This window comes from Rathayibacter sp. AY2B5, from assembly GCF_002931645.1.
GTDB lineage: Bacteria > Actinomycetota > Actinomycetes > Actinomycetales > Microbacteriaceae > Rathayibacter.
Genome location: NZ_PSUE01000006.1, coordinates 1 through 193,429 on the forward strand (window position 1 = coordinate 1; position 193,429 = coordinate 193,429).

Here is a 193,429-nt window from a genome sequence, read left to right on the forward strand (position 1 = left end):
GGCCGCCACGGGCCGGGCGGCGGAGGAGGACGGGGAGTCGGCGCCGGGGAGGAGCGTCAGGACGCGTCCTTCACCATCCCGCGGACCGAGAGCTGGACGACCAGCGGCCGGTGGTCGCTCCCGGCGTCGTCGCGGTCGTCGACGACCTGGTAGCCCGAGACCTCCCAGCGTCCGGAGAAGAGGACGTGGTCGATCGGGGCGCCGAGCGCGGGCGGGACCGAGGACGGCCAGGTGCCCAGGGCGGCGCCGCCCGCGACGGTCCCCGCGTCGCGGCAGCCGCCCAGCGCGGCCGAGCCCGGCAGCCCGGTCCAGTGGTCGGCGGTGGAGTTCAGATCGCCGAGGACCACGACGTCCTCCTCCGCGGAGCAGAGCGCGGAGACCGAGAGCAGATCGCTCCGCCACTCCGCGAGGCGCGAGGGGATCGGCGCCATGGTGTGCACCGCGGCGAGGACGGGGCGCTCGGGGGTGTCGGGGCGCGCGACGAGGGACGGCGTCGATCCGGTGACGACCGCGGCGGTGTCGACGCTGTAGCCGCCGAGCGAGGGGGAGAGCAGCAGGGCCGCCCCGTCGTCGGCGCCCGACCCGGCGTAGTGGAGGGTCATCGACATCCCCTGGGCGCTGAGCGCGTTCACGACGTCCTGCGCGTGCGTCTGCGAGACCTCGAGGAGGGCGATGCCGTCGACCGCGCTCTCCCGGGCGAGCGAGGCGATCGTGTCGACGGGCACGCCGTCGTGCAGCACGTTCCAGGTCGCGAGGCGCACGTCGGCGAGGCGGTGGGCGCGCGGAGCGGCGGAGTCGTAGCCCCGCGCTCCCTGCACTCCCGCGAGCACGAGCGCGAAGACGACGCCGAGCGCCGCGAGGGCCAGCGCGAGGCGCCTGACCGGAGCGACGAGGACCGCGATCACGACCAGGACAGCGGCGAGCCCGACGGCCGCCGCGCCCGTCGCGAGCCGGAACGGCACCAGCTGGGCGAAGGGGGCCTCCCGGGCGATCCCGAAGAAGCCGGGCGCCGCGACCACCAGCAGAGCGATCGCCACGATCACCGCCACCGCGGTCTTCACCAGTCTCGTCCCCATCGCCGCCCAGGCTACTAGGGCATCGGAGGGCTCGCAGGCGGCGCGTCTACGATGAGCGCATGCATGTCGACGGGGGCCGTTACGACCTCCACACCCACTCCGTCGTCTCCGACGGTACCGAGGCTCCGGCCGTCCTGGTGCGGGCCGCGGCCGCGGCCGGGCTCGCCGGAGTGGCGCTCACCGACCACGACACGACCGGCGGCTGGGCCGAGGCGCTCGCCGCGGCCGAGGAGGCGGGCATCGACCTGCTGCCCGGCATGGAGCTCTCCTCCCGCGTCGGCTGGGCCAGCGTCCACGTCCTCGCGTACCTCGTCGATCCGGCGGATCCGGGGCTCGTGGCCGAGACCGCGCGCATCCGCTCGGCCCGCACGCACCGCGCGGAGGCGATCGTCACCGCGATCGCGGCCGACTACGACCTCACCTGGGACGACGTCCTCGCCCAGACCAGCCCGGGCACGACCATCGGGCGTCCGCACATCGCCGACGCGCTCGTCGCCCGCGGCCTGGCCACCGACCGCTCCGCGGCCTTCGCGGGGATCCTCGACTGGCGCGGCGGCTACTACCGCCCGCACTACGCGCCCGACCCGGTCGACGCCGTGCGCCTGGTCCGCGCGGCGGGCGGGGTCCCGGTCATCGCGCACCCGGCCGCGAGCGCCCGCGGGATCGCGGTCGAGTCGATCCTCCCGCAGCTCGTCGACGCCGGCCTGTTCGGCCTCGAGGTCGAGCACCGCGAGAACACGGCCGACGGCAAGCGCCGCCTGCGCGAGCTCGCCGAGCAGTACTCGCTCGTCACCACGGGCTCGAGCGACTACCACGGCACGGGCAAGCCCAACCGCCTGGGCGAGAACACGACCGCGCGCGCGACCGTCGACGCGATCCGCTCCTCCGCCCGCTGAGTCGCGGAGAGCCGCTGACAGGCGGAGAGCCGCCGGATCACCGTGACCGCTGAGGGGCGGAGAGCCGCTGAGTCGCGTGGGGACACCGCTGAGTCGCGGGAGAGCCGCTGAGACGCCGAGAGCCCGCCCTCCCGCGACGGATCGCGGGGGGACGGGCTCGGGGCGCGGAGGCTCAGGCCTGCGCGTCGGGGCGCGGCGAGCGGCGGCGCGACCGGGTGCGGCGGCGCGGCTCGCTGTTGCCGTCGTGGTGCTCCTTGCTCTCGCTCGAGGGAGCGGGGCCGGTCTGCTGCGGAGCGGTCGAGTCGGCGGAGTCGGAGCGGGTGCGGCGACGCGGCGGCCGGTCGCCCCGCTCGGAGCGCTCGCCGCGGTCGGAGCGCTCGCCCCGGTCCGGGCGCGCGTCGGCCTTCGCCTCGGCGGGGATCGGGGTCGGCTTCAGCCGTCCCTTGGTCCCCGCGGGGATGTCGAGGTCGGTGTAGAGGTGCGGCGACGACGAGTAGGTCTCGACCGGGTCGGGCTGGCCGAACTCCAGCGCCCGGTTGATGAGGGCCCACTTGTGCAGGTCCTCCCAGTCGACGAAGGTCACCGCGATGCCGGTCTTGCCCGCGCGCCCGGTGCGGCCGACGCGGTGCAGGTAGGTCTGGTCGTCGTCCGGGATCGTGTGGTTGATCACGTGGGTGACGTCGTTCACGTCGATGCCGCGCGCGGCGACGTCGGTGGCGATCAGGATGTCCTTCTTGCCGGCCTTGAACGCCGCCATCGCGCGCTCGCGCTGCTCCTGGTTGAGGTCTCCGTGCACGGCCGCCGCGTTGAAGCCGCGGTCGTTGAGCTCCTCGACGATGCGGGCCGCGGCGCGCTTCGTGCGGGTGAAGATGACGGTCTTGCCGCGGCCCTCGGACTGCAGGATGCGCGCGATGACCTCGTCCTTGTCGAGCGAGTGCGCCCGGTAGACGATGTGCTTGATGTTCGCCTGCGTGATGCCCTCGTCGGGGTCGGTCGCGCGGATGTGGATGGGCTTGTTCATGAAGCGGCGCGCGAGCGCGACGATCGCGCCCGGCATCGTCGCCGAGAAGAGCATGGTGTGGCGGGTGGGCGGCGTCTGCGCGAACAGCTTCTCGATGTCCGAGAGGAAGCCCAGGTCGAGCATCTTGTCGGCCTCGTCGAGGACCATCACCTGCACGTTGGCGAGCGAGAGCAGGCGCTGCCCGGCGAGGTCCAGGAGGCGGCCGGGGGTGCCGACGACGATCTGCGCGCCGGCCTTCAGCTGCTCGATCTGGCCCTCGTAGGCCTTGCCGCCGTAGATCGAGACGATCTTGGTCGGCCGGTTGGAGGCGGCCAGCTCGATGTCCTCGGTGACCTGCACGGCGAGCTCGCGGGTCGGGACGACGATGAGCGCCTTGACGCCCGGCTCCGGGTCGGTGCCGAGGGCCTGGATGAGGGGGAGGCCGAAGCCGAAGGTCTTGCCGGTGCCGGTCTTGGCCTGGCCGATGATGTCCTGCTTCTGCAGGGCCAGGGGGATCGTCTGCTCCTGGATGGGGAACGGCTCGAGGATGCCCTTGGCGGCGAGTGCGGCGACGATGTCGTCGTCGATGTTCAGATCGGAGAAAGTCACGGAGTGAAGCGCCTGTCGTGTCGAACGGTCTACGCCCCTGTACGACTCCGGGCGCAGGGTCACCGATCCAGCGCCGGTGACATCCCGGCGAGTCTACTGCTCCCGGCCCCGCCGGCCCCGGAACCCCGCTCCTCCGGCGCCCTATGCTGAGGAAATGGCTGCCTGGTTCCGACGTCGACGTCCCCTGCTCGAGGTGCCCCGCCTGACGCCCCGCGGGGAGTCGAGCCAGAAGCGCGACCGCGTCGACCTCGCCGACCTCACCCCCGAGGTGCTGCCCTACCTCGGCCAGGTCGCCTACCTCCAGCTCGCGGTGTTCGAGGTGCTGGCGCGCGCCGTCGCCGAGACCGACGACCTCGCGGACAAGGAGGCCATCTCCTCCGCCGCCGGCACGGCGCTCGCGAAGCACCACGCGGTCGTCGCCGAGCTGCGCCGCCGCGACGTGGAGCCCGGCGAGGCCATGACTCCGTTCCGCCCCGCGATCGACACCTTCGAGCGGCTCACCCGCGGTGCGGACCTCCACGAGACGCTGCTCTCGGCGTACATCACGGCGGGCCTGCTCGACGACTTCTTCATCCGCCTCACCGGCGGGCTGCCCACCGACGTGGGGCCGCGCATCGCGCAGACGCTCGGCGCGGACACGGGCGTCGACGGCGTGATCGCGATCCTCCGCCGCGAGATCGCCGCGGACGAGCGCCTGGGCTCGCGCCTGGCCGTCTGGGGCCGCCGCCTGGTGGGCGACACCCTCCTCGTGGCGCGCTCCGCACTGATGGGCTCGGGCAACCACGACTCCGACGAGTCGAGGATAGAGCCGGTGTTCACCGAGCTCATCGCCTCGCACACGCGCCGGATGGACGCGCTGGGGCTCACGGCCTGACGGTTCCCGGCGTCGCACTGCGCCGGAATCCGGAACGACGGAGGCGCGGAAGTCCGAGGACTCCCGCGCCTCAGGCTCGGATCAGGGGGCGACGCGTCCCGAGAGCATCGCCTGCAGGGAGGCCTCGTCGCGGCGGGCGCGGCTGCGCCCGAGCGAGAGGCCGACCGGGGCGACGACCACGGCGGTCGCGACGAGGGACAGGACCCAGATCAGGCCGCCGTCCCACGGCAGGCCCGCCCAGGTCAGCGCGACCCAGACGACTGCGGCGACGAGGCCGCCGATCGCCGGGACCAGCACGGAGCCGTGCAGGTGCCGGTGCGGCAGCCCGTAGCGCGCGGCGAGACCGATCAGGACCCCGAACAGGGTGATGAAGAGGAGCTCCACGACGTGTCCGCCCGGGACGCTCTAGGCGACGAAGCCGACGCGGCGCGACTCCTCGGAGCCGACCTCGACGAAGGCGATGGTGGCGGTCGGGACGATGTAGATCTTGCCCTTCTCGTCGCGGAGGCGGAGGACGGCGGTGCCGGCCTCGAGAGCGGTGGTCACCGTCTTCTCGACCTCGGTCACGGACATCGACGACTCGAAGTTGAGCTCGCGCGGGGTGTTGACCATTCCAATACGGATTTCCACCAGCAGTGCCTTTCGGGAGGGGACGAGGGTGTCAGGATACGGGACCGCGCTCGGACGACCGCGCCGGTTTCGCGGTGAGCGGAGCGGGCGGCCGGGGCTCCCGGCGGGGACGGGCGGGAGTGTCGGACCCGGTGGCTACCGTGGTCGTGTGACCGCTCCCGCGACCCCCGCTCCCTCCACCGCAGCCTCCGTCGGCGAGGCGCTCCCGGGCGAGCCCGCGGTCGTGCTGGACGACTCCCAGCGCGCGGTGCTCGCGCTGCCCGAGGGCCGCAGCGCCGCCGTGCTCGGGGCGCCGGGGACGGGCAAGACCACGACGGTCGTCGAGCTGGTCGCCGAGCGCGTCCTCGAGCGGGGGTACCCGCCCGAGTCGGTCGTGGTGCTCGCGGCCAGCCGCACCGCCGCCACCGCCCTGCGCGACGTGCTCGCCCTGCGGCTGGGAGTGCCGACCCGGGGCCCGCTCGCCCGGACCGCGACCTCGCTCGCGTTCGAGGCGGTCACCTCCTCCGCCAAGGAGCGCGGCCTCGAGCGGCCGACCCTCCTGACCGGCGGCGAGCAGGACGCCCTCCTCTCGGAGCTCGTCGAGGGCCACCTCGAGGAGGGGACCGGCCCGCGGTGGCCGGAGGAGTTCAGCCCCGAGGTGCTGCGGCTGCGGACCTTCCGGACCGAGCTCCGCGAGTTCGGGATGCGTGCGACCGAGCACGGGCTCGACTCGGACGCGATCCGCGCCCTCGGGGTCGACGCCGAGCGAGTGGAGTGGAGCGCGGCGGCCGACGTGCTCGACGAGCTGCGCGAGGTGGTCGAGTGGATGGCGCCCCAGGCGGGGACCCGCCTGGACGCGGCGGAGTTCGCGGCCTACGCGGCCGAGGCGATCCGCGCGGGCGAGGGCGGCGAGCGGATCGACGCGCTGCGTCTCGTCGTCGTCGACGACCTCCAGGAGGCGAGCGAGTCGACGCTCGTGCTGCTGCGGGCGCTGACGGAGCGCGGGGTGACCGTGATCGCGCTGGGCGACCCGGACGTGGCGACCAGCGCCTACCGCGGCGCGGCCTCCGACACGCTCGGCCGGTTCGCCGCGAGCATCGGCGCGTCCGACGTCGAGACTCTGGTGCTCGCGCGCGTGCACCGCCACTCGGCCGCGCTGCGGGCGGTCGTGTCGGCGGCCACCGAGCGGATCGGCACCGCGGCGGCCGGCCGGCAGCGGGCGGCGGTCGCGGCTCCGGCCCCCGAGGCGGGCCCGGCGCCCGTCCTGGTGCTGCACGCCCCGACGGCGGCGCGGGAGGCGGCGACGGTGGCGCGGCTGCTGCGCGAGCGGCGGCTGCGCGACGGAGTGCCGTGGCGGCGGATGGCGGTCGTCGTCCGCTCCGGAGCCGCGGTCCAGCCGCTGGTGAAGGCGCTCGCGGTGGCGGAGGTGCCGACCCGCTCCGTGCTCGCCGGACGGGCGCTGCGCGACGATCACGCGGCCCGGGCGCTGCTCGTGCTGGTCGGCGTCGCGATCGGCGAGCGGCCCCTCGATGCGGAACTCGCGGCGGAGCTGCTGCTCGGCCCTTTCGGCGGGGTCGACCGGCTGGGGCTGCGCAGGCTCCGGCTCGCGCTCCGGGCGGAGGAGCTGGCCGGCGGCGGCATCCGCGCGAGCGACCCGCTGCTGGTCGAGGCCCTCGCCGCGCCCGGCCGATTCGCGACCATCGACTCCGCTCCCGCCCGGCAGGCCGAGCGGCTGGCCGTGACGATCGACCGGGTCCGCCGCCTGCACGAGGAGGGGGGCTCGATCGAGGAGCTCCTGTGGTCGGCTTGGGAGTCCAGCCGCGTCGCGTCCTCCTGGCGCGAGCTCGCCCTCGGCACCGGCCTGACCGCCGCCGAGGCCAACCGCAACCTCGACGGCGTGGTCGCCCTCTTCAGCGCCGCGCGCCGGTTCGTGGAGCGGGCGACCGGGCACTCCGCGATCGGCTTCGTCACCGAGATCCTCGAGGCGGAGGTCCCCGAGGACACTCTCGCTCCGCGCTCCGTCGAGGACGCGGTCCTCATCGGCACGCCCTCCTCCGTCGTCGGCCTGGAGTTCGACGTCGTGGTGGTGGCGCGGCTGCAGGACGGCGTCTGGCCCAACCTCCGCCAGCGCGGCTCGCTGCTCGATCCGGACGGCCTGCTGCGGCACGCCCGCGGCGAGGGCGGACTGCCGCTCGACGCCCGCAAGGCCACTCTCGACGACGAGCTCCGGATGTTCGCCCTGGCCGCCTCCCGCGCCCGGCGGCAGCTCGTGCTCAGCGCCGTCGCGGGCGAGGACGAGACGCCCTCCCTCTTCTTCCGGCTCACCCCGCCGGACGCGCCGCGGCTCGATCCGGCCTCCGCGGTGCCGCTCACGCTGCGCGGGGCGGTGGCGGCGCTGCGCCGGACCGCCACCACACCGGACTCGACCGAGGCTCCCGCCGCCATCCGAGGGCTCAGCGCCCTGGCGCTCGCGGAGGTCCCCGGCGCCGACCCCTCCTCCTGGTCCGGGGTGCTCGAGCCCTCGACCACGGAGCCGCTCTTCGACGTCGGCGACCCCGAGCGTCCCGTCTCCGTCTCGCCGAGCCGCCTCGAGGCCTTCGAGCGGTCCCCTCTGGACTGGTTCGTCGACGCCGTCTCCGGCTCCACGACGAGCACGGCGATGGGGGTCGGCACCCTCGTGCACTGGGTCCTCGAGAACGCCGAGCGGCCCGATCCGCAGGAGCTGTGGGCGGCTCTCGAGTCGCGGTGGCCGGAGCTGGTCTTCGAGTCGCCCTGGCTGGGGGAGCGGCAGAAGCGCGTCACACGGCGGCTGATCGACGGCCTCGCGGGCTACCTCGCCGACTTCGAGCGCGGGGGAGGCGTGGTGCTCGGCCGCGAGCAGCAGTTCGAGCTCGACGTCCCGCCCGCCCGGGTGCGGGGCTCGATCGACCGCGTCGAGCGCGCGGCCGACGGCGCCGTCACGATCGTCGATCTCAAGACGGGCCGCAGCACCCCCCGCAAGGACGACATCGCCGAGCACGCGCAGCTGGGCAGCTATCAGCTCGCCGTCGCCGAAGGGGCGATCGAGGCGGCCGATCCGGCCGACGGGGGAGGCGCGAAGCTGCTCTTCGTGGCGACGGGCGTGCGCGGGAAGCCGTACCGCGAGGTGGTCCAGGAGCGCTTCGGCGAGGAGGAGCTGGAGCGGCTGCGCGATCGCGTCCGCGCCGCGGCCCTGGGCATGGCGGCGGCGGGCTTCTCGGGCCTGCTCGACGCGATCCCGTTCTCCCCCGGCGACGCCCTGCGGTACCGCATCCACGCGGTGCCCGAGGTCCCGGGGGACGGACTCCTGGCGATCGACGAGGTCGACGAGACAGAGGACCCGGAGGACTCCGAGGAGCCGGGTCCCGATGCGCCGGCCGATCCATCCGGCCCCGCCGACCCCGACCCCTCCGCCGTCCTCGAGGAGGAGCTGCCGTGATCGACGCCCTGACCATCGCCGAGCGCCTCGACCTGCGCCCGCCCACCGCCGAGCAGCGCGCCGTCATCGAGGCGCCGCTCGAGCCTGCCCTGGTGGTCGCCGGTGCCGGCAGCGGCAAGACCGAGACGATGGCGAACCGCGTCCTCTGGCTCCTCGCGAACGGCCACGCGGCGCCGTCGGAGGTGCTCGGCCTCACCTTCACCCGCAAGGCGGCGGCCGAGCTCGGCGAGCGCATCGGGCGGAGGATCGACCAGCTCGGCGCGGCGGGCCTGCTCCCGCTCGCGCCCGGGCAGTCGGCGCCCGACCCGTTCGAGGCCGCCACCGTCTCGACCTACAACGCCTTCGCGAACACGATCTTCCGCGACAACGCCGCCCTGATCGGCCGCGAGGGGGACGCGACCGTGCTCTCCGAGGCCTCCGCCTGGCATCTCGCGCGGGGAGTCGTGGCCGACACGGCCGATCCGCGCATCCTCGAGGTGGAGGCGGGGATCGACCGGCTGACCGACCTCGTCGTCTCGCTCGCGCACGACCTCGCCGACAACCTCGCCGATCCGGCCGCGGTCGCCGCGTTCGCCGAGGACTTCCTCCGCCTGGGCGAGCTGCCGCGCGGAGGCAGCGGCTCGGGGCTCTACCGCGAGCTCGAGAAGGCGCTGCAGGCCGTGGGCGCGCTGCCGGTGCTGACGGCGCTCGCCGAGCGGTTCCAGGAGGCGAAGGCCGAGCGCGGCTTCGTCGAGTTCTCGGACCAGGTGGCCCTCGCGCTGCGGATCGTCGACCGGGTGCCGCGGATCGTGGACGAGCACCGCGCAAGGTACCGGGTGGTGCTCCTCGACGAGTACCAGGACACCTCCGTGCTGCAGACCCGCCTCCTCTCGCGGCTCTTCGCCGGGCAGGGAGTGATGGCGGTGGGCGACCCGCACCAGTCGATCTACGGCTGGCGCGGTGCGAGCGCCGAGGGGCTCGGCCGCTTCGGCACCGATTTCGGGGGAGCGGGCCGCTTCTCCCTCAGCACGAGCTGGCGCAACGGCCGCCGTGTGCTGACCGCCGCGAACGCGATCGTGGAGCCGCTGTCGGCGGGGAGCGCGGTCGCAGTCGACACGCTGAGCGCGGGGCCTCAGGCCTCCGAGCACCCGGTCGAGCTCACCTTCCCCGAGACGATCGAGGAGGAGGCGGACGACGTCGCCGCCTGGTTCGCCGGGCAACTGCGCGAGAACGCCGAGCCGCCGTCGGCCGCGGTGCTCTTCCGGGTGCGCGCGCACATGGACCGCTTCGCCGCCGCGCTGGCGAAGCACGGCGTCCGGTACCACATCCTCGGCATCGGGGGCCTGCTGCGGCAGCCCGAGATCGCCGACCTCGTCGCCGCGCTCACCGTGGTCGAGGACCCGGCCGCCGGCAGCGAGCTCGTCCGCCTCCTGGCCGGCGCCCGCTGGCGTCTGGGCGTCCGCGACCTCAAGGCGCTGCGCGACCTCGCCTCGTGGCTCGCGGCGCGCGACCACGCCCACCGGCTGCTCCCGGAGGAGGTGCGCGAGCGGATGCGCGCGTCCGTCACCGAGGGCGAGGGCGGCTCGATCGTCGAGGCCCTCGACTTCATCGCGGCGCGCCGCCCCGGCGACGACGGGCGGATCGACCACTCCGCGCTCGGCGGATTCAGCGCCGAGGGCCTGCGGCGCCTGCACGAGGCGGGCGCCCTGTTCGCCCGGCTGCGCGCCCGGGCCGGGCTCGACCTCCTCGACTTCGTCACCCTGGTCGAGCAGGAGCTGGGCCTGGACATCGAGGTCGAGGCGAACGAGTCGCGCGGGGACGGCCGCGCCAACCTCGAGGCCTTCCGCGAGGCGGTGGCCGGGTACCTGCAGACGGACGACCGCGGCGCCGGCACCGGCTCCTCCCTCCGCGGATTCCTCCGCTGGCTCGTCCTCGCGGACAAGCGCGACGGCCTGGCCCCGCGACCGGAGGACCCGGAGCCGGGGACGGTGCAGCTGCTGACGATCCACGGCTCCAAGGGTCTGGAGTGGGACCTCGTCGCCGTCCCGCGGATGGTCGACGGCGAGCTCCCCGGCACGCCGGTCGAGGGCTTCCGCGGGTGGGTCAGACTGGGCGCGATGCCCTACGCGTTCCGCGGCGACGCCGCCGAGCTCCCCGATCTCGCCTGGCGCGGCTGCAGCACGCAGAAGGAGTTCGTCGACGCGATCGGAGCGTTCGGCGACACCCTCCGCGAGCGCAACGAGGCGGAGGAGCGGCGTCTCGCCTACGTGGCCGTCACGCGGGCGCGTCACCACCTCCTGCTCAGCGGCTCGTGGTGGGCCGGCCAGGCCAAGCCGCGCGGACCGGGCGTCTTCCTCCGCGACCTCGAGGAGGCCGGCACGATCCCGCCGCTGCCGACCGAGCCCGCGAACGAGGAGAACCCGCTCGAGCGGGCCCCGCGCACGTTCCGCTGGCCCCACGATCCGCTCGGCTCCCGCGGCGACCGGGTCCGCGCCGCCGCCGCCCGGGTCCGCAGCGCCGAGCCCGCTCTGCTCGGGGCGCGCGGCGACGACATCCGCCTGCTGCTCGCCGAGCGGGCGGTGCGGCTGGCCGGGGGCGAGCGCACGCCGCTGCCCACCCGCATCCCCGCCTCCCGGTTCAAGGACATCGTCAGCACGCCGGACGAGGTCGCGGCGCAGCTGCGCCGGCCGATGCCGGAGCGCCCCTACCGGCAGACCCGGCTCGGCACGACCTTCCACTCCTGGGTCGAGAACCGCTTCGGCGTCCAGGGCGGGGCGGAGGCGGTCGACACCTTCCCCGACGAGCTCGACGACGCCGGCCCCGCGAGCGTCGAGCAGGAGCGGCTCGACGCCCTGATCGCCACGTTCGAGCGCTCGGAGTGGGCCGACCGGCGCCCGGAGGCGGTCGAGATCGAGATCCACCTCCAGCTCGCCGGCCACGTCGTCGTCTGCAAGCTCGACGCGGTGTACCCGACGGAGGACGGCGTGCAGATCGTCGACTGGAAGACCGGGCGGGCGCCGAGGGACGCCGCCGACCTCGAGCTCAAGCAGTTCCAGCTCGCGCTGTACCGGCTCGCCTACTCGCGCTGGCGGGGGGTGCCGCTCGAGAGCGTCGACGCCGTGTTCTACTTCGTCGCCGACGACCTCGTGCTGCGGCCCGAGCGGTTCTACTCCGAGCGCGAGCTCGCGGAGTCGCTCTCCTCGGCGACGGGAGCGAGCCCGCGGCCGTGAGCGGAGGAGCCCGTGCGGGCTCCCGGCGTGCGGTTGAGCAGCTCCTCGACCTCCGAGACCTCCAGCACCGGGCCGGTGTCGGTCGAGAGGGGCGCGGAGAGGTCGCCCAGCACGCTGTCGACCAGCGTGTCGAGCATGGCGACCGCGTCGTCCACGATGGCGGAGTCGTCGGTCTCGGTGCCGTGCAGCAGCCAGCGGGCGAGCTCGAGCTCGGCGTAGAGCTGAGCGCGCTGGCGGATCGTGCGGTCCACTGCTCCCGCGCGCATCCGGGAGTAGGCGGAGAGCGCCGTCTCCGAGCCCGGGGCGCTCAGCAGCCAGTGCAGGTCGCGCGCCGGGTCGCCGACCCGCAGCGCCGCCCAGCCGAGCACGGCCGCGACGACGTCGCCCGAGCGGAGGAAGGAGTCGGCGGTCATCGAGCCGTTCACCACGGTCGGGTCGAACTGCCAGAGCGCCTCGTCGGAGGAGGCCGACTCCCAGCGCGCGACGAGCGCCGCCGGGACGTGGCCGGTGTCGGCCGCGCGCTCGATCACCGCGACCGTCTCGTTCACGCTGTCTCGCGCGGTCGCGATCGGCAGGCCCGCCTCCTGGACGAACGACACCGGGAGCGAGTGGATCGCCCCGACGGCCCGGCCGATCGAGTCCGCGAGCCCGCTCTGCGCGGCCACGTCGTCGATGAGGACGCGATCTCCCTCGAGGTACTCGTAGACGACCGCGCGGGTGCCGTCGAACGGCGTCTGCCCGACGCTCTCCTGCAGATCGAAGGGCAGGCGGCTGCGGATGCCGGCGGTCAGCGCCCGGAGCGCGACGAGGTCGCCGAGCTGCTCCTGCTCCGCGAGCGCGGACGTGGGCACGCGCACGACGAGGCGGGCGCCCTCGCGCGTCGTCAGCAGGGCGGAGTCGAAGTCGCCGTGCGTCGAGGACGTGAAGGGGCGCGCGGAGCGGACGTCGAGGCCCTCGACGGCCGAGGTGGCCAGCGCGGCTAGAGTGAGATGGGATCTGGCCATGGTTTCCAGGGTAGGCGGCTCGTGCCCGGCCGGCCCGCCGCCACGCGCTGTCCCGCCGATGCCGTCGAAGGCCCGCGACAGCGGTCCTCGCGGCCCCCGTCACGAAATGAGCCCCGGATGTCACTGCCCTTCGCCGATCGCCTCCCGCTCTCGCGACAGGCGGCCGACCGCGACGGCGTCGGACGCTCGCGGCCCGCGCTCTTCGACGAGCTGCTCGCCGATCCCGCCACCCGCGTGCTCGTCCTGCACCACGACCGGACCCTGGTCGAGGCCGACCGCCTCCTCCTGCGCCGCCCCGAGGACGTGACCGCCGGCACCCTCCGGATCTACCTCGGCCGCACGCTCGCCGAGGCCCCCGGCGAGCCGGTCGGAACCCCCGTCATCGCGACCGTCCTCACCGACGCGGCCGCCGCCGAGCTCGAGCCCGACGAGGAGCGGTGGAGCGGCCTGCGCCCGATCGCCGAGCGCCTGAGCGACCGCGACGCGGGCCTGTTCACCGAGGCTCTCGCCATCGCGAACTGGCACGCCTCGCACGGCTACTCGCCCCGCAACGGCGACCCGACCGTCGTCGAGCAGGGCGGCTGGGTCCGCCGCTCGCCCACCGACGGCAGCCAGGTCTTCCCGCGCACGGATCCGGCGATCATCGTCTGCGTCCTCGACGCGGACGACCGCCTCCTCCTCGGCTCGAACGCGATGTGGGGCACCGGCCGCTTCTCCCTGCTCGCCGGCTTCGTCGAGCCGGGCGAGTCGCTCGAGGCCGCCGTGATCCGCGAGATCGGCGAGGAGTCGGGCATGCGCGTCGTCGACCCGCAGTACCTCGGCTCGCAGCCCTGGCCCTTCCCCGCCTCCCTCATGGTCGGCTTCACCGCCCGCCTCGCCGAGGACCAGTCCCCGGAGGATCTGCTCCCGGACGGCGAGGAGATCGTCGAGCTGCGCTGGTTCACCCGGCAGCAGCTGCACGACTCGCTCGAGTCCGTGCTGCTGCCCGGCCGCTCGTCCATCGCCCGCGCGATGATCGAGGACTGGTACGGAGGCGAGCTGGAGAACGGCCCGATCGCGTGACCCTGCTCGACGGACTCGACGAGGGGCAGCGCGAGGCGGCGGAGGCGCTGCTGGGGCCGGTCTGCGTCCTCGCGGGAGCGGGCACGGGCAAGACCCGGACGATCACGCACCGCATCGCGCACGGAGTGGCGACCGGCGTCTACACGCCCGGTCGCGTCATGGCCCTGACCTTCACCAGCCGCGCCGCGGCCGAGCTGCGCTCGCGCCTGCGGGTGCTCGGCGCCGGCGGCGTCCAGGCCCGCACCTTCCACGCCGCCGCCCTCTCGCAGCTCGGCTACTTCTGGCCGCAGCTGGTGGGGGGCACGATGCCCCAGCTGCTCGACGGCAAGGCGCGCCTGCTCGGGCACGCGGCCGAGCGGCTCCGCCTGAAGCTCGACACGGCGACGCTCCGCGACCTCTCGGCCGAGATCGAGTGGCGGAAGGTGTCCGCCCTCTCGCTCGAGCAGTACGCCGTCGCCGCCCGCACGCGCCCCCTGCCCGGACGGCTCACCCTGGAGCAGACGGTCGCGCTCGTGGACGAGTACGAGGGGCTGAAGGACCAGCGCCGCCAGATCGACTTCGAGGACGTCCTGCTCGTGACCGCCGGGATGCTCGAGTCCGAGCCTGCGATGGCGATGCAGGTGCGCGAGCAGTACCGCTTCTTCGTCGTCGACGAGTACCAGGACGTCTCGCCGCTGCAGCAGCGGCTCCTGGAGCTCTGGCTCGGCGACCGGAGCGACCTCTGCGTCGTCGGCGACGCCAGCCAGACCATCTACTCCTTCGCGGGTGCGCGGGCCGACTACCTCCTCGACTTCCCGTCCCGCTGGCCGGCCGCCACAGTGGTGCGCCTGGAGGAGAACTACCGCTCGGCCGTGCCGATCGTGCAGACCGCGAACCGCCTCATGCGGGGCAGGCCCGGCGCCCTCTCGCTCCACGCCGTCGCCGCCGCCGAGGCGCCGGAGCCCGCGATCGACGCCTACCCGGACGACATCGCGGAGGCGCGCGGGATCGCGGCGCGGGTCGCGGCCGACATCGAGGCGGGGGTGCGCCCCTCCGACATCGCGGTCCTCTTCCGCACCAACAGCCAGTCGGCGGTCATCGAGCACGCCCTGCACGAGCGTGGAGTGAGCGCGCACATGCGCGGCGGCAAGCGCTTCTTCGACCTGCCCGAGGTGAAGCAGGCCGTGATGCAGCTGCGCGCGGCGTCCGTGTCGATCAGCGGCGAGCCGCTGTTCAAGTCGGTGAGCGACGTCCTCCGCTCGCTCGGCTGGAGCGCCGAGCCCCCGTCGGCGCCCGGTGCGGTGCGCGACCGGTGGGAGTCGCTGGACACGCTGGCCCGCCTCGTCGACGAGGCCCCTGCCGGATGGACGTTCCGCCAGTTCACCGACGACCTGATCGCACGCCAGCAGGTCCACCACGAGCCGGACCGCGGCGCGGTCACCCTCGCCACGCTGCACTCGGCGAAGGGCCTCGAGTGGGAGTCGGTGCACCTGATGGGGCTCGCCGAGGGCCTGCTGCCGATCTCGTACGCCGCCGGCCTCGAGGCGATCGACGAGGAGCGGCGCCTCCTCTACGTCGGCATCACCCGGGCCCGCCGGCGCCTGCGCCTCTCGTGGGCGCGCTCGACGGTCGGCCGCGTCACGCGGAGGGAGCCGTCGCGCTTCCTCGAAGAGCTCGGCACGCGCACTCGGGGTGCGGCTCCCGCTCCCGCACGGTGAACGCTCCGGAGGCGTCGCTGTAGACCCGCTCGGCCGCGCGGAGCCCTCGCCAGCCCGCGAGGAGCCGCCGCAGCACGGCGTCGGCGGCCGCCACGGCGATCGCCGCGCTCGCGAGCGGCGTGCGGGTGGGTGCTGAGCGGCCGAGCACCTGGATCACGAGGCGCGCGCGATCCGGGTCGAGGTCCATCCGGTCCCGCTCGGCGCAGTGCAGGCACGGTCCGGACCCCGGCTCCACCAGGGGTCCGAGGCGCACCGATTCGTCGCCGAACACCACCGCCAGGTGCGGCACGTCGGCCGCGAGCCAGTGCGCGGCGCGGGCGGGGGCGACCGCGAAGTCGGCGATCAGCACGGCGAGGTCCGGCGTCCCGTCGTCGGCGAGCAGCGAGCAGCCCTCGCTCCGGAGCAGCGTGCGCAGTGCGTCCGGTGCCGCGCCCGTGCCCTCGACGACGACCCGGGGTGCCGGGGGAGGGCCGGGCTCGACGCTGCGCAGCAGGACCGGCCGGAGCGCCTCGAGCACCTCGTCGACCCGCGCCTCGCTCGCTCCGGCGCGCGCCGCGATCAGGCGGACGGTGCCGGCACTGGTGCCCACGCGGAGGGCGTCGAGCAGCAGCTCCTCCGGGTAGCCGACGCCGTCCAGCACCGCGTGCGGCCGGTCGAGGCCGAGCTGCACCGCGGTCGCGGAGCGCCAGAGCAGGGGGAGTCGGGGATCGAGCCGGAGCACCATCCGGCGATCATGGCCGAGACCGGCCCGGCGCCGCGCGAGTTGTCCACAGGCGGGCGCCGGACGGGGGGTCAGACGGGGCGGTCGCCCGTGGGGGAGGAGCCGCGGTCGTCGTCGTCCGGCGAGCCGGCGTCGTCGGTCGTGTCCGGAGCGTCTCCGGAGGCGCCGTCGCCCTCGCGCGGCATCGTGCCGTTCAGCAGGTCCTCCAGCGCGCGGTCCATCTCGTCGGGCTCCGGGGTCTCGCCGCGGGCCTCGGCCGTGAGCCGGGCGACGAGCGCGCTCGGGTCGTCCAGGTCCTCCGAGCCGGGGAGCAGGTCGGGGTGCGACCAGAGGGAGTCGCGGGCCTCGGGCCCGACGGCGTCGGTCACGGCCTGCCACATCACGGCGGCCTCGCGGAGGCGGCGCGGGCGCAGCTCCAGGCCGACGAGGGTCGCGAAGGCGGACTCGGCCGGGCCGCCGGAGGCGCGGCGGCGGCGGACCGTCTCGGCGATCGCCCCGGCGCTGGGCAGGCGGGTGGTCGCCGCCGCGGTGACGACGTCGACCCACCCCTCGATGAGGGCGAGGACGGTCTCGAGGCGGCCGTGCGCGGCGAGCTGCTCCTCCGTCTTCGGCGGGATGAGCGCGCCGGAGGTCATCGCGTCGCGGAGCTCCTCGGGGTTCGACGGGTCGAAGCCCTCGGCCAGCTCCTCGAGGCGGGTGGTGTCGATGCTGATCCCGCGCGCGAAGTCGGTGATCTGCGAGATGAGAGCGAGACGGAGCCACTTGCCGTGCCGGAAGAGGCGGGCGTGCGCGAGCTCGCGGACCGCCAGGTACAGCTGCACCTGGTCCAGCGGGATGTCGAGGCCCTCGCCGAACGCGGCGACGTTCTGCGGCAGGATCGCCGCGTCGTTCTCCTCCAGCAGCGGGATGCCGATGTCGCCGCCCGAGACGACCTCGGCGGCGAGCTGCCCGACGACCTGGCCCAGCTGCAGGGCGAACAGGGTGCCGCCGATCCCGCGCATCATGCCCTCGGCACCGGCGATCATCGCCTGCATCTCCTCCGGGGCCTGCTCGCGGAGCACGCGGGTCAGCGCGTCCGAGATGCTCAGCGCCACCGGCTCGGCGAGCTGGGTCCAGACCGGCATCGTCAGGGAGATCCACTCGAGGCGGCTGATCGAGCGCGGCGTGCGGCTCAGCTCGGAGACGTACGCGACCTCGTCGAGCCAGAGCGCGGCGACGCCGAAGGCCGCGTCGATCGGAGTCCGCACGGAGTCGGACACCGGCGCGGACTCGGCGCGCGCGAGCTGCTTCGCCTGCTCGAGCGAGAGCGTCCAGTTGACGCCGCCGTCGCCGTTCTGCTGCATCGCGCTCTGCAGCTGCGAGAGCAGGTTCTGCAGGGCCACCGGGTCGTTCGGCAGTCCCGCCGCTCCGGCGAGCTGCGAGGGGTCGACCGGGCCGTTCCCCGAGAGGAACTGCCGCAGCATCTCCCGGAACTCGTCCTCGGAGCCGCCGCCCGCTCGGTCCGCACTGTCGCCATCGGCCATCGGGATCAGCCCTCCGTCGCTCACCTGAATCCGGTCGCCGCACCGCCTCCGCGGCCCTGCACAGGGCGCCGGTTCCGGCGCGACTCCCAGTCGTGCAAGCTACGTTAGCCCGAGCGCCCGGGGCCTCGGCGTGCAGAGCACCGCTCGGGCCCAGCCCGCTTCCGCCCGCCGCGAACATCCCGGCGGAGCCGCTCCACCCGTTGCCAGAAAGGCCCCCGTGTCGCTGTTCTCCGACGACCCGCGCCCCTCCTCCTCCTCGCGCCGCCCGTGGGTCGGACCGGTCGTCCTCCTCTCGGGTGTCGCCGTCGTGGTCGGTCTGGGCGTCGCGCCCGCCCCCTACGTGATCGAGCAGCCCGGCCCCGTGTTCGACACCCTGGGCAGCAGCAAGGACGTGCCCCTCATCTCGATCCCGGACCGCACCACCTACCCCACGGCCGGCACGCTCGACATGCTCACCGTGTCGGTCGTCGGCAACCCGCAGAGCCTGCCCACCTGGGTCGAGGTCGCGAGCGCCTGGTTCGACAGGACCAAGGCGGTCGTTCCGGTCGACGCGATCTTCCCTCCCTCCTCCACGGTCGAGGAGCGCGACGAGGCGAACCAGGCCGAGATGACCGACTCCCAGCAGGAGGCGATCGCCGCCGCGCTCACCGAGCTCGGCTACCCCGTCGAGCAGCGCGTCTCGGTCGTGCAGGTGCCCGAGGGCTCCCCGGCCGAGGGCGTCCTGGAGGCGGGGGACGAGATCCTCGCGGTCGCGGGCACCCCTGTCGCCGACGCGACCGCCCTGCGCGCGACCCTGCAGACCCTCGGCACCGGCTCCCCGGTGCAGGTCAGCATCGAGCGCGAGGGCGTCCGGCAGGAGGTGGAGGTCACGCCGCGCGACTCGAACGGCGCCGCCGTCATCGGCGTCCTCCCCGGAGCGGCCTTCGACTTCCCGTTCGAGGTCGACATCCAGCTGGACGACGTGGGCGGGCCGAGCGCGGGCATGATGTTCGCCCTCGGGATCATCGACAAGCTCACCGAGGGCGAGCTCAACGGCGGGCGGAGCGTCGCCGGGACCGGCACGATCGACGCGGCCGGCGAGGTCGGCGCCATCGGCGGGATCCGCCAGAAGCTCCACGGGGCGGAGGGCGCCGGAGCCGAGTACTTCCTCGCCCCCGCGACCAACTGCAACGAGGTCGTCGGCCACGTCCCCGACGGGCTCGACGTGCTCGCGGTCTCGACCCTCGACGACGCCCTCGCCGCACTGAAGGGCATCGCCGCGGGCGACACCTCCGGGCTGCCGGACTGCAGCACCGCCGCTCCCCTCGACTGATCCCGCCCGCCGACCCCGGGTCGACGCCCAGGTGAGCCGGACAGCCGTCGCATAGCATGGGTGGCCTCCCCTCACATCTCGACAGCAAGAGGCCCTCACGTGAGTTCCACAGCAACCGAAACCCCGCCGCGGAAGAGACGGAGCGTCCTCGCCGTCACTGTCGTGGTGGTGGCCGTCCTGGTGGTGGCGTTCTTCGTCTTCGCCGGTCTGTACACCGACATCCTCTGGTACGACCAGCTCGGCTTCCTCTCCGTGCTCACGACGCAGTGGGCGGCGGCGGGCGGTCTCTTCGTCATCGGCTTCGTCGCCATGGCGGTGCCGGTGTTCATCAGCCTGATGCTGGCTTACCGCCTCCGGCCGGTCTACGCGAAGCTCAACTCGCAGATCGACCGCTACCAGCAGGTCGTGGAGCCGTTGCGGCGCCTGGCCACCTTCGGGATCCCCGCGGTGCTCGGCCTCTTCGCCGGCGTCTCCTCCGCCACCCGCTGGCAGACGAGCCTCACCTTCTGGAACCGCACGCCCTCGGGCACCACGGATCCGCAGTTCGGCCTCGACACGTCGTTCTACCTCTTCGAGCTGCCCTTCTACCAGAGCATCGTCGGCTTCGCGTCGGCGGTCCTGCTGATCTCGGCGTTCGCGACCCTCGCCACCGGCTACCTCTACGGAGCGATCCGGGTGAACGGCCGCGAGATCCGCATCTCGAAGGCCTCGCGCATCCAGCTGGCGGTCATCGCCGCCCTCTACCTCGCCGTGCAGGCGGTCAGCCTCTGGCTCGACCAGTACGCGACGCTCGCGCAGCAGGGGCCCCGCATCACCGGCGCCACCTACTCCACCGTCAACGCGACGATCCCGGGCCTGCAGATCCTGGCCGGCATCGCGGCGCTGGTCGCGATCCTCTTCGTCGTCACCGCCTTCATCGGCCGCTGGCGCTTCCCGGTCATCGGCACCGCGCTGCTGATCGTGTCGAGCCTGCTCGTCGGCTCCCTCTACCCCTGGATCGTGCAGAAGTTCCAGGTCGAGCCCAACGAGCGCACGCTCGAGCAGCCCTTCATCCAGAACAACATCGACATGACCCGCCAGGCCTACGGCGTCAGCGACGTCGACGTCATCCCCTACGACGCGACCACGGACGCGGAGCCGGGCGCCCTGCGCTCGGACGCCGAGACCACCGCGAACATCCGCATCCTCGACCCCGCCGTCGTCACCGACGCGTTCTCGCAGCTGCAGCAGTTCCGCCAGTACTACAAGTTCGGCGACACGCAGAACGCGCTCGACGTCGACCGCTACTCCATCGACGGATCGACGCAGGACGCCGTGGTCGGCGTCCGCGAGCTGAACCTCAACGGCCTCGGCACCAACCAGACCTGGTACAACCAGACGCTGGTCTACACCCACGGCTACGGCCTGGTCGCCGCGTACGGCAACCAGCGCTCGGCCGACGGAGAGCCGGTGTTCATCGAGTCCGGCGTTCCGACGACGGGCGACCTCGGCGACTACGAGCCGCGGATCTACTTCGGCGAGAACTCCCCGCCGTACTCGATCGTGGGCGGCAACGACTCGCGCGACATCGAGCTCGACTACCCCTCGGGCACCGACGGCGCGCAGCAGACCTACACGACCTTCGACGGCGAGGGCGGCCCCGCTCTCGACAACGTCTTCAAGAAGCTCGTCTACGCGATCAAGTTCCAGTCCGAGCAGATCTTCCTCTCGGACGGCGTGAACGACGACTCGCAGATCCTCTACGACCGCGATCCCGTGCAGCGCGTCCAGAAGGTCGCGCCGTACCTCAAGCTCGACTCCGACGCCTACCCGACCGTCGTCGACGGCCGCGTGAAGTGGGTCGTCGACGGGTACACCACCTCGGCCGACTACCCGTACTCGGAGGTGCAGAGCCTCTCGCAGGCGATCGCCGACACGAACACGCAGCAGCAGTTCCCGACCGACGACGTCAACTACATCCGCAACTCGGTGAAGGCGACCGTCGACGCGTACGACGGCAGCGTCACGCTCTACGCGTGGGACACCGAGGACCCGATCCTGCAGACCTGGCAGAAGATCTTCCCGACCACGGTGAAGCCCGTGAGCGACATGTCGGGCGAGCTGCTCAGCCACGTCCGGTACCCGGAGGACCTCTTCAAGGTCCAGCGCGCGGTCCTCGGCACCTACCACGTCACCGACGCGGGCTCCTTCTACTCCCGCGAGGACGCCTGGGCGACGCCGAACGACCCGACGAGCGGAGCCGCGACCACGGCCGCCGCGACCGGCACCAGCCTGCAGCCTCCGTACTACCTGACGCTGCAGACGCCGGATCAGGACGTGCCGTCGTACTCGCTCTACTCGACGTACATCCCGGCGAGCGTCCAGGGCGCGCAGGCCAGCCGCAACGTGCTGACCGGCTACCTCGTGGCCGACTCCGACGCCGGCTCGACGGCGGGCTCCGTGGCCGACGGCTACGGCACGCTCCGCCTGCTCGAGCTGCCGAAGGACGACACGGTGCCCGGCCCCGGCCAGGTGCAGAACGCGTTCACCACCGACCCGACGGTCGCGAACGAGCTGAACATCCTCTCCCGCGGCGACACCACCGTCACGAGGGGCAACCTGCTCACGCTGCCGGTCGGCGGCGGCCTGCTCTACGTCCAGCCGATCTACGTGCGCTCCAACGGAGACACGAGCTTCCCGCTCCTGCAGAAGGTGCTGGTCGCGTTCGGTGACGACATCGCCTTCGAGGACACCCTCGACGCGGCCCTCGACAGCCTCTTCGGCGGCGACTCGGGAGCCGACGCGGGCGACACCGGCACGCCGACGACTCCGGACGCCGGCACCGGCACCTCGGGCGGCGACACCGGAGGCGACGCGGGCGGCACGACCGGCGGCACCGGCTCCACGCCGGCCACGGGCGACCAGACGGCGCTGCAGCAGGCGCTGAACGACGCGCGGGACGCCCTCACGGCTCGCGAGAACGCCCTCAAGGCGGGCGACCTCACCGCCTTCGCGGCGGCGGACGAGCAGCTGACCGAGGCGCTCTCGCGGGCGCTGCAGGCCGAGGGCGGCCAGTAGCCCGCATGGTGCAGGTCGACCGCGGCGAGCACCTCCGCTCGGGGGAGTGGCTCGAGCTGAACCGCACGTACTGGGAGGAGCGCACCGGCGAGGGTGCGCTCCACCCGGAGCTCGTCACCGCGGCGCTCCTCGACCCCGGGCCGAGGATCCTCCAGCTCGGCTCGGGCGACGGGCTCGACGCGCTCGAGCTCGCCGAGCGCGGCGCCCGCGTGGTGGGCGTCGACTTCTCGATGCCCGCCGTGCGCCGAGCACGCGCCGCCGCCGCGGACAGGGACCTCGCCGGCTCCGCCCGCTTCGTCTGCGCGAACCTCTACGAGCTGCGGCACATGCTGCCGGAGCCCGACTCGTTCGACGTCGTGCTCTGCAGCGCCGGCGTCGTCTCGTGGCTCCCCGACCTGGAGGAGTGGGCGCGGCTGGTGGAGTGGTTCGTCGCCCCCGGCGGAGCGGTGCTCGTCGCCCCGTCGTCGTCCGCTCCCGTCGGCGCCGACGTCCGCACCTGGTCGCGCACCTCGTCCGAGCTCGCAGCCGCCCTGACGGCGGTCGGGCTGAGCGTGGACGGGAGCGCCGTGCTGCGCGCCGCCAAGCCCGCCTGAGACCGGAGCCCGCTCCCACCGCCGCGTCGATTTGCACCGGCGCCGGAACGCGTGTAATGTCTCTTCTTGTGCCGCGGGGTGGAGCAGTTCGGTAGCTCGCTGGGCTCATAACCCAGAGGTCGTAGGTTCAAATCCTGCCCCCGCAACAAGAAAGCGAAAGCCGGTCCTGAGAGGGGCCGGCTTTCGTCGTTAACACGGGTCGCGGACGTGCTTCCCGCGGCTGACAGTGCGCGGGCCGAGACCTCAGTCGCCCTCGATCACGCTCAGCACGTTGCCCGCCGGATCGCGGAACCAGCAGATCGTCGGCCCGTGGCCGCGCATCACTCCGTCCGCATCGGTCGGCAGCGACGGGTCGTCGTAGATCGCCGTGGTGACGCCTGCCGCGTGCAGCTCGGCGACCGCCGCGTCGACGTCCTCCACCGAGAAGTTCAGGATCGTGAACGACGCCGGCTCGTGGTCCGGCTTCGGGTACGCGATCGCGCGGCCTCCGCCCGGCAGCCGGATGTCGAGGATCCCCATCGCGTTCAGCTCGACCTCGAGCCCGAGCACTCCGCCGTAGAAGGCCCGCGCCGCCTCCACGTCGTCCACGCTGAAGCCGCTGAAGGCCCTCTCGCTCCGGATCATCGCCGTCCTCCGTCCCGCGGCCGCACCGTCGCGCCCGCTCCGCTCCGGACGCTACTCCGGTCGCCCGTCCGCGTCACCGTCGGATCCGCCCGCGGCGCCGCCGACCGCGAGGCGGTCTCGCGCGACCCGCATCCGCGGACCGGCCTCCCGACGCTCCGCGCCGACGCGTGTGCCGGACCGGCCCGCACGTTAGGCTCGACCCCGATGCGAGGGGTGCTGCTGTGAGGGACGAACGCGGGGACGACGGCTCGGACGAGGGGCTCGGCGACCGCCCGACCCGGCGGAGCCCGCGGCAGGCGCCGCACGCGCTGCCCGCGGCACGCGTCGCCACTCCGGTCCTCACGCCCGTCCGCCCCGTGCGGCGCCGCCGGGGCCGTGTCTTCCGCGCGACCGTCAGCACGGTCGCCCTCGCCGCCATCGCGGGCCTCGTGGCGGTCTCCGCGCTCCCCGCCTACTCCTTCGACCCGGCACCCGATTCGCAGGCCGCCGTCGAGGCCGCCGCCCGCGTGCAGGCGCTCGGCAACCAGAAGCTCACCGTCGCGCCGACCGCGGTCCAGGAGCAGGTCATCCGCGACTCCTTCACCGCACCGACCCAGGCCCAGCTCGACGAGGCGGCCGCCCAGGCGCGCGCGCTCGCCGCCGCCGAGCAGGCCGCCCGCGACGCCGAGACCGCCCGCCTCGCCCAGGAGGCGCAGGCCGCGGCAGGCACGACCGGCGCGGACGGCGCCGCCGCGGGCAGCGGCGGCACCAGCACCTCGGTCACGCCCCGCGAGGAGGGCGACGACTACCCCTGGCGCGACCAGCTCACCGAAGACCAGGGCGGCGGCCTCTCGCCGCTGCGGTACTACTACCGCGAGTGCGTCGACTTCGTCGCGTGGCGGATCAACCGCGACCAGGGCTCGACGAGCGCACCCTTCAAGTGGACCTGGGGCAACATGACCCCGGGCGGAGGCAGCGCCTACGCGTGGGCCGGCCAGTGGGCCTCCCACGGCTGGGTGACCAGCAGCACGCCCGTCCCCGGCGCGGTCGCCTGGTTCACCGGCAACCACGTCGCCTACGTGCAGGCCGTCAACTCCGACGGCACGGTCTCGCTCGAGGAGTACAACTGGGGCAACGACCACGCGTACCACAAGCGCACCATCCCGGCCTCCCAGGTCGCCCTCTTCCTCTACCCGCCGAGCTGATGACCGGCGCCGTCGGCATGGCCGTGGCGCAGTTCGCCCCCTCGACGGACCGGGAGGCGAACATCGCGACGATCGGGCGCCTGGCCCGGATCGCCGCCGAGCGCGGCGCGAGCATGGTGGTGCTGCCGGAGTACAGCTCCGCCTTCACCGATCCGCTCGGGCCCGAGCTGGTCGCGGCGGGCGAGGCGCTCGACGGCCCGTTCGTCACGGCTCTCGCGGCGCTCGCGCGCGAGCTCCGGATCCACCTCGTGGCGGGCATGGTCGAGGCGGTGGACGGGCGCCGCATCGCGAACACGCTCGTCGCGCTCGACCCCGAGGGCGCGCTCGTGGCCCGCTACCGCAAGCTGCACCTGTACGACGCCTTCGGCCAGACCGAGTCGGAGTGGGTCGCCGCGGGGGAGATCGCCGCACCCGAGACGTTCGAGGTCGGCGGCCTCGTCGTCGGGCTGCAGACCTGCTACGACCTGCGCTTCCCGGAGGTCAGCCGCTGGCTGGTCGACGCCGGGGTCGACGTCATCGCGGCACCGGCCGAGTGGGTGCGCGGCCCGCTCAAGGAGGCGCACTGGCGGACGCTGGTCACCGCCCGCGCGCTCGAGAACACGGTGTACCTCGTCGCAGCCGACCAGACCCCGCCGATCGGGGTCGGCACGAGCATGATCGTCGATCCGATGGGCGTCGAGACCGTCACCCTCGGCGAGGTCGAGGATGTCGCCGTCGCCTGGGTCTCGCGCGAGCGGATCGACGCGGCGCGCGCGAAGAACCCCGCTCTGGCGCTGCGGCGCTTCCGGGTGCTGCCGCTCTGACCGCCGCCCCCGGCCCGACGGCGCCGGGCATCCGACCGAATCCGCTGAGGCCGGCTCCTCAGCGCGCCATGCGGGCGAGGCCCGCGACCGCGGTCTCCAGCACCTCGAACCGCTTGCAGAAGGCGAAGCGGACGAGCGAGCGGTAGGGAGCGGCGTCCTCGGGGCGGCAGAACGCCGACACGGGCACCGCCACCACTCCCGCGAGATCCGGGAGCGCCCGGCAGAGCTCGACCCCGTCGTCGTAGCCGAGCGGTGCCGCGTCCGCGACGACGAAGTAGCCGCCCGAGGAGGGCGCGACGCCGAAGCCCGCAGCAGCCAGGCCCGCCGACAGCAGGTCCTTCTTGGCCGCAAGAGTCTGCGCCGCGCCGGTGAAGAAGGCGTCCGGGAGCCCGAGCCCGAGGGCGACGGCCCCCTGGAACGGCGAGCCGCTGACGTAGGTGAGGAACTGCTTCACGGCGAGGACGGCCGTGATCAGCTCGCGCGGGCCCGTCACCCAGCCGATCTTCCAGCCCGTGGTGCTGAAGGTCTTGCCCGCCGAGGAGACGGACAGCGTCCGCTCGAAGGCTCCGGGAAGGGAGGCCAGCGGGACGTGCGGGGTGTCGAAGCGCAGGTGCTCGTAGACCTCGTCCGTCAGGATCACGGCGTCGTGCCGCTCGGCGAGCCGCACGATCAGCTCGCGGGTCTCGGCCGGGAGGACGGCACCGGTCGGGTTGTGCGGGTCGTTCACCAGGATGACGCGCGTGCGGTCGCTCACTGCGGCGGTCAGCTCGTCGTGGTCGACCGCGAAGGAGGGGCCGCGCAGGAGCACGGTGCGATGCACCCCTCCGGCGAGGGCGATCAGGGCTCCGTAGGCGTCGTAGTGGGGCGTGAAGGTGACGACCTCGTCGCCCGGCTCGAGGAGGGCCAGCAGAGCCGCGGCCAGGGCCTCGGTGGCGCCCGTGGTGACGAGGACCTCGCCGTCGGGGTCGAGGGAGATCCCGGAGAAGCGCAGCCGGTGCGCGGCGATCGCCTCGCGCAGGACGGGGAAGCCGGGACCCGGCGGGTACTGGTTGAGCCCGGACGCGATGGCGTCGCGCGCGGCGTCGAGGATCTCGCGCGGGCCGTCCTCGTCCGGGAAGCCCTGGCCGAGGTTCACCGCTCCGGTGCGCAGGGCGAGCGCGCTCATCTCGCTGAAGACGGTGGCGGCGACCTCGCCACCGGGGCCGAGGAGGCCGGCGCCCGCCGCGGCGCGCGACCAGGATCCGGGAATGCTCACGTGCCCAGTGTGCCCGCTCGAGCAGTCCGGCCGGTTTCATTTCCCGCTCGCAGGCCCGTCATAAGAAACCCCCAGGTACGATCGCCAAGCTATCCCCGCTTGGAAGGAGCAGCACCCATGACCGAGAGTCACGAGGGTCCTCGTCAGCCGGAGGAACCCACCACGCCGACGGAGTCCGGCGCCCGAGAGGCGACCGAGCGCACCCCCGGCGAGAGCTCCGGAGCGTCGTCCTCGACCACCGGGCCCACCGAGCCGATCCACCGGGGCGGAGCGCACCGCGAGAGCGAGAACCCGACCGTCCCCTACCCCTCCTCCTCGGCCCCCCAGCCGCCGTACACGCCGAACGCGACGGCCGGCAACGAGGCGCAGCCCGTCTCCCAGCCCGCCCGCTACGGGCAGTACGCGCCGCCCGCCGCGAACACCCTGCACGGCTCCGAGGAGCCGCCCTCCTCGAGCCCCTTCGGCCCGGGCGCCGAGTACACCCCCGCCCCCACCGCCACGAAGCGCCGAGCCGGAGTGGGCGTCGTCGCGGCGCTCGCCATCGGCGCGGTCGTGGGCGGAGTCGCGGGAGCCGGCGTGTTCGGCCTCTGGTCCGCCTCCAACGGCGGCGGGACCCGCGTGGTCTCCGCCGGCGGCTCGCAGACGATCACGGTCAACAACGCCGAGGACGCGACGACCGCCACCGCGGTCGCCGCCAAGGCCACTCCGAGCGTCGTCACCATCGCGGTGAGCGGCAGCTCGTCCGCCGGCACCGGCTCCGGCATCGTGCTCTCGAAGGACGGCTACGTCCTGACCAACACCCACGTGGTCACCCTCGACGGCGAGATCGCGAACGGCACCGTCTCGGTCACGACCAGCGACGGCCGGATCTTCGACGCGACCGTCATCGGCACCGACCCGACCCTCGACCTCGCCGTCATCAAGCTGACCGGCGCGACCGACCTCAGCCCGATGACGTTCGCGGACTCCACCAAGATCAACGTCGGCGACACGGCGGTCGCCATCGGCGCCCCGCTCGGCCTCTCCGGCACCGTGACCGACGGCATCGTCAGCGCGCTCAACCGCAGCATCCAGGTCGCCTCCTCGGCGGCTCCGGACGACTCGGGCGACAGCTCGAGCGGCGGCACCGAGAGCCCGTTCAACTTCGACATCCCGGGCCAGCAGGCGCCGACCCAGGCGAAGAGCACCATCTCGCTGCCCGTCATCCAGACCGACGCGGCGATCAACCCGGGCAACTCCGGCGGCGCGCTGCTCGACAGCGACGGCGAGCTGATCGGCGTGAACGTCGCGATCGCGAGCGCCGGCCAGTCCTCCTCGAGCGGCCAGTCCGGCAACATCGGAGTCGGATTCGCGATCCCCAGCGCGATCGCCGAGCGCATCGCGAAGGAGATCATCGCGAACGGCTCCGCCTCGCACGGCCTGCTCGGCGCGAGCGTCTCCGACTCGACCGCGGACGTCCTCGGCGCCCGCATCGAGGAGGTCTCCGGAGGCGGTGCCGCGCAGGCGGCCGGTCTCGCCAAGGGCGACATCATCACCGCGATCGACAGCACTCCGATCACGAGCGCGTCCGACCTCACCGCGCAGGTCCGCGCGCAGGCCGCGAACGCCGCGGTCGAGCTGACCTACGTCCGCAACGGCCAGAGCTACCAGGCGAAGGCGACGCTCGGCCAGATGGCCGCCGGCTGACCCTCCGCCGCCGCGCACAGCCCCTCGAGGATCCGTCCCCGGGGGGGCTGTGCTCCGCCACCGCGCACAGCCCCTCGAGGATCCGTCCCCGGGGGGCTGTTCCGCGTCCGGGCCCGGCCCGGGGCGCGGCGCTCCCCGCTGGTAGGGTGGTGGATCCCTGCGCCCGCGCTCCTCCCGCACGAACTGGACCCATGCAGCACGAGATCCCGGAAGACGACCTCTCCGACCTGCCCGGCGTCTCCTACGTCATGCCCGTCCTCAACGAGGTCGCCCACGTGCGCGCCGCGGTCGACTCGCTGCTGCACCAGGACTACACCGGCCCCTTCGACGTCGTCCTCGCCGTCGCCCCGAGCATCGACGGCACGGAGGAGCTCGTCGCCGAGCTGAGCGCGGCCGATCCGCGGATCCGGGTCGTGCCGAACGAGGTCGGCTCCACTCCTGCGGGCCTCAACGCCGCGATCCGCGCCTCGCGCCACCCGGTCGTCGTCCGGGTCGACGCGCACTCCGTCCTGCCGCCCGAGTACGCGCGCACGGCGGTCGAGGCGCTGCAGCGCTCCGGAGCGGCGAACGTCGGCGGAGTGATGGCGGCGGAGGGCCTCACCCCGTTCCAGCGCGCGGTCGCCCGGGCGTACGGCTCCCGCATCGGCCTGGGCGGCACGCCCCACCACGTGGGAGGCGAGGAGGGCCCGGCCGACACGGTGTACCTCGGCGTCTTCCGCCGCTCCGCCCTCGAGCGCGCCGGCCTGTTCGACGAGCGCTTCAAGCGCGGGCAGGACTGGGAGCTGAACCGGCGGCTGCGCGAGCGCGGCGAGGTCGTCTGGTTCACTCCGCGCCTCACCGTCACCTACCGGCCGCGGCCCTCGATGCGCGCGCTGCTCCGGCAGTTCCTCTCGACCGGGATGTGGCGCGGCGAGCTCACCCGGATGTTCCCGGCCTCGCGGTCGCTGCGCTACTTCGCTCCGCCCGTGCTCGTCGCCATGCTCGCCATCGGGCTGCTCGTCGGGCTGGCGGGAGTCGTCCAGGCGCTCGCCGGAGCCGCGCCCTGGCTCCTGCTCGGGTTCGCGGTGCCCGCCGCCTACCTCCTCCTGGTGGCGGCGGCCACTCTCGTGGTCGCGCGGCCGGACGGCGCGCGTGCGATGCTGTGGTTCGCCGTGGTCATCCCGGCGGTCCACGTGGCCTGGGGGACCGGCTTCGTGCTCGGCTTCGCCGGGCTGACCAGCAACATCTCCGCCCACCGCCACCAGCCGCGGTCCGACTCGCCGAGGGGCGCATGACCACGACGACGAGACCCCGCTCCATCGCCGAGCTGCGCGCCGTCGCGCAGCCCCCGGAGGTGCGCGGGCGCCGCAACGCCGAGCACTGGACGGCGTCGCTCTACCTGCGCCGCTTCTCGCCCTACCTGACCTGGCTGCTGCTGAAGACCTCGATCTCGGCGAACGGCGTCACCGGGCTGATGATCCTGGTCGGCTGGAGCGCGGCGGCAGCCCTCCTGATCCCGGGGATCGCCGGAGCGGCGCTGGCGCTGCTCCTCGGCCAGCTGCAGATGCTGGTGGACTGCTGCGACGGCGAGGTCGCGCGCTGGCGCCGCACGTCCTCGCCGGCGGGCGTGTTCCTCGACAAGGTCGGGCACTACACGACCGAGGCGCTGATCCCGATCGCGCTCGGGCTGCGGGCGGCGGGCGTCCCGTTCGAGGCGCCGGCGGACTTCCTCTGGACCACGATCGGCTTCGCCCTGGCCCTGGTGATCGTCCTCAACAAGGCGCTCAACGACATGGTGCACGTGGCGCGTGCGAACGCCGGTCTCACGAAGCTGGCGGACACGAAGGGTGAGGCTGCGCCGTCCTCGTCCGGGCTGGCGAGGCTTCGCCGCGCGGCCCGCTTCCTGCCCTTCCACCGCCTCTACCACTCCGTCGAGCTGACGATGCTGGCCTTCGCGACCGCCCTCGTGGGCCTCGTCGTCGGAGCGGGCACGGCCGACCGGGTCCTCGTCGGGGCGCTGCTGCCGCTCGCCCTCCTCGCCCTGGTCGGCCACTTCGTCGCGATCATGGCGTCCAAGCGTGTCCGCTCCTGAGCCGCGGGTCGGCGTCGTCGTCCTGACGCAGGGGACCCGGCCCGACGACCTCGCCGCGGGGCTGGCCGGCGTCCTCGCGCAGGAGGGCGTCGAGCTGGACGTCGTCTGCGTCGGCAACGGCTGGGAGCCCGACGGCCTGCCCGAGGGAGTGCGCGCCCTGGCGCTGCCCGAGAACCTCGGCATCCCCGCGGGCCGGAACGCCGGAGTCGACGCCGTCGCGGGGGAGTACCTCTTCTTCCTCGACGACGACGCCCGGATCCCGTCTCCCCGCTTCCTCGTCGACGCGATCGCGCTGCTCGCCTCGAACCGCCGCATCGGCCTGGTGCAGCCCCGCGTCGACAGCACGGACGGCACGCCGAGCCCAAGGCGCTGGATCCCGCGGATCCTCAAGGGCGACCCCCGCCGCTCCGGCCCCGTCTTCTCGGTCTGGGAGGGAGCGGTCGTGCTGCGGCGCGATGTGTTCGCCCGGACGGGCGGCTGGGCGGCTCCGTTCTTCTACGCCCACGAGGGCATCGAGCTGGCCTGGCGGGTCTGGGACACGGGTCGCACCGCCTGGTACGCGGGAGAGCTCGTCGCCCAGCACCCGGTCATCCAGCCGACCCGGCACGCCGACTACTACCGGCTGAACGCGCGCAACCGCGTCTGGCTCGCCCGCCGCAACCTCGCCGCACCTCTGGCGCTCGTCTACGTGGGGTCCTGGACCGCGATCCAGTGCCTCCGCTGGCGTCGCGACCCGGCCGCCCTGCGCGCCTGGTTCGCCGGCTGGCGGGAGGGATGGCGCTCGGATCCGGGCGGCCGGCGCGTCCTCTCGGCCCGCACGGTGCTCCGGATGGCGTTCGCCGGGCGTCCGCCGATCGTCTAGCATCGGGGAATCCGCCCCCGCCGGGGCCCCCGAAAGGACGACGGTGTTCGATTCGACCCAGCTCTCCCCGCCCGAGCGCGCCGAGGCGGAGGCGACCCCTGCCGGACCGGACCTCCTGACGGCGGTCCGCGAGCGCCTCGGCGCCGTCGACGACGAGTTCTCCGGCCGCCTCGACGAGCACCTCCCGCGCCTGGTCGATCTGCTCGCCACGGTGTACGCCGGCCGCGACGACCTCGAGGACCAGCTGGTCGCGATCGTCGAGCTCGCCGCCGCCTCCTGGGAGGAGCGGCCCGAGGAGCTCCGCGCGCTCGACCGCGCCCGCGAGCAGCACCCGACCTGGTTCCTCTCGAACAAGGCTCTGGGCGGGGTCTGCTACGTCGACCGCTACGCGGGCGACCTCGAGGGGCTGCGCGCCGAGATCCCGTACCTCCGCGAGATCGGCCTGAACTACCTGCACCTGATGCCGCTCTTCGATGCGCCCGAGGGCGAGTCGGACGGGGGCTACGCGGTCTCGAGCTACCGGCGCGTGCGGCCGGACCTCGGCGACATGGAGCAGCTCCGCGGGCTGGCCTCCGAGCTGCGCGAGCAGGGCATCGCACTCGTGGTCGACTTCGTCTTCAACCACACCTCGAACGAGCACGAGTGGGCGCAGCGCGCGCTCGCCGGCGAGCAGCGCTTCGAGGACTACTACTGGATCTACCCGGACCGGGAGCAGCCCGACGCCTTCGAGCGCACGACGCGCGAGATCTTCCCGGACGACCATCCCGGCTCCTTCGTGCAGCTGGAGGACGGGCGCTGGGTCTGGGCCACGTTCCACCGCTACCAGTGGGACCTCAACTACTCCAACCCCGAGGTGTTCCGGGCGATGGCGGGAGAGATGCTCTTCCTCGCCAACCAGGGGATCGACGCCCTGAGGATGGACGCGGTCGCGTTCATCTGGAAGGAGCTCGGCACCACCTGCGAGTCGCAGCCGCAGGCGCACCTGCTGCTGCGCGCGTTCAACGAGGTCTGCCGCCTGGCCGCTCCGGCGCTGCTGTTCAAGTCCGAGGCGATCGTGCACCCCGACGAGGTGATCGAGTACATCGACGTCGAGGAGTGCCAGCTCTCGTACAACCCGCTGCAGATGGCGCTCACCTGGGAGGCGCTCGCCACCCGCGACGTCCGTCTCCTCTCGCAGGCCCTCGAGCGCCGGCACGCCCTCCCCGAGGGCACGGCCTGGGTCAACTACGTGCGCGGGCACGACGACATCGGCTGGACCTTCGCCGACGAGGACGCCGCCGAGCTCGGGATCGACGCGGCCGGCCACCGCCGGTTCCTCAACGACTTCTACACGGACCGGTTCGACGGCACGTTCGCCCGCGGAGTGCCGTTCCAGGAGAATCCGCGCACCGGCGACCGCCGCGTCTCGGGCACCACCGCGTCCCTCGCCGGAGTGGAGGCGGGCGACGCCTACGGGATCGACCGCGTGCTGCTCGCGCACTCGATCGCCCTGAGCACCGGCGGGCTGCCGCTGCTCTACCTCGGCGACGAGGTCGGCCAGCTCAACGACCACGGCTACCTCGACGACCCGACGACGGCCGGCGACTCGCGCTGGGTGAACCGTCCCCGCCGCCCCGCGGAGCGCTACGACGAGCGCGAGGTCCCGGGGACGGCCGCGAGCGAGGTCTTCGGCGGGCTGCTGCACCTCATCGCCGTGCGCAAGGCCGTTCCGATGTTCGCGGGCACCGAGCTGAGCGTCTTCGACCCGGTCAACGACCACGTGCTCGGCTACCAGCGCCCCGGCGACGGGGAGTCGGTGCTCGTGCTCGCGAACGTGTCGGACGAGGTCCAGGAGGTCGCGGCCGAGCGGTTCGTCGGGTTCGCCGCGGAGGCGGTCGACCTGGTCACCGAGATCGCGGTCGACCTGCGCGAGGGCTTCCGTCTCGCTCCGCTGCAGTTCGTCTGGCTGAGGGTGACCCCGGCCTGATCGGACCGTGCGAGGCCCCCGGCGTGGGGGCCGTCGCCGGTACCCTGGGGCGGATGACTCCCGCTCCCCGTGCCCTGATCGCCCGCCTCCGCACCGACGCGCGACTCGCGCGCAAGGTGGGCGGCGAGCTGCTCGCGGCTCGCCGGGCCCGCCACGCGGTGACCCGGCTGCTCGCGGAGCGCGGGCCGCTGCCCGAGGGCCGGTTCGAGATCGGCGTCTACTTCGCCGACGGCGACATCAACCTGTACCAGCTGCGGCAGTGGTACCGGCCGCTGGCCGAGCTGGCGGAGACGCACCCGGTCGTGCTGCTCAGCCGCAACGCCGGCGCCGCGGAGGTGCTGCTGCGCGAGAGCCCGGTCCCGGTCGCCTACGTCCGCTCCGTCGCCGACCTCGAGAGCACCATCGCGAGCCAGCCGCTGCGGATCGTGCTCTACGTCAACCAGAACGCCCGCAACTTCCAGATGATGCGCTACGGGCGCCGCTGGCACGTCTTCGTCAACCACGGCGAGAGCGACAAGATGTACATGACGACGAACCAGTTCAAGGCGTACGACTACAGCATGATCGCCGGGGACGCCGCCCTCGCCCGGCTGCGCCGCGTGCTCTGGGACTACGACTTCGACAGGCGCGCCCTCGCCATCGGCCGTCCTCAGGCGGACCACTTCGCCGGCGCCGTGCCGTTCACGCCCGACGAGCGCCGCGTGGTGCTCTACGCGCCGACCTGGGAGGGCGACCGCCCCGCCGCGGGCTACGGCTCGATCCGGAGCCACGGCACGGCCCTCGTGCGCGGGCTCCTGGCCGACCCGCGGTTCCGGCTCGTCTACCGCCCGCATCCCCGCAGCGGCGCGGTCGACTCCGACTACGCCGCGGCCGACCGGGCGATCGTCGCGATGATCGCCGCCGCCAACGCGGCCGATCCGCGCGCCGGTCACGTGCACGACACCGGTGCCGAGCTCGGCTGGCAGCTCGCCGCCGCCGACCTCGCGATCCTCGACGTGTCGGCGATGGTCTACGACCGGCTGGCCACGGGGCGCCCGCTGCTGGTCACCCGGCCCGTCAGCGCCGAGGCCGAGGTCGACGAGAGCGGCTACCTCGGCGACGCGGAGTGGCTGCACGCCGAGGACGCCTCCGCGATCATCGCGCGGATCGACAGCGCCGAGCACGATCCGGAGTCGGTCGAGCGGCTGGAGCGCTGGGTGCACCGCTACTTCGGCGACACGTCGCCCGGAGCGGCCACGCGGCGCTTCCACGAGGCGATCGAGCACCTGCTCACCGAGTGGGAGCGGCACGCCGCTCTGCACCGGGGCGACGGCGCGGTCGACGACCACGATCCGGAGGGCTGAGCGGGCGGGAGCACCGCTCGAACGGCCGCGTCAAGGGTGGGCCGGTCGCCGGGCGGCCTCCCGGCGCCCCGCTACGCTCGTCCCATGATGACCCCGCGCGCCTTCGCCCGCTCCCGCCGGCGCCGGTCGGCACCCGCCCAGCCCGCGGTCGAGCCGGACATCGTGGTCTCCGCCGACCCGGAGAAGCCGGTCTTCACGATCCGCTCCTTCCGCATCGGCCTGTTCGGCGCGCTCGGCGTGCTGGTGGCGCTCGTCCTGGGCGGCCTCGTCGTGCAGCTGGGCACGGTGCTGACCTACATCTTCGTGGCGCTGTTCTTCGCGCTCGGCCTCGATCCGCTGGTCTCCTGGCTCGAGAGCAAGCGCCTGCCGAGGCCGCTCGCGATCACGGCGGTCTTCGCCGCGGTGGTGCTGATCTTCGCCGGCCTGCTGGTCTACATCATCCCGATCCTGGTCGAGCAGCTGACGATGTTCGTCACGAGCGCCCCGCAGATCGTCACCGACATCGCCTCGCAGCAGTGGGTGCTCGACCTCGAGCAGCAGCTGCGCGGCGTGATCGACATCGACGAGCTGATCGAGAGCGTCCAGAGCTTCATCGGCAACCCCAACAACCTGCTCTCGCTCGGCGGCGGACTGATCGCGGTCGGGACCGGGATCGCCAGCGGCGTGACCGGCGCCGTCATCGTGCTGATCCTGACGCTGTACTTCCTCGCGTCGCTGCGCTCGATGAAGGCCGTCGCCTACCGCTTCGCCCCCGCCTCGCACCGCGCGAAGGCGCACGAGGTCGGCGACGAGATCACCGGCGCCGTGGGCCGCTACGTGGTCGGCCAGGTCTCGCTCGCCGGCGTGAACGGCGTGCTCACGTTCATCCTGCTGCTCTCGATCGGCGCCCCGGTGCCGGCGCTGCTGGCCTGCGTCGCGTTCCTCGGCTCCCTGATCCCGCTGGTCGGCACGCTCTCGGGCGCCGTGATCATCTCGCTCGCCTGCCTCCTGGCTTCGCCGCTGACCGCGCTGGTCGCTGCGATCTACTACCTCGTCTACATGCAGGTCGAGGCGTACCTCCTCAGCCCCCGCATCATGAACAAGGCCGTCTCGGTCCCCGGTGCGGTCGTCGTGATCGCGGCGGTGGCGGGCGGCACCATCGCGGGCGTGCTCGGCGCCCTGGTCGCGATCCCGGTCGCGGCCTCGGTGATCATCGTCGTGCAGAAGGTCGTCTTCCCCCGTCAGGACGCCAAGTAGCGGACCGCACCGCGACGGCCGGTCCGCTCAGCGCCAGGGCAGCACCGCGCCGTCGACCGCAGCGCTGAAGCGGCGGACCGACTCCGGGACCGCGACGCCCTCCTCCGCCGGCACCGGCGCGAGCGTGCGGGTGACCAGCGGCACGACGCCCGCCCAGACCCCGGCCTCCGGCTCGTCGCCGGCTCCGTGCGCGCGCACCTTCAGGCTCGCCTCGGCCAGGGGGAGGCGCAGCACCAGCGTGGCCGCGATCTCGCGGGCGGAGCTCGCTCGCACCTCCTCGTCGCGCCCCGGGAGGAGACGTGCCACCAGCAGATCGAGGGCCCGCGCCTTCTCCTCGCCCTCCAGCGCCTCGGCCCGGCCGATCACCATCGCCGAGCGGTAGTTCATCGAGCTGTCGAAGGTGGAGCGGGCGACGACCAGTCCGTCGACCAGCGTGACCGAGGCGGTGAGGAGCGAGTGCCGCGCCGCCTCCCGCAGCAGTCCTCCGCCGCTCGACCCGTGCAGCAGGAGGGAGTCGCCGTCGCGGGCGAAGAGGATCGGCAGCACGATCGCGGCGCCGTCCCGCACGACGGCGACGTGGGCGACGAGCGCCTCGTCGAGCAGGGCGTGCAGCTCGGCGGGATCGGTGCGCTGGCGGTCGCGGAGACGGGAGAAGCGGGTGCGGTCGGTGACGGGGAGGCTGTCCATGTCGGAATCGTCCCGCGCCGACTGGATCTGCCAGGATGCCACTGGGCCGCGATCGGAGTGGTCCAGAGCGGAGCGGTCGATGGCGTCGGGCGATCTGGAGATCCCGCTCCTCCTCGGGCCGTCGCCGCGCGGCTCGGTCCGCGCCGGGCTCGCCGAGGCGCTGCGCCAGGCGGTGCTGGACGGGCGCTACCGGGCGGGCGATCCGATCCCGTCGAGCCGCGTGCTCGCCGAGCGGCTCGGCGTCTCGCGGGGCTCCGTCGTCGCCGCGGTGGATCAGCTGGTGGGGGAGGGCTACCTCGTCGCCCACCCGCGCGCAGCGGTGACGGTCGCCTCCGACGGACTGCTGGCGACGGCGCCGCAGGAGCCGCGGCCGGAGTCCCGGGAGACCGTCGTCCCGCCCGCCGCGGCGGACCTGAGGCCGGGCCGGCCGGACACCCGCGCCCTCGACACCCCGGAGTGGCGGGCCGCCTGGCGCCTGGCGCTCGCCTCGCCGCCCTCGGCGCCTCCTCGGGGTTCCGGGGACCCGGCCCTGCGGGAGCAGATCGCCGAGCAGCTGCGCCGGTCCCGCGGCGTCGACGTGCAGGCGTCGGACGTGGTGGTGACCAGCGGCACCGCGGGCGCCGTCGCGCTCCTGGCCCGCGCCGCCTCGGCCTCGCTCGGACGCGAGGTGCGCGTCGCCGTCGAGGACCCCGGCTACCCGGCCGTCCGGCGCCGCCTGCGCGCCGACGGGCACGAGGTCGTCGGCGTCCCGGTGCGCGGCGACGGCATCGACCTCGACGCTCTCGCGAGCTCCGGCGCGGACGTGGTCGTCGTGACTCCGTCGCACCAGTACCCGACCGGAGGCAGGCTCGCCCTCGCCGAGCGCCTGGAGCTGGTGCGCCGCGCGTCGGCCGGCCCCCTGCTCGTGGTGGAGGACGACTACGACAGCGAGTTCCGCTACGTCGGCGCCCCGCTGCCCGCGCTCGCCTCGCTCGACTCCGGCGGCGGAGTCGCCCATGTCGGGTCGTTCTCGAAGACCGTCTCGCCGTGGCTCCGCATCGCCTACCTGGCCGTTCCGCCGGCGTCCTGGCTCCGCGGGGCGCTGGCCGGCCTCGACGACGAGAAGGACGCCTCCGCCTCGGGTCCGACGCAGGCGGCGCTCGCGCAGTTCATGGCGAGCGGGGCGTTCCGGAGGCATCTCACGCGCTCGAGACGGCGCTACGCCCACCGCCGTGAGCTGGTCCACGCATTCGGGGAGTCGGTGCCGTGGGGGCGCGCAAGCGGACTCGACGGGGGTCTGCACGTCGTCCTCTCCCTGCCCGCGCCTCTGGACGCGCACGCCGTCGCGGCCGCGCTGCTCCGGGAGGGACTGATCGTCGCCACTCTGCACGAGTACGCCCTGTCGGGACGGGCCGCGACCGAGGCGCTGGTCCTCGGCTACGGCCATGTCGGCGACCTCGAGCTCGCTGCGGCGCTGGACCTCGTCGACCGGACCGTCCGCGCGCTCGCCGCCGGGGCCGTCCGTGGTATCCCTGGAGGATGACCCGCGACTCCGCCCTGCACATCACCGACGATCCCGACGCCGACGCGCTGCTCAGCCGCGACCCGCTGGCGCTGCTGATCGGGATGCTCCTCGACCAGCAGGTCGCGATGGAGACGGCCTTCTCCGGGCCCCGCAAGATCGAGGAGCGCCTCGAGGCGGAGGGGGCCTCCTTCGACGCCGCGTCGATCGCGGGCTTCGACGAGGACGCGTTCTCGGAGCTCTGCCGGACTCCGCCCGCGATCCACCGCTACCCGGCGAGCATGGCGGGGCGCGTGCAGGTCCTCTGCCGCGCTCTGGTCGACGACTGGGACGGCGACGCCGCGGCGGTCTGGACGCGCGACGAGCCCGACGGCCGCACGGTCCTCGCGCGTCTGAAGGCGCTGCCCGGCTTCGGCGAGCAGAAGGCGCGGATCTTCCTCGCCCTGCTCGGCAAGCAACGCGGATTCTCGGGGGAGGGCTGGCGCTCGGCCGCGGGCGCCTACGGAGAGGAGGGCGCCTTCCGCTCGGTCGCCGACATCGTCTCTCCGGAGTCGCTGACGAAGGTCCGCGCCACCAAGCAGGCCGCGAAGGCCGCCGCCAAGGCGGAGAAGTAGGGCCGGGGGCGGCGGCCGGATGGATCGAGCGCTCGACGACGGTCCCGGTCGCCGTCTCCGCAGTCGCAGGCCGAGCAGCCTGACCCGATGATCCCCGCCGCCACCGCCCGGCTGCGCTTCCGCGAGATGACCGCCGAGGACCTCCCCGACATGGCGGACCTGCTCGGCGACCCGGTCGTGATGCGGTACTACCCCGCGCCGAAGGACCGCGAGCAGGCAGCCGCCTGGATCGAGTGGAACCGGCGCAACTACCGCGAGCACGGCTTCGGGCTGTGGATCATCGAGACCCTCGACGGCGAGTTCGTCGGCGACTGCGGGTTGACCTGGCAGCGCGTCGACGGCGGGATCGAGCTCGAGGTCGGCTACCACGTGCGGGCCGGTCTGCACGGCCGCGGCTACGCCACCGAGGCGGCTGCGGCCTGCCGCGACCTCGCGCTCGCCCACCGCCTCGCGGGACGACTCGTGGCGCTCGTGCACCCGGACAACGCCGCCTCGAGGCGCGTCGCCGAGAAGACCGGCCTCCGCGTGATCGCCGAGGACCGCGACGGCGGCGGACTCGTCCGCACCGTGCTCGGGATGCCGCTCGTCGCGCCCGGGCGCCGGCCTCGGGAACGCTGACCGAACGCCTCCGACGGCTCCGGACCATCGCGCGCGGAGCAGGCCCTGAGCTGGAGCAGATCCTGAGCTAGATCCGGTCCTCCAGCGCCGCGATCAGCGCCGCGCGGTCCTCGCGGAGGATCGAGGCCCCGCCCCCCGGCACGGTCCGCACCTCGACGCCGCGGCCGGCGAGGACGCCGCCCAGCGAGCCGTGGCCCAGCGGGTCCTCCGGCATCACGGCGAGCGTCGCCACGGGGAACGTCTCGGGGGCCTCGGCCGCACCCCGTGCCGTCAGCCCGACGGCGGAGTCCTGCTCCCAGAGCGCGTGGGCCGACACGTCGAGCTCGATCTGCTCGTCCGTCCAGATCGGGTGGCGGTGGCGGAGGGAGTCGGCGTCGCCCTTCTCGACGTGCGCGACCGAGCCGCCGCGGTGGAGCGCGCCCGCCAGTCCCCGGGCGTCCGAGAACGCGGGGTCGAGCAGGACGAGCCGGTCGGCGCCGTACTCGCGGGCGAGCCGGGCGGCGACGACGGCGCCGAGGCCGTGGCCGATGACGAGGTCGGGGGTCTGCAGCACCGAGGCGCGGACGTCCGACGCCCAGCGCTCCGGCGAGTACACGGGCGATGCCGGCGAGCCGCCGTGACCGGCGAGATCGGGGGCCACCACGCGGTAGCCGTGCTCGTGCAGCGTCGGGACCAGGGCGTACCAGATCCGGGAGTCGGAGCCGAGGCCGTGGAGGAGGAGCGCCGTCCGCTCGCCCGTTCCGCCGTAGTCGCGGACGAACAGCGCCAGCGGCTCGGCCGGCGCGGCGGCCAGCGCCTTCCGCTCGGCGCGGGTCGGCTCGAGCACGAGGGTGTTGCCGAACGCCTGCGGTGCCGGCCCGAACGCATCGCGCGCGCTGTGGATCACCTTGCGGCCGAGCATCGCGTTGCCGACGCCGCCCAGTGCCGCTCCGATCCCGAACGGCATCGCCCGGCCGACCAGGCCCGCGCCCTGCTGGGCGAGGAAGTGCTTGGCGAAGGACTTCTTCGCGCGGTCCGCCAGCTCGCCCACGAGGAAGGACGGCAGGCCCTTCGTGACCACGGAGCCCCAGTACTGGTTGAGGCCGCTGCCCCCGCCGACGGCCTGCCCGGCCACCTGGCGCACCATCTCGCTGCCGGAGGAGCCCATCATCAGCGTGAGCACGAGGGCCCGCGCGCGGTCCGGGTCCTCGAGCGGGATCCCGTGCACCTCCGTCACCGACTGCGCGAAGAGCGCGCTCGCCTCCAGGAACCCTGCGGCTCCCGCGCCGGAGAGAGCCACCGAGGCGGCCGTGCCGATGCCGGGGACGACGGCGGTCGCCCCGATCGCCGCGCCTCCCGCGGCCACGCTCGAGAGGTACTGCCGCTCGAGCGACGTGATGATCTGCTCCGGAGTCGCCCCGGGACGCCGGCGCCGCAGCAGGCGGATGTTCGCCAGCACGGCCGGGCGCTGCACCGCGAGGAGCCGGTCGAGCAGCTTCGCCAGCTGAGCGTTCTCGGAGCCGTCGGCCTGCTCCACCTCGCCGGCCCTCTCCACGGCGCGCTCGCGCTTGCGGTCCTTCTGGGCCATGTCGTGCACTCCTGCGTCCTCGGGCGCCGCGTGCGGGAGGGGTCAGTCGTCGGAGACGGTGCCCTGGACGGGCGGGCCCTCGGCCGGCGCCGTGCTGCTCCGCGGTGTCGGCGCGTAGTCCTCAGCGTAACGCGCGAGCACCTCCTCGATCGGCGCGTCCAGCACCAGGCGGCCCTTGTCCAGGTAGAGGCCGCGCGTGCAGAAGCGGCGGAGGTCGCGCTCATTGTGCGAGACGAAGAAGAGGGTGCGGCCGGAGGCGAGCAGCTCCTCGATCCGCGCGTAGCACTTCTCGCGGAACGCCCTGTCGCCGACCGCGAGCACCTCGTCCACCAGGATGATCGGCTCCTCGAGCCGCGACACGACGGAGAAGGCGATGCGCACCTTCATCCCGCTCGAGAGGTGCTTGTAGGGGGTGTCGAGGAAGTCGCCGATCTCGGCGAACTCGATGATCGAGTCGAAGCGCGCGTCGACCTCGCGCTTGGACATCCCGTGGAGACCCGCGGTCAGGTAGACGTTCTCGCGGACGCTCAGGTCGGCCACGAAGCCGCCGGTGATCTCGATGAGCGGAGCGACGCCCCCGCGCACCTCCACCGCGCCCTCGTCCGGCAGCACCACGCCGGCGACGAGCTTGAGCAGCGTCGACTTGCCCTGACCGTTCCGGCCGACGACACCGATCGCCTCGCCCGCCCGCACCTGCACGTCGAGCCCGCGCAGCGCCCAGAACTCGCCGGGCCGCGAGCGGCGGGAGCGGCCGGCGAAGAGGTCCTTGAAGGAGCGGCGGCCCCGCCGGTTGCGGCGGAAGCGGATCCCGAGGCCGCGGCACTCGATGACCACCGGGGCGTCGGCCATCACAGCTCCTTCAGCACCGCGCGCTCGGAGCGGCGGAAGACGACGAGGCCCAGCGCCAGCACGAGCACCGAGATGCCCGCGGAGGCGAGGATGAGCGGGACGTCGAGCTCGCTCTCGAAGAACGCGGAGCGGTAGAGGGCGAAGATCCCGCTGAGCGGGTTGAGCGCCGCGAGCGGCCGGATCTGCTCCGGCAGGTTGGCCGTGGAGTAGATGATCGGCGACGCGTAGAAGAGGAACCGGAGCACGAGCTTCACGGCCCGCTCCAGATCGCGGAAGAACACCACGAGCGGGGCCACCAGCAGACCCACGCCGAGCGTGAGCACCGCCTGCAGCAGGATCGCCACGGGGAACAGCAGCGCCGCCCAGGTCAGGTGCGCGCCGGCGATCACGGCGAAGAGCACCAGCACCGGCAGGCTCGCCACGAACTCGATGCCCTTCGAGAGCACGATCCGCCCGACCCAGATGGTCCGCGGGATCGACGTCGACCGCACCAGCTTCGCCTCACGGAGGAACGCGCGGGTCGCGTCGGAGGTCGCCTGGTTGAACCACATCCACGGCAGCAGGCCTGCGAGCAGGAAGACGATGTACGGGTCCTCGCCGACGGTCCGCTGGAAGACGACGGTGAAGACGAAGAAGTAGATGCCCGACATCACGAGCGGGTCGAGAACCGACCAGACGTAGCCGAGCGCGCTCGTGGCGTACCGGACGGTGAGGTCGCGCCTGGTGAGCAGCCAGAGGGAGTGGCGGTAGCGCCAGGCCCGGGAGCGCCGGTGGCGCAGGGCCGTCTCGGTCGCGAGGGTGTCGGCCGTGCTCACTGCGCGACTCCTCCCGTCGGCTCCGCTCGAGCCGGGGGAGGAGCCGGGAGCGTCAGACGAAGAGGTTCGCGCGCTCGAGGTCCTCGGCGAAGTCCACCTCGACGGCGTAGAGGTCGGAGATGTCCATCGGCTCGACGAGCAGGCGGTCCTGCTCGATCGCCAACTCTATGCCACGCTCGAAGTAGTCCTGGGCGTCGACCCGGGCGAGCTGGCGCACCAGCGCGGCCTTGTCGGAGGCGGACACGTAGTTGATCCCGACCGCCTCGCCGAGGCCGCCGCGCACCGTCTTGGAGAGCTCCTGGATGAAGCCCTCGGCGCTCGTCGTGTACTTGACCTCCTCGTCCGACACCTTCGAGGTGTTGACGGTGACGAAGGAGACGTCCTTCGCGATCAGCGCGGCCGCCCGGTCGAGGATGCGCGGGTCGAAGACGACGTCGCCGTTCATCCAGAGCACGCCGCCCTGCCCGCTCGCCTGCAGCGCGCGGAGGAGGCTCTTGGAGGTGTTGGTCTGGTCGTACTGCTCGTTGTAGACGAACGTCGCCGAGGGGAAGGCCTCGATGATGTGCTCGAGCTTGTAGCCGACGACGATGCTCACCGGGACCTTCGTGCCGAAGGCGTGGTGGATGTTGTCGAACTGCTGCTGCATGATCGTGCGCCCGTCGCTGAGCGGCGTGAGCGGCTTGGGGAGGGAGCGGCCGAGCCGGCTGCCCATCCCTGCGGCGAGGATGACGACGGTGGCGGGGCTGCTGCTCGTCGAACCTGTGTGCATCATCGTGTGTTCTCCTCGAATTAACCGCTGCGTCTCGATCTGATCGACTCCTCGGGTAGGGACCTAGTGTACAGTTCACGCCCCCCGGGGCCAGGGTGGTTGACCTCTCGCCGTGTCGCCGGGTGTCGGCGCGGGCGCCGGGGGCCCGCGGGCGAGTTGGTACCGTAGCCGGATGACGTCCGTGACGAACGCCGAGCCCGCTGAGGGTGCCGCGGATCCGGACGGCGCCTCGCCCGTCGTCTTCGAGCTGCACCAGCTGACCCGGACCTTCGGGAGGACGGTGGCGGTCGACCGCATCGACCTGGCCGTCCGCGCGGGGACCTTCTACGGGATCATCGGCCCGAACGGCGCGGGCAAGACCACCACGCTCTCGATGATGACGGGCCTTCTGCGACCCGACACCGGCCGCGTCCTCGTGCACGGCGTCGACGTCTGGAAGGACCCGTCGGCCGCGAAGCCGCTGATCGGGGTCCTGCCCGACCGCCTCCGGCTGTTCGACCGGCTCACCGGCGCCCAGTTCCTCGCCTACTCCGCCGCGCTGCGCGGCATCGACCTCGCCACGGCGAAGCAGCGCACGGTCGAGCTGGCCGAGGCGCTCGGCCTCTCCGACGCGCTGGAGCGCCTGATCTCGGACTACTCCGCGGGGATGGCGAAGAAGGTCGCCCTCGCGGCGGCGATGATCCACGCCCCGCGCGTGCTGGTCCTCGACGAGCCGTTCGAGTCGGTGGACCCGGTCTCCTCGGCCGCCGTGATCACCGTGCTGCGCCGCTTCGTCGAGGGCGGCGGCACCGTCGTCCTGTCCAGCCACGGGCTCGACTTCATCGAGCGCGTCTGCGACGACGTGGCCGTGATCGTCGGCGGGCGCGTGCTCGCCTCCGGGACGGTCGCGGAGGTCGCCGGCACCGCGACGCTGGAGGAGCGCTTCCTCGAGCTCGCGGGCGGCAAGCAGATCGCCGAGGGGCTGCAGTGGCTGCACGACTTCTCCGGCTGAGGATCGACGTCCTCCTGGGCGCGTTCCGCTCCGGGCCCGCGCGCTCGGCCGGCGCCGTCCTGGGCGTGCTCGTGGTCGTCGCGGTGACGGCCCTGCTGATCGGGGCGATCGGCGCTCTGCGCTCCTCGGACGCGGCGGCGGGCGCTCTCGTGACCGCCGGCGGACTCGTCTCCGTCGGCTTCCTGGTGCTGCCCTTCCTGCTCGGCCCGCTCGACCCGATGGATCCGCGCGCGTTCCGCCTCTTCGGCCTTCCGCCGCTCCGCCTCGCCGGGGCGCTCGCCCTGGCCGGCCTCGTCTCGGTCCCCACGCTCGCCCTGCTGGTGGTCGGGCTCGCGTGCGCGCCGCTCGTCCCGGGCGCAGGCGCCTTCGCCGTGGTCGGCCCGCTCCTCGCGGTGGCGACGGCCTCGCTGTTCGCGCGGATCGGCCTCGCCGCCTCCGCCGCCCTCGTCCCCTCCCGGACCGCCCGCGAGCTGCTGGCCGTCCTCGGCCTGGTGCTGATGCTGGGCGGTCCCGCAGCCCTCGGCGCCGCCGCGCTGGTCGACGCGGGGGACACCCCGGTGCTCGAGCGCTGGGGCGCGGCGATGGGGGCCACTCCGTTCGGCGCGGCGTGGATGATCGCCCCGGCCGCCCGGACCGGCGACGCGCTCGGCCCGCTCCTGCTGGCCCTGGCGACGCTCGTCGCGGCGGGCGCGCTCTGGTGGCTCGTCGTCCGCCTGCTGACGGAGCGCCCCGAGCGCACGCACCGGCCGCCGCGCGGCCTCCGGCTGGGCTGGTTCGACGTCCTCGGCTCGACCCGGACCGGCGCGATCGCGGCGCGCAGCATCACCTACTGGCTCCGGGATCCGCGCTACCAGGCGTCGCTCGTCGCCGTGCCGGTGCTGCCGGTCGCGGCCCTGCTGCTGCTCGCGGTCGTCGGCGTCCCCTTCCCGCTGCTCTCGCTGCTCCCGGTCCCGCTGATCGCGCTGTTCCTCGGCTGGTTCCTGCACAACGACGTCGCCTACGACGGCTCGGCGTTCTGGCTCCACGTGGCCGCGGGCGTCCGCGGCTGGTCGGACCGGCTCGGCCGCGCCTTCCCGACCCTCCTGCTCGGCGTGCCGGTCGTCGTGCTCGGCTCGCTGATCAGCAGCGCGACCTCGGGGCTCCCCGATGCGCTGCCCGTCGTGCTCGCGGTGAACACCTGCCTCCTGCTCGTCCCCGCCGGCGTCGCCAGCGCCCTCTCGGCACGGCTCGCCTATCCGGCTCCGCGTCCGGGCGACAGCGCGTTCACGCAGCCCCAGGCCCCCGGAGCCAGCGGCGCCGGTCCGCAGTCCCTCGCGTTCGGCCTGGGGCTGCTCCTCTCGGCTCCGGCCGTGGTGCTCGGCGTCCGGGCCCTGTTCGTCGACCCGGAGGCGGCGGGCGACGCCGTGCTCGTCGGCTTCGGCAGCGCCGTGGTCGTCTTCGCCCTCGGCGTGCTCCTCGGCGGCCGGCTGTTCGAGCGCCGCGCGACAGAGCTGGTCGCGTTCACCAGCCGCTACTAGCGCCGCCCGATCCGGAGCGCACGGCCGCGGGCCCGGGCTCCGCGCGTAGGATCGTCGGCATGATTCCGCGCGTCCAGAACAGCAGCACCGACCCCCTCGAGGGAGGCGGAGGAACCGCCACGCTCGACCGCGAGCTCGAGGAGCTCCTCAACCAGGAGTCCATCGAGCCGGGCGACCACGAGCGCTTCTCCCACTACGTGCCGAAGGACAAGATCCTCGAGAGCGCCATCACCGGCAAGCCGGTCCGCGCGCTCTGCGGCAAGAAGTGGCTCCCGGGCCGCGACCCGGAGAAGTTCCCGGTGTGCCCGGCCTGCAAGGAGATCTACGCGAAGATGAAGTGAGCTCCCGCCCCGCTCACTCGTAGCGGGTCGGGATGACGGGCTCGCCGCGGCCGAGCCGGAGCGCGTCGATCGGCAGCTCGAGGACCGCGTTCGCGTGGTGCGCGCGGGCTGCCGCCACTCCCTCGATGCCGAGGTGCTCGGGACGGATCGTCCCGTCCTCGATCAGGGGGACGAGCAGCGCCCGCTCGTCCTCGCCGACGGCGCCCTCGGGGCCGGCGCCCACGTGCACGACCTCGGCCTCGGCGACCCCGTCGTCGGAGAGCAGACGGCCGGCGGCCTTCCGCCCGCCGATCGACGCCTTCGAGACCGACTTCTTCGCCACCGCGACCCATTCGCCCGCGTCGTCCTCGTGCGCGACAAGCTTGTAGACCATGCCCGCGGTCGGGTGGCCCGAGCCCGTCGCCACCGAGGTGCCGACGCCGTAGGAGTCGACCGGTGAGGCCGCGAGCGCGGCGATCCCGTACTCGTCGAGGTCGTTGGTGACGGTGATGCGCGTGCCGGTCGCGCCGAGCGCGTCCAGCTGCTGCCGGACGGCGGCCACCTGCTGGGGGAGGTCGCCGGAGTCGATGCGCACGGCGCCGAGGCCGGTGCCGGCGACGCGGACCGCCAGGTCGACGGCGGCCGTCACGTCGTAGGTGTCCACCAGGAGGGTCGTGCCGGGGCCGAGCGCGGCGACCTGCGCGCGGAAGGCCTCCTCCTCCGAGTCGTGGAGGAGCGTGAAGGAGTGCGCGGAGGTGCCCATCGTGGGCACGCCGAAGCTGCGGCCCGCCTCCAGGTTCGAGGAGGCGCCGAATCCGGCGATGTAGGCGGCGCGAGCCGCGGCGACGGCGGACCGCTCACCGGCGCGGCGCGAGCCCATCTCGGCGAGCGGTCGCCCGTCGGCGGCCGAGACCATCCGCGCGGCGGCGCTCGCCACGGCGCTGTCGTGGTTGAGGACGCTGAGCACCAGGGTCTCCAGCAGCACGCCGTCGGCGAAGGGCGCCTCGACGATGAGCACGGGGGAGCCCGGGAGGTAGACCTCGCCCTCGCGGTAGCCCCAGACGTCGCCCCGGAAGCGGTAGTCGGCGAGCCAGTCCAGCGTGCGGGAGTCGACGACGCGGTTCCCGCGGAGCCAGGACAGCTCGTCGTCGCCGAAGCGGAACCGCGAGATGAGCTCGAGGAGCCGGCCGGTGCCCGCGAGTACGCCGTAGCGGCGTCCCGGCGGGAGGCTCCGGGCGAACACCTCGAACATGCAGCGGCGATCGGCGGTGCCGCTGCCGAGGGCGCCCTCGACCATCGTGAGCTCGTACCGGTCGGTGAGGAAGGCCGTGGAGTCCATCCGCTCAGTGTTCCACGGCCGCCCCTGCGCGGCCCAGGCGCGGGTGCCGGGGCTTGCGCACGCCGCCGGGCCCGGGAACGGCGTGCGGCCGGGACCGGGCCGCAGGGCGCGGGTAGGCTGTTCCTCCGTGACGGACGCACCGCTGGGCATCTTCGACTCCGGAGTCGGCGGGCTCACCGTCGCCCGCTCCGTGATCGACCAGCTGCAGAACGAGTCGATCGTCTACCTCGGCGACACCGCGCACTCGCCCTACGGTCCCAAGCCGCTCGCCGACGTCCGCGCCTACGCCCTCGACACCCTCGACACGCTGGTCGACCAGGGCGCCAAGCTGCTCGTCATCGCCTGCAACACCGCCTCGGCCGCGATGATGCGCGACGCCCGCGAGCGCTACACGCTCGGCCGCGGCATCCCGGTGATCGAGGTCATCCAGCCCGCCGTCCGCAGCGCTGTCCGCGACACCCGCAACCGCCGCGTCGGGGTGATCGGCACGGTCGGGACGATCCGCTCCCGCGCCTACGACGACGCCTTCGTCGCCGCGCCCGACCTGCAGCTGTTCACCGCCGCCTGCCCGCGCTTCGTCGAGTTCGTCGAGGCGGGCGTCACCTGGAGCGACGAGCTGCTCGCGGTGGCGGAGGAGTACCTCGCGCCGCTCAAGGCCGCGGGGGTCGACACGCTCGTCCTCGGCTGCACGCACTACCCGCTGCTGCGCGGTGCCATCGCCTACGTGATGGGGCCGGACGTCCGCCTCGTCTCGAGCGCCGAGGAGACCGCGCTCGACGTCTACCGGACCCTCGTGGCGCACGGCCTGCAGCGCACCTCCGCCGCGCCTCCGACCTACCGGTGGGAGGAGACGGGCTCGAGCGACTTCGTCCGCCTCGCCCGCCGCTTCCTCGGTCCGGAGGTCTCGAGCGTCGACCTCGTCGAGACCGGCACCATCAACCTGCGCGAGCTCGACCGGGCCGCGCTCCCGCACGATCGAGGGAGACCCGAGTGACCGACAGCACCGCATCGAAGGCCGCGCGCAAGGACGGGCGGGCGCCCGACGAGCTGCGCACCGTGACGATCGAGCGCGGCTGGAGCACCCAGGCGGAGGGCTCCGCGCTCGTCTCGTTCGGGAACACCAGGGTGCTCTGCACCGCCTCCTTCACGAACGGCGTGCCGCGCTGGCTGCAGGGCAAGGGCAAGGGCTGGGTCACCGCCGAGTACGCGATGCTGCCCCGATCCACCAACTCCCGTATGGACCGCGAGTCGGTCAAGGGGAAGGTCGGCGGGCGCACGCACGAGATCTCGCGGCTGATCGGCCGGAGCCTGCGCGCGGTGGTCGACACGAAGGCGCTCGGCGAGAACACCCTCGTCATCGACTGCGACGTCCTCCAGGCCGACGGCGGCACCCGCACCGCGGCGATCACCGGCGCCTACGTGGCGATGGCCGACGCGATCGAGTGGGCGCGGGGCAAGAAGTACGTGGGGCAGAAGGCGCAGCCGCTGATCGACAGCCTCTCGGCGGTGTCCGTCGGCATCATCGACGGCGTGCCGATGCTCGACCTGGCCTACGTCGAGGACGTGCGCGCCGAGACCGACATGAACGTCGTTGTCACCGGACGCGGCCTGTTCGTCGAGGTGCAGGGCACCGCCGAGGGGGCCCCGTTCGACCGCCGCGAGCTCGACGCCCTGCTCGACCTCGCGGTCGCCGGTGCCTCCGACCTCGCCCGCATCCAGGCCGAAGCGCTCGCCGCGGAGCCCGGCGCGTGAGCCTGGACCTCGTCCTCGCCACGCACAACGCGGGCAAGGTGGAGGAGTTCCGCGCCATGCTGGCCGGCGCGCTCCCCGGAGTCGGCGTCCGCGCCTACGACGGACCCGAGCCCGTCGAGGACGGCGTGAGCTTCGCCGAGAACGCGCTGATCAAGGCGCGCGCGGCGGCGGCGCACACGGGCCACGTGGCGCTCGCGGACGACTCCGGGATCTGCGTCGACGTCCTCGGCGGCGCGCCGGGCATCTTCTCGGCCCGCTGGTCGGGACGCGCGCACGACGCGACGGCCAACCTCGAGCTCCTCCTGGCGCAGCTGCACGACGTGAAGGCGGAGCACCGCGGTGCGCACTTCAGCTGCACCATCGCCCTCGTGGTGCCGGACACCGTGCTCCCCGGCGGTCAGGAGACGGTGGTCGAGGGCCGCTGGGACGGCGCGATCGCGACGGCCCCGCGCGGTGCGAACGGCCACGGCTACGACCCGGTGTTCGTCCCCGAGGCCGGGGCGCTCACGGCGGCCGAGCTCGCTCCCGAGCAGAAGAACGCCCGGAGCCACCGCGCCCGCGCCTTCACCGCGCTGCGCGCCGAGCTCGCCGCCTTGTCCGCCCGGCTCTGAGCCGGCGGGATGTCACTCCGGTGCACGCCTGTCGGCGTGCCGCGTGCCGGAGTGGCGTCTCGCGGAGGCGGAGGTCAGGACTTCGGGTGCTTGTCGTCCAGCGTGTCGGCGTCGAGCACGTAGGCGGCCGACTCGGTCGAGTCGGTCTCGGGGTCGGCGGCGAGCTTCGCCTTGCGCTGCTGCTGGAAGAAGTGGAACAGCGTCGGCACCAGCGCGAGCACGACCGCGCCGATCAGGATCACGTCGATGTAGTGCGAGACGAAGTCGGCGACCGGCGGGATGAAGGCGAGCAGCCACCCGATCAGGGTGACCCCGCTGCCCCAGATCAGGGCGCCGATGAGGTTGTAGAGGCTGTACTTGCGGTAGTTCATGTGGGCCACGCCGGCCGCGATCGGCGCGAAGGTGCGGACGATCGGCACGAAGCGCGCGAGGATCACGGCGAGGCCGCCGAAGCGCTCGAAGAACGCGTTGGTCCGCTTCACGTTCTCGATGCTGAAGAAGCCGGACTCCTTGCGCTCGAAGATGCGCGGGCCGGCCTTGTGCCCGATCAGGTAGCCGACCTCGCCGCCGACGAAGGCCGAGAACCCGACGGCCAGGCAGATGACCCAGATCGGGACGCCGAGGCCGCCGTTCGACGCGTTCTCGTGCGCCAGCAGGCCCGTGATGATCAGCAGCGTGTCGCCCGGGAAGAGGAAGCCGATCAGCAGTCCGGTCTCGGCGAACACGATGAGGCAGACCACGAGCACACCCCAGGGGCCGAACGAGGTCAGGATCGTCTCCGGATCGAGCCAGGGGACGAGGGCGGCGTGATTCAACGGATCTCCAGTCGACGGGGGCCGGTGGCCGGTCGGCGGTCACGCGAGCGCGCTCAGCGTACCGGCCGATCCCGTGCGGAAGGAGGGACTCGAACCCTCACGCCTCTCGGCACAGGAACCTAAATCCTGCGTGTCTGCCATTCCACCACTCCCGCGTGCGGGCTCCAGTGTAGGAGGAGGGCCCCGCGCCTCAGCCGCGGGAGGCCGCCCGGGGGAGGTACCGCGGGATCCAGCGGGCGAGCGCCCCCGCTCCGCCCAGACCGAGCACCCCCATCACGACGGCGGCGAAGGGGAGGGAGATCAGGGCGGTGAGCGCCGACACGACGATCGGGGCGGCGGCGTTGCCCGCGTCGCCGGTGAAGCGGAACGCGCCGAGGAACGGGGCCGGATCGGCGGGGGGCGCGAGATCGGCGCCGATGGTCATCAGGATCCCGGAGCCGATGCCGTTCGCGGCCGCGAGCACGCAGGCCACGGCGACGAACCAGGGCACCGGATCGAGGGCGAGCACCGAGGCGGCGAGGGCGAGGTGGCCGAGCCCGAGGCCGATCATCGAGGGGATCGCGGTGGCGCCCCGGCCGAAGCGGTCCATCAGCTGGCCGCCGGCGTAGAAGAGGGCGAAGTCGAGCGCGCCGGCGATGCCGATGACGATCGCGGTGTCGGTCTCGGCGAGCCCGATGCTCACCGCCCAGAGGGGGAGGATCAGCGTCCGACTCGCCCGCAGCGCCCCGATCACGGCGGCGCCGGTCCCCATCCGAGCGAGGACCCCGCGGTGCTCGCGCAGCGTCCCGAGCAGCGACTGCGGCGATTCCGGGACGGTCGCCGACGCCTCCGCGGCGACCACGTCCTCCGGAGCGGCGCGGTCGGCCGCGGCCTGCGCCCGCCGCAGCACCGTCGCGGGGTCGGGCACGAGCAGCAGGACCACGACCGCCGCCACGCAGCAGACGATGTGCACCCAGAAGACGGACTCGACGGAGCCGGTGAGGTGCACCACCCCGGCCGCCAGGAACGGGCCGATCAGCCAGCCGGCGCGGAACGCCCCGGCGAGGGCGCTGAGCGCGCGGGCGCGGTGCGTGATCGGGACGAACGACGTCATGAACGCGTGGCGCGCCAGCGCGAAGACCGCGGTCGCGAGGCCGATCACGAAGACGCCGATCGTCAGCCCGACCCACGACGTCGAGAGCAGGCACACCACGAGCCCGAGGATCGACGCGGCCGAGGCTCCGAGCATGGCGCCGCGCTCGCCGATCCGGGAGACGATCCAGCCGCTGGGGATGTCGCCCGCCAGCTCGCCGATCATGATCATCCCCGCCACGAGGCCCGCCAGGGCCAGCGTCGCGCCGAGGTCGCCGGCCGCGGCCGGCAGGAGGGGGATGATCGCCCCCTCGCCGATGGAGAAGAGGAGGGTGGGGAGGAAGGTCGACAGCAGCAGCGGCCCGACGGGGAAGGGGCGCGGAGCGGTACTGGTCACCGTCCCCAGGGTACGCCCGGCCCGGAGGGCGGCCCCCGGCCCCCGGTAGTCTGGACGCACCATGCTGGACAACGACTTCACCGAGCAGATCACTGCTCTCCGCTCCACCTTCGCCGACATCCGCGCCGTCATCGACGTGGACGGTCTCCGCTCGAAGATCGCCGAGCTCAGCGAGCAGGCCGGCGCCCCCGACCTGTGGGACGACACGGCCAACGCGCAGAAGGTGACCAGCGCCCTCAGCCACCGCCAGTCCGAGCTCGCGCGGATCACCGCGATCGACCGGCGCCTGGACGACCTCGAGGTGCTCGTCGAGATGGCGAACGAGGCCGAGGACGCCGAGTCCGAGCAGGAGGCGATCGCCGAGCTCTCCTCCCTCCAGAAGGTCATGGGCGAGCTCGAGGTGCAGACCCTGCTCGACGGCGAGTACGACGACCGCCCCGCCGTGGTCACCATCCGCGCGGGAGCGGGCGGCGTCGACGCCTCCGACTTCGCCGAGATGCTCATGCGCATGTACCTCCGCTGGGCCGAGAAGCACAAGTACGCGGCGACCGTCATGGACGCCAGCTACGCGGAGGAGGCGGGCATCAAGTCGGCCACCTTCCAGATCGACGCCCCCTACGCCTTCGGCACGCTCTCGGTCGAGGCCGGCACCCACCGCCTCGTGCGGATGAGCCCCTTCGGCGCCGCGGGCAAGCGCCAGACCTCCTTCGCCGCGGTCGAGGTCATCCCGCTGATGGAGGAGGCCGGGGCGATCGAGATCCCGGACAACGACATCCGCGTGGACGTCTTCCGCTCCTCCGGCCCCGGCGGCCAGTCGGTGAACACCACCGACTCCGCGGTGCGCCTCACCCACCTGCCCACCGGCACCGTCGTGTCGATGCAGAACGAGAAGAGCCAGATCCAGAACCGCGCCGCGGCGATGCGCGTGCTCCAGTCGCGGCTCCTGCTGCTGCAGAAGGAGCAGGAGGCGGCCACCAAGAAGGAGCTCGCCGGCACCATCACCGCGAGCTGGGGCGACCAGATGCGCAGCTACGTCCTCGCTCCGTACCAGATGGTGAAGGACCTGCGCACCGACCACGAGGTCGGCAACCCCTCGCACGTGTTCGACGGCGACCTGGACGGCTTCATCGCCGCCGGGATCCGCTGGCGGAAGTCCTCCTAGCGCGGCGCGGGCGCGTCCCCACCGACGCGCCGCGCGCCCCCTCGGCGGACTCTTCGGGATCGTCGCTTACCCTCGTACCGACATGATTCGCTTCGACAACGTCTCCAAGCAGTATCGGGGCGGCACGAGACCCGCCCTCAACGCCATCGATCTCGAGATCCTCCGGGGCGAGTTCGTCTTCCTCGTCGGCGCCTCCGGCTCCGGCAAGTCGAGCTGCCTCCGCCTGATCCTCAAGGAGGAGCGCCCCTCCTCCGGGTCGATCCACGTGCTCGGGCAGAACCTCGGCAAGATCTCGAGCCGCAAGGTCCCGTACTTCCGCCGCAACATGGGCGTCGTGTTCCAGGACTTCCGGCTGCTGCCGAACAAGTCGGTCTTCGACAACGTCGCGTTCAGCCTCCAGGTGATCGGCAAGTCGAAGGGCTACATCCAGGAGGCCGTCCCGGACACGCTCAAGATGGTGGGCCTCGCGGGCAAGGCGTCGCGCCTGCCCCACGAGCTCTCCGGCGGCGAGCAGCAGCGCGTCGCGATCGCCCGCGCCGTCGTCAACAAGCCGGCCGTCCTGCTGGCCGACGAGCCCACGGGCAACCTCGACCCGACCACGAGCGCCGGCATCATGGCGCTGCTCGAGCGGATCAACGCGGGCGGCACGACCGTGATCATGGCGACCCACGAGGCCGGCATCGTCGACCAGATGAAGCGCCGCGTCATCGAGCTCTCGGCCGGCAGCATCGTCCGCGACGAGAGCCAGGGCGGCTACGGCCAGACCGAGAGCATCACCGTCGTCCACGACGGCGTCGTGGTCGTGGCGGCCGACGACCACGCGGTCGCCGAGCAGCCCGCGCCCCCGGCGATCATCGACAGCGAGCTCGCGCCCGCCGAGGTCCCCGAGATCGACCTGCGCCAGGAGGCCCCGGCCCCGCCGCCCGAGCCGGCCCGCCTCTCGCAGACCGCCGCCCAGCCCCGCGTCCCCGAGGGCCGCCGCTCCGCCGCCGTCGAGCCGGAGCGCGAGCCGGAGCCGGCCGCCGAGCCCGCCGCCGCCCCGCGCGTCGTCGAGCTGCAGAGCCAGACCGGTCCGATCTTCCTCCCCGCCGACACCGGCGCCCTGCCCGAGGAGTCGCTCGCCGCGCGCCTCGGCCTCCGCGCCCACGCGGGCGAGGGCGACGAGACCGGCGACGACCAGCAGAACGTAGGACCCGTCAAGTGAGATTCGCACTGATCTGGTCGGAGGTCGCCAGCGGCCTCCGGCGCAACGTCTCCATGGTCGTCTCGGTGATCCTGGTGACCTTCATCTCCCTCACCTTCGTCGGCACGGCGATCCTGCTCCAGATGCAGATCGGCCAGATGAAGAACTTCTGGTACGACAAGGCGCAGGTCGCGGTGTACATGTGCACCGCCACCTCCGGCGGCTCGAACTGCAGCGGCTCCGACGCCACCGCCGAGCAGATCGACGCGGTGCAGGGCCAGCTCGAGGGCGCCACGCTCGCGCCGTACATCGACCGCTCCTACTTCGAGGACCACGACCAGGCCTACGCGAACTTCCAGGAGCAGTTCGCGGGCAACCCGGTCGCCGAGTACGTCACTCCCGACCTGCTCAACCAGACCTTCTGGATCAATCTGAAGGACCCGACCCAGTCGGACGTCATCGTGGAGAGCCTGTCGAGCGTCTCGGGAGTCGAGAGCGTCACCGACCAGCGGCAGTACCTCGACCAGATCTTCTCGATCCTCAACGCGGCGAGCTACACAGCGATCGGCATCGCCGTCCTGATGCTCGTCGCGGCCGTGCTGCTCATCGCCACCACGATCCGCCTCTCGGCGTTCTCGCGGAGACGGGAGCTGGGCATCATGCGGCTCGTGGGGGCCTCGAACAGGTTCATCCAGACCCCGTTCATCCTCGAGGGGGTCTTCGCCGCGCTGGTCGGCTCGATCCTCGCGGGAGTCGCGGTGGTCGCCATCGTGCAGGTCTTCGTGCAGGGGTTCCTGGCGTACCGGATCCCGCTGACCTCCTTCGTGGGACTCGACGACGCTCTGATCGTCGTGCCGATCCTGATCGTGGTCGGCATCGTCCTGGCCGCCGTCTCGGCGAACGTCGCGATCGCGCGGTACCTGCGGGTCTGATCCCGGACCGGACGTATACTGGTGGGCTGTCCCGTTCGGGGCGGCCCACCGGTGCATCGCCCCGACGATGCCCGCCCCCTTCATCCGCTCGCGACCCGAGGAGCAGCCGTGCCCAGAGAACAGGGACAGAAGGTCGTCGCGACCAACCGCAAGGCGCGCCACGACTACCTCATCGAGGACACCTACGAGGCGGGCCTCGTGCTCACCGGCACCGAGGTGAAGTCCCTCCGGGCCGGCCGAGCCTCGCTGGTCGACGGCTACGCGTTCGTCGACGGGGGAGAGGCGTGGCTCGACGCCGTCCACATCAACGAGTGGGCCCAGGGCACCTGGACGAACCACCCGCCGCGCCGCAAGCGCAAGCTGCTGCTGCACAAGGCGCAGATCCTCAAGATCCACAACAAGGTGAAGGAGGGCGGGTACACGCTGATCCCGCTCTCGCTGTACTTCAGCGACGGCAAGGCCAAGGTCGAGCTTGCCGTGGCCAAGGGCAAGAAGGACTACGACAAGCGCCAGGTCCTCCGAGAGCGCCAGGACCGCCGCGAGGCGGACCGTGCGATGTCGACCCGCCGCCGCCTCGGCGAGTAGGCCCCGGCGGGCACTGTCCGACGGGTGCCGCGCAAGCCTCTTCTTCGCGCCCCGTGGTTTGGGAGACTGGGGCGCGTGACCTCCCCCGAGAACAGCGCCCCCGCCGCCCTGAGCGCCGCCGACGAGAAGACGCGGTGGCGCGCCTTCGCGGTGAGCGTCGGAGTCGCGGCCATCACGATCCTCGACCTCTCGAAGGTCAACGTCGGCCTGCCGTCGATCGAGCGCTCGCTCGGAGCGGACGCGAGCCAGCTGCAGCTGATCGTCGCGGGCTACGCGCTCGCCTTCGGACTGGCGCTCGTGCCGGCCGGTCGGCTGGGCGACATCCGCTCGCGCCGCCTGCTGTTCCTCATCGGGCTGACCGCGTTCACGGTGACGAGCCTGCTCTGCGCGCTCGCGCCGTCGATCGAGCTGCTCGTCGTCGCGCGCTTCCTGCAGGGCGTCGCCGCGGGCATCCAGATGCCCCAGGTCCTCGGGCTGGTGCAGCAGATGTTCACCGGCGCCGAGCGGGCCCGGGCCTTCGGGGTCTTCGGCGCGACCATCGGCCTGTCGACCGCCTTCGGCCCGACCCTCGGCGGCCTCCTGATCGCGATCGGCGGCGAGCAGGACGGCTGGCGCCTGCTGTTCTGGATGAACATCCCGCTGGGCGTCGCCGCGCTGGTCTTCGCCTGGAAGCTCATCCCGAAGAAGCGCTCGCGGCCCGAGGGAGACCGGTCCCTCGACCCGGTCGGCCTGCTCCTGCTGGCGGTCGCGATCTTCGCGTTCATGCTGCCGTTCCTGCTGACCACGGGCTCCTCCTCGGACTCGCCCTACCGCTGGTTCTGGCTGGTGCTCGCCGCGGCCGCCGCCGCCGTCTTCGTGCGCTGGGAGGCGCACTACGCCGCGTCGGGGCGGACGCCCGTCATCGACTTCCGCATCTTCCGGACCAGCTCCTATCGCAACGGCATCCTGGTCGCGACCTCCTACTTCGCCGCGATCCCGGCGACCTTCCTCCTCACCACGCTCTTCCTCCAGCAGGGGCTCGGCCTCGAGCCGGTGTTCGCCGGCATGGTGAGCATCCCGTTCGCGCTGACCTCGGCGGTGACCGCCTGGTACGGCGGCAAGCTCGTGCAGCGCTACGGCCGCGCACTGGTGGTGCTCGGCATCGTGCTCGTGGTCATCGGCTTCACGCTCGTGCTGCTCGCCGCCGAGCTCCTCCCGGCCGAGACCGCCGCCTACGGCATGGGTGCCGCGATGCTCGTCGCCGGGGCCGGAGGCGGCTTCGTCGTGTCGCCGAACCAGACGCTCACCCTCGCCGAGATCCCGCCGGCGCAGGGCGGCGTGGCGGGCTCCGTGGGCCAGCTCGGCCAGCGCGTGGGCACCGCGGTCGGCACCGCCTGCGCCTCCGCCGTCTTCTTCGCGACCCTGGCGAGCGAGCAGGGGATGGCGGAGGGGCTGGACCGGTACCACGACGCCTTCCGCAACGGCTACTTCGTCACCCTCGGGCTGATCGCGCTCGCGCTCGTGCTGGGTCTGCTCGATCTGCGCCGCCGCCGGGTGACCGCCCGCGGAGCTGAGGTAGACTAGGACCCGTAACTCCACAGTGTGCGACGAACGACCCACTCCAGCGGCCTCCGGGCCGTCGAGTGCTCGCGGGGATGATCGGTTTCGACATTGCCTGCGAAACTGCGAGAAGCGGGTCGAGGATCCAGGGTCATCTCGTCAACGATCCCTGGAAAACACAGGTGCCGAACAGAAGCGCACCGACTTCGCTCTCGCTGCCTAAGCCAGAGTAGATAGTCCGTCAGCCCGTGGGTGCGTCCTCGCCCCGGATCCTGGCGTCATCTAGAGGACTTGCTGCGTCGTTACGCCTGAGGGCGACGCGGGACTTGCACTCGGGCTGGGCCCGTCGACCGATGCGCCGATGGTAACGGTCGGGGCCGAGCAGAACGCTCTCATCGGCTACACCCGTAGAAGGCGCAGAATCACAGCGATGGACGGGGGTTCGATTCCCCCCATCTCCACCACCGGTCGTCGTCGCACACTGGGAGCTCCGCTCCGCCGCCCTCACGACGGTCGCACGTCGAGCTGTCTGATCCGCCCGTAGAGGGTGAGCATCGCCAGCCGGTCGTCGTCGTTGTGCGCCGGGCCGGCGAGAGCCTGCGGCGGGGCCCAGTCCCGGTAGAGCACGCCCGGCGCCAGCACGGCGACGGCGGTGCCGGCCGGGTAGTGGGCGCTGCGGTCCACCGGCAGCTCGGCGAACGCGTCGGGCAGGAGCCGGTGCAGCACGTCCAGCAGAGGACGGAGCCGTGCTGCTCGCGCCTCGTGCACGGAGAGGGTCACGGCGTTCATCGCGGCGAGCGCGGCCACCAGGTGCTCGGCGGCGTCGTCGTCGTCGCACCGCTCGGTGACCAGCAGCGAGACCACACCGCGCGGCTTCAGCCAGCCGAGCGTGGCGGCCTCGTCGTCGCCGTCCACCGAGACGACGCGGTCGGAGGCGTGGGCGTAGTCGTGCAGGAGCCGCGACCAGACGTCGCCCGGGCCGGGCCCGTCGATCTGCGCGACCGCCTCCGCCGCGGCGAGCAGGGAGCTCTGCCGGTGGAGCCTCGGGAACAGGCTGTCCGCCGGTCCCCAGTGCTGCTCGGCCGTGCGCGAGCGCTCGGGGGGTTCCTGGTCGTGCCGGTCCTGCATGTCGACTCCTGAGCCGCCGGTCTCCGCGCCCCCTCGCGCCTGCCGTTCGTCCCTTCACCCTGCGCTCCGACGGAGCGCGTGTCAATGAGCCGAACGGGGGTCGATCGGAGCCGTGGTCAGCGAGCGGAGCCGAAGAGGCTGCCGGTGGTGGAGTCGTCGGCCGGATCGAGGACCGCGCAGACGATCGTGCGGTCTCCATGGCGCCAGCCGACCTCGGAGGGGACGAGCGAGCGGTACTCGAGGGCGGAGTCGCCGTAGGCGATCCCCATCACGGCGCCGAACTCCGGCTCGCAGCCCGCCTCGGCCTGGGCGAGCAGCGTGTTGCGGCTGGAGTAGCGGTCTCCGGGCTGCGCGAACGTGTGGAAGACCTCCAGTGCGTGCTCCTCGGCGCACGGGACGACGTCCACGTCGGCGATGCGGTCGTCGCCCGGGTCGGCCAGGCAGTCGCCGCGCCGCAGCGAGAACACGTCGGTGACGCCGGCGGTCGCCACCGTGCCGCCCTCGTCACGCACGGCCTCCGGGCCGTCCGGCCCGACGACGGAGGAGCAGCCCGAGAGGAGCAGGAGGAGCGCCGCCGAGGCGAGCGCGGCCGTCCGGCTCCTCATCGCGGCGCCACGATCGCGAGCACCTCGTCGTGCAGCAGGCCGTTGGTGGCGACGGCGCTGCCGTGCCACGGCCCGTCCTCCCCGTCGGCGGAGGTGAAGCGGCCGCCCGCCTCCTGCACGATCGGCACCAGGGCCGCCAGGTCGTAGGGCTTCACGTCGAACTCGCCCGCACCGTCGAGGAGACCCTCGGCGACGAGCATGTAGGGCCACGCGTCCCCGTACGCCCGGTCGCGCCAGACGGCGCCGGCGAGCTCGAGCAGCTGCGGGAGACGGCCCGCGCCCTCCCACTGCTGAATGCTGTTGTAGCTGAAGGTCGCCGAGGCGAGCGTGTCGATCCCCGAGACGCGCAGCGGTCGCGGCTCGGCCCCGGCCTCCAGCTCGACGGCCCAGGCGCCGGAGCCCTCGGCCGCCCACCAGCGCGTGCCGAGAGCGGGAGCGGAGACGACTCCGACGACGGGGACGCCGTCGACCGCGAGCGCGATCAGGGTCGCCCAGATCGGGACGCCGCGGAGGAAGTGGGCGGTGCCGTCGATCGGGTCGAGGATCCACTGCCGCGAGGCCTCGCCCGAGGTGCCGAACTCCTCACCGAGGATCGCGTCGTCCGGACGCTCGGCGGCGAGCAGCGCGCGGATCGCCTCCTCGACGGCGCGGTCGGCGTCGGTGACCGGGGTGCGGTCGAGCTTCGTGTCCACGACGAGGTCGAGCGCGCCGAACCGCTCCCGCGAGATCGCATCGGCCGCGTCCGCCAGGCGGAGGGCGAGTCGGAGGTCGTCGTCGAAGCTCTGGTCACTGCTCTGCGGGGTCACGCGACCACGATACCGGTGGGTCCCGCGGAGCCTCCGATCGCTGCCGCGGGCGTTCCGTCGCGCTCGATTTGACGAGACGGGGGGAGACGCTGGTAATGTGATCCCTCGGTTCGGCACGCACGATCAGCCGGCCGGAACGCACCTCTAGCTCAATCGGCAGAGCAACTGACTCTTAATCAGTGGGTTCTCGGTTCAAGTCCGAGGGGGTGCACCACCAGCCCCGCACCTCCTCGTGAGGTGCGGGGCTTCGTCGTTCCCGGTCCGAGTCCGTTCCCGACCTCCTCGGAGCGCCCGCGGGGGGAGCGCCGGCCCGTGCTCACTCGCTGGAGGGTGCGGCGGTCGACGGGTCGAGCAGCGGCAGGACTCCGCGGAAGCCGGCGCTCGTGGAGCCGATCCCGACGTCGAGCGCGTCTAAGGCCCGGGCCTGGTCGTCTGCGGCGGCGGTCAGGCTCAGGGTGATGCCCGTCCGCGTGAAGGTCCGGGCGACGGTGCTCCAGGCGAGGTCGACGTCTCCGTCCGCCGACGCCAACAGGCGCCTGAGCATCCGCACGGTGTCCGGCGCAGAATGCGGACCGACCCCCGTTCGCGTGGCAGGATCTCCGTTCGCTTCCGTTTCCCCTCCAGAAAGGACCGATGTGCCCGAAGACGTCCTCCCCGTGATCGGCTCGATCGCGCTCGCCGTGGTGATCGCGGTCGTGATCGCCGTGGTCGCGACCGCCGTCGTCGCCCTCGTGCTGCGCTCGGTCGGCAAGCGCAAGACCTGGGCGCGCCTGCTGATCCGGCGTCTGCGCATCCCGTTCCGCGTGCTGCTGATGACCATCGCGGTCTGGGCCGCGCTCGCCGCCACCGTGTCGGGCGACCCCTGGCCGGGTCTCGTGCAGCGGGTGTTCCAGATCGCCACGATCGGCGCGGCGGCGTGGGTGATCGGATCCCTGTTCGTGTTCCTCGAGGACCTGGGCGCCGAGCGCTACCGGACCGACACGGCCGACAACCGCCGGGCACGCCGCCTCCGCACGCAGATGACGATCATCCGGAGGGTCGCCGTGGCGGCCGTCGTGGTCATCGCGATTGGCGCCTCGCTGCTGACCTTCCCCGAGGCCCGTACGGCCGGTGCGAGCCTCCTGGCCTCGGCCGGCGTGCTCTCGATCGTGGCGGGCCTGGCCGCGCAGTCGAGCCTCACGAACATCTTCGCCGGGATGCAGCTCGCCTTCAGTGACGCCATCCGCCTGGACGACGTGGTGATCGTCGAGACCGAGTGGGGGCGGATCGAGGAGATCACGCTGACCTATGTCGTCGTCCACCTCTGGGACGACCGCCGCCTGGTGCTGCCCACGAACTACTTCACGACCCAGCCGTTCCAGAACTGGACCCGCACCGGGTCCGAGCTGCTCGGCGCCGTCGAGCTCGACCTGGACTGGCGGGTGAGCCCCGAGCAGATGCGCGACGAGCTGCACCGCATGCTCGAGGAGACGGACCTCTGGGACCGGCGCACCAGCGTGCTGCAGGTGACCGACGCGACGGGCGGCTTCGTCCGGATCCGGGTGCTCGTCACCGCGAAGGACGCGCCGACGCTCTTCGACCTGCGCTGCTACGTGCGCGAGCGGCTCGTCTCGTGGCTGCACGAGAACGACCCCGTCGCCCTGCCGCGTCAGCGCGTCGAGATGGAGCGGGAGCCCGCTCGCGCCGCGACCCCGCGCCGGCACGGGTCCTCCGCCCCGGACAACCTGTTCTCGGGCGACGAGCGCTCGAACGAGCGGGGGGCGATGTTCACAGGTCTCATCGACCTGCGGGACACCCCGAAGCGGGAGCTGCCGCCGCGGGACTGACTCCTGCGAGGACGCCGCTCGCACGGCCGCACCCGGGGTGCGCGCGGCGAGCGGCGTCCCGCAGGGCGGTCAGCGGTTCACGGAGCTCATGTCGGCGTAGCGGTCGCCGACGGGGGCCTCGAGCGAGCCGAGGACGTCGAGCTGCTCCGCGGTCAGCACGAGGGCGTCCGCGGCCGCGTTCTCCTCGATGCGCGAGACGCGCTTGGTGCCCGGGATCGGAGCGATGTCCTCGCCCTGGGCGAGCAGCCAGGCGAGCGCCACCTGCGCGGCGGTCGCGTCCGCCTCTGCCGCCACACGGTCGACGGCCTCCACGATGCGGAGGTTCGCCTCCAGCGCTCCGTCGGCGAAGCGGGGGTTGTCGCGGCGGAAGTCGTCGCTGCCCAGCTCGGCGACCGAGCGGATGCTGCCCGTGAGGAAGCCGCGGCCCAGCGGCGAGTACGGGACGAAGCCGATGCCGAGCTCGCGGAGGACCGGCAGCACCTCCGCCTCGGGGTCGCGGGTCCACAGCGAGTACTCGGACTGCACAGCGGTGACCGGGTGCACGGCGTGAGCGCGCCGGATCGTCGCGGGCGCCGCCTCCGAGAGGCCGTAGCCGCGGAGCTTGCCCTCCTGGATCAGCTCCGCGAAGGCCCCGGCGGTCTCCTCGACCGGGACGCCCGGGTCCATGCGGTGCTGGTAGTAGAGGTCGATGCGGTCGGTGCCGAGGCGCGCGAGCGAGCCCCCGACGGCGAGCCGCAGGTTCTCCGGGGAGCCGTCGAGTCCGCGGCCCCCGTCGCCGCGGTGGCGGATCATGCCGAACTTGCTCGCCAGCACCACCTCGTCGCGGCGGCCTGCCAGCGCGCGGCCGAGCAGCTCCTCGTTGGTGTACGGGCCGTAGATCTCGGCGGTGTCGAGGAACGTGACGCCGAGCTCGAGGGCGCGGTGCACGGTGCGGATCGACTCCGCGTCGTCGGTGCCGGCGCCGGTGTAGAACGCCGACATGCCCATCGCGCCGAGCCCGAGGCGCGAGACCTCGAGGGCGGCGACGTCGGATCCGAGGGTGATCGTCTTCATCAGTGGGTGGTCCTCTCCTGGTACGCCGCGATCTTGATGTCGATCGCGGCGAGGCTGGCGTGTGTCCGGGCGAGCTGTGCCTCGACCTCATCGCGGTGCGTCCGGAGCAGCGCGAGGCGCTCCGGCTCCGTGGCGGGCCCGATCCGGAGGAGCCGGGCGTACTCGCGGATCCGCGCGATCGGCATCCCGGTCGCGCGGAGCTTGGTGAGGAAGTCGACCCAGCCGACGTCGGCCGGCCGGTAGCGGCGGTGCTGCGACGAGGCGCGCTCGACCGGGTCGAGCATGAGCCCGGCGCGCTCGTAGTAGCGCAGGGTGTGCACGGTGAGACCGGTGACGGCGGCGACCTGCGAGATCGACAGCGCCTCCGGCTCGGCCGGGGCGGCGGTGGCGGTGGACATGGCGTCAACCTACGACTTCGAGTGCGCTCGAGGTCAAGCGGGAGCGGGCGACTCAACCGACCTCGCGGCTGAAGCCCAGGAGGGCCTCGGCGATGCGGGCGTCCGCCTCCTCGTGGCTGATGGTCGCCTCGCCGTCGCCCGCCTGCGGCCCGTACCAGCCGAAGTCGGCGTGGTTGGCGCCGTCGATCTCGACGAGGTCGGCGGAGGAGGGCAGCCGGACGCTCGCGTCGGCGACCTTCTCCGGCGTGCTGAGCCCGTCCTCCGATCCGCTGACACTGAGGACGGGGAGCCCGGAGCCCGAGAGGTCGTTCGCGCAGTAGCTGCCGAGCAGCACCAGGCCCGCCACCGCCGGGTCCTCGGCCCACTGGCACGCCTTCACGCCGCCGAGGGAGTGGCCGCCGACAAGCCACCGGTCGACGCCCTCGGCCTGGCTGGTGAAGGTCTCGAGCGAGCGGAGGTCGAAGAAGGCCAGGTGCAGGATCGGCCGCGTGATCACGACGGTCGCCCCGGCGTCGACCAGCGGAGCCAGGGTCGCCTCGTAGGAGGAGGCGTCGACCTTCGCTCCGGGGATGAAGACCAGGCCCGTGCCGGCCAGCTCGCCGGTCGAGGTCGGCGTCATCACGAGCGCGTCGTCCGTGCGCTCGACCGCGATCGCCGGATCGGCGCGCACGCGGGCGAGGGCGTCCTCGTCGGGGCCGCTGACGATCGAGCTCCAGGTGAGGAAGCCGAGGACCGCGACTCCGAGGACTCCGCCGATGCTCGCGAGCACGATGCGGCGGCGCCTCATCGGGCTGCCGCGATCGCGTCGGCCGCCTGCACCAGGGCGAGGTGGGAGAGGGCCTGGGGAGTGTTCCCCGCGTGCCGGCGGCCCTCGACGTCGTACTCCTCCGAGAGGAGGCCCACGTCGTTGCAGAGCCCGACGAGCCGGTCCATCAGGGTCCGCGCGTCGTCGATCCGGCCGGAGTCGGCGTACTGCCGGACGAGCCAGAAGGAGCAGGCGAGGAACGGGTGCTCGCCGCCCGCGAGGCCGTCGACCGAGGACTCGGTCCGGTAGCGGTGCAGCAGGCCGTCCTGCAGGAGCACGCGCTCCAGCTCGGCGACGGTGCCCAGCATCCGCGGGTCGTCGGCGGGGACGAACCCGACCATCGGCAGCACGAGGAGCGACGCGTCGACCTCGGGCGAGCCGTAGGACTGCACGAAGTGGCCGCGCTCGGCGTCGAAGCCCTGGGCCTCGATCTCGGCGCGCACCTCGTCGCGGAGGCGCTCCCAGGTCTCGACCGGACCGGGCAGGCCGTTCTCGCGCACGGCGCGGACGCCCCGATCGAGCGCGGCCCAGATCATGACCCGCGAGTGCGTGAAGTGCCGCGGCTCGCCCCGGATCTCCCAGATGCCGTTGTCCGGCCGCTGCCAGTTGGTCTCGACGAAGCCCAGGAGCGCGCGCTGGAGCGGCCAGGAGAACTCCGTCTCGTCCACTCCGGCCACGCGGGCCTCGTGCAGAGCGACCATCACCTCGCCGATCACGTCCGCCTGGTACTGGTCGACGGCGGCGTTCCCGATCCGCACGGGGGAGGCGCCGTCGTAGCCGGGCAGGCTCGGCATCTCCCGCTCGGGCAGGTCGCGCTCGCCGGCGAGGCCGTACATGATCTGCACGTCCTCCGGCGCGCCCGCGACCGCGCGGAGCAGCCAGGCCCGCCACTTCTGCGCCTCCTGCTCGAACCCGTGCGCGAGCAGGGCCTGCAGGGTGAGCGAGGCGTCGCGGAGCCAGACGTAGCGGTAGTCCCAGTTGCGGGCGCCGCCGAACTGCTCCGGGAGCGAGGTGGTCGCCGCCGCGACGATGCCGCCGGTCTCGTCGTCGGTCAGGGCGCGGAGGGTCAGCAGCGAGCGGACGACGGCGTCGCGGTGCGGCCCGTCGTAGTCGATCGCCGACGCCCACTCGGACCACCAGGAGAGCGTGCGCTCCAGCGCGCGGTCGACGTCGAGGCGCTTCGGCGCCCGCTGGTGCGAGGGGAACCACGCCATCGAGAGGTCGACGACCGCGTCCGCGTCGACGTCGAACTCCGCCGCGTGGGCGTGGTCGACGGCCTTCAACCGCACTCCGCGCACCACGACCGCGTCGGGCCCGGCGACGGCGACGAGCAGCGGATCCTCGTCCGTCCCCTCCTGCCGCACCCACGGCATGGTGCGGGCGTAGTCGAAGCGGATGCGCAGCTCCTGCCGCATCCGGACGGTCCCCGACACTCCGCGCACCCGGCGCACCAGCTCGGCGCGCTCGTCGCGCAGCGGCATCACGTCGACCACCTCGACGACGCCGGTGGGCGTCGTCCACCGGGTGACCAGCGCGAGCGTGTCGCCGAGGTAGTGGCGCTCGCTCGTCGCCTCCCCGTCCACCGGCCGGAGCGACCAGCGCCCCTGGTCGTCGCCGCCGAGGAGGGCGCCGAAGACGGAGGCGGAGTCGAAGCGCGGCAGGCACAGCCAGTCGATCCCCCCGTCGCGGGAGACGAGAGCGGCCGTGCGGCAGTCGGAGAGGACGGCGTAGTCCTCGATCGGGGAGACCATGCGGCGATCCTCTCAGGTGCGGCTGTGGCCTCCCAGTCAAGGCGGAGCGGGGCTCTTCAGCGCCGCCGTAGGGTGAGCCGCATGGCACAGACCGTCTCGACCCTGCTCATCCTCGGAGCGACGGGGGACCTGTCCTCGCGGCTCCTCCTCCCCGCCGTCGGCCAGCTGCTGACCCGCGAGACCGACCGGCGGGTCCACCTCGTCGGCGCGGGACGCGAGGACTGGACCCAGGAGCACTGGCACGAGGTGCTGACCGCCTCCTTCGCCACCGTCGAGGCGCAGGGCGAGGGCGTGGACGCGCTCACCTCCGGCACGCGCTACCAGCAGGTCGACGTCACCGATCCGGAGGCGCTCGCCGCACTGCTCGCGAGCTGCGCCGGTCCGGTGGCGGTCTACTTCGCCCTCCCGCCGGCGATCGCGGCGAAGGCCTGCGAGGCGCTCGCCGCCCACGACCTGCCGGAGGGCACCGTGCTGGCGCTGGAGAAGCCGTTCGGGACCGACGAGGCGAGCGCGCACGCCCTCAACCAGCGCCTCGCCGCGCTGGTCCCCGAGGACCGCATCCACCGCGTCGACCACTTCCTCGGCCGCGCGACCGTGATGAACGTGCTCGGCCTGCGCTTCGCCAACCGGATCCTCGAGCCGCTGTGGTCGGCCGAGCACATCGAGAGCGTCGAGATCGTCTACGACGAGCAGCTGGCCCTCGAGGGGCGGGCGAGCTACTACGACGGCGCGGGCGCGCTGACCGACATGATCCAGAGCCACCTGCTGCAGGTCCTCGCGGTGATCGCGATGGAGCCGCCGTCCTCGCTCGACGCGGCCGACCTCCGGGACGCGAAGTCGATCGTCCTGCGCGCCACCCGCCTGCACGGCGACGACCCCGCCGCGAGCTCGCGCCGCGCCCGCTACACAGCGGGGACGATCGACGGACGCGAGCTGCCCGCCTACGCGGACGAGAAGGGGGTGGACCCCGCTCGCCGGACCGAGACGCTGGCCGAGCTGGTCGTCGAGATCGACACCTGGCGCTGGGCCGGCGTGCCGTTCACCCTCCGCTCCGGCAAGGCGCTCGGGGAGCGGCGACGCGAAGTGGTCATCCGCTTCAAGCCGGTGCCGCACCTGCCCCGCGGCTTCGTGGGCACCGAGGCGCCGTCCGTGCTGCGGCTGTTCCTCGCGCCCGACCAGATGTCGCTCGAGCTGAACATCAACGGCCCCGGCGACCCGTACACGCTCGAGCGCGCCTCGCTGGAGGCGACCTTCGGCGCGGGCGAGCTGCTGGCGTACGGCGAGGTCATCTCGGGGATCCTCGACGACGACCCGTCGCTCTCGGTCCGCGGGGACGCCGCCGAGGAGTGCTGGCGCATCGTGCAGCCCGCGATCGACGCGTGGCACGCGGACCGGGTGCCGCTCGACGAGTACCCGGCGGGCAGCGAGGGACCCGGGAGCTGGCCGACGCTCTGACGGGCGGCCGGGGGAGGGGCGGCCGCGGGGGATCTCGAGACGGCGGCCGCGCCGCCTCCTCGATCAGCGGGAAGGGCGACGTCGCTCGTCGGGTCGGCCGGAGGGCGAGCCCGCCGGCCGACCGCTCGGGTCAGGAGCGGGTCGCGACGGGGGTGTCGACGGCGACGTCGGCGGGGGCCGGCTCCGCCCAGACGGCGATCGGCTTCGGCTCCCAGGTGAGGGCGGCCGGCTCCACCGGGGGAGTGGAGGCGCGCATCACGGGGATCGCCTCGGTGACCGGGGACGACGTCCGCTCGGCGCCGGCGCGGAGCTGCTCCTCCTGGATGGCGGCGGAGAGCTCGTGGGCGAGGGAGCGCGCGAGCATCCCGTGGAAGATCGGGTCGCGGTCGTCGTGGCTGCGGCGCGTGACGACCCAGGCGCCCTCGGATCCGACGAAGGCCGCGAGCCGCTCGTGGACGACGGCGAAGAGCTCGTCCTGCGTGAGGACGGGGGCCGCCTCGACGACCTCGGGGGCCGCCTTGCGACGCCTCAGACGAAACCTCATGACGAACCCCGTTTCCCGTGCCGACAGCGACTGGGAACAGTGTCGCCGCCACCGGGTCGGGAGACCGGCTGACACGCCGCCCCGCGGGGAGGCGGCGCGTCAGGAGGGCCTAGCGGTCGCGCTTCTTGCCGCGCTCCTCCTTGACGATCTCCTTCGAGTCGTAGGACACGGAGCCCAGGGCGACGGTGACCGAGATGGCCCAGCTGACCCACTGGAGGGCCAGGCGCCAGTCGCGCGGGCCCTTGCGCGTGGTCTGCAGGATCGACCAGCCGCCGACGATCGCGCTGATGACGCTGGAGTTGAGGATGAACTTGCGCATGCGTGTGCCTCCCGTGTTCACCCCGACGCTAGCGGGTGCGAAAGCTCTCAGAGGAACGCTTGACAGCACCGAGGGGTTGTCCCGCTACGGTGGACCGCCGCCGGGACCCGAATCCTCGAGCCGGGGCACGCCGAGGAGAACGGGAACGACATGCGCACGGCTGTGATCGGGGCGGTGCTGCTCGTCGTCGGGGCGGTGGCCGTCGTCACGGGGGTCCTCCCGATGGACGCGCTGGGCGAGCTGGTCGAGCGGACGGCGCCGATCCTCGGCTTCGTGGTCGCGGTGACCGTGGTCGCCGAGCTGGCCTCCGAGGCCGGCGTCTTCACCGTGGTCGCCGAGCGCTCCGCCGAGTGGGGCCGCGGGCGGACCGCGGTGCTCTGGCTGCTGGTGGTGGCGATGGCCGTCGTCAGCACGGTGTTCCTCTCGCTCGACACGACCGCCGTGCTCCTGACCCCGGTCGTGGTCCTGCTCGCGGCGCACGTGCGCGTCCCGCCCCTGCCGTTCGCGATGGCCACGGTCTGGCTGGCGAACTGCGCCTCCCTCCTCCTCCCCGTCTCGAACCTCACCAACCTGCTCGCGCAGCGGCGCCTGGGGGTCGAGGGCCCCTTCGCCTTCGCCGCGCTGACCGCGGTGCCCGCGCTCGTCGCGGCCGTCGTGCCCGTGCTGATCCTCGCGATCCGCTACCGGCGCGAGCTGGCCGGGCGCTACACCCCGGGGGAGCGGACGCCGGTGGAGGACCGGGTGCTGCTCATCGGCGCGGGGACCGTCGTGGCGCTGCTCCTGCCGGCGCTCGTCTCGGGCCTCGAGGTGTGGATCCCGGCGACGGTCGCCGCGGTCGCGCTGATCGTCCTCTTCGCGGTGCGCCGTCCCGCGGCGCTCACGCCCGCCCTCCTGCCGTGGCAGCTCGTCGTCTTCGCGGCGGGCCTCTTCGTGGCGATGGAGGCGGCGCACCAGCTCGGGCTGGGCGCGGCGCTCGCCGTGGTCGCGGGGGAGGGGAGCGGGACGCTCGACCTGCTGCGCCTCGCCGGCTCCGGCGCGGTCGCCTCCAACCTGGTCGACAACCTGCCCGCCTACCTCGCCCTCGAGCCCGTCGCGGCGGATCCGCTCCGCCTGGTCGCCCTGCTGATCGGCGTGAACGCCGGACCGCTGATCACCCCGTGGGCCTCGCTCGCCACCCTGCTCTGGCACCAGAGGCTGACCGCGCTGGGCGTGCACGTCTCGTGGCGCCAGTACGCGCTCCTCGGACTCGTCGCGGTCGTCCCGACGGTGGGCGGAGCGACGCTCGCCCTCGCCCTCGTGCAGGGCTGATCCCCCGTCCCCCGAGCGGGGCCGGCTGATAGCCTCGACGGGCACGACGACGGCTCGACCGACGAAAAGGGACCACCATTCCTCCGCACTCCGCCTCCGCCTCCTCCGCCGCTGACAGGACCGACGCCGGGACCTCGGGAGGGACCGAGCGCAACGCGTTCGTGGTCGTCTCGAACCGCCTCCCGGTGGACCGCGTCGTGGCCGAGGACGGCACCGCCTCCTGGAAGACCTCGCCCGGCGGGCTGGTCACCGCACTCGAGCCCGTGATGCGCGCGAACGAGGGCGCCTGGGTCGGCTGGCCCGGCGTGGCCGACGAGGAGGTCGCCCCGTTCGTCGACAACGGCGTGCAGATCGTCCCGGTCGCCCTCAGTGCGCAGGAGCTCGAGGACTACTACGAGGGCTTCTCGAACGACACGCTCTGGCCCCTGTACCACGACGTGATCGCGCCCCCGACCTACCACCGCGACTGGTGGGACGCCTACGTGCGGGTCAACCAGCGCTTCGCCGAGGCGGCCGCGGCCGTGACGGAGGAGGACGGCGTGGTCTGGGTGCAGGACTACCAGCTCCAGCTCGTGCCGAAGATGCTGCGGGAGCTCCGCCCCGACGTCACGATCGGCTTCTTCAACCACATCCCGTTCCCGCCCTACGGTATCTTCGCGCAGCTCCCGTGGCGCCGGCAGATCGTCGAGGGCCTGCTCGGCGCCGACGTGATCGGCTTCCAGCGCCAGGGCGACGCAGGCAGCTTCCTGCGCGCGGTCCGGCGCCTGCTGGGCTACGACACCCGCAGCACGGTCGTCGAGGTCCCGGTCGAGGAGGAGGCCGTCGGCGGCACCCGCCGCGTCAACCGCTCGCGGCGCGGGGCGAGCGTGCGCCCGGTCGTCGCCCGGCACTTCCCGATCTCGATCGACTCCGCGTCGTTCGAGGCGATGGCGCGCACCCCCGAGATCCAGGCCCGCGCCGCCGAGATCCGCGCCGAGCTGGGCAACCCCGCGACGATCATGCTCGGCGTCGACCGGCTCGACTACACCAAGGGGATCGGCCACCGCCTGAAGGCCTTCGGCGAGCTCCTGGCGGACGGCCGCCTCACCTCCGAGGACGCGGTGCTGGTGCAGGTCGCGAGCCCGAGCCGCGAGCGCGTGGACACCTACCGGCAGCTGCGCGACGACATCGAGCTGCAGGTCGGCCGGATCAACGGCGACTACAGCACGCTCGGGCACCCGGCGATCAGCTACCTCCATCACGGCTACCCGCGCGAGGAGATGGTGGCGCTCTACCTCGCCGCCGACGTCATGCTCGTGACGGCCCTGCGCGACGGGATGAACCTCGTCGCGAAGGAGTACGTCGCGTCCCGCTTCGACAACGACGGCGTGCTCGTGCTGAGCGAGTTCGCCGGAGCGGCCGACGAGCTCAAGCAGGCCGTGCAGGTGAACCCGCACGACATCTCGGGGCTGAAGGACGCGATGGAGGCCTCGGCGCGGATGCCGCGCGTCGAGCGCACCCGGCGCATGCGCGCGCTCCGGCGCCGCGTGCTCGAGAACGATGTGGCGCGCTGGTCGGAGTCGTTCCTCTCGGCTCTGGCGGAGCACGCGGCCGGGCAGCAGCTCGACGTGCGGCCCGCGGCCCGCGGACAGGAGGCGCCGCACGGCCAGGAGGCCGAGCACCGCGACGACGCGGCGCACGGGCAGGCGGCCGAGCTCGAGCGGGAGGCCGCCGACGACCGCGAGCTCGACGGCGGCGCGCGATGAGCGAAGGAGTGCCCGAGCGGCTCGCGGCGGCGCTGCGGGAGCTCGCCGCGACCGAACGGCTCCTGGTGGCCCTCGACTTCGACGGCACCCTCGCGCCCGAGGTCGACGACCCCGCCCGCGCGCGGGCGCTCCCCGAGGCGCGCGAGGCCGTGCTGCGGCTCCTCGCCCTCCCCGGCACCAGGGTCGCGCTGGTCTCCGGCCGGGCGCTCGGGAGCCTGGAGGAGGTCTCGCAGCTGCCGGACGAGGCGCTGCTGGTCGGCTCCCACGGCATCGAGATCCGCCTCGACCCCGAGGAGGACGCGGTCCGGCTCGACGACGACGAGCTCGAGAAGGTGGGAGTGCTCGAGGACGTCCTGAAGGGCATCGCCCGCGGGATCGACAACGTCTGGATCGAGGACAAGCCGGCCGGCTTCGCCCTGCACACCCGCCTCGCGACCGAGCGCCACAGCCGCGTCGCCCACGTCGTCGCCCTCTCCGAGGCGCGCGCCGAGGTGCAGGGGGTCACCGTCCGCGAGGGGAAGAACGTCCTGGAGTTCTCGGTCCGCTCGACCACCAAGGGCGAGGCCGTGCAGCACCTCCGCCGCTACACCGGCGCGACCGCCGTCCTCTACGCGGGCGACGACGTGACGGACGAGGACGCCTTCGCGGTCCTCGGCTCCGGCGACGTCGGCATCAAGAGCGGCGAGGGCACCACCGCGGCCTCCTACCGGGTCCGCGGTCCCGAGCAGGTCGCGCACGCACTCCGGCTGCTGGCCGACCTGCGCGCGGAGTAGCAGCCCCCTTCCGGCGGTCAGCGCCGGCGGGTCCCGGATCGCCGACTCGCCGAGGACGGCCGTCCGCCGACGCGGGGAGCGGCCGTTCGCGACGAGTCGGAGATCCGCGAGGACGTCCGCATCCGGTGCCGCTGCCGGAGGCCGGGGCAGGAACGGGTGCGCGGGCCGGTCCGGGTCCGCCCGGCGAGCAGGGGCACCGCGCGCGAGGCGGTAGCCTCATCGCATGCCGGAAATCGATTGGAAGCCCCGCTCGCGCACCGTCACGGACGGCATCGAGGCCACGACGTCGCGCGGGATGCTGCGGGCGGTCGGGATGGGCGATGACGACTGGGAGAAGCCCCAGATCGGCATCGCGTCCTCGTGGAACGAGATCACCCCCTGCAACCTCTCGCTCGAGCGCCTCGCGCGCTCCGCGAAGGAGGGCGTGCACTCCGGCGGCGGCTACCCGCTCCAGTTCGGCACCATCTCCGTCTCGGACGGCATCTCGATGGGCCACGAGGGCATGCACTTCTCGCTCGTCTCCCGCGAGGTCATCGCCGACTCCGTCGAGACCGTGATGATGGCCGAGCGCCTGGACGGCACCGTCATGCTGGCCGGCTGCGACAAGTCGCTGCCCGGCATGCTGATGGCCGCGGCCCGCCTCGACCTCGCCGCCGTGTTCGTCTACGCCGGCTCGATCGCCCCGGGCTGGGTCAAGCTCTCGGACGGCACCGAGAAGGACATCACGATCATCGACTCCTTCGAGGCCGTCGGCGGCGTCAAGGCCGGGATCATGTCCGAGGAGGACGCCAAGCGCATCGAGTGCGCCTTCGCCCCGGGCGAGGGCTCCTGCGGCGGCATGTACACCGCCAACACCATGGCCAGCGTCGCCGAGGCGCTCGGCATGAGCCTGCCCGGCTCCGCCTCGCCCGCAGCCGCCGACCGCCGCCGCGACTACTTCGCCCGCAAGTCCGGCGAGGCCGTCGTCGAGCTGCTGCGCAACGGCACCACGGCCCGCGACATCCTCACCAAGGAGGCGTTCGAGAACGCGATCGCGGTGGCGATGGCCTTCGGCGGGTCGACCAACGTCATCCTGCACCTGCTCGCGATCGCCAACGAGGCCGAGGTCGACCTCACGATCGACGACTTCAACCGCATCGGCGACACGATCCCGCACATCGGCGACCTCAAGCCCTTCGGCAAGTACGTCATGAACGACGTCGACCGCCACGGCGGCGTCCCGGCCGTGATGAAGGCGCTCCTGGACGCCGGGCTGCTCCACGGCGACTGCCTGACGGTCACCGGGAGGACGGTCGCCGAGAACCTCGCCGCGATGGACATCGCACCGCTGGACGGCGAGGTCATCCGCACCCTCGACAACCCGATCCACGCGACCGGCGGGCTCACCATCCTCAAGGGCTCGCTCGCCCCCGAGGGCGCGGTCGTCAAGACCGCGGGCTTCGACGCCTCCGTCTTCGAGGGTCCGGCCCGCGTGTTCGAGCGCGAGCGCGCCGCGATGGACGCTCTGACCGAGGGCCGGATCGAGAAGGGCGACGTGGTGGTCATCCGCTACGAGGGCCCCAAGGGCGGTCCCGGCATGCGCGAGATGCTCGCCATCACCGCCGCCATCAAGGGGGCCGGGCTCGGAAAAGATGTACTACTGTTGACGGACGGACGATTCTCAGGCGGCACAACCGGCCTGTGCATCGGCCACATAGCTCCCGAATCGGTGGACGCAGGTCCCATCGCATTCGTTCGCGACGGAGACCCGATTCGGGTCGACATCGCCGCTCGCTCGATCGACCTACTCGTCGACGAGTCCGAGCTCGCCGCCCGCCGAGAAGGCTGGGCCCCTCTCCCTCCGCGCTACACCCGCGGTGTCCTCGCCAAGTACGCCAAGCTCGTCCGCTCGGCAGCCGAGGGCGCCGTCACCGGGTGACCCGGCCCGCTCCGGCCGGCCGCGCACTCGCGTTCCCGGGCACTCGCCTCCGGCTCTGCCCGCCGCCGCACCACCTCCTGAAGGAATCGACACCCGCATGACTCCGGATCCGTCCGCCGTGCAGCCCGCACCGACGCCCCAGCCACCCCGACCCGCCCACGCTCCCGGGGCCGCCCCCGCGGCCGAGGTCCTCACCGGAGCGCAGGCGGTCGTCCGCTCGCTCGAGATGCTCGGGATCGAGGACGTCTTCGGCCTGCCCGGCGGCGCGATCCTCCCGGTCTACGACCCGCTGATGGACTCCTCGAAGATCCGGCACATCCTGGTCCGCCACGAGCAGGGCGCCGGCCACGCCGCCGAGGGCTACGCCTCGGCGACCGGCAGGCTCGGCGTCTGCATCGCGACCTCGGGCCCCGGAGCGACCAACCTGGTCACCGCGATCGCGGACGCCTACATGGACTCGGTCCCGATGCTCGCGATCACCGGCCAGGTGTTCTCGACGCTCATGGGGACCGACGCGTTCCAGGAGGCGGACATCGTCGGCATCACGATGCCGATCACGAAGCACTCCATCCTCGTGACGCGTCCCGAGGACATCCCCTCGGCCCTCGCCTCCGCTGCGCTGATCGCCACCACCGGCCGCCCCGGCCCCGTGCTGGTCGACATCACGAAGGACGCGCAGCAGGACCAGGCGCCGTTCCTCTGGCCGCCGAAGATCGACCTGCCCGGCTACCGTCCGGTCACGAAGGCCCACGGCAAGCAGATCCAGGCCGCGGCCCAGCTGCTGGTCGAGTCGCGGAAGCCGGTGCTCTACGTGGGCGGCGGCATCATCCGCGCCCGCGCGGCCGCCGAGCTGAAGGCGTTCGCCGAGGCCTGCGGCGCTCCCGTGGTGACCACGCTGATGGCGCGCGGAGCGTTCCCGGACTCGCACGAGCAGCACCTGGGCATGCCCGGAATGCACGGCACCGTCCCCGCGGTGCTCGCGCTGCAGGAGGCGGACCTGATCCTCGCGCTGGGCTCGCGCTTCGACGACCGCGTGACCGGCAAGGCGGCGCTCTTCGCGCCCCACGCCAAGGTCGTGCACGTCGACATCGATCCGGCCGAGATCTCCAAGATCCGCACCGCCGACGTGCCGATCGTGGGCGACCTGAAGGACGTCCTCCCGGACCTCACCGACGCGTTCGCCAAGGCCTCCGCCGACGGCCGCGCCGACACCTCCGAATGGTGGAGCTACCTCAAGGGCCTGCAGACGGAGTTCCCGCTCGGCTACACCGAGCCGAACGACGGCCTGCTCTCGCCGCAGTACGTCATCAAGCGCATCGGCGAGATCACCGGCCCCGAGGGCGTCTTCGCCTCCGGCGTCGGCCAGCACCAGATGTGGGCGGCGCAGTTCATCAAGTACGAGCGCCCCAACTCGTGGCTGAACTCCGGCGGCGCCGGCACCATGGGCTACTCCGTGCCCGCGGCGATGGGCGCCAAGGTCGGCGAGCCCGAGCGCACCGTGTGGGCGATCGACGGCGACGGCTGCTTCCAGATGACCAATCAAGAGCTCGCCACCTGCACGATCAACGACATCCCGATCAAGGTCGCGGTGATCAACAACTCCTCGCTCGGCATGGTGCGCCAGTGGCAGACCCTGTTCTACGAGGGCCGCTACTCCAACACCGACCTCAACACGGGTCACGACACCGTCCGGGTGCCCGACTTCGTGAAGCTCGCCGACGCCTACGGCGCGCTCGGCATCCGCGTCACGAAGCCGGAGGAGATCGACGACGCCATCCGTCTCGCCATCGCCACCAACGACCGGCCCGTGGTCATCGACTTCGTCGTCAGCCGCGACTCCATGGTCTGGCCCATGGTCCCGCAGGGCGTCTCCAACAGCTACGTCCAGTACGCCCGAGACCACAGCCCGACCTGGGACGACGAGGAGTAGACCCGCATGACGCACCACGTTCTCTCCCTGCTCGTCGAGGACAAGCCGGGACTGCTCACCCGTGTCGCCGGGCTGTTCGCCCGCCGCGGCTTCAACATCGAGTCGCTGGCGGTCGGTCCGACCGAGCTGGCCGGGCTCTCGCGCATCACGGTCGCCGTGGACGTCGAGGACCTGCCGCTCGAGCAGGTCACGAAGCAGCTCAACAAGCTCGTCAACGTGATCAAGATCGTCGAGCTCGACACCGACCAGTCGGTCCAGCGCGAGCACCTGCTCGTCAAGGTCCGCGTCGACAACGTCACGCGCTCGCAGGTGCTCGAGGCCGTCACGCTCTTCCGCGCCCGCGTGGTCGACGTCGCGACGGACGCCCTGGTGATCGAGGTCACCGGCGACACCGGCAAGACCAACGCGTTCCTGCGGGTGATCGAGCCCTACGGCATCAAGGAGATCGCGCAGTCGGGCCTGCTCGCCATCGGGCGCGGCTCCAAGTCGATCACCGAGCGCGTCTTCAAGAACTGACCGCGAACTCTCCACTACAGAAAAGGACTCACCACGTGACCGAGCTCATCTACGACGCCGACGCCGACCTCTCCATCATCCAGTCCAAGAAGGTCGCGATCGTCGGCTACGGCTCGCAGGGCCACGCGCACGCGCAGAACCTCCGCGACTCCGGCGTCCAGGTCGTCATCGCGCTGAAGGAGGGGTCGAAGTCGACCGCCAAGGCCGAGGACGACGGCTTCGAGGTCAAGAGCGTCGCCGACGCCGCGGCCTGGGCCGACCTGATCATGATCCTCGCGCCGGACCAGCACCAGCGCGCGATCTACAGCGAGCAGATCGCCTCCGCGCTGACCGAGGGCAAGACCCTCGCCTTCGCGCACGGCTTCAACATCCGCTTCGGCTACATCGAGGCGCCCGCGGGCGTCGACGTCATCCTCATCGCGCCGAAGGCCCCCGGCCACACCGTGCGCCGCGAGTTCGTCGCCGGCCGCGGCATCCCGGACATCATCGCCGTCGAGAACGACGCGACCGGCACCGCCTGGGAGACCGCGAAGTCCTACGCGAAGGCCATCGGCGGCACCCGCGCCGGCGTCATCAAGACCACCTTCACCGAGGAGACCGAGACCGACCTGTTCGGCGAGCAGGCCGTGCTCTGCGGCGGCACCTCGCAGCTCGTCCAGTACGGCTTCGAGACCCTCGTCGAGGCCGGCTACCAGCCCGAGATCGCCTACTTCGAGGTGCTGCACGAGCTCAAGCTCATCGTCGACCTCATGTGGGAGGGCGGCATCGCCAAGCAGCGCTGGAGCGTCTCCGACACCGCCGAGTACGGCGACTACGTCTCCGGCCCGCGCGTCATCGACCCGCGCGTGAAGGAGAACATGAAGGCCGTCCTCGGCGACATCCAGAGCGGCGCCTTCGCGAAGCGCTTCATCGGCGACCAGGACGCGGGCGGACCCGAGTTCCAGGAGCTGCGCGCCAAGGGCGAGAAGCACCCGATCGAGGAGACCGGCCGCGAGCTGCGCAAGCTCTTCGCCTGGAAGCAGACCGACGAGGACTACACCGACGGCAGCGTCGCGCGCTAGTCGGACCGTGTCGACCGGGGGAGCCCCGGCCCGACGAGGGACCCGTCCACCGGGATCCCCTCGCCGGGCCGGGGCTCCTCCGCGTCCGGGGCGCGACTACCGCTCGAGCTCGCGGACGAGACGGCGGAGACCGCCCTTCGGCGGGACGAGGACGGGGTCCGGCCACCGGGGCGAGAGGTGGTCGCCGAGCGTGACCCGGCGCAGCTTGCGGCCGACGAGGGGGAGGACCCAGTCGGCCGCCCAGCGGCGCTGCTCGCGCAGCCGCGCGCGGAGGCGGAGCGGCTCGGGAGCGTCCCAGGGCCCGGTCGAGATCGTGTGCGGGACGCCGAGCGTGTCGAGCACGCGGCCGGCCAGGACGCGGTGGCCGCGCTTGGAGAGGTGCATCCGGTCGGGCGACCAGAGCACGGGGGAGTGGAACTCCCGCATCGCCCAGTAGTCGACGAGGATCGCGCCCCGCTCGCGGGCGATCCGGCGGACGGCGCTGTTGTAGAGGTGGTTGCGGCGCAGGAACATCCGCGGGGCGGGCAGTCCCGGGATGTCGACGCCGGTGAAGAGCACAAGGGAGGCGCCGGTGGTCGCGAGCGCGTCGACGAGCGCCTCGTAGCGGGTGATCAGATCGACGGTGTCGGTGCCGAGGTCGAGGATGTCGTTGCCGCCGGCGTACAGCGTGATCAGGGTGGGGCGGAGCGCGAGGGCGGGCGCGAGCTGGTCCTCGGTGATCTGGGCGAGGCGCTTCGAGCGGACGGCGAGGTTCGCGTACTCCCAGCCCGGCTCGGCCTTCGCCAGGCGCTCGGCGACGCGGTCGGCCCAGCCGCGCACTCCGTTCGGCAGGCGCGGGTGCGGGTCGCCGACCCCCTCCGTGAAGGAGTCGCCGAGGGCGACGAAGCGGCGGCGGCGGTCGTCCATCCGCTCAGCCTCGCCCCCGGGGGAGGACGCGGGGTGTCCGCCGGGTGTCGGGGAGGCGGCGGCGGGCTCCGAGCCTCCTGCGAGGTGCGCGCGGCTAGGGTGTTGCGGTGATCGATGGTGGACCGGGCCGCTCCCCGGAGGACGACGACGCGGCGACCCCGCCGGTGGACCGCGGGCCGGACGTCGGCCCGGAGGACGACGCCGACGACGAGGCCCTGGAGTGGGCTGGCGAGGGCGCGGACCCGACGCTCGTCGCGGGGACGGCGCGCGTGCGCCGGACGCCCCGCGCGGTCGCGGGGGCGGGCCCGGCGGACGACGGCTCGGACGACGACGACTCCGAGGACGAGGACCCCGACGACGAGGCCGCGTCCTCGTCCGCTCTGCTGATCGCCGCGGGCATCGCGGCCGGCCTCTACCTCCTGTACGCCATCGCCTGGGCGATCACGGCGACGCGGCAGTCGCCGGTCGCCGCGGCCGGCTTCGCGGGCGATGCGCTCGGCGGCGCCCTCTACTCGCTCGGGCTCTGGCTGGCGGTCCTGGCGCCGCCGGTGTGGTTCGCCGTGGCGCTCCTCGCCACCCGCGACTCCCGGGTGCGCACCCGCGTGCTCTGGCTGGTCGCCGGACTCGTCCTCCTCGCTCCGCTGCCGTTCCTGAAGGGGGCCTGATGACCGACTCGACCCGGGCCACCCTCGGCGGGACCGGCCGGCGCGACCGGCCCGGCCGGCGCCTGGCCGCCTCCGTCCTCGTCGCCGTGGTGTTCGCGCTCTTCTTCGCCTGGGACGTCTGGGAGGCGGTCGGCAACCTGATCGGCCTGCGCAGCTACGCGGCCTCCCTCGGCACCGACCTGGATCCGACGGGCTGGGCGGTGCTCCTGCTCGGCCTGGTGCTGCCGGTCGCCTGCTTCGTCGCCGCCGTCCTGCTCGGGCGCCGCCGGGGACTCCCGGCGCGCGTCGGACTGCTCGCGGCGGCCCTCTGCCTCTCGGCGGCGCTCTCGCTCGACGTGCAGCTCGTCCTCGGCGTCGAGAGCCTGGTCTCGCTGAGCTGACCGGCGGCGTCACACGGCGCGGGGCGCGCGCACCCCTCCGCTACAGTGACGGGGGGCTGCCGACGCCCCCGCCTCGGTGCCCGCTCCGTCCCCTCTCCGAAGGAAGCGCCTCTCGTGACAAAGCCGGTCGTCCTGATCGCCGAAGAACTCTCGCCCGCCACCGTGGACGCGCTCGGTCCCGACTTCGAGATCCGCTCCGTGGACGGCACCGACCGCCCGGCGCTGCTCGAGGCCCTCGCCACGGCGCACGCGATCCTCGTGCGCTCCGCGACGCAGGTCGACGCGGAGGCGATCGCCGCGGCCCCCTCGCTCCAGGTGATCGCCCGCGCCGGTGTGGGCCTGGACAACGTCGACATCACCGCCGCGACCGCCGCGGGCGTCATGGTCGTGAACGCGCCGACCTCGAACATCATCTCGGCCGCCGAGCTCACCGTCGGCCACATCCTGAGCCTCGCCCGCCACATCCCCGCCGCGCACAGCGCGCTCGCGCAGGGCCTCTGGAAGCGCTCGAAGTACACGGGCGTCGAGCTCTACGAGAAGACCGTCGGCATCATCGGCCTCGGCCGCATCGGCGCGCTGATCACCGCGCGCCTGCAGGCCTTCGGTGTGAACGTCGTCGCCTACGACCCCTACGTGACCAGCGCCCGCGCGCAGCAGCTCGGCGTCACGCTCCTCTCCCTGGAGGAGCTGCTGGCCGAGAGCGACTTCATCACGATCCACATGCCGAGGACCCCCGAGACGACGGGCATGATCTCGGACGATCAGCTGGCGCTGATGAAGCCGTCGGCGTTCATCGTGAACGTGGCCCGGGGCGGCCTCATCGACGAGGACGCGCTGCACCGCGCGCTCGTCGCGAAGACCATCGCGGGCGCCGGACTCGACGTGTTCGTCAAGGAGCCGCCGACCGGATCGCCGCTGCTCGCCCTCGAGAACGTGGTCGTCACTCCGCACCTCGGAGCCTCGACCGACGAGGCGCAGGAGAAGGCCGGCGTCTCGGTCGCCCGCTCGGTGCGCCTCGCGCTCTCGGGCGAGCTCGTGCCGGACGCCGTGAACGTCGCCGGCGGCGTGATCGACGAGTACGTGCGCCCCGGCATCCCGCTGGTCGAGAAGCTCGGCCAGGTCTTCTCGGGCCTCGCGGACTCGCCGGTCACCTCCATCGACGTCGAGGTGCGCGGCGAGCTCGCCGGCTACGACGTGAAGGTCCTCAAGCTGGCGGCTCTCAAGGGCGTGTTCACCAACGTGGTCTCGGAGACGGTGTCCTACGTCAACGCGCCGGTGCTCGCGGAGCAGCGCGGCATCGAGGTGCGCCTGATCACGGAGCCGGTCTCGGACGAGTACCGCAACGTGATCACGCTGCGCGGCGCGCTCTCGGACGGCTCGCAGATCTCGGTCTCGGGCACGCTGACCGGCACCAAGCAGGTCGAGAAGATCGTGGCGATCAACGGCTACGACGTCGAGGTCCCCCTCGCGAAGCACCTCGTCGTCATGAGCTACGTCGACCGCCCCGGGATCGTCGCGGTCTACGGCCGCGAGTTCGGCGACGCCGCGGTCAACATCGCGGGCATGCAGATCGCGCGCACCGAGGCGGGCGGCAAGGCGCTCTCGGTGATCACCATCGACTCGCCCGCCCCCGACGGCCTGCTCGAGAAGGTCCGCGTCGCGATCGACGCCGACCTCATGCAGGAGATCGACATCACCGAGCAGTGAGCACGCGGCGGTTCGCTCAGGTCGACGTCTTCGGCGCCGCGCCGTTCCGGGGCAACCCGGTGGCGGTCGTCGTCGACGGCGACGGCGTGGGCGACGCCGCGATGGCGGAGTTCGCGCGCTGGACGAACCTCTCCGAGACGACCTTCCTCCTCCGCCCGAGCGACCCCGCGGCCGACTACCGGCTGCGGATCTTCACGCCGGGCGGGGAGCTGCCCTTCGCCGGGCACCCGACCCTCGGGAGCGCGCACGCCTGGCTCGCGGCCGGAGGGACGGCCCGCGCGGCGGGGGAGCTCGTGCAGGAGTGCGCCGCGGGTCTCGTCCGACTGCGGGTGACGGAGGAGGGCATCGCCTTCGCCGCCCCGCCCCGCCGGCGGACCGGACCGGTCGACGAGGCGACGCTCGAGCGGGTGGCTGCGGCTCTGCGGATCCCGCGCGCGGAGATCCTCGACCACGAGTGGGTCGACAACGGTCCCGGCTGGCTGGCCGTGCGGCTCGCGTCGGCGGAGCAGGTCCTCGCGCTGCGGCCGGACCAGGCTCTCCTCGCCGGGCTCCCCGTCGGCGTCGTGGGCGAGCATCCGGCGGGAGGCGAGTGCGCGGTCGAGGTGCGGGCGTTCATCCCCGACGCCGGTGTGTCCGAGGATCCGGTGACGGGGAGCCTCAACGCGGGGATCGCCCAGTGGCTGATCGGCAGCGGCGTGCTGCCCGAGCGCTACACGGCCGCTCAGGGGGCGGCGCTGGGCCGAGCCGGGCGCGTGCGCGTCGAGAGCACGGACGGCGCGATCTGGATCGGCGGCGCGACGGTGACCCTGATCGACGGCGTCGTCGAGCTGTAGCGGGTCCGCCGGGGCGGCGCGGTTCAGCTCCCGAGGAGGCGCTGGACGACCGCGAGGACGTCCTCGGCCTCGCCGCGCGACTGCGAGCCCGTGGGGAGCAGGGCGGAGTTGTAGTAGAGCCCGTCGCTCATCAGGACGATCGCCCGGGCGACGAGCGGGTCGCCCACGGCGTCGGCGACCACCTCGTTCCAGCTGTCGTGGATCCGCGCGAGGCCCCCGCTGGCGCGCTCGTCGTGCCCCTGCGCGATGCGCGACACGGCGAGGATCGTGCGGTCGAAGGCCGAGTCGGCGGCGAAGGAGGTGCGCAGCAGGTAGGCGACCACGCCCTCGGGAGCAGCGAGGCTCTGCGCGACGTCCGCCTCCCGCCGCGCGTCGAGGCGCTGCAGGAGCCCGTCGACGAGGGCGTCCTTCGAGGGGAAGTGGTAGAGCAGCCCGCCCTTGGAGACTCCGGCCTCGCGGGCGACGGCGTCGAGGGTCGCGGCGCGCTCGCCCTGCTCGATGAGGAGCTGCTCGAACGCGTCGAGGACGCGGTCGCGGGCGGGGGCAGGAGGCACGGCGACCATCCTACGGCGGATCAGTGGCGACTGTACCGGCTGGACGGTATACTCTCTCCGTTCTCCTCTGAAAGGTCGTCCCCGTGTCCGCGCGCACCGCTCCCGTCTCCACCCACGACACCGCCGGCGCCGCCGACCGGGTCGGGCGACGCGCCTGGGTGGCGCTCGCGGTGCTGATGCTCCCGGTGCTGCTTGTCTCGGTCGACAACACGGTGCTGAACTTCGCGCTCCCCTCGATCGCCGAGGATCTGGGGCCCTCCGGCACCGAGCTGCTGTGGATCGTCGACGCCTACCCGCTGGTGCTCGCGGGCCTGCTGGTGGCGATGGGCAGTCTCGGCGACCGCGTCGGGCGGCGGCGCCTCCTGCTGGTCGGCGCGGTCGGCTTCGCCGCCGTCTCGGTCGTGGCCGCGTTCGCTCCCACCGCCGCGGCGCTCATCGGCGCCCGCGCGGCACTGGGCTTCTTCGGCGCGATGCTGATGCCCTCGACGCTCTCGCTCCTGCGCAGCGTCTTCCCCGACCGCGACCAGCGCCGCCTCGCGATCGCCATCTGGGCGACCGGCTTCGCCGTGGGCTCGGGCATCGGCCCTCTGGTCGGCGGCGTGCTGCTCGAGCACTTCCCCTGGGGGTCGGTGTTCCTGCTCGCGGTGCCCGTGCTGCTCCCGCTGGTCGTCCTGGTGCCGATCCTGGTGCCGGAGTCGCGCGACCCGCAGCCCGGCCCGGTCGACGTCGTCAGCATCCTGCTGTCGCTGGCGACCATGGCGCCGGTCGTCTACGCGGTGAAGTCCTTCGCCGAGCACGGGATCGACGCGGTCGGCGTCGCGGCGCTCGTCGTGGGCGTCGTCTCGGGAGCTCTGTTCGTCCGCCGCCAGCAGCGCCGGGCCTCGCCGATGCTCGATCTCTCGCTCTTCCGTCGCGGCTCGTTCAGTGCGGCGATCGTGGTCAACCTCCTCAGTGTCACCGCGCTGGTCGGCGGGCTCTTCTTCCTCTCGCAGCACCTGCAGCTCGTGGTCGGGCTCTCGCCCCTGGAGGCGGGCCTCGTGCTCGTGCCGGGCCTCGCCGTGATGATCCTGGCCGGGCTCGGCGTGGTGCCGATCGCGCGCCGCGTCGCTCCGCGACTCGTCGTCCCGGCCGGACTGCTGGTCTCGGCCGTCGGGTACATCCTGCTGGCCCTCGGCAGCGGGGCGCCCGGAGGAGCGTCCGCGCTCACCGTCGCCGTCGCCTTCGCGTTCCTCGGCCTGGGCATCGGTGCGGCCGAGACGGTGTCGAACGAGCTGATCCTGGCCAACGCGCCCGCCGACAAGGCCGGTGCGGCCTCCGCCGTCTCCGAGACCGCCTACGAGCTCGGTGCCGTCCTCGGCACCGCGACGCTCGGCACGGTCCTCACCGCCGTGTACCGCGGGGGAGTCGTGCTGCCCGAGGGCCTCGACGCCGCGCAGGCGCAGCGGGCCGGGGAGACCCTCGGCGGCGCCGTCTCGGTCGCCGGCGAGCTGCCCGCCGACTCCGCCGCGAGCCTCGTCGCGTCGGCGAGCGCGGCGTTCGACTCGGGCGTCGGCTGGTCGGCCTGGCTGGGTGTCGTCCTCGTGCTGGCCGCCGCCGCGGTCGGCTCCTGGCGCCTCCGCCGGAGCTGACGCTCCTCCTCTCCTCCCGAGGGAGGCCGCCCGGGACGCGCAGCGCCTCCCGGGCGGCCCTCGCCAGCCCGACGGGGGCGCGTGCCCCGGACCGCGGCGCGGGCGGGCCGCGAGTACGCTGGGGGGACTCCGACCCCGTACGCCTGAGGACCGCCATGCCCCGCACCGTGAAGCTCGCCGTCATCCCCGGAGACGGGATCGGGCCCGAGGTGACCGCCGAGGCCGTCAAGGTCCTCGACGCCGTCACCGCCGACTCCGACCTGGTGCTCGAGACGACCACCTTCTCGCTCGGCGCCGCCCGCTACCTCGAGACCGGCGACGTCCTCACCGACGAGGACCTCGCGGCGATCGCGGGGCACGACGCGATCCTCCTGGGCGCCGTCGGCGGAGCACCGGGGGACCCGCGCCTCCGGGACGCGAACATCGAGCGCGGGCTGCTCCTGCGGCTGCGCTTCGAGCTCGACCACTACGTCAACCTGCGGCCCACCCGTCTCTACGCGGGCGTCCCCTCGCCGCTCGCGGCTCCCGGCGAGGTCGACTTCGTGGTCGTCCGCGAGGGCACGGAGGGGCCCTACGTCGGCACCGGCGGCTCGATCCGGCAGGGCACCCCGCACGAGGTCGCCAACGAGGTGTCGGTCAACACCGCCTACGGGGTCGAGCGCGTCGTCCGACACGCGTTCGAGCTCGCCCGCACGCGCCGCTCCCGGCTGACGCTCGTCCACAAGACGAACGTCCTCGTCTTCTCCGGCTCGCTCTGGAAGCGGATCGTCGACGAGGTGGGGGCCGCCTTCGAGGACGTGGCCGTCGACTACCTCCACGTGGACGCCGCCACGATCTTCCTCGTGACCGACCCTGCTAGGTTCGACGTCATCGTCACCGACAACCTCTTCGGCGACATCCTGACCGATCTGGCCGGCGCGATCAGCGGCGGCATCGGACTCGCGGCCTCGGGCAACATCAACCCCGACGGCGCGTTCCCCAGCATGTTCGAGCCGGTCCACGGATCCGCGCCCGACATCGCCGGACGGCAGCTCGCCGACCCGACCGCCGCGATCCTCTCGGCCGCGATGCTGCTGGACCACCTCGGCCGGAGCGACGAGGCCGCCCGCGTCACCGCGGCCGTGACCGCCGACATCGAGTCGCGCGACGGCACCCCGCGCTCCACGGCCGCGATCGGCGACTCCGTCGTCGCCCGCCTCCGCTGATCCCCCGCAGAAGGACACCACCACGATGAGCACCGACTCCGCCCCCGCCGACCTCGCGTTCGAGGTGACCGCCGCCCCCGCGCCCCGCTCCGCCGAGGAGCGCGCCCGGATCCTCGCGAACCCCGGCTTCGGCACGCACTTCACCGACCACATGGTCGGCCTCCGCTGGACCCGTACGGACGGCTGGCACAGCGCCCGCGTCGAGCCCTACGGCCCGCTCGCGCTCGACCCCGCCGCCGCCGTCCTGCACTACGCGCAGGAGATCTTCGAGGGGATGAAGGCCTACCGCCACGAGGACGGCTCCGTCTGGACCTTCCGCCCGGAGGCGAACGCGCGCCGCCTGCAGCGCTCGGCCCGCCGCCTCGCGCTGCCGGAGCTCCCGACGGACCTCTTCGTCGAGTCGCTGCGGCAGCTGATCGCGGTCGACGGCGACTGGGTCCCCTCGGAGCCGGAGACCAGCCTCTACCTGCGCCCGTTCATGTTCGCGCAGGAGGCGTTCCTCGGCGTGCGCGCGGCCGAGGACGTCGGCTACTACGTGATCGCCAGCCCCGCCGGCGCCTACTTCTCGGGCGGCGTCGCCCCCGTGTCGATCTGGCTCTCCACCTCCTACGCCCGGGCGGGCAAGGGCGGCACGGGAGCGGCGAAGACGGGTGGCAACTACGCCTCCTCCCTCCTCCCGCAGCAGGAGGCCTACAGCCACGGCTGCGCGCAGGTCCTCTTCCTCGACTCGCAGGAGTCGCAGTGGATCGAGGAGCTCGGCGGCATGAACGTGGTGCTGGTGAAGAAGGACGGCACGCTGGTCACCCCGGAATCGGACTCGATCCTCGAGGGCATCACGCGCGACAGCGTCCTGCAGCTCGCTGAGGACCGCGGCCACCGCGTCGAGCGGCGCCGCGTGAGCATCGACGAATGGCGCGACGGAGTGGCCTCCGGCGACGTGGTCGAGGTGTTCGCCTGCGGGACCGCCGCCGTGATCACCCCGATCGCCGAGCTCAAGGGCGAGGGCTTCTCCGTCGGCCGCGAGAGCGCGCCCGCCGGGGAGCTCACGATGTCGCTCCGCGAGGAGCTGACCGGCATCCAGTACGGACGCCGCGAGGACACGCACGGATGGATGACGAGGCTGGACGCATGAAGATCGCACGATTCGCCACGCAGCGCGACGGGGACAACGGGGGAGCGATCCACTTCGGGATCGTGGACGAGGACGATCTGGTCGTGCTCGCCGGCGACCCGATGTTCGCCGGGTTCGACACCACGGGGGAGCGCATCCCGATCGCGGAGGCGAAGCTCCTCGCGCCGGTGATCCCGCGCTCCAAGATCGTCGGCATCGGGAAGAACTACGCCGACCACGCGGCCGAGATGGGCGGCGACGCCCCGGCGGAGCCGCTGGTGTTCCTCAAGCCGAACACGTCGGTCATCGGCCCGGACGAGGCGATCGTCCTCCCCGAGGACAGCCAGCAGGTGGAGTTCGAGGGCGAGCTGGCGATCGTGATCGGCGCCGTGGCCCGCAACGTCCGCGCGGAGGACTACGAGGACGTGGTCTTCGGGTACACGATCGCCAACGACGTCACCGCACGCGACCTCCAGCGCTCCGACGGCCAGTGGGCGCGGGCGAAGGGCTACGACACCTTCTGCCCGCTCGGACCGGTCATCGAGACCGAGTTCGTCTGGAACGAGAGCGCGATCGAGACGCGCGTCAACGGGCGCGTGCAGCAGTCGGGCAGCACCGGCGACATGATCCACGGGGTGCCCGAGCTCGTCGCCTACGTCTCGCGCATCTTCACGCTCCTCCCCGGGGACGTGATCCTCACCGGGACGCCCGCCGGCGTCGGGCCGATCGCGAACGGGGACACCGTCGCGGTGGACGTCGAGGGCATCGGCACGCTGTTCAACCCGGTGGTCGTCCGGCGCTGAGCCCGGGCCCTCCTCCGCGGAGGGACGAGCGCCTCCGGCCCGCAAGGATCCTCGGATCCGGCGGGCCGGACGCGTCCGAGCGGGACGTCAGTCGGCGCTCGCCGGGTCGCTGCCGACCGCGCCCTCGGTCTCGTCCGGCAGGTCGGCGTCGCCGGAGACGGTGTCCCCTCCGCTGTCGCCGTCGGTCACGGCGTCCGTGACACCGCGGTCGATCGCGGTGCCCCCGGGAGCGGCCCCCGCTGCGGAGGCGTCGGCCGCGTCCTCGCCGGGCAGCACCGTCTGCGCGCCGCCGGTGTTCGGGGCGGCGTCGCCGCCGGATCCGGGAAGGTCCTCGTTCACGTTCTGGTCGGCCATGTCGGCTCCTCTCGTCGGGGCTCCAGCCCAGCACGCGACGGGCCCCTCCGCAGGACGTTGACAGCGCGGGGGCGAGGGGGCAGAGGCGGGCCGTGAGGCCGGGCGACGCGCCTTCACCGTGCTCCCCGGCGCTGTCAAGCGGACTGCCTCCGGGGCTGTCTGGTCGTAGCGTCGAGCTATGAACTCCTCCCGCACCGACTCCGTCAGCCGCATCGCCCGGGAGGACTTCGGCTGGTCGTCGCTGCTCCCCGGTCAGCGCGAGGCGATCGAGTCGGCGGCCTCCGGGCGCGACACGCTGCTGGTGCTGGCGACGGGCGGCGGCAAGTCCGCGGTCTACCAGATCGCCGGAGCCGAGCGCGGCGGCGTCGTCCTGGTCGTCTCCCCGCTCGTCGCCCTGCAGGCCGACCAGCTCGCCGCGATCGAGGCGGCTCCGGCGGCCCCGCCCGCCGTCGCGATCAACTCCTCCCAGGGCGCCGCGGCCGTCGCCCGCGCCTGGGACCGGATCGACGAGGGCGGCCCGCTCTACGTGCTCCTGGCGCCCGAGGAGCTCGCCAAGCCCGAGAACGTGGCGCGTCTGGCGGCCGCGGGAGTGTCGCTCCTGGTCGTCGACGAGGCGCACTGCGTCTCCTCCTGGGGCCACGACTTCCGCCCCGACTACCTCCGCCTGGCCGATGTGCGCGGCGAGCTCGGAGACCCGCCGGTGCTCGCGATGACCGCCACCGCCTCCGGGCCGGTGCGCGACGAGATCATCGAGCGCCTCCGGATGACCGACCCCGAGATCCAGGTGCACGGCGTCGACCGTCCGGAGATCCGGCTGGTGGTGCACCGCCACGAGAGCGAGAACGAGAAGCGCGCCGCCGTGGTCGAGGAGGCCCGCAGCTGGACGGCTCCGGGCCTGGTCTACGTCGCCACCCGCAAGGAGACGGAGGCCTACGCGGCCGACATCGCGGCGGAGGGGCGCCGGGTCGCGGCGTACCACGCCGGACTCAAGGTGTCCGAGCGCAAGGTCGTGCACGAGCAGTGGCGCGCTGGCGAGCTCGACGTCGTCGTCGCGACCTCGGCCTTCGGGATGGGCATCGACCGGGCCGACGTCCGCTTCGTGCTGCACGCGACGACCACCGAGTCGCTCGACGCGTACTACCAGGAGATCGGCCGCGCGGGCCGCGACGGCGAGCCGGCGACGGGCGCGCTGCACTACCGCGCCGAGGATCTGGGTCTCCGCCGCTTCTTCGCCAAGCGCTCGGTCGACAAGGCCGCGCTGCGCGTGATCTGGGCGGCCGTCTCGGAGCAGCCGGGGCTCGACTCCGCGGCTCTCGCGAAGGAGCTGGGGAAGCCGGCCCGCACGATCGCCCGGATCGTCAACGATCTCGCGGACGCGGGGCTGGTGGAGACCGGGTCCGGTCTGCGCGCCACGCGCGAGGCCTCGGGCGACGAGGCCGTGCACGCGGTGAAGGAGGCTCTGGCCTCCCGCGAGCGGATCGCGGAGTCGCGCCTGTCGATGATGCGCGCGTACGCGGAGACCAGCCAGTGCCGCCGCCGAGTCCTGCTGGACTACTTCGGCGTGGAGTCGGCCGAGTGGTGCGGCAACTGCGACGGCTGCGAGCGGCACGAGGCGAGCGGCGAGACCGTCGAGGCGCCCGTGGACGCCCCTCTGAGCGTCGACGAGTCGGTGGAGCACCGCGAGTGGGGCGCCGGCACCGTGATGAGCGTGGAGGCCGACCGGGCGACGATCTTCTTCGAGTCCGAGGGCTACAAGGTGCTGTCGTTCCAGGCGCTCGAGTCCGGCGTCCTGCGCGAGCACGAGCACGCCTCCGCCTGACCCCGGCTCTCCGCGCCGGCCGATCGCCGCTCGCGGGACGCCGCTCCGGTACGGCAGGCACGGCGTGCCGTGCACCGGAGCGGCGTCCCGCGGAGGGGGTCAGACCTTCGAGACGGCCGAGCTCACGTCGGTGGGCTTCTCGTAGTCGCCGTCCGGGATCGCACGGAGGGCCTCGAGGACGTCGCCGTCCGCGCCCTCCTTCTCCGCGGTCTCGACGATCGTGTCCTTCGAGGCGGGGTAGTCGATGCCCGAGAGGTACTTCTGGATCTGGATCGGGTTGGGTGCGTCCATCGTGCTGTCCTTTCGTCGCCTTGCTGAGTGTTACGAGTGCTCTTCGGCGAAGAGCCGGTCGAAGGCGTCGACGCGCCGGTCGGTGACCGTCGTGGGCGTCTCGAGGTGCACGGCGCCGCTGGGCACGAGGCCCGCGCCGCCGAAGCGCTCCATGACGCGCCACTGCGCGGCGACGTCCTCACCGCTGTGCTCCGGGGGCAGCTGCTCCCAGAAGTCGAAGCCGCCGACGGCCAGGAGGGCGTCGCGGCGGTAGAGGACGCACGCGCCCAGCCAGGCGACCCGGTACGCGCGCCAGGCGCCCTCCGGGACGTCGAGGCGGGCGGCGACGTGCGTGAGATTCGCCGCGTTGTGCAGCGGCCAGCGCTCGAACTCCGGGGTTCCGCGCCGCACCCGCTCGGGCTCCACGCGCTCCTCCCAGGTCTCGAACGACTCGGTCTCGTGCGGGCGCACGTCCTCGAGGTAGGACAGGCCCTGCACCGCGGAGCCGACGAAGCCGCAGTCGAGGCGCTCGAGGGCCTCGTGCAGCCGCGAGAGCGTGCCCGGCTCGAGCCACACGTCGTCGTCGAGGAAGAGGACGGCCGGGGCGGTGGCGAGGGAGAGGAGGTAGTGCCTCTGCTCCGCGAGCCCGCGCCGGGGCAGGTGCCGGCGCACCACCGGAGCCCGGCCCTGCGCCTCCAGCACGCGCAGCATCGCGAGGATCGTCGGGTCGCTCTCGGCGACCGCGTCGTCGGACTGGTCGCTGACGATCACGCGGAAGGGCGGGTCGTCCTGGGCGGCGAGTCCGGCGAGCGCGGCGGCGAGCTCGGCACGGCGGCCGACCGTCGGCACCAGCACGTCGATCAGCGGCTGCCGGGGAGCCTCGGGGACCCCCCAGCGCCCGGACCACCGGCGGCTGGTCACGGCGCGGCCGATCGGATGCGCTGGACCATCTCGGTCGTGGAGTGCTCCGAGACGTAGCCGACCGTGGTGACGACGCCCCCGTAGGAGCGGACGACGGCCGCCTCCGCGAGCATGTCGGGGTTGTAGTCCCCGCCCTTCACGTAGACGTCGGGCTGCACGCGCTCGAGCAGCGGGATGGGGGTGTCTCCGCCGAAGAGAGTCACGTAGTCGACGCAGCCCAGCTCGGCGATCACGCCCGCGCGGTCGCCCTCCGGGTTGATCGGCCGTCCTTCGCCCTTCAGCCGCCGGACGGAGTCGTCGTCGTTCACCGCGACCACGAGCACGTCGCCGAGCTCGCGGGCCTGGCGGAGATACGCCGTGTGGCCGCGGTGCAGGACGTCGAAGCAGCCGTTGGTGAACACCACGCGGCGACCGCGGTGCGACTGCTCCGCGAGGACCTCGACGAGGGCGTCCTCGCCGAGCACGACGGCGCCGGGAGCGGCGAGGGAGGCGAGCAGGTCGTCGCCCGAGCAGACGGAGGTGCCGGGGCGCTGCACGACCACGTCGGCGGCGGCCTGCGCCAGATCGACGGCGGTGGCCAGGGAGCGGCCGGCGGCGAGGGCGAGGGTGGCTGTCGCGGCGAAGGTGTCGCCGGCGCCGGATGCCTGCTTCTCCTCTGCAGGCTGAGCGAAGGTGCGGCTGACCGTGCCGTCGGCGTCGAGGGCGGTGGAGCCGTCCCGGTCGAGGGTGACCACGACGTGCCGGGCGCCCGAGCGGGCGCGCAGGTCGTCCGCCGCGTCGCGCACGGCGGCGGCCCGCTCCGTCCCGCGGCCGAGGGAACCGCCGAGCAGCCGCTCCGCCTCCTTGGCGTTCGGGGTGACGAGGTCCGGCCGTGCGAAGGCCCAGTCGGCGAGCTCGTGCGCGTCGATCACGAGGAGGCCGGGGCGCCCGACGGCGAGCAGGCGCTCGACAGCCTCGCGGAGGATCCCCGAGCCGTAGTCGCAGACCAGGACGGCGTCGGCGCCCGCGGCGGCCTCGGCGGCGGCACCGGCGAGCAGGGCCAGCTCGTCGTCGGCCGGGCGGTGCGGGCCGGAGTCGACGCGCAGCATCACGCTGTCGCCGCCGACCACGCGGGTCTTGATCGTCGTCGCAGCGCCGGTGCGGACGACCCGGGAGGTGTCCAGGCCGGCCCGCTCGAGGGCGCGCACGAGCCGATCGCCCTCGGAGTCGCGTCCGGCCACGCCGACCGTGCGGACGACGGCGCCCAGCGCGCGCAGGTTGGCGGCGGTGTTGGCGGCCCCGCCCGCGACGTCGACGACGTCCTCGAGCCGCAGGACCGGCGCGGGCGCCTCCCGCGTGACGCGCTCCGCCTCGCCGAGCCACCAGGAGTCGAGGATGAGGTCCCCGATCACGGCGACGACCGGCGGGCGCTCGTGGACGTGCGCCAGGAGGGCGCTCGCCCGCTGGAGCGCCGAGCCCTCGAGGCTCATCGCGCGCCTCCCCGCAGAACGGGCAGGCCGAAGTGCACGACCGTGGTCGTGGTCATCTCGTCGAGCAGCTCCGGGCCGTAGCCGAAGCCGGAGCCGGACGCTCCGCGGGGCTGGGCGCTGCCGCCCGGCGCTCCTCCGAAGACGCCGTTGACCTTGACTGTGCCGACCGGCAGCGTCGCCGCGGCGCGGTGCGCGTGCTCCATGTCGGCGGTGAGGATCGAGGCGGCCAGGCCGTAGGGGCTCGCGGCGGCCAGGTCCAGGCCCTCGTCGAAGGAGTCGACGACGCGGATCGGCGCGACGGGCCCGAAGGTCTCCTCCGTCATCACCAGCATCGACTCGGTGCAGTCGGCCAGGACGGTCGCGGGGTAGAAGGTGCCGTCCCCGGGGGTGCCGCCGGTGAGGGCGCGCGCGCCGCTGTCGAGCGCCTCCGTGACGTGCTCGTGGACGGCGTCGCGCATGCGGGCGTCGACGAGGCGGGGGAGCGGGCCTGCGTTCCAGCGATCGGCCTCGGCGACGAGCGCCGCCGTGAACGCCTCGGCGATGTCGCGGTGCACGTAGATCCGCTCGACGGAGGTGCAGATCTGGCCGGCGTTGGCGAAGGCGCCCAGCGCGGCCTGCTCGGCGGCCCAGACCGGATCGACGTCGCGGTCGACGACGAGCGCGTCGTTGCCGCCGTTCTCGAGGATCACGTGCGCGCCGGTGACGGCGGCGACCCGGGCGAGCGCGCGGCCGGTGGCGGTCGAGCCGACGTGGGCGAGGACGTCGACGCCCTCGGTGCGCGCCAGCTCGTCGCCGACCGCCCCGTCGCCCTCGACCAGGGTCAGCACGCCCTCGGGCAGCGCCTCGGCGAGGATGCTCGTGAAGAGGGCGCCCGTGCCCGGACTGCGCTCGCTCGGCTTGTGCACGACGACGTCACCGGAGACGATCGCGGCGCCCAGGAGGCCCGCAGCGACGGCGACCGGGTCGTTCCACGGAGTGAGGGCGAGCACGACACCGCGCGGGTGCGGCAGGGCGAGATCGACGTTGAGCGCCCCTCCGCGCAGGCTCCTCCCGCGGTGCAGCGGGCCGAGCTCGGCGTACTGGAGCAGCGTGTCGACACCGGCGCGGACGCCGCCCAGGGCGTCGCCGGCGGGCTTGCCCGTCTCCTGCGTGTTGAGGTCGGCGAGCTCCTGCTCGCGCTCGGCCACGCGGTGGGCGGCGGCACGGAGCAGGGCGCCGCGCTCGGCGGGCGCGGTGGCGGCCCACGCGGGGAACGCGGTCCGCGCGCGGCGGACGGCGTCGGCGGCGGTCGTGGCGGGGGTCGTGATGTCGATGGTCACGGTCACCTCTCGGTCGGGGGCGCCCGCGGAGTGGCGAACGCATCCGTCCGGTACCCGGGTGGTGCGCGCCTAGACACGCCGCCTCCGGAATCCGCCCCCGGATCGGCGACGGGCTCGCCCCCGATCCGGTTTCGGATCGGCCCCGGCGGGGAAGTGGAGGAGTGCACCGTCCCCGGAGCGGCGCCCGCGCGCCCTCCGCACCTGAGAGGAACCCGTCGTGGTCGCCATCGCCCCCCTCCGAGAGCCCTTCGCCGGAGTCGAGAGGATCGCCGTCCTGCGCGGCGGCGGACTCGGCGACCTGCTGTTCGCGCTGCCCGCCGTCGACGCCCTCGCGGCCGCCTACCCGGGAGCCGAGATCACCCTGCTCGGGACGCCCGCGCACCGGGTCCTGCTGACGGGCGTCGAGTCGCCGATCGCCGACGTCGAGATCCTGCCGGTGGCGCAGGGCGTCCGCGACGGAGAGGGGGAGGACCCCCGGGTCGTCGAGGACTTCACCGAGCGGATGCGCGCGCGCCGCTTCGACCTGGCCGTGCAGCTGCACGGCGGCGGGCGCTACTCCAACCCGTTCCTCCAGCGCCTCGGCGCGCGCCACACGGTCGGGTCGCGCACCGACGACGCCGCGGAGCTCGAGCGCACGATCCCCTACGTCTACTACCAGCACGAGATGCTGCGGGCGCTCGAGATCGTCGGGCTGGCCGGAGCGCCCGCGACCCGCCTCGAGCCGGCGCTCGCCGTGGATCCGGAGCGGCGGGACCGCCTCGCCGCGGCGCTGCCCGCGGGCGGCCCGCTGGTGCTGATCCACCCCGGCGCGACCGATCCCCGCCGGCGCTGGCCCGCCGCCTCCTTCGCCGCCGTGGCGACGGAGCTGCTGGCGGACGGCGCGCGCGTGCTCGTGGTGGGCGACGCCTCGGACGTGCCCGCCGCCGACGAGATCGTCGCCGGAGCGCCGGGAGCGGTCTCCTGGGCGGGCGTCGTGGACCTCCCGGACCTCGCTCCGCTGCTCTCGCTCGCCGACCTCGTGCTCGGCAACGACTCCGGACCCCGCCATCTCGCCGCCGCGGTCGGCGCTCCGACGGTCGGGGTCTTCTGGGTGGGCAACGCGATCAACGCCGCGGCCCTCGGGCGGCAGCGCCACCGGGTGCAGCTGAGCTGGACCACGCACTGCCCGGTCTGCGGGCGCGACGCCACGCAGGTCGGCTGGACCGCTCCGCGCTGCGAGCACGACGTCACGTTCGTCGGCGACGTGCGCGTCGAGGCGGTGCTCGAGGACGTCCGCGGGGTGCTCGCCTCCACCCGCTGAACCGCGAGACGCCACCTCGGTACGCGACGCGCCGGGGCGTGCGGACCGAGGTGGCGTCTCGCGGCGGGGGATCCGGGGCGCGCCCGGATCAGCGGATCACGGCCAGGACGGCTCCTCCTCGTGCGTGATGACGAGCTCGCGGACCTCGCAGCCGCGCGGCTGGCCGAGGACGAACATGACGGCGTTCGCCACGTTCTCCGGGTCGTTCAGCAGCGCGTCCGGACCCGGCTTGTACTGCTCGTCGCGGTCGTCGAAGAAGCGCGTCTTCATGCCCGACGGGATCAGCGTGGTCACGCCGATCTCGCCCTTGGTCTCGGCCGCGAGCGCGCGGGTGAAGCCGAGCACGCCGAACTTCGAGGCGCAGTACGCGGTCGCGTCCGAGACGGCCTTGATCGCGAGCGAGGAGGCGACGGTGACGACGCGGCCGTGCGTCTCGGTGAGGAAGGGCAGGGCCGCCCGGACGACGGCCGCGGTGCCGAGGAGGTTGACGGAGATGACGCGCTCCCACTCCTCCGGCTCCACGTCGACGAGGCGGCCGCAGCGGTCGATGCCGGCCGCGGTCACGACGGCGTCGAGCCCGCCGTGCTCGCGGGCGATCTCGACGACCGCCTTCTCGGCCTCGCGGGTCTTCGCGACGTCGACCTGGTAGGCGGCGACGCCCTCCTTCACCGACGAGACGTCGCGGTCGAGCACGATCGGGGTGCCGCCGGCGGCGGTGACCGCGGCGGCGACGGCCGCACCGAGCCCGGAGGCTCCTCCGGTGATCAGGACGCGGCCGATGGGGGTGGGAGTGGTGCTCATGGTTTCCTTCCGGGGGTGGTCTGCGGGCCTCGTGGGCCGCGGGTCAGCCGACACGCGCGAGCGCGGCGGCGAGATGAGTGGTCGAGCGGCCCGGGTGGTACGGCACGGTCAGGACCCGGCCGCCCCACTCCGCCACCGTCGCCGTCTCGGGGAGGGACTCGGCGGAGTAGTCGCCGCCCTTCACCCAGACGTCGGGGCGGATGCGGCGCAGCGCCTCGTCCGGCGTGTCCTCGCCGAAGACCAGCACGGCGTCGACGCACTCGAGCGCGAGCAGCAGGTCGACGCGGTCGTCCTCGGGGATGATCGGCCGCGCCGCGCCCTTGAGGCGCCGGACGGAGTCGTCCGAGTTGAGGCAGACGATCAGGCAGTCGCCGAGCGCGCGCGCGGCCGAGAGGGTGCGGGCGTGGCCGGCGTGGAGCAGGTCGAAGCAGCCGCCGGTCGCGACCACGGTGCCTCCTGCCGCGCGGACGGACTCGGCGACGCGCAGGGCGTCGACACCGCCGCCGTGGAGGGGAGCGGGGTCGGCGGGAGCGGAGAGGGAGGCGACCCCTCCCGCGAGGAGGTAGGCGCCGGCCGCGGCGACCGCCGCCTGCACCGCCTCCGAGGTGCTCGCGCCCTCGGCGAGGGCGACCGCGGCGGAGGCGGCGAACCGGTCGCCCGCGCCGCACGGGTCGGTGGGCGGCACGGCGACGGCCGGTGCGACGACCGGGACGCCGGCGCCGCGGGAGCGCAGCAGTGCGCCGGAGGATCCCATCGTCACGGTGACCGCACCGCAGCCCCAGCGCTCGAGGAGGGTGGTCGCGGCGGACTCGGCGCGCGTCACTCCGCGGCCGACGGCTCCCGAGAAGGCGGTGGCCTCGGCCAGGTTCGGGGTGGCGAGGGAGGTGGCGGCGACCGGCTGCGAGCCCCGCGGGTGCGGATCCCACACCAGCGGCACGGTGAGCGCGTCGAGCGCCGTGCGGAGCGACGGCTCCTCGGTCAGGCGGCGGCCGTAGTCGGCGACGATCACGGCGTCGGCGTCGGCGAGCGCGGCGAGCATGGCGTCAGTGACGCCGGGGATGGGCGGCGTCTCGCAGCCGCGGTCGATCCGTACGACGGCCTGGCCGGAGGCGGCGACGCGGGTCTTCACCGGCGTCGGCGCTCCCGAGGGCCCGGCGACCAGGCGGACGCCGGACAGCTCGGCGCGCAGCTCCGCCACGTCCGGATCCGAGTCCTCGGCGAGCGCGGTCACCAGCGTCACCTCGTGCCCGTCGCGGGCGAGCATCCGGGCGACGAGCCCGGCACCGCCGGCGCGGGCGCTGCGGGCCGACACGTCGACCACGGGGACGGGGGCGTCCGGGCTCAGCCGCTCGGCGGGTCCGGAGAGGTCGACGTCGAGCATCACGTCGCCGACGACGACGAGGCGCAGGCGGCTCACGCGGCGGCCGCCGTCCGTGCGCGGATCCGGTGCTCGAAGGCCCGGCAGAGCGCGTGCACGAGCACCAGCTGCGCCTCCTGCACATTGGAGCCGTGGCCCTCGAGGGCGATCGCCTCGTCGCAGAGCTCGGTGAGCGGGTTCGGCCCCTCGCCGGTCAGCGCCCACGACCGGGCGCCCGCCGCACGGGCGGCCTCCGCGGCGTGGAGGAGGTTCGCGCTGCGTCCGCTGGTGGAGAGCAGCACCACGACGTCCCCCGCCCGGGCGTGCGCGGTGACCTGGCGCGAGAACACGTGGTCGAAGCCGTAGTCGTTGCCGATCGCGGTCAGGCTCGACGTCTCGGCGTGCAGCGAGATGGCGGAGAAGGGGACGCGGTCGCCGTCGAAGCGGCCGACGAGCTCGGCGGTGAGGTGCTGCGCCTCGGCCGCGGAGCCGCCGTTGCCCGCGGCGAGCAGGCGCGCGCCGGAGTGCAGGCGGTCGGCGAGCTCGACGCCCCAGGCGGCGATCCTGTCGGAGTGGCGCTCCAGCTGCGCGACCGCGTCGAGCGCGCGCGCCACGTGGTCGTCGACGAGGCGCCGGGCGGCGTCGGCCGGGGTGTCCAGAACGGTGTCGATGGTCGCGGTGTCGATGGTCATCGTCGCGGAGCCGCCTTCCGGGTGGTGGGGGATGAGGGTGCGCTCGTGGCGCCGGTGAGGAGCGACTCGTCGCCGAGGCCGGCGAGGGTCGTGACGTAGGCGCGCTCGGTGTCGGCGGCGACGCGGTCCCAGGAGTAGCGGGACTCGACGCGCTCGCGTCCGGCGGCCCCGTAGGCGCGGGCGCGGTCGGGGTCCTCCAGCAGCGAGCCGAGGGCGGCGGCCAGGGCGACCGGGTCGCGCGGAGGCACGTGGACCCCGGTGACGTCCTCGACCACGGTGTCGATCAGGCCGCCCACGGAGGAGGCGACGACCGGCACGCCGCAGGCCATCGCCTCGAGCGGAGTGATGCCGAACGGCTCGTACCAGGGCGCGCAGACCACGACGTCGGCCGAGCGGAGCATCGCGGGCATCTCGGTCTGCGAGAGCTGGCCGACGAAGTCGACACGGTCCGCGACGCCGAGGCTCTCGGCGACGCCGTGCAGCCGCTGGTACTCGGGGTCCGCGGTCAGCGCGTCGCCGGAGCCGGAGCCCCCGACCACGACGAGCTCGGCGTCGTGGCCGGCCGCGACCAGGTGCGCGAGCGCCTCGATCGCGATGCCCATGCCCTTGCGCGGCACCAGGCGTCCGATGGTCATCAGCCGCGAGCGCTCGCCGCGGGGCGCGACCGGGCCCTCGACCGAGAACCGGTCGATGTCGACTCCGCAGGGCACCACCGAGATGCGCGAGGTCGGCACGCCGAGCCCCTTGAGCTCGAAGGCCTCGTCCGAGCAGGTGGCGACGACGCCGTCGGCCTTCTGGCCCACTCCGGGCTCGAGCCAGGCGCGCTCCTCGGGGCTGGTGTCGAGCGCACCCTGCTGGCGGCGCTTGACCACGCCCAGCGCGTGGAAGGTGTGGAGGACGGGCACGCGCCGCCCGGTGGCGCGCTCCACCCGCTCGGAGGCGTCGAGCGCGGCGACCCCGGACATCCAGAAGTGGCTGTGCACGAGGTCCGGCCGCTCCTGCAGCCACTCCTCGGTGAGGTCGACGGCGAAGTCGCCCATGAAGGGCAGCAGCTCGTCCTTGGACACCCGGCGCGGCGGTCCGGCGTCGATGTGCACGACCTCGACTCCCGAGGTGAAGGGCACGCGCCGGGGGAGGGAGGGGTCGTCGCGGCGGGTGTAGACGACGACGCGGTGGCCGCGGCGGGCGAGCGCGTCGGCGAGCGCCGCCACGTGGACGTTCTGACCGCCGGCGTCGACGCCGCCGAGGGTCGCCAGCGGGCTCGCGTGCTCCGAGACCATGGCGATCGTCAGCGCGGGCGCGGCGGAGAGGTGCTGCTTCATCGGGTGCTCCCTTCCAGAGCGGGCTCCGGCGACCGGCGTCCGGGGAGGTCGGCGAGGACTTCGTCCCAGTCGCGGTGGAACCGGGCGAGGCCGTAGCGCGCGAGCGCGGCCTCGCGGGCGACGGCGCCGGCGCGGGCGGCGCGGTCCGGGTCCTCGACGAGCGCCCGGGCCGAGGCGACGAGGGCGTCGAGGTCGTTCGAGACCGCTCCGGCCTCGGGCGGGACGGCGCGCCCCGCCTCCGTCACGTCGAGCGCGACGACGGGCATCCCGAGGTGCATCGCCTCCAGCAGCGCGAGGCCGAGGGAGGTCCAGCGGAACGGGTGCAGGTAGACCCGGCGGCGGGCCAGGGCCGCGTGCATCGCCTGCGTGCGGACGTCGCCGAGGACCGTCACGTCCTCCAGGCCCGGCAGCTCGGCGAGCCGGTCGGTCTTCATCCCGAAGACGTCCAGCGGAGCGACCGCGCCGAAGCGGGGGAGCAGGTCGGTCCCGGCGACCCGGCCCCGGCGGACGGGCTCGTTGACGACCACGCCGAAGTGCGGCAGCTCGCCGGTGTAGAGGGGACCCGGGTCGTGGATCCCGTGCTCGATCACCGTCGTCCGCGTCGATCCGGTGTCCCACATCAGGGCGTTGAAGTGGGTGACGTGGACGATCAGCAGGTCGTCGCGGTCGGCGAGCGGGTGGCGGTTGTCCGGCACGTCCCCGCGGGGGGTGTTGTGCTCCACGTAGACGGCGGGCACGTCGCGGCCGAGGCGTCGCCCGAGCAGGCGCTCGGCCTCGGCGAGCTCCTCGGGCCTCTGGAGGAGGACCGCGTCGACGTCGGCGTCGTGCAGCTCCTCGGGGGCGATCTCGACGGCGCTCGGCCAGTCGCGGCCGCCGGTGCCCAGGCCCCAGCTGTCGCGGGGCGGAGTCGTGGGGAGCAGGTAGGTGTGGGCGCCGCGGACGAAGGCGTCCGCCCAGCCGCCGTGCACGTGCCAGAGCAGGATCCTCATGCGATGGCCTCTCTCGGGGAAGTCGTGGGTCGGAGTCGGAGGGCGGCGGCGACCGCCTCCTCGGCGCTCACCCCCGCGAGGCAGGGATGGCCGGGGACGGGGCACACGCGGGCGCGCGAGCCGGCGCAGGGCGCCTCCTGGTCGCCGAGCAGCGCGACCGGGACGCCGTAGGGCGCCCAGCGCACGGCCGGGACGACCGGCGCGAAGAGGCTGACCACGGGGGTTCCGACCGCGGCGGCGAGGTGCGCGGGGCCGGTGTTGCCGCAGATCACGACCTCGGCGCCGGCCAGCACCTCGGCGGCGCCGGGGAAGTCCGTCGCCCCGCCGAGGTCGATGCCGCGGGAGCCCGCGACCTCGGCCGTGAGGGAGCGCTCGCCCGGGCCGCCGGTGACGACGACGGCGAGGCCCGCGTCCGCCAGCAGCTCGACGGCGCGGGCCGCGTTCGCCGCGGGCCAGGCGCGGGCGGGGACGGCTGCCCCGGGGTGCACGACCGCGTAGGGGCCGATCCCCTCGAGAGCGGCGGGCAGCACGCCCTCGCGGCGCACGCGGAGCCGTCCGTCGTCGCCGGCGGGCAGCGCGAAGCCGGCCGCCGCCGCGATCGCGAGCGCGCGCTCCGGCTCCGGCTGGTCCTCCTCGAGGGTCTCGCCCGGGACGAGGCGCACATCGAGCAGGGCGCCCGCGAAGTCGACCGAGGCGCCCGTGATGCGGGCGACACCGGCGAGGCGGAGCAACAGGGCCAGCGGAAGCGGCGACTGGTGGAAGGAGGTGAGGACCACGGCCTCGTCCGGCGCGAACTCCTCGACGATCGCGCGCAGCTCGTCGACGAGCTCGCCGTCGACGGGGCGGGAGGCGTCGCCGATCCACGGGCACCACCAGGTGCGGACGGAGGAGGGACCCGGCAGCAGCGCGGCCGCGGGCGCTCCCTGCGGACCGCTCAGCAGCAGCACCTCGGCGTCGGCCGCGATCGCGCGGACGGCGGGTCCGCACAGCAGGACGTCTCCCGCGCTGTCCAGGCGGGCGACGAGCACGCGGCGCCTCACTCGGCGTCCTCGTCGGGCTGCATCGCGAGCAGCAGCTCGACCGCCTCGAGGAGCGTCGCCGCCTGCAGCGGAGCGGCGTCCACCTCCTCGGCGCGGGTGATCGGAGTCGGCACCAGCACTCCACGGGCGCCGGCCGCGGCGGCGGCGCCGACGTCGGCCCCGATGTCGCCGATCACGGCGAGGGAGCGTGCCGGCAGTCCCAGCTGCTCGGCGGCGCCGAGCACCATGCCGGGCCGGGGCTTCCGGCAGGAGCAGCCGTCCTCCGGGCCGTGGGGGCAGAGCATCCACACGTCGAAGCCGCCGAAGAGCTCGTCCACGCGCCGGTTCACCGCGTCGGCCTGGCCGCGGTCGATGATCCCGCGGGCGATCCCGGACTGGTTGGTGACCACGCCCAGAACCAGCCCCGCCTCGCGCGCGCGCTCGACCGCGGCGAGGGCGGTGGGCATCGGGGAGACCTGCGCCGGGTCGCCGTTGTAGGGCACGTCGACCACGAGCGTCGCATCGCGGTCGAAGAGGATCCCCCGCAGGCGCGGGGCCCTCGCGCGCTCGTCGGCGCTCCGGGAGGAGGAGTCGTTCACCTTCTCCTCGTACCCCTCGACCGGGGATGTAAACCCCCTTCCGGAGAAGTCGGTCCGTCCGGGCGCGTCGCTCGCATCTGCGGGCGGCGCGTCTGAGGTGCGCGCAGCGGGGTACGGGGACTCCGACAGGAAGGAGGCGCCGTGCGCGCTCTCACCGCCCCGGACGGGACTCCGGAGATCCTCGCGCTGCGCGCCCTCAAGCTCGGCGACCTGCTCGTCGCCGTCCCGGCGCTCAAGGCCCTGCGCCGCGGCTTCCCGGACCACCGGCTGATCATGGCGACCACGCCCTGGCTCGAGCCGATCGTCGATCTGGTCGAGGGCCTGGACGCGCTCGTGCCCACCCTCCGCGGACTCGACGACCCGCTGCCGATGGCCGCCGGCCGGGTCGAGCTCGGCGTGAACCTCCACGGCAACGGCCCGGAGTCGCGGCTGCGGCTGCGCGAGATCGCGCCCGAGCGCACGCTCGAGTTCCGCGTCCCGGCGCTGGACCCGGGCGCGGGCCCGGAGGACCCACGGCCGCTCTGGATCGACGGCGAGCTGGAGCGCGCCCGCTGGGCCCGCCTGGTGAACTCGATCGGTCTCGACGCCGACCCCGAGGACGTCGCGATCGCCGTCCCGGAGGAGCCCGCCTCGGCCCCCGGAGCCGCCGTCGTGCACATCGGGGCCTTCTACGGCTCGCGCGAGTGGCCGGAGGAGCGCTTCGCCGCGGTGGCCCGCGCCCTCACCGCCGAGGGGCACCGCGTCGTCTACACCGGGGGCGCGAACGAGGCCGACCGCGCCCGCCGCGTCGCCGAGCTCGCCGGCACGGGCGAGGTGCTGGCGGGGGAGCTCGCGCTCAGCGGGTTCGCCGCGGTCGTCGCGGCCGCCGAGGTCGTGGTGACCGTCGACACCGGAGCCGCGCACCTCGCCTCCGCGTACGGCGTCCCCTCGGTCGTGATCTTCGGTCCGGCACCGCCCGAGGCCTGGGGCCCTCCGGCCTCGGGTCCGCACGTCGTGCTGACCGACGCCTCCCTCCGCCGCGGCGACGTCTTCTCCGCCGAGCCGGACCCGGCGCTGCTCGCGGTCCAGGTCGACGACGTCCTCGCCGCCCTCTCGTCGCTCCCGTCGCGTGCCGAGGCCCACCTCAGGCGGACTTCAGCCGCGTCGCCGGTCGGACCGGAGTGACCGTGGCCACGCGGGCCCGGGGAGCGCGCGGCTGATGGCTGCGCGAGGGGGCGCCGAGCCGGTCGGCGAGCTGCGCGAGGATCCGCCGCTGCAGGCGCGAGACCTGCATCTGCGTCGTCCCCAGGGCGTCGGCTATCTGCTGCTGGGTCCGCTCCTCGACGAAGCGCATGCGCAGGAGCTCGCGCTGGCCCTCCTCGAGCTCGGCGAGGGCCTCGGCGAGCCCGTGCCGCCGGTCGATCTCGAGCAGCCGCTCGTCCTCGCCGCCGAGGGTGTCGCCCAGGCCGACGCCGCCCTCGCCCACGGTCTCGTCGAGGGAGAGCGGATGCCCCGCGAGGCGCGCGTCGGCCACCTCCGTCGCGTCCACTCCGAGGCGGCGGGCGATCTCCTGGTCGGTGGGGTGACGGCCGAGCTCCTGCGCGAGCTCGTCGGCGACGACGGTGGAGCGGCGGTGCAGCTCCTGCACGCCGCGCGGCGGCCGGATCATCCAGCCGAGGTCGCGGAGGTGGCGCTTGAGCTCGCCGGTGATCGTGGGGACGGCGAACGCGGCGAAGCTGTCTCCGCGCTCGGGAGTGAAGCGGCGGGCGGCCTTCACGAGGCCCACGTAGGCGACCTGGCGCAGATCCGCCCAGTCGCCTCCGCTCCGGGAGACCCGGCGGGCCATGGCCTCGGCCAGGCCCAGGTGGTCGAGCACGATGCGCTCGCGGATGCGCGCGCCCTCGGCGGCCTCCGCGCTCACCGCGGCCTGGAAGAGCGAGAGCGTGCGGGCGTCCTTCTCCTCCCGTGCCGCCTCGGTGAGGGCGCTCGGGCGGTCGGTGCGGGGGTCGAGATCGATCGTGCTCATCAGTGCTCCTTCCGGGCACGCTCGCGCGGAGGCCCGGCGCGGCCTGCGGTGCGGCGCTCGGGCCCTCTCGACGAGAGGCCCGGGGTCAGCGCACCACTGCTCCTGCTCGCTCGGGGAGTCCGTTGACTCGGAGCAGTGCTGTCCGGTAGAAGCAGTCGCCGCGAGGCGCGCACCGTGCCCGGGGCGGAGGCGCCACGGCCCCCGCGATCCCGGGCGCCGCACCGGCTCCCGCCGGTAGGATCGGGGTCGTATGTCTGAGCTCACCCCGCCCCTGGAAAGCGCGCCGGACGCGCACCCGTTCACGACCGCGACCGGGAGCGACGTCCGCGTCCGCTTCTGCCCCTCGCCGACCGGGACCCCGCACGTCGGCCTCATCCGCACCGCCCTGTTCAACTGGGCGTACGCGCGCCACACCGGCGGTACGTTCGTCTTCCGCATCGAGGACACGGACGCCGCCCGCGACAGCGAGGAGAGCGTGGAGCAGATCCTCGACGCGCTGCGCTGGCTGAAGCTCGACTGGGACGAGGGCGTCGGAGTCGGCGGCCCGCACGGCCCGTACCGGCAGTCCGAGCGCACCGATGTCTACCTCGACGTGATCGCGCGCCTGACGGCCTCGGGGCACCTCTACGAGAGCTACTCCACGGCCGAGGAGATCGACGCGCGCAACGAGGCGGCCGGCCGCGCGAAGCAGCACGGGTACGACAACCACGACCGCGACCTCACCGAGGAGCAGCGCGCCGCCTTCCGCGCCGAGGGCCGCGCCCCGGCGCTGCGCCTGCGCGTGCCGGACGCCGACCTGTCCTTCGACGACCTGGTCCGCGGCCCGATCACGTTCCCCGCGGGCTCCTTCAGCGACTTCGTCGTGGTGCGCCCCAACGGCCAGCCGCTCTACACGCTGGTGAACCCGGTCGACGACGCGATCATGCAGATCACCCACGTGCTGCGCGGCGAGGACATCCTGCCCTCGACCGCCCGGCAGATCGCGCTGTACCACGCGCTGATCGACATCGGAGTGACGACCTTCGTCCCGCGCTTCGGGCACCTCCCCTACGTGATGGGCGACGGCAGCAAGAAGCTCTCCAAGCGCGATCCGTCCTCGAATTTCTTCCACCACCGCGACCGCGGCTTCATCCCGGAGGGCCTGGTCAACTACCTCGCCCTGCTCGGCTGGTCGCTCACGCACGACCGCGACGTCTTCTCGATCGACGAGATGGTCGCCGCCTTCGACGTCGCCGACGTGAACCCGAATCCCGCCCGCTTCGACCTCAAGAAGGCCGAGTCGATCAACGGCGACCACATCCGCCTCCTGGCCGTCGACGACTTCACCGAGCGGACGATCCCGTACCTCGTGGCGGCCGGAGTGCTCGCGGGCGAGCCGACCGCCGAGCAGCGCGCCGTGCTCGACGCCGCCGCACCCCTCGTGCAGGAGCGGATCGGCCTGCTCGGGGAGGCCCCCGGCATGCTCGGGTTCCTCTTCACCGCGTCCGACGCGCTCGAGTACGACGAGGACGCGCTGAAGGGCCTGCCCGCGAACGCCGGCGAGGTGCTCGCCGCCTCGATCGGCGCCCTCGAGCTCGTCCCCGCGTCCGAGTGGCTGACGGCCTCGATCCAGGAGGCGCTCGCCTCCGCGCTGATCGAGGGCCTCGGCCTCAAGCCCCGCATCGCCTACGGGCCGCTGCGCACCGCGGTCTCCGGACGCCGCGTCTCGCCGCCGCTGTTCGAGTCGATGGAGATCCTCGGCAAGCAGGAGTCGATCGCCCGCCTCGACCGCCTGGGCGCTCACCTCGGCGCCTCCCGGCAGGCCTGACCGTGGCGGAGACGGTCGGCGGACGATACGACGTCGTCGTGATCGGCGGGGGCCCCGCCGGGCTCTCCACCGCGCTCAACCTCGTCCGGGCGCGCCGGAGCGTGCTGCTGCTCGACAGCAACCGCCCGCGGAACGCTGCGACCCTGCACTCGCACGGGTTCCTCACCCGCGACGGCATCTCGCCGCTCGAGCTGCGCCGCCTCGGCCGCGAGGAGTTCGAGCGCTACGAGGCCGCCGAGGTGCACAACGCCCTCGTCACGTCGGTCGAGCGCTCCGGCGGCGAGTTCGTGGTCGGCGCGCGCGGCGTGCGCGGCAGCGCCGACCGCTCCGTCGTCGCCACCGCCGTCGTGGTCGCCGCGGGGCTGCTCGAGACGCCGCCCGCGCTCCCGAGCCTGCGCGCCTACTACGGCACCGCCGTGCACAGCTGCATGGAGTGCGACGGCTACGAGAAGGCGGGGGAGGCGCTCGCCCTGATCGGCGAGACCGACGACCTCGCGGAGCGGGCCATGCTCCTCTCGCAGTGGTCGACCGACCTGATCGTCTTCACCAACGGCGTCGGGACGGTGAGCGACGCCGACGAGTCGCTGCTCGCCTCCATCGGCATCCGGGTCGACCGGCGCCCGGTCGCCGACCTCGCCGGGGAGCGCGCCGAGATGACCGGCGTCCGCCTCGTCGACGGCGACGTCGTCCCGCGCACCGGGGCGTTCGTCCGCCCCGTCTGGACGCCCGCGCTGGACTACCTGGACGCGGCCGGCCCCGACCGCGACGCCGACGGCTTCCTCCGCGTCGACGCCGGCGGCCGCACGTCCGTCCCCGGCCTCTACGCCGCCGGCGAGGTCACCCCTCCCGGCCCGCAGCAGCTGATCGTCGCCGCCGGATCGGGCGCCCAGGTCGCCTCCGCGATCAACCGCGACCTCGTCCGCGCCCGCCTCGGCGAGGCCGCCCCGGAGTCCGAGGGCAGCGTCGTCCGCGGCTCGATTTGAGCGGGATGCCCGCGTAGGGTACTGTCGTCTCTCGGCGCTCGGGTCTCGATCCGGTCGCCGCCTGGTCCCGGGATCACCTCCGGATGACCATTGGGGTATGGTGTAATTGGCAACACGGCTGATTCTGGTTCAGTTGTTCTTGGTTCGAGTCCAGGTACCCCAGCACTGATCTCCTCCGCGGCACTCCGCGCGACGCCCTCGTTCGTGGCGTCCTCCTCCGGGCCCGCTCCCGCGTGAACCGCTCTCGGCGGCGTCCGCAGTATCCCCCCTCCGGCCGACGCGGCCGTCCGAGGCGCTGTGACACGATGGAACCTGTACGTCTCTCAGGTACCCGCGTCGCGCGGGTCGGACGAAAGGTCGCCCGCCCATGGAACCGGATCTCCTCTGGATCGTCCTCGCCGGAGTCGCCGTCGGCGCACTCCTGCTGATCGCCCTCATCGGCTTCTTCCTCTTCCGCGCGTGGTACCAGGTGCCGCAGGCCGACGAGGCGATCGTGATCGTCGGGAAGAAGCAGAAGGGCGAGGACGGCCTCACCTCGAACATGACCGTCATCACCGGCGGCGGCGCGTTCGTGAACAAGCTGACCCAGCGGTCCGACCGCATCTCGCTGCGCTCCCGCCAGATCAAGATGGAGCCGGTCGCGCAGACCAAGAACGGCGTGACCATCCACCTCGCGGGCGTCGCCCTGGTCAAGATCGGGTCCACGGCCGACCAGGTCCGCGCCGCCGCCGAGCGCTTCGCGTCGCAGGACCAGTCGATCGACGTCTTCACCACCGAGCAGCTCGAGGGCGCCCTCCGCGGCGTCGTCGCGAAGCTCAGCGTCGAGGAGGTCATGCAGGACCGGCAGAAGCTGGGAGACGAGATCGCCGAGGGCATCAAGGGCGACCTGCTCGCCCAGGGCCTCGTGCTCGACTCCTTCGCGATCCAGGGCGTCACCGACCGCAACGGCTACATCGAGGCGCTCGGAGCGCAGGAGATCGAGCGCGTCCGCCGCGAGGCCGACGTCGCGCGGATCAACGCGGCCCGCGAGGTCAAGGCTCGCCAGCTGGCCACGGACGAGGCGAACCTGATCGAGCAGACCGCCTACGACAAGAACACCGCCGCCGCGAAGTCCGAGGTCGGCCGCGCCAACGCCGAGGCCGAGCAGGCCGAGAACCTGGCCCGCGCCGAGCGCGAGCAGGCCGTCCTCGTGCAGCGCGCCGAGAACCGGCAGGCCGAGCTCGACGCCGACGTCAAGCGCGTCGCGGACGCCGAGAAGTACCGCCGTCAGACCGAGGCCGACGCCGACGCCTACGGACGCGAGAAGAAGGCCGAGACGGACCGCCAGGTCGCGCAGCAGGTCTCGGACGCCGAGGCGTACGCCGTCCAGCGCCAGGCGGAGGCGCGCCAGGCGTCCGCCGCCGCCGAGGCCGCCGCCGTGAGCGCCCGCGCCGAGGCCGAGGCCCACGCACTGCGGGCCAAGGCGGGCGCCGAGGCCGAGGCGCTGCGCGCGAACGCGACCGCCGAGGCGGAGGCCATCCGCGCGAAGGGCGAGGCGAGCGCGGCGGCCATCGCGGCCGAGGCGGAGGCGCTCCGCGAGAATCAGGAGGCGATCCTGGGTCGCGAGCTCATCGGGCAGCTGCCCTCGCTCATGGCCGAGTTCGCGAAGGGCTACCAGAACGTCGGCTCGGTGACGCTGATCGGCGGCGACACCGCCGGCACCCACATCGCGCGCGAGCAGGCGGCGGGTCTCGCCGCGACGTTCGACAGCGTCAGGTCGGCGACCGGCGTCGACCTCGGCGCGATCCTCCAGGGCCAGGCCTTCGGCCGGGGGATGGCGACCGGCGGCACCGTCGTTCCGACCGGCGCGTCGGTGGCGACGGGATCGGGTGACGCCCCGCGTCCGTCCGGCACCGGCGACCCGACCGCCGTCGCCTCCACGAGCTGACCGCAGGGTCCTGCCGATCCCCGGCGGTTCCACCACTGCCGCCGCCGTGCTCGTCGGTGGGCGCCCGTCGGCGTCCGCCCTCGAGCACGGCGTGCGGCGTTCTGCGCGACCGGGTCGTGCCCCTGCCCGGCGTCGAGCGGCCCCGCTCAGGCCAGCGGCTTGCGCATCTGCAGGGACGTCGTCTCGTAGCCGAGCGACTCGTACAGCGCCCGCGCGACGGTGTTGAAGCCGAACACGTTCAGCGCGAGGGCGGAGCCGCCGCGGGAGCGGACGTGCGACTCCGCGAGCAGCATCGCCGCCCGGCCGAGGCCGCGGCCGCGCTCGGCGGCGTCGATCTGCACGTCCCAGACGTATCCGACGCCCTCGAGCCCGCTCGGTTGCGGGCCGAGCCAGAGCGACCCGACCGCGCGGCCGTCCTCGGAGACGAGGAGCACGTCGTGCCCGGCGGCGGGGGAGCCGCCCGGGAAGTACTTCTCGTACGAGGTGTCGGCGTTGCGCGTCGCGGCCGCCTCGTCGTCGCCCGCCCGCATCCGGTCCTCGATGTACGCCGAGCGCTGGACCCGCATCCACGTGGCGAGAGCGGCGGCGGGAATCGGCTCGAGCGTGACGGTCATCCCCTCACGATCCCACTCCTCACCGCCCCCCCGCGATCGATCCGTCGCGGACGGCCCGCGCGGGATCCGCGGACGGGCCGCTCGCGACGGATCGCCGCCGGCCCGGGTCAGTCCGGGGTCCGCTCCGCTTGCTTCCGCTTCCCCAGGCGGGTGGCGAGGAACAGCAGCGTCCCCACGACCACGTAGCCCGCCGTCGCCAGCCAGACCACGCCCGTCTGCTGCGTCAGCAGCACCACGCTCGCGATGGTCGCGAGCACCGGCACCACGCGCGGCACGGAGTAGTGGGCGTGGTCGACGCGGTCCTTCTTCAGCACCAGCACCGACACGTTCGCCGCGATGAACACCAGCAGGAGCAGCAGCACCGTCGTCTCGGCGAGCGTGCCGACGTCGCCGATCAGGCTGAGCAGCATCGTCACTCCGCCGACGACCACGATCGACACCCACGGCGTGCGGCGGCCCGGCAGCACCTTCCCGAAAGCGCTCGGAAGCAGCCCGGAGGTGGCGAGCCCGAACCCGACCCGCGACGCCATCACCATGAACAGCAGAGCGCCGTTCGCGATGGCGACCAGCGCGATGAGGCCGAACAGCCACGGCGGCACGGCCACTCCGCTCGCCGCGACCACGTCCAGCAGGGGGCCGCTGGAGGCCGCGAGCTCGTCGTTCGGCAGCACGATCACGGCGCCGAGCGCGATGAGGAGGTAGACCACGGCGGCGGTGATCAGCGCACCGAAGAGGGCCCGCGGGTAGACCTTCGAGGGGTTCCGCACCTCCTCGGCCATGTTCGCCGCGGCCTCGAAGCCGAGGAACGAGAAGAAGGCGACGATCGAGGCGGCGAACGCCCCCTGCAGCGGAGCGACGTCGGGGTTGAACTCGAGCACGCGGGAGGCGTCGCCGTCGCCGGAGCCGAAGAAGACCGCGGCGCAGACGATGACGATGACCAGTCCGCTCACCTCGATCACCGAGGCGACCAGGTTCGCCGTCAGCGACTCCTTCACACCGCGCAGGTTCACCAGGGTGAGGATCGCGATGAAGACGATCGCGGTCGGGATCGGCGGCACGTCCAGCAGAGCCCCGAGGTAGTCGCCCGCGAACGCGTTCGCCAGGGAGGCGGCCGTCGTGATGCCGGAGGCCATCATCAGGAAGCCGATCAGGAACGAGAGGTACGGCTTCCCGAACGCGCGGTCCACGTAGCGCGCCGCCCCTCCGGCGTGCGGGTACTTGGTGATCAGCTCGGCGTACGTGCCCGCCGTGAGCAGGGCGACGACCAGCGCGATCAGCAGCGGCAGCCAGATCACGCCGCCCACGTCCTCGGCCATCGTGCCGACCAGGGTGTAGATGCCGGCGCCGAGTGTGTCGCCCACGATGAAGGCGAACAGCAGCGGCCCGGTGATCACCCGCTTGAGCGACGCCTTCCCGGGAGCGGTCTCGGCGGTGTCCGTCGTGTCGGTCATCCGGACACTCCACCGAAGCGGAGGGTCCGAGCGCAAGCCTCGCCGCCCGATCGCTGCGAGATTTCTCATCATCGCGACCCGTGTGGCAGGGGCCCGGGCGGCGAGGACTCCCACAGCGCGCGGATCCCGGGACTCGGGCGATCGGCCGCATCAGAGGGAGCGGACCCGGTGCGCACAGGGTGAACAGGGGGCGACCGCGCGTGCCGCCGCGCGCCCGCACTGGGTAGGCTGGAGCGCTTCGTCGTGAGTGGAGCGGTCGCGGAGGAATCATGGGCAAGAAGCGCAACCAGGGACGATCCGGAGGCGGTCAGAGCGGGTCCGGCGGTCAGGGCGGCGGCCGCACGGCCGAGACCGCGCTGATGGTGCGGTTCCGCAGCTGGTACCGCTCGCACCTCGCCGAGGTGGGCATGCAGCACGAGCACCTCGAGGCCGACGAGGCCGTCGAGGTGCTGACCGACCTCTTCGCGATGACCCGCGACCTGCGCCCGCGCGGCTCCTTCGCCCAGCCCGACGCCGAGCTGCTCGAGGCCGTCTTCGACCAGATCGAGGCAGACCTGTCGGGGGAGGAGAGCGAGGCCGACCTCGACGACACCCTCTTCACCGTCGCCGAGGTCGTCGAGCACTTCCTCGACTTCCTCACCGACGAGGACCTCTGGACCGGCACCGACGAGGAGCTGGACGAGTGCCAGGCCGTCCTCGACGAGGTCCTCGACCTCGCCGGCTCCTTCGTGGAGGCCGTGCTCGACGACCTCGCCGAGCTCGACGAGGTCCCGGCCGAGGAGCAGCTCTCCGCCGTGCGCGCCACCGCTCTCGTGCACGCCGCCGACGTCGTGGTCGAGCACCTCGCCGCCGACGACGGCGCGACCCTCACCGAGCGCGCCGCCCGCGAGATCGCGGTCGAGGCGGGCATCTCCTCCGCGGGATCCACCCCGAGCGACGACTCCGTCCGCATCCCGGTCTCGGCCTGGTGGGACGCGCTGGTCGGCTCGGCCGTGCTAGAGCAGGAGGGATCCGCCGCAGGTCTCGGCGAGGCCGCCGTGCTCTGGCGCAGCTCCGACGCGCACGAGGCCGCCGCCGAGCGCATCGCCTACGTCGCCCGCTTCCTCGAGCAGTGGATCCTCAGCGCCCAGACCGCGCTGGCGGCCGCCGACACCGAGGACGGCGCCTTCTCCCCGGAGGAGCGCGCGGTCACCACCACCGACGCCGTGCTGGTCCGCATCGCGGTAGCCTGCCAGGCCGAGATCCACCCGGGCCTGGTCGTCGGCGAGCTGGTCGACGAGCTGGCAGCCGACTCCGGAGTCTCGCTCGACGAGGCCCTCGACGAGCGCGAGCGCATGGTCGGCACGGCCGAGCGGATGCTCGACGACACCGCCGAGCTCGGGCTGCTGCTGCACTCGCCCGAGTTCGGCTACGCGGTGCCGGAGGGCCTGGCGCCCGTCCTCGCCTCCGTCGTCCGCGCGACGGTCGTCCTCCTCGGAGAGCGCGAGGCCACCCGCCTCGAGATCCTCGACGAGGCGACCCAGGACACGGCGACGGCCTACGCGCTCCACGTCGCCCTGCTCGGGACCAAGCCCGTCGTCTGGCGGCGCCTCGAGCTCTCCTCCGAGTCGTCGCTGCGCGATCTGCACCTCGCGCTCCAGCTCTCGCTGGGCTGGACCGACGCGCAGCCGCACTACTTCAGCGTCGGCGTGCCCGACGAGGAGCAGGCTCCGATCGGCTCGCCGTCCGACGCGGAGGAGTTCGGCGCCGACCTCGTGGACGAGGCGGGCGTCGCGCTCGCCGAGGTGCTCGAGCAGGAGCAGGACGAGCTCTTCTACGTCTACGACCTCGAGGACGAGTGGCGCCACGTCATCCGTCTGGAGTCGATCGCGCCGCTGTCGTCGGCTCTGCCGCGCTGCACGGGCGCGCGCGGCGCGGCTCCGCTCGACGTGCCGGGAGGCCCCGCGGCCTGGGCCGACACGGTGCGGGCGGCGACGGACCCGTCCTCGGCCGACCACGCGGAGGCGCTCGAGGCTCTCGGCCTCGCCGCCGGAGCCTCGTTCGATCCGGCCGCGGTCGACGTCGACGGCATCAACCGCTCGCTCGGTCTCCTGCGCTCCGCGGTCTGACGCCCCGCCGGAGGGCGTCATCGGAGGAGGCCCCCGCTCCCGCTCACCGCGGGAGGCGGGGGCCTCCTCCGGTGTGGGGCGTCACGGGGTGAGCAGCAGCTTGCCGATGTGGCCGGAGGAGCGCATCACGTCGTGCGCCCGCTCGGCCTCGGCGAGCGGGACCACCTCGTCCACCACCGGGCGCACCGTCCCGGCGGCGACCAGCGGCCAGACCTCTGCGCGCACCCGCGCGACGATCGCGCGCCGCTCCTCGAGGGGCCGGGCGCGGAGGGTCGTGGCGTGCACCGCCCCGCGCTTGCGCATCAGCACCCCGAGGTCGAGCGAGCCCAGCGCACCGGACTGGTTGCCGATGAACACCACGCGCCCGCCCACGGCCAGCGCCTCCAGGTCTCGGGCCAGGTAGTCGCCGCCGACGGGGTCGAGGATCACGTCGACGCCGCGCCCGCCGGTCGCCTCGCGGATCCGGTCGACGAAGTCCTCCTCGCGGTAGTCGATCAGGACGTCGGCGCCGAGCGCGCGGCACGCCTCGAGCTTGCGGGCGCTGCCGGCCGTGACGGCGACGCGGGCGCCGAGGGCGGCGGCGATCTGGATGCCCGTGGTCCCGATCCCGCTCCCGCCGCCGTGGAGGAGGACGGTGTCGCCGGATCCGAGCCCGGCCACCATCACGAGGTTCGACCAGACGGTGGACGTCGTCTCCGGGAGGGCGGCGGCCGAGACGAGGCCGACGCCGTCCGGCACCGGCAGCACCAGGCCCGCGTCGACCGCGACGTACTCCGCGTAGCCGCCGCCGGAGAGCAGCGCGCAGACCTCGTCGCCCTCCGAGAACCCGGTCGCGTCCTCGCCGAGCGCGACGACCGTGCCGGACACCTCCATCCCGAGGATCTCGGAGGCGCCGGGCGGCGGCGGGTAGACCCCTGCGCGCTGGCCGAGGTCGGCGCGGTTGACGCCGGCGGCCGCGACGCGGACGAGGACCTCGCCGGGTCCGGGGGAGGGCGTCGGCACCTCCTCCAGCACGAGTCGGGAGTCGGGGCCGGGGTTCTCGATGCGGATCGCCTGCATGAGGGGGATGCTACGCCGCGGGCCTCGGCGCTCGCGGTGCTCCCGTCCGGCGCGGGGCCGGCTCAGCGCTGCTCCGCCAGGAACGCCAGCACCGCGTCCTTGAAGCCCCGCGCGGGCACGGTGCTGGTGTGGTCGCGGCCGGGGACGCTCACGAACCGCGCCCCCGCCTCCGCCGCCAGCAGCTCACCGCCGGGAGCGATCGGATCCGCGCCGCCGGTCACGAGCAGCGTCGGCAGGCCGGGGTGCCGCCCGTGCTCCGGGTGCGCCCCGCCGCGGACGCCGTCGGCCACCGCCACCAGCGCTGCGAGGTCGTTGCCCTGCACGCCCTCCGCCATGCCGATGAAGGCGCGGGTGAAGCCGTCGTCGATCTCGCCGCCGGAGGCGACGCGGGCCCGGGCCGCCTCCGCGTCGAAGGAGCGGAGGGGCTCGCCCACCGTCAGCCCGCCGAGGCTCAGCGATGCGAGCCGCTCCGGGTGCTCGAGCCCCAGCACCCAGCTCATCCGGGCGCCGAGGGAGTACCCGAGCACGTGGGGCGCGTCGAGGTCGTAGGAGTCGAGCACCCGCACCAGGTCGGCCACCATGGCGTCCACGCTGTAGGAGTCGGAGTGGTGCGGCTTCTCGCTCGCGCCGTGCCCGCGCTGGTCGAGCGCGACGACGCGGTACCCGGCCCGGTGCAGCGTCCGCAGCCAGCCCGACGTCTCCCAGTTGAGCACGGCGTGGGAGGCGAAGCCGTGCACGGCGAGGACGGTCGGGGCGCTCTCCTCGCCGACGGAATAGGTGGCCAGCCGCACTCCGTCGTCGGCCACGACGTACACGGGCGGAGGGAAGGCGATCACTCCACCACCCTGCCCGCCGCCGCGACGTGGAGGGGGGCACCGCGCCGCGGACACGCCGGGCGGAGTCCCAGGAGCGGAGAGCCGCCGTGCCCGGTGTCCCCGGACGGTCAGCGCGGCGGACGGGTGGAGCGGGCGAAGGGCACGGCGATCCAGAGGCGCACGGTACGGCCCTGGCCGGACCGGACTCCGAGGACGACGCACAGCACGAGGTTGAGCACGGCCAGCGCGAGGATCGCCGAGATCGTCGCGAGCGGCCAGTCGGCGCCGAGCGAGTCGCGCACCGATACCAGCGCGAGGTGCAGCGGGACCAGCATCAGCTGGAGCGCGAGGTAGGTGAGCTGCCAGTTGACGGCGACCAGGCCGTTCCGGTCGCTGAGGGTGCCGATCCGCCGCCGCGACCCCCACACCATCACGGTCGCCGTGAGGGAGATCACGGGGGAGATCACCACGAAGCCGGCGAGCGCCGAGAGCCCGGCGAACCAGACGGCCCGGGCGCCCTTGCGGTCCCGGGTGCGGTGCCGCAGCTCGTCGTCGTCCATCGTCGCCGCCTCCTCGCGCCGGGACCAGTCTCGCACCCGCCCCCCCCTCGAGGCGGGGGATCGCCCCCGAGTTCCGGGGGTTCCCCGGATGGGGCGGGTCCGGGCTCGTCCGTAGCGTGGAGGCATCGCCGGAGCACACCGGCAGCACCGCCGGCCCGCCCGGCGGGACCGCATCCCGCCGGGCGACCGGCACCCGAGAAGGAGCACACCGTGACCACCGACGACCGCACCGCCCGCCTCTCCACCCCCGCCGACGAGCAGCCGACCGTGGACCTGGGCGCGACCGCCGTCCTCACCGAGGAGCGGCCGTCCGCCGGGGAGCGCCCCGCCGCCGAGGAGTCCGCCTCCTCGCAGCAGGCCCGCGCCCCCTACGGCACCCCCGCCGTCCCGCCCGCGGCGCTCGCCCCGGCGCCCTCGACCCCGTTCTCGCTCACCAGCCTGATCCTCGGCGTCACCTCCGTCTTCTTCGGACTGACCGTGATCGCTCCGGCCGCGGGCCTCGTCTTCGGCATCCTGGGCCTGCGGAGGGAGCCGACCGGCCGCACGCTCTCGATCTGGGGCATCGTGCTCAACTCCGTCATGCTCGGCCTCGTCCTGCTCTTCGCGATCGCCGTGCTCGTCGTGGTCGTGCTCGTGCCGCTCGCGGCCCTCGCGTCGGGCAGCGACTACCGCTGATCCGCCGCTTCCCGCGTCCCGCGCCTCCTGTCCGCTCCGGCGGCGGGAGGCGCGGTCGTTCCGCGCCCGCCGAGCGGACGCTCCGCGCCCGCGTCCGCCGCCGCCCCGTGCCCCGGGGATAGGCTGGCCGCGCAGTTCGCGAGCCCCCTGCACCCTCCGGGGCCGCACGACGACAGCAACGGAGCTGGACGTGACCCTCGCACCGAGCACCCTCCCCGACCGCGACCCGGAAGGCAGAGCCCTGGACGACACCGAGACCCCCGCCACGCGCACCGAGAGCGACTCCCTCGGCTCGATGGAGATCCCCGCCGAGGCCTACTGGGGCATCCACACGGCGCGGGCCCTCGACAACTTCCCGATCTCGAAGCGCCCCATCTCGATCTACCCCGATCTCGTCCGGTCCCTCGCGACGGTCAAGCTCGCGGCCGCCCGGGCCAACACCGAGCTCGGCACCCTCGCCCCCGCCAAGGCCGAGCTGATCGAGGCCGCGTGCCGCCGCATCATCGACGGCGAGTTCCACGACCAGTTCGTGGTCGGGGTGATCCAGGGCGGCGCCGGCACCTCGACGAACATGAACGCGAACGAGGTCGTCGCCAACGTCGCACTCGAGATCGGCGGCTTCGAGCGGGGCGACTACGCGCACCTGCACCCCCTCGACGACGTCAACCGCAGCCAGTCCACCAACGACGTCTACCCGACCGCGATCAAGATCGCGATGACCTGGTCGCTGCGCCGCCTGCTCGACGAGCTGGCGCTGCTGCGCGAGTCGTTCTCCCGCAAGGCGGTCGAGTTCGGCAGCGTCCTGAAGGTCGGCCGCACGCAGCTGCAGGACGCGGTGCCGATGACGCTCGGCCAGGAGTTCCACGGCTTCGCGACGACCCTCGGCGAGGACCACGCCCGCCTCTCCGAGACCATCTGGCTGCTCGCCGAGGTCAACATCGGAGCCACCGCGATCGGCACAGGCATCACCGCCGATCCGCGCTACGGCGCGGCCGCTGTCCGCCACCTCAACGAGATCACCGACCTCGACCTCGAGATGGCGCAGGACCTCGTCGAGGCGACGAGCGACACCGGCGTCTTCATGTCGTTCTCGAGCGCGCTCAAGCGCTCCGCGATCAAGCTGTCCAAGATCTGCAACGACCTGAGGCTCCTCTCCTCGGGCCCTCAGGCCGGCTTCGGCGAGATCAACCTGCCTCCGCGCCAGGCGGGATCCAGCATCATGCCCGGCAAGGTGAACCCGGTCATCCCCGAGGTGGTCAACCAGGTCGCCTACTCGGTGGCCGGGGCCGACGTCACGGTCACGATGGCGGCCGAGGCGGGTCAGCTCCAGCTCAACGCCTTCGAGCCGGTGATCGCGCACTCGCTGCTGCAGAGCATCACCTGGATGACGCAGGCCTGCAGGACGCTCCGCGAGAACTGCATCGACGGCATCACCGCGAACGTCGACCGGCTCGAGGCCATGGTCGCCTCCTCGGTCGGGGTCGTGACGGCGCTCACGCCGAGCATCGGCTACACCGCGTCCGCCGCCCTCGCGAAGGCCGCCCTCGCGACCGGCCGCAACATCGCCGACCTGGTGGTCGAGGCGGGGCTGATGTCCCGCGAGGAGGTCATGCGGCTGATCTCGCCGGCGCGGCTCTCGGGCATCGAGGCGATGACCGCGGCGCTCCCGATCATCGACCCCGCGCCGGAGGCGTGACCGCGGCCGCGAGGCGCGCCCCGGCGTAGCTGCGCCAGGGCGCCCAGCGGCGCCCGGCCTCGGCCAGCCCGCGCTCGCCGGCGGGCAGACCGCGCGCCGCCGCGCCCCGCCGGAGCACGGGATCCCCGGTGAGCAGGACGTCGGGATCTCCGGTCGCCCGCTGTGCCACCTCGGCCGCCGTGGCCGCGTCGATCCCGGGGACCGCCAGCAGCTGCTCGGCGAGCTCCTCCCGGTCGGCGTCGAGCCGCAGGGCTCCCTCGGCGAGCAGCGTGCAGGTCCGCACCAGCACGTCGGCGGATCCGCGGAGCACGTCGGCGGCGTGCTCGGCGATCACCGCGGGGGAGGGGAAGGCGCGTGCGATCGATCCGCTCGCCACGGACTCCGGGAGCGTCGCGCCGAGCGCCGCGACCAGCCGTGCGGCCTCCCGCCGGCCGAGCAGCGCGCGCACCAGCGTCTCGGCCGGGTCGACGGAGCCGGGCACGCGGACACCGGGGCGGGCGGCGACGCTCGGAGCGAGTGCGGGATCGGCCGCGAGGGCCTCGTCCACGGCGCGGGCGTCCGCGTCCAGGTCGAGCAGCCGCCTCACCCGGGCGACCAGCGGCCCGACGTCGGCGACGGAGACGAGCGTCGCGCTGCAGCGGACGCTCTCCCCGTCCGCCGCCAGCCGGATCAGCGCCGCGCCCCCGGGCAGGACGAGCGAGCGCGCGTAGCCGCCGGGGGACGCCTCCTCGATGCCCGGGAGCGCGGTGCCGCCGAGCACGTCGAGCACCCCGGGATCGAACGGAGCCCGCACTGCCAGCCGGAGCTCCAGCGTGGTCGCGCCGTCGTGGACGCTCGCCTCGGAGCGCGTGCCGCGGGCCGAGGCGCGCAGGGCCGTCGGGGTCCGCTCGTACACCTCCGCCAGGGTCGCGTTGAACTGCCGGATGCTCGTGAAGCCGGCGGCGAAGGCGACGTCGGACACGGGCAGGTCGGTGCTCGTGAGCAGGAGCCGGGCGGTCTGGGCGCGCTGGGCGCGAGCGAGGGCCAGCGGAGGCGCGCCCAGCTCCTCGCGCAGGATGCGGCCGAGGTGGCGCGCGCCGTAGCCGAGCCGGGCGGCCAGCCCCTCGACCCCCTCGCGGTCGACCACTCCGTCGGCGATCAAACGCATGGCGCGCGCCGCCGTGTCGTCGCGCAGGTTCCACTCGGGGGAGCCGGGGACAGCGTCCGGCAGGCAGCGCTTGCAGGCGCGGAGCCCCGCCTCGTGCGCTGCGGCGGCCGTCGGGTAGAAGCGCACGTTCGCGCGCCGCGGCGTGATGGCGGGGCAGCTCGGACGGCAGTAGATGCCGGTGGAGTGCACGCCGGTCAGGAACCGCCCGTCGAACCGGGAGTCGCGGGAGGCGACGGCGCGGTAGCGCTCCTCGAAGAGCGGATCGGAGTCGGGCACGCCTCGAGCCTCGCACGCGGCGACGTCGAGCAGGAGCGGGAATCGGACACGGGCGTCCGCACCCCGGCCCTCCTCCACGCGCCCGGCGCGTGTCAACCGCCGACAGCGCACCCCGCCCGTGCCCTACTGTCGGCCCCATGAGCGCCTATCCGCCGCCCGCACCGCCCGCCACCGCCCGCCCCTCCGTCGTGCCGACCGTGCTCGGCTCGATCGGCGTGGCGCTCCTCGGGATCCTGCTGCTGCTCGTGCTCGCCTACGTGGTTCTCGGACTCGGCGTCAGCGCCGCGGGGATCTGCGCGGTCATCGCCCTCGTCCCGCTGACCGTGGTTCTGCTGGGCGTCCGCTGGGTCGACCGGTGGGAGCCGGAGCCAGCGCTGGGCCTGTGGTTCGCGTTCCTCTGGGGCGCGGCCGGGTCCGTCGCGATCGCGCTCCTGGTCGACCTCGGCGTGCAGATCGCCGTCTACGCGTCCGGGCAGCAGCCGAGCGGATCCGACTTCGTCGGCGCCGTGATCCAGGCGCCGCTGGTCGAGGAGACGGCCAAGGGGATCGGCGTCCTCCTCGTCCTGCTGATCTGGCGCCGGACCTTCGACGGGCCCGTCGACGGCATCGTCTACGCGGCCGTCGTCGCCTCCGGGTTCGCCTTCGTCGAGAACATCCTCTACTTCGGCAGCGCGCTGGTGGAGGGCGGTCTCGGCTCGCTCGCCGTGACCTTCTTCCTCCGCGGGGTGCTCTCGCCCTTCGCGCACGTGCTCTTCACCGCCTGCACGGGCGCGGCCCTCGGCTTCGCCTCGAACCGGCCCGCCGTCGCGCGGCTGCCCATCGCCCTGCTCGGGCTGGCGCTCGCCGCGTTCCTGCACGCGCTCTGGAACGGCTCGTCGTTCCTGGTGTCCGACTGGTTCGGCTTCTACGGCGTGGTCCAGGTGCCGCTGTTCGCGGTCGCCGTGGTCGTGGTGGTGCTGCTGCGCCGGCAGGAGCGGCGCGTGACGCTCCAGCGGCTCGACGACTACGCCGTCGCCGGCTGGCTCTCGCCGGCCGAGGTGCGGATGATCGGCACCGCGGAGGGGCGCCGCACCGCCGCTCGCTGGGCCCGGAGCGCGGGAGGGGACCGGCCGCGGGCGATGCGGGACTTCCTCCGCTCGGCGACGCGGCTCGCGCACCACCGGCAGCACCTCCTGCTCGGCCGCGGCGGACGCACCGGAGCGGTCGACGAGCAGGTCCTGCTCGACGAGCTCGTCGCCCGCCGGGCGGTGCTCACCCGCTGAGCCGGGGCCGCCCCCGCTCAGCCCCGGCGCGCTAGGCGGAGGCGCTGCGCACGCGGCGCTCGCCGGCCGTCACGGGCACGCCGAGCCGGTTCTGCGCGGGCGGCAGCGGGCAGTTGTAGTGGGGCGAGAAGCCGCACGGCGGGATGTACGCCCGGTTGAAGTCCAGGAGCACCGGAGCGGGGGTGCCCGCGTCGGCCGCGCCGCCGATCCGCTGCACGACGAGGAAGCGGCCGACGGGGTAGCTCGCGAGCTCCGGGTCGTCGCTGCGGTTGGTCGGATCGCCGAACGGGACGAGGAGCGTGCCGCCGTCGTCGAACGCCGCGACCGTGTACTCGCGGGCGCGCCCGTCGTCCACGAGCGAGAAGGTGATGTCGCCGGGCACGACGAGCTCGCGGGTGGCGCCGTTGTCGCGCAGGTGCTCGAACGGGACCGTGCGGTCCTCGGCGACCGGCTCGAACCACGCCTCGAGCACCCAGGCGGCGTCGAACGGGAAGGTCTCGATGGCGTCGAAGGACCGGATGCCGTCGGAGGCCGCGTCCCAGACGCGGTAGCCGTACTCGGGCTCGCCGGTGTCGAGGTTCTCGCGGCGCATCCGCGTCAGGGTCGCCGAGGGGCCGTAGCCGGCCAGCGCCTGCTCGTCGTCGACGCTCTCGCCGGGCTCGAGCCAGCGCGTCTCGACGAGGGCGAGATCGCCCCGGGGTCCGGTGACGCGCTCGACGCGTCGGGCGAGCCACGACTCCCAGCCGGCGCGTGCCGACTCCGTGAGGTCGATCGAGGCGCGGGAGGGGGCGGTGACGCTGCTGCTCGGAGTGGCCATGGGGCGTGCAACGCGGGGCCGTCCGGTTCTCTTCCCGGTCGATGACCGGACGGAGGACGGACACCCGCGAGAAAGAGCCCGACGCCCTGCGGCAGCGGCAGGGCCGGCTGCTCGGACGGGGCGTCGAGCTCTTCGTGAGAGAGAGGATGCTCCTCCGCGGCGCCGAGCGCAAGAGGCATCCGGATCCCGCTGTCGGCACGGCCCGCTTCGGATCGCTCGGTAGACTGGACCGCCTGTTTTCCCGCGGCCCCCGGAGCGCATCCCGCGCCTCCCGGCCCGCGGCGGCGGACCCTCGGAAGGCGGACGATGACGGACGGCAGCACTGTGCAGGCCACCGAGCTCTCTCGGGAGCGCGACTACGTGGCGGCGCTCTACGCCCGCCTCGACGAGCTGATCGCCCAGGCCCGCGAGGCTCTGGACACGGTCCGCATCGAGAGCGTCGGCGGCAACCACCAGAGCCGCTCCGAGCGCGACGCCTACGCGCGGCTCTACGAGGACCGCATCCGCTCGCTCACCGGCGCCGACGACCGGCTCGCCTTCGGCCGGCTGACGCTCGCGGACGCCGACGCCGAGCACCGCTACATCGGCCGGATCGGCCTGCGCGACGAGGAGCAGGACACGCTGCTGCTCGACTGGCGCGCCCCGCAGTCGGCCGCGTTCTACCAGGCCACCGCCGCCCGGCCGATGGGGACGCGCGCCCGGCGCCACCTCACCACTCGGGGCCGCGAGGTCCTCCGCTTCGAGGACGAGGTCTTCGACGAGGAGCTGCTGCGCGAGGGCACCGTGCTGCAGGGCGAGGGCGCGCTCATGGCGGCCCTCGGTGCGCAGCGCACCGGCCGGATGCACGACATCGTCGCGACCATCCAGAGCGAGCAGGACCGCATCATCCGGTCCGAGCTGCGCGGCGTGCTCGTCGTGCAGGGCGGGCCGGGCACCGGCAAGACCGCGGTCGCCCTGCACCGGGCCGCCTACCTCCTCTACTCCTACCGCGACCGCATCGCCTCCTCCGGCGTGCTCGTGGTCGGCCCCTCACGCTCCTTCCTCCGCTACATCGAGGCGGTGCTGCCCTCGCTCGGCGAGACGGGTGTCGTCCTCTCGACGCTCGGCCAGCTCTACCCGGGCCTCGACCTCGTCGAGGAGGACGTGCCCGCGGTCGCCCGCGTGAAGGGCTCGGCGCGGATGGCGGAGCTGCTCAAGCGCGCGGTCCGCTCCCGCCAGACCGTCCCGGCCGAGACCCAGGTGCTCGACGTCAACGGCGAGAAGCTCCGTCTGGAGCCGCAGGACGTGGAGCGCGCGATCACCCGCGCGCGCGACACCCGCAAGCCGCACAACGAGGCGCGCGTCTCCTTCGTCAAGACGCTGCTCTCGCAGCTCACCCGCCAGCTCGCCGATCAGCTGCGGAGCCACGGCAGCACGGTCGACGAGGCCGACGAGGCGGTGCTGCGCGAGGACGTGCGGACCGCCCACGACGTCCGCGTCGCTCTCAACACCGCGTGGATCCCGCTGACCCCCGAGAAGCTGCTGCAGGACCTCTACGCCCGTCCGAACTGGTTCGCGACCCTCACGCCGCGCTGGACCGCCGCGCAGCGCTCCCTCCTCCGCCGAGACCGCGACGCTTCGTTCACGGTCTCCGACGTACCGCTGCTCGACGAGGCCGCGGAGCTGCTCGGCGCCTACGACGACCACGCCGACGCCTCGAAGAAGGCCGAGAAGGAGCAGCGCAAGCGCGACGTCGAGAACGCGGAGGCCGCCATCCGCAACATGGGCGTCGACGGCCTCGTCAACGCCAAGGACCTCGCGGCCGGCTTCGCCGAGCGCTCGGTGCTCGGGACCACCGCCGAGCGGGCCGCGGCCGACCGCACCTGGACCTACGGGCACGTCGTGGTCGACGAGGCGCAGGAGCTCTCGCCGATGCAGTGGCGGGTGCTGCTGCGCCGCTGCCCGATGCGCTCGTTCACGATCGTGGGCGACGTCGCGCAGGCGTCCGGCGCCTCCGCCGCCTCGAGCTGGGACGCCGCGCTCCGCGACACCTTCGGCCGCCAGGGCCGGGGAATGGAGGCGGCGCCGTGGCGCCTGGAGGAGCTGACGGTCAACTACCGCACGCCCGCGCAGATCGTCGCCTTCGCCGAGCGGACGGCGCGCGAGAACGGGCTGGAGATCACGCCGGGGGAGGCCGTGCGCTCCACCGAGTGGCCGGTGCGGACGATCCGCGATCGCGGCGACGCGAGCCTCTCGGAGCGCGTGCTGGCGGCCGTCGTCGAGGACCGGGCGATCGAGGCGGAGGGGACGCTCGCGGTCATCGCGCCCGACGACGACCTCGCCGCGATCGCCGAGCGCCTCGAGGAGCGGTTCGGCCGGGAGGTGGGCCGTGGAGCGACCGGGCTCGACCGCGCGATCGCCGTGCTGTCGACGAACGACGCCAAGGGGCTCGAGTTCGACTCCGTGATCATCGCCCGCCCTCGCCTCATCGCGCAGACCGGCGAGCGCGGCGCCGCATCGCTCTACGTCGCGATGACCCGGCCGACGCAGCGCCTCACGCTCGTGGAGTGAGTGCTCGCAGCCTGCTCCCAGACTCCGCTCCCGAGCGCCGTAGGATCGAGGCATGAGCAGCGAGAACCTGACCAAGCCCGAGGTCGACGCCCCTGAGGGCCCGGCCCCCGACACCCTCGTCGTCGAGGACATCGTCGTCGGCGACGGCGCCGAGGCGCAGCCCGGCTCGACCGTCGAGGTTCACTACCTCGGCGTCGAGTACGACACCGGCGAGGAGTTCGACTCCTCCTGGAGCCGCGACCAGTCGATCAACTTCCCCCTCAACAACCTCATCCGCGCCTGGCAGCAGGGCATCCCGGGGATGAAGGTCGGCGGCCGCCGCAAGCTGATCTGCCCGCCCGCGCTGGCGTACGGCCCGGCCGGCGGAGGGCACCCGCTCTCCGGCAAGACCCTGATCTTCGTGATCGACCTGCTCGGCACCAAGTAGCTCCGAGCACACGACGAAGGCGCAGCTCCTAGCGGGGCTGCGCCTTCTTCACGCGGTCGACCAGCTCGCGCCAGGCTCCGTCGAGCTCGGTCTCGCCGAGGCGGACGTGGTGCGTCTGCACGCGGATCTCGTAGACGAAGCGGTCGGCCCGCCGGGGGGACTCGCCGTCGGCGGCGTCCCAGGGGAGCGAGCCGAGCAGGTCGCGCCACGCGCCCTCGTCGGGCTGCTGCTCGACGTCGACCCGCCACACCCGGCGGAGGCCGGCGACTCCGCCGCTGCGCGACACGATGACGTCCATGCGCGCGATGCTACCCGCCTCCGCCCTCGATCGGACCGGCTCAGGCGGACAGGGTCACGCCGACCGTCGTCCAGCCGGTGCGCACGGCGGCCTCGACCTCGGAGCCGGATCCGTAGCGCTCGGCGGCGGCCTGCACGGTGAGCGCGGCGAACGCCTCGAAGTCGGCCGTCGCGGTGAGGACGCCCCCGGTCAGCACGTCGTACCAGACCTGCCCTGCGCGCTCCCACGCCTTCCCGCCGAGGGTCGTCGCCGCCACGGCGAACGCGCGGTTGGGGATCCCCGAGTTGATGTGCACTCCGCCGTTGTCGTCGTCGGTCTCGACGTAGTCGGCCATCGAGCCCGGCTGCGGGTCGGAGCCGAGGACGTCGTCGTCGTACGCGGTGCCGGGGGCGATCATCGACCGCAGGGCCGTGCCCTGCACCTCGTCGGTGAAGAGCCCCTCGCCGATCAGCCAGCTCGCCTCGTCGGCGCTCTGGCCGGCGCCGTACTGCTCCAGCAGGGCTCCGAACACGTCCGAGACCGACTCGTTGAGCGCCCCGGACTGGCCGCGGTAGACGAGGTTCGCCGTGTACTCGGTGATGCCGTGGGTGAGCTCGTGGCCGATCACGCTCTGCGAGACGGTGAAGCGGCGGAACACCTGGCCGTCCCCGTCGCCGAAGACCATCCGCGAGCCGTCCCAGAAGGCGTTGTCGTAGTCGTCGCCGAAGTGCACGGTCGCGTCGAGCGGCAGCCAGGCGTCGTCGATCGAGTCGCGGCCGTACGCACCCTGCAGGAAGGCCGACATCGCACCGAGGCCGTCGTACGCCTCGTCGACGGCCGCGTCCCCCGTGGCCGCCTCGCCCTCGCGGCGGACGACCGTGCCGGGCAGGGTCTCCTCGGTACGCGCGTCCGCGATGGTGCGCTGGAGCGACTGCACGCGGGTGCGCGGCGAGGACGTCGCGGCGGCGGTCGGCGCCCCGCGGTCGGGCGCGGGCTCTCCGGGCCGGACGCGCCGGAACGGCACGTCCTGCTCGAGCGAGCGGCTCGCGGCCCGCGCGGCCCGGGCGAAGGCCGGATCGTCGAGGCGGGCGATGCGGACGAGGAGGTACGGCGGCACGACGGTTCGTCTCATGCCCCGATCCTGGCACCGACGTCCGACACGGTCCCGGGCTCGCCCGGCGGGCCCGCATGCGGTAGCACCGAGCGGTAGCGTGAGCGCGACGAGCGGTTTCCAGCGATCCGGGGCCAGGCCCCGAGGACGACGAGGGCGGACATGGGCATCATCACGCGGGGCTTCTTCGGCAAGAGGGAGGCGGACCCGGACCTCCCGCCGGGCCAGCACCTCGAGAACGGCTTCCCCGTCCTCTCGATCGGGCCAACCCCGAACATCCATGAGTGGGCCTTCTCCATCGACGGCGGCCCCGCGGGCGTGCGCCGCTGGAACCGGGAGGAGTTCGACGCGCTCCCGCACGAGGACGTGCACACCGACATCCACTGCGTGACCCGGTGGTCGAAGCTCGGCACCAGCTGGCGCGGCGTCTCGGTCGACACTCTGCTGGAGGGCCTGGAGACGGACGCCGGCTTCGTCATGGCGCAGAGCTTCGGCGGCTACACGACGAACCTCCCGCTCGCCGAGATCCGCGGCGGGAGGGCCTGGGTCGTCACCGAGTTCGAGGGGAAGCCCCTCGCGGCCGAGCACGGCGGCCCCGCCCGGCTCCTGGTGCCGCACCTCTACTTCTGGAAGAGCGCGAAGTGGGTGCGGACGCTCCGCCTGATGCCCGGCGACGAGCCCGGCTTCTGGGAGCAGAACGGCTACCACATGCACGGGGACCCCTGGAAAGAGGAGCGCTACTGGTGATGTGGACGGAGGCGGTGGCCGAGTCGGTCGCGCCGCTCACGCCCACGTCGCGCCTCCTGGTGCTCCGCGTGCCCGGGTGGCCGGGCCACCTGGCGGGGCAGCACCTCGACGTGCGCCTCACCGCGCCCGACGGCTACCAGGCGAGCCGCTCCTACTCGATCGGCGCCCCGGCCGACGGGGAGCGGGTCGAGCTCGCGGTCGAGCGGCTGGACGACGGGGAGGTCTCCCCGTACCTGGTCGACGGCCTCGAAGCGGGCGACCGGCTCGAGATCCGCGGTCCGATCGGCGGCTGGTTCGTCTGGCGCCCCGAGCAGGCGGAGCCGGTGCAGCTGATCGCGGGCGGGAGCGGTGTGGTGCCGCTGATGGCGATGGCGCGCGAGCACGCCCGGTCCGGGAGCGCGGCGCGGATGCAGCTGCTCTACTCGGTCCGCTCGCCCGTCTTCGCCTACTACCGCGAGGAGCTGGCGGCGCTCGCCGAGCGGCCGGCCGCGACGGGCGGAGTCGCGGTGGACCACGTCTTCACCCGGGTGGCGCCGGCGGGAGCGGCACGTCCGGCCGGCCGCGTCACTCCGGAGCTGCTCGCCGAGGCGGCTCTGCCGGCCTCGCTCGAGCCGACCGTCTACGTGTGCGGCCCGACCTCGTTCGTCGAGGCCGTCGCCACCGCCCTGGTCGAGCAGGGCCACGCGCCCGAGCGCGTCCGCACCGAGCGCTTCGGCGGCGCCTGACGCCTGACCCCGCGAGGCGCCGCGCCCCGGCGGCGCCCCGGAGGAGGGATCACTCGAAGGAGACGGTGCGGTTCTCGCCGATGTCGGGCTGTCCGCCGGTGACGGCGGCCTTGAGGACCTTGAACAGCACGACCGGACGGGGCTCGTCGGTCGCCCACAGCTCGACGGTCTCGGCCTCGACGCGGATCAGCGCGACGGTCGGGTCGTCCTTGCCGTCGGGGAACCAGCCGGCGACGGCCGGGGACCACAGCTCGTCCACCTTCGCCGGGTCGTGCACGACGGTCGCCGAGCCGGCCACGGACAGGTAGCCCTTCTTCGACTCGAACGCGACGTTGACGCTCGGGTTCGCGCGGATGTCGTCGACCTTGGGCGACGGGTCCTGCGTGAAGAACCACAGTTCGCCGTCGAAGTCGATGTCCTGGGCCTTGAGCGGACGGCTGACGAGCTGCCCGGTGGCGTTGACGGTGGTGAGGAGCCCGATCCCGGCGCTCTTCACCATCTCGGTGATCTGCTCGCGGTCGTCGGAGTCGGCGGGAGTGATGTCGGTGTCGGTCATGGTGCCGACGCTACGCGGACCGCGCGCCGCCGCAAGGGGTGGCGACGCCTCCCCGCGCGTGTCTAGCGTCGAGGCATGGACACCGAATCGACGTACACCGCCATCCTCGACAGCGGAGCGGAGCAGGAGAGCATCCGCCTCGAGATGATCGACGGCTCCCCGCAGCGCTCCTTCACCCGCCTGGCCGACATCGACGGCGAGGAGGTCGAGGTGGTCTGGGAGCTGGAGCCCGACGACGACGGCTTCCACGTCTACCGCCCGGTGCGGGTCGAGGGCCGCGACGACGACAGCGGACTGGTCTCGGACGACCGGCTGACCGACGGCGGCGGCGCCGACGCGGCCTCCGGCGACTGATCCCCGGCGCGCCCGTCCGCCGGCCTGAGCCGAGCGGGCGGGCGCGCTGTCCCATCCGGCTCGAGGGAGACGCCCCTCCGCTCAGGCCGTCGGGTGCAGGGCGTCGTACCCACGGAACCCCGGTCGGAGTCGCAGCACCGCGGCGAGGATCGCGATGATCGCGAGCCCGCCCGCGAGCGGCGGCAGCCAGAGCAGCGCGAGCGAGGCGAGCAGTCCCGTGTAGAGGTCGCCGACCCGCGGGCCGCCCGTCACCACGACGATGAACACGCCCTGGAGCCGACCCCGCATGTTGTCGGGGACCGCGGTCTGCAGCATCGTCTGCCGGAAGATCGAGCTGACGTTGTCGGAGGCGCCCGCGCCGGCCAGGGCGACCGCCGCCAGCGCGATGAGCACCGCGTTCGGCGCCGACGCGTCGTGCTGCACGAGTGCGGCACCGAGCAGGACCGCGCCGAACGCGACCACGAACGCTCCGTACACCTGGATCGAGCGGCCGATCGCGAGGCCCTGCCGGCGGACCCCGGTCAGCCGGCCGGAGAAGACGCCGCTGATCAGCGCCCCGATCGCGAACGCGGCCGTGAGCGCGCCCACCGTCACCGCGCCTCCGCCGAGCAGCACGGCGGCGGCCGCCGGGAAGACCACGCGCGGCTGTCCGAAGGTCATGGCCACGATGTCGACCAGGAAGGACATCCGGATGTTCGGGGCGCCCTTCAGGAAGCCCAGGCCGTAGCGGAGGGACTCCAGCCCCGGCCGCTGCCGCTCGCCCTCGGGCACGAGCGCCGGCAGCCCAGCGATGCCGAGGAACGCGGCGAGGAACAGCACGACGTCGATCGTGTACGTGATCGCGAAGCCGGAGGAGGCGACCAGCACGCCGGCGAGGGCGGGCCCCACGGTCACCTCGACTCCGCTCGCGATGCCGCCCAGCGCGGCGGCGGCGGGGACCAGCTCGGTGCGGAGCAGCCGCGGAGCCAGCGTCATCCGGGTGGTCACGATCACCGTCGTCGCCACCGCGTTCACGGCGGTGAGCGCGTAGAGGGAGAGCGGGGTCTCGGCGCCGAGCCAGGCGAGGGCCGCGATCCCCGCGGTCGAGCCCCAGGCCACGACCGCGGCGAGCAGGAGCACCAGGTGGCGGTCGAACGCGTCGGCGAGCATCCCGCCGTAGAGGCCGGCGATCACGGTCGGGACCAGCGCCACCACGCCGACCAGCGCGACCGCGAGGGTCGATCCGGTGAGCTCGTAGATGTGCAGGCCGACCGCGACGATCGTCATCTGGCCGCCGATGCCCGAGATCACGTTGCCGGCCCAGAGCCGGGCGAAAGCCGGGGACTCGCGGAGGGGGGAGACGTCGAGGACGTGGCTGCGCCGGGGGGCGCGGGGGGTCTGGCTCACTCGCTCCATTCTGCTGACTCCGCCGCCCCGGCGGGCCGCGTCGCGCCGATCCGGGGGCTCAGGGGTCATCCCCTAGGGTGAGAGGCATGAGCACGTCATCCGACGGCGCGCCCGGGCGTCAGGGTCCTCCTGCCCCGCGAGCAGCCGGAGCCGCCCCCTCGCGACGCTCGATCCGCACCGCCGCCGAGGCGGGCGCGCGTCGCGCGGCGGCCGCCACGGGCGGTCGGCGCAGCTCCACGGGCGGCGTCCGCGCCGGAGCCGCTCGGACCGGTGCCACGGCCTCGGGAGCCCGCGGGTTCCTCCGCCGCTACGGAGCCGGGATCGTCTCGGTCCTCCTGGCCGTCCTCGCCGTCCCGCTGTCGTTCTTCGTCTGGTACGCACTGATCTCGCTCGGCGCCTACCCGGGCGACCAGAGCGTCAGCGATCTGCTGGTCGGCGTGCTCTACACCGCGCTCGTGCACGCGGTCCTGCTCGCCGGGATCCTGCTCGCCGTCTCCACCCTCCGCGCCCGGCGTCGCGAGAAGCGCCCGCCGATCGCCGGCTGGATCGGCGTGGTCCTCAACGTCCTCGTGCTCGTCTACTGGCAGCTGCTGGTCTCGCCGTGGCTCGTCGTGCTCTGGAACCGGGCCACCGGCTCCTGATACCGCCCTCCCTCTGGTAGAGTCGTCCGGTTGCCGTTCGACGGCCGCGGATCAAGAGAGCCCACGCATCAGGCGCCGGGCACCGCGCAACGAGAGAGAGGGGATCCCATATATGGCACTCGAAGCAGATGTCAAGAAGGCGATCATCGAAGAGTACGCGACCCACCCCGGTGACACCGGATCCCCCGAGGTGCAGGTGGCCGTCCTGACCAAGCGGATCAAGGACCTCACCGAGCACCTCAAGGAGCACAAGCACGACCACCACTCGCGTCGTGGTCTGCTGCTGCTCGTGGGTCAGCGTCGTCGACTCCTCGGCTACCTGTCGGATGTGGACATCAACCGCTACCGCTCGCTGATCGAGCGTCTCGGTCTGCGCCGCTAGCTCCTCCCGGAGCAGGGCGCGGTCTCGATGACACCGCGAACTTCTTGCCGAACGGGCCGTTCTCCTCGCGGAGGGCGGCCCGTTCGCGTTCCCGGGCGGACGAGGCGCGCGGCGCCGGTCAGGGCAGGGGAGCGGGGCGGTCGACTCCGCCCCACGAGTAGCCGCTCGAGGCCGAGAACCAGTCGGCCGCGGCCCGCTGGAGCGCCGTGTCCTCCTCGGGGCGGCCGGGAGCCTCCACGGCGTCGACGAGCCCGGGCAGGGCGATCCGCCAGGCCGCCGCGCTGCGCTGGGCGCGGCCCCAGTCGCGCGCGCACACCGGGTCCTCGGCCGCCGCGGCGAGAGCCCGCGGCGAGGTCACCCGCCAGCCGGTGTCCGACTCCGCGACCACGACCGCGCAGGTGAGCGCGGCGCCGCGGATGATGCTGTCGGGACCGGCGGAGGGGCCGATCGCCTGATCCTGAGCCGCGACCACCGCGGTGAGCGCGAGCTGCAGCCGGGTCGAGGGCTCGTCGGGCCGCGGTCGGATACTCCCGTCGCCGGCCGAGACCGAGGCCGCCGATCCGGGTGCGAGGAGCAGCCCGGAGGAGGACTGCGACGCGTGCAGGCTCAGCAGACCCGTCACTCCGTCCGTCCCGCTCGTCACGCCCCGCACCGAGGAGTCGCCGAGACTCCAGACGACGGGGGTGCGGTTGTGGATCGTGAGGCGCCGGTGGTCCTCGTCGAGGCAGGCCACGAGGTGGCCGGCCGGCACGCCCGCTCCGCCCTCGAAGGCGGACGAGGCGGCCAGCAGCTCCCGGGTGTCGTCGCACTGGGCGGGGGCGTCGGAGGCGGCGGCGGCCTGGTCGGCGACCGGCGCCCGGGGGGCGAGGGAGCCCTGCACGCCCGCGACCGCCGCCGTGGTGAGCGCCGCGGCGGCGAGGAGGAGGACCACGCCGCGCCTGCCCATCCTCCGCACCTCCTGGTCGGAGGCTAGCCCGGCACGGGCGCTCGGGCCAGCGCCGCGAGGGGCCCTCGAAGCGTCCGGCAGGAATTCTTTCGAGGAATCTCAGACCGGGTGCATCCGAGGAGGCGCCTCGGGCGGAAGTAGTGGTGAAGGCCCTTCTCGACCACCCCCCGACCCCTCGCGGGTCCCATCGTGAAAGAGGAACACCGTGACCACCTCCCGCTTCTCCCGCAGCCTGCTCGCCGGTGCCTGCATCGGAACCCTGGCCGTCGTCGGCATCGCCGCCACGCCCGCCGCCGCCGCCGACGCCGACTCGGCCGACCTCTCGGTCCTGCACGCCGTCCCCGACACCCCGGTCGACGTCTACGTCGACGGCAAGCTGACGCTCGACGACTTCACCCCCGGCTCGCTCGCCGGCCCGCTCGACCTCCCCACCGGCACCTACAAGGTCGCCATCACGGCCTCCACCGCCGCGGACGCCAGCGCCCCCGTGATCGGCCCGATCGACATCAGCCTCGAGGCGGGGAAGAGCTACACCGTCGCGGCGCACCTCACGCCGGACAACACCCCCACCGCGACCCTCTTCACCAATGACATCTCGAAGACCGCCGCGGGCGAGGGCCGACTCACGGTCCGCCACATCGCCGCCGCTCCGGCCGTGGACATCCTCGCCGGAGGGTCGCCCGTCCTGACGAACGTGACGAACCCGAACGAGGGCGTGCTGAACCTCGCCCCGGCCACGATCTCGACCGTGGTCGCCGCGACCGGGACCACCGCGCCGGTCATCGGCCCGGCCGACGTGCAGGTCCAGGAGGGCGTGAACACGATCGTCTACGCCTGGGGCAGCCTGGAGAAGGGCAACCTCGCTCTCGCGACGCAGACCATCGACGGACTGCACTCCTCGCCGTCGGGCGTCCCCGCCGGTGAGGCCGGCCTCGCCGCGGACAACCGTCCCGACGCCGCCGCGGGCTGGTGGGGCGGAGCACTGCTCGCCGCCCTCGCCGCCGCCGGCGCCGTGCTGATCGGCCGCCGCACCGCCGCCTCGCGTCGCTGACCCGAGGCTCCGACCGCCGGGTCGGCCGTGCTGGAGCGCGGCCGTCCCGGCACCCCCGACCACGACCCAGGAGGACGCCATGAGCCGGAGCCCCTTCCCTCTGCGCGTCCTCGCCGTGGTCGGGCTGATCGTGGCCGGTGCCGGTCTCGCCGGATGCGCGGCGCAGGAGTCCCGGGTGGAGCCCGCTCCCGCCGCCGTCTCCTCGGCGCCCCAGCAGCCGGTGCCGGCCACGGTCCCCTCCTCGCCCGCGGCGGCCCTGCCGGAAGCGGTGCCGTCCGTCCCGGTGGCGGACGCCCGGCTCGGCGCGACCCCCGCCCCCACCGCGCTCGCTCCCGAGCGGCTCGTCGTCGACGGGCTCCCCGTCGACATGGCCGTCGAGCCGGTCGGAGTCGCGGACGACGGCACGATGGAGCTCGTGCCCGACACGCAGGTCGCCGGCTGGTACCGCTTCGGCGCCGGCCTCGACGAGCCGGAGGGCACGGTCGTGATCGCCGCGCACGTCGACTCCCTCGCCTACGGCCTCGGGCCGTTCGTCGAGCTGAAGAAGGCGGTCCCGGGCCAGACCGTGACCCTCACCGGCGCGGACGGCGCGGAGCGCGCGTACACCGTCTCGACGGTGGAGACCACGGAGAAGACCACGGTCGACCTCTCGGCCGTGTTCGCCGCCGACGGACCGCCGCGGCTGGTCCTGATCACCTGCGGCGGCGACTTCGACTACGACACCCGCCACTACCTCAGCAACGTGGTGGTCACGGCCGTCCCGGCTGGCTGACCCGCCCGCCCGAGCCTCAGCGACGTACGATGAGCCTCGCAGCGCCGCACGCCCCCGGGCGGCAGCGCTCCCCGCAGCCCTGGAGGGACCCCCTGATCGAGACCATCGAGCCCGCCGACGGCGCCGAGGCCGACAGCGCTCTCGTGGCCCGGCTCGGCCGCCGCTTCGCCGCAGGGGAGGAGGCGGCGCTCGCCGAGGCGTACTCGCGCTGGTCGCCGCTGGTCTTCACGCTGGCGCTGCGCTCGCTCGGCGACCGCGGCGACGCGGAGGACGTCGTGCAGCGCGTGTTCGTCTCGGCCTGGACCTCGCGCTCGGGCTTCGACCCCGGACGGGCGGCTCTCGGAGCGTGGCTGGTCGGGATATCCCGGAGGAGGATCGCGGACGCGCACGAGGCGCGGGCGCGCGAGCGGAGGCTCACCGAGGCCCTCGTCGCCGTCACGCCGGTCGAGGAGGGGGAGGCCCCCGTCGACCTCGAGGCGCGGATCCTGATCGCGGACGAGCTGGCCCGCCTGGATCCCGTCCCCCGGCGGGTGATCGGCCTCGCCTTCTACGAGGACCTCACCCACACCGAGATCGCCGAGCGCACCGGCCTGCCGCTCGGTACCGTCAAGAGCCACATCCGCCGCAGCCTCGACCGGCTCCGCTCCCGCCTGGAGGTGAGCAGCACATGACCCACCTCGATCCCGACGAGCTCGCCCTGCTCGCCCTCGGCGAGCACTCGAGCGACGCCGAGCAGGCCCACCTGCGCGACTGCCCCGACTGCGCCCGGCAGCTGGTCGAGCTCGGCCACGCCGCGGGCCTGGGCCGTGCGAGCCGTGCTGTCGAGCTGGAGGCGCCGCCCGCGATCGTCTGGGACCGCATCCGCGAGGAGCTCGCCCTCGGCGACCTCGGGCCCGGCGCCCTGCCGTCGTCGGCCGCTGCCGTGCCGCCTCCGCTCGCCCTTCCCCGGGGAGGGCACCGTCCCGCGCGCCGCCGCCGGCCCCGCGCTCTGAGCGCCGTGCTGGCCGCTCTCGGCGCGCTCGTCATCGGGGTCGCGGGCGGAGCCTGGTGGCAGGCCTCGCGGAGCGACGACACCGCCGCCGTCGTGGCGCGCGCTGATCTCGCCGCTCTCCCCGACTGGCAGGGAGCGAGCGGAACCGCGGAGCTGGAGGACGCCGACGGCGCCCGCCGCCTGCACGTGCACCTCGATGCGCAGAGCGCGGACGACTCGTACCGGGAGGTCTGGCTCCTCGCCGCCGACGCCTCCGGGCTGGTGGGCCTCGGCGTGCTCGACGGGACCGACGGCGTCTTCGCCGTCCCCGACGACGTCGACCTCGCCGAGTACTCGCTCGTGGACGTCTCCCAGGAGCCGTTCGACGACGACCCGGAGCACTCCGGCGACTCGATCGTCCGCGGCCCCCTGCGCGAGGGCTGAGGCCTAGGCCGAGCGCTCCGCCAGCACGGCCGTGAGCGCCTGCACCGCGGCGGAGGGGCGCGGCGCCGTGCAGACCGAGAGCTCCCAGACCAGCCCCGGCCAGTCGAGCGCGAGGGCCGTGACGCCCTCCAGCGGCTCGACGCCCGCGCGCGGCACGATCGCCGGACCCAGCCCCGCCTGCACGAAGCGGGGGATCCCCGGCAGATCGGCGACCTCGGTGGCCACCCGGCGCGACGCCCCGGCCTCGCGGAAGGCGAGGTCGACGGCGACCCTGTTGCCGAAGCCGGCGGGCGTGTCCACGAAGGTGAGCCCGTCGAGGTCCTGCGGGGAGGGCGGTCCCGCCGCGGCGAGCGGATGCGCGCTCTCCACCAGCAGGACGTAGTCGCTGCGCACCAGCCGCGTCACCGCCAGGCCCCGCAGCTGCGTCGCCGGCAGTGCCAGCAGAGCGGCGTCGAGCAGGCCGCGGCGCAGGTCCTCGGCGAGACCGGTGGAGCCGGTGGTCGAGGTGCGCAGGAGCAGGTCCACCAGCGGGTGCCGAGTGCGGAAGACGCCGAGCGCGCCGGGCAGGTCGACGAGGTCGAGGGCGGAGAAGGTGCCCACCCGCACCCGCCCGCGGAGCCCCGCCGCGTCGTCGGCCGCGAGCGAGCGCATCCGGTCGAGGCTGTCGATCGCCGATCGGGCCGAGGGCAGGAGCGCCTCGCCGACCGCGGTGAGCGCCACCCGCCGGGTCGAGCGGGCGAACAGCGGCGAGCCGAGCTCCTGCTCGAGCGAGCGGATGCTCGCTGAGAGGGTCGACTGCACGACGAACAGGCGCGCGGCCGCCCGGGTGAAGCTGAGCTCCTCGGCGACGGCGACGAAGGCGGCGAGCTGGCGGTCGTCCATCCGCCCATTATCCAGCAGGGACGATCAATCCAACCGAGATCCTCCGTTGGACACGGATGATGGGGCGGAGCACTGTGGACACCGTGACCACCACCGAGCGCTCCCTCCCGTCCGTCCATCGCCGCGAGCTCCCGCACCGTCACGGCTTCTGGGTGATCGCCGTCGCCTTCCTCACGGTGATGGCGTTCTCGACCGTGCCGACACCGCTCTACGCGATCTACCAGCAGCGCGACGGGTTCCCGGCCTTCGTCGTCACCGTGGTCTTCGCCGCGTACGCGGTCGGAGTCGTGGCGAGCCTCTTCCTCGCCGGGCACGTCAGCGACTGGCTCGGCCGCCGCCGGATCCTGCTCGCGTCGATCCTCGTCGAGGTCCTGGCGGCCGCCGTGTTCCTGCTCTGGCCGGACGTGCCCGGGCTGATCCTCGCCCGCCTGCTGACCGGGCTCGGCGTCGGCGCGCTCACCGCGACGGCCACCGCCCACCTCTCGGAGCTGCGCGCCGTCGCCCGCCCGGAGGAGGGCCCCGGCACCTCCCGCGCCGTCTCCGCCCTCGTCAACATGGGCGGGCTGGCGCTCGGCCCGCTCGTCGGCGGGGTGTTCGCCGTGACGATGCGCGAGCCCCTGGTCGTCCCGTACGCCGTATTCCTCGTTTTCCTGGTCGTCCTCGGGATCGGCGTCGCGCTCGTCCCCGAGACGGTCGAGCGGCGAGGTCCTCCCGGCCTACCGTCCGCAGCGCCTGGCCGTGCCGGCCGCCTCCCGCGGCGTCTTCCTCTCGGCCGCGGTCGGCGCGTTCGCCGGGTTCGCCGTGCTCGGCCTCTTCACCTCGCTGGCGCCGACCTTCCTCGCCGGGCGCTTCGGCGAGACCTCCCACCTCGAGGCGGGCGCGGTCTCCTTCGGGGTCTTCGCCGCCGGAGCCGTCGCGCAGCTGGTCTCGATCCGGCTGTCCTCGCGGACGGCGCTCCGCCTCGCGGCCGTGGCGCTGACGGCCGGGCTGCTGCTGGTCGCGACCGGCGCCGTGATCGTCTCGGTGTCCGCCTTCATCGTCGGCGGGGTGCTCGCGGGAGCGGGCGTGGGCCTGCTCTTCCGCCTGGCGCTCGGAGTCGCCGGCTCGCTCGCCACCGACGAGACCCGCGGCGAGGTGCTCGCGGCCGTGTTCCTCGCCGCCTACCTCGGCCTCGCGGTGCCGGTCCTGGCGATCGGTGCCGCGCTCGCGCTCCTGCCGGCCGTCCCGGTCCTGCTCGGCTTCGTCGCCGTCGTGCTCGTCCTGGTGCTCGCGGCGATCGCCCGGATGCGGCGCACCGCCTGACGCGAGCGGGGGAGGGGCCGCGCGCTGGACAATGGAGGCATGAAGCTCTTCCCGTTCGGACGCGGCGACGCGAACCCCCTCCCCTCCGACGACCGCGGCTCGGGCAAGCTCGACGACTACGACTACGAGCTGCGTCCGAAGTCGCGGCGCGGCGACACCCTCCTCCGCCTCGCCGACTCCCGGCCGCACCAGGACGAGATCGCGCGGGTGCTCGCCCTCGGCGAGGACGAGGTCACGGCCGTGATCCCGCGCCGCACCGCGGAGGAGGAGCGCGTGGACGCTCCGATGCCGGTCCGCCTGTTCGCGGCCCAGCGCCCCTCGGGGCTCGTCGGCCAGGTGCCGCGCGGTCTCGAGAACGTGGTCGAGGCCGCCCTCGCCCGGCTCTCGGAGGCGGGGAGGTCGCCCCGCGTGCCGGCCCGCATCGTGACGGTGAGGGGCGGGCTGCGCGTCGAGCTGCTGATGCACGAGACGCGGGGCTGACGGGCGGAGGGCCGGCCGGGTCGGCGCGGTCCATGGAGGAACCGCACCGCGGCTGATAGCATGAACCGGTTCCGAATCCGAAAGCGACCGCCGGTCGACCCAGGATTCGAGCCACGGAGCAGGCCGGCAGGAAGCTGGTCCTCGGTGGTGGAGTCCCGGACAGCGGCAGCGTGCGACAGAGCACGGGCCGCCGCGGCACGAGTCGCAGGCGGCACGTCCCGCTCGCGGCACAGGTCGCGACAGCCCGGAGCTCTTCTACTGGTGGCCAGCACGAACGCCCTCCACACGACGGCACGGCGCGAAGCCCTGCCGTGGGATCGTCTCGATTCCTGACCGGACCGCTGCTCCGACGAACGCCGGCGCCCAGAAGGGGCGCCGCTGCAGACGTTAAGGAGACAGACCTCTTGGAAGGTCCTGAAATCACATTCGCCGAAGCCGTTCTCGACAACGGCTCGTACGGCACCCGCACCGTCCGCTTCGAGACCGGCCGCCTCGCGCAGCAGGCTCAGGGCGCCGTCGCCGCCTACCTCGACGAGGACACCATGCTCCTCTCGGCCACGTCGGCCTCGAAGAACCCGAAGGACAACTTCGACTTCTTCCCGCTGACCGTCGACGTCGAGGAGCGCTCCTACGCCGCCGGCAAGATCCCCGGCTCGTTCTTCCGCCGCGAGGGCCGCCCCTCCACCGAGGCGATCCTGGTCTGCCGTCTGATCGACCGGCCGCTGCGCCCCTCGTTCGTCGAGGGCCTGCGCAACGAGGTCCAGATCGTCATCACGGTCCTCAGCATCGCGCCGGACGAGTTCTACGACGCCCTCGCGATCAACGCCGCGAGCGCGTCCACGCAGATCTCCGGCCTGCCGTTCTCCGGCCCGGTCGCCGGCGTCCGCCTGGCGCTCATGTCCGACGGCTCCGGCAACGACCAGTGGGTCGCCTTCCCCAAGGCCTCCCAGCTGGAGAACGCCGTCTTCGACCTCACCGTCGCGGGCCGCGTCGTCACCAACGAGGACGGCTCCTCGGACGTCGCCATCATGATGGTCGAGGCCGAGGCCACGGAGTCCTCCTGGAACCTCATCAAGGCGGGTGCGACCAAGCCCAGCGAGGACGTCGTCGCCGAGGGCCTCGAGGCCGCCAAGCCCTTCCTCCGCGCACTCGTCGAGGCGCAGGCGAAGCTCGCCGCCGAGACCGCGAAGCCGGTCAAGGACTACCCGGTGTTCCTGCCCTACGCGCAGGAGACCTACGACAACGTCGCCGAGCTCAGCTACGACGAGCTCGTCCGCGTGTACCAGATCGCCGACAAGGTCGAGCGGCAGGACGCCGACGACGCCCTCAAGGCGCGCGTCAAGGAGCAGATCGCCGAGCGCGTCGCCTCGGGCCAGCTCTCGGCCGAGGCCTACAACCAGGTCGGAGCGGCGTACAAGTCCGTCACGAAGGTGGTCGTCCGCGGCCGCATCCTCCGCGACGGCGTGCGCATCGACGGACGCGGCCTGGCCGACATCCGCCCGCTCGACGCCGAGGTGCAGGTCATCCCGCGCGTCCACGGCTCGGCCATCTTCCAGCGCGGCGAGACCCAGATCCTGGGCGTCACCACGCTGAACATGCTCAAGATGGAGCAGCAGATCGACTCGCTGTCGCCCGTCACCAAGAAGCGGTACCTGCACCACTACAACTTCCCGCCCTACTCGACCGGTGAGACCGGCCGCGTCGGATCGCCGAAGCGTCGCGAGATCGGGCACGGCTTCCTCGCCGAGCGCGCCCTCGTGCCGGTGCTGCCGAGCCGCGAGGAGTTCCCCTACGCGATCCGCCAGGTCTCCGAGGCGCTGAGCTCGAACGGCTCGACCTCGATGGGCTCGGTCTGCGCGTCGACCCTGTCGCTCCTCAACGCCGGAGTGCCGCTGCGCGCCCCGGTCGCGGGCATCGCGATGGGCCTCGTGTCCGACGTCGTCGACGGCCAGACCCGCTACGCGGCGCTGACCGACATCCTGGGCGCCGAGGACGCGCTCGGCGACATGGACTTCAAGGTCGCCGGAACCGCCGAGTTCGTCACGGCCATCCAGCTCGACACGAAGCTCGACGGCATCCCGTCGTCGGTGCTCGACGCCGCGCTCAAGCAGGCCAAGGACGCCCGCACCACGATCCTCGCGGTGCTCACGGCGGCCATCGACCAGCCCGACGAGATGGCCCCGACCGCGCCCCGCGTGATCTCGGTGCAGATCCCCGTCGACAAGATCGGCGAGCTGATCGGCCCCAAGGGCAAGACGATCAACGCGATCCAGGACGAGACCGGCGCCGACATCTCCATCGAGGAGGACGGCACCGTCTACATCGGAGCCGTCGACGGCCCGTCGGCCGAGGCCGCGCGTGCGCAGGTCAACGCCATCGCGAACCCGACCAACCCCGAGGTCGGCGAGCAGTTCCTCGGAACCGTCGTCAAGCTCGCGACGTTCGGCGCGTTCGTCTCGCTCCTCCCCGGCAAGGACGGACTGCTGCACATCAGCGAGGTCCGCAAGCTCGCCGGCGGCAAGCGCGTCGAGAACGTCGAGGACGTCCTCGGAGTCGGTCAGAAGCTGCTCGTCCAGATCACCAAGATCGACGACCGCGGCAAGCTGTCCCTCGCGCCCGTCGTGGCCGAGGAGGCCGAGGCAGAGGCTCCCGCCGAGAGCTGATCCCTCCTGCACGACCGTGACGCCCGTCCCACTCCGGTGGGGCGGGCGTCCGTCGTCGGCGGGGGCATGGGGTACGGTGGCGGGACCGCGCCGCACCGCCCCGACCGGAGGACTCCGTGACCGACCCGACGCCCCTGGCCACCGAGCCGGAGACGCCCCTCCTCTCACGCACCCTGGGTCGGACCGGCCTCCCCGTGCATCCGCTCGCCCTCGACGGCTCCGTCTTCGGCTGGGCCGCCGGGATCGACGACACCACCGAGGTGCTCGACGCGTTCGGCCGTCTCGGCGGCACCCTGATCTCGACCGCGGACCACTACGCGACCGGTCGGAGCGAGTACATGATCGGCCGCTGGCTCGAGCAGAGCGGGCTGCGCGAGCGGATGCTGGTCGCGACGAAGGTCGGCCGGCACCCGGACGCGCCGGGCCTCGCCCCGGAGGACGTCCGCATCGCGATCGAGGGGAGCCTCGAGCGGCTCGGCACCCGGATCGACCTGCTCTCGTTCGACAGCGAGGACCCCGGGATCCCCATCGCCGACAGCCTGGCGGCGGTCGCGCCGTTCCTGGCGGACGGCTCGGTCGGCGCCCTGGGCGCCGCGCACTTCAGCGGAGCCGCGATCACGGCGCTGCACGAGACGGCGACCGCGTTCGCGCTGCCGTCGCTCTCGGCCGTCGTGTCGGAGTACAGCCTGATGGAGCGCCGGACCTACGAGACCGACGTCGCCCCCGAGGTGGTGCGGCTCGAGCTCGGCACCCTCGCGCGGCTGCCCCTGGCGAGCGGCTACCTCACCGGCGCCCTGCGCAGCCGCACGGACGAGCCGGAGTCGGCCCTGTTCGAGGCGGGCCTGGACTACGTCGGCCGCCACGGCTCCCGCGTGCTCGCGGCCCTCGACGAGATCGCCGGGTCCCACGGCACGGAGCCCGGCGTGGTCGCGCTCGCCTGGGTGCTCTCGCACCAGGAGGTCTCGGCGGCGATCGTCCGGGCGCGGAACGCCGCGGAGCTCGAGTCGCTGTTCGCGGCGGCCGCGCTCCCGCTGACCCGCAGCGACGTCGCTCAACTGGACCGCGTCTCCGCCTGAGGCCCTCGCCCGCTGGTCCACCGCCGTCGGGCGCCGCGCCCCGCGCCGTGCTCGGAGCGGGGCGCGGCGAGGTTCAGCGGCGCAGGATGCGCGCCTCCCACGGGCCGAGCGTCGACCCGGTCGCACCGGCGACGTTGCCGAGGACCGTCTCGGCAGCCGCCCACTCCTCGAGCAGCGGCACCTCGAGCGGCTCACCGGACACGTTCCCGACGACGAGCAGCTCGCCCGGTCCGGTGCGCGTGAAGGCGAAGAGCGCGGGGTGCTCGGGCTCCAGCAGCGCGAAGCGGCCCAGCTGCACCGTCTCGTCGGCGTGCCGCAGCGCGATCAGCGCCCGGTAGTACTCGAAGACCGACCGCTCGGCGGCCCGATCGGCGGCGACGTTCACCTCGGCGGCGTTCGGGTTGACCGCGATCCACGGCTCGCCGGTCGTGAAGCCGGCCTGGGGGCCGTCGTCCCACTGCACCGGCGTGCGGGCGTTGTCGCGGCTCTGCGCGCGCAGCCCGGCGAGCACGGTCGCGGGGTCCTCGCCGCGCTCGTCGACGGCCTCGGCCCAGTAGTTCAGGGACTCGACGTCGCGGAAGTCCTCGATGCCGGCGAACGGGACGTTCGTCATCCCGATCTCGTCGCCCTGGTAGATGTACGGCGTGCCGCGCTGGAGGTGGAGGAGCGTCGCCCAGAGGGTCGCGGACTCGTAGCGGTGCGCGCCGTCGTCCCCGAAGCGCGAGACGAGACGCGGCTGGTCGTGGTTGCCGAGGTACAGGCTGTTCCAGCCGCGCTCGGCCAGGCCGTCCTGCCAGCGCGCGAGGTTGGCCTTCAAGGCGACCAGGTCCAGCGGCACCGGGTGGAACTTGTCAACTCCGTGGTCGATGCCGACGTGCTCGAACTGGAAGACCATGTCGAGCTCACGCCGCTCGGGATCGGTCACGAGCACCGCCTCCTCGAGGGTGACCCCGGGCATCTCGCCGACGGTGAGGAAGGAGCCCTCGCGGTGCGCGAACACGGCCTCGTGCATCTCGCGGAGGTACTCGTGGAGCCGCGGACCCACCCCTCCGACGATGCCCGCGCCGCCCTGCTCGCCGTCGACGGCTCCGACGTCCTTCGAGACGAGGTTGATCACGTCCATCCGGAAGCCGTCCACTCCGCGGTCGAGCCAGCGGTTCATCATCGCGTGCACCGCGTTCCGCACCTCGGGGTTCTCCCAGTTGAGGTCCGGCTGCTGCACCGCGAAGAGGTGGAGGAAGTACTCGTCCGTCGCCGGGTCGAGCGTCCAGGCCGGGCCGGAGAAGTAGGAGCGCCAGCCGTTCGGCTCGGCGACGTCGAGGCCGGCGCCGGCGGCCGCCTCGAGCTCGCGGCCGGGCTCGGCCGAGCGGCGCCCGCGGCGCCACCAGTACCAGTCGCGCTTCGGGTCCTCCTGCGAGGAGCGGGACTCGACGAACCAGGCGTGCTCGTCGCTCGTGTGATTGACCACGAGGTCCATCACGATGCGGATGCCGCGCTCGTGGGCCTCCGCGAGGAGCAGGTCGAACTCCTCCAGCGTGCCGAACCGCGGGTCGATGTCCTCGTAGTCCGAGATGTCGTAGCCGTTGTCGTGCTGCGGCGACGGGTAGACCGGCGAGAGCCAGATCACGTCGACCCCCAGGTCGGCGAGGTGGTCGAGCTTCGAGCGGATGCCGCCCAGGTCGCCGATGCCGTCGCCGTTCGAGTCCGCGAACGAGCGCGGGTAGATCTGGTAGACGACGGCGCTCGTCCACCAGGGCGCTGACGTCTCCCGCTCGGGGGAGTCGGAGGTCGGGGCGGCGGTCTCGGAGGGGGTCGGGGCGGCGGAGTCCATGGTCGCGAATCTAGCCCGGACGGCCGACACGGAGGGGCCCGCCGCACCGCTCGCCGGCGCGAGTCGACCCCGCCGGCGGCGCCCGTGTAACGATCTGGTGAACCGTGCGCGACCCGGCGGAGTGGCGGCTCCGGCGCTCGGATACTCTCTCCCCTGGCGGGACCCGAGCCGCCGCAGGGAGAGTGGTGGCGTGCCCAGGGACAGGACCGGCGCCGTCGTGCGGGCTCCCCGTCACAGTGCCGTCCCGCTCCCGCCCGCGGCCTCCCGCGCAGCCGCCTCGAGCGGCGTCCTCGCCGAGACCGGCTCCGTCGAGCCGACCGCCGTCGCACCCTCGCGCCGCCGGCCGATGGGCGACTCCGGCCACGACCTCTTCCCCTTCGTGCTCGACGCGGCGGCCCTCGGCCGCGACGACGGTGCCGCGCTGCTCGAGCGCTACGCGGCGTGGGGCGGCAACGGCGTCGTCGTCACCGACTCGAGCCTCGCGGAGGGCGTCGGCGGCTGGCCCGCCGGACACCGCGACCGGGACCGCTTCCTCCTGATCGGTCGCTTCGCCGCTCCGGTCGGCGCGCCCGCGACGCCGCGTGCGCTGGTGGACCGTGTCGAGGGGGCGCTGCGCCGCCTCCGCACCGATCGCCTCGATGTGCTGGCGGTCCGCCCCGACGGGGCCGGACGCCTCGACGAGCTCCTCAGCGCCGTCGACGTGCTGCTGGCGCGCGGGCTGGTGCGGTCGGTGGTCGCCTCCGGGTTCTCCCCGGAGGAGCTGTTCGAGGCGCGCGTCCTGGCCGCCCACGGGCTGCCCCGCCTCGCCGGCGCGGAGGTCCGCTGGAACCTGCTCGAGCGGCCCGGCTCGGAGGGCGATCTCGGCCTCGTCGCCGCCGGCCAGGGACTCGCCCTGCTCGCGACCGTCCCCCTCGCCCACGGGTTCCTCCGCGGCGCCGAGCGCACCCGCCGCGAGCTCGGCCGCCTGCCCGACGGGGCACTCGCCGCCGCCCACCTCGGGCGCCGCGGACGCCGGGTCCTCGCCGTCCTCGACGCGATCGGTGCCGAGCTCTCGGCCGCTCCCGCCGCCGTCGCCCTGGCCTGGCTGCTCGGCCGGCCGCGGCTGACCGCCGCGACGGTCGCCCCGCGCTCACCCGCCGACGTGGACGCGCTGGTGCGCGCGGTCTCGCTCGAGCTCGACCCCGGACACCTGGCCGCGCTGGAGCGCGCGCGCCGCTGACCGCGCCCGTCCGCGACGCCCCCTGCACCTCTCCCGCCACGGCGCGACAGCCCGGCTCGGGCCGCCGTCGCGGTGGCCTAGGGTGGGCACGATGAATCACGGAGTCGCACTGCCCCTCGACCAGCCGGAGACGTCAGTCCGGGCCGCAGGCGGATCCACGGTCCGCCGCTCCGTCCTCCCGAGCGGTGTCCGCATCCTCAGCGAATCGGTGCCCGGCGCCCGCAGCGCCACGATCGGCTTCTGGGTCGCCGCGGGTTCTCGCGACGAGCGGCCCGGCCGCCCCGCGACCGCGGGCGAGCCCGCCGTGCCCTCCAACGTCGGCTCGACGCACTTCCTCGAGCACCTGCTGTTCAAGGGCACGCAGAAGCGGTCCGCCCTCGACATCGCCGTGTCCTTCGACTCCGTGGGCGGGGAGCACAACGCTCTCACCGCCAAGGAGTACACCTGCTACTACGCCAAGATCCAGGACCGCGACCTCCCGATGGCTGTCGAGGTGATCGCCGACATGGTGACCTCGAGCCTGATCGATCCGGACGAGTTCGAGACCGAGCGCGGGGTCATCCTCGAGGAGCTGGCGATGGCGGACGACGATCCGGCCGACGTGGCGGGCGAGAAGCTGTTCGAGGCCGTGTTCGGCGACCACCCGCTGGGCCGCCCGATCGGGGGCACCGCCGCGACCATCGGCGAGGCCACCCGGGACGCGGTCTGGGCGCACTACCGCGCCGCCTACCGCCCGCGAGACGTGGTGATCACCGTCGCCGGCGCCGTCGACCACGAGGCGCTCGTCGCGCTGCTCCAGCGGGTCCTCGTCGCCGACGGCTGGGACCTCGGCACGGCGGCCCCGCCCGTCGAGCGGCGCGTCGGCGGCCGTGCGTCCTACACCCGCGGCAGCGCCCTGTCGGTGGTGCACCGCCCCACCGAGCAGGCGAACCTGCTGGTCGGCTTCCCCGGTCTCGCCGCGGGCGACGAGCGGCGGATGACGATGGGCGTCCTCAACTCGATCCTCGGCGGCGGCATGTCCTCGCGGCTGTTCCAGGAGGTGCGCGAGAAGCGCGGCCTGGCCTACTCCGTCTACTCCTTCGCCCCGTCCTACTCGGACGCGGGCCTCTTCGGGCTCTACGCCGCGTGCACCCCGGCGAAGGCGGGGACGGTCGCCGAGCTCCTGCTCACCGAGTTCCACCGCCTCGCCGAGGACGGCGTCACCGACGACGAGCTCGCCCGCGCCCGCGGCCAGCTCTCGGGAGCGGCGGCGCTCGCGCTGGAGGACTCCGACACCCGGATGTCGCGCCTCGGACGCGCCGAGCTGACCTTCGGCGAGTTCGTCGACCTCGACGAGAGCCTGCGCCGACTCGCCCTCGTCGGCGCGGAGGACGTCCAGGCACTCGCGGCAGACTTGGCCCGGGGGCCGTCGTCGATCTCGGCCGTCGGCGCGGTCGACGAGTCGGCCTTCGCCGGGATCGCCGGGATCGAGAGCGCCTCCGCGATCTGATCCGATCGTCGAACGCCCGCTGACCGCGCACCGCCGCGCCGCACCAGGGAGGACCCCGTGTCCCACTACATCTACCTCGTCCGCCACGGCGAGCAGCAGGACGCCGAGCACGGCATGCCGGACGGCCCGCTCTCGGCCCGTGGTGAGCGCCAGGCGAGGCTCATCGCCGAGCGGCTCGGCGGAGTCCCCTTCACCGGAGCGTGGCACTCGCCGCTGCGCCGGGCCGAGGAGACGGCCGCGCGCTTCCAGACGCTTCTGCCGAGCCTGCCGCTCCAGCCGTCCTCGCTGCTGTTCGACTGCATCCCCTCGGGGCCGACCCCGGACATGCCCAAGGCGTTCGAGCCCTTCTTCGGCAGCGTCACCGCGGCCGAGATCGAGGCGGGGCACGCGCAGATGCAGGACGCGGTGGCCGAGTTCCTGGCGCCGTCGCGCGAGGACCGCCACGACCTCCTCATCACCCACAACTTCGTGATCGGCTGGTTCGTCCGCCACGTGTTCGACGCTCCCGACTGGCGGTGGCTGGGCCTCAACCAGGCCAACTGCGGGCTGACGATCATCCGCGTCCGCTCCCGCAAGCCGCCGGTGCTCGTCGTGCACAACGACCTCTCGCACCTGCCCGTGGAGCTGCGCACCGGCCTGCCCGAGGCCCAGCCGTACTGAGCCGCGGGCTACGCTGAGTCGGTGACTACCTCCGTCGCCGTGGTCGGCGCGTCCGGCCGACTCGGCTCGTTCACCTGCTCGCTCATCGAGGCGTCGAGCGAGTTCTCGCTCGTCGCGCGGCTCGGCTCGCGGAGCGATCCCGCCGAGATGCTCGCGGCCGACGTCGTCGTCGACATGACCGTGCCGGCCGTCAGCCAGCAGATCGTCGACTTCGCCGTGGCCAACGGGAGGAAGGTGCTCGTCGGCACCTCCGGCTGGACCGGCGACCGGATCGCGGCCCTCCGGCGCAGCGTCGCCGAGCAGCCGGAGGCCGGCGTCGTGATCATCCCCAACTTCTCGCTGGGCTCGGTGCTCGCGACCGCGCTGGCCACCGTGGCCGCGCGCTTCTTCGACGCCGCCGAGATCGTCGAGACCCACGGCGCCCGCAAGGTCGACTCGCCCTCCGGGACCGCGGTCCGCACAGCCGAGCTGCTGCTGCGCGCCCGGGCCGAGCTCGGTCCGGTGCAGGCTCCGCACACCGACCAGCGGGCCCGCGGCCAGCAGGTCGCGAGCGTCCCGGTCCACAGCCTCCGCCTGCCCGGAGTGGAGGCGCGCCAGGAGGTCGTCTTCGGCGGCACCGGCGAGACGGTCACCATCCGGCACGACACCACCTCGCAGGCGTCCTACGAGCAGGGCGTCCTGCGCGCTCTCGACGCGGTCCGGACGACCACGGGCGTGGTGGTGGGCCTCGACGCGCTGATCGACCTGCGCGCCGCCTTCGACGCCGCGCCTCTCGACGAGCGGCCGGTCGACGAGCAGCCCGTCATCGACCGGGCTCCGTCCGGCCAGGCCGCCGCAGCGACGAGCACCCCGTGAGGACCCGCATCGGCGTCGTCCTGATGGCGGTCCTGCTCGCCCTCTACCTGTTCGTCTGCCTGCAGTACTCCGTCGTCGCCTTCGCCGCGGCGACGGTGCCCGGCATCGTGATGGGCGTCGGCCTGCTGATCCTCGGCGCCGTCGGCGTCTGGGGGCTCGTGCGCGAGCTGCTGTTCGGGCTCCGCGCCGAGAAGCTGGCCCGTCGGCTGGAGGGCGAGAACGCGCTGCCGCAGGAGGTCCTCGACTCGCGGGCCAGCGGGCGTCCGCTCCGGGAGGAGGCGGACGCGCTGTTCCCGCGGTACGCGGAGGAGGTCGACGCGCAGCCCGGGAGCTGGCGCGCCTGGTACCGCCTCGGCCTCGCCTACGACGCCAGCGGCGACCGCAAGCGCGCCCGAGGCGCCATCCGCCGGGCCATCGCGCTGGAGCACGAGGCTCCGGCCTGACCGCTCGGCCGCGACCCGAGCGCGGCTCTCCGGGCGAGGACCGCTCGGGCGGCCGGGATCAGGCGAGCACCCACTCCAGCGCCGCGCCGACCGTGCGGTGGCGGAACTCGAAGCCGTCGTCGAGCAGCCGCTGGGGGACCAGGCGCTGGCTCGAGAGCAGGAGCTCGTGCCCGGCGTCGCGCAGCGCGAGCTCGATGATCTTCTCGGGGACGGCCAGCTTGAACGGGCGGTGCAGCTGCTCGGCGAGGGTGCGCATCACGTCGTTCGCGGTCGCCGGCACCGGTCCGGCGAGGTTCACCGGGCCCGAGAGCGAGGACGTGAGCAGGTGGCGGATCGCCGCGGCCTCGTCGTAGAGGCTGATCCAGGGCCAGGCCTGGTTGCCGCTGCCGAGGGGTCCGCTGAGGCCGAGCTTCGTCAGGGGCAGGAGCGGCTTGAGCGCGCCGCCGTCGCCGAGGACGAGCCCGGTGCGAGCGGTGACCACCCGCGTGGCCTCGGGCGCGAGGTGGGCGGCCTTCTCCCAGCGGTCGACGACGTCGGCGAGGAACCCGTCGCCGCGCGAGGACTGCTCGGTGAGCTCCTCGCCCGGGCGGTCTCCGTAGTAGCCGACCGCGGAGGCGTTGATCAGCGTCGTCGGCGGGGTCGAGGACATCCGCATCGCGTCGGTGAGGGTCTGCGTGGACTGGATCCGCGAGTCGAGGATCTCCCGCTTGTAGGACGCGGTCCACGGCAGGCGGCTGATCGAGGCGCCGGAGAGGTTGATCACGGCGTCGACGCGGTCGAGCACGCTGAAGTCGAGCATGTGCGAGGTGGGCGCCCAGTGGAACTCGTCCGGGCTCGACGGCGCGTGGCGCACCAGGCGCAGGATCTCGTGCCCCTCGGCGCGCAGCTGGCGGGTCAGCTCGGAGCCGATCATCCCGCTGGCGCCCGAGATCAGGACGCGGAGCCGGGGAGCGGACGCATCCGGCCGGGCCGAGGGCAGCTCGGACGGCGTCGACACGTGCTCGCCCGGCGTGCGCGCGGCGCGCCGCGGCGAGCCGGAGTCCGTGGTCCCGTCGTGGTCGGAGTGCCGTGCGGATGAGTCGCTCATGGTGCCTCCCGGAGCCGGTCGCGGGCCGCCCGCGAAGCGGACCCAGCCTAGAGCCTCACGCCCGGGAGCCGGCCGAGCGCCCGACCAGGCCGGCCCGCGCGAGCACGAGGTAGAGCTCGCAGCCCAGGCAGAGGCCGAACACGGCGTTGAGGAAGGCGGCGAGGAAGGCGACGGCCGCGGCGACCGGGACCGATCCCGGGACGCCGGCGACGTGCAGGAGGACGCCGGCGCCGGTCACCACCAGGCCGATCAGCTGGGCGAAGCGCGGCGGGCGGGCGTCCTCCCACTCGCGCGGCGGTGCCAGGTGCGGCCGGACCACCCGGCGGAACAGCACCGCCCAGGGGCCGGAGCCGACGCCGCGCGCGGCCGACCAGGCGAAGAGGGCGGCGAGCGCGAGCAGCAGGAGGAAGCCGGGCTGGGAGAGCCGGCCGTCGAGGTCGGCCCGGGCCGCGGCCGCGAGCCCGAGGCCCACGGCCGTGAGGAGGAGTGCGGCGGTGACTCCGGCGGCGACCCTCGGACCGCGGGGATCGACGGTGCCGGACGGGGGAGTGGCGCCGGTGGTGGAGGGGGAGCGGGTGCTCATCATGTCTCCTGGAGTCGGTCGAGCTCGATGGTCAGGGCGGCGCGGGTCGGAGCGCCGCCGATGCGGCTGCGCGGCACTCCGTCTCGATCGAGCAGGAGGAGCGTGGGCGTCTGCCGGACGCGGAAGCGCGCCGCGAGGTCGGGGCGGTGCGTCAGATCGACGTCGAGGTGCGCCAGCCCGGGCCGCTGCTGGGCGAGCTCCCCGAGCATCCGTCGCACTGCAGGGCACCGCGTGCAGACGTCGGTCGAGAACTGCACGACTGTGGCCCGGGTCCCGAGCACTGCGCCGGGGACGAGCTCGCCGGGGTCGATCGCGGGGTCCTGGCGCGAGGGGGCGCTCGCGACGCGCCCGGAGCGGGCCCGATGGACAGCCCCGAGGACGACGCCCAGCACGACGAGGCCGAGCAGTGCGGCGAGGATCGTCACGGGCTCCATCCGGGAAGCGTAGGTCGGCGCAGGCGCTGCGCGGACGACTGTTTCGGGATGTGACGACGGCCGCGGTCGGAGCGTGGTCTAGGTTCGATCCGTGACCGAACAGAGCAGCCTCAGCGCAGACCCGAGCAGTCCCGTCTTCCGCAGTGATGTCGTCGTCGAGCTGGTCCGCGCGAGCGCCCACGACTCGGACGTGCTGTTCGCGGCCCGCGTCTCGACCCAGGGCGAGAAGACGCTCGCCGAGGCGCTCGACGGCGAGGAGTCCGACGCCGAGCTGCAGCGCAAGCGCGACCGCGGACTGATCAACTACCTGATGCGCGACCGCCACGGCTCGCCGTTCGAGCACAACTCGATGACCTTCTACGTGCAGGCGCCGATCTTCGTCTTCCGCGAGTTCATGCGGCACCGCATCGCCTCCTACAACGAGGAGTCGGGCCGCTACCGCGAGCTCCGCCCGGTCTTCTACGTGCCCGGCCCCCGGCGCAACCTCGTGCAGGTCGGCAAGCCCGGCGCCTACTCCTTCGAGCCGGGCACCGCGGAGCAGGCCGAGCTCGTCGCCGCGGAGACGCGCCGCGTCAGCACGCAGGCCTACGAGTCGTACCGGCGGATGCTCGGCGAGGGCGTCGCCCGCGAGGTCGCCCGGATCGTCCTCCCGCTGAACATCTACTCGTCGATGTACGTCACGCTCAACGCCCGCTCGCTGATGAACTTCCTCTCCCTGCGCACCAAGCGCGAGGACTCGACGTTCCCCTCCTTCCCGCAGCGCGAGATCGAGATTGCGGCCGAGCAGATGGAGACGCACTTCCAGGAGCTGATGCCCCTCACGGCCGCCGCCTTCACAGCGAACGGCCGCGTCGCCCCGTAGCCCGCCGCCCGGCGAGGACGAGCGGGCCGTCCCGCCCGATCGCCTGCTGCCGTCCGCGCGGGCGGCTCCGGGAAGCTCCTCCCGGCGGCGCGGCGGCGACCCGCTACCCTGGCAGCGTGTCAACTCCGGAGAATCCCTTCGGCCAGGTCCTGGTCGCCCTGGTCACCCCGTTCACCGCCGACGGCGAGGTCGACTGGCCCGGTGTCGAGAAGCACATCGACGACTGCATCGCAGCGGGCGCGGACGGCATCGTGGTCACCGGGACCACGGGCGAGACCAGCACCCTGACCGACCCGGAGAAGATCCGCCTCGTCGAGGTCGGCCGCTCGGTCGCCGGGGGCCGCGCGAAGATCATCACGGGAGGCGGCTCGAACGAGACCGCCCACGCCATGCAGCTCGCCCGTCAGAGCGAGAAGGCCGGCGCCGACGGCAACATGATCGTCACCCCGTACTACAACAAGCCCACGCAGGCGGGCGTGCTCACCCACTTCCGGATGATCGCGGATGCGACGGACCTGCCGGTCATCCTCTACGACATCCCCGGCCGCACCGGCGTGCCGATCCGCTACGAGACGATCCTGCGGGCGGCCAAGCACCCGAACATCCTGGCCGTGAAGGACGCGAAGGGCGATCTCTCCGAGGTCAGCCGCGTGCTCAACCAGACCGACCTGATGTACTTCTGCGGCGACGACGCGAACGTGCTGCCCGAGCTCGCCATCGGCGCCACGGGGCTCATCGGCGTCACCGCGAACATCGCCGCCGCGCCGTACCGCACGATCGTCGACGCCGTGAACGCGGGCGACCTCCACGCGGCCACCCGTGCGCACCAGCAGCTCGAGCCGCTCGTGCGCGCCGTGATGACGCACGTCCCCGGGACCGTCGCCGCGAAGTACATCCTGCACGGCCTCGGCCGCATCTCCTCGCCGCGCGTGCGGCTGCCCCTGGTCGGCCCGGAGGAGTCGGAGGCGGCGCTCATCGAGGACGAGCTCGGCCTGGTCCGCGACATCCCGGGCGTCGACTTCCGCAACTTCCGGCCCGACCGCAACGCCGCGGCCGGCGGCGCCCTCCCGAAGGTCGCCGGCACCACCCGCTGAGCCCGAGCGGCACGTCCCGAGAAAGCACCGCTGGAGAAGGAGGGCGCATGCCCGGTCCCGTGATCATCCCCGCCCCGCTCGCTCCGGGAACGCTCCGGATCATCCCCCTCGGCGGCCTCGGCGAGATCGGCCGCAACATGACCGTCTTCGAGATCGACGGCAGGCTCCTGGTCGTCGACTGCGGCGTGCTCTTCCCGGAGGAGGACCAGCCGGGCGTCGACCTGATCCTCCCGGACTTCACGCCCATCCGGGACCGGCTCGACGACATCGTCGGAGTGGTCCTCACCCATGGCCACGAGGACCACATCGGCGCCGTCCCCTACCTGCTCCGGCTGAAGCGCGACATCCCGCTGATCGGCTCCACCCTCACGCTCGCCCTCGTCGAGGCGAAGCTCAAGGAGCACCGGATCACGCCGTACACGCTCACGGTGAAGGAGGGCGACGTCGAGAACCTCGGGCCCTTCGAGCTCGAGTTCGTCGCCGTGAACCACTCGATCCCGGACGCGCTGGCCGTGTCGATCGTCACCGACGCGGGCTCGGTGCTGCACACCGGCGACTTCAAGATGGACCAGCTGCCGCTCGACGGCCGGATCACCGACCTGCGCGCCTTCGCCCGCCTCGGCGAGGAGGGCGTCGACCTGTTCATGGTCGACTCCACCAACGCCGACGTCCCCGGCTTCACGCCGAGCGAGCGCGACATCGGCCCGGTCATCGAGAGCGTCATGGCCAGGGCGACCCGCCGCGTCATCGTCGCGAGCTTCTCCAGCCACGTGCACCGGGTGCAGCAGGTGCTCGACGCGGCCCACGCCACGGGCCGCCGCGTGGCGCTGCTCGGCCGCTCCATGGTCCGCAACATGCGCATCGCCGCGGATCTCGGCTACCTGCACGTCCCTCCGGGAGTCCTGGTCGACATGAAGAAGTCGGGCGACGTCCCCGAGGACAGGATCGTCTACATGTCCACCGGGTCGCAGGGCGAGCCGATGGCCGTCCTCAGCCGGATGGCCAACCTCGATCACCAGATCGAGCCGGGGGAGGGCGACACCGTGATCCTCGCCTCCAGTCTCATCCCCGGCAACGAGAACGCGGTGTACCGGGTCATCAACGGGCTCACGCGGCTCGGAGCGACCGTCGTGCACAAGGGCAACGCGAAGGTGCACGTGTCCGGGCACGCCGCGGCCGGCGAGCTCCTCTACTGCTACAACATCCTCAAGCCGCTGAACGTGATGCCGGTGCACGGCGAGTACCGGCACCTGGTCGCGAACGCGCAGCTCGCGCGTGAGACCGGGATCGCGGAGGAGAACACGATCATCGCCGAGGACGGCACCGTGATCGACCTGCTCGACGGCAGGGCGACCGTCGTCGGACGGCTCGACCTGGGGTTCGTCTACGTCGACGGATCGTCGGTGGGCGAGATCACCGACGCCGACCTCAAGGACCGGCGGATCCTCGGCGAGGAGGGCTTCATCTCGATCATCGTGGTGGTCGAGGCGGGCACGGGGCGGATCGTCGTCGGCCCCGAGATCCACGCGAAGGGCTTCGCGGAGGACGACAGCGTCTTCGACGAGGTCAAGCCGCGGATCGCGGCCGCGCTCGAGGAGGCGGTGCGGAACGGGGCGAGCGATCAGCACGCGCTCTCGCAGGCCGTCCGTCGCGTCGTCGGCCGCTGGGTCAACACCTCCTACCGCCGCCGGCCCATGATCGTGCCGCTCGTCATCGAGGCCTGAGCCTCCCGGCCGGCGGCGGATCGGCGCCGGCCGTCGCGGCGCGGGTCACCGGCCCTGACGGGGGCGGCGGGTACGGTGGCCTCATGGCGACCAGTACCAAGACGACCTCGCGCGGGCGCGGCAGCGCGACTCCGCGCTCCGGCGCGCCGCGATCCGGACGAGGCTCGGGCAAGGCGGCCGCCGAGACGAAGACGGTGGCCTTCGAGTCCGCCCCGCGCACCAACCCCGCCGTGCGGCTCTGGATGGCGCTGGCCCACCTCGCGGGCGGCGCCGCCCGCGCCCTCGGTCCCGAGCGGCTGGCGAAGGAGGAGCGCCGCGACGGCGTCCCCTTCCTGCTGCTGCTGCTGGCCGTCGCGGGCGCGGTGGTCGAGTGGTTCCTCGCGACCGACCCGGTCGCCCTGGTGCTCGACGCGTGGAGCTTCGGCGGCTTCTTCGGCCGTGTCGCCTACGTGCTGCCGGTCGTCCTTCTCCTCTTCTCCCTCTGGCTCTTCCGGCACCCCCGGTCCGTCGACGACAACGGGCGGATCGGCGTGGGCGTCATCACGCTGCTCGTCGCCTCCGCCGGCATCTGCCACGCGCACCTCGGCCTGCCGCAGCCCGGCCAGGGAATCGAGACCATGGCGGCCGCGGGAGGCGTCCTCGGCTGGCTGGTGGGCGCCCCGCTCGCGGCGATCGCCACCGTCCCCGGCGCGACCGTGCTGCTGTCTCTCGTGATCCTGCTGTCGCTGTTCATCATCACCAAGACCCCGCCGAACCGCATCGGCGCGCGCTCGCGGGAGCTCTACGGCTACCTCTTCGGCGCCCCCGTGCTCGACGACGAGGAGCGCGCCCGCCTCAAGGCCGAGCGGGCCGCCGCGAAGGCCGCGGCGAAGGCGGAGGCCGAGCAGGAGGAGGACGCGCAGCAGGACGGCGGAGAGCTGCCCTGGTGGCGGCGCACCGAGTCCGGGCGCGAGGACGAGCCGACCGTGCAGACCGAGCTCCCGATCGACTCCTTCACCGAGGTCATCGAGGGCGCCGCGCCGGCCCGCGGCCGCGCGAAGGGCTTCGACACCGCGCTCGAGGAGCGCGACGACGAGGCCCACCCGCCGACCCGCTCCTACGCCACCGAGGTGCTGGCCGAGGCCGAGACCGCCGAGGCGGCGCTCGCCCGCTTCGAGCAGACGGGCGCTCCCCGCGGCGCGACCGGCGTGGTCGACGACGACGCGACCGAGGTCATCCGGCTCGACCGCCTCGACGTGGCGCCCGCCGTCCCGATCCCGCCCGTCATCGAGACCGGCCCGATCGCGCCCCTCGCCGAGGAGGACCCGACCGCCGGTTTCGACTCCTCGTTCGAGGACGACGCGCCGTACCGCCTCCCTTCGGCGGCCGCCCTCTCGACGGGCACGCCCTCCAAGGCGCGCTCGGCGGCCAACGACGAGATGGTCCGCGCCATCACCGAGGTGCTGCAGCAGTTCAACGTGGACGCGACGGTCACCGGCTTCTCCCGCGGCCCGACCGTCACCCGCTACGAGATCGAGCTCGGCCCCGGCGTCAAGGTCGAGCGCGTCACCGCGCTCAGCAAGAACCTCTCCTACGCCGTCGCCAGCAACGAGGTCCGGATCCTCTCCCCGATCCCGGGCAAGAGCGCGATCGGCGTCGAGATCCCCAACACGGACCGCGAGATCGTCTCGCTGGGCGACGTCCTCCGCTCGCCGGCCTCGACGACGTCCACGCACCCGATGACCATCGGCGTCGGCAAGGACGTCGAGGGCGGCTACGTCGTGGCGAACCTCGCCAAGATGCCGCACCTCCTGGTCGCCGGCTCCACCGGCTCCGGCAAGTCCAGCTTCGTCAACTCGATGATCACGAGCCTGCTGATGCGCGCGCGCCCGCAGGACGTGCGCATGGTCCTGATCGACCCCAAGCGCGTGGAGCTCACCATCTACGGCGGAGTGCCGCACCTGATCACTCCGATCATCACGAACCCCAAGAAGGCCGCCGAGGCGCTGCAGTGGGTCGTGAAGGAGATGGACATGCGCTACGACGACCTGGCGTCGTTCGGGTTCCGCCACATCGACGACTTCAACGCGGCCGTCCGCGCCGACGAGATCAAGCTCCCCGCGGGCAGCAGCCGCGTCCTCAAGCCGTACCCGTACCTCCTCGTGGTGGTCGACGAGCTCGCCGACCTGATGATGGTCGCCCCGCGCGACGTCGAGGACTCGATCGTGCGCATCACCCAGCTCGCGCGCGCCTCGGGCATCCACCTCGTGCTGGCCACGCAGCGGCCGAGCGTCGACGTGGTGACCGGCCTCATCAAGGCGAACGTGCCCAGCCGCCTCGCCTTCGCGGTGACCAGCGTGACCGACTCGCGGGTCATCCTCGACCAGCCGGGAGCCGACAAGCTCATCGGGCAGGGCGACGGCCTCTTCCTCCCCATGGGCACCAACAAGCCGATGCGCGTCCAGGGCGCCTGGGTCCGCGAGGACGAGATCGCGAAGGTCGTCGAGCACGTCACCCGTCAGGCGCAGCCCGAGTACCGCCAGGACATCACCGTGCAGGCGCAGCGCAAGGAGATCGACTCCGACATCGGGGACGACCTCGAGCTGCTGGTCGCGGCGGCCGAGCTCGTCGTCAGCACGCAGTTCGGCTCGACCTCGATGCTGCAGCGCAAGCTCCGCGTCGGCTTCGCCAAGGCCGGCCGACTGATGGACCTGCTCGAGTCGCGCGAGGTCGTCGGCCCCTCCGAGGGGTCGAAGGCCCGCGACGTGCTGGTCACCGCCGAGCAGCTGCCGGGCGTCCTCGCGCGGATGCGCGGCGAGGACACGGGCGAGGGGCCGGCCGCGCCGTCCTCGGTCGCCCCGGACCCGTACGCGGATCCGCTGGCCGAGCCGACGGGGCCCGCCGCCACCGACTACCACGACGACGACGAGGGGTCCGGCGAGGACGCCTGGACGCTGACGGGACGCGAGTGACCGTCCCGGTCGCCCGCACTGCGAGGAACGGCGGAGCACGATGACCCACCCCACCGCACCGGCTCCGGCCGCGTCGGGCAACTGGAACCTGCCGAACGCGATCACGGTCGTCCGGATCCTGCTGGCGCCCGTCTTCTTCTGGCTCCTGCTGGCCGACGGGGGGCAGGACGGCGGGATCCGGATCGCCGCGGCGCTCCTCTTCATCGTCGCGATCGCCACGGACGGCATCGACGGGCACATCGCCCGGAGCCGGGGCCTCGTGACCGATCTCGGCAAGCTCCTGGATCCGATCGCCGACAAGGTGCTCACCGGCGCGGCGCTCGTCGGGCTCTCGATCCTCGCGGAGCTGCCGTGGTGGGTGACGATCGTCATCCTGGTGCGCGAGATCGGCATCACCGTGTTCCGGATGGCCGTGCTCTCGGACCGGGTGATCCCCGCGTCGCGGGGCGGCAAGCTCAAGACGATCGTGCAGTCGATCGCGATCTCCCTCGCTCTGCTGCCGCTCTGGGCCGTCCTCGGCGAGTGGGTCCACTGGCTGAACGGCATCACGATGACGGCGGCGGTGGTGCTCACGGTCGCCACCGGGATCGACTACCTCGCCGACGCCGCCCGCCAGAGCCGGGCCGCCCGGTCGACGCGGTGACGGCCGCGCAGCTGATCGCCGAGCTCCGGCGGCGGGGTGTCGACCTCGCCGTCGCGGAGTCCCTCACCGGCGGCGCGCTCAGCTCCGCCCTCGTGGAGGTGCCCGGCGCCTCCGCCGTGTACCGCGGGGGAGTGGTGAGCTATGCCACCGACCTCAAGGACCGGCTCCTCGGGGTCGACGCGCGCGTCCTCGGCGAGCGGGGTCCCGTCGATCCCGGAGTCGCCGTGCAGATGGCGCGCGGAGCGTCCTCGCGGCTCGCAGCCGACGGGCGTCCGACGCTCGGCCTGGCGACCACTGGGGTCGCCGGTCCGGATCCGCAGGGGGATGCGGCCGTCGGCACCGTCTTCGTGGCGGCCGTCCTCGGCGAGGACGAGCTGGTCCGCGAGCACCGGTTCGACGGAGACCGCGCCGCGATCCGCGCAGCCTCGGTCGACGCGGCTCTCGCCCTCGGCGCGGAGCTGATCTCCCGCGGCGCATGAGGCGGATACCCAGCGAGGGCCCTTCGGGAATCGGAATGCGCCGCATTGCGGCCCGGTTACAACTGGTGTCGCTCACACGCAAAGTCCAGTCATCCGGTATTAGAGTCGACACCATACGAACCGGGTAGTGAACAGCTATCCGGTTCTCTCGTCCCAGCCCCCCGATCACCCGCTCCGGAATCTCCGGCGCTCGTGCTCGCGGTGCAGGTGCACGACATGCGGTTGACGTGGAGAAGGAGGGTCCAGTGGTTCTAGTTCGTCAGGAGATCGGCGATGTCCTCAGGGACTTTCGCCTGCAGAAAGGTCGTACGCTCCGTCAGGTGGCGAGCAAGGCGAGCGTTGCGCTCGGCTACCTGAGCGAGGTCGAACGCGGTCAGAAGGAGGCCTCCTCGGAGATCCTCGCCTCTGTCGCCGACGCCCTCGACACCCCCATCTCGGTGATCATGCGCGAGGTCGGCGATCGTCTCGCCGTCATCGAGGGCATCGACACCATCCCCGACACCATCCCGGCCGACATGGTCGCCGGCTTCGACGCGGACCTCGTCACGCAGTAGTCGGCCCCCGTCCCCTCCACTCACCGCACCCGCTCCACGCGAAGGGCGCCCAGGCTCCGGCCGGGCGCCCTTCGGCGTTCCCGGGGAGTGCGGCCTCCGGGCAGCGGCTACCGTGGACGCATGCGCTTGAGCGAGTTCCGGCAGCTGGTGGACGACGAGTTCGGCGGCGCCTATGCCCGTGTCCTGGTCTCGGACCTCGTGCTGACCGAGCTCGGGGGCCGCACAGCCGAGCGCGCCCTCGCGGACGGAGCGGAGCCGCGCGAGGTCTGGCTCGCCCTCTGCCGCGCCAACGACGTCCCGGAGGCCCGGTGGCACGGCGTGGATCCGAGGAAGCGCCACCGCTGACGCTCCCGTCGCCGAAGCCGTGTTCGACACGCCGACGGCTCGTGCTCGAATCCGTGTTCGAACCGGTCTAGGCTCCTCCACAGAAGCAGGAACGGCCCCGTCTCCACGGAGTCGCTCTCGCTCGGCCCCGATGTCGGTGGTCGGGCGTACCGTCGGAGACACCTGAACGGACCTGCTTCACCGCCTTGTCGCAGCCGGCCGGCACTGTCACTCCGACAGCCACCGGCATGTCGCGACAGCCTGTAGGCGACACCACCACGAACACGAGAGCGAGACGGCCATGCCCAGTTCCTCCGACCGCGAGAAGTCCCTCGAGACCGCACTCGCCCAGATCGACCGCCAGTTCGGCAAGGGCGCCGTCATGCGCCTCGGAAGCGACGACCGCGCTCCCGTCGAGGTGATCCAGACCGGTTCGATCGCGCTCGACGTCGCGCTCGGGATCGGCGGGCTCCCCCGCGGCCGCATCGTCGAGATCTACGGCCCCGAGTCCTCCGGAAAGACAACCCTCACGCTGCACGCGATCGCGAACGCGCAGCGCAACGGCGGCATCGCCGCCTTCATCGACGCGGAGCACGCGCTCGACCCCGAGTACGCCAAGAAGCTCGGCGTCGACATCGACTCCCTCCTCGTGTCGCAGCCCGACACCGGAGAGCAGGCGCTCGAGATCGCCGACATGCTCGTGCGCTCGGGCTCGATCGACCTCATCGTGATCGACTCCGTCGCGGCCCTCGTGCCGCGTGCCGAGATCGAGGGCGAGATGGGCGACTCCCACGTCGGCCTGCAGGCGCGCCTCATGTCCCAGGCGCTGCGCAAGCTGACCGGCGGACTGAACACCACGAACACCACGATGATCTTCATCAACCAGCTGCGCGAGAAGATCGGCGTCTTCTTCGGAAGTCCCGAGACCACGGCGGGCGGCAAGGCGCTCAAGTTCTACGCGTCGGTCCGCCTCGACATCCGCCGCATCGAGACGCTGAAGGACGGCACCGACGCGGTCGGCAACCGCACCCGCGTCAAGGTCGTGAAGAACAAGATGGCCCCGCCCTTCAAGCAGGCCGAGTTCGACATCCTCTACGGCGTCGGCATCTCCCGCGAGGGCAGCCTGATCGACTTCGGCGTCGAGCACGAGATCGTCCGCAAGTCGGGCGCCTGGTACACCTACGACGGCGACCAGCTCGGCCAGGGCAAGGAGAAGGCGCGCCAGTTCCTCATCGACAACCCCGATGTGGCCGCCGAGATCGAGAAGCGCATTCTGGTCAAGCTCGGCGTGATCGTCGACCCGAACGCGGCCGTCGAGGCCGCGCCGGTCGCGATCGAGACCAAGCAGCCCGTGCGCAAGGGCGCCTAGCCCGTGGCGGAGAAGGCCGCGGAGGGGGCGAAGGGCCGCCCCGTGGCCTTCCTGCCCTGGGTCGACCGGGGTGCGGCGGGCGACGACGGCTGGGCTCCGGCGGCGCCGGACGCCGACGGGGCCGGGTCGCTTCCGGATCCGTCCGGAGCCGGAACGCCGCGTACCAGTGCTCCCGGGGCGGCCGCAGGCGAGTTGGAAGGCTCCGCCGTCGGGGGCGCCGCGTCTCCGGCCTCCGAGCGGATCGCCGAGCTCTCGGCTCATGTCGCCCGGCGCGCGCCGGCGTTCGTCGAGAACGCGGACGACGAGGACGACGACGACGCGATCGAGATCCCGGAGGAGATCGATCCCGAGCAGGTCGCGGATCGGATCGTACGGGGGCTCTCCCGCAAGAGCCTCTCGGTCGCCGAGGTCGAGGCGCGCCTCTACACGGAGGGCGTCGCCGAGAAGGACGCCCTCGAGATCCTCGAGCGCTTCACGCGCTTCGGCTACCTCGACGACCTCCGCATGGCGGAGCAGCTGGTCGTCTCGCTCCGTGACCGCAAGAAGCTCGGCCGCTCCTCCATCCAGCAGGAGCTGCGCGCGCGGAAGATCGACCCCGAGGCGATCGCGTCAGCGCTCGACGAGCTGGACGGCGACGACGAGTACCGGACGGCGCTCGAGCTCGCGCGCAAGCGCCTACCGAGCCTGCGCTCGCTCTCCGACGAGGTCGCCGAGCGCCGGCTCACGGGGTTCCTCGCGCGCCGCGGCTACGCCGGCGGACTCGTGCAGCGCGTCGTCCGCGAGACGATCCGCAAGCCGGGGTCGAGCGTCCGCTTCCGCTGACACGGCGGGCCGAGGCGGTCCGACCGGAGCGTAGAATCCCACACCATGAGCACGCTCGGTACCGCCCCGTCGCCCGTCGCCGAGACCCGGCCGAGGACCTACGAGGTCCGTACGTTCGGGTGCCAGATGAACGTGCACGACTCCGAGCGGCTGAGCGGTTCGCTCGAGGCGGCGGGCTACGTGTCCGCCGATGGAGCCGAGGCCGACGTCGTCGTCATCAACACCTGCGCGGTGCGCGAGAACGCCGACAACAAGCTCTACGGCAACCTCGGCCACCTCGCGTCGGTGAAGCGCCGCCACGAGGGGATGCAGATCGCGGTCGGCGGCTGCCTCGCGCAGAAGGACAAGAACGTCATCCTCGACCGCGCCCCGTGGGTCGACGTCGTCTTCGGCACGCACAACATGGGCGCCCTCCCGAGCCTGCTCGAGCGCGCCCGCCACAACGACGAGGCGCAGCTCGAGATCCTCGAGTCGCTCGATGTCTTCCCCTCCACGCTCCCCACGAAGCGCGACTCGACCTACAGCGGCTGGGTCTCGATCTCGGTCGGCTGCAACAACACCTGCACCTTCTGCATCGTCCCCTCGCTCCGCGGCAAGGAGAAGGACCGGCGTCCCGGCGACGTGCTCGCCGAGATCCAGGCGCTCGTGGACGACGGCGCGATCGAGGTCACCCTTCTCGGCCAGAACGTGAACTCCTACGGCGTCGAGTTCGGCGACCGCCAGGCGTTCTCGAAGCTGCTCCGCGCGGCGGGCACCATCGACGGGCTTGAGCGGATCCGCTTCACGAGCCCCCATCCCGCGGCCTTCACCGACGACGTGATCGACGCCATGGCCGAGACGCCGGCGGTGATGCCGCAGCTGCACATGCCGCTCCAGTCCGGCTCCGACCGCATCCTCAAGGCGATGCGCCGCTCCTACCGCTCCGAGAAGTTCCTCGGGATCCTCGACCGGGTCCGCGATCGCATCCCGCACGCGGCGATCAGCACCGACATCATCGTGGGCTTCCCCGGCGAGACCGAGGCCGACTTCCAGGAGACCCTGCGGGTGGTCGAGGCGGCCCGCTTCGCCTCCGCCTTCACCTTCCAGTACTCCATCCGGCCCGGCACCCCGGCCGCGACGCTGCCCGACCAGATCCCCAAGGCGGTCGTCCAGGAGCGCTACGAGCGGCTCGTCGCCCTGCAGGACGCGATCAGCGAGCAGGAGAACCGCGCAGTCGTCGGCCGAGAGGTCGAGGTCCTCGTCGCGACCGGCGAGGGCCGTCGCGACACGGAGACGCACCGGCTGAGCGGACGCGCCGAGGACAGCCGTCTGGTGCACTTCGACGTGCCCGAGGGCTCCGAGCAGCCGCGTCCCGGAGACGTGGTCTCCGTCCGGGTCACCCGTGCCGCCCCCTTCTACCTCCTGGCGGATTCGCCCGACGGCGCGCCGCTCCGCATCCGCCGCACCCGCGCGGGCGACGCCTGGGACCGGGCGCAGACCGAGTCCTGCGGAGTTCCGGCCGCCCCGGGCGCGAGCGGGGCGCCCCGGGTCTCGCTGGGCCTGCCATCGCTGCGCGTGCGCGACGCCGGCACGCTGACGACGCCGATCTACGACGCCCTCGATGGCGAGCGCTGAGACCGGAGCCCCCGATACCGCGCCGGAGCTCATCGCGGTCGTCGGCGCGACCGGCACGGGCAAGTCCGACCTCTCGCTCGAGCTCGCCGAGGCGATCCGGCAGGACGGCGGCGCCGCTGAGATCGTGAACGCCGACGCGATGCAGCTCTACCGCGGGATGGACATCGGCACCGCGAAGCTGCCCGCCGACGAGCGTCGGGGCGTCCCGCACCACCTGCTCGACGTCCTCGACGTGACGGAGGAGGCGTCGGTCGCCCGCTACCAGCGCGAGGCGCGGCGCGTGATCGAGAGCGTGCTGGCGCGCGGGGCGACGCCGATCCTCGTCGGAGGCTCCGGTCTGTACGTCTCCAGCGTCGTCTTCGAGTTCTCGTTCGCGGGCACCGACCCGGCCGTCCGGCGCCGGCTCGAGGAGACCGCCGAGCGGGAGGGCCTGGGCGCCCTCGTCGAGCGGTTGCGCCGGATCGACGCCGGAGTGGCCGAGCGGATCGGTCCGCACAACGCCCGGCGCATCGTCCGCGCGCTCGAGATCGCGGAGCTCACCGGCGGGAGCACGCACAGCGCGCTGATGTCCGACGAGCCGGTTCCGTGGCGCCCCGCCTCGATCCTGTTCCTCGAGGCTCCGCGGGAGGAGCTGGTGCAGCGCCTCGACCGGCGGGTGGAGCGGATGTGGGCGGCCGGGATGCTCGACGAGGTCGAGCGGCTCGTCCCCCTCGGCCTGGAGCGCGGCGTCACCGCCGGGCGGGCCATCGGGTACGCCCAGGCGCTCGCCCAGCGTGCCGGCGTCCTCCGCGAGGAGGAGGCGATCGCGGCGACGCAGGCGCTCACGCGCCGCTACGCACGTCGGCAGAACAGCTGGTTCCGGCGCTACGCCGGCGCCCACCGGCTCCCGTACGACGCGCCGGACCTGGTGTCGCGGGCGCACTCCGCCGCCCAGGCCGCCGCTCCCGCTCCTCGCTAGGCTGTGCGCCATGACGATCGAGCTGCACTTCACCAAGGGCCAGGGCACCGGCAACGACTTCGTGCTCTTCAGCGACCCGGACGGTGAGGTCGACCTCTCGCCCGCGCAGATCGCGATGATCTGCGACCGCCACTTCGGCGTCGGCGCCGACGGCGTCATCCGTGCCGTCCGCTCCCGCGCGATCCCGGAGGGCGCCGCGGCTCTGGCCGAGGAGAGCGAGGCGGAGTGGTTCATGGACTACCGCAACGCCGACGGCTCGATCGCCGAGATGTGCGGCAACGGCATCCGCGTCTACGCCGCGTTCCTGCTCGCGGGCGGCCTCGCGGCGCTCGAGCCCGGCGACACCCTGCCGATCGGCACCCGCGCCGGCGTCCGCGACGTCACCCGCAGCGGTGCCGGGTTCCAGGTCGACCTCGGCCGCTGGGAGCTGGCGGGCGGCGAGCCCCTGGTGCGGGCGAAGGAGCTCAAGGTCGCGCGCCCCGGTCTCGGGATCGACCTCGGCAATCCGCACGTGGTCGTCGCCCTCAGCAACGACGAGGAGCTCGACTCCGCCGACCTCTCCTACATCCCGCAGCTCGACCCGGAGCCCGAGGACGGCGCGAACGTCGAGTTCGTGGTGCCCGGCGAGCCCCTGGTCCACGACGGCATCGGGCGGATCCGGATGCGCGTGCACGAGCGCGGCAGCGGCGAGACCCTGAGCTGCGGCACGGGTGCCGCAGCGGCGGCACTGGCGGTGCGCTACTGGGCGGGAGCCCGCGCTCCGCAGGCCTGGCGCGTGGAGGTCCCGGGCGGCACGCTCGGCGTGACGATGTTCGCGGCGGAGGAGGGCGAGCACGTCGGGCTCTCCGGCCCGGCCGACCTCGTCTTCACCGGGACGATCCGGATCGACTGAGGACCCGGTCAGGCCCGGCGGGTCGTCCGGAGCACGCGGAAGCCCTTCGCCGAGGAGACGCGCTCCACGTCGAGCCGCCCGGCGAACGCGGCGCCCAGCCAGGTCTGGAGCGAGTCTGAGCCGAGGTTGCGCTGCACGACGAGCCAGGCGTCCGCGCCCTCCTCGAGCCGCGGCAGCCAGCGTTCGAGCAGGAGGTGCAGCTCCTCCTTGCCGATGCGGATCGGCGGGTTCGACCACACGGTGCGGAAGCGGACGTCGTCGGGAACATCCTCGGGCAGCACGGCGTTGACATTGAGGACGCCGAGTTCCTCGCAGTTGCGACGGACCAGCTCGAGCGCCCGCTGGTTGACGTCGACCGCCCACACCCGGGCGTCGGGGGAGGCGAGGGCGAGCGCGAGGGCGATCGGGCCCCAGCCGCAGCCGAGGTCCAGCAGGTCCCCGTCAGCGGGGGCGTCGGGCACCGCGTCCAGCAGGACGCGTGTGCCGAGATCGACGTGACCGGGGCTGAACACCCCTCCTGCCGTCGTGACCTCGAGGTCGCGGCCGGCCAGGCGGGCCTGGATCCTGCGGGGCCGGAGGTCGCCGTCGGGAGTACTCGAGAAGTAGTGCTCGGCGGCCATGAGAAGTGAACCTATCAAGACCTGAGGAGTTAGTGTTATCCGGATGACGGAAGACCTGAACGAGACCGACACGACCGAGGCCGTGGACGTCGTCTCGAGGGTCCTGGCGAACGCGCAGTCGCGTTCGGCAGGGTACTCGCGCTTCGTCGCGGGTGGAGCCCAGGCGCTGCAGGGCGCCGGCCACGAGGGCGAGAACAGCGACGGCGAGCAGTTCGACCGCGACGACCGGCAGGCGCTGCGACGCGTCGCCGGCCTCTCGACCGAGCTCGAGGACGTCACGGAGGTCGAGTACCGCCAGCTGCGCCTGGAGAACGTCGTGCTCATCGGCGTGTACTCGCAGAATTCGCTGGAGGACGCGGAGAACTCGTTGCACGAGCTCGCCGCGCTCGCGGAGACGGCGGGAGCGACGGTCCTCGACGGCCTGCTCCAGCGCCGCCCGCACCCCGATCCGAGCACCTACCTCGGCAAGGGCAAGGCCCAGGAGCTCGCGGGGCTCGTCGCGGCCCTCGGCGCGGACACGGTCGTCGCCGACAGCGAGCTCGCACCGAGCCAGCGGCGTGCGCTGGAGGACGTGGTGAAGGTCAAGGTGATCGACCGCACCGCGGTGATCCTCGACATCTTCAGCCAGCACGCGAAGAGCCGTGAGGGCAAGGCGCAGGTCGAGCTCGCGCAGCTCGAGTACCTGCTCCCGCGACTGCGCGGCTGGGGCGAGTCCATGTCCCGCCAGGCCGGCGGCCAGGTGGGCGCGGGAGCCGGAATGGGCTCGCGCGGTCCGGGTGAGACGAAGATCGAGCTCGATCGTCGCCGCATCCACACCCGCATGGCGCGCCTGCGCAAGCAGATCACGGCGATGAAGCCCGCCCGCGAGGCCAAGCGCGCGAACCGCAAGCGCAACGCCGTCCCCTCGGTGGCGATCGCGGGATACACGAACGCCGGCAAGTCGAGCCTGCTGAACCGGATGACGCACGCGGGCGTCCTCGTCGAGAACTCGCTCTTCGCTACCCTCGACGCCACCGTCCGCAAGGCCCAGACGAAGGACGGGCGCCTCTACACGCTCGCCGACACGGTCGGCTTCGTGCGAGCGCTTCCGCACCAGCTCGTCGAGGCCTTCCGGTCGACGCTCGAGGAGGTCGCGGACTCCGATGTGATCGTCCACGTCGTGGACGCCTCCCACCCCGATCCGGCCGGGCAGATCGCCACCGTGCGCGACGTGATCGGCGAGGTGGGCGCCCGCAGCATCCCCGAGATCATCGCCTTCAACAAGGCCGATCTGGTGGACGAGGGCACGCGGCTGGTGCTGCGCGGTCTCGCTCCCGACGCGGTCTTCGTGTCGGCGCGCAGCGGCGAGGGCATCGACGAGCTGGAGGCGCGGATCGCCGAGATCCTGCCCGAGCCGGACGTCGAGATCGACCTGCTCGTGCCGTACGACCGGGGCGACGTGATCTCGCATCTGCACCGCAGCGGCCGGATCCTGTCGACGCAGTACGTCGAGGGCGGCACCCACGTGGTCGCCCTCGTGCACGCCGACCTGGCGGGCTCGCTCACCGAGTTCGCGGTTCCGCGCGCGGCCGTCCAGGCCTGATCGCCACCACCCGAGCGCCCGTCTCCCCGTCCGGGCGGCGGGCGCTCGGCGCATCCGGGAGGGGGTGCGGCGACCCGCACCACCGACCGGCGGCGGCCGGAGGGTTCGGCGACGGGGTTTCGGCGGCCTTCCTCCGCCTTCCCGTGACCGCGACGGAGGGGCGCGCGCCCCGATCGCCGGTGCCCGTCGAACGCAGGAGGGGCCCGGCCGGCTGCACGCCGGTCGGGCCCCTCCTGCGTTCCCGGTGTCAGACCGAGCGGAGGACCGCCACGATCTTCCCGAGCACCTCGGCCTCGTCGCCGAGGATCGGCTCGAAGTTGGAGTTGCGGGGCAGCAGCCAGGTGTGGCCGTCGCGCTGGCGCAGCACCTTGACGGTGGCCTCGCCGTCGAGCATGGCCGCTACGATCTCGCCGTTCTCGGCGGTGCGCTGCGAGCGGACCACGACCCAGTCACCGTCGCAGATCGCGGCGTCGATCATCGACTCGCCGACGACCTTGAGCATGAAGAGCTCGCCCTTGCCGACGAGCTGCCGGGGAAGCGGGAACACCTCGTCGATCTGCTGGTCGGCCATGATCGGCACACCCGCCGCGATCCGGCCGACGAGGGGGACCATCGCCGCGTCGCCGACCGTCGCGGTCGACTCGAACGACCCGTCGTCCTCCGTCGAGCTGGGGACGTCGATGAGGATCTCGAGGGCGCGGGGCCGGTTCGGGTCACGGCGCAGGTAGCCGCTGAGCTCGAGCTGGTTGAGCTGGTGGGTGACGCTCGACAGCGAGGCGAGGCCGACCGCGTCGCCGATCTCGCGCATGCTCGGCGGGTAGCCGCGGCTCGACACCGAGCGCTGGATCGCGTCGAGGATCGCGAGCTGCTTGGCGCTCAGGCTCTTCCGGCGCCGGCCCGCGGCCGCCTTCGTCTTGGCGGCCGGGGTCCCGGCCCTCTGCGCGTCGCTCACGATGCTCCCTCTTCCCGGTGCGCACGCCGCGTGCGCGCCCGCCCGGTCGCGACCCGACAAGGAATGTCGGTGGTCGCTGCTCTACTACGACCAGGCTCTCGAAACTGTATCCGCCGGAACTCACGAGTCGGAACATTCGTTCGAGTGTGTCGCGCGCGAGTCCGCCCGCGGATCAGCCGGAACGGTCCCTTGACCGTTCCGGCGTTCGAAGATATGTTCGGTACAGGCGTTCGGGGCGGCCCTCCCGGCCGAGGGCCTCCCCGAATCCCTGTTGAAAGGAGCGATCCCATGACCGCACAGCTCACCTCCCGCCCGCTCCAGCGCTCGTCCGCGGCCCGGCCCGTCGAGGTACTGCCGTCCGCTCCCGAGCCGATGAACGCGTTCGGCGAAGCGCGGATCGTCCGCACCCGTCTGCGCCTCACGCGCCGCGGCCGCGCCGTGGTGGCCGCTCTGGGGGCCCTGCCGATCGTGGCGGGCGCCTTCGCCTTCGGGCTCAACGGCGGTGGAGCGGTCGCGTCGAGCGACGCCGCTGCGGTCGAGTTCCAGTACGTCACCGTTCACGCGGGCGAGTCGCTCTGGTCGCTCGCCGAGGAGCTCGCCCCGCAGGCGGACCCGCGCGACGTGGTCGACGACATCCTCTCCCTCAACCAGCTCTCGAGCGCGGGCGTCGAGCCCGGGCAGCGCCTCGCGGTCCCGGCCGAGTACGACACCGCTCGCTGAGCCGGGCTGCCCGGACGTCCGCGCCGGGTGCTTCGCTACCATTCCCTGGTGACGACTCTCGATGACCTGCCCCTCCGCGACGACCTCCGAGGCAGGCACCCGTACGGTGCACCCCAGGCGGTCGTGCCCGTCGCCCTCAACGTCAACGAGAACACCCACCCGGTCCCGGACGACGTGATCGCCGACATCGTCGGGCGGGTCACGGAGGCGCTGCGCACCGTCAACCGGTATCCCGACCGCGAGTTCCGAGAGCTGCGCGACTCCCTCGCCGGCTACCTCGGTCACGGGCTCACCGCGGACGGCGTGTGGGCTGCGAACGGATCGAACGAGGTGCTCCAGCACGTCCTTCAGGCCTTCGGCGGTCCCGGGCGCTCGCTGCTGGGGTTCGCGCCCACCTATTCGATGTACTCGATCCTCGCGTCGGGGAGCGGAACGGAGTGGATCCCCGCTCCGCGCGAGGCGGAGTTCGAGATCGGAGCCGAGTACGCCGCGGAGCAGGTGCGCCGGGCCCGGCCCGACATCGTCTTCCTCTGCGCTCCGAACAACCCGACCGGGACGCCGCTCGACCTCGCCGTGATCGAGGCGGTCTACGACGCGACCGACGGCATCGTCGTCGTCGACGAGGCGTACGCCGAGTTCGCGGGCAGGGGCGCGCCCACCGCGCTGAGCCTCCTCCCCGGGCGACCGCGCCTGCTCGTGTCCCGCACCATGAGCAAGGCCTTCGCCTTCGCCGGCGTCCGCCTGGGCTACCTCGCCGCCGACCCCGCGGTGATCGACGCGCTCCGCCTCGTCCGCCTCCCGTACCACCTGTCGGCCCTCACCCAGGCCGCCGCGACCGCCGCCCTCGCTCACGCCGACGAGATGCTCGCCATGGTCGGCGAGATCATCGTGCAGCGCGACCGGATGATCGACGGCCTGCGCGCCCTCGGCTACCGCCCGTACGCGACCGGCAGCAACTTCGTCCTCTTCGGCGGTGTCGCGGATCCGGCCGCCGTGTTCGAGGGCCTGCTCGCCCGCGGCGTCCTCATCCGCGACGTCGGCATCCCGAACCACCTCCGTGTCAGCGCCGGCACCGAGGAGGAGACGACCGCGTTCCTCGAGGCGCTCGCCTCCCTCCCCGCACCGTCGGCCGACCCCACGGTGGCGCTCTCGCGCGAGTGAGCTCCGCCCGGGGGCGGCGACGCGGCGCGAATAGACTGGGAGGCATGACCTCCCCGAGCGCCGCACCCGGGCGCACCGCCTCCCTCAGCCGTGCCACCAGCGAGTCGAGCATCGAGCTCTCCCTCGACCTCGACGGCACGGGCGTCGCCGATCTCGAGACCGGCGTGCCCTTCTTCGACCACCTGCTGACGGCGTTCGCGAAGCATTCGCTCACGGACCTGCGCGTCCGGGCCCGCGGCGACATCGAGATCGACATCCACCACACCGCGGAGGACATCGGCATCGTACTCGGCACGGCCATCCGACAGGCTCTCGGCGACAAGGCCGGGATCTCACGCTTCGGCGACGCGCTCGTCCCCCTCGACGAGGCGCTCGTGCAGGCGGTCGTCGACATCTCGGGGCGCCCCTACCTCGTGCACACCGGCGAGCCGGAGGGCTTCGCGCTGCACCTGATCGGCGGCCACTTCACCGGGTCGATGGTGCGCCACGTCTTCGAGGCGATCGCGTTCAACGCCGGCCTCACCGTGCACGTCACGGTGCTCGGCGGCAGGGACCCGCACCACATCGCCGAAGCGGAGTTCAAGGCGTTCGCCCGCGCCTTCCGTCAGGCCAAGGCCCTCGATCCGCTCGTCTCCGGCGTGCCGTCGACGAAGGGCGCGCTGTGAGCTCGGCCCGCCCCTCCGTCGTGGTCTACGACTACGGCTCGGGGAACGTGCACTCCGCCGTCAAGGCGCTCGAGCTCGCCGGGGCCGACGTCGAGCTGACGGGGGACCGGCAGCGGGCGCTGGAGGCGGACGGCCTCCTCGTGCCCGGCGTCGGCGCCTTCGACGCCGTGATGTCGGCACTGACCCGCGCCCGCGGCGGCGAGATCATCGAGAAGCGCCTCGCCGGCGGGCGCCCCGTCCTGGGCATCTGCGTCGGGATGCAGGTGCTCTTCGAGCGCGGCGTCGAGCGCGGGGTCGAGAGCGAGGGCCTGGGCGAGTGGCCGGGGACGGTGGACCTCCTCCCGGCCGAGGTCGTCCCGCACATGGGTTGGAACACCGTCTCCGCTCCCGAGGGCTCGGTGCTCTTCGACGGCATCGCCGAGGAGCGCTTCTACTTCGTGCACTCCTACGGCGCCCGCGAGTGGTCGCTCGACGTGATGTCCCCGTTCCCGCGTCCCGCGGTCACCTGGGCCGATCACGGAGGCCCCTTCATCGCCGCGGTCGAGAACGGGCCGCTCTCGGCCACGCAGTTCCACCCCGAGAAGTCGGGGGCCGCCGGGCTCCGGCTGCTGGCCAATTGGCTGGGCACCCTCCGCACGAACTAGGATCGGCCGGTGGTCGGCGCCTCCAGGGGCCGGCACCGGCTCCGAGACTGAGGATGACGATGAGCGAGTTCACCAAGGCCCCGGGCCTGGTCCTCCTGCCCGCGATCGACGTGGCGGGCGGCAGGGCCGTGCGGCTCACGCAGGGCGAGGCCGGGACCGAGACCAACTACGGCGACCCGATCGACGCCGCGGGCGACTGGGCCGACCAGGGCGCGGAGTGGATCCACCTCGTCGACCTCGACGCCGCCTTCGGCCGCGGCGACAACCACGGCATCATGAAGAAGGTCATCCGGCAGGTGAAGGGCGTCAACGTCGAGCTCTCCGGCGGGATCCGCGACGACCGCAGCCTCGAGTCCGCGCTGAGCGCCGGCGCGAAGCGCATCAACCTCGGCACCGCGGCGCTCGAGAACCCCGAGTGGGCCGCGAGCGTCATCGCGCAGTACGGCGACCAGATCGCCGTCGGGCTCGACGTCCGGGGCACCACGCTCGCCGCGCGCGGCTGGACCAAGGAGGGCGGCGACCTCTGGCAGGTCCTCGACCGCCTGGAGGAGGCCGGCTGCACCCGCTACGTCGTCACCGACGTCACGAAGGACGGCACGCTCAAGGGCCCGAACCTCGAGCTCCTCGAGCAGGTCATGGCCCGCACCCACCGCCCCGTGATCGCCTCGGGCGGCATCTCGAACCTCGACGACATCGCCGCTCTGCGCGACCTCGTGCCCCAGGGGCTCGAGGGCGCGATCGTCGGCAAGGCGCTGTACGCGGGCGCGTTCACGCTCGCGGAGGCCCTGGATGTCGCATCCGAGTGAGCCCCGCCCGCTCCGGGCGCATCTGACCGACTCCGCCGGCACTCCCTGGGCGGGCCGGCACTTCGAGCCGAGCGCAGCACCGGAGGACGACGGGAGCGCCCCGGAGGCGCTGGTCGCCGCGCTCGAGTCCTTCACCCGCGGCATTCGCGGCCCGGAGGCCGTGGTCGACGCGCTCCGCACGTCCCGCCTGCTCATCCCTCTGGTCGCCCGCCTCGGCGAGGAGGCCGAGGGGGTCGGGGGACTCCGGGCGGACAAGACGCAGGAGCTCGCGATCGTCACGGTCGCCGGACCCGACGGCCGCACGGTGCTCCCCGTCTTCAGCGGCGTCGAGAGCATGCGCCGGTGGGACCCGGCCGCCCGTCCCGTCCCTGTCGACGGGCGCCGCGCGGCCCTGGCGGCCGTCGCGGAGGGCACCGAGGTGATGGTCCTCGACCCCGCGTCCGAGCGGGCGTTCGCGGTCCGGCGCCCGGCGCTCTGGGCGATCGCGGAGGGCGGCGACTGGCGGCCGGCCCCCGCCGATGCGGAGGTGCTCCGGGCTCTGCGCGCGGCTGCGGAGGGGGAGCGGGCGGTCGCCTCGCTCGAGGTGCGCGCGGGAGATCCGGAGCAGCGCCTGGCGGGGCCCGAGCTCGTGGTGGTCCTGAGCCTGCGCCCGGGGCTCGATCAGGACGCGCTCGGCGCCCTCGTCGCGCGCCTGGGGGAGCGGTGGGCGGCCGACGAGACCGTCGCGCAGCGCGTCGACTCGATGACGCTGCAGCTCGCCGCCGCCCGCTGACTCCCGATCAGGTGACCGGGCCGGTCCACTTCTCGCCCGGGCCCTTGCCGATCGGGTCGGCGATCGGGGACGCCTCACGGAACGCGAGCTGGAGGGTGCGGAGGCCGTCGCGCAGGCTCCGGGCGTGCATGTCGCTGATGTCGGGCGCCCCGGCCGTGACCAGGCCCGCGAGCGCGTTGATGAGCTTGCGCGCCTCGTCGAGGTCGACCTGCGCTCCGGGCTCGTCGGCGAGCCCGCACTTGACGGCGGCCGCGCTCATCAGGTGCACGGCGGCGGTGGTGATGATCTCCACCGCCGGGACCTCCGCGATGTCGCGCGCGGCCTCCACGTCGGAGGCTCCGCCGTCCTCGCCGAATCGTCGCGTGTAGTCGTCGTCGTACTGGGCCATGGGTCCTTCGTTCGTCGTCCGTGGTGGAGGGGCGCGGCCGCCGCAGCAGAGGATCGAGGGGCGGCCGGATCCGCTCTGTCGGGCGGGCCGCCGGTCTGCTATGGTTGTCCGGGCTCCGAGGCATGTCCTCGGTTCGAAAGTGGAGATTCTCCCACCCGCGCTTGACCGCTTCACAAGGTTACCGGGTCAGAAGCACTCCGCCCCCGAGGGTCGTCAGACCACCGGAGGCAGGGCTGCGGCTCTCGAGGTCCGCCTCGGGAACCGCGTCACAGGGTGCGAGCGCCGTGCTGCAGGCACGACGTGGACGGGACGATCACCTCTCTCGGGTGCGCTGGAGAAGACTCCGGCAGCGCAGCTGCACTCACCGAGATCAGAGGAGAAACGCAATCAGCGATCCCCGTACCAACGACCGTATCCGCGTCCCCGAGGTCCGCCTCGTGGGTCCCGCAGGAGAACAGGTCGGCGTCGTCAAGATCGAGGTCGCCCTGCGACTCGCGCAGGACGCAGACCTGGACCTGGTCGAGGTCGCCCCCAACTCCAAGCCGCCCGTGGCCAAGATCATGGACTACGGGAAGTTCAAGTACGAGCAGGCTCAGAAGCTCAAGGAAGCCCGTCGCAACCAGGCGAACACGATCCTCAAGGAGGTCCGTTTCCGCCTGAAGATCGACAAGCACGACTACGAGACCAAGCGCAAGCGCGCCGAGGGCTTCCTCAAGGCCGGCGACAAGGTCAAGGCGATGATCCTCTTCCGCGGTCGCGAGCAGTCGCGCCCCGAGATGGGCGTCCGCCTGCTCCAGCGCTTCGCGGAGGACGTCGCCGAGTTCGGCCAGGTCGAGTCCACCCCGACCATCGACGGTCGCAACATGGTGATGGTCATCGGCCCGCTGAAGAACAAGTCCGAGGCGAAGGCCGAGGCCAATGCGGTCCGCGCCGCTCGTCGCGAGGCCAACACCCCTGAGGACACGGCCGAGGCCGAGTCCGTCTAGTACTTCGCCGCCCCGGCCTCGGGGCCGGTGGACGCCCCGCTCGCGGGGCACCGGTTTCGCCCCGCCGAGCGCGGAGTGACGTTCACAAGGAGAGAACATGCCCAAGATGAAGACCCACTCGGGTGCCAAGAAGCGCTTCAAGGTGACCGGCTCCGGCAAGGTCATGAAGCAGCAGGCCGGCATGCGTCACAACCTGGAGTCCAAGTCCAGCGTTCGCACGCGCCGCCTCAACCAGGACCAGGTCCTCGCCCCGCAGGACGCCAAGGTCGCCAAGAAGCTTCTCGGTCTGTAGCCCACCGCCGGCGCAGCCCGCTGCGCCGCGTGGTCGCTACTCAGCCGACACGGATCGATAGGAAGAAACAGCAATGGCAAGAGTGAAGAGGGCCGTCAACGCCCACAAGAAGCGTCGCGTCATCCTCGAGCGCGCCTCGGGCTACCGCGGCCAGCGGTCGCGCCTCTACCGCAAGGCGAAGGAGCAGGTCACCCACTCCCTCGTCTACTCGTACCGCGACCGCCGCGCCAAGAAGGGCGAGTTCCGTCGTCTCTGGATCCAGCGCATCAACGCCGCGTCCCGCGCGAACGGCCTGACCTACAACCGCTTCATCCAGGGCCTCGCCCTGGCCGGCGTCCAGGTCGACCGCCGCATCCTCGCGGACCTCGCGATCACCGAGCCGGCCACGTTCGCCTCGCTCGTCGCGACCGCGAAGAGCGCGCTGCCCGCCGACACCTCGGCGCCCAAGGCCGCAGCGTAGTCAGCACGGCTTCCCGGAGGGGGTCGCGACCGAGAGGTCGCGGCCCCCTCCGTCGTTCGAGGGCCCTCCCGCGCCGTGTCTGCGGGGGCGGCGATCACCGCGCCGATAGGCTCGCCGCATGCTCGACAACCCCCGCTCTCCCCGTGTCCGCTCCGTGGCGAAGCTCACCCGCCGCCCGGCCCGGCTCGAGACGGGGCTCTTCCTCCTCGAGGGCCCGCAGGCACTCTCCGAGGCTCTGCAGTACCGCCCGGAGCTGATCGTCGAGTCGTTCGCGACTCCGACCGCTCTGGAGCGGCACCCCGAGATCGTCGCCGCGGCCGCCGAGGCGGAGGTGGAGATCGAGTACGTGACCGAGGACGTCCTCGACGCGATGGCCGACACCGTCACTCCGCAGGGCTTCGTCGCGGTCTGCCGTCAGTTCCCCACGTCGCTCAAGGACGTCGTCGCCTCCGAGCCGCGCCTCGTGGCGGTGCTCGAGGAGGTCCGCGATCCGGGCAATCTCGGCACGATCATCCGTGCCGCCGACGCCGCCGGCGCTGACGCGGTCGTGCTGTCCGGCCGCTCGGTCGACCTCTACAACCCCAAGGTCGTGCGCTCCACGACCGGCTCGCTCTTCCACCTCCCGGTCGCGGTCGGCGCCGACCTCGCCGACGTGCTGGGCCGGCTCCGCGGCGTGGGACTGCGCTCCGTCGCGGCCGACGTGAAGGGGGAGGACCTGCTCGACGTCCGCGCCCGCGGGGACCTCGCCCAGCCGACCGTCTGGGTCTTCGGCAACGAGGCGCGCGGCCTCGAGGAGGAGTCGCTCGCCCTCGTCGACGGCGTGGTCGCGGTGCCCATCTACGGGGCGGCGGAGTCGCTCAACCTCGCGACCGCGGCCTCCGTCTGCCTGTACGAGAGCGCCTTCGCGCTGCGTTCCTGAGAGGAACCGGGCCGAGGGTGCCGCGAACCTGGAGAACAGGGCGCGTTGTTACCCTTCGGTTAAGAATTCCCTCATGATTTGACCGGCCCATCCCCGTGTGCTTCTCTGACGGCATGGTCACAGCCCCGCAAGACGAGCGCGCCGCCGCTCCCGCCGGTGAACCCCTCGTCGTCCTCTCCGGGGTGCAGAAGCACTACGGCGACTTCCAGGCTCTGAAGGACATCGATCTGACGGTGCACCGGGGCGAGGTCGTCGTGGTCCTCGGCCCCTCCGGATCCGGCAAGTCGACGCTCTGCCGCACGGTCAACCGGCTCGAGACGATCTCGGGCGGCACCATCACCATCGACGGTCAGAAGCTCCCGGAGGAGGGCAAGGGCCTCGCCGCGCTCCGCGCCGACGTCGGGATGGTCTTCCAGTCGTTCAACCTCTTCGCGCACAAGACGATCCTCGAGAACGTCACCCTCGGCCCGATCAAGGTCCGCGGGCTCTCCCGCAAGGACGCGGAGGCCCAGGCCACGGCACTGCTCGACCGGGTCGGCGTCGGCCACCAGGCCGCCAAGACCCCGGCCCAGCTCTCCGGCGGGCAGCAGCAGCGCGTCGCGATCGCGCGGGCGCTGGCGATGAAGCCCAAGGTGATGCTCTTCGACGAGCCGACCTCGGCGCTCGACCCCGAGATGATCAACGAGGTCCTGGACGTGATGGTCGGGCTCGCCAAGGACGGGATGACGATGATCGTCGTCACCCACGAGATGGGCTTCGCCCGGAAGGCCGCCGATCGCGTCGTGTTCATGGCCGACGGCGAGATCCTCGAGGACACCGACCCGGAGTCGTTCTTCACCGCGCCCCGCACCGACCGGGCCAAGGACTTCCTCTCCAAGCTCATCACGCACTAGAAGCGCGATCCGCAGCCACCAGGCAGGTCGGACCCGTGACCCGGGAGCCGACCCGACATCGCCCGCTCCGGCGGGCCGAACCCCAGGAAGGACGATCATGCGCACCAGGCTCATGTTCATGACCGCGGGACTCGCAGCAGCGACCCTCGCCCTCGCCGGCTGCTCCGGCGACTCCGGAACCGCCGGCGGCGGCGCCGGTGGAGGCTCCGAGGGAGGGACCTCCGCGTACGAGGTCGCCTCCGACGTCACTCTCGAGGGCAGCCCGACCTTCGACGCGATGACCGCGGACGGCAAGGTCGTCATCGGCGTCAAGGAGGATCAGCCCGGGCTGGGCTACCTCGACGCGGCGACCGGCGAGCGCTCCGGGTTCGACATCGAGATCGCGAAGTGGACCGCCGCCTCGCTCGGCTTCGCGGCCGACGCCATCGAGTTCAAGGCGATCCCGTCGGCCAACCGCGAGGCGTCGATCGTGAACGGCGACATCGACTACTACGTCGGCACCTACTCGATCACCGACAAGCGCAAGGAGCAGGTCGGCTTCGCCGGACCCTACTTCGAGACCGGCCAGCAGCTGCTCGTCGCGGCCGACAACGACACGATCACCGGACCGGACGACCTCACCGCCGACACCACGGTGTGCTCGGCCACCGGCTCCACCCCGATCCAGAACATCCGCACCAACTACCCCGAGGTGAAGACCGAGGAGTTCGACACGTACTCGCAGTGCGTGGACGCCCTCGCCGACGGCACCGTCGACGCCGTCACCACCGACGGCGCGATCCTGATCGGCTACGCCGCTCAGCGGCCCGACGAGCTCAAGGTCGTCGGCGAGCCCTTCAGCACCGAGCTGTACGGAATCGGCCTGCCCAAGGACGACGACGCCCTGCGCCACTTCGTCAACGGCATGCTGACCGACGGCGGCGAGACCTGGAGCGCCATCTACGACGAGACGCTCGGCCAGTCCGGCACGACCGTCACCCAGCCGGCGGTGAACGACTACTAGGAGGCGCCCCGGGCGGCCCGACCGCCGCCCGGGGGTCCCCTCTCCTCGACCACCACCACCGCTCCGACAGAAGGGCCAGCCGCATGGATGTCCTGTTGAACAACCTCGACGTCTACGTCCCGGCCTTCGGCAACACCCTGATCCTCTTCAGCGTCTCGCTCGTGTTCGCCCTGCTGATCGGCACGGTGGTCGGCGCGATGCGCGTCTCGCCCGTCCCGATCGCCCGCGCGGTCGGCACGGTGTACGTGAACACCATCCGGAACACCCCGCTCACGCTGGTGATGTTCTTCTTCGCCTTCGGCTACCCCAAGCTCGACCTGCCGCAGGTGGACTACACGAACCTGGCGATCTGCGCCCTCAGCCTCTACACCGCGACCTACGTCGCGGAGGTGCTGCGCTCGGGCATCAACACCGTGCCGATCGGCCAGGCCGAGGCCGCCCGCGCGATCGGCCTCGACTTCGGCCTCACCATGACGCAGGTCGTCCTGCCCCAGGCCTTCCGCTCCGTGATCCCGCCGCTCATGAGCGTCCTGATCGCGCTGCTGAAGAACACCACCGTCGCCGCCGGCTTCTCGGTCGCGGAGGCGGGCACCATCGTCCGCGTCCTCAACGAGCGCGGCGAGAACAGCCTCATCGTCGTCCTCTGGGTGGCCCTGGTCTTCGTGGTCCTGGTCACCCTGCTCTCGCTCGTCCAACGTCAGCTCGAGAAGAAGTGGAGGGTCGCCCGATGAGCTCCGTCCTCTTCGACAACCCCGGCCCCCGGGCCGTCGTGCGCAACCGCGTCATCGGCGTCGTCGTCGTCCTGCTGATCGCGGCGTTCCTCGGCTTCGTGGTCTGGCGCTTCGCGGAGTCCGGCCAGTTCGACGCCACCAAGTGGCGCGCGTTCGGCTACCCGCTGGTCTGGCAGAGCATCGGCGGCGCCCTCGGCCGCACGCTCGCGGCCTTCGCCACGGCGGGCGTCGCCAGCCTCGTCCTCGGCCTCCTCCTGGCGATCGGCCGGCTCTCGGACCGGCGCTGGATCAACGTCCCCGTCACGCTCTTCATCGAGCTGTTCCGGGCGATCCCCGTCCTGATCCTGATGATGCTGATGTACTACGGGCTGCCGTTCGCGGGCCTCAAGCTCAGCCCCTACCTCGCCGTCGTCATCGCCCTGACCCTCTACAACGGCTCCGTCTTCTCCGAGATCTTCCGCGCCGGCATCGAAGCCCTCCCGCGAGGACAGAAGGAGGCGGGCTACGCGATCGGCCTGCGCAAGTCCGGCGTGATGCGGCTCATCCTGTTCCCCCAGGCGATCCGCTCGATGCTGCCCGTGATCATCGCCCAGCTCGTCGTCGCCCTCAAGGACACGGCGCTCGGCTCGATCATCACCTACAACGAGCTGCTGTACTACGCGCGCTACCTGGGCAACCAGTCGAGCCTCGACAGCCCGATCATCCCGGCGGCGATCGTCATCGGAGCGATCTACATCGGCATCTGCCTCCTCCTCTCGGGGCTGGCGAAGTGGATCGAGATCCGCACGAAGAGCGGCGGACGCGGCGGCCGCACCATCGGCGGCCACCCTGCAGCCCGCGCGCAGACGGACACGCAGCTGATCGCTGTGCAGGATTGAACTGTGAGGATCGCCCGAGGGCGATCCTCACCGCGGTCGGCTTCCCGACGGGTCGGGTTCCGCAGAGCGTCCTGCGTCCGGCCAGGAGGAATCGCTCGCACGCGATTCCTCCGTTCGCCTCGAGGGTCCGGCGATCGCTCAGCGCATCGAGCGGTGGTGCTCCGCTCCGGCGTCGTCGACGCGGAGGCGGTGGTGATCGGGGAGTCGCGATCGGTCCGGGCGTCTTCCCGTCCGGCGGCGCCCAGCTTCCTGCCGGTCGAGCAGCCTCCGACCCCGGCGTAGCGAGAACCCGCCCCTGCTGGTCGAGCAGCGCCGGTGGCGGGGCTTCGAGGGCCGTCGGCGCAGACGGGGGCCGGTCGCGGGCGAGCGCGACGAGCGCCGCGCGCGGGCGGCGGGAGGGGGCGGAGGCCCTCGCCTACACTGGGGGATCGTGTCAGACAGCAACCCGATCACCGATGAGGCCGTCTCCGCGGCGGTCGCCGACGCCCTCGCCGCCATCGGCGCGGCGGGCGACTCCACCGCTCTGAAGTCCGCCCGAGCCGCCCACCTCGGCGAGGGGTCCGCCCTCGCCCGCCTCAACGCGCAGATGCGCTCCGTCCCGCCCGAGCACAAGGCGGCGTCCGGCAAGCTCGTCGGCGGTGCCCGCAAGCAGGTGGGCGACGCCTTCGCCGCCCGCGAGGCCGAGCTCGTCGAGGCCGAGGACGCGGCCGCGCTCGAGGCCGAGCGCGTGGACGTCACCGCCGGTGCCAGCTTCGTGCGCCGCGGCGCCCGCCACCCTCTCTCGCTGCTCCAGGAGTCGATCGCCGACGTGTTCGTCGGGATGGGCTGGGAGATCGCGGAGGGGCCGGAGCTCGAGAACGAGTGGTTCAACTTCGACGCCCTGAACTTCGACGAGGACCACCCGGCCCGAGCCATGCAGGACACCTTCTTCGTCGACCCCGTCGACTCGCACCTGGTGCTGCGCACGCACACCTCGCCGGTGCAGATCCGCTCGATGCTCGAGCGCCCGCTGCCGCTCTACGTGATCGCTCCCGGACGGGTGTACCGCACCGACGAGCTCGACGCGACGCACACGCCCGTGTTCACGCAGTTCGAGGGCCTCGCCGTCGACCGCGGCCTGACCATGGCGCACCTGCGCGGCACCCTCGAGCACGTCGCGCGGATCCTCTTCGGCGACGACGCGCGCATCCGCCTGCGCCCGAACTACTTCCCCTTCACCGAGCCCAGCGCCGAGCTGGACGTCTGGCACCCGACCTTCGTCGGCGGTGCCCGCTGGATCGAGTGGGGCGGCTGCGGCATGGTGAATCCGAACGTGCTGCGCGCGGCCGGGATCGACCCGGAGGAGTACTCCGGATTCGCCTTCGGCATGGGGATCGAGCGGACCCTGATGTTCCGCAACGACGTGAAGGACATGCGCGACATGGTCGAGGGCGACGTCCGCTTCAGCGAGCAGTACGGGATGGTGATCTGATGCGCATCCCGCTGAGCTGGCTGGGGGAGTACGTCGACCTCGAGCAGGACGTCACGACGGAGTCCGTGCACGCGGCCCTGGTGTCGGTCGGCCTGGAGGAGGAGGACGTCCACCGCTTCGAGGTGACCGGCCCCGTCGTCGTCGGCGAGGTGCTCGACCTCGCTTCGGAGCCGCAGAAGAACGGCAAGACCATCAACTGGTGCCACGTCCGCGTGGCTCCGGAGGGCGGGCGGGCCGCCGACGGCGGAGAGGACGTCCGCGGCATCGTCTGCGGAGCCCACAACTTCGCGGCCGGCGACAAGGTCGTCGTGTCCCTGCCGGGCGCGGTCCTGCCCGGGCCGTTCCCGATCTCCGCGCGGAAGACCTACGGGCACGTGTCCGACGGGATGATCGCCTCGAGCCGCGAGCTCGGCCTCGGGGACGACCACGAGGGCATCCTCCGCCTCGCCTCGCTCGGGCTCGACCCGGAGCCGGGCACGGACGCCGTCGCGCTCCTCGGTCTCGACGACGCCGCGGTCGAGGTCAACGTGACGCCCGACCGCGGCTACGCCTTCTCGATCCGTGGCATCGCCCGCGAGTACGCCCACGCCACCGGAGCCGCCTTCCGCGACCCCGCTCAGGCGCTCCCTCCGCACGAGCGCACGGAGACAGCGCCCGTCTTCCCCGTGTCCGTGGCCGACGAGGCGCCGATCCGCGGCCGTGTCGGCGCCTCCGTGTTCGTCACGCGCGTCGTTCGGGGCGTCGACGTCTCACGACCGACGCCGCCGTGGATGCTCGCGCGACTGCGACTGGCCGGCGTCCGCTCGATCTCGCTCGTCGTGGACATCACCAACTACGTGATGTTCGAGCTGGGCCAGCCGCTGCACGGCTACGACCTGGCGACCCTGCAGGGCGGCATCGTGGTGCGCCGCGCCGCACCGGGGGAGACCCTCGAGACGCTCGACGGCCAGACCCGGCGCCTGCACGCGGAGGACCTCGTCATCGCCGACGACGGCGGGGCGATCGGCCTCGCCGGAGTGATGGGGGGCGCGCGCACCGAGATCTCGGACGCCACGTCCGACGTCCTGCTCGAGGCGGCGAACTTCGACCCGGTCTCGATCGCCCGGACGGCTCGCCGGCACAAGCTGCCGAGCGAGGCGTCGCGGCGCTTCGAGCGCGGCGTCGACCCCGAGGTGGCCTCGGTCGCCGCGGCCCGGGCGGTGCAGCTGCTCGTGGAGCTCGCCGGCGGCACGGCGGACGAGCTCGGCTCGGTCCTGGCCGACCCGCGCACGGCGGAGCCGGTCGAGCTGCCGGACGGCTACGTCGCAGGCCTCATCGGCGTGGAGTACACCCCGGAAGAGATCCGCGGCGCGCTCGTCGAGATCGGCGCCTCCGTCGAGGCCGGCGGAGCGGGCCTGCTGGTGACTCCGCCGAGCTGGCGCCCGGACCTCGTCGACCGCGCCTCGCTCGCGGAGGAGGTCGCCCGCATCACCGGGTACGACCGCATCCCGGCGATCCTGCCCGTCGCGCCTCCCGGCCGCGGTCTGACCCCGGGCCAGAGGCTGCGCCGCACTCTCGCCCAGGCGCTCGCCGCCGCGGGTCTGACCGAGGTGCTCTCGTACCCGTTCCTCTCGCGCTCGATCAACGACCGGCTCGGCTCGGTCGACGGGGAGCCGCAGGAGCAGATCACGCTCGCGAACCCGCTCGACGCGACCGCGGGCCAGCTGCGCATCTCGCTGCTGCCGGGTCTCGTGCAGGTCGCGGCCCGCAACCGCTCGCGCGGCCTGACGGATCTCGCGGTCTACGAGCTCGGCTCCGTCTTCCTCCCGGCCGCCGGCGGCCCGTTCGGCTCGGGGGCGCTCCCTGCGGGCGGGGCGCGTCCGTCCGCGGAGGTCGAGGCCGAGCTGAACGCGGGCATCCCACCGCAGCCGCGGCACCTCGCGGCACTGCTCACGGGTGCCGCCGTCGTGCGCCAGCCCGGTGTCGCCGGGCGTGACGTCGACTGGCGCGACGCCCTCGACGTGGTCCGCGAGGTCTCCGCGGCGACCGGCACCGAGCTGGTGCTGCGCCAGGGGGCCCACGCCGCGCTGCACCCGGGCCGCACCGCCGAGGTCGTCCTCGACGGCGCGGTCATCGGCCACGCGGGGGAGCTGCTCCCGGCGCTCGCCGAGGAGCTCGACCTGCCGCGCCGCGTCGCCGTGGTCGAGCTCGACCTGGAGCCGCTGCTCGCGCGGGCCGGGAGGGTCGTCGTGGCCCGCCCGGTGGGCGCGCTGCCCGCCGCGACCCAGGACCTCTCGCTCGTCGTGCCGGTCGGCACCGCGGCCGCCGAGGTGCGTGCCGCCGTCGCCGAGGGGGCGGGCGAGCTGCTCGAGGCGATCCGCCTGGTCGACGACTACCGCGGCACCGGGCTCGCCGAGGGGACGAAGTCGCTGACCTTCGCGCTGCGCTTCCGCGCGCCGGACCGCACGCTCACCGCGGCCGAGGCGACGGCCGCGAAGGAGAACGGCGTGGCCGTGGCGGCGGAGCGCTTCGGCGCCCGACTCCGCGAGTGAGGCCGGGGGTCCCGTCCGGTTCGGCCGGGCGGGGCCCCGCACCCGCACCGGCTAGGCTCTCGGGCATGACTTTCTCCGTGGCGGTGGCCGGTGCGAGCGGCTACGCGGGCGGCGAGCTGCTGCGACTGCTCGCCGACCACCCCGAGTTCGAGGTGCGCACGGTGACGGCGCACGCCAACGCGGGTCAGCCCCTCGTCGCCGTGCACCCGCACCTCCGCTCGCTCCGCGACCTCGTCCTCGTCGACACGACGACCGGGAACCTCGCCGGGCACGACGTCGTCTTCCTCGCCCTCCCGCACGGGAAGTCGGGCGAGATCACCGCGACCCTCCCCGAGGACGTCCTCGTCGTCGACTGCGGCGCCGACCACCGGTTGACCGACCCGCAGGACTGGGCCGACTTCTACGGGGGCGACTTCGCCGGGGCCTGGCCCTACGGGCTCCCGGAGCTGCTGATCGGCGGCGGCGGACGCAAGCAGCGCGAGGCGCTCGCCGGAGTGCGGCGCATCGCCGTCCCCGGCTGCAACGTCACGGCGATCACGCTCGGCCTGGCCCCCGGCCTGCACGCCGGAGTGATCGAGTCGTCGGACCTCGTCGCGGTCCTCGCCGTCGGCCCCTCGGGTGCGGGCAAGAGCCTGCGGACCGACCTCCTCGCCAGCGAGCTCCTCGGCTCCGCGCACGCCTACGGCCTCGGCGGAGTGCACCGCCACAATCCCGAGATCCGGCAGAACCTCCTGCTCGCCGGAGCCGGATCCGTCTCGATCTCGTTCACCCCGGTCCTCGTGCCGATGTCCCGGGGCATCCTGGCGACCTCGACCGCGCGCCTCGCCCCCGGCGTCTCCGCGCAGGACGTGCGCGCCGCGTGGGAGACCGCCTACGGCGACGAGACCTTCGTCCAGCTGCTCCCGGAGGGCTCCTTCCCCCGGACGGCCGACGTGGTGGGGGCGAACACCGCTCTGATCGGACTCGCCGTGGACGAGCGGGCCCGCCGCGTCGTGGTCGTCTCGGCCATCGACAACCTGGTCAAGGGCACCGCGGGCGCGGCCGTCCAGTCCACCAACATCGCCCTGGGACTCCCGGAGTCCCTCGGCCTGAGCGTGAACGGAGTCGCGCCGTGAGCGTCACCGCAGCAGCAGGGTTCCGGGCGGCCGGAGTCGTCGCCGGGCTGAAGTCGACCGGAGCGCGCGACGTCGCGCTCGTGCAGAACCTCGGCCCGCTGCAGAGCGCCGCCGCGGTCTTCACGAGCAACCGCTGCAAGGCGAACCCCGTCCTCTGGAGCGAGCAGGTGATGCGCGACGGCGTCGTCTCGGCGATCGTCCTCAACTCCGGCGGCGCCAACTGCTACACGGGTGCTCAGGGCTTCCAGGTCACCCACCGCACCGCGGAGCTCGTGGGCGAGAGCCTCGAGGTGTCCGCCGGCGACGTGCTGGTGTGCTCCACCGGGCTGATCGGCGACCAGCTCGACCTCGCGAAGCTCACCGCCGGCGTGACCGGCGCCTCCGCCGAGCTCGCCGGGGGACCCGAGGCGGGCGAGGCGGCCGCCCGCGCGATCATGACCACCGACACGGTCCCGAAGCAGGCGGTGGTCCGTTCCGAGCAGGGCTGGAGCATCGGCGGCATGGCCAAGGGCGCCGGGATGCTCGCGCCGGGTCTGGCGACGATGCTGGTCGTGATCACGACCGACGCGGCCCTCGAGTCCGCCGCTCTCGACACCGCCCTGCGTGCCGCGACCCGCGTCACCTTCGACCGCCTCGACTCGGACGGCTGCATGTCGACGAACGACACCGTCGCACTGCTCGCGAGCGGCGCCAGCGGCGTCGAGGCCGACGCCGACGAGTTCACCGCGGCCCTGACCGCGGTCTGCCGCGACCTCACCCTGCAGCTGCAGGCGGATGCGGAGGGCGCCGCCCACGACGTCGCGATCCGCGTGCTGAACGCCGCGACCGAGGACGAGGCCGTGGTCGTCGCCCGCGCCGTCTCCCGCAGCAACCTGTTCAAGGCCGCGATCTTCGGCAAGGATCCCAACTGGGGCCGCGTCCTCGCCGCCGTGGGCACGACCGATGCGCAGTTCGACCCGTACGGCATCGACGTCGCGATGAACGGGGTGCAGGTCTGCCTCGCGGGCGAGCCGCACGAGAGCCGCGACCTCGTCGACCTCGCCCCTCGGGAGGTCGCCGTCGACATCGACCTGCACGCCGGCGACGCGACGGCCACGATCTGGACCAACGACCTCACGCACGACTACGTGCACGAGAACTCCGCGTACTCGAGCTGAGGCGGCCATGAGCGACGACACCACTCTCTCGGCCGAGAGCCGCGCCGAGCGCGACGCCGCGCCCGGGAAGGCCGCGACGCTCATCGAGTCGCTGCCCTGGCTGCAGAGCTTCCACGGGCGCACGATGGTGATCAAGTTCGGCGGCAACGCGATGGTGTCGGAGGAGCTGCAGCGCTCCTTCGCCCAGGACATGGTCTACCTGCGCTACGCCGGGATCCGCCCCGTGGTCGTCCACGGCGGCGGGCCCCAGATCTCGCGGATGCTCGACCGGCTGGGGATCGAGAGCGAGTTCCGGGGCGGTTACCGGGTCACGAGCCCCGAGGCGATGGAGGTGGTGCGGATGGTGCTCACCGGCAGCATCAGCCGCGACATCGTCCGCCGGATCAATGAGCACGGCCCCCTCGCCGCCGGCATCTCCGGTGAGGACGCGGGCCTCTTCGTCGGCCGCCGCCGCGGTGTCGTGATCGACGGCGAGGAGCACGACCTCGGACTCGTCGGAGACGTGATCGCCGTGGACCCCGCCGCCGTCCTCGCTCAGCTCGAGGCCGGCCGGATCCCGGTCGTGTCCTCGATCGCCCCCGATTCGGACGACCCCACGCAGTCGCTGAACGTCAACGCCGACGCCGCCGCCGCCGCGCTGGCCGTCGCGCTCGGCGCCGAGAAGCTCGTCGTCCTCACCGACGTGGCCGGCCTCTACTCCGACTGGCCCGACCGCGAGTCGCTCGTCTCGCACATCCGCTCGGACGACCTCGCGGCTCTGCTGCCCTCGCTCGAATCGGGCATGATCCCCAAGATGACCGCCTGCCTCGACGCCGTGCGCGGGGGAGTGCCCAAGGCCGCCATCATCGACGGCCGCATCCCGCACTCGATCCTGCTCGAGGTGTTCACCTCGGAGGGCATCGGCACCGAGGTCGTCGCCTCGCTCGACCCCCGCGACCGGGAGCGAATGTCGGGCCGCTGATCCTCAGCGGCCCCGGCTCCGAGCGCCCGTCCCGTCCGGGACGCGCGCACCGTCGGCCCTCGCGGCCGGACCGCTCCGATCGAAAGGCCACCATGTCCACCCCCACGACCGCGTCCCGCACCGGCTCGGCGCGCGACCGCTACTCCGCCGCGATGATGCAGACCTTCGCGCCGCCGCTCGCCGTGCTCGAGCGCGGCGAGGGCTGCCGGGTCTGGGACGTCGACGGGCGGGAGTACCTCGACTTCCTCGGCGGCATCGCGGTCAACTCGCTCGGCCATGCGCATCCCGTGTTCGTCGAGGCCGTGACGCGCCAGGCCGGTGCGCTCGCCCACGTCTCCAACTACTTCGCGACCGCCCCGCAGATCGAGCTGGCCGAGACCCTGCGCCGCCTCACCGGGGCCGGGGAGACGGGCCGCGTCTACTTCGCCAACTCGGGCACCGAGGCCAACGAGGCGGCCTTCAAGCTGGCGCGGCTGAATGCGGCCGGCGGCCGGCACCGCGTCCTGGCGCTGCAGAACGCGTTCCACGGGCGGACGATGGGCGCGCTCGCGCTGACCGGCAAGGCGGCCATGCGCGCGCCGTTCGAGCCGATGCCGGGAGGGGTCGAGCACCTCGAGGCGAGCATCGAGGCCCTCGAGGCGGCTCTCGACGAGTCCGTCGCCGCGCTGATCGTCGAGCCCATCCAGGGGGAGGCGGGGGTCATCCCGCTGCCGGCCGGCTACCTCGAGCGCGCGCGTGAGCTCACCCGCGAGCACGCCGCGTTGCTCATCGTCGACGAGATCCAGACCGGGGTCGGGCGGACCGGACGCTGGTTCGCGTACCAGGAGGCGGGGATCCTGCCCGACGCCGTCACCCTGGCCAAGGGGCTCGGCGGAGGCTTCCCCGTCGGAGCGCTGGTGACCTTCGGCGAGGCGTCCGACCTCCTGCAGAAGGGCCACCACGGCAGCACCTTCGGCGGCAATCCGCTCGCGACCGCCGTGGCCGGAGCCGTGCTCGCCGAGATCGAGCGCGCCGACCTTCTCGGCAACGCGCGGGAGCGCGGGGCGCAGATCGTCGACGCGCTGACCGCTCTCGACTCGCCCCTGATCGGAGGGGTCCGCGGCGCGGGCCTCCTCCTGGGCATCGCCCTGACCCGGCCGGTCGCCGCCGAGCTCGCCGCCGCCTGCCTCGACGCCGGCCTGATCGTGAACGCGGCGAACGACTCGAGCATCCGGCTCGCGCCTCCGCTCGTGGTGACCGCCGCCGACGTCGCCGAGTTCGCCGAGCGCTTCGGCCGCGCACTGCAGACCCTCTGACCCCGTACCTCCACCGAAAGCGACCAGCACCGTGACCCGCCACTTCCTCCGCGACGACGACATCACTCCCGCCGAGCAGGCCGAGATCCTCGACCTCGCCCTCGAGCTCAAGCGCGACCGCTTCTCCCGGAAGCCCCTCGCCGGGCCGCAGACCGTCGCCGTGATCTTCGACAAGTCCTCCACGCGCACCCGTGTCTCCTTCGCGGTCGGCATCGCCGATCTCGGCGGCAGCCCCCTGATCATCTCGACCGCGAGCAGCCAGCTCGGCGGCAAGGAGACCGCCTCCGACACGGCGCGGGTCCTGGAGCGCCAGGTCGCCGCCATCGTATGGCGCACCTACGCGCAGTCGGGCCTGGAGGAGATGGCGCGCAGCACGCGCGTGCCGGTCGTCAACGCGCTCTCGGACGAGTTCCACCCGTGCCAGCTCCTCGCCGACCTGCTGACCATCCGCGAGCACCGCGGTCACCTCGCGGGACTCACGCTCACGTTCTTCGGCGACGGAGCGAGCAACATGGCGCACTCGTACCTCCTGGCGGGGGCCACGGCCGGCATGCACGTCCGCATCGTCTCCCCGGAGTCGTACTCGCCGGACGCGGCGGTCCTGGCCGATGCGCAGCGCATCGCCGCGACCACCGGCGGATCGGCGATCACCACGACCGACCCCGACGAGGGCGCGGCCGGCTCCGACATCGTGATCACGGACACGTGGGTGTCGATGGGCAAGGAGGACGAGAAGGCGGCGCGCGTCGCGACCTTCGGCGCCTACCGGGTCGACGCCGCCACGATGGCCGCTGCCGCTCCCGACGCGCTGTTCCTGCACTGCCTGCCCGCGGACCGCGGCTACGAGGTGACCGCCGACGTGATCGACGGCCCGCAGAGCGTGATCTGGGACGAGGCGGAGAACCGCCTGCACGCGCAGAAGGCCCTGCTCGTGTGGCTCCTGGAGCGCGCCGGCACCGCCGACGCCGCTCAGTAGACTCGACAGCCGAACCCGAGGAGAACCATGACGGAACGACCCTCCGCCCGCGCGGGCGAGGCCGGAGCCCTCTGGGGCGGCCGCTTCGCCGGCGGCCCCTCGCCCGAGCTCGCCGCGCTCTCGAGGTCGACCCACTTCGACTGGCAGCTCGCCCCCTACGACCTCGCCGGCTCCCGCGCCCACGCCCGGGCGCTCGCCGGAGCGGGCTACCTCGACGACGCCGAGCTCACCGCGATGCTCGCGGCGCTCGACCGGCTCGAGGCTGCCGTCGCCGACGGGAGCTTCGCCGCCGACGAGTCCGACGAGGACGTGCACGGCGCCCTCGAGCGCGGCCTGATGCTCGAAGCCGGTCCCGAGCTCGGCGGCAAGCTCCGCGCGGGGCGCTCGCGCAACGACCAGATCGCCACCTTCGTCCGGATGTACCTCCGCGACCACGCGGCGCTCGTCTCGGAGCTGGTGGTGCAGCTCATCGACGCCCTCGCCGCGCAGGCGTCGGCGCACCCGACGGCGATCATGCCCGGGCGCACCCACCTCCAGCACGCTCAGCCCGTGCTCCTCGCGCACCATCTGCTCGCCCACGGCTGGGCGCTGCTGCGCGATCTGGAGCGCCTGCGGGACTGGGCCGTCCGGGCGGACGTCTCGCCCTACGGCTCGGGCGCCCTCGCCGGCTCGACCCTCGGCCTGGACGCCGAGGCGGTCGCCCGCGATCTCGGCTTCGCGTCGAGCGTGCCGAACTCGATCGACGGGACGGCCAGCCGCGACCTCGTCGCCGAGTTCGCCTTCGTCACCGCCATGATCGGGATCGACGTCTCGCGCATCGCGGAGGAGGTCATCCTCTGGAACACGCGGGAGTTCGCCTTCGTCACGCTCGACGACGGCTACTCGACCGGGTCCTCGATCATGCCGCAGAAGAAGAACCCCGACATCGCCGAGCTCGCCCGGGGGAAGTCCGGCCGCTTGATCGGCAACCTCACCGGGCTGCTCGCGACCCTCAAGGCGCTGCCGCTCGCCTACAACCGCGACCTGCAGGAGGACAAGGAGCCGGTCTTCGACTCGGTGACGACCCTCGAGGTCCTGCTACCCGCGTTCAGCGGCATGATCGCGACCCTCACCTTCCACACCGACCGGATGGCGGAGCTCGCGCCCCAGGGCTTCTCCCTCGCGACCGACGTGGCCGAGTGGCTCGTGAAGAAGCACGTGCCCTTCCGGGACGCCCACGAGATCACCGGCGAGCTGGTCAAGCTGGCGGAGTCGCAGGGGAGGGGGCTCGAGGATCTCGACGACGCCGCGCTCGCCTCGGTGTCGCCGCTGCTCACTCCAGACGTGCGGTCCGTCCTCAGCATCGAGGGATCGGTGGCGAGCCGGGACGGTGTCGGCGGCACGGCTCCCGACCGCGTCGCGGAGCAGCTCACCCGGCTGACCGAGCGCGTCCGGGTCGTGCGCGGATCCCTCCGGGGGGAGCGCCCGTGACCCTTCGAGGAGCGCCGGGCGACGACGGCCGTCCGCCGCTGCGCCCCTGGCAGCAGCGGACTCTGGTGCTCGTCGCCGCAGTCGTCATCGTCGCGGTGATCGTGATCACCCTCGTGTCGGGCCAGAGCTTCTTCTGAGCGCCGACCTCCCCGACCTCGCGCGCTCGGCCCTCGAAGTGGCACCGGAGCTGCTCGGCCGCATCCTCCTGCACCGCACGCCGGAGGGCGTGGTCGGCGTCCGGCTGACCGAGGTCGAGGCGTACCTCGGAACCGGTGAGGATCCGGGCTCGCATGCGCACCGCGGACCGACACCCCGGACGGCTCCCATGTTCGGTCGGCCCGGGTCCGTGTACGCGTACTTCACGTACGGGATGCACACCTGCGTGAACATCGTCTGCTCCCCGGCGGGCGCGGCGTCGGCGGTGCTGCTGCGCGCAGGCGAGGTCGTATCGGGGGAGGATCTCGCGATGATCCGGCGCGGACCCGTTCGCAGCCGGGATCTGGCCCGCGGACCCGCACGGCTGGCGAAGGCCCTCGGAGTCCGTCTCACCGAGTCGGGCGACCCGCTCGAGGCGGCGTTCGAGCTGCTGCCGGGGGAGAGGCCATCCTCCGTGGCGGCGGGCCCGCGCACCGGCGTCTCGGGCCCGGGCGGCGGGGACGACTTCCCGTGGCGCTTCAGCATCCCGGGCGACCCCACCGTCTCGCCCTACCGGAGAGCAGTGCCCCGGCGGCGGCCCGGAGCTCAGCCCGCGAGGTAGAGCCGGGCGAGCACGCCGAGAGCCGCCGACCAGGCGAGGCTCGCCAGCGTGCCGATGATGAACCGCTCGCGCGCCTCCGGGGAGGCGAGCTCGCTGAAGCGGCCGACGCCCTTGATCGCCACCACGACCGCGATCCCCTCGGGGAGACCGCTCATCAGTGCGCCGGCCGTCGCGATCCGCTCGAGAACCCCTATCGTCGTCCCGCCGCGGAGCACCTCGATCGGCTGGCCGATCGCCGAGGGCGCGCTCCCGGCGGCGGGGCGGGAGGATCCGGCGACCATGATGCCGCCGTGGCTGCCGCTGCGGGAGTCGGCCGTCGCGAGCCGGAGGGTGAGCAGCACGATCGGCCCGCCGCCCGCGACCGCCAGCGCGAAGGCCGGCACCGCCACCAGGACGGAGTGGATCGGGGGCGCGGACGGTCCGGCGACCGCCGTGAGGAGGAAGGCGGCGGCCGCCGCCGCGAGGGGGATCCAGGCGAGCTGCGGACGGCGCAGGCGCACGGCCAGCATCGCACCGGCGAGTCCGGCGAGCAGCACGAGCACCACGCCCGTCCACGAGGCGGACTGCAGCGCGGAGGCGAGGAGCAGGGCGGGGGATCCGGGGGGTGCCGTCATCGGGGTGTCCTCTCGTCGGTGGGGTCGAGCGTACGGTCGACCACCGTCAGCAGGCGCGCGAGCGCATCACGGGCGGGAGCGTCGACTCGAGCACTCGCCGCGCGGACCCGGAGGCTGACCGCCTGCGGGCTGACGGCGAGGCGCTCGGCCGCATCCTTCTGGGAGAGGCCGCTCTCGAGCAGGTCGACGATCTGCCAGCCGGCCTCGGAGCGCGCGTCGCGCAGCAGGAGGAGCGGATCGATCAGCGCCTGGACGTCCGCCGGTGCCGGCGCCGCCGTTCCCGGTGCGTCCGGATCGAGGGAGAAGCGCGTCGGCCGGCCCTTCGCCGCCTCGACCGCCCGGCGCGCCGCGAAGTACGCCTCCCCGGTCGCCGCTCTCGTGGTCGCGGGGAGTGGCCGGTCGACGAGGCCGATCCCGAGGCCGATGCTCCAGTGGCCGGTCCGGTGCAGCTCGAGCACGAGCGCGACGACGGCATCGGCCCGGTCGAGCACGCACTGGAACTCGTCGCCCGCCGTCCGCTCCGGGGGCAGGACGAACGACGCCCGACCGTCGTCGATCAGGCTCGCGATCGCCTGGTCCACGCGGTCGTGGTCGTGCCTGCTGTCGCGCTGATCCGCGGTGATGACGAACATCGGACCTCCTCGATCAAGTATCTGCACTTGATCGCCCGGGATCAAGCCTGTGCGCTTGACTCCCGGAGACCGGCTCCTTCCCGCCGCGGTAGCCTGGTCGGGTGATCGACCAGCACCTCCCCGGGTCCGCGACGAGCCCGCAGCTCGACCCCGCCTTCGACTCCGTGTGGGACGAGCTGGTCTGGCGAGGCTCGGTGCACGTGTCGACCGATGCGGGAGCGTTGCGCGAGCTGCTGTCGGGGGAGCCGATCACCTACTACTGCGGTTTCGACCCGACCGCGCCCAGCCTCCACCTCGGGAACCTGGTGCAGCTGATCGTCATGCGCCGGCTCCAGCTGGCCGGGCATCGGCCGCTCGGGCTCGTCGGCGGCTCGACCGGGCTGATCGGGGATCCGCGTCCGACGGCCGAGCGGACGCTGAACTCGCGCGAGACGGTGACGGCGTGGGTCGAGCGCCTCCAGGCGCAGGTGTCCCGGTTCGTTCCCGCGGGCGGCGACAACGGGCTGCGCCTGGTCAACAACCTCGACTGGACCGCTCCGCTGTCGGCGATCGACTTCCTGCGGGAGATCGGGAAGCACTTCCGCGTGGGGACGATGCTCAAGAAGGACGCGGTCAGCGCCCGCCTCAACTCCGACGCGGGGATCAGCTACACCGAGTTCAGCTACCAGATCCTGCAGGGACTCGACTACCTGGAGCTCTACCGGCAGTACGGGTGCGTCCTGCAGACCGGCGGCAGCGACCAGTGGGGCAACCTGACGAGCGGGACCGACCTGATCCACCGCACGGAGGGCGTGTCGGTCCACGCGATCGGCACACCGCTGGTGATGAACTCCGACGGCACCAAGTTCGGCAAGAGCGAGGGCAACGCCGTCTGGCTCGACTCCGAGCTCACCAGCCCGTACGCGTTCTACCAGTTCTGGGTCAACACGGACGACCGTGACGTCGCCGACCGCCTGCGGATCTTCACCTTCCTGCCGCGCACGGAGATCGAGCGCCTGGAGAAGGCCGCTGCCGACGAGCCGTTCCGCCGGGAGGCGCAGCGCGCGCTCGCCTGGGAGGTCACGTCGCTGGTGCACGGAGCGGAGGCGACGCGCTCGGTGATCGACGCCTCGGCCGCGCTCTTCGGCAAGGGCTCGCTCGAGGGGATCGACCCGGTCATCCTCCGCGGCGCACTCGAGGCGGTGCCCTCGATGGAGGCGACCCCGGAGACGCCGGCGCTGCAGGCGTTCGTCGAGACCGGACTCGTCGCCAGCACGGGGGAGGCGCGGCGGGCTCTCGCCCAGGGCGGGCTCTCGGTGAACAACACCGCCCTCCCGTCCGAGACCGTCACGCTCGGCGAGCTCCCGTTGATCGATGGGATCGCCGTCCTTCGTCGCGGCAAGAAGAGCTTCGCCGGGGCCTTCGTCCGCTGACCGCGTGCCCGCTCTCCTCGAGCGGACGCGGATGATGACGGCGTGGGCGGTCTCATCAACACGGTGTCCCGTGTCCGGTGTCCGGTGTCCGGTGTCCGGTGTCCGGTGTCCGGTGTCCGGTGTCCGGTGTCCGGTGTCCGGTGTCCGGTGTCCGGTGTCCGGTGTCCGGTAGCCGGTAGCCGGTAGCCGGTAGCCGGTAGCCGGTGTCCGGTGTCCGGTGTCCGGTGTCCGGTGTCCGGTGTCCGGTGTCCGGTGTCCGGTAGCCGGTAGCCGGTGTCCGGTAGCCGGTGTCGGGTACCGAGTCGGACACTCAGCGACGCACGGCCCCTGAATCGCGACACGCCCGGGACGCAGGCGATTTGCCGCTCGGCCGAGGCCCGACGTAATGTAACTCCTCGTCACCCCAAAGGAGCGGCAAGCGGGAGTCAGGCGCAGAGCGTCGAGACCAGCTGGCCCACCTCAAGCGGGGACCATCCCCTCGCTCCCAGGCCTGTTAGAGATTCGTCTCTTGAAGACTGCGGGATCGCGAGCGTAAGATGCAAAGCCTTCACGGGACACGGTCCCGGCTTCGTTGCAAGGCCTCACGGCCGAGCCCGGTGCAGCGGTGCGGTCCTCGATCGTGCAGCGAACACCACGAAGAAGCCGGACTTGACACGGCCTGCGGATGTGCTAAGTTAGTCGAGTTGCCACGGAGGCGATCGGGACTTCAGTCCTGACAAGCCTAACCGGTCTCGGCAAGCAAGACAAATCGAGTGGCTCACGCCCTCGTACAGCAAACTTCGATCACTTTCGTTGTGAAGCACCGTTCTGGTGTGGAGGCGGGATGTGTCCGATTCTTGAGAACTCAACAGCGTGCACTATGTTCAATGCCAATTTTATACCCCGGCCTTGATCTTCGGATCGGGTTGGGATTCCTTTGGAAATTGATGTCAGCTTCCGGCTTTCGGGTCGGAGAGATGTCTTATTTGCTAGAGGTCAAACTTGACTCTCCTTCTCTTCGGGGTTGGGGGTCGTAATTTTTTTACGGAGAGTTTGATCCTGGCTCAGGACGAACGCTGGCGGCGTGCTTAACACATGCAAGTCGAACGATGAAGCCCAGCTTGCTGGGTGGATTAGTGGCGAACGGGTGAGTAACACGTGAGTAACCTGCCCTTGACTCTGGGATAAGCGCTGGAAACGGCGTCTAATACCGGATACGACCTGCCCCGGCATCGGGTGCGGGTGGAAAGTTTTTCGGTCAAGGATGGACTCGCGGCCTATCAGCTAGTTGGTGAGGTAATGGCTCACCAAGGCGACGACGGGTAGCCGGCCTGAGAGGGTGACCGGCCACACTGGGACTGAGACACGGCCCAGACTCCTACGGGAGGCAGCAGTGGGGAATATTGCACAATGGGCGAAAGCCTGATGC

182 protein-coding genes, 4 tRNA genes, 1 rRNA gene, 1 other RNA gene and 1 pseudogene are annotated in these 193,429 nt (G+C 73.2%); 124 read left to right on the top strand and 65 right to left on the bottom strand.

All coding sequences use genetic code 11. The annotated features are described in order from the left end of the window. Nucleotides 1-56: 56 nt before the first annotated feature. The gene (locus tag C5C30_RS05840) at nucleotides 57-1,076 is read right to left on the bottom strand and encodes an endonuclease/exonuclease/phosphatase family protein (protein WP_146081486.1); all 1,020 of its coding nucleotides are present in this window, start codon (nucleotides 1,074-1,076) and stop codon (nucleotides 57-59) included. 59 nt (nucleotides 1,077-1,135) lie between these two features. On the opposite strand from C5C30_RS05840, the gene C5C30_RS05845 reads away from it, so the two are divergent. Then, nucleotides 1,136-1,972 carry a PHP domain-containing protein gene (locus C5C30_RS05845; protein WP_104224845.1) on the top strand — a complete coding sequence of 279 codons (837 nt, stop codon included), beginning with the start codon at nucleotides 1,136-1,138 and terminating at the stop codon, nucleotides 1,970-1,972. A 172-nt stretch (nucleotides 1,973-2,144) separates the two neighbouring features. On the opposite strand, the gene C5C30_RS05850 is transcribed toward C5C30_RS05845, so the two are convergent. Then, entirely contained in the window at nucleotides 2,145-3,581 is a 1,437-nt protein-coding gene (locus C5C30_RS05850; protein WP_104224844.1) for a DEAD/DEAH box helicase, read from the bottom strand. Nucleotides 3,582-3,735: 154 nt separating this feature from the next. Between C5C30_RS05850 and C5C30_RS05855 the strand changes: the two genes are divergently transcribed. Continuing rightward, nucleotides 3,736-4,455 (top strand): ferritin-like fold-containing protein, encoded by a 720-nt coding sequence (locus tag C5C30_RS05855; protein ID WP_104224843.1) that lies wholly within the window; start codon nucleotides 3,736-3,738, stop codon nucleotides 4,453-4,455. Nucleotides 4,456-4,536: 81 nt separating this feature from the next. Here C5C30_RS05855 and C5C30_RS05860 read toward each other — a convergent pair whose 3' ends face one another. Continuing rightward, nucleotides 4,537-4,839, bottom strand: coding sequence for a hypothetical protein (locus tag C5C30_RS05860; protein ID WP_104319229.1), 303 nt, complete (start codon nucleotides 4,837-4,839; stop codon nucleotides 4,537-4,539). A gap of 21 nt (nucleotides 4,840-4,860) precedes the next feature. Beyond that, entirely contained in the window at nucleotides 4,861-5,085 is a 225-nt protein-coding gene (locus C5C30_RS05865) for a DUF3107 domain-containing protein (RefSeq protein ID WP_104224841.1), read from the bottom strand. Between the two features lie 148 nt (nucleotides 5,086-5,233). Here C5C30_RS05865 and C5C30_RS05870 point away from each other — a divergent pair, with 148 nt between their 5' ends. Together C5C30_RS05870 and C5C30_RS05875 are read left to right on the top strand one after the other, a co-directional pair. After that, nucleotides 5,234-8,521, top strand: a complete 3,288-nt coding sequence (locus C5C30_RS05870; protein ID WP_104333352.1) for an ATP-dependent DNA helicase — start codon at nucleotides 5,234-5,236, stop codon at nucleotides 8,519-8,521. After that, nucleotides 8,518-11,730: an ATP-dependent DNA helicase gene (locus tag C5C30_RS05875; protein WP_104333353.1), complete on the top strand. Its 3,213-nt coding sequence runs from the start codon at nucleotides 8,518-8,520 to the stop codon at nucleotides 11,728-11,730. Before C5C30_RS05870 ends, C5C30_RS05875 begins: the two co-directional genes overlap by 4 nt. Here C5C30_RS05875 and C5C30_RS05880 read toward each other — a convergent pair. Continuing rightward, complete coding sequence (locus C5C30_RS05880) at nucleotides 11,667-12,734, bottom strand: phosphotransferase (protein ID WP_104224838.1); 1,068 nt, start codon at nucleotides 12,732-12,734, stop codon at nucleotides 11,667-11,669. The two genes, C5C30_RS05875 and C5C30_RS05880, sit on opposite strands and share 64 nt — an antisense overlap. A gap of 117 nt (nucleotides 12,735-12,851) precedes the next feature. Here C5C30_RS05880 and nudC point away from each other — a divergent pair, with 117 nt between their 5' ends. Both nudC and C5C30_RS05890 read left to right on the top strand, forming a co-directional pair. Beyond that, nucleotides 12,852-13,796, top strand: a complete 945-nt coding sequence (gene nudC / locus C5C30_RS05885; RefSeq protein ID WP_104233180.1) for an NAD(+) diphosphatase — start codon at nucleotides 12,852-12,854, stop codon at nucleotides 13,794-13,796. Then, nucleotides 13,757-15,493 (top strand): ATP-dependent helicase, encoded by a 1,737-nt coding sequence (locus tag C5C30_RS05890; protein ID WP_374953597.1) that lies wholly within the window; start codon nucleotides 13,757-13,759, stop codon nucleotides 15,491-15,493. Before nudC ends, C5C30_RS05890 begins: the two co-directional genes overlap by 40 nt. Here C5C30_RS05890 and C5C30_RS05895 read toward each other — a convergent pair. Together C5C30_RS05895 and C5C30_RS05900 are read right to left on the bottom strand one after the other, a co-directional pair. Beyond that, nucleotides 15,414-16,217 (bottom strand): hypothetical protein, encoded by an 804-nt coding sequence (locus tag C5C30_RS05895; protein WP_104224835.1) that lies wholly within the window; start codon nucleotides 16,215-16,217, stop codon nucleotides 15,414-15,416. The two genes, C5C30_RS05890 and C5C30_RS05895, sit on opposite strands and share 80 nt — an antisense overlap. 68 nt (nucleotides 16,218-16,285) lie before the next feature. Next, entirely contained in the window at nucleotides 16,286-17,737 is a 1,452-nt protein-coding gene (locus C5C30_RS05900; protein WP_104333401.1) for a zinc-dependent metalloprotease, read from the bottom strand. 217 nt (nucleotides 17,738-17,954) lie between these two features. Here C5C30_RS05900 and C5C30_RS05905 point away from each other — a divergent pair, with 217 nt between their 5' ends. The 4 genes from C5C30_RS05905 (at nucleotide 17,955) to C5C30_RS05920 (ending at nucleotide 22,845) form a co-directional block, all read left to right on the top strand. Then, nucleotides 17,955-19,049: a PDZ domain-containing protein gene (locus C5C30_RS05905; RefSeq protein ID WP_104333354.1), complete on the top strand. Its 1,095-nt coding sequence runs from the start codon at nucleotides 17,955-17,957 to the stop codon at nucleotides 19,047-19,049. A gap of 99 nt (nucleotides 19,050-19,148) precedes the next feature. Further along, the gene (locus C5C30_RS05910; RefSeq protein ID WP_181027225.1) at nucleotides 19,149-22,106 is read left to right on the top strand and encodes a UPF0182 family protein; all 2,958 of its coding nucleotides are present in this window, start codon (nucleotides 19,149-19,151) and stop codon (nucleotides 22,104-22,106) included. 5 nt (nucleotides 22,107-22,111) lie between these two features. Further along, complete coding sequence (locus C5C30_RS05915; RefSeq protein WP_104257275.1) at nucleotides 22,112-22,699, top strand: bifunctional 2-polyprenyl-6-hydroxyphenol methylase/3-demethylubiquinol 3-O-methyltransferase UbiG; 588 nt, start codon at nucleotides 22,112-22,114, stop codon at nucleotides 22,697-22,699. Nucleotides 22,700-22,771: 72 nt separating this feature from the next. Beyond that, nucleotides 22,772-22,845: transfer RNA gene (locus tag C5C30_RS05920), tRNA-Met, on the top strand. A gap of 97 nt (nucleotides 22,846-22,942) precedes the next feature. Here C5C30_RS05920 and C5C30_RS05925 read toward each other — a convergent pair. Beyond that, nucleotides 22,943-23,323, bottom strand: coding sequence for a VOC family protein (locus C5C30_RS05925; protein WP_104226951.1), 381 nt, complete (start codon nucleotides 23,321-23,323; stop codon nucleotides 22,943-22,945). 221 nt (nucleotides 23,324-23,544) lie between these two features. Here C5C30_RS05925 and C5C30_RS05930 point away from each other — a divergent pair, with 221 nt between their 5' ends. Both C5C30_RS05930 and C5C30_RS05935 read left to right on the top strand, forming a co-directional pair. Further along, nucleotides 23,545-24,507, top strand: coding sequence for a CHAP domain-containing protein (locus C5C30_RS05930; protein WP_181131468.1), 963 nt, complete (start codon nucleotides 23,545-23,547; stop codon nucleotides 24,505-24,507). Beyond that, the gene (locus tag C5C30_RS05935; RefSeq protein ID WP_104262671.1) at nucleotides 24,507-25,310 is read left to right on the top strand and encodes a carbon-nitrogen hydrolase family protein; all 804 of its coding nucleotides are present in this window, start codon (nucleotides 24,507-24,509) and stop codon (nucleotides 25,308-25,310) included. Before C5C30_RS05930 ends, C5C30_RS05935 begins: the two co-directional genes overlap by 1 nt. Nucleotides 25,311-25,368: 58 nt before the next feature. On the opposite strand, the gene C5C30_RS05940 is transcribed toward C5C30_RS05935, so the two are convergent. After that, entirely contained in the window at nucleotides 25,369-26,565 is a 1,197-nt protein-coding gene (locus C5C30_RS05940) for an aminotransferase class I/II-fold pyridoxal phosphate-dependent enzyme (protein ID WP_104333356.1), read from the bottom strand. Between the two features lie 117 nt (nucleotides 26,566-26,682). Between C5C30_RS05940 and C5C30_RS05945 the strand changes: the two genes are divergently transcribed. The 7 genes from C5C30_RS05945 to C5C30_RS05975 all read left to right on the top strand — a co-directional run bounded on the left by C5C30_RS05945 (nucleotide 26,683) and on the right by C5C30_RS05975 (nucleotide 35,729). Next, nucleotides 26,683-28,251, top strand: a complete 1,569-nt coding sequence (locus C5C30_RS05945; RefSeq protein ID WP_104333357.1) for a S1C family serine protease — start codon at nucleotides 26,683-26,685, stop codon at nucleotides 28,249-28,251. Between the two features lie 191 nt (nucleotides 28,252-28,442). Further along, nucleotides 28,443-29,525, top strand: coding sequence for a glycosyltransferase family 2 protein (locus C5C30_RS05950; RefSeq protein WP_181127337.1), 1,083 nt, complete (start codon nucleotides 28,443-28,445; stop codon nucleotides 29,523-29,525). Beyond that, complete coding sequence (locus C5C30_RS05955; RefSeq protein ID WP_104226956.1) at nucleotides 29,522-30,322, top strand: CDP-alcohol phosphatidyltransferase family protein; 801 nt, start codon at nucleotides 29,522-29,524, stop codon at nucleotides 30,320-30,322. Before C5C30_RS05950 ends, C5C30_RS05955 begins: the two co-directional genes overlap by 4 nt. Beyond that, entirely contained in the window at nucleotides 30,309-31,184 is an 876-nt protein-coding gene (locus C5C30_RS05960) for a glycosyltransferase family 2 protein (RefSeq protein WP_104226957.1), read from the top strand. Before C5C30_RS05955 ends, C5C30_RS05960 begins: the two co-directional genes overlap by 14 nt. A gap of 115 nt (nucleotides 31,185-31,299) precedes the next feature. Further along, complete coding sequence (locus C5C30_RS05965; protein WP_104268763.1) at nucleotides 31,300-33,150, top strand: amylosucrase; 1,851 nt, start codon at nucleotides 31,300-31,302, stop codon at nucleotides 33,148-33,150. Between the two features lie 53 nt (nucleotides 33,151-33,203). Then, on the top strand, nucleotides 33,204-34,493 hold the full coding sequence (locus C5C30_RS05970) for a hypothetical protein (protein ID WP_244229610.1): 1,290 nt from the start codon (nucleotides 33,204-33,206) through the stop codon (nucleotides 34,491-34,493). An 84-nt stretch (nucleotides 34,494-34,577) separates the two neighbouring features. Then, nucleotides 34,578-35,729, top strand: coding sequence for an AI-2E family transporter (locus tag C5C30_RS05975; RefSeq protein ID WP_244229611.1), 1,152 nt, complete (start codon nucleotides 34,578-34,580; stop codon nucleotides 35,727-35,729). A 27-nt stretch (nucleotides 35,730-35,756) separates the two neighbouring features. Here the strand turns inward: C5C30_RS05975 and C5C30_RS05980 are convergent, their stop codons facing one another. Beyond that, nucleotides 35,757-36,416 carry a pyridoxamine 5'-phosphate oxidase family protein gene (locus C5C30_RS05980; protein WP_104333358.1) on the bottom strand — a complete coding sequence of 220 codons (660 nt, stop codon included), beginning with the start codon at nucleotides 36,414-36,416 and terminating at the stop codon, nucleotides 35,757-35,759. 79 nt (nucleotides 36,417-36,495) lie between these two features. Between C5C30_RS05980 and C5C30_RS05985 the strand changes: the two genes are divergently transcribed. From C5C30_RS05985 to C5C30_RS05995, 3 genes are all read left to right on the top strand, one after another. After that, nucleotides 36,496-37,938: a PLP-dependent aminotransferase family protein gene (locus tag C5C30_RS05985; protein WP_181131470.1), complete on the top strand. Its 1,443-nt coding sequence runs from the start codon at nucleotides 36,496-36,498 to the stop codon at nucleotides 37,936-37,938. Next, the gene (locus tag C5C30_RS05990) at nucleotides 37,935-38,531 is read left to right on the top strand and encodes an HhH-GPD-type base excision DNA repair protein (protein WP_104223574.1); all 597 of its coding nucleotides are present in this window, start codon (nucleotides 37,935-37,937) and stop codon (nucleotides 38,529-38,531) included. The genes C5C30_RS05985 and C5C30_RS05990 overlap by 4 nt, the downstream gene beginning before the upstream one ends. Nucleotides 38,532-38,618: 87 nt before the next feature. After that, nucleotides 38,619-39,149 carry a GNAT family N-acetyltransferase gene (locus C5C30_RS05995; protein WP_104333359.1) on the top strand — a complete coding sequence of 177 codons (531 nt, stop codon included), beginning with the start codon at nucleotides 38,619-38,621 and terminating at the stop codon, nucleotides 39,147-39,149. Nucleotides 39,150-39,216: 67 nt separating this feature from the next. Here the strand turns inward: C5C30_RS05995 and C5C30_RS06000 are convergent, their stop codons facing one another. From C5C30_RS06000 to C5C30_RS06015, 4 genes are read right to left on the bottom strand one after another with little or no spacing between them, the layout of a single operon-like run. Next, nucleotides 39,217-40,716, bottom strand: a complete 1,500-nt coding sequence (locus C5C30_RS06000) for an alpha/beta fold hydrolase (RefSeq protein ID WP_104333360.1) — start codon at nucleotides 40,714-40,716, stop codon at nucleotides 39,217-39,219. Nucleotides 40,717-40,758: 42 nt separating this feature from the next. Beyond that, nucleotides 40,759-41,565 (bottom strand): ABC transporter ATP-binding protein, encoded by an 807-nt coding sequence (locus C5C30_RS06005; protein ID WP_104223571.1) that lies wholly within the window; start codon nucleotides 41,563-41,565, stop codon nucleotides 40,759-40,761. Next, nucleotides 41,565-42,380 carry an ABC transporter permease gene (locus tag C5C30_RS06010; protein ID WP_374953048.1) on the bottom strand — a complete coding sequence of 272 codons (816 nt, stop codon included), beginning with the start codon at nucleotides 42,378-42,380 and terminating at the stop codon, nucleotides 41,565-41,567. Before C5C30_RS06010 ends, C5C30_RS06005 begins: the two co-directional genes overlap by 1 nt. 52 nt (nucleotides 42,381-42,432) lie before the next feature. Further along, a complete protein-coding gene (locus tag C5C30_RS06015; RefSeq protein ID WP_104226983.1) occupies nucleotides 42,433-43,149 on the bottom strand; it encodes an NTP transferase domain-containing protein in 717 nt (238 codons plus the stop codon). Between the two features lie 172 nt (nucleotides 43,150-43,321). Here C5C30_RS06015 and C5C30_RS06020 point away from each other — a divergent pair, with 172 nt between their 5' ends. The 3 genes from C5C30_RS06020 to C5C30_RS06030 are packed head-to-tail and all read left to right on the top strand — an operon-like array spanning nucleotide 43,322 to nucleotide 45,998. Beyond that, nucleotides 43,322-44,140 (top strand): ABC transporter ATP-binding protein, encoded by an 819-nt coding sequence (locus C5C30_RS06020; protein WP_104223570.1) that lies wholly within the window; start codon nucleotides 43,322-43,324, stop codon nucleotides 44,138-44,140. Beyond that, nucleotides 44,116-45,657 (top strand): ABC transporter permease, encoded by a 1,542-nt coding sequence (locus C5C30_RS06025; RefSeq protein ID WP_104333361.1) that lies wholly within the window; start codon nucleotides 44,116-44,118, stop codon nucleotides 45,655-45,657. The genes C5C30_RS06020 and C5C30_RS06025 overlap by 25 nt, the downstream gene beginning before the upstream one ends. Before the next feature lie 59 nt (nucleotides 45,658-45,716). Then, nucleotides 45,717-45,998, top strand: coding sequence for a DUF3039 domain-containing protein (locus tag C5C30_RS06030; protein WP_104223568.1), 282 nt, complete (start codon nucleotides 45,717-45,719; stop codon nucleotides 45,996-45,998). 13 nt (nucleotides 45,999-46,011) lie between these two features. Here C5C30_RS06030 and C5C30_RS06035 read toward each other — a convergent pair whose 3' ends face one another. Beyond that, the gene (locus tag C5C30_RS06035; protein WP_104261189.1) at nucleotides 46,012-47,316 is read right to left on the bottom strand and encodes a nicotinate phosphoribosyltransferase; all 1,305 of its coding nucleotides are present in this window, start codon (nucleotides 47,314-47,316) and stop codon (nucleotides 46,012-46,014) included. Between the two features lie 127 nt (nucleotides 47,317-47,443). Between C5C30_RS06035 and murI the strand changes: the two genes are divergently transcribed. The 3 genes from murI to rdgB are packed head-to-tail and all read left to right on the top strand — an operon-like array spanning nucleotide 47,444 to nucleotide 49,679. Next, complete coding sequence (gene murI, locus C5C30_RS06040; RefSeq protein ID WP_104223566.1) at nucleotides 47,444-48,310, top strand: glutamate racemase; 867 nt, start codon at nucleotides 47,444-47,446, stop codon at nucleotides 48,308-48,310. Further along, the gene (gene rph, locus C5C30_RS06045; protein WP_104233199.1) at nucleotides 48,307-49,068 is read left to right on the top strand and encodes a ribonuclease PH; all 762 of its coding nucleotides are present in this window, start codon (nucleotides 48,307-48,309) and stop codon (nucleotides 49,066-49,068) included. Before murI ends, rph begins: the two co-directional genes overlap by 4 nt. Next, nucleotides 49,065-49,679, top strand: coding sequence for an RdgB/HAM1 family non-canonical purine NTP pyrophosphatase (gene rdgB, locus C5C30_RS06050; protein ID WP_104333362.1), 615 nt, complete (start codon nucleotides 49,065-49,067; stop codon nucleotides 49,677-49,679). The genes rph and rdgB overlap by 4 nt, the downstream gene beginning before the upstream one ends. Before the next feature lie 74 nt (nucleotides 49,680-49,753). Here the strand turns inward: rdgB and C5C30_RS06055 are convergent, their stop codons facing one another. The 3 genes from C5C30_RS06055 to C5C30_RS06065 all read right to left on the bottom strand — a co-directional run bounded on the left by C5C30_RS06055 (nucleotide 49,754) and on the right by C5C30_RS06065 (nucleotide 51,962). Then, nucleotides 49,754-50,494, bottom strand: coding sequence for a DedA family protein (locus C5C30_RS06055; RefSeq protein WP_104223563.1), 741 nt, complete (start codon nucleotides 50,492-50,494; stop codon nucleotides 49,754-49,756). Between the two features lie 74 nt (nucleotides 50,495-50,568). Next, a tRNA-Leu gene (locus C5C30_RS06060) sits at nucleotides 50,569-50,649 on the bottom strand. 35 nt (nucleotides 50,650-50,684) lie between these two features. Next, on the bottom strand, nucleotides 50,685-51,962 hold the full coding sequence (locus tag C5C30_RS06065) for an MFS transporter (protein ID WP_258065816.1): 1,278 nt from the start codon (nucleotides 51,960-51,962) through the stop codon (nucleotides 50,685-50,687). 61 nt (nucleotides 51,963-52,023) lie between these two features. On the opposite strand from C5C30_RS06065, the gene prfB reads away from it, so the two are divergent. The 6 genes from prfB (at nucleotide 52,024) to ssrA (ending at nucleotide 57,827) form a co-directional block, all read left to right on the top strand. Then, entirely contained in the window at nucleotides 52,024-53,124 is a 1,101-nt protein-coding gene (gene prfB, locus C5C30_RS06070; protein ID WP_104226967.1) for a peptide chain release factor 2, read from the top strand. An 82-nt stretch (nucleotides 53,125-53,206) separates the two neighbouring features. Further along, on the top strand, nucleotides 53,207-54,328 hold the full coding sequence (gene ftsE, locus C5C30_RS06075; protein WP_104233202.1) for a cell division ATP-binding protein FtsE: 1,122 nt from the start codon (nucleotides 53,207-53,209) through the stop codon (nucleotides 54,326-54,328). Then, a complete protein-coding gene (gene ftsX, locus C5C30_RS06080; protein WP_104223559.1) occupies nucleotides 54,325-55,239 on the top strand; it encodes a permease-like cell division protein FtsX in 915 nt (304 codons plus the stop codon). The genes ftsE and ftsX overlap by 4 nt, the downstream gene beginning before the upstream one ends. 108 nt (nucleotides 55,240-55,347) lie before the next feature. Then, nucleotides 55,348-55,824 (top strand): SsrA-binding protein SmpB, encoded by a 477-nt coding sequence (gene smpB, locus C5C30_RS06085; RefSeq protein WP_104223558.1) that lies wholly within the window; start codon nucleotides 55,348-55,350, stop codon nucleotides 55,822-55,824. A gap of 75 nt (nucleotides 55,825-55,899) precedes the next feature. Further along, on the top strand, nucleotides 55,900-57,387 hold the full coding sequence (locus C5C30_RS06090) for an MFS transporter (RefSeq protein ID WP_104223557.1): 1,488 nt from the start codon (nucleotides 55,900-55,902) through the stop codon (nucleotides 57,385-57,387). A gap of 67 nt (nucleotides 57,388-57,454) precedes the next feature. Next, nucleotides 57,455-57,827, top strand: a transfer-messenger RNA (tmRNA) gene (gene ssrA / locus C5C30_RS06095). A 40-nt stretch (nucleotides 57,828-57,867) separates the two neighbouring features. Here the strand turns inward: ssrA and C5C30_RS06100 are convergent. The 3 genes from C5C30_RS06100 to C5C30_RS06110 form a co-directional block, all read right to left on the bottom strand. Continuing rightward, complete coding sequence (locus C5C30_RS06100) at nucleotides 57,868-58,491, bottom strand: hypothetical protein (protein WP_104333364.1); 624 nt, start codon at nucleotides 58,489-58,491, stop codon at nucleotides 57,868-57,870. Nucleotides 58,492-58,607: 116 nt separating this feature from the next. Next, entirely contained in the window at nucleotides 58,608-59,096 is a 489-nt protein-coding gene (locus tag C5C30_RS06105; RefSeq protein ID WP_104223555.1) for a septum formation family protein, read from the bottom strand. Beyond that, nucleotides 59,093-59,902, bottom strand: coding sequence for an inositol monophosphatase family protein (locus tag C5C30_RS06110; protein WP_104223554.1), 810 nt, complete (start codon nucleotides 59,900-59,902; stop codon nucleotides 59,093-59,095). Before C5C30_RS06110 ends, C5C30_RS06105 begins: the two co-directional genes overlap by 4 nt. A gap of 138 nt (nucleotides 59,903-60,040) precedes the next feature. On the opposite strand from C5C30_RS06110, the gene C5C30_RS06115 reads away from it, so the two are divergent. Beyond that, a tRNA-Lys gene (locus C5C30_RS06115) sits at nucleotides 60,041-60,116 on the top strand. 102 nt (nucleotides 60,117-60,218) lie between these two features. Here the strand turns inward: C5C30_RS06115 and C5C30_RS17610 are convergent. After that, the gene (locus C5C30_RS17610) at nucleotides 60,219-60,446 is read right to left on the bottom strand and encodes a hypothetical protein (protein ID WP_181131484.1); all 228 of its coding nucleotides are present in this window, start codon (nucleotides 60,444-60,446) and stop codon (nucleotides 60,219-60,221) included. Nucleotides 60,447-60,537: 91 nt separating this feature from the next. On the opposite strand from C5C30_RS17610, the gene C5C30_RS06125 reads away from it, so the two are divergent. Continuing rightward, nucleotides 60,538-61,728: a mechanosensitive ion channel family protein gene (locus tag C5C30_RS06125; RefSeq protein ID WP_258065817.1), complete on the top strand. Its 1,191-nt coding sequence runs from the start codon at nucleotides 60,538-60,540 to the stop codon at nucleotides 61,726-61,728. 69 nt (nucleotides 61,729-61,797) lie between these two features. On the opposite strand, the gene C5C30_RS06130 is transcribed toward C5C30_RS06125, so the two are convergent. From C5C30_RS06130 to C5C30_RS06145, 4 genes are read right to left on the bottom strand one after another with little or no spacing between them, the layout of a single operon-like run. Next, the gene (locus C5C30_RS06130) at nucleotides 61,798-62,781 is read right to left on the bottom strand and encodes an aldo/keto reductase (RefSeq protein ID WP_104333367.1); all 984 of its coding nucleotides are present in this window, start codon (nucleotides 62,779-62,781) and stop codon (nucleotides 61,798-61,800) included. Then, nucleotides 62,781-63,179, bottom strand: coding sequence for a MerR family transcriptional regulator (locus tag C5C30_RS06135; RefSeq protein WP_104333368.1), 399 nt, complete (start codon nucleotides 63,177-63,179; stop codon nucleotides 62,781-62,783). The genes C5C30_RS06130 and C5C30_RS06135 overlap by 1 nt, the downstream gene beginning before the upstream one ends. Nucleotides 63,180-63,231: 52 nt before the next feature. After that, on the bottom strand, nucleotides 63,232-63,966 hold the full coding sequence (locus tag C5C30_RS06140) for an alpha/beta hydrolase (RefSeq protein ID WP_104333369.1): 735 nt from the start codon (nucleotides 63,964-63,966) through the stop codon (nucleotides 63,232-63,234). After that, nucleotides 63,963-65,735: a glycoside hydrolase family 15 protein gene (locus C5C30_RS06145; protein ID WP_104223549.1), complete on the bottom strand. Its 1,773-nt coding sequence runs from the start codon at nucleotides 65,733-65,735 to the stop codon at nucleotides 63,963-63,965. The genes C5C30_RS06140 and C5C30_RS06145 overlap by 4 nt, the downstream gene beginning before the upstream one ends. 81 nt (nucleotides 65,736-65,816) lie before the next feature. On the opposite strand from C5C30_RS06145, the gene C5C30_RS06150 reads away from it, so the two are divergent. Beyond that, complete coding sequence (locus tag C5C30_RS06150) at nucleotides 65,817-67,190, top strand: glucose-6-phosphate dehydrogenase (RefSeq protein WP_181065465.1); 1,374 nt, start codon at nucleotides 65,817-65,819, stop codon at nucleotides 67,188-67,190. Nucleotides 67,191-67,320: 130 nt separating this feature from the next. Here the strand turns inward: C5C30_RS06150 and C5C30_RS06155 are convergent, their stop codons facing one another. Then, nucleotides 67,321-67,734, bottom strand: coding sequence for a hypothetical protein (locus C5C30_RS06155; protein ID WP_104233213.1), 414 nt, complete (start codon nucleotides 67,732-67,734; stop codon nucleotides 67,321-67,323). 109 nt (nucleotides 67,735-67,843) lie between these two features. Then, on the bottom strand, nucleotides 67,844-68,053 hold the full coding sequence (locus C5C30_RS06160; RefSeq protein ID WP_104223546.1) for a hypothetical protein: 210 nt from the start codon (nucleotides 68,051-68,053) through the stop codon (nucleotides 67,844-67,846). 150 nt (nucleotides 68,054-68,203) lie between these two features. Between C5C30_RS06160 and C5C30_RS06165 the strand changes: the two genes are divergently transcribed. The 7 genes from C5C30_RS06165 to ilvC all read left to right on the top strand — a co-directional run bounded on the left by C5C30_RS06165 (nucleotide 68,204) and on the right by ilvC (nucleotide 77,304). Beyond that, entirely contained in the window at nucleotides 68,204-69,361 is a 1,158-nt protein-coding gene (locus C5C30_RS06165; protein ID WP_104247451.1) for an SLC13 family permease, read from the top strand. Between the two features lie 161 nt (nucleotides 69,362-69,522). Further along, nucleotides 69,523-71,106 carry a trehalose-6-phosphate synthase gene (locus tag C5C30_RS06170; RefSeq protein WP_104250140.1) on the top strand — a complete coding sequence of 528 codons (1,584 nt, stop codon included), beginning with the start codon at nucleotides 69,523-69,525 and terminating at the stop codon, nucleotides 71,104-71,106. Beyond that, on the top strand, nucleotides 71,103-71,879 hold the full coding sequence (gene otsB, locus C5C30_RS06175; RefSeq protein ID WP_104262689.1) for a trehalose-phosphatase: 777 nt from the start codon (nucleotides 71,103-71,105) through the stop codon (nucleotides 71,877-71,879). The genes C5C30_RS06170 and otsB overlap by 4 nt, the downstream gene beginning before the upstream one ends. A 223-nt stretch (nucleotides 71,880-72,102) precedes the next feature. Next, a complete protein-coding gene (gene ilvD, locus C5C30_RS06180; RefSeq protein WP_104233215.1) occupies nucleotides 72,103-73,797 on the top strand; it encodes a dihydroxy-acid dehydratase in 1,695 nt (564 codons plus the stop codon). 97 nt (nucleotides 73,798-73,894) lie between these two features. Further along, nucleotides 73,895-75,727 (top strand): acetolactate synthase large subunit, encoded by a 1,833-nt coding sequence (locus C5C30_RS06185; RefSeq protein ID WP_104226247.1) that lies wholly within the window; start codon nucleotides 73,895-73,897, stop codon nucleotides 75,725-75,727. 6 nt (nucleotides 75,728-75,733) lie between these two features. Beyond that, nucleotides 75,734-76,243 carry an acetolactate synthase small subunit gene (ilvN, locus tag C5C30_RS06190; RefSeq protein ID WP_104223540.1) on the top strand — a complete coding sequence of 170 codons (510 nt, stop codon included), beginning with the start codon at nucleotides 75,734-75,736 and terminating at the stop codon, nucleotides 76,241-76,243. A gap of 35 nt (nucleotides 76,244-76,278) precedes the next feature. Continuing rightward, entirely contained in the window at nucleotides 76,279-77,304 is a 1,026-nt protein-coding gene (gene ilvC, locus C5C30_RS06195) for a ketol-acid reductoisomerase (protein ID WP_104223539.1), read from the top strand. A 96-nt stretch (nucleotides 77,305-77,400) separates the two neighbouring features. Here the strand turns inward: ilvC and C5C30_RS06200 are convergent, their stop codons facing one another. Continuing rightward, the gene (locus C5C30_RS06200) at nucleotides 77,401-78,210 is read right to left on the bottom strand and encodes an SGNH/GDSL hydrolase family protein (protein WP_104223538.1); all 810 of its coding nucleotides are present in this window, start codon (nucleotides 78,208-78,210) and stop codon (nucleotides 77,401-77,403) included. A 107-nt stretch (nucleotides 78,211-78,317) separates the two neighbouring features. Between C5C30_RS06200 and C5C30_RS06205 the strand changes: the two genes are divergently transcribed. From C5C30_RS06205 to C5C30_RS06220, 4 genes are all read left to right on the top strand, one after another. Next, nucleotides 78,318-78,875 carry a hypothetical protein gene (locus C5C30_RS06205; RefSeq protein ID WP_104333370.1) on the top strand — a complete coding sequence of 186 codons (558 nt, stop codon included), beginning with the start codon at nucleotides 78,318-78,320 and terminating at the stop codon, nucleotides 78,873-78,875. Beyond that, complete coding sequence (locus tag C5C30_RS06210) at nucleotides 78,875-79,255, top strand: hypothetical protein (protein WP_104223536.1); 381 nt, start codon at nucleotides 78,875-78,877, stop codon at nucleotides 79,253-79,255. The genes C5C30_RS06205 and C5C30_RS06210 overlap by 1 nt, the downstream gene beginning before the upstream one ends. A 114-nt stretch (nucleotides 79,256-79,369) precedes the next feature. After that, the gene (serA, locus tag C5C30_RS06215; RefSeq protein WP_104223535.1) at nucleotides 79,370-80,962 is read left to right on the top strand and encodes a phosphoglycerate dehydrogenase; all 1,593 of its coding nucleotides are present in this window, start codon (nucleotides 79,370-79,372) and stop codon (nucleotides 80,960-80,962) included. Beyond that, a complete protein-coding gene (locus C5C30_RS06220) occupies nucleotides 80,959-81,795 on the top strand; it encodes a PhzF family phenazine biosynthesis protein (protein WP_104268716.1) in 837 nt (278 codons plus the stop codon). Before serA ends, C5C30_RS06220 begins: the two co-directional genes overlap by 4 nt. 23 nt (nucleotides 81,796-81,818) lie before the next feature. On the opposite strand, the gene C5C30_RS06225 is transcribed toward C5C30_RS06220, so the two are convergent. Then, nucleotides 81,819-82,358 (bottom strand): TetR/AcrR family transcriptional regulator, encoded by a 540-nt coding sequence (locus tag C5C30_RS06225; protein ID WP_208543367.1) that lies wholly within the window; start codon nucleotides 82,356-82,358, stop codon nucleotides 81,819-81,821. Between the two features lie 74 nt (nucleotides 82,359-82,432). On the opposite strand from C5C30_RS06225, the gene C5C30_RS06230 reads away from it, so the two are divergent. From C5C30_RS06230 to C5C30_RS06245, 4 genes are all read left to right on the top strand, one after another. After that, nucleotides 82,433-83,977 carry an MFS transporter gene (locus C5C30_RS06230; RefSeq protein ID WP_258065819.1) on the top strand — a complete coding sequence of 515 codons (1,545 nt, stop codon included), beginning with the start codon at nucleotides 82,433-82,435 and terminating at the stop codon, nucleotides 83,975-83,977. Between the two features lie 155 nt (nucleotides 83,978-84,132). Beyond that, nucleotides 84,133-85,182, top strand: a complete 1,050-nt coding sequence (locus C5C30_RS06235) for a 3-isopropylmalate dehydrogenase (RefSeq protein WP_104223533.1) — start codon at nucleotides 84,133-84,135, stop codon at nucleotides 85,180-85,182. Between the two features lie 25 nt (nucleotides 85,183-85,207). Continuing rightward, nucleotides 85,208-86,314, top strand: coding sequence for a branched-chain amino acid aminotransferase (locus C5C30_RS06240; protein WP_104333371.1), 1,107 nt, complete (start codon nucleotides 85,208-85,210; stop codon nucleotides 86,312-86,314). Beyond that, nucleotides 86,311-87,096, top strand: a complete 786-nt coding sequence (locus tag C5C30_RS06245) for a fumarylacetoacetate hydrolase family protein (protein WP_104247446.1) — start codon at nucleotides 86,311-86,313, stop codon at nucleotides 87,094-87,096. The genes C5C30_RS06240 and C5C30_RS06245 overlap by 4 nt, the downstream gene beginning before the upstream one ends. An 87-nt stretch (nucleotides 87,097-87,183) precedes the next feature. Here the strand turns inward: C5C30_RS06245 and C5C30_RS06250 are convergent, their stop codons facing one another. After that, nucleotides 87,184-87,450 carry a hypothetical protein gene (locus tag C5C30_RS06250; protein WP_104247445.1) on the bottom strand — a complete coding sequence of 89 codons (267 nt, stop codon included), beginning with the start codon at nucleotides 87,448-87,450 and terminating at the stop codon, nucleotides 87,184-87,186. Nucleotides 87,451-87,628: 178 nt separating this feature from the next. Between C5C30_RS06250 and C5C30_RS06255 the strand changes: the two genes are divergently transcribed. Continuing rightward, nucleotides 87,629-89,269: a RecQ family ATP-dependent DNA helicase gene (locus tag C5C30_RS06255; protein WP_104333372.1), complete on the top strand. Its 1,641-nt coding sequence runs from the start codon at nucleotides 87,629-87,631 to the stop codon at nucleotides 89,267-89,269. Nucleotides 89,270-89,368: 99 nt separating this feature from the next. On the opposite strand, the gene C5C30_RS06260 is transcribed toward C5C30_RS06255, so the two are convergent. The 4 genes from C5C30_RS06260 to C5C30_RS06275 are packed head-to-tail and all read right to left on the bottom strand — an operon-like array spanning nucleotide 89,369 to nucleotide 93,248. Further along, nucleotides 89,369-89,560, bottom strand: coding sequence for a DUF2795 domain-containing protein (locus C5C30_RS06260; protein WP_104223528.1), 192 nt, complete (start codon nucleotides 89,558-89,560; stop codon nucleotides 89,369-89,371). A gap of 30 nt (nucleotides 89,561-89,590) precedes the next feature. After that, nucleotides 89,591-90,460 (bottom strand): glycosyltransferase family A protein, encoded by an 870-nt coding sequence (locus C5C30_RS06265; protein ID WP_219827779.1) that lies wholly within the window; start codon nucleotides 90,458-90,460, stop codon nucleotides 89,591-89,593. Further along, entirely contained in the window at nucleotides 90,457-91,929 is a 1,473-nt protein-coding gene (rfaE2, locus tag C5C30_RS06270; RefSeq protein ID WP_104333373.1) for a D-glycero-beta-D-manno-heptose 1-phosphate adenylyltransferase, read from the bottom strand. The genes C5C30_RS06265 and rfaE2 overlap by 4 nt, the downstream gene beginning before the upstream one ends. Continuing rightward, nucleotides 91,926-93,248 carry an aldehyde dehydrogenase gene (locus tag C5C30_RS06275; RefSeq protein ID WP_258065820.1) on the bottom strand — a complete coding sequence of 441 codons (1,323 nt, stop codon included), beginning with the start codon at nucleotides 93,246-93,248 and terminating at the stop codon, nucleotides 91,926-91,928. Before C5C30_RS06275 ends, rfaE2 begins: the two co-directional genes overlap by 4 nt. 217 nt (nucleotides 93,249-93,465) lie before the next feature. Here C5C30_RS06275 and C5C30_RS06280 point away from each other — a divergent pair, with 217 nt between their 5' ends. Continuing rightward, the gene (locus C5C30_RS06280) at nucleotides 93,466-94,548 is read left to right on the top strand and encodes a glycosyltransferase family 9 protein (RefSeq protein ID WP_104274359.1); all 1,083 of its coding nucleotides are present in this window, start codon (nucleotides 93,466-93,468) and stop codon (nucleotides 94,546-94,548) included. 96 nt (nucleotides 94,549-94,644) lie between these two features. Here C5C30_RS06280 and C5C30_RS06285 read toward each other — a convergent pair whose 3' ends face one another. Genes C5C30_RS06285 through C5C30_RS17615 form a run of 7 tightly spaced genes read right to left on the bottom strand, consistent with a single transcriptional unit; the run spans nucleotide 94,645 to nucleotide 101,327 of the window. Next, nucleotides 94,645-95,349, bottom strand: a complete 705-nt coding sequence (locus C5C30_RS06285; RefSeq protein WP_104250150.1) for an SDR family oxidoreductase — start codon at nucleotides 95,347-95,349, stop codon at nucleotides 94,645-94,647. Nucleotides 95,350-95,392: 43 nt separating this feature from the next. After that, a complete protein-coding gene (locus tag C5C30_RS06290) occupies nucleotides 95,393-96,757 on the bottom strand; it encodes a PfkB family carbohydrate kinase (RefSeq protein WP_104333404.1) in 1,365 nt (454 codons plus the stop codon). Between the two features lie 5 nt (nucleotides 96,758-96,762). Further along, a complete protein-coding gene (locus tag C5C30_RS06295) occupies nucleotides 96,763-97,398 on the bottom strand; it encodes an SIS domain-containing protein (RefSeq protein ID WP_104247441.1) in 636 nt (211 codons plus the stop codon). Then, nucleotides 97,395-98,690, bottom strand: a complete 1,296-nt coding sequence (locus C5C30_RS06300; RefSeq protein ID WP_104287981.1) for a glycosyltransferase — start codon at nucleotides 98,688-98,690, stop codon at nucleotides 97,395-97,397. The genes C5C30_RS06295 and C5C30_RS06300 overlap by 4 nt, the downstream gene beginning before the upstream one ends. Nucleotides 98,691-98,716: 26 nt before the next feature. Next, nucleotides 98,717-99,709, bottom strand: a complete 993-nt coding sequence (locus C5C30_RS06305; protein ID WP_104268723.1) for a glycosyltransferase — start codon at nucleotides 99,707-99,709, stop codon at nucleotides 98,717-98,719. Next, complete coding sequence (locus tag C5C30_RS06310; RefSeq protein WP_219813046.1) at nucleotides 99,706-100,749, bottom strand: glycosyltransferase family 9 protein; 1,044 nt, start codon at nucleotides 100,747-100,749, stop codon at nucleotides 99,706-99,708. The genes C5C30_RS06305 and C5C30_RS06310 overlap by 4 nt, the downstream gene beginning before the upstream one ends. Next, nucleotides 100,746-101,327: an HAD-IIIA family hydrolase gene (locus tag C5C30_RS17615; protein WP_181131474.1), complete on the bottom strand. Its 582-nt coding sequence runs from the start codon at nucleotides 101,325-101,327 to the stop codon at nucleotides 100,746-100,748. The genes C5C30_RS06310 and C5C30_RS17615 overlap by 4 nt, the downstream gene beginning before the upstream one ends. Nucleotides 101,328-101,468: 141 nt before the next feature. Here C5C30_RS17615 and C5C30_RS06315 point away from each other — a divergent pair, with 141 nt between their 5' ends. After that, nucleotides 101,469-102,491, top strand: coding sequence for a glycosyltransferase family 9 protein (locus C5C30_RS06315; RefSeq protein WP_104247438.1), 1,023 nt, complete (start codon nucleotides 101,469-101,471; stop codon nucleotides 102,489-102,491). Here C5C30_RS06315 and C5C30_RS06320 read toward each other — a convergent pair. Then, the gene (locus C5C30_RS06320; protein WP_104333375.1) at nucleotides 102,451-103,332 is read right to left on the bottom strand and encodes a sigma-70 family RNA polymerase sigma factor; all 882 of its coding nucleotides are present in this window, start codon (nucleotides 103,330-103,332) and stop codon (nucleotides 102,451-102,453) included. The two genes, C5C30_RS06315 and C5C30_RS06320, sit on opposite strands and share 41 nt — an antisense overlap. 250 nt (nucleotides 103,333-103,582) lie before the next feature. On the opposite strand from C5C30_RS06320, the gene gltX reads away from it, so the two are divergent. The 4 genes from gltX (at nucleotide 103,583) to C5C30_RS06340 (ending at nucleotide 108,049) form a co-directional block, all read left to right on the top strand. Then, entirely contained in the window at nucleotides 103,583-105,139 is a 1,557-nt protein-coding gene (gene gltX / locus C5C30_RS06325) for a glutamate--tRNA ligase (RefSeq protein ID WP_104333376.1), read from the top strand. A 2-nt stretch (nucleotides 105,140-105,141) separates the two neighbouring features. Next, the gene (locus tag C5C30_RS06330; protein WP_104276156.1) at nucleotides 105,142-106,122 is read left to right on the top strand and encodes an NAD(P)/FAD-dependent oxidoreductase; all 981 of its coding nucleotides are present in this window, start codon (nucleotides 105,142-105,144) and stop codon (nucleotides 106,120-106,122) included. Nucleotides 106,123-106,213: 91 nt separating this feature from the next. Beyond that, nucleotides 106,214-106,285 (top strand) — tRNA-Gln (locus tag C5C30_RS06335). A 204-nt stretch (nucleotides 106,286-106,489) separates the two neighbouring features. Further along, nucleotides 106,490-108,049 (top strand): SPFH domain-containing protein, encoded by a 1,560-nt coding sequence (locus C5C30_RS06340; RefSeq protein ID WP_104226268.1) that lies wholly within the window; start codon nucleotides 106,490-106,492, stop codon nucleotides 108,047-108,049. Between the two features lie 146 nt (nucleotides 108,050-108,195). On the opposite strand, the gene C5C30_RS06345 is transcribed toward C5C30_RS06340, so the two are convergent. Beyond that, entirely contained in the window at nucleotides 108,196-108,663 is a 468-nt protein-coding gene (locus tag C5C30_RS06345; RefSeq protein WP_104333377.1) for an N-acetyltransferase, read from the bottom strand. Between the two features lie 107 nt (nucleotides 108,664-108,770). Then, nucleotides 108,771-110,114 (bottom strand): APC family permease, encoded by a 1,344-nt coding sequence (locus C5C30_RS06350; RefSeq protein ID WP_104333378.1) that lies wholly within the window; start codon nucleotides 110,112-110,114, stop codon nucleotides 108,771-108,773. 269 nt (nucleotides 110,115-110,383) lie between these two features. Here C5C30_RS06350 and C5C30_RS06355 point away from each other — a divergent pair, with 269 nt between their 5' ends. Next, on the top strand, nucleotides 110,384-112,222 hold the full coding sequence (locus tag C5C30_RS06355) for a plasmid pRiA4b ORF-3 family protein (RefSeq protein ID WP_104262696.1): 1,839 nt from the start codon (nucleotides 110,384-110,386) through the stop codon (nucleotides 112,220-112,222). An 81-nt stretch (nucleotides 112,223-112,303) separates the two neighbouring features. Here the strand turns inward: C5C30_RS06355 and C5C30_RS06360 are convergent, their stop codons facing one another. From C5C30_RS06360 to C5C30_RS06370, 3 genes are all read right to left on the bottom strand, one after another. Further along, nucleotides 112,304-113,281: an NAD(P)H-quinone oxidoreductase gene (locus tag C5C30_RS06360; RefSeq protein WP_104333379.1), complete on the bottom strand. Its 978-nt coding sequence runs from the start codon at nucleotides 113,279-113,281 to the stop codon at nucleotides 112,304-112,306. 62 nt (nucleotides 113,282-113,343) lie between these two features. Then, on the bottom strand, nucleotides 113,344-114,117 hold the full coding sequence (locus C5C30_RS06365) for an alpha/beta fold hydrolase (protein ID WP_181027173.1): 774 nt from the start codon (nucleotides 114,115-114,117) through the stop codon (nucleotides 113,344-113,346). A 107-nt stretch (nucleotides 114,118-114,224) separates the two neighbouring features. Then, the gene (locus tag C5C30_RS06370) at nucleotides 114,225-114,692 is read right to left on the bottom strand and encodes a DUF4870 domain-containing protein (protein WP_181027172.1); all 468 of its coding nucleotides are present in this window, start codon (nucleotides 114,690-114,692) and stop codon (nucleotides 114,225-114,227) included. 174 nt (nucleotides 114,693-114,866) lie between these two features. Between C5C30_RS06370 and C5C30_RS06375 the strand changes: the two genes are divergently transcribed. Both C5C30_RS06375 and C5C30_RS06380 read left to right on the top strand, forming a co-directional pair. Next, the gene (locus tag C5C30_RS06375; RefSeq protein WP_104226275.1) at nucleotides 114,867-115,331 is read left to right on the top strand and encodes a DUF4190 domain-containing protein; all 465 of its coding nucleotides are present in this window, start codon (nucleotides 114,867-114,869) and stop codon (nucleotides 115,329-115,331) included. Between the two features lie 241 nt (nucleotides 115,332-115,572). After that, nucleotides 115,573-117,027 carry an aspartate ammonia-lyase gene (locus tag C5C30_RS06380; RefSeq protein ID WP_258064082.1) on the top strand — a complete coding sequence of 485 codons (1,455 nt, stop codon included), beginning with the start codon at nucleotides 115,573-115,575 and terminating at the stop codon, nucleotides 117,025-117,027. Here C5C30_RS06380 and C5C30_RS06385 read toward each other — a convergent pair. Beyond that, nucleotides 117,002-118,450, bottom strand: coding sequence for a DNA-3-methyladenine glycosylase 2 family protein (locus C5C30_RS06385; protein WP_167299023.1), 1,449 nt, complete (start codon nucleotides 118,448-118,450; stop codon nucleotides 117,002-117,004). The genes C5C30_RS06380 and C5C30_RS06385 overlap by 26 nt on opposite strands. 137 nt (nucleotides 118,451-118,587) lie before the next feature. Between C5C30_RS06385 and C5C30_RS06390 the strand changes: the two genes are divergently transcribed. Beyond that, entirely contained in the window at nucleotides 118,588-119,712 is a 1,125-nt protein-coding gene (locus C5C30_RS06390; protein WP_104233243.1) for a PrsW family intramembrane metalloprotease, read from the top strand. Nucleotides 119,713-119,743: 31 nt separating this feature from the next. Here C5C30_RS06390 and C5C30_RS06395 read toward each other — a convergent pair whose 3' ends face one another. Continuing rightward, nucleotides 119,744-120,529, bottom strand: a complete 786-nt coding sequence (locus C5C30_RS06395) for a DUF1684 domain-containing protein (protein WP_104247431.1) — start codon at nucleotides 120,527-120,529, stop codon at nucleotides 119,744-119,746. A gap of 306 nt (nucleotides 120,530-120,835) precedes the next feature. Between C5C30_RS06395 and C5C30_RS06400 the strand changes: the two genes are divergently transcribed. Both C5C30_RS06400 and C5C30_RS06405 read left to right on the top strand, forming a co-directional pair. After that, on the top strand, nucleotides 120,836-123,079 hold the full coding sequence (locus C5C30_RS06400) for a UvrD-helicase domain-containing protein (protein WP_104333381.1): 2,244 nt from the start codon (nucleotides 120,836-120,838) through the stop codon (nucleotides 123,077-123,079). A 52-nt stretch (nucleotides 123,080-123,131) separates the two neighbouring features. Next, on the top strand, nucleotides 123,132-123,506 hold the full coding sequence (locus tag C5C30_RS06405; RefSeq protein ID WP_104226280.1) for an FKBP-type peptidyl-prolyl cis-trans isomerase: 375 nt from the start codon (nucleotides 123,132-123,134) through the stop codon (nucleotides 123,504-123,506). Nucleotides 123,507-123,534: 28 nt separating this feature from the next. On the opposite strand, the gene C5C30_RS06410 is transcribed toward C5C30_RS06405, so the two are convergent. Beyond that, nucleotides 123,535-123,804: a protealysin inhibitor emfourin gene (locus C5C30_RS06410; protein WP_104272746.1), complete on the bottom strand. Its 270-nt coding sequence runs from the start codon at nucleotides 123,802-123,804 to the stop codon at nucleotides 123,535-123,537. 40 nt (nucleotides 123,805-123,844) lie between these two features. Next, nucleotides 123,845-124,915, bottom strand: coding sequence for a M4 family metallopeptidase (locus C5C30_RS06415; RefSeq protein WP_104333382.1), 1,071 nt, complete (start codon nucleotides 124,913-124,915; stop codon nucleotides 123,845-123,847). Nucleotides 124,916-125,056: 141 nt separating this feature from the next. Between C5C30_RS06415 and C5C30_RS06420 the strand changes: the two genes are divergently transcribed. Both C5C30_RS06420 and C5C30_RS06425 read left to right on the top strand, forming a co-directional pair. Beyond that, nucleotides 125,057-125,641, top strand: a complete 585-nt coding sequence (locus C5C30_RS06420) for a molybdopterin-dependent oxidoreductase (RefSeq protein ID WP_104224820.1) — start codon at nucleotides 125,057-125,059, stop codon at nucleotides 125,639-125,641. Then, nucleotides 125,641-126,366, top strand: coding sequence for a ferredoxin reductase (locus C5C30_RS06425; RefSeq protein ID WP_104226284.1), 726 nt, complete (start codon nucleotides 125,641-125,643; stop codon nucleotides 126,364-126,366). Before C5C30_RS06420 ends, C5C30_RS06425 begins: the two co-directional genes overlap by 1 nt. Nucleotides 126,367-126,415: 49 nt before the next feature. On the opposite strand, the gene C5C30_RS06430 is transcribed toward C5C30_RS06425, so the two are convergent. Beyond that, nucleotides 126,416-126,922, bottom strand: coding sequence for a pyridoxamine 5'-phosphate oxidase family protein (locus C5C30_RS06430; protein WP_104224818.1), 507 nt, complete (start codon nucleotides 126,920-126,922; stop codon nucleotides 126,416-126,418). Nucleotides 126,923-126,997: 75 nt separating this feature from the next. Here C5C30_RS06430 and C5C30_RS06435 point away from each other — a divergent pair, with 75 nt between their 5' ends. Then, entirely contained in the window at nucleotides 126,998-127,276 is a 279-nt protein-coding gene (locus tag C5C30_RS06435) for a hypothetical protein (RefSeq protein WP_104224817.1), read from the top strand. An 81-nt stretch (nucleotides 127,277-127,357) separates the two neighbouring features. Here C5C30_RS06435 and C5C30_RS06440 read toward each other — a convergent pair whose 3' ends face one another. Beyond that, on the bottom strand, nucleotides 127,358-128,662 hold the full coding sequence (locus C5C30_RS06440) for an MFS transporter (RefSeq protein ID WP_258065822.1): 1,305 nt from the start codon (nucleotides 128,660-128,662) through the stop codon (nucleotides 127,358-127,360). Nucleotides 128,663-128,748: 86 nt separating this feature from the next. Here C5C30_RS06440 and C5C30_RS06445 point away from each other — a divergent pair, with 86 nt between their 5' ends. Then, entirely contained in the window at nucleotides 128,749-129,303 is a 555-nt protein-coding gene (locus C5C30_RS06445) for a hypothetical protein (protein WP_104262703.1), read from the top strand. 112 nt (nucleotides 129,304-129,415) lie between these two features. Further along, nucleotides 129,416-129,685: a 30S ribosomal protein S15 gene (rpsO, locus tag C5C30_RS06450; RefSeq protein WP_068252328.1), complete on the top strand. Its 270-nt coding sequence runs from the start codon at nucleotides 129,416-129,418 to the stop codon at nucleotides 129,683-129,685. 118 nt (nucleotides 129,686-129,803) lie between these two features. Here the strand turns inward: rpsO and C5C30_RS06455 are convergent, their stop codons facing one another. After that, nucleotides 129,804-130,631: a hypothetical protein gene (locus C5C30_RS06455; RefSeq protein WP_104262704.1), complete on the bottom strand. Its 828-nt coding sequence runs from the start codon at nucleotides 130,629-130,631 to the stop codon at nucleotides 129,804-129,806. A 205-nt stretch (nucleotides 130,632-130,836) separates the two neighbouring features. Here C5C30_RS06455 and C5C30_RS06460 point away from each other — a divergent pair, with 205 nt between their 5' ends. From C5C30_RS06460 to C5C30_RS06475, 4 genes are all read left to right on the top strand, one after another. Next, nucleotides 130,837-131,682 carry a DUF4397 domain-containing protein gene (locus C5C30_RS06460; protein WP_104239038.1) on the top strand — a complete coding sequence of 282 codons (846 nt, stop codon included), beginning with the start codon at nucleotides 130,837-130,839 and terminating at the stop codon, nucleotides 131,680-131,682. Between the two features lie 79 nt (nucleotides 131,683-131,761). Further along, the gene (locus C5C30_RS06465; protein WP_104262705.1) at nucleotides 131,762-132,454 is read left to right on the top strand and encodes a class F sortase; all 693 of its coding nucleotides are present in this window, start codon (nucleotides 131,762-131,764) and stop codon (nucleotides 132,452-132,454) included. A 29-nt stretch (nucleotides 132,455-132,483) separates the two neighbouring features. Then, nucleotides 132,484-133,125 carry an RNA polymerase sigma factor gene (locus tag C5C30_RS06470; RefSeq protein WP_104226288.1) on the top strand — a complete coding sequence of 214 codons (642 nt, stop codon included), beginning with the start codon at nucleotides 132,484-132,486 and terminating at the stop codon, nucleotides 133,123-133,125. Further along, nucleotides 133,122-133,868: an anti-sigma factor gene (locus C5C30_RS06475; RefSeq protein ID WP_104262706.1), complete on the top strand. Its 747-nt coding sequence runs from the start codon at nucleotides 133,122-133,124 to the stop codon at nucleotides 133,866-133,868. Before C5C30_RS06470 ends, C5C30_RS06475 begins: the two co-directional genes overlap by 4 nt. Before the next feature lie 3 nt (nucleotides 133,869-133,871). Here C5C30_RS06475 and C5C30_RS06480 read toward each other — a convergent pair whose 3' ends face one another. Continuing rightward, nucleotides 133,872-134,750 (bottom strand): LysR family transcriptional regulator, encoded by an 879-nt coding sequence (locus C5C30_RS06480; RefSeq protein ID WP_104233255.1) that lies wholly within the window; start codon nucleotides 134,748-134,750, stop codon nucleotides 133,872-133,874. Between the two features lie 179 nt (nucleotides 134,751-134,929). Here C5C30_RS06480 and C5C30_RS18005 point away from each other — a divergent pair. From C5C30_RS18005 to C5C30_RS06500, 5 genes and pseudogenes are all read left to right on the top strand, one after another. Next, nucleotides 134,930-135,406 (top strand): annotated as a pseudogene (locus C5C30_RS18005) (MFS transporter); the annotation flags it as partial. Between the two features lie 82 nt (nucleotides 135,407-135,488). Further along, a complete protein-coding gene (locus C5C30_RS18010; protein ID WP_258065825.1) occupies nucleotides 135,489-136,052 on the top strand; it encodes a hypothetical protein in 564 nt (187 codons plus the stop codon). Nucleotides 136,053-136,091: 39 nt separating this feature from the next. Further along, the gene (locus tag C5C30_RS06490; RefSeq protein ID WP_104226292.1) at nucleotides 136,092-136,532 is read left to right on the top strand and encodes a hypothetical protein; all 441 of its coding nucleotides are present in this window, start codon (nucleotides 136,092-136,094) and stop codon (nucleotides 136,530-136,532) included. A 404-nt stretch (nucleotides 136,533-136,936) separates the two neighbouring features. Further along, nucleotides 136,937-139,195 carry a polyribonucleotide nucleotidyltransferase gene (locus C5C30_RS06495; protein WP_104333384.1) on the top strand — a complete coding sequence of 753 codons (2,259 nt, stop codon included), beginning with the start codon at nucleotides 136,937-136,939 and terminating at the stop codon, nucleotides 139,193-139,195. 116 nt (nucleotides 139,196-139,311) lie between these two features. Further along, nucleotides 139,312-140,271 (top strand): aldo/keto reductase, encoded by a 960-nt coding sequence (locus C5C30_RS06500; RefSeq protein ID WP_104333385.1) that lies wholly within the window; start codon nucleotides 139,312-139,314, stop codon nucleotides 140,269-140,271. Nucleotides 140,272-140,344: 73 nt separating this feature from the next. Here C5C30_RS06500 and C5C30_RS06505 read toward each other — a convergent pair whose 3' ends face one another. Beyond that, nucleotides 140,345-142,102 carry an alpha-glucosidase gene (locus C5C30_RS06505; RefSeq protein ID WP_104333386.1) on the bottom strand — a complete coding sequence of 586 codons (1,758 nt, stop codon included), beginning with the start codon at nucleotides 142,100-142,102 and terminating at the stop codon, nucleotides 140,345-140,347. Between the two features lie 190 nt (nucleotides 142,103-142,292). On the opposite strand from C5C30_RS06505, the gene C5C30_RS06510 reads away from it, so the two are divergent. The 5 genes from C5C30_RS06510 to C5C30_RS06530 all read left to right on the top strand — a co-directional run bounded on the left by C5C30_RS06510 (nucleotide 142,293) and on the right by C5C30_RS06530 (nucleotide 146,768). Beyond that, nucleotides 142,293-143,321: an aldo/keto reductase gene (locus C5C30_RS06510; RefSeq protein ID WP_181131476.1), complete on the top strand. Its 1,029-nt coding sequence runs from the start codon at nucleotides 142,293-142,295 to the stop codon at nucleotides 143,319-143,321. Nucleotides 143,322-143,412: 91 nt separating this feature from the next. Further along, complete coding sequence (locus tag C5C30_RS06515) at nucleotides 143,413-144,810, top strand: pitrilysin family protein (protein WP_104224504.1); 1,398 nt, start codon at nucleotides 143,413-143,415, stop codon at nucleotides 144,808-144,810. A 57-nt stretch (nucleotides 144,811-144,867) separates the two neighbouring features. Further along, entirely contained in the window at nucleotides 144,868-145,470 is a 603-nt protein-coding gene (locus tag C5C30_RS06520; protein ID WP_104224462.1) for a histidine phosphatase family protein, read from the top strand. A gap of 21 nt (nucleotides 145,471-145,491) precedes the next feature. After that, nucleotides 145,492-146,325: a 4-hydroxy-tetrahydrodipicolinate reductase gene (gene dapB / locus C5C30_RS06525; RefSeq protein ID WP_104250174.1), complete on the top strand. Its 834-nt coding sequence runs from the start codon at nucleotides 145,492-145,494 to the stop codon at nucleotides 146,323-146,325. Beyond that, nucleotides 146,322-146,768, top strand: coding sequence for a hypothetical protein (locus C5C30_RS06530; RefSeq protein WP_104283789.1), 447 nt, complete (start codon nucleotides 146,322-146,324; stop codon nucleotides 146,766-146,768). Before dapB ends, C5C30_RS06530 begins: the two co-directional genes overlap by 4 nt. Nucleotides 146,769-146,826: 58 nt before the next feature. Here the strand turns inward: C5C30_RS06530 and C5C30_RS06535 are convergent, their stop codons facing one another. The 3 genes from C5C30_RS06535 to C5C30_RS06545 are packed head-to-tail and all read right to left on the bottom strand — an operon-like array spanning nucleotide 146,827 to nucleotide 148,872. After that, entirely contained in the window at nucleotides 146,827-147,855 is a 1,029-nt protein-coding gene (locus C5C30_RS06535; protein ID WP_104238626.1) for a TIGR01777 family oxidoreductase, read from the bottom strand. Between the two features lie 55 nt (nucleotides 147,856-147,910). Further along, complete coding sequence (locus C5C30_RS06540; protein WP_104233265.1) at nucleotides 147,911-148,438, bottom strand: DUF4395 domain-containing protein; 528 nt, start codon at nucleotides 148,436-148,438, stop codon at nucleotides 147,911-147,913. Beyond that, nucleotides 148,438-148,872, bottom strand: coding sequence for a thioredoxin family protein (locus C5C30_RS06545; RefSeq protein ID WP_104267086.1), 435 nt, complete (start codon nucleotides 148,870-148,872; stop codon nucleotides 148,438-148,440). Before C5C30_RS06545 ends, C5C30_RS06540 begins: the two co-directional genes overlap by 1 nt. 91 nt (nucleotides 148,873-148,963) lie before the next feature. Here C5C30_RS06545 and thyX point away from each other — a divergent pair, with 91 nt between their 5' ends. The 13 genes from thyX (at nucleotide 148,964) to dapF (ending at nucleotide 163,158) form a co-directional block, all read left to right on the top strand. After that, nucleotides 148,964-149,734: an FAD-dependent thymidylate synthase gene (gene thyX / locus C5C30_RS06550; RefSeq protein ID WP_104333388.1), complete on the top strand. Its 771-nt coding sequence runs from the start codon at nucleotides 148,964-148,966 to the stop codon at nucleotides 149,732-149,734. 116 nt (nucleotides 149,735-149,850) lie between these two features. Then, on the top strand, nucleotides 149,851-150,828 hold the full coding sequence (gene dapA, locus C5C30_RS06555; RefSeq protein ID WP_104224469.1) for a 4-hydroxy-tetrahydrodipicolinate synthase: 978 nt from the start codon (nucleotides 149,851-149,853) through the stop codon (nucleotides 150,826-150,828). Between the two features lie 47 nt (nucleotides 150,829-150,875). After that, nucleotides 150,876-152,552, top strand: a complete 1,677-nt coding sequence (locus C5C30_RS06560) for a ribonuclease J (RefSeq protein ID WP_104224470.1) — start codon at nucleotides 150,876-150,878, stop codon at nucleotides 152,550-152,552. Nucleotides 152,553-152,635: 83 nt separating this feature from the next. After that, nucleotides 152,636-155,503, top strand: coding sequence for a DNA translocase FtsK (locus C5C30_RS06565; RefSeq protein WP_104333389.1), 2,868 nt, complete (start codon nucleotides 152,636-152,638; stop codon nucleotides 155,501-155,503). A gap of 40 nt (nucleotides 155,504-155,543) precedes the next feature. Beyond that, nucleotides 155,544-156,146 (top strand): CDP-diacylglycerol--glycerol-3-phosphate 3-phosphatidyltransferase, encoded by a 603-nt coding sequence (pgsA, locus tag C5C30_RS06570; RefSeq protein ID WP_104226303.1) that lies wholly within the window; start codon nucleotides 155,544-155,546, stop codon nucleotides 156,144-156,146. Further along, nucleotides 156,143-156,625: a CinA family protein gene (locus C5C30_RS06575; protein ID WP_104224473.1), complete on the top strand. Its 483-nt coding sequence runs from the start codon at nucleotides 156,143-156,145 to the stop codon at nucleotides 156,623-156,625. Before pgsA ends, C5C30_RS06575 begins: the two co-directional genes overlap by 4 nt. A 245-nt stretch (nucleotides 156,626-156,870) precedes the next feature. Beyond that, a complete protein-coding gene (locus C5C30_RS06580) occupies nucleotides 156,871-157,179 on the top strand; it encodes a helix-turn-helix domain-containing protein (protein WP_068207524.1) in 309 nt (102 codons plus the stop codon). Nucleotides 157,180-157,299: 120 nt separating this feature from the next. Next, the gene (locus C5C30_RS06585; RefSeq protein WP_104224474.1) at nucleotides 157,300-157,524 is read left to right on the top strand and encodes a DUF3046 domain-containing protein; all 225 of its coding nucleotides are present in this window, start codon (nucleotides 157,300-157,302) and stop codon (nucleotides 157,522-157,524) included. Between the two features lie 280 nt (nucleotides 157,525-157,804). After that, nucleotides 157,805-158,872 carry a recombinase RecA gene (recA, locus tag C5C30_RS06590; protein ID WP_104224475.1) on the top strand — a complete coding sequence of 356 codons (1,068 nt, stop codon included), beginning with the start codon at nucleotides 157,805-157,807 and terminating at the stop codon, nucleotides 158,870-158,872. A 42-nt stretch (nucleotides 158,873-158,914) separates the two neighbouring features. Then, nucleotides 158,915-159,694, top strand: a complete 780-nt coding sequence (locus tag C5C30_RS06595) for a regulatory protein RecX (protein WP_181131478.1) — start codon at nucleotides 158,915-158,917, stop codon at nucleotides 159,692-159,694. Between the two features lie 45 nt (nucleotides 159,695-159,739). Continuing rightward, nucleotides 159,740-161,308, top strand: coding sequence for a tRNA (N6-isopentenyl adenosine(37)-C2)-methylthiotransferase MiaB (gene miaB, locus C5C30_RS06600; protein WP_104257216.1), 1,569 nt, complete (start codon nucleotides 159,740-159,742; stop codon nucleotides 161,306-161,308). Then, complete coding sequence (gene miaA, locus C5C30_RS06605; RefSeq protein WP_104226307.1) at nucleotides 161,295-162,266, top strand: tRNA (adenosine(37)-N6)-dimethylallyltransferase MiaA; 972 nt, start codon at nucleotides 161,295-161,297, stop codon at nucleotides 162,264-162,266. Before miaB ends, miaA begins: the two co-directional genes overlap by 14 nt. Nucleotides 162,267-162,276: 10 nt before the next feature. Then, entirely contained in the window at nucleotides 162,277-163,158 is an 882-nt protein-coding gene (gene dapF / locus C5C30_RS06610) for a diaminopimelate epimerase (RefSeq protein WP_104226308.1), read from the top strand. 8 nt (nucleotides 163,159-163,166) lie between these two features. Here dapF and C5C30_RS06615 read toward each other — a convergent pair whose 3' ends face one another. Next, nucleotides 163,167-163,778, bottom strand: coding sequence for a class I SAM-dependent methyltransferase (locus C5C30_RS06615; RefSeq protein ID WP_104226309.1), 612 nt, complete (start codon nucleotides 163,776-163,778; stop codon nucleotides 163,167-163,169). Between the two features lie 43 nt (nucleotides 163,779-163,821). Here C5C30_RS06615 and hflX point away from each other — a divergent pair, with 43 nt between their 5' ends. Continuing rightward, entirely contained in the window at nucleotides 163,822-165,360 is a 1,539-nt protein-coding gene (gene hflX / locus C5C30_RS06620) for a GTPase HflX (protein WP_104333391.1), read from the top strand. 247 nt (nucleotides 165,361-165,607) lie between these two features. Here hflX and lexA read toward each other — a convergent pair whose 3' ends face one another. Further along, the gene (gene lexA / locus C5C30_RS06625) at nucleotides 165,608-166,312 is read right to left on the bottom strand and encodes a transcriptional repressor LexA (protein ID WP_104224482.1); all 705 of its coding nucleotides are present in this window, start codon (nucleotides 166,310-166,312) and stop codon (nucleotides 165,608-165,610) included. Between the two features lie 288 nt (nucleotides 166,313-166,600). Between lexA and C5C30_RS06630 the strand changes: the two genes are divergently transcribed. From C5C30_RS06630 to C5C30_RS06655, 6 genes are read left to right on the top strand one after another with little or no spacing between them, the layout of a single operon-like run. Beyond that, nucleotides 166,601-167,032 carry a LysM peptidoglycan-binding domain-containing protein gene (locus C5C30_RS06630; RefSeq protein ID WP_308470901.1) on the top strand — a complete coding sequence of 144 codons (432 nt, stop codon included), beginning with the start codon at nucleotides 166,601-166,603 and terminating at the stop codon, nucleotides 167,030-167,032. 48 nt (nucleotides 167,033-167,080) lie between these two features. Next, nucleotides 167,081-168,193, top strand: coding sequence for a histidinol-phosphate transaminase (locus C5C30_RS06635; protein WP_181131480.1), 1,113 nt, complete (start codon nucleotides 167,081-167,083; stop codon nucleotides 168,191-168,193). 44 nt (nucleotides 168,194-168,237) lie between these two features. Continuing rightward, entirely contained in the window at nucleotides 168,238-168,858 is a 621-nt protein-coding gene (gene hisB / locus C5C30_RS06640) for an imidazoleglycerol-phosphate dehydratase HisB (protein ID WP_104224484.1), read from the top strand. Continuing rightward, complete coding sequence (gene hisH / locus C5C30_RS06645; protein ID WP_104309763.1) at nucleotides 168,855-169,502, top strand: imidazole glycerol phosphate synthase subunit HisH; 648 nt, start codon at nucleotides 168,855-168,857, stop codon at nucleotides 169,500-169,502. Before hisB ends, hisH begins: the two co-directional genes overlap by 4 nt. Nucleotides 169,503-169,561: 59 nt before the next feature. Further along, nucleotides 169,562-170,308 (top strand): bifunctional 1-(5-phosphoribosyl)-5-((5-phosphoribosylamino)methylideneamino)imidazole-4-carboxamide isomerase/phosphoribosylanthranilate isomerase PriA, encoded by a 747-nt coding sequence (priA, locus tag C5C30_RS06650; RefSeq protein WP_104224506.1) that lies wholly within the window; start codon nucleotides 169,562-169,564, stop codon nucleotides 170,306-170,308. Further along, the gene (locus C5C30_RS06655; protein WP_104333392.1) at nucleotides 170,292-171,080 is read left to right on the top strand and encodes an SseB family protein; all 789 of its coding nucleotides are present in this window, start codon (nucleotides 170,292-170,294) and stop codon (nucleotides 171,078-171,080) included. The genes priA and C5C30_RS06655 overlap by 17 nt, the downstream gene beginning before the upstream one ends. 7 nt (nucleotides 171,081-171,087) lie before the next feature. Here the strand turns inward: C5C30_RS06655 and C5C30_RS06660 are convergent, their stop codons facing one another. Continuing rightward, complete coding sequence (locus C5C30_RS06660) at nucleotides 171,088-171,468, bottom strand: DUF1844 domain-containing protein (RefSeq protein ID WP_104313470.1); 381 nt, start codon at nucleotides 171,466-171,468, stop codon at nucleotides 171,088-171,090. Between the two features lie 437 nt (nucleotides 171,469-171,905). On the opposite strand from C5C30_RS06660, the gene infC reads away from it, so the two are divergent. The 18 genes from infC (at nucleotide 171,906) to C5C30_RS06745 (ending at nucleotide 189,363) form a co-directional block, all read left to right on the top strand. Next, complete coding sequence (infC, locus tag C5C30_RS06665) at nucleotides 171,906-172,454, top strand: translation initiation factor IF-3 (RefSeq protein ID WP_374952931.1); 549 nt, start codon at nucleotides 171,906-171,908, stop codon at nucleotides 172,452-172,454. 97 nt (nucleotides 172,455-172,551) lie between these two features. Then, nucleotides 172,552-172,746: a 50S ribosomal protein L35 gene (gene rpmI, locus C5C30_RS06670; RefSeq protein ID WP_055793295.1), complete on the top strand. Its 195-nt coding sequence runs from the start codon at nucleotides 172,552-172,554 to the stop codon at nucleotides 172,744-172,746. Between the two features lie 73 nt (nucleotides 172,747-172,819). Next, complete coding sequence (gene rplT, locus C5C30_RS06675; protein ID WP_104224487.1) at nucleotides 172,820-173,206, top strand: 50S ribosomal protein L20; 387 nt, start codon at nucleotides 172,820-172,822, stop codon at nucleotides 173,204-173,206. A gap of 118 nt (nucleotides 173,207-173,324) precedes the next feature. Further along, nucleotides 173,325-174,125 (top strand): RNA methyltransferase, encoded by an 801-nt coding sequence (locus tag C5C30_RS06680; protein ID WP_104226312.1) that lies wholly within the window; start codon nucleotides 173,325-173,327, stop codon nucleotides 174,123-174,125. Nucleotides 174,126-174,238: 113 nt separating this feature from the next. After that, nucleotides 174,239-175,018 carry an amino acid ABC transporter ATP-binding protein gene (locus C5C30_RS06685; protein ID WP_104224489.1) on the top strand — a complete coding sequence of 260 codons (780 nt, stop codon included), beginning with the start codon at nucleotides 174,239-174,241 and terminating at the stop codon, nucleotides 175,016-175,018. Nucleotides 175,019-175,115: 97 nt separating this feature from the next. Then, nucleotides 175,116-176,021, top strand: coding sequence for a glutamate ABC transporter substrate-binding protein (locus tag C5C30_RS06690; RefSeq protein WP_181073455.1), 906 nt, complete (start codon nucleotides 175,116-175,118; stop codon nucleotides 176,019-176,021). Between the two features lie 83 nt (nucleotides 176,022-176,104). Continuing rightward, complete coding sequence (locus C5C30_RS06695) at nucleotides 176,105-176,752, top strand: amino acid ABC transporter permease (RefSeq protein ID WP_104224491.1); 648 nt, start codon at nucleotides 176,105-176,107, stop codon at nucleotides 176,750-176,752. Then, entirely contained in the window at nucleotides 176,749-177,630 is an 882-nt protein-coding gene (locus C5C30_RS06700; RefSeq protein WP_104333393.1) for an amino acid ABC transporter permease, read from the top strand. The genes C5C30_RS06695 and C5C30_RS06700 overlap by 4 nt, the downstream gene beginning before the upstream one ends. Nucleotides 177,631-178,060: 430 nt before the next feature. Beyond that, complete coding sequence (pheS, locus tag C5C30_RS06705; RefSeq protein ID WP_104333394.1) at nucleotides 178,061-179,101, top strand: phenylalanine--tRNA ligase subunit alpha; 1,041 nt, start codon at nucleotides 178,061-178,063, stop codon at nucleotides 179,099-179,101. Next, nucleotides 179,101-181,632 (top strand): phenylalanine--tRNA ligase subunit beta, encoded by a 2,532-nt coding sequence (gene pheT, locus C5C30_RS06710; RefSeq protein WP_104333395.1) that lies wholly within the window; start codon nucleotides 179,101-179,103, stop codon nucleotides 181,630-181,632. The genes pheS and pheT overlap by 1 nt, the downstream gene beginning before the upstream one ends. A gap of 65 nt (nucleotides 181,633-181,697) precedes the next feature. Continuing rightward, entirely contained in the window at nucleotides 181,698-182,747 is a 1,050-nt protein-coding gene (gene argC / locus C5C30_RS06715; RefSeq protein ID WP_104283775.1) for an N-acetyl-gamma-glutamyl-phosphate reductase, read from the top strand. Further along, the gene (gene argJ, locus C5C30_RS06720) at nucleotides 182,744-183,904 is read left to right on the top strand and encodes a bifunctional glutamate N-acetyltransferase/amino-acid acetyltransferase ArgJ (protein WP_104255576.1); all 1,161 of its coding nucleotides are present in this window, start codon (nucleotides 182,744-182,746) and stop codon (nucleotides 183,902-183,904) included. The genes argC and argJ overlap by 4 nt, the downstream gene beginning before the upstream one ends. A 7-nt stretch (nucleotides 183,905-183,911) precedes the next feature. Then, nucleotides 183,912-184,865, top strand: a complete 954-nt coding sequence (argB, locus tag C5C30_RS06725; RefSeq protein ID WP_104224497.1) for an acetylglutamate kinase — start codon at nucleotides 183,912-183,914, stop codon at nucleotides 184,863-184,865. Nucleotides 184,866-184,957: 92 nt separating this feature from the next. Then, nucleotides 184,958-186,160, top strand: coding sequence for an acetylornithine transaminase (locus C5C30_RS06730; RefSeq protein WP_104333396.1), 1,203 nt, complete (start codon nucleotides 184,958-184,960; stop codon nucleotides 186,158-186,160). Between the two features lie 31 nt (nucleotides 186,161-186,191). Continuing rightward, nucleotides 186,192-187,136: an ornithine carbamoyltransferase gene (gene argF, locus C5C30_RS06735; protein WP_104238645.1), complete on the top strand. Its 945-nt coding sequence runs from the start codon at nucleotides 186,192-186,194 to the stop codon at nucleotides 187,134-187,136. 27 nt (nucleotides 187,137-187,163) lie between these two features. Continuing rightward, a complete protein-coding gene (gene argH, locus C5C30_RS06740; protein ID WP_104333397.1) occupies nucleotides 187,164-188,606 on the top strand; it encodes an argininosuccinate lyase in 1,443 nt (480 codons plus the stop codon). Further along, nucleotides 188,603-188,743, top strand: a complete 141-nt coding sequence (locus C5C30_RS17620; RefSeq protein ID WP_160034127.1) for a hypothetical protein — start codon at nucleotides 188,603-188,605, stop codon at nucleotides 188,741-188,743. Before argH ends, C5C30_RS17620 begins: the two co-directional genes overlap by 4 nt. Next, entirely contained in the window at nucleotides 188,740-189,363 is a 624-nt protein-coding gene (locus C5C30_RS06745; RefSeq protein ID WP_104333398.1) for a DNA-3-methyladenine glycosylase, read from the top strand. Before C5C30_RS17620 ends, C5C30_RS06745 begins: the two co-directional genes overlap by 4 nt. Here C5C30_RS06745 and C5C30_RS06750 read toward each other — a convergent pair. Both C5C30_RS06750 and C5C30_RS06755 read right to left on the bottom strand, forming a co-directional pair. After that, complete coding sequence (locus tag C5C30_RS06750; protein WP_104333399.1) at nucleotides 189,348-189,977, bottom strand: hypothetical protein; 630 nt, start codon at nucleotides 189,975-189,977, stop codon at nucleotides 189,348-189,350. The two genes, C5C30_RS06745 and C5C30_RS06750, sit on opposite strands and share 16 nt — an antisense overlap. Beyond that, nucleotides 189,974-190,609 (bottom strand): DNA-binding protein, encoded by a 636-nt coding sequence (locus C5C30_RS06755; RefSeq protein WP_104333400.1) that lies wholly within the window; start codon nucleotides 190,607-190,609, stop codon nucleotides 189,974-189,976. The genes C5C30_RS06750 and C5C30_RS06755 overlap by 4 nt, the downstream gene beginning before the upstream one ends. Nucleotides 190,610-190,710: 101 nt before the next feature. Between C5C30_RS06755 and tyrS the strand changes: the two genes are divergently transcribed. Together tyrS and C5C30_RS06765 are read left to right on the top strand one after the other, a co-directional pair. Next, nucleotides 190,711-192,021: a tyrosine--tRNA ligase gene (gene tyrS, locus C5C30_RS06760; RefSeq protein ID WP_104250196.1), complete on the top strand. Its 1,311-nt coding sequence runs from the start codon at nucleotides 190,711-190,713 to the stop codon at nucleotides 192,019-192,021. A gap of 1,020 nt (nucleotides 192,022-193,041) precedes the next feature. After that, nucleotides 193,042-193,429 (top strand): 16S ribosomal RNA (locus tag C5C30_RS06765); the annotation flags it as partial.

Bases quoted from the DNA above. Each gene is read 5' to 3' on its own strand.
- C5C30_RS05840 (WP_146081486.1), bottom strand. From the start codon at position 1,076: ATGGGGACGAGACTGGTGAAGACCGCGGTGGCGGTGATCGTGGCGATC.
- C5C30_RS05845 (WP_104224845.1), top strand. From the start codon at position 1,136: ATGCATGTCGACGGGGGCCGTTACGACCTCCACACCCACTCCGTCGTC.
- C5C30_RS05855 (WP_104224843.1), top strand. From the start codon at position 3,736: ATGGCTGCCTGGTTCCGACGTCGACGTCCCCTGCTCGAGGTGCCCCGC.
- C5C30_RS05880 (WP_104224838.1), bottom strand. From the start codon at position 12,734: ATGGCCAGATCCCATCTCACTCTAGCCGCGCTGGCCACCTCGGCCGTC.
- nudC (WP_104233180.1), top strand. From the start codon at position 12,852: ATGTCACTGCCCTTCGCCGATCGCCTCCCGCTCTCGCGACAGGCGGCC.
- C5C30_RS05895 (WP_104224835.1), bottom strand. From the start codon at position 16,217: ATGGTGCTCCGGCTCGATCCCCGACTCCCCCTGCTCTGGCGCTCCGCG.
- C5C30_RS05900 (WP_104333401.1), bottom strand. From the start codon at position 17,737: ATGGCCGATGGCGACAGTGCGGACCGAGCGGGCGGCGGCTCCGAGGAC.
- C5C30_RS05915 (WP_104257275.1), top strand. From the start codon at position 22,112: ATGGTGCAGGTCGACCGCGGCGAGCACCTCCGCTCGGGGGAGTGGCTC.
- C5C30_RS05925 (WP_104226951.1), bottom strand. From the start codon at position 23,323: ATGATCCGGAGCGAGAGGGCCTTCAGCGGCTTCAGCGTGGACGACGTG.
- C5C30_RS05935 (WP_104262671.1), top strand. From the start codon at position 24,507: ATGACCGGCGCCGTCGGCATGGCCGTGGCGCAGTTCGCCCCCTCGACG.
- C5C30_RS05945 (WP_104333357.1), top strand. From the start codon at position 26,683: ATGACCGAGAGTCACGAGGGTCCTCGTCAGCCGGAGGAACCCACCACG.
- C5C30_RS05950 (WP_181127337.1), top strand. From the start codon at position 28,443: ATGCAGCACGAGATCCCGGAAGACGACCTCTCCGACCTGCCCGGCGTC.
- C5C30_RS05955 (WP_104226956.1), top strand. From the start codon at position 29,522: ATGACCACGACGACGAGACCCCGCTCCATCGCCGAGCTGCGCGCCGTC.
- C5C30_RS05970 (WP_244229610.1), top strand. From the start codon at position 33,204: ATGACTCCCGCTCCCCGTGCCCTGATCGCCCGCCTCCGCACCGACGCG.
- C5C30_RS05975 (WP_244229611.1), top strand. From the start codon at position 34,578: ATGATGACCCCGCGCGCCTTCGCCCGCTCCCGCCGGCGCCGGTCGGCA.
- C5C30_RS05980 (WP_104333358.1), bottom strand. From the start codon at position 36,416: ATGGACAGCCTCCCCGTCACCGACCGCACCCGCTTCTCCCGTCTCCGC.
- C5C30_RS05985 (WP_181131470.1), top strand. From the start codon at position 36,496: ATGGCGTCGGGCGATCTGGAGATCCCGCTCCTCCTCGGGCCGTCGCCG.
- C5C30_RS05990 (WP_104223574.1), top strand. From the start codon at position 37,935: ATGACCCGCGACTCCGCCCTGCACATCACCGACGATCCCGACGCCGAC.
- C5C30_RS05995 (WP_104333359.1), top strand. From the start codon at position 38,619: ATGATCCCCGCCGCCACCGCCCGGCTGCGCTTCCGCGAGATGACCGCC.
- C5C30_RS06000 (WP_104333360.1), bottom strand. From the start codon at position 40,716: ATGGCCCAGAAGGACCGCAAGCGCGAGCGCGCCGTGGAGAGGGCCGGC.
- C5C30_RS06005 (WP_104223571.1), bottom strand. From the start codon at position 41,565: ATGGCCGACGCCCCGGTGGTCATCGAGTGCCGCGGCCTCGGGATCCGC.
- C5C30_RS06015 (WP_104226983.1), bottom strand. From the start codon at position 43,149: ATGCACACAGGTTCGACGAGCAGCAGCCCCGCCACCGTCGTCATCCTC.
- C5C30_RS06020 (WP_104223570.1), top strand. From the start codon at position 43,322: ATGACGTCCGTGACGAACGCCGAGCCCGCTGAGGGTGCCGCGGATCCG.
- C5C30_RS06030 (WP_104223568.1), top strand. From the start codon at position 45,717: ATGATTCCGCGCGTCCAGAACAGCAGCACCGACCCCCTCGAGGGAGGC.
- C5C30_RS06035 (WP_104261189.1), bottom strand. From the start codon at position 47,316: ATGGACTCCACGGCCTTCCTCACCGACCGGTACGAGCTCACGATGGTC.
- prfB (WP_104226967.1), top strand. From the start codon at position 52,024: ATGCTGGACAACGACTTCACCGAGCAGATCACTGCTCTCCGCTCCACC.
- ftsE (WP_104233202.1), top strand. From the start codon at position 53,207: ATGATTCGCTTCGACAACGTCTCCAAGCAGTATCGGGGCGGCACGAGA.
- C5C30_RS06100 (WP_104333364.1), bottom strand. From the start codon at position 58,491: ATGCAGGACCGGCACGACCAGGAACCCCCCGAGCGCTCGCGCACGGCC.
- C5C30_RS06105 (WP_104223555.1), bottom strand. From the start codon at position 59,096: ATGAGGAGCCGGACGGCCGCGCTCGCCTCGGCGGCGCTCCTCCTGCTC.
- C5C30_RS17610 (WP_181131484.1), bottom strand. From the start codon at position 60,446: ATGCTCAGGCGCCTGTTGGCGTCGGCGGACGGAGACGTCGACCTCGCC.
- C5C30_RS06130 (WP_104333367.1), bottom strand. From the start codon at position 62,781: ATGAAGACGATCACCCTCGGATCCGACGTCGCCGCCCTCGAGGTCTCG.
- C5C30_RS06135 (WP_104333368.1), bottom strand. From the start codon at position 63,179: ATGTCCACCGCCACCGCCGCCCCGGCCGAGCCGGAGGCGCTGTCGATC.
- C5C30_RS06140 (WP_104333369.1), bottom strand. From the start codon at position 63,966: ATGAGGCGCCGCCGCATCGTGCTCGCGAGCATCGGCGGAGTCCTCGGA.
- C5C30_RS06145 (WP_104223549.1), bottom strand. From the start codon at position 65,735: ATGGTCTCCCCGATCGAGGACTACGCCGTCCTCTCCGACTGCCGCACG.
- C5C30_RS06150 (WP_181065465.1), top strand. From the start codon at position 65,817: ATGGCACAGACCGTCTCGACCCTGCTCATCCTCGGAGCGACGGGGGAC.
- C5C30_RS06155 (WP_104233213.1), bottom strand. From the start codon at position 67,734: ATGAGGTTTCGTCTGAGGCGTCGCAAGGCGGCCCCCGAGGTCGTCGAG.
- C5C30_RS06160 (WP_104223546.1), bottom strand. From the start codon at position 68,053: ATGCGCAAGTTCATCCTCAACTCCAGCGTCATCAGCGCGATCGTCGGC.
- C5C30_RS06165 (WP_104247451.1), top strand. From the start codon at position 68,204: ATGCGCACGGCTGTGATCGGGGCGGTGCTGCTCGTCGTCGGGGCGGTG.
- otsB (WP_104262689.1), top strand. From the start codon at position 71,103: ATGAGCGAAGGAGTGCCCGAGCGGCTCGCGGCGGCGCTGCGGGAGCTC.
- ilvD (WP_104233215.1), top strand. From the start codon at position 72,103: ATGCCGGAAATCGATTGGAAGCCCCGCTCGCGCACCGTCACGGACGGC.
- C5C30_RS06185 (WP_104226247.1), top strand. From the start codon at position 73,895: ATGACTCCGGATCCGTCCGCCGTGCAGCCCGCACCGACGCCCCAGCCA.
- ilvN (WP_104223540.1), top strand. From the start codon at position 75,734: ATGACGCACCACGTTCTCTCCCTGCTCGTCGAGGACAAGCCGGGACTG.
- C5C30_RS06200 (WP_104223538.1), bottom strand. From the start codon at position 78,210: ATGGACGACCGCCGCCGCCGCTTCGTCGCCCTCGGCGACTCCTTCACG.
- C5C30_RS06210 (WP_104223536.1), top strand. From the start codon at position 78,875: ATGACCGACTCGACCCGGGCCACCCTCGGCGGGACCGGCCGGCGCGAC.
- C5C30_RS06225 (WP_208543367.1), bottom strand. From the start codon at position 82,358: ATGGTCGCCGTGCCTCCTGCCCCCGCCCGCGACCGCGTCCTCGACGCG.
- C5C30_RS06235 (WP_104223533.1), top strand. From the start codon at position 84,133: ATGCCCCGCACCGTGAAGCTCGCCGTCATCCCCGGAGACGGGATCGGG.
- C5C30_RS06240 (WP_104333371.1), top strand. From the start codon at position 85,208: ATGAGCACCGACTCCGCCCCCGCCGACCTCGCGTTCGAGGTGACCGCC.
- C5C30_RS06245 (WP_104247446.1), top strand. From the start codon at position 86,311: ATGAAGATCGCACGATTCGCCACGCAGCGCGACGGGGACAACGGGGGA.
- C5C30_RS06250 (WP_104247445.1), bottom strand. From the start codon at position 87,450: ATGGCCGACCAGAACGTGAACGAGGACCTTCCCGGATCCGGCGGCGAC.
- C5C30_RS06255 (WP_104333372.1), top strand. From the start codon at position 87,629: ATGAACTCCTCCCGCACCGACTCCGTCAGCCGCATCGCCCGGGAGGAC.
- C5C30_RS06260 (WP_104223528.1), bottom strand. From the start codon at position 89,560: ATGGACGCACCCAACCCGATCCAGATCCAGAAGTACCTCTCGGGCATC.
- rfaE2 (WP_104333373.1), bottom strand. From the start codon at position 91,929: ATGAGCCTCGAGGGCTCGGCGCTCCAGCGGGCGAGCGCCCTCCTGGCG.
- C5C30_RS06285 (WP_104250150.1), bottom strand. From the start codon at position 95,349: ATGAGCACCACTCCCACCCCCATCGGCCGCGTCCTGATCACCGGAGGA.
- C5C30_RS06295 (WP_104247441.1), bottom strand. From the start codon at position 97,398: ATGACCATCGACACCGCGACCATCGACACCGTTCTGGACACCCCGGCC.
- C5C30_RS06305 (WP_104268723.1), bottom strand. From the start codon at position 99,709: ATGAGGATCCTGCTCTGGCACGTGCACGGCGGCTGGGCGGACGCCTTC.
- C5C30_RS06320 (WP_104333375.1), bottom strand. From the start codon at position 103,332: ATGAGCACGATCGATCTCGACCCCCGCACCGACCGCCCGAGCGCCCTC.
- gltX (WP_104333376.1), top strand. From the start codon at position 103,583: ATGTCTGAGCTCACCCCGCCCCTGGAAAGCGCGCCGGACGCGCACCCG.
- C5C30_RS06340 (WP_104226268.1), top strand. From the start codon at position 106,490: ATGGAACCGGATCTCCTCTGGATCGTCCTCGCCGGAGTCGCCGTCGGC.
- C5C30_RS06345 (WP_104333377.1), bottom strand. From the start codon at position 108,663: ATGACCGTCACGCTCGAGCCGATTCCCGCCGCCGCTCTCGCCACGTGG.
- C5C30_RS06350 (WP_104333378.1), bottom strand. From the start codon at position 110,114: ATGACCGACACGACGGACACCGCCGAGACCGCTCCCGGGAAGGCGTCG.
- C5C30_RS06355 (WP_104262696.1), top strand. From the start codon at position 110,384: ATGGGCAAGAAGCGCAACCAGGGACGATCCGGAGGCGGTCAGAGCGGG.
- C5C30_RS06360 (WP_104333379.1), bottom strand. From the start codon at position 113,281: ATGCAGGCGATCCGCATCGAGAACCCCGGCCCCGACTCCCGACTCGTG.
- C5C30_RS06390 (WP_104233243.1), top strand. From the start codon at position 118,588: ATGAGCGCCTATCCGCCGCCCGCACCGCCCGCCACCGCCCGCCCCTCC.
- C5C30_RS06395 (WP_104247431.1), bottom strand. From the start codon at position 120,529: ATGGCCACTCCGAGCAGCAGCGTCACCGCCCCCTCCCGCGCCTCGATC.
- C5C30_RS06400 (WP_104333381.1), top strand. From the start codon at position 120,836: ATGACGGACGGCAGCACTGTGCAGGCCACCGAGCTCTCTCGGGAGCGC.
- C5C30_RS06405 (WP_104226280.1), top strand. From the start codon at position 123,132: ATGAGCAGCGAGAACCTGACCAAGCCCGAGGTCGACGCCCCTGAGGGC.
- C5C30_RS06410 (WP_104272746.1), bottom strand. From the start codon at position 123,804: ATGGACGTCATCGTGTCGCGCAGCGGCGGAGTCGCCGGCCTCCGCCGG.
- C5C30_RS06415 (WP_104333382.1), bottom strand. From the start codon at position 124,915: ATGAGACGAACCGTCGTGCCGCCGTACCTCCTCGTCCGCATCGCCCGC.
- C5C30_RS06420 (WP_104224820.1), top strand. From the start codon at position 125,057: ATGGGCATCATCACGCGGGGCTTCTTCGGCAAGAGGGAGGCGGACCCG.
- C5C30_RS06425 (WP_104226284.1), top strand. From the start codon at position 125,641: ATGTGGACGGAGGCGGTGGCCGAGTCGGTCGCGCCGCTCACGCCCACG.
- C5C30_RS06430 (WP_104224818.1), bottom strand. From the start codon at position 126,922: ATGACCGACACCGACATCACTCCCGCCGACTCCGACGACCGCGAGCAG.
- C5C30_RS06435 (WP_104224817.1), top strand. From the start codon at position 126,998: ATGGACACCGAATCGACGTACACCGCCATCCTCGACAGCGGAGCGGAG.
- C5C30_RS06445 (WP_104262703.1), top strand. From the start codon at position 128,749: ATGAGCACGTCATCCGACGGCGCGCCCGGGCGTCAGGGTCCTCCTGCC.
- rpsO (WP_068252328.1), top strand. From the start codon at position 129,416: ATGGCACTCGAAGCAGATGTCAAGAAGGCGATCATCGAAGAGTACGCG.
- C5C30_RS06455 (WP_104262704.1), bottom strand. From the start codon at position 130,631: ATGGGCAGGCGCGGCGTGGTCCTCCTCCTCGCCGCCGCGGCGCTCACC.
- C5C30_RS06465 (WP_104262705.1), top strand. From the start codon at position 131,762: ATGAGCCGGAGCCCCTTCCCTCTGCGCGTCCTCGCCGTGGTCGGGCTG.
- C5C30_RS06470 (WP_104226288.1), top strand. From the start codon at position 132,484: ATGAGCCTCGCAGCGCCGCACGCCCCCGGGCGGCAGCGCTCCCCGCAG.
- C5C30_RS06475 (WP_104262706.1), top strand. From the start codon at position 133,122: ATGACCCACCTCGATCCCGACGAGCTCGCCCTGCTCGCCCTCGGCGAG.
- C5C30_RS06480 (WP_104233255.1), bottom strand. From the start codon at position 134,750: ATGGACGACCGCCAGCTCGCCGCCTTCGTCGCCGTCGCCGAGGAGCTC.
- C5C30_RS06490 (WP_104226292.1), top strand. From the start codon at position 136,092: ATGAAGCTCTTCCCGTTCGGACGCGGCGACGCGAACCCCCTCCCCTCC.
- C5C30_RS06505 (WP_104333386.1), bottom strand. From the start codon at position 142,102: ATGGACTCCGCCGCCCCGACCCCCTCCGAGACCGCCGCCCCGACCTCC.
- C5C30_RS06515 (WP_104224504.1), top strand. From the start codon at position 143,413: ATGAATCACGGAGTCGCACTGCCCCTCGACCAGCCGGAGACGTCAGTC.
- C5C30_RS06535 (WP_104238626.1), bottom strand. From the start codon at position 147,855: ATGAGCGACTCATCCGCACGGCACTCCGACCACGACGGGACCACGGAC.
- C5C30_RS06540 (WP_104233265.1), bottom strand. From the start codon at position 148,438: ATGAGCACCCGCTCCCCCTCCACCACCGGCGCCACTCCCCCGTCCGGC.
- C5C30_RS06545 (WP_104267086.1), bottom strand. From the start codon at position 148,872: ATGGAGCCCGTGACGATCCTCGCCGCACTGCTCGGCCTCGTCGTGCTG.
- C5C30_RS06560 (WP_104224470.1), top strand. From the start codon at position 150,876: ATGCCCGGTCCCGTGATCATCCCCGCCCCGCTCGCTCCGGGAACGCTC.
- C5C30_RS06565 (WP_104333389.1), top strand. From the start codon at position 152,636: ATGGCGACCAGTACCAAGACGACCTCGCGCGGGCGCGGCAGCGCGACT.
- pgsA (WP_104226303.1), top strand. From the start codon at position 155,544: ATGACCCACCCCACCGCACCGGCTCCGGCCGCGTCGGGCAACTGGAAC.
- C5C30_RS06585 (WP_104224474.1), top strand. From the start codon at position 157,300: ATGCGCTTGAGCGAGTTCCGGCAGCTGGTGGACGACGAGTTCGGCGGC.
- recA (WP_104224475.1), top strand. From the start codon at position 157,805: ATGCCCAGTTCCTCCGACCGCGAGAAGTCCCTCGAGACCGCACTCGCC.
- miaB (WP_104257216.1), top strand. From the start codon at position 159,740: ATGAGCACGCTCGGTACCGCCCCGTCGCCCGTCGCCGAGACCCGGCCG.
- miaA (WP_104226307.1), top strand. From the start codon at position 161,295: ATGGCGAGCGCTGAGACCGGAGCCCCCGATACCGCGCCGGAGCTCATC.
- dapF (WP_104226308.1), top strand. From the start codon at position 162,277: ATGACGATCGAGCTGCACTTCACCAAGGGCCAGGGCACCGGCAACGAC.
- C5C30_RS06615 (WP_104226309.1), bottom strand. From the start codon at position 163,778: ATGGCCGCCGAGCACTACTTCTCGAGTACTCCCGACGGCGACCTCCGG.
- hflX (WP_104333391.1), top strand. From the start codon at position 163,822: ATGACGGAAGACCTGAACGAGACCGACACGACCGAGGCCGTGGACGTC.
- C5C30_RS06630 (WP_308470901.1), top strand. From the start codon at position 166,601: ATGACCGCACAGCTCACCTCCCGCCCGCTCCAGCGCTCGTCCGCGGCC.
- hisB (WP_104224484.1), top strand. From the start codon at position 168,238: ATGACCTCCCCGAGCGCCGCACCCGGGCGCACCGCCTCCCTCAGCCGT.
- priA (WP_104224506.1), top strand. From the start codon at position 169,562: ATGAGCGAGTTCACCAAGGCCCCGGGCCTGGTCCTCCTGCCCGCGATC.
- C5C30_RS06655 (WP_104333392.1), top strand. From the start codon at position 170,292: ATGTCGCATCCGAGTGAGCCCCGCCCGCTCCGGGCGCATCTGACCGAC.
- C5C30_RS06660 (WP_104313470.1), bottom strand. From the start codon at position 171,468: ATGGCCCAGTACGACGACGACTACACGCGACGATTCGGCGAGGACGGC.
- rpmI (WP_055793295.1), top strand. From the start codon at position 172,552: ATGCCCAAGATGAAGACCCACTCGGGTGCCAAGAAGCGCTTCAAGGTG.
- rplT (WP_104224487.1), top strand. From the start codon at position 172,820: ATGGCAAGAGTGAAGAGGGCCGTCAACGCCCACAAGAAGCGTCGCGTC.
- C5C30_RS06680 (WP_104226312.1), top strand. From the start codon at position 173,325: ATGCTCGACAACCCCCGCTCTCCCCGTGTCCGCTCCGTGGCGAAGCTC.
- C5C30_RS06685 (WP_104224489.1), top strand. From the start codon at position 174,239: ATGGTCACAGCCCCGCAAGACGAGCGCGCCGCCGCTCCCGCCGGTGAA.
- C5C30_RS06690 (WP_181073455.1), top strand. From the start codon at position 175,116: ATGCGCACCAGGCTCATGTTCATGACCGCGGGACTCGCAGCAGCGACC.
- C5C30_RS06695 (WP_104224491.1), top strand. From the start codon at position 176,105: ATGGATGTCCTGTTGAACAACCTCGACGTCTACGTCCCGGCCTTCGGC.
- C5C30_RS06700 (WP_104333393.1), top strand. From the start codon at position 176,749: ATGAGCTCCGTCCTCTTCGACAACCCCGGCCCCCGGGCCGTCGTGCGC.
- pheT (WP_104333395.1), top strand. From the start codon at position 179,101: ATGCGCATCCCGCTGAGCTGGCTGGGGGAGTACGTCGACCTCGAGCAG.
- argC (WP_104283775.1), top strand. From the start codon at position 181,698: ATGACTTTCTCCGTGGCGGTGGCCGGTGCGAGCGGCTACGCGGGCGGC.
- argB (WP_104224497.1), top strand. From the start codon at position 183,912: ATGAGCGACGACACCACTCTCTCGGCCGAGAGCCGCGCCGAGCGCGAC.
- C5C30_RS06730 (WP_104333396.1), top strand. From the start codon at position 184,958: ATGTCCACCCCCACGACCGCGTCCCGCACCGGCTCGGCGCGCGACCGC.
- argH (WP_104333397.1), top strand. From the start codon at position 187,164: ATGACGGAACGACCCTCCGCCCGCGCGGGCGAGGCCGGAGCCCTCTGG.
- C5C30_RS06750 (WP_104333399.1), bottom strand. From the start codon at position 189,977: ATGACGGCACCCCCCGGATCCCCCGCCCTGCTCCTCGCCTCCGCGCTG.
- C5C30_RS06755 (WP_104333400.1), bottom strand. From the start codon at position 190,609: ATGTTCGTCATCACCGCGGATCAGCGCGACAGCAGGCACGACCACGAC.